This window comes from Aeromonas hydrophila subsp. hydrophila ATCC 7966, assembly GCF_000014805.1.
Lineage (GTDB): Bacteria > Pseudomonadota > Gammaproteobacteria > Enterobacterales > Aeromonadaceae > Aeromonas > Aeromonas hydrophila.
In genome coordinates this window covers 2,826,396-3,057,081 of record NC_008570.1, presented here as the reverse complement: position 1 = coordinate 3,057,081, position 230,686 = coordinate 2,826,396, and the positions used below count along the sequence as shown (strand labels likewise).

182 protein-coding genes, 5 tRNA genes, 2 pseudogenes and 1 riboswitch (2 of these 190 only partly in view) are annotated in these 230,686 nt (G+C 62.2%); of the genes and pseudogenes, 96 read left to right on the top strand and 93 right to left on the bottom strand.

Features of this window, described 5'->3' with window-relative positions; translation table 11 throughout:
- The 3 genes from AHA_RS13760 to AHA_RS13750 all read right to left on the bottom strand — a co-directional run.
- A protein-coding gene (locus AHA_RS13760) for a hypothetical protein (RefSeq protein WP_077392284.1) crosses the window boundary here: on the bottom strand, window positions 1–493 show its 5' portion. Its footprint begins 71 nt before the window's first position; only the first 493 of its 564 coding nucleotides appear in the window; the start codon lies at window positions 491–493; its stop codon lies beyond the left edge, outside the window.
- 137 nt (window positions 494–630) lie between these two features.
- Window positions 631–1,497, bottom strand: a complete 867-nt coding sequence (locus tag AHA_RS13755; protein WP_164927682.1) for a nuclease-related domain-containing protein — start codon at window positions 1,495–1,497, stop codon at window positions 631–633.
- Between the two features lie 224 nt (window positions 1,498–1,721).
- The gene (locus tag AHA_RS13750; protein WP_011706531.1) at window positions 1,722–2,678 is read right to left on the bottom strand and encodes a hypothetical protein; all 957 of its coding nucleotides are present in this window, start codon (window positions 2,676–2,678) and stop codon (window positions 1,722–1,724) included.
- Between the two features lie 221 nt (window positions 2,679–2,899).
- On the opposite strand from AHA_RS13750, the gene AHA_RS13745 reads away from it, so the two are divergent.
- From AHA_RS13745 to AHA_RS13715, 7 genes are all read left to right on the top strand, one after another.
- Window positions 2,900–4,483 carry a CHASE4 domain-containing protein gene (locus tag AHA_RS13745; RefSeq protein WP_011706530.1) on the top strand — a complete coding sequence of 528 codons (1,584 nt, stop codon included), beginning with the start codon at window positions 2,900–2,902 and terminating at the stop codon, window positions 4,481–4,483.
- A 230-nt stretch (window positions 4,484–4,713) separates the two neighbouring features.
- Window positions 4,714–5,364, top strand: coding sequence for a DedA family protein (locus AHA_RS13740; protein ID WP_011706529.1), 651 nt, complete (start codon window positions 4,714–4,716; stop codon window positions 5,362–5,364).
- A 99-nt stretch (window positions 5,365–5,463) separates the two neighbouring features.
- Complete coding sequence (gene speG, locus AHA_RS13735) at window positions 5,464–5,997, top strand: spermidine N1-acetyltransferase (protein WP_011706528.1); 534 nt, start codon at window positions 5,464–5,466, stop codon at window positions 5,995–5,997.
- 251 nt (window positions 5,998–6,248) lie between these two features.
- Window positions 6,249–7,544: a DEAD/DEAH box helicase gene (locus tag AHA_RS13730; RefSeq protein WP_016351179.1), complete on the top strand. Its 1,296-nt coding sequence runs from the start codon at window positions 6,249–6,251 to the stop codon at window positions 7,542–7,544.
- Window positions 7,545–7,643: 99 nt separating this feature from the next.
- On the top strand, window positions 7,644–8,282 hold the full coding sequence (locus tag AHA_RS13725; protein ID WP_011706526.1) for a DUF2913 family protein: 639 nt from the start codon (window positions 7,644–7,646) through the stop codon (window positions 8,280–8,282).
- A 269-nt stretch (window positions 8,283–8,551) separates the two neighbouring features.
- Window positions 8,552–9,595, top strand: a complete 1,044-nt coding sequence (locus tag AHA_RS13720) for a M35 family metallo-endopeptidase (protein ID WP_039216042.1) — start codon at window positions 8,552–8,554, stop codon at window positions 9,593–9,595.
- Between the two features lie 64 nt (window positions 9,596–9,659).
- Window positions 9,660–10,094: a protease gene (locus AHA_RS13715; protein WP_162275724.1), complete on the top strand. Its 435-nt coding sequence runs from the start codon at window positions 9,660–9,662 to the stop codon at window positions 10,092–10,094.
- A 19-nt stretch (window positions 10,095–10,113) separates the two neighbouring features.
- Here AHA_RS13715 and AHA_RS13710 read toward each other — a convergent pair whose 3' ends face one another.
- Window positions 10,114–11,112, bottom strand: coding sequence for a questin oxidase family protein (locus AHA_RS13710; RefSeq protein ID WP_164927681.1), 999 nt, complete (start codon window positions 11,110–11,112; stop codon window positions 10,114–10,116).
- A 66-nt stretch (window positions 11,113–11,178) separates the two neighbouring features.
- On the opposite strand from AHA_RS13710, the gene soxR reads away from it, so the two are divergent.
- From soxR to AHA_RS13680, 6 genes are all read left to right on the top strand, one after another.
- Window positions 11,179–11,646, top strand: coding sequence for a redox-sensitive transcriptional activator SoxR (soxR, locus tag AHA_RS13705; RefSeq protein WP_011706522.1), 468 nt, complete (start codon window positions 11,179–11,181; stop codon window positions 11,644–11,646).
- Between the two features lie 68 nt (window positions 11,647–11,714).
- Entirely contained in the window at window positions 11,715–12,293 is a 579-nt protein-coding gene (locus AHA_RS13700) for an O-methyltransferase (protein WP_011706521.1), read from the top strand.
- A gap of 9 nt (window positions 12,294–12,302) precedes the next feature.
- The gene (locus AHA_RS13695; protein ID WP_011706520.1) at window positions 12,303–12,713 is read left to right on the top strand and encodes a nuclear transport factor 2 family protein; all 411 of its coding nucleotides are present in this window, start codon (window positions 12,303–12,305) and stop codon (window positions 12,711–12,713) included.
- Window positions 12,714–12,980: 267 nt separating this feature from the next.
- On the top strand, window positions 12,981–13,754 hold the full coding sequence (locus AHA_RS13690) for an amino acid ABC transporter substrate-binding protein (protein WP_011706519.1): 774 nt from the start codon (window positions 12,981–12,983) through the stop codon (window positions 13,752–13,754).
- Window positions 13,755–13,811: 57 nt separating this feature from the next.
- A complete protein-coding gene (locus AHA_RS13685; RefSeq protein ID WP_172583086.1) occupies window positions 13,812–14,468 on the top strand; it encodes an amino acid ABC transporter permease in 657 nt (218 codons plus the stop codon).
- Window positions 14,465–15,226, top strand: coding sequence for an amino acid ABC transporter ATP-binding protein (locus tag AHA_RS13680; protein WP_011706517.1), 762 nt, complete (start codon window positions 14,465–14,467; stop codon window positions 15,224–15,226). Before AHA_RS13685 ends, AHA_RS13680 begins: the two co-directional genes overlap by 4 nt.
- Before the next feature lie 86 nt (window positions 15,227–15,312).
- On the opposite strand, the gene AHA_RS13675 is transcribed toward AHA_RS13680, so the two are convergent.
- Both AHA_RS13675 and gltB read right to left on the bottom strand, forming a co-directional pair.
- Window positions 15,313–16,728, bottom strand: coding sequence for an FAD-dependent oxidoreductase (locus AHA_RS13675; RefSeq protein WP_011706516.1), 1,416 nt, complete (start codon window positions 16,726–16,728; stop codon window positions 15,313–15,315).
- A 12-nt stretch (window positions 16,729–16,740) separates the two neighbouring features.
- Window positions 16,741–21,198, bottom strand: coding sequence for a glutamate synthase large subunit (gene gltB, locus AHA_RS13670; RefSeq protein WP_011706515.1), 4,458 nt, complete (start codon window positions 21,196–21,198; stop codon window positions 16,741–16,743).
- Window positions 21,199–21,811: 613 nt separating this feature from the next.
- Here gltB and AHA_RS13665 point away from each other — a divergent pair.
- The 6 genes from AHA_RS13665 to AHA_RS13640 all read left to right on the top strand — a co-directional run bounded on the left by AHA_RS13665 (window position 21,812) and on the right by AHA_RS13640 (window position 30,880).
- Window positions 21,812–22,747, top strand: coding sequence for a TIGR01212 family radical SAM protein (locus tag AHA_RS13665; protein ID WP_011706514.1), 936 nt, complete (start codon window positions 21,812–21,814; stop codon window positions 22,745–22,747).
- Window positions 22,748–23,150: 403 nt separating this feature from the next.
- Complete coding sequence (locus AHA_RS13660; RefSeq protein WP_011706513.1) at window positions 23,151–25,295, top strand: type I secretion system permease/ATPase; 2,145 nt, start codon at window positions 23,151–23,153, stop codon at window positions 25,293–25,295.
- Complete coding sequence (locus tag AHA_RS13655; protein ID WP_011706512.1) at window positions 25,288–26,706, top strand: HlyD family type I secretion periplasmic adaptor subunit; 1,419 nt, start codon at window positions 25,288–25,290, stop codon at window positions 26,704–26,706. Before AHA_RS13660 ends, AHA_RS13655 begins: the two co-directional genes overlap by 8 nt.
- 35 nt (window positions 26,707–26,741) lie before the next feature.
- Entirely contained in the window at window positions 26,742–28,070 is a 1,329-nt protein-coding gene (locus AHA_RS13650) for a TolC family outer membrane protein (protein WP_011706511.1), read from the top strand.
- 158 nt (window positions 28,071–28,228) lie between these two features.
- On the top strand, window positions 28,229–28,951 hold the full coding sequence (locus tag AHA_RS13645) for a transglutaminase-like cysteine peptidase (protein WP_024945793.1): 723 nt from the start codon (window positions 28,229–28,231) through the stop codon (window positions 28,949–28,951).
- Window positions 28,952–28,954: 3 nt separating this feature from the next.
- The gene (locus AHA_RS13640) at window positions 28,955–30,880 is read left to right on the top strand and encodes an EAL domain-containing protein (RefSeq protein ID WP_011706510.1); all 1,926 of its coding nucleotides are present in this window, start codon (window positions 28,955–28,957) and stop codon (window positions 30,878–30,880) included.
- Window positions 30,881–30,988: 108 nt separating this feature from the next.
- Here AHA_RS13640 and AHA_RS21900 read toward each other — a convergent pair whose 3' ends face one another.
- Window positions 30,989–31,312: a hypothetical protein gene (locus AHA_RS21900; RefSeq protein WP_237702011.1), complete on the bottom strand. Its 324-nt coding sequence runs from the start codon at window positions 31,310–31,312 to the stop codon at window positions 30,989–30,991.
- Between AHA_RS21900 and AHA_RS22045 the strand changes: the two are divergent.
- The 4 genes and pseudogenes from AHA_RS22045 to AHA_RS13610 form a co-directional block, all read left to right on the top strand.
- Window positions 31,208–32,239: pseudogene (locus AHA_RS22045) on the top strand (retention module-containing protein); the annotation flags it as partial. The gene AHA_RS21900 and the pseudogene AHA_RS22045 overlap by 105 nt on opposite strands.
- A 546-nt stretch (window positions 32,240–32,785) precedes the next feature.
- Window positions 32,786–43,819 (top strand): DUF5801 repeats-in-toxin domain-containing protein, encoded by an 11,034-nt coding sequence (locus tag AHA_RS21895; RefSeq protein ID WP_237702009.1) that lies wholly within the window; start codon window positions 32,786–32,788, stop codon window positions 43,817–43,819.
- 86 nt (window positions 43,820–43,905) lie between these two features.
- Window positions 43,906–44,463: a hypothetical protein gene (locus AHA_RS13615; protein ID WP_011706508.1), complete on the top strand. Its 558-nt coding sequence runs from the start codon at window positions 43,906–43,908 to the stop codon at window positions 44,461–44,463.
- A 56-nt stretch (window positions 44,464–44,519) separates the two neighbouring features.
- Window positions 44,520–45,224 (top strand): SIMPL domain-containing protein, encoded by a 705-nt coding sequence (locus AHA_RS13610; RefSeq protein WP_164927680.1) that lies wholly within the window; start codon window positions 44,520–44,522, stop codon window positions 45,222–45,224.
- A gap of 247 nt (window positions 45,225–45,471) precedes the next feature.
- Here the strand turns inward: AHA_RS13610 and AHA_RS13605 are convergent, their stop codons facing one another.
- On the bottom strand, window positions 45,472–46,848 hold the full coding sequence (locus tag AHA_RS13605; protein WP_010633582.1) for an amino acid permease: 1,377 nt from the start codon (window positions 46,846–46,848) through the stop codon (window positions 45,472–45,474).
- A 362-nt stretch (window positions 46,849–47,210) separates the two neighbouring features.
- Between AHA_RS13605 and AHA_RS13600 the strand changes: the two genes are divergently transcribed.
- Window positions 47,211–47,498 (top strand): hypothetical protein, encoded by a 288-nt coding sequence (locus AHA_RS13600; RefSeq protein WP_010633583.1) that lies wholly within the window; start codon window positions 47,211–47,213, stop codon window positions 47,496–47,498.
- An 89-nt stretch (window positions 47,499–47,587) separates the two neighbouring features.
- Here the strand turns inward: AHA_RS13600 and ppsR are convergent, their stop codons facing one another.
- Complete coding sequence (gene ppsR, locus AHA_RS13595) at window positions 47,588–48,400, bottom strand: posphoenolpyruvate synthetase regulatory kinase/phosphorylase PpsR (RefSeq protein WP_011706506.1); 813 nt, start codon at window positions 48,398–48,400, stop codon at window positions 47,588–47,590.
- Between the two features lie 308 nt (window positions 48,401–48,708).
- On the opposite strand from ppsR, the gene ppsA reads away from it, so the two are divergent.
- Window positions 48,709–51,087, top strand: a complete 2,379-nt coding sequence (gene ppsA, locus AHA_RS13590) for a phosphoenolpyruvate synthase (protein WP_164927679.1) — start codon at window positions 48,709–48,711, stop codon at window positions 51,085–51,087.
- A gap of 304 nt (window positions 51,088–51,391) precedes the next feature.
- Window positions 51,392–52,369, top strand: a complete 978-nt coding sequence (locus tag AHA_RS13585) for an AraC family transcriptional regulator (protein ID WP_044800295.1) — start codon at window positions 51,392–51,394, stop codon at window positions 52,367–52,369.
- 94 nt (window positions 52,370–52,463) lie between these two features.
- Here AHA_RS13585 and AHA_RS13580 read toward each other — a convergent pair whose 3' ends face one another.
- From AHA_RS13580 to AHA_RS13565, 4 genes are all read right to left on the bottom strand, one after another.
- Entirely contained in the window at window positions 52,464–54,845 is a 2,382-nt protein-coding gene (locus AHA_RS13580) for a beta-glucosidase (protein ID WP_164927678.1), read from the bottom strand.
- Between the two features lie 422 nt (window positions 54,846–55,267).
- Complete coding sequence (locus AHA_RS13575) at window positions 55,268–55,726, bottom strand: serine protease chaperone (RefSeq protein WP_011706502.1); 459 nt, start codon at window positions 55,724–55,726, stop codon at window positions 55,268–55,270.
- Window positions 55,727–55,743: 17 nt separating this feature from the next.
- Window positions 55,744–57,618, bottom strand: coding sequence for a serine protease Asp (gene asp, locus AHA_RS13570; protein WP_011706501.1), 1,875 nt, complete (start codon window positions 57,616–57,618; stop codon window positions 55,744–55,746).
- Between the two features lie 477 nt (window positions 57,619–58,095).
- Entirely contained in the window at window positions 58,096–58,635 is a 540-nt protein-coding gene (locus AHA_RS13565) for an isochorismatase family protein (protein ID WP_011706500.1), read from the bottom strand.
- 236 nt (window positions 58,636–58,871) lie between these two features.
- Here AHA_RS13565 and AHA_RS13560 point away from each other — a divergent pair, with 236 nt between their 5' ends.
- The gene (locus tag AHA_RS13560) at window positions 58,872–59,702 is read left to right on the top strand and encodes a MetQ/NlpA family ABC transporter substrate-binding protein (protein ID WP_011706499.1); all 831 of its coding nucleotides are present in this window, start codon (window positions 58,872–58,874) and stop codon (window positions 59,700–59,702) included.
- A 71-nt stretch (window positions 59,703–59,773) separates the two neighbouring features.
- On the opposite strand, the gene AHA_RS13555 is transcribed toward AHA_RS13560, so the two are convergent.
- A complete protein-coding gene (locus AHA_RS13555; protein ID WP_011706498.1) occupies window positions 59,774–60,520 on the bottom strand; it encodes a phosphatase PAP2 family protein in 747 nt (248 codons plus the stop codon).
- Between the two features lie 322 nt (window positions 60,521–60,842).
- On the opposite strand from AHA_RS13555, the gene AHA_RS13550 reads away from it, so the two are divergent.
- The 7 genes from AHA_RS13550 (at window position 60,843) to dedD (ending at window position 69,715) form a co-directional block, all read left to right on the top strand.
- A complete protein-coding gene (locus tag AHA_RS13550; RefSeq protein ID WP_011706497.1) occupies window positions 60,843–61,973 on the top strand; it encodes a 4-phosphoerythronate dehydrogenase in 1,131 nt (376 codons plus the stop codon).
- A gap of 142 nt (window positions 61,974–62,115) precedes the next feature.
- Window positions 62,116–63,132, top strand: a complete 1,017-nt coding sequence (locus AHA_RS13545) for an aspartate-semialdehyde dehydrogenase (protein WP_011706496.1) — start codon at window positions 62,116–62,118, stop codon at window positions 63,130–63,132.
- 275 nt (window positions 63,133–63,407) lie between these two features.
- Window positions 63,408–65,606, top strand: a complete 2,199-nt coding sequence (locus AHA_RS13540) for a FimV/HubP family polar landmark protein (protein ID WP_011706495.1) — start codon at window positions 63,408–63,410, stop codon at window positions 65,604–65,606.
- A 179-nt stretch (window positions 65,607–65,785) separates the two neighbouring features.
- On the top strand, window positions 65,786–66,595 hold the full coding sequence (gene truA, locus AHA_RS13535) for a tRNA pseudouridine(38-40) synthase TruA (protein WP_011706494.1): 810 nt from the start codon (window positions 65,786–65,788) through the stop codon (window positions 66,593–66,595).
- A 119-nt stretch (window positions 66,596–66,714) separates the two neighbouring features.
- Window positions 66,715–67,578, top strand: coding sequence for an acetyl-CoA carboxylase, carboxyltransferase subunit beta (gene accD, locus AHA_RS13530; protein ID WP_011706493.1), 864 nt, complete (start codon window positions 66,715–66,717; stop codon window positions 67,576–67,578).
- Window positions 67,579–67,580: 2 nt separating this feature from the next.
- The gene (folC, locus tag AHA_RS13525; RefSeq protein ID WP_164927677.1) at window positions 67,581–68,840 is read left to right on the top strand and encodes a bifunctional tetrahydrofolate synthase/dihydrofolate synthase; all 1,260 of its coding nucleotides are present in this window, start codon (window positions 67,581–67,583) and stop codon (window positions 68,838–68,840) included.
- A gap of 74 nt (window positions 68,841–68,914) precedes the next feature.
- Window positions 68,915–69,715 carry a cell division protein DedD gene (dedD, locus tag AHA_RS13520; protein ID WP_011706491.1) on the top strand — a complete coding sequence of 267 codons (801 nt, stop codon included), beginning with the start codon at window positions 68,915–68,917 and terminating at the stop codon, window positions 69,713–69,715.
- Between the two features lie 57 nt (window positions 69,716–69,772).
- Here the strand turns inward: dedD and AHA_RS13515 are convergent, their stop codons facing one another.
- The 3 genes from AHA_RS13515 to AHA_RS13505 all read right to left on the bottom strand — a co-directional run bounded on the left by AHA_RS13515 (window position 69,773) and on the right by AHA_RS13505 (window position 73,111).
- Entirely contained in the window at window positions 69,773–70,117 is a 345-nt protein-coding gene (locus tag AHA_RS13515) for a TusE/DsrC/DsvC family sulfur relay protein (protein WP_011706490.1), read from the bottom strand.
- Window positions 70,118–70,137: 20 nt separating this feature from the next.
- Window positions 70,138–72,291: a YccS family putative transporter gene (gene yccS / locus AHA_RS13510; protein ID WP_011706489.1), complete on the bottom strand. Its 2,154-nt coding sequence runs from the start codon at window positions 72,289–72,291 to the stop codon at window positions 70,138–70,140.
- Window positions 72,292–72,454: 163 nt separating this feature from the next.
- Window positions 72,455–73,111, bottom strand: coding sequence for a Bax inhibitor-1/YccA family protein (locus tag AHA_RS13505; protein WP_011706488.1), 657 nt, complete (start codon window positions 73,109–73,111; stop codon window positions 72,455–72,457).
- A gap of 183 nt (window positions 73,112–73,294) precedes the next feature.
- On the opposite strand from AHA_RS13505, the gene AHA_RS13500 reads away from it, so the two are divergent.
- Window positions 73,295–73,382: transfer RNA gene (locus AHA_RS13500), tRNA-Ser, on the top strand.
- 70 nt (window positions 73,383–73,452) lie between these two features.
- Here AHA_RS13500 and AHA_RS13495 read toward each other — a convergent pair.
- Window positions 73,453–74,667: an MFS transporter gene (locus AHA_RS13495; RefSeq protein WP_011706487.1), complete on the bottom strand. Its 1,215-nt coding sequence runs from the start codon at window positions 74,665–74,667 to the stop codon at window positions 73,453–73,455.
- Between the two features lie 85 nt (window positions 74,668–74,752).
- Window positions 74,753–75,532, bottom strand: coding sequence for a COG4705 family protein (locus AHA_RS13490; RefSeq protein WP_011706486.1), 780 nt, complete (start codon window positions 75,530–75,532; stop codon window positions 74,753–74,755).
- Window positions 75,533–75,912: 380 nt separating this feature from the next.
- Here AHA_RS13490 and AHA_RS13485 point away from each other — a divergent pair, with 380 nt between their 5' ends.
- The 4 genes from AHA_RS13485 (at window position 75,913) to AHA_RS13470 (ending at window position 82,972) form a co-directional block, all read left to right on the top strand.
- Window positions 75,913–77,538 (top strand): MCR-3-related phosphoethanolamine--lipid A transferase, encoded by a 1,626-nt coding sequence (locus AHA_RS13485; RefSeq protein WP_011706485.1) that lies wholly within the window; start codon window positions 75,913–75,915, stop codon window positions 77,536–77,538.
- 477 nt (window positions 77,539–78,015) lie between these two features.
- Window positions 78,016–80,565 carry a bifunctional lysylphosphatidylglycerol flippase/synthetase MprF gene (mprF, locus tag AHA_RS13480; RefSeq protein ID WP_011706484.1) on the top strand — a complete coding sequence of 850 codons (2,550 nt, stop codon included), beginning with the start codon at window positions 78,016–78,018 and terminating at the stop codon, window positions 80,563–80,565.
- A 9-nt stretch (window positions 80,566–80,574) separates the two neighbouring features.
- Window positions 80,575–81,261 (top strand): AcvB/VirJ family lysyl-phosphatidylglycerol hydrolase, encoded by a 687-nt coding sequence (locus AHA_RS13475; RefSeq protein ID WP_011706483.1) that lies wholly within the window; start codon window positions 80,575–80,577, stop codon window positions 81,259–81,261.
- Between the two features lie 157 nt (window positions 81,262–81,418).
- Window positions 81,419–82,972, top strand: coding sequence for a methyl-accepting chemotaxis protein (locus tag AHA_RS13470; RefSeq protein WP_011706482.1), 1,554 nt, complete (start codon window positions 81,419–81,421; stop codon window positions 82,970–82,972).
- A gap of 65 nt (window positions 82,973–83,037) precedes the next feature.
- Here the strand turns inward: AHA_RS13470 and AHA_RS13465 are convergent, their stop codons facing one another.
- Window positions 83,038–84,621, bottom strand: a complete 1,584-nt coding sequence (locus tag AHA_RS13465) for a GGDEF domain-containing protein (protein WP_011706481.1) — start codon at window positions 84,619–84,621, stop codon at window positions 83,038–83,040.
- Between the two features lie 86 nt (window positions 84,622–84,707).
- Here AHA_RS13465 and AHA_RS13460 point away from each other — a divergent pair, with 86 nt between their 5' ends.
- The 6 genes from AHA_RS13460 (at window position 84,708) to maiA (ending at window position 90,296) form a co-directional block, all read left to right on the top strand.
- The gene (locus AHA_RS13460) at window positions 84,708–85,367 is read left to right on the top strand and encodes a TIGR01621 family pseudouridine synthase (RefSeq protein ID WP_011706480.1); all 660 of its coding nucleotides are present in this window, start codon (window positions 84,708–84,710) and stop codon (window positions 85,365–85,367) included.
- Complete coding sequence (locus AHA_RS13455; RefSeq protein ID WP_011706479.1) at window positions 85,364–86,032, top strand: HAD family hydrolase; 669 nt, start codon at window positions 85,364–85,366, stop codon at window positions 86,030–86,032. The genes AHA_RS13460 and AHA_RS13455 overlap by 4 nt, the downstream gene beginning before the upstream one ends.
- Before the next feature lie 237 nt (window positions 86,033–86,269).
- Entirely contained in the window at window positions 86,270–87,367 is a 1,098-nt protein-coding gene (gene hppD, locus AHA_RS13450; RefSeq protein ID WP_011706478.1) for a 4-hydroxyphenylpyruvate dioxygenase, read from the top strand.
- 47 nt (window positions 87,368–87,414) lie between these two features.
- Complete coding sequence (locus AHA_RS13445) at window positions 87,415–88,575, top strand: homogentisate 1,2-dioxygenase (RefSeq protein ID WP_011706477.1); 1,161 nt, start codon at window positions 87,415–87,417, stop codon at window positions 88,573–88,575.
- 11 nt (window positions 88,576–88,586) lie between these two features.
- Entirely contained in the window at window positions 88,587–89,585 is a 999-nt protein-coding gene (locus AHA_RS13440) for a fumarylacetoacetate hydrolase family protein (RefSeq protein ID WP_011706476.1), read from the top strand.
- A gap of 72 nt (window positions 89,586–89,657) precedes the next feature.
- Window positions 89,658–90,296: a maleylacetoacetate isomerase gene (gene maiA / locus AHA_RS13435; RefSeq protein WP_039214563.1), complete on the top strand. Its 639-nt coding sequence runs from the start codon at window positions 89,658–89,660 to the stop codon at window positions 90,294–90,296.
- Window positions 90,297–90,374: 78 nt separating this feature from the next.
- Here maiA and AHA_RS13430 read toward each other — a convergent pair whose 3' ends face one another.
- The 6 genes from AHA_RS13430 to AHA_RS13405 form a co-directional block, all read right to left on the bottom strand.
- Window positions 90,375–90,998, bottom strand: a complete 624-nt coding sequence (locus tag AHA_RS13430) for a glutathione S-transferase family protein (protein ID WP_011706474.1) — start codon at window positions 90,996–90,998, stop codon at window positions 90,375–90,377.
- A 121-nt stretch (window positions 90,999–91,119) separates the two neighbouring features.
- Window positions 91,120–91,620, bottom strand: a complete 501-nt coding sequence (locus AHA_RS13425) for a thioredoxin family protein (protein ID WP_011706473.1) — start codon at window positions 91,618–91,620, stop codon at window positions 91,120–91,122.
- Between the two features lie 179 nt (window positions 91,621–91,799).
- Window positions 91,800–93,464, bottom strand: coding sequence for an asparagine synthase B (asnB, locus tag AHA_RS13420; protein WP_011706472.1), 1,665 nt, complete (start codon window positions 93,462–93,464; stop codon window positions 91,800–91,802).
- A gap of 193 nt (window positions 93,465–93,657) precedes the next feature.
- The gene (locus AHA_RS13415) at window positions 93,658–94,026 is read right to left on the bottom strand and encodes a cupin domain-containing protein (RefSeq protein WP_011706471.1); all 369 of its coding nucleotides are present in this window, start codon (window positions 94,024–94,026) and stop codon (window positions 93,658–93,660) included.
- A gap of 125 nt (window positions 94,027–94,151) precedes the next feature.
- Complete coding sequence (locus AHA_RS13410; RefSeq protein WP_011706470.1) at window positions 94,152–95,726, bottom strand: cation:proton antiporter family protein; 1,575 nt, start codon at window positions 95,724–95,726, stop codon at window positions 94,152–94,154.
- Between the two features lie 69 nt (window positions 95,727–95,795).
- Complete coding sequence (locus tag AHA_RS13405; RefSeq protein ID WP_011706469.1) at window positions 95,796–96,545, bottom strand: HAD-IIA family hydrolase; 750 nt, start codon at window positions 96,543–96,545, stop codon at window positions 95,796–95,798.
- Between the two features lie 214 nt (window positions 96,546–96,759).
- On the opposite strand from AHA_RS13405, the gene AHA_RS13400 reads away from it, so the two are divergent.
- Window positions 96,760–97,779, top strand: a complete 1,020-nt coding sequence (locus tag AHA_RS13400) for an adenosine deaminase (RefSeq protein ID WP_011706468.1) — start codon at window positions 96,760–96,762, stop codon at window positions 97,777–97,779.
- Between the two features lie 88 nt (window positions 97,780–97,867).
- On the opposite strand, the gene AHA_RS13395 is transcribed toward AHA_RS13400, so the two are convergent.
- From AHA_RS13395 to AHA_RS13385, 3 genes are all read right to left on the bottom strand, one after another.
- Window positions 97,868–98,989: an alkene reductase gene (locus AHA_RS13395; protein WP_011706467.1), complete on the bottom strand. Its 1,122-nt coding sequence runs from the start codon at window positions 98,987–98,989 to the stop codon at window positions 97,868–97,870.
- A 188-nt stretch (window positions 98,990–99,177) separates the two neighbouring features.
- Window positions 99,178–100,713 carry a TerC family protein gene (locus tag AHA_RS13390; RefSeq protein WP_011706466.1) on the bottom strand — a complete coding sequence of 512 codons (1,536 nt, stop codon included), beginning with the start codon at window positions 100,711–100,713 and terminating at the stop codon, window positions 99,178–99,180.
- A 312-nt stretch (window positions 100,714–101,025) separates the two neighbouring features.
- Window positions 101,026–101,952 (bottom strand): cation diffusion facilitator family transporter, encoded by a 927-nt coding sequence (locus tag AHA_RS13385; RefSeq protein WP_011706465.1) that lies wholly within the window; start codon window positions 101,950–101,952, stop codon window positions 101,026–101,028.
- 169 nt (window positions 101,953–102,121) lie between these two features.
- Here AHA_RS13385 and ydiJ point away from each other — a divergent pair, with 169 nt between their 5' ends.
- The 4 genes from ydiJ (at window position 102,122) to AHA_RS13365 (ending at window position 108,333) form a co-directional block, all read left to right on the top strand.
- A complete protein-coding gene (ydiJ, locus tag AHA_RS13380; protein WP_164927676.1) occupies window positions 102,122–105,181 on the top strand; it encodes a D-2-hydroxyglutarate dehydrogenase YdiJ in 3,060 nt (1,019 codons plus the stop codon).
- A complete protein-coding gene (locus AHA_RS13375) occupies window positions 105,181–105,669 on the top strand; it encodes a hypothetical protein (RefSeq protein ID WP_011706463.1) in 489 nt (162 codons plus the stop codon). Before ydiJ ends, AHA_RS13375 begins: the two co-directional genes overlap by 1 nt.
- Window positions 105,670–105,795: 126 nt before the next feature.
- Entirely contained in the window at window positions 105,796–106,257 is a 462-nt protein-coding gene (locus AHA_RS13370) for a hotdog fold thioesterase (protein ID WP_011706462.1), read from the top strand.
- Between the two features lie 180 nt (window positions 106,258–106,437).
- Window positions 106,438–108,333 (top strand): DEAD/DEAH box helicase, encoded by a 1,896-nt coding sequence (locus AHA_RS13365; protein WP_016351112.1) that lies wholly within the window; start codon window positions 106,438–106,440, stop codon window positions 108,331–108,333.
- Between the two features lie 366 nt (window positions 108,334–108,699).
- On the opposite strand, the gene AHA_RS13360 is transcribed toward AHA_RS13365, so the two are convergent.
- A complete protein-coding gene (locus AHA_RS13360; RefSeq protein WP_011706460.1) occupies window positions 108,700–110,022 on the bottom strand; it encodes a Na+/H+ antiporter family protein in 1,323 nt (440 codons plus the stop codon).
- Window positions 110,023–110,269: 247 nt separating this feature from the next.
- Window positions 110,270–110,929, bottom strand: a complete 660-nt coding sequence (gene rnt / locus AHA_RS13355) for a ribonuclease T (protein ID WP_029300258.1) — start codon at window positions 110,927–110,929, stop codon at window positions 110,270–110,272.
- A 148-nt stretch (window positions 110,930–111,077) separates the two neighbouring features.
- Here rnt and AHA_RS13350 point away from each other — a divergent pair, with 148 nt between their 5' ends.
- Both AHA_RS13350 and AHA_RS13345 read left to right on the top strand, forming a co-directional pair.
- Window positions 111,078–113,051, top strand: coding sequence for a methyl-accepting chemotaxis protein (locus AHA_RS13350; protein ID WP_024944878.1), 1,974 nt, complete (start codon window positions 111,078–111,080; stop codon window positions 113,049–113,051).
- Between the two features lie 68 nt (window positions 113,052–113,119).
- Entirely contained in the window at window positions 113,120–113,995 is an 876-nt protein-coding gene (locus AHA_RS13345; RefSeq protein ID WP_172583085.1) for a flagellar protein MotY, read from the top strand.
- Between the two features lie 64 nt (window positions 113,996–114,059).
- On the opposite strand, the gene gloA is transcribed toward AHA_RS13345, so the two are convergent.
- From gloA to rsxA, 8 genes are all read right to left on the bottom strand, one after another.
- Window positions 114,060–114,473: a lactoylglutathione lyase gene (gloA, locus tag AHA_RS13340; RefSeq protein WP_011706456.1), complete on the bottom strand. Its 414-nt coding sequence runs from the start codon at window positions 114,471–114,473 to the stop codon at window positions 114,060–114,062.
- Between the two features lie 132 nt (window positions 114,474–114,605).
- The gene (gene nth / locus AHA_RS13335; protein ID WP_011706455.1) at window positions 114,606–115,247 is read right to left on the bottom strand and encodes an endonuclease III; all 642 of its coding nucleotides are present in this window, start codon (window positions 115,245–115,247) and stop codon (window positions 114,606–114,608) included.
- Window positions 115,248–115,261: 14 nt separating this feature from the next.
- Window positions 115,262–116,020, bottom strand: a complete 759-nt coding sequence (locus tag AHA_RS13330) for an electron transport complex subunit E (RefSeq protein WP_024944880.1) — start codon at window positions 116,018–116,020, stop codon at window positions 115,262–115,264.
- Between the two features lie 16 nt (window positions 116,021–116,036).
- Complete coding sequence (gene rsxG, locus AHA_RS13325) at window positions 116,037–116,669, bottom strand: electron transport complex subunit RsxG (RefSeq protein ID WP_011706453.1); 633 nt, start codon at window positions 116,667–116,669, stop codon at window positions 116,037–116,039.
- A gap of 34 nt (window positions 116,670–116,703) precedes the next feature.
- Entirely contained in the window at window positions 116,704–117,756 is a 1,053-nt protein-coding gene (gene rsxD, locus AHA_RS13320) for an electron transport complex subunit RsxD (protein ID WP_011706452.1), read from the bottom strand.
- Between the two features lie 3 nt (window positions 117,757–117,759).
- The gene (gene rsxC / locus AHA_RS13315; RefSeq protein WP_011706451.1) at window positions 117,760–120,315 is read right to left on the bottom strand and encodes an electron transport complex subunit RsxC; all 2,556 of its coding nucleotides are present in this window, start codon (window positions 120,313–120,315) and stop codon (window positions 117,760–117,762) included.
- A gap of 6 nt (window positions 120,316–120,321) precedes the next feature.
- Window positions 120,322–120,885, bottom strand: a complete 564-nt coding sequence (rsxB, locus tag AHA_RS13310) for an electron transport complex subunit RsxB (protein WP_011706450.1) — start codon at window positions 120,883–120,885, stop codon at window positions 120,322–120,324.
- A 4-nt stretch (window positions 120,886–120,889) separates the two neighbouring features.
- Window positions 120,890–121,471, bottom strand: a complete 582-nt coding sequence (gene rsxA / locus AHA_RS13305) for an electron transport complex subunit RsxA (RefSeq protein ID WP_005302262.1) — start codon at window positions 121,469–121,471, stop codon at window positions 120,890–120,892.
- A 112-nt stretch (window positions 121,472–121,583) separates the two neighbouring features.
- On the opposite strand from rsxA, the gene AHA_RS13300 reads away from it, so the two are divergent.
- Both AHA_RS13300 and AHA_RS13295 read left to right on the top strand, forming a co-directional pair.
- Window positions 121,584–122,480 carry a DMT family transporter gene (locus AHA_RS13300; protein WP_164927675.1) on the top strand — a complete coding sequence of 299 codons (897 nt, stop codon included), beginning with the start codon at window positions 121,584–121,586 and terminating at the stop codon, window positions 122,478–122,480.
- A gap of 50 nt (window positions 122,481–122,530) precedes the next feature.
- Window positions 122,531–122,728 carry a hypothetical protein gene (locus AHA_RS13295; protein WP_011706448.1) on the top strand — a complete coding sequence of 66 codons (198 nt, stop codon included), beginning with the start codon at window positions 122,531–122,533 and terminating at the stop codon, window positions 122,726–122,728.
- A gap of 60 nt (window positions 122,729–122,788) precedes the next feature.
- Here the strand turns inward: AHA_RS13295 and AHA_RS22040 are convergent, their stop codons facing one another.
- Together AHA_RS22040 and AHA_RS22035 are read right to left on the bottom strand one after the other, a co-directional pair.
- On the bottom strand, window positions 122,789–123,220 hold the full coding sequence (locus AHA_RS22040) for a methyl-accepting chemotaxis protein (protein WP_258955074.1): 432 nt from the start codon (window positions 123,218–123,220) through the stop codon (window positions 122,789–122,791).
- Between the two features lie 108 nt (window positions 123,221–123,328).
- Window positions 123,329–124,087 (bottom strand): annotated as a pseudogene (locus tag AHA_RS22035) (PAS domain-containing protein); the annotation flags it as partial.
- Window positions 124,088–124,411: 324 nt separating this feature from the next.
- Here AHA_RS22035 and fabV point away from each other — a divergent pair.
- Together fabV and AHA_RS13280 are read left to right on the top strand one after the other, a co-directional pair.
- On the top strand, window positions 124,412–125,605 hold the full coding sequence (gene fabV, locus AHA_RS13285) for an enoyl-ACP reductase FabV (RefSeq protein ID WP_011706445.1): 1,194 nt from the start codon (window positions 124,412–124,414) through the stop codon (window positions 125,603–125,605).
- A 163-nt stretch (window positions 125,606–125,768) separates the two neighbouring features.
- Window positions 125,769–127,244 carry a YfcC family protein gene (locus AHA_RS13280; protein ID WP_011706444.1) on the top strand — a complete coding sequence of 492 codons (1,476 nt, stop codon included), beginning with the start codon at window positions 125,769–125,771 and terminating at the stop codon, window positions 127,242–127,244.
- A 65-nt stretch (window positions 127,245–127,309) separates the two neighbouring features.
- Here AHA_RS13280 and AHA_RS13275 read toward each other — a convergent pair whose 3' ends face one another.
- On the bottom strand, window positions 127,310–128,524 hold the full coding sequence (locus AHA_RS13275; protein WP_011706443.1) for a pyridoxal phosphate-dependent aminotransferase: 1,215 nt from the start codon (window positions 128,522–128,524) through the stop codon (window positions 127,310–127,312).
- A 379-nt stretch (window positions 128,525–128,903) separates the two neighbouring features.
- Here AHA_RS13275 and AHA_RS13270 point away from each other — a divergent pair, with 379 nt between their 5' ends.
- Entirely contained in the window at window positions 128,904–129,116 is a 213-nt protein-coding gene (locus AHA_RS13270; RefSeq protein ID WP_164927674.1) for a DUF1653 domain-containing protein, read from the top strand.
- Between the two features lie 58 nt (window positions 129,117–129,174).
- On the opposite strand, the gene AHA_RS13265 is transcribed toward AHA_RS13270, so the two are convergent.
- The 11 genes from AHA_RS13265 to AHA_RS13215 form a co-directional block, all read right to left on the bottom strand.
- Window positions 129,175–129,438 carry a GrxA family glutaredoxin gene (locus AHA_RS13265; protein ID WP_010633640.1) on the bottom strand — a complete coding sequence of 88 codons (264 nt, stop codon included), beginning with the start codon at window positions 129,436–129,438 and terminating at the stop codon, window positions 129,175–129,177.
- A 142-nt stretch (window positions 129,439–129,580) separates the two neighbouring features.
- Window positions 129,581–131,017: a D-alanyl-D-alanine carboxypeptidase/D-alanyl-D-alanine endopeptidase gene (gene dacB / locus AHA_RS13260; RefSeq protein WP_011706441.1), complete on the bottom strand. Its 1,437-nt coding sequence runs from the start codon at window positions 131,015–131,017 to the stop codon at window positions 129,581–129,583.
- A 131-nt stretch (window positions 131,018–131,148) separates the two neighbouring features.
- Window positions 131,149–132,909: a DEAD/DEAH box helicase gene (locus AHA_RS13255; RefSeq protein WP_011706440.1), complete on the bottom strand. Its 1,761-nt coding sequence runs from the start codon at window positions 132,907–132,909 to the stop codon at window positions 131,149–131,151.
- A gap of 114 nt (window positions 132,910–133,023) precedes the next feature.
- Window positions 133,024–134,061 (bottom strand): HlyD family secretion protein, encoded by a 1,038-nt coding sequence (locus tag AHA_RS13250; protein WP_011706439.1) that lies wholly within the window; start codon window positions 134,059–134,061, stop codon window positions 133,024–133,026.
- 3 nt (window positions 134,062–134,064) lie between these two features.
- Complete coding sequence (locus tag AHA_RS13245) at window positions 134,065–134,403, bottom strand: DUF3302 domain-containing protein (protein ID WP_011706438.1); 339 nt, start codon at window positions 134,401–134,403, stop codon at window positions 134,065–134,067.
- A 289-nt stretch (window positions 134,404–134,692) separates the two neighbouring features.
- On the bottom strand, window positions 134,693–136,114 hold the full coding sequence (locus AHA_RS13240) for a carbon starvation CstA family protein (protein ID WP_011706437.1): 1,422 nt from the start codon (window positions 136,112–136,114) through the stop codon (window positions 134,693–134,695).
- A 140-nt stretch (window positions 136,115–136,254) separates the two neighbouring features.
- Window positions 136,255–136,959 (bottom strand): two-component system response regulator BtsR, encoded by a 705-nt coding sequence (gene btsR, locus AHA_RS13235; RefSeq protein ID WP_011706436.1) that lies wholly within the window; start codon window positions 136,957–136,959, stop codon window positions 136,255–136,257.
- Window positions 136,960–137,016: 57 nt separating this feature from the next.
- On the bottom strand, window positions 137,017–138,687 hold the full coding sequence (locus AHA_RS13230; RefSeq protein ID WP_011706435.1) for a sensor histidine kinase: 1,671 nt from the start codon (window positions 138,685–138,687) through the stop codon (window positions 137,017–137,019).
- A 353-nt stretch (window positions 138,688–139,040) separates the two neighbouring features.
- Window positions 139,041–140,276, bottom strand: coding sequence for an HD-GYP domain-containing protein (locus AHA_RS13225; protein WP_011706434.1), 1,236 nt, complete (start codon window positions 140,274–140,276; stop codon window positions 139,041–139,043).
- Between the two features lie 109 nt (window positions 140,277–140,385).
- Window positions 140,386–143,061, bottom strand: coding sequence for a bifunctional acetaldehyde-CoA/alcohol dehydrogenase (adhE, locus tag AHA_RS13220; RefSeq protein WP_011706433.1), 2,676 nt, complete (start codon window positions 143,059–143,061; stop codon window positions 140,386–140,388).
- Window positions 143,062–143,356: 295 nt separating this feature from the next.
- Window positions 143,357–143,989, bottom strand: coding sequence for a 2OG-Fe dioxygenase family protein (locus tag AHA_RS13215; protein WP_164927673.1), 633 nt, complete (start codon window positions 143,987–143,989; stop codon window positions 143,357–143,359).
- A 269-nt stretch (window positions 143,990–144,258) separates the two neighbouring features.
- Here AHA_RS13215 and AHA_RS13210 point away from each other — a divergent pair, with 269 nt between their 5' ends.
- The 7 genes from AHA_RS13210 (at window position 144,259) to AHA_RS13180 (ending at window position 152,052) form a co-directional block, all read left to right on the top strand.
- Window positions 144,259–144,894 carry a YchE family NAAT transporter gene (locus tag AHA_RS13210; protein WP_016351085.1) on the top strand — a complete coding sequence of 212 codons (636 nt, stop codon included), beginning with the start codon at window positions 144,259–144,261 and terminating at the stop codon, window positions 144,892–144,894.
- Window positions 144,895–145,173: 279 nt separating this feature from the next.
- Complete coding sequence (locus AHA_RS13205; protein ID WP_011706430.1) at window positions 145,174–146,793, top strand: ABC transporter substrate-binding protein; 1,620 nt, start codon at window positions 145,174–145,176, stop codon at window positions 146,791–146,793.
- 97 nt (window positions 146,794–146,890) lie between these two features.
- Window positions 146,891–147,811 carry an oligopeptide ABC transporter permease OppB gene (gene oppB / locus AHA_RS13200; RefSeq protein ID WP_011706429.1) on the top strand — a complete coding sequence of 307 codons (921 nt, stop codon included), beginning with the start codon at window positions 146,891–146,893 and terminating at the stop codon, window positions 147,809–147,811.
- Between the two features lie 14 nt (window positions 147,812–147,825).
- A complete protein-coding gene (gene oppC / locus AHA_RS13195) occupies window positions 147,826–148,737 on the top strand; it encodes an oligopeptide ABC transporter permease OppC (protein ID WP_011706428.1) in 912 nt (303 codons plus the stop codon).
- A 100-nt stretch (window positions 148,738–148,837) separates the two neighbouring features.
- Window positions 148,838–149,818, top strand: coding sequence for an ABC transporter ATP-binding protein (gene oppD, locus AHA_RS13190; RefSeq protein ID WP_011706427.1), 981 nt, complete (start codon window positions 148,838–148,840; stop codon window positions 149,816–149,818).
- The gene (gene oppF / locus AHA_RS13185; RefSeq protein WP_011706426.1) at window positions 149,819–150,814 is read left to right on the top strand and encodes a murein tripeptide/oligopeptide ABC transporter ATP binding protein OppF; all 996 of its coding nucleotides are present in this window, start codon (window positions 149,819–149,821) and stop codon (window positions 150,812–150,814) included.
- Between the two features lie 293 nt (window positions 150,815–151,107).
- The gene (locus tag AHA_RS13180; protein ID WP_011706425.1) at window positions 151,108–152,052 is read left to right on the top strand and encodes a TerC family protein; all 945 of its coding nucleotides are present in this window, start codon (window positions 151,108–151,110) and stop codon (window positions 152,050–152,052) included.
- A 56-nt stretch (window positions 152,053–152,108) separates the two neighbouring features.
- Here AHA_RS13180 and alr read toward each other — a convergent pair whose 3' ends face one another.
- Window positions 152,109–153,335: an alanine racemase gene (gene alr, locus AHA_RS13175; protein WP_011706424.1), complete on the bottom strand. Its 1,227-nt coding sequence runs from the start codon at window positions 153,333–153,335 to the stop codon at window positions 152,109–152,111.
- A 190-nt stretch (window positions 153,336–153,525) separates the two neighbouring features.
- Between alr and AHA_RS13170 the strand changes: the two genes are divergently transcribed.
- The gene (locus AHA_RS13170) at window positions 153,526–153,981 is read left to right on the top strand and encodes a methyltransferase family protein (RefSeq protein ID WP_011706423.1); all 456 of its coding nucleotides are present in this window, start codon (window positions 153,526–153,528) and stop codon (window positions 153,979–153,981) included.
- Between the two features lie 75 nt (window positions 153,982–154,056).
- On the opposite strand, the gene AHA_RS13165 is transcribed toward AHA_RS13170, so the two are convergent.
- The 4 genes from AHA_RS13165 to AHA_RS13150 all read right to left on the bottom strand — a co-directional run bounded on the left by AHA_RS13165 (window position 154,057) and on the right by AHA_RS13150 (window position 157,790).
- Window positions 154,057–155,316 carry a dicarboxylate/amino acid:cation symporter gene (locus AHA_RS13165; protein ID WP_024944897.1) on the bottom strand — a complete coding sequence of 420 codons (1,260 nt, stop codon included), beginning with the start codon at window positions 155,314–155,316 and terminating at the stop codon, window positions 154,057–154,059.
- A gap of 205 nt (window positions 155,317–155,521) precedes the next feature.
- Window positions 155,522–155,998, bottom strand: coding sequence for a CC0125/CC1285 family lipoprotein (locus tag AHA_RS13160; RefSeq protein WP_139348868.1), 477 nt, complete (start codon window positions 155,996–155,998; stop codon window positions 155,522–155,524).
- A gap of 139 nt (window positions 155,999–156,137) precedes the next feature.
- A tRNA-Pro gene (locus AHA_RS13155) sits at window positions 156,138–156,214 on the bottom strand.
- A gap of 232 nt (window positions 156,215–156,446) precedes the next feature.
- Complete coding sequence (locus tag AHA_RS13150; protein WP_011706420.1) at window positions 156,447–157,790, bottom strand: dihydroorotase; 1,344 nt, start codon at window positions 157,788–157,790, stop codon at window positions 156,447–156,449.
- A 79-nt stretch (window positions 157,791–157,869) separates the two neighbouring features.
- On the opposite strand from AHA_RS13150, the gene AHA_RS13145 reads away from it, so the two are divergent.
- Window positions 157,870–158,754 carry a 6-carboxytetrahydropterin synthase gene (locus AHA_RS13145; RefSeq protein WP_164927672.1) on the top strand — a complete coding sequence of 295 codons (885 nt, stop codon included), beginning with the start codon at window positions 157,870–157,872 and terminating at the stop codon, window positions 158,752–158,754.
- A gap of 75 nt (window positions 158,755–158,829) precedes the next feature.
- Here the strand turns inward: AHA_RS13145 and AHA_RS13140 are convergent, their stop codons facing one another.
- Window positions 158,830–160,830, bottom strand: a complete 2,001-nt coding sequence (locus tag AHA_RS13140; RefSeq protein ID WP_226031893.1) for a methyl-accepting chemotaxis protein — start codon at window positions 160,828–160,830, stop codon at window positions 158,830–158,832.
- A 262-nt stretch (window positions 160,831–161,092) separates the two neighbouring features.
- On the opposite strand from AHA_RS13140, the gene hinT reads away from it, so the two are divergent.
- The 9 genes from hinT (at window position 161,093) to secF (ending at window position 169,240) form a co-directional block, all read left to right on the top strand.
- Window positions 161,093–161,443: a purine nucleoside phosphoramidase gene (hinT, locus tag AHA_RS13135; protein ID WP_010633658.1), complete on the top strand. Its 351-nt coding sequence runs from the start codon at window positions 161,093–161,095 to the stop codon at window positions 161,441–161,443.
- Window positions 161,443–162,864 (top strand): COG3014 family protein, encoded by a 1,422-nt coding sequence (locus AHA_RS13130; RefSeq protein ID WP_164927671.1) that lies wholly within the window; start codon window positions 161,443–161,445, stop codon window positions 162,862–162,864. The genes hinT and AHA_RS13130 overlap by 1 nt, the downstream gene beginning before the upstream one ends.
- A gap of 68 nt (window positions 162,865–162,932) precedes the next feature.
- Window positions 162,933–163,331: a YcfL family protein gene (locus tag AHA_RS13125; protein ID WP_010633660.1), complete on the top strand. Its 399-nt coding sequence runs from the start codon at window positions 162,933–162,935 to the stop codon at window positions 163,329–163,331.
- On the top strand, window positions 163,331–163,927 hold the full coding sequence (gene lpoB, locus AHA_RS13120) for a penicillin-binding protein activator LpoB (protein WP_011706416.1): 597 nt from the start codon (window positions 163,331–163,333) through the stop codon (window positions 163,925–163,927). The genes AHA_RS13125 and lpoB overlap by 1 nt, the downstream gene beginning before the upstream one ends.
- Window positions 163,917–164,771 carry a phosphotransferase gene (locus tag AHA_RS13115; protein WP_115586418.1) on the top strand — a complete coding sequence of 285 codons (855 nt, stop codon included), beginning with the start codon at window positions 163,917–163,919 and terminating at the stop codon, window positions 164,769–164,771. The genes lpoB and AHA_RS13115 overlap by 11 nt, the downstream gene beginning before the upstream one ends.
- 61 nt (window positions 164,772–164,832) lie before the next feature.
- Window positions 164,833–165,690 carry a DUF6279 family lipoprotein gene (locus AHA_RS13110; RefSeq protein ID WP_011706414.1) on the top strand — a complete coding sequence of 286 codons (858 nt, stop codon included), beginning with the start codon at window positions 164,833–164,835 and terminating at the stop codon, window positions 165,688–165,690.
- A gap of 66 nt (window positions 165,691–165,756) precedes the next feature.
- Complete coding sequence (locus AHA_RS13105; RefSeq protein WP_011706413.1) at window positions 165,757–166,263, top strand: hypothetical protein; 507 nt, start codon at window positions 165,757–165,759, stop codon at window positions 166,261–166,263.
- Window positions 166,264–166,410: 147 nt separating this feature from the next.
- Entirely contained in the window at window positions 166,411–168,213 is a 1,803-nt protein-coding gene (secD, locus tag AHA_RS13100; protein ID WP_024944905.1) for a protein translocase subunit SecD, read from the top strand.
- A 112-nt stretch (window positions 168,214–168,325) separates the two neighbouring features.
- Entirely contained in the window at window positions 168,326–169,240 is a 915-nt protein-coding gene (secF, locus tag AHA_RS13095) for a protein translocase subunit SecF (protein WP_024944906.1), read from the top strand.
- A 64-nt stretch (window positions 169,241–169,304) separates the two neighbouring features.
- On the opposite strand, the gene AHA_RS13090 is transcribed toward secF, so the two are convergent.
- Window positions 169,305–169,907, bottom strand: coding sequence for a DUF924 family protein (locus AHA_RS13090; protein ID WP_011706410.1), 603 nt, complete (start codon window positions 169,905–169,907; stop codon window positions 169,305–169,307).
- 258 nt (window positions 169,908–170,165) lie between these two features.
- Here AHA_RS13090 and AHA_RS13085 point away from each other — a divergent pair, with 258 nt between their 5' ends.
- From AHA_RS13085 to AHA_RS13075, 3 genes are all read left to right on the top strand, one after another.
- Window positions 170,166–171,083: a DUF808 domain-containing protein gene (locus tag AHA_RS13085; RefSeq protein WP_011706409.1), complete on the top strand. Its 918-nt coding sequence runs from the start codon at window positions 170,166–170,168 to the stop codon at window positions 171,081–171,083.
- A 181-nt stretch (window positions 171,084–171,264) separates the two neighbouring features.
- Window positions 171,265–173,043: a M3 family oligoendopeptidase gene (locus tag AHA_RS13080; protein ID WP_011706408.1), complete on the top strand. Its 1,779-nt coding sequence runs from the start codon at window positions 171,265–171,267 to the stop codon at window positions 173,041–173,043.
- A 93-nt stretch (window positions 173,044–173,136) separates the two neighbouring features.
- On the top strand, window positions 173,137–174,945 hold the full coding sequence (locus tag AHA_RS13075) for a M3 family oligoendopeptidase (RefSeq protein ID WP_011706407.1): 1,809 nt from the start codon (window positions 173,137–173,139) through the stop codon (window positions 174,943–174,945).
- A 52-nt stretch (window positions 174,946–174,997) separates the two neighbouring features.
- On the opposite strand, the gene AHA_RS13070 is transcribed toward AHA_RS13075, so the two are convergent.
- Window positions 174,998–176,413, bottom strand: a complete 1,416-nt coding sequence (locus tag AHA_RS13070; protein ID WP_011706406.1) for a nucleobase:cation symporter-2 family protein — start codon at window positions 176,411–176,413, stop codon at window positions 174,998–175,000.
- 469 nt (window positions 176,414–176,882) lie between these two features.
- Between AHA_RS13070 and ycfP the strand changes: the two genes are divergently transcribed.
- On the top strand, window positions 176,883–177,422 hold the full coding sequence (gene ycfP, locus AHA_RS13065) for an alpha/beta hydrolase YcfP (RefSeq protein WP_016351064.1): 540 nt from the start codon (window positions 176,883–176,885) through the stop codon (window positions 177,420–177,422).
- Between the two features lie 78 nt (window positions 177,423–177,500).
- A complete protein-coding gene (locus AHA_RS13060; RefSeq protein ID WP_011706404.1) occupies window positions 177,501–178,793 on the top strand; it encodes an NAD(P)/FAD-dependent oxidoreductase in 1,293 nt (430 codons plus the stop codon).
- A 105-nt stretch (window positions 178,794–178,898) separates the two neighbouring features.
- On the opposite strand, the gene AHA_RS13055 is transcribed toward AHA_RS13060, so the two are convergent.
- Genes AHA_RS13055 through AHA_RS13045 form a run of 3 tightly spaced genes read right to left on the bottom strand, consistent with a single transcriptional unit; the run spans window position 178,899 to window position 181,967 of the window.
- Window positions 178,899–179,699 (bottom strand): hypothetical protein, encoded by an 801-nt coding sequence (locus tag AHA_RS13055; RefSeq protein WP_011706403.1) that lies wholly within the window; start codon window positions 179,697–179,699, stop codon window positions 178,899–178,901.
- A gap of 45 nt (window positions 179,700–179,744) precedes the next feature.
- Window positions 179,745–180,824: an HBL/NHE enterotoxin family protein gene (locus tag AHA_RS13050; protein WP_011706402.1), complete on the bottom strand. Its 1,080-nt coding sequence runs from the start codon at window positions 180,822–180,824 to the stop codon at window positions 179,745–179,747.
- Window positions 180,825–180,848: 24 nt separating this feature from the next.
- On the bottom strand, window positions 180,849–181,967 hold the full coding sequence (locus AHA_RS13045; protein ID WP_164927670.1) for a hypothetical protein: 1,119 nt from the start codon (window positions 181,965–181,967) through the stop codon (window positions 180,849–180,851).
- Window positions 181,968–182,406: 439 nt separating this feature from the next.
- On the opposite strand from AHA_RS13045, the gene AHA_RS13040 reads away from it, so the two are divergent.
- Window positions 182,407–182,724: a heavy metal-binding domain-containing protein gene (locus AHA_RS13040; RefSeq protein WP_011706400.1), complete on the top strand. Its 318-nt coding sequence runs from the start codon at window positions 182,407–182,409 to the stop codon at window positions 182,722–182,724.
- An 85-nt stretch (window positions 182,725–182,809) separates the two neighbouring features.
- Here the strand turns inward: AHA_RS13040 and AHA_RS13035 are convergent, their stop codons facing one another.
- Entirely contained in the window at window positions 182,810–182,971 is a 162-nt protein-coding gene (locus AHA_RS13035; RefSeq protein WP_164927669.1) for a hypothetical protein, read from the bottom strand.
- A gap of 25 nt (window positions 182,972–182,996) precedes the next feature.
- Here AHA_RS13035 and AHA_RS13030 point away from each other — a divergent pair, with 25 nt between their 5' ends.
- Window positions 182,997–183,599, top strand: coding sequence for a lipoprotein (locus AHA_RS13030; RefSeq protein WP_011706399.1), 603 nt, complete (start codon window positions 182,997–182,999; stop codon window positions 183,597–183,599).
- A gap of 88 nt (window positions 183,600–183,687) precedes the next feature.
- Here the strand turns inward: AHA_RS13030 and cysG are convergent, their stop codons facing one another.
- The 5 genes from cysG to AHA_RS13005 form a co-directional block, all read right to left on the bottom strand.
- Complete coding sequence (gene cysG, locus AHA_RS13025) at window positions 183,688–185,079, bottom strand: siroheme synthase CysG (protein WP_011706398.1); 1,392 nt, start codon at window positions 185,077–185,079, stop codon at window positions 183,688–183,690.
- Window positions 185,080–185,251: 172 nt separating this feature from the next.
- A complete protein-coding gene (asrC, locus tag AHA_RS13020; RefSeq protein ID WP_011706397.1) occupies window positions 185,252–186,262 on the bottom strand; it encodes a sulfite reductase subunit C in 1,011 nt (336 codons plus the stop codon).
- Window positions 186,263–186,273: 11 nt separating this feature from the next.
- Window positions 186,274–187,113, bottom strand: coding sequence for an anaerobic sulfite reductase subunit AsrB (gene asrB, locus AHA_RS13015; protein ID WP_011706396.1), 840 nt, complete (start codon window positions 187,111–187,113; stop codon window positions 186,274–186,276).
- 1 nt (window position 187,114) lies between these two features.
- The gene (asrA, locus tag AHA_RS13010; RefSeq protein WP_011706395.1) at window positions 187,115–188,173 is read right to left on the bottom strand and encodes an anaerobic sulfite reductase subunit AsrA; all 1,059 of its coding nucleotides are present in this window, start codon (window positions 188,171–188,173) and stop codon (window positions 187,115–187,117) included.
- A 198-nt stretch (window positions 188,174–188,371) separates the two neighbouring features.
- Entirely contained in the window at window positions 188,372–189,214 is an 843-nt protein-coding gene (locus AHA_RS13005; protein WP_011706394.1) for a patatin-like phospholipase family protein, read from the bottom strand.
- A gap of 265 nt (window positions 189,215–189,479) precedes the next feature.
- Between AHA_RS13005 and AHA_RS13000 the strand changes: the two genes are divergently transcribed.
- Window positions 189,480–190,493: a S66 family peptidase gene (locus AHA_RS13000; protein WP_011706393.1), complete on the top strand. Its 1,014-nt coding sequence runs from the start codon at window positions 189,480–189,482 to the stop codon at window positions 190,491–190,493.
- Window positions 190,494–190,582: 89 nt separating this feature from the next.
- Here AHA_RS13000 and AHA_RS12995 read toward each other — a convergent pair whose 3' ends face one another.
- Window positions 190,583–192,844 (bottom strand): LTA synthase family protein, encoded by a 2,262-nt coding sequence (locus AHA_RS12995; RefSeq protein ID WP_011706392.1) that lies wholly within the window; start codon window positions 192,842–192,844, stop codon window positions 190,583–190,585.
- A gap of 254 nt (window positions 192,845–193,098) precedes the next feature.
- On the opposite strand from AHA_RS12995, the gene AHA_RS12990 reads away from it, so the two are divergent.
- Window positions 193,099–194,187, top strand: coding sequence for a protein kinase family protein (locus tag AHA_RS12990; RefSeq protein WP_011706391.1), 1,089 nt, complete (start codon window positions 193,099–193,101; stop codon window positions 194,185–194,187).
- A 94-nt stretch (window positions 194,188–194,281) separates the two neighbouring features.
- Here the strand turns inward: AHA_RS12990 and lysC are convergent, their stop codons facing one another.
- Window positions 194,282–195,634, bottom strand: coding sequence for a lysine-sensitive aspartokinase 3 (lysC, locus tag AHA_RS12985; protein ID WP_011706390.1), 1,353 nt, complete (start codon window positions 195,632–195,634; stop codon window positions 194,282–194,284).
- Window positions 195,635–195,723: 89 nt separating this feature from the next.
- Window positions 195,724–195,948: riboswitch (Lysine riboswitch) on the bottom strand.
- Window positions 195,949–196,055: 107 nt separating this feature from the next.
- Complete coding sequence (gene argA, locus AHA_RS12980) at window positions 196,056–197,384, bottom strand: amino-acid N-acetyltransferase (RefSeq protein WP_011706389.1); 1,329 nt, start codon at window positions 197,382–197,384, stop codon at window positions 196,056–196,058.
- Window positions 197,385–197,643: 259 nt separating this feature from the next.
- Between argA and msrA the strand changes: the two genes are divergently transcribed.
- A complete protein-coding gene (gene msrA, locus AHA_RS12975) occupies window positions 197,644–198,276 on the top strand; it encodes a peptide-methionine (S)-S-oxide reductase MsrA (RefSeq protein WP_011706388.1) in 633 nt (210 codons plus the stop codon).
- A 340-nt stretch (window positions 198,277–198,616) separates the two neighbouring features.
- Here the strand turns inward: msrA and AHA_RS12970 are convergent, their stop codons facing one another.
- The 3 genes from AHA_RS12970 to AHA_RS12960 are packed head-to-tail and all read right to left on the bottom strand — an operon-like array spanning window position 198,617 to window position 199,848.
- Window positions 198,617–198,952, bottom strand: coding sequence for a DUF3802 family protein (locus AHA_RS12970; RefSeq protein ID WP_024944925.1), 336 nt, complete (start codon window positions 198,950–198,952; stop codon window positions 198,617–198,619).
- A 54-nt stretch (window positions 198,953–199,006) separates the two neighbouring features.
- Window positions 199,007–199,495 (bottom strand): GNAT family N-acetyltransferase, encoded by a 489-nt coding sequence (locus AHA_RS12965; protein ID WP_011706386.1) that lies wholly within the window; start codon window positions 199,493–199,495, stop codon window positions 199,007–199,009.
- Window positions 199,492–199,848: an MmcQ/YjbR family DNA-binding protein gene (locus AHA_RS12960; protein WP_011706385.1), complete on the bottom strand. Its 357-nt coding sequence runs from the start codon at window positions 199,846–199,848 to the stop codon at window positions 199,492–199,494. Before AHA_RS12960 ends, AHA_RS12965 begins: the two co-directional genes overlap by 4 nt.
- A gap of 106 nt (window positions 199,849–199,954) precedes the next feature.
- Here AHA_RS12960 and AHA_RS12955 point away from each other — a divergent pair, with 106 nt between their 5' ends.
- Complete coding sequence (locus AHA_RS12955; RefSeq protein ID WP_005302068.1) at window positions 199,955–200,737, top strand: alpha/beta fold hydrolase; 783 nt, start codon at window positions 199,955–199,957, stop codon at window positions 200,735–200,737.
- 153 nt (window positions 200,738–200,890) lie between these two features.
- Window positions 200,891–201,286 (top strand): VOC family protein, encoded by a 396-nt coding sequence (locus AHA_RS12950; RefSeq protein ID WP_011706384.1) that lies wholly within the window; start codon window positions 200,891–200,893, stop codon window positions 201,284–201,286.
- A 76-nt stretch (window positions 201,287–201,362) separates the two neighbouring features.
- On the opposite strand, the gene AHA_RS12945 is transcribed toward AHA_RS12950, so the two are convergent.
- Window positions 201,363–201,677 (bottom strand): ribbon-helix-helix domain-containing protein, encoded by a 315-nt coding sequence (locus tag AHA_RS12945; protein WP_011706383.1) that lies wholly within the window; start codon window positions 201,675–201,677, stop codon window positions 201,363–201,365.
- Window positions 201,678–201,743: 66 nt separating this feature from the next.
- The gene (locus AHA_RS12940; RefSeq protein ID WP_011706382.1) at window positions 201,744–202,721 is read right to left on the bottom strand and encodes a LysR family transcriptional regulator; all 978 of its coding nucleotides are present in this window, start codon (window positions 202,719–202,721) and stop codon (window positions 201,744–201,746) included.
- A gap of 60 nt (window positions 202,722–202,781) precedes the next feature.
- On the opposite strand from AHA_RS12940, the gene AHA_RS12935 reads away from it, so the two are divergent.
- Genes AHA_RS12935 through AHA_RS12915 form a run of 5 tightly spaced genes read left to right on the top strand, consistent with a single transcriptional unit; the run spans window position 202,782 to window position 210,151 of the window.
- Window positions 202,782–204,479, top strand: coding sequence for an L-lactate permease (locus AHA_RS12935; RefSeq protein WP_011706381.1), 1,698 nt, complete (start codon window positions 202,782–202,784; stop codon window positions 204,477–204,479).
- Between the two features lie 13 nt (window positions 204,480–204,492).
- Window positions 204,493–205,284 carry a (Fe-S)-binding protein gene (locus AHA_RS12930; RefSeq protein ID WP_011706380.1) on the top strand — a complete coding sequence of 264 codons (792 nt, stop codon included), beginning with the start codon at window positions 204,493–204,495 and terminating at the stop codon, window positions 205,282–205,284.
- A complete protein-coding gene (locus AHA_RS12925; RefSeq protein ID WP_011706379.1) occupies window positions 205,277–206,713 on the top strand; it encodes a LutB/LldF family L-lactate oxidation iron-sulfur protein in 1,437 nt (478 codons plus the stop codon). Before AHA_RS12930 ends, AHA_RS12925 begins: the two co-directional genes overlap by 8 nt.
- Before the next feature lies 1 nt (window position 206,714).
- Window positions 206,715–207,359 carry a LutC/YkgG family protein gene (locus AHA_RS12920; protein ID WP_011706378.1) on the top strand — a complete coding sequence of 215 codons (645 nt, stop codon included), beginning with the start codon at window positions 206,715–206,717 and terminating at the stop codon, window positions 207,357–207,359.
- Entirely contained in the window at window positions 207,359–210,151 is a 2,793-nt protein-coding gene (locus AHA_RS12915; protein WP_011706377.1) for an FAD-binding and (Fe-S)-binding domain-containing protein, read from the top strand. Before AHA_RS12920 ends, AHA_RS12915 begins: the two co-directional genes overlap by 1 nt.
- Before the next feature lie 192 nt (window positions 210,152–210,343).
- On the opposite strand, the gene AHA_RS12910 is transcribed toward AHA_RS12915, so the two are convergent.
- Complete coding sequence (locus tag AHA_RS12910; protein ID WP_139348872.1) at window positions 210,344–210,727, bottom strand: hypothetical protein; 384 nt, start codon at window positions 210,725–210,727, stop codon at window positions 210,344–210,346.
- 666 nt (window positions 210,728–211,393) lie between these two features.
- Here AHA_RS12910 and AHA_RS12905 point away from each other — a divergent pair.
- Window positions 211,394–212,338 carry a hypothetical protein gene (locus AHA_RS12905; RefSeq protein WP_011706376.1) on the top strand — a complete coding sequence of 315 codons (945 nt, stop codon included), beginning with the start codon at window positions 211,394–211,396 and terminating at the stop codon, window positions 212,336–212,338.
- A gap of 101 nt (window positions 212,339–212,439) precedes the next feature.
- Here the strand turns inward: AHA_RS12905 and AHA_RS12900 are convergent, their stop codons facing one another.
- The 3 genes from AHA_RS12900 to AHA_RS12890 all read right to left on the bottom strand — a co-directional run bounded on the left by AHA_RS12900 (window position 212,440) and on the right by AHA_RS12890 (window position 216,746).
- Window positions 212,440–213,486 carry a lipocalin-like domain-containing protein gene (locus tag AHA_RS12900; RefSeq protein ID WP_370511041.1) on the bottom strand — a complete coding sequence of 349 codons (1,047 nt, stop codon included), beginning with the start codon at window positions 213,484–213,486 and terminating at the stop codon, window positions 212,440–212,442.
- A gap of 134 nt (window positions 213,487–213,620) precedes the next feature.
- Entirely contained in the window at window positions 213,621–216,020 is a 2,400-nt protein-coding gene (locus tag AHA_RS12895) for an ABC transporter permease (RefSeq protein ID WP_011706374.1), read from the bottom strand.
- A 45-nt stretch (window positions 216,021–216,065) separates the two neighbouring features.
- Window positions 216,066–216,746, bottom strand: a complete 681-nt coding sequence (locus tag AHA_RS12890) for an ABC transporter ATP-binding protein (protein WP_164927667.1) — start codon at window positions 216,744–216,746, stop codon at window positions 216,066–216,068.
- 152 nt (window positions 216,747–216,898) lie between these two features.
- Here AHA_RS12890 and AHA_RS12885 point away from each other — a divergent pair, with 152 nt between their 5' ends.
- On the top strand, window positions 216,899–217,366 hold the full coding sequence (locus AHA_RS12885; protein ID WP_011706372.1) for a DUF4357 domain-containing protein: 468 nt from the start codon (window positions 216,899–216,901) through the stop codon (window positions 217,364–217,366).
- Between the two features lie 97 nt (window positions 217,367–217,463).
- Here AHA_RS12885 and AHA_RS12880 read toward each other — a convergent pair whose 3' ends face one another.
- The 10 genes from AHA_RS12880 to AHA_RS12835 all read right to left on the bottom strand — a co-directional run bounded on the left by AHA_RS12880 (window position 217,464) and on the right by AHA_RS12835 (window position 227,539).
- Window positions 217,464–218,654: a Bcr/CflA family multidrug efflux MFS transporter gene (locus AHA_RS12880; protein WP_011706371.1), complete on the bottom strand. Its 1,191-nt coding sequence runs from the start codon at window positions 218,652–218,654 to the stop codon at window positions 217,464–217,466.
- 51 nt (window positions 218,655–218,705) lie between these two features.
- Complete coding sequence (locus AHA_RS12875) at window positions 218,706–219,989, bottom strand: hypothetical protein (protein WP_011706370.1); 1,284 nt, start codon at window positions 219,987–219,989, stop codon at window positions 218,706–218,708.
- A gap of 179 nt (window positions 219,990–220,168) precedes the next feature.
- Window positions 220,169–220,729: a hypothetical protein gene (locus AHA_RS12870; RefSeq protein ID WP_011706369.1), complete on the bottom strand. Its 561-nt coding sequence runs from the start codon at window positions 220,727–220,729 to the stop codon at window positions 220,169–220,171.
- Window positions 220,730–220,876: 147 nt separating this feature from the next.
- Window positions 220,877–222,301 carry an FAD-dependent oxidoreductase gene (locus AHA_RS12865; protein ID WP_164927666.1) on the bottom strand — a complete coding sequence of 475 codons (1,425 nt, stop codon included), beginning with the start codon at window positions 222,299–222,301 and terminating at the stop codon, window positions 220,877–220,879.
- A gap of 96 nt (window positions 222,302–222,397) precedes the next feature.
- Window positions 222,398–223,216, bottom strand: a complete 819-nt coding sequence (locus AHA_RS12860) for an FTR1 family iron permease (protein WP_011706367.1) — start codon at window positions 223,214–223,216, stop codon at window positions 222,398–222,400.
- Entirely contained in the window at window positions 223,216–226,185 is a 2,970-nt protein-coding gene (locus AHA_RS12855; protein ID WP_164927665.1) for a YncE family protein, read from the bottom strand. Before AHA_RS12855 ends, AHA_RS12860 begins: the two co-directional genes overlap by 1 nt.
- A gap of 4 nt (window positions 226,186–226,189) precedes the next feature.
- On the bottom strand, window positions 226,190–226,639 hold the full coding sequence (locus tag AHA_RS12850) for a hypothetical protein (protein WP_011706365.1): 450 nt from the start codon (window positions 226,637–226,639) through the stop codon (window positions 226,190–226,192).
- A 117-nt stretch (window positions 226,640–226,756) separates the two neighbouring features.
- Window positions 226,757–227,242 (bottom strand): YqhA family protein, encoded by a 486-nt coding sequence (locus AHA_RS12845; RefSeq protein WP_011706364.1) that lies wholly within the window; start codon window positions 227,240–227,242, stop codon window positions 226,757–226,759.
- Between the two features lie 143 nt (window positions 227,243–227,385).
- Window positions 227,386–227,461 (bottom strand) — tRNA-Asn (locus tag AHA_RS12840).
- 2 nt (window positions 227,462–227,463) lie between these two features.
- A tRNA-Asn gene (locus AHA_RS12835) sits at window positions 227,464–227,539 on the bottom strand.
- A 496-nt stretch (window positions 227,540–228,035) separates the two neighbouring features.
- Between AHA_RS12835 and dauA the strand changes: the two genes are divergently transcribed.
- Both dauA and AHA_RS12825 read left to right on the top strand, forming a co-directional pair.
- On the top strand, window positions 228,036–229,832 hold the full coding sequence (gene dauA, locus AHA_RS12830) for a C4-dicarboxylic acid transporter DauA (RefSeq protein WP_172583083.1): 1,797 nt from the start codon (window positions 228,036–228,038) through the stop codon (window positions 229,830–229,832).
- Window positions 229,833–230,015: 183 nt separating this feature from the next.
- A tRNA-Ser gene (locus AHA_RS12825) sits at window positions 230,016–230,103 on the top strand.
- Window positions 230,104–230,265: 162 nt separating this feature from the next.
- Here the strand turns inward: AHA_RS12825 and AHA_RS12820 are convergent.
- A protein-coding gene (locus AHA_RS12820) for a helix-turn-helix domain-containing protein (RefSeq protein WP_011706362.1) crosses the window boundary here: on the bottom strand, window positions 230,266–230,686 show its 3' portion. The gene runs 182 nt beyond the window's last position; only the last 421 of its 603 coding nucleotides appear in the window; its start codon lies beyond the right edge, outside the window; it ends in the stop codon at window positions 230,266–230,268.

Below are 230,686 nucleotides of genomic sequence, written 5' to 3'. Positions count from 1 at the left end.
AAAACTCCAGTGTTTTACTATATAGAAATGGACCGCTATTTAGGCAGGCTGGCCAAGTATCAAAGATATCCTGCTTGCCTTTATTTTCTGTCCAGACATCGGCCAGCACTACGGCATAACGCTGGCGCTGTATTGGGTTAATTAGCCCCTTTTCAAGCAACAGGAGTGCTTCATTGGACTGCATTCGTTCAATATCATTCCTGACACTATTAGTTTTTGATTGAGGTGCCGTAAAGCGCTTAGCCTCAATAAGAAATAGCGCCGTTTCCGTGAAAACTACGGCGTCCATATGTTTCTTTTCCGTGAGGCTTATTGGAGCTTCAAACCATGAGAAGCATGAGCCGGGATAGAGGCTTTCAAGCGCAGAAACAAAGTTGTTGGTGAGATTCCGTTCGGTGAAGCCGGTAGCTCCATGTGCAGGGTAGTAGTGAGAAAAAATAGTTATATATCGGCTGTGCAAACGAGCCATTAATTTATCTAGAAATACTTTCATGTTATTGCTCCATAAATGTACTGATGTATCTAGACCAAGGGGTTTTAAAGCGGCGATAGGGTGTAAATATAAAATAAATCCCCTGCACAGCTTCAATGACTCTGGTCCGTTTAATGATTCGAGATAGTGTTCTCCGATTAAGGGGACTGACTGTGTAACAAAGTCACGCCCCTGCATTTTGGGAATCCGCTGCATCCCCAAAACTGATTGCCCTTGTTTTCCCCCCGAGTTGCGGTGCGCAATACCATGGTGTTGCCACATCTGGGGCAGAGCGGGGGTGGATTGTCCGGTGGCAATACGCTCTGTGAGGGTGGGTTTGCAACTGATTGCCTGACAGGTGCGCGGGTGGAAACATGGTTGGCGGATGGGCCGGCATGACGTGCCTTGAGCTGGGTGACATGCTGCCGGTGGGTTTGCCAACTGGCGGTCAAGCGGCCTTGCTGAATGGTGTCGACAATCCGAACGACGTCGGCGGTGCTCAAGACGGGAGTGGTCTTGCTCTTGATATAGCTGACCAGTCCGCGACGCATGACGTTCTCCGGCATGGGGGTTTTGAAAGTGCAGTCGCCAATAAAATAGACGATGGAATGCAACTGGTGATCCGCCAGCCCCAGCAGGGATTTGAGGGTCATCAGGTGCAGATAGTTTTGATGCAACGGGTTTTGAAAGCCGTGCCGGTGTCGAAACAGCTGCTGGGTCCAGCGCTTGTGTCTGGGATCGCCGAAGATCCACCCCTTCATGTTTTTGGTTTCTATCACGAATACGCCGAAGCGGGAGACGAGCACCTGATCGATCTGGGTGCTGCCCTGCTCGAGCGGCAAGGTGACATTGCTCAGCAGATGATATTCCTGCCGGTCGAGAAAGAGCCGGATGCTGAGATTGAGCAGCCACTCCCCGATCATGCCCTTGAACCAGGGGCTCTTGGCTATGGTGACCAGCAAAAGCAGTGGCAGCAGAAACCAGAACTGGTTCAGCAGAGCGGCCATCAGGGCGGTAACGTCCATGTGATCTCTCCTCGCTCCCGATGCCTCTCCCTGGCGACGGGGCACTCTGATTGGCGTGAGCCTGGTGTGGCACCACAGGATTGGTGCCATCCGGAAAATGGGGTGCCGAAGTGAACTACTTTAGCGAGTTGACTAGAGGGAATGTGTGACCGCTTGCACCAACTGAGCGGCGCATCACTCTTTTTGTGCCAACGCCAGAGAGGGAAGCAGCCGCAGGGAGTGGCCTAGAAGCTCATCGCCAGCCCGACGCCGTAGCCGCTGGTGTTGTGGCTGAACATATAGCGGGCCACCAGCCGGGTGCGGGTGACGAAGATATCGTACTTGCTGCTGTCGAGCTCCACCCCGAGGCCGAGGGAGTTGAGGGAGTTGAAGCCGAGCAGGCCGCGCTGCTCGCCCAGGTATTCGGTGCGGGCCCCCTCCATCACGTAGCGCACGGGTTTGCCCAGCAGCGTCAGATTGCCGATGGGCGCGCGCCGGCGCAGATAGAGGCCGAGGTTTTCGGCGTTGGCCTGGCCGGTCACGCTGGCGGCGGTGCCGCCAAAGCTCTGCAGGTGCTGATAGGAGTAACGCAGCTCGGCGTCGATGTCCTGGGCAGGGGAAAACAGCTCGTAGTCCAGCATCATGGCGCCACCGAGGCCGTAGACGTCGAGTCGGCCACCATCGAGAAAATCGAGGTTCTTGCCGGTGTATTGGCCCAGCAGCCAGTTGCCGATGCGCAGATCGCTTGCCACCGTGCCGAGGGTGACGTTGCCGATGGGGCGCAGCACCCAGTTGCCGCCGTGGCTGTCCCGGTGCAGCCCTATGTCCCAACCGATCCCGCCAGTGGCGGTCAGGCTGTTCCACTTGGTGGGAACGGTGCGGCTCTCGCTGCCGTTGCTGACCACGAACTGGGGATCGTAGCGGCTGAATCCCAGGGTTCCTTCCAGATAAATCGGCACGCTCTCGCTCATGGTGGCGCCGCCGCCGATCTGGGTCATGTTGAGGGCCGAGGATTGATTGGTGCCGCTGCCGATGTTGATGTTGCTGGCGGTGATGTCGGGCACCACGGTGAAGGTCATCAGCGACACCACGGCGTTGGCGCGTTGTTGCACCCGTGAGTCGTCGTCGGCCATGACCTGGCAACTGCACAGCAGGCCAAGCAGCAGGACGGGGCGCAGTGGAAGGGGGAGAGGTGTGAGCATGCCGGGATCCCGTGAAGCCTCTTCCGATGAGGCACGGTTACACTGTAGCGATTATTTGCTCGCTTGGCAGCTCCACCGTGAGCCGGATGACGCCATTTGTGCCCATTCACCCCATGGCAGTGCAGGTTGGTCGCCCTGGCGAGCTTTTTCGCGCAAGAGAGAGGTGCAGAGGCAAAATCCATTAAACTCAATGGGTCACCTGTTCGGGAGTGTGGGTAAAGATGAAGATCAGCCGCAAGATTACGCTGACCATAGTGCTGACGCTGCTGCTGTTGCTGGGGGTCGGCTATGTCGGCCTTCATTATGTGGTCGGCAACAAGTTCGGCGAGCTGGAGCGCATGAGCGTGGAGCGCAACCGCGAGCGGGTCCGGGCCGTGGTGCAGGCCGAGCTTGGTCAGCTCACCATGCTGGGGCAGGACTGGTCCGAGTGGGACGAGACCTACGCCTACATGGTGAGCCGCGATCCCGCCTATCTGGCGGCGAATCTCAACGTGCGCACCTTCGAGACCCTGGGGGTGGATCTGGTGGCGCTCTATGATGCGGACAAGCAGCCGCAGGCGGCGTTTGCCTATCATGGCGGCCAGCTGGTGACGCAGACGCCGGCCCAGCTGGCGCCTCTTACCGATTATCTGGTGCGTTACGGCAGCCTCAAGCCCAATGCCGGCATCTGGTTTGACGGCGAGCGTTACTACCTGCTGGCCGCCACCCAGATCCTGACCAGCGAGGGGGAGGGGCCGAGTCGCGGCACCCTGTTGCTGCTCAAGGCTTTCACTACCCGGCTGGTCCATCAGCTGCAAAAGCGCACCAATCTCTCGCTCTCCTTTTTGAGCCCGCAGCAGCTGGCCACCAGCCTGGGAGTCACCACCCTGGCCCGGCTAAGGGCCAACGACAGCCTGATCCTGCCGCAGGAGGAGCGACTGCTCACCCTGGCCCAGATCGATACCCTGCAGGAGGACTCCCCGCTCATCTTTCGCTTCACCTTGCCACGGGATCTGATGCTGGAGGGCAAGGCCATCGAGCGCCACATCTTCTGGCTGCTGAGCCTGGGGACCTTGCTGTTCGGGGCTCTGGTGCTGCTGATCCTCAACGGCTATATCGCCGCCCGTTTGCAGCGGCTGAGCGCCAATCTGCGGCTCATCGGTGACGATGGCGCGGTGCGCCGGCTGCTGGTGGAGGGCAACGACGAGATCTCCCAGGTGGCCATCGATTGCAATCGGATGCTCGATCATCTGGACAGCCTGCGTCAGCGCCAGCTCGACAGCGAAGCCCGCCAGAAACTGCAGCACGGCGCCCTCATTCATCTGGCCAAGAGCGATCTGCTGAGTGGCGAGGATCCGGGTCAGGCGGCGCGCCACATCAACGAGGCGATCTGCTCTGGCACCGGCGCGGCGCGGGCCAGCGTCTGGTTCAGTGCCGAAGACAAGCAGAGCATGTACTGCCAGGATCTGTTCTTTTTGCCCAAGCTCCATCACCAGCAGGGCTTTCACCTGCCCTATGCCTTGATCCAGGGGCGCTACGAGGTCTCCAAGCCCGAGCATGAACCCTGCCTCATCCTGCGCGAGACCTACGATCTGACGCGCTTTGGCGCCATGCTGGCCCAGCTCGGGCTGGAGGGGCTCTCCGGCACCATCCTGATGGCCCCCCTCAAGCAGGGGGATGAGCTGCTCGGCTTCATCATCGCCGAGCGGGCCAGGCTGAGCGAGGTATGGCATCCCGACGAACTCGCCTTCGTGCTGTCGGTGTGCGATCTCTCGGCCCAGACCCTGCTCACTCTCACCAAATTGCAGCGCCTCAAGCGCAGTTGACGCCGTTTTGCTGTCTGGGCCCCTCCAGCCGGAGCGGGCCCGATTTTTTTGATGGCCCTTGCCGATTATCTCCCCTATCCATGACCTGTATTAATTTCTTGTTCACTTGGCCGGGTGTATAACGGGCCACCCTCAGGGAGAAAAGGGGTTGGCGACAGGGAGGGTCTGCCGCACCGGAGGCCGTCAGGCCACCCAGGATGGATGCTCACGAAGTTGATGGGAGTCACCAGATGCAGGACATGCTGCTTGCCATATGGCAACAGGACTTTGACCAATTGATCCAGATGCAGGCGGTAGGCCTGCTCGTCACCTGCCTGGTGGTGATCCTTTTTCTCGAATCGAGTTTCGTGTTTCTGCCCCTGCCCGGCGACAGCCTGGTGCTGCTGGCCGGCGGGCTGGTGGGGATGGGGGTGCTCGGCCCCGAGGTGACGCTGCTCTACATGCCGCTGGCGGCGGGGCTTGGCAGCCTGATCGCCTATGTGCAGGGGCAGGCGCTGCACGGCACCGCCTTCATGGGCCACGTGGAGCGGATGATCCCGGATGGCAGCCTGCCGCGGGCCTCCCGCCTGCTGCACAACTACGGCTTCTGGGCCATGTTCTCCTCCCGTTTCGTGCCCTTCGTGCGGGTGCTGACCCCCATGCTGATGGGGGTCTCGCGGCTGCACCTGCCGCGGGTAATGATCGCCAGTTTTGCCAGCGCCTTCCTCTGGGCCCTGGTGCTGAGCTTGGTGGGCAAGGCCGTGATGGCGGCCCCGGTGTTCGCCCAGTATCACGAGCTGCTGACCAAGTGCCTGCTGGTGACCTCCCTCGGCCTGTTCGTCATCGCCATGGCCGCCATCGCCATCCGGCTGCTCAAGCGCCCGACCAACCGCATTCGCTGACCGGCCGGGGCAGGGGCCTCGCCGTCTGTTGCTCTCATTCTTCATGGCGCCGCCGCCCCTGGCTGGCCGGCGCCCCTTCACTCTGCAAGCAGGTACCTTATGTCATCCCATGACACCTTGACCCTTCGCCCCCTCGAGCGCGAGGATCTCAAGTTCGTCCATCAACTCAACAACAACGCCAGCATCATGCGCTACTGGTTCGAGGAGCCTTACGAGGCGTACATGGAGCTGGCCCAGCTCTATGACAAGCACATTCACGATCAGCACGAGCGCCGCTTCATCCTCGAGGTGGCGGGGGACAACGTGGGGCTGGTGGAGCTGGTGGACATCCGCAGCATCCATCGCCGCGCCGAATTCCAGATCATCATCGCCCCCGCCCATCAGGGGAAGGGCTATGCCAAGACCGCCACCTTGAAGGCGATGAAGTACGGCTTCAACGTGCTCAACCTGCACAAGCTCTATCTCATCGTCGATCGGGACAACGCCCGGGCGATCCACATCTATCAGGAGCTGGGCTTCGAGCCGGAGGGGGAGCTCAAGGAGGAGTTCTTCATCGATGGCCAATACCGCACCGCCATTCGCATGTGCCTGTTCCAAAGAGACTTCCTGGCCCAGAATGGTCTAGGTGGCTGAACTCCCGTACGGACGTGAAGGGCTGCTGGCGGGGTGTGTTCGCCTTGCCAGCCAGGCGGCCCTGGCCCCATGAAAAGGGCGCGTATTTGAGGCAGAATTTGCGCCATCTATCTGTTACACTTCGCGCCCGCCATTTTCCGGCCACTCTCTGACTTGATGTCAGGCACAGCCGTCGGTGGTCTGCACCGACTTTTCGCTCATGCCGAGCTAACCAAGCCAGCCACAGTCCAGCTGGAACACAGGAACCCATTATGAGATTTGAATCGTTCGATTTTGCCCCCGAGATTTTGCGCGCCATCTCAGAGTGCGGTTATCAGGAGATGACCCCTGTGCAGCAGCAGGCGATCCCGGCCATCCGCCGCGGTCGCGACGTGCTGGCCAGCGCCCAGACCGGTACCGGCAAGACCGCCGCCTTTGCCCTGCCCATCCTGCAGCGGCTGGTGGACAACCCCGCACCGGTGCAGCCTTCCAACGCCCGGGTGCTGATCCTGACCCCGACCCGCGAGCTGGCGGCCCAGGTGGCGAGCAACATCAATGACTTCGCCAAGCATCTGGATATCACCACCCTCACCATCTACGGTGGTGGCAAGCAGGATGTGCAGGCCAGAAAACTGAAAGCGGGCGCTCACATCATAGTGGCGACCCCGGGCCGGCTGCTGGAGCACCTCACCGCCTGCAACCTGAGCCTCTCCGGTGTCGAGTGCCTGGTGCTGGATGAAGCGGACCGCATCCTCGACATGGGCTTCAGTGCCGATGTGCAGCAGATCCTGCAAGCAGTCAACAAGACCCGTCAGAACCTGCTGTTCTCCGCCACCTTCTCCGAGGCGGTGAAGAAGCTGGCCAACCTGATGCTGGACAAGCCCCAGATAGTGAGCGTCAACAAGCAGAACTCCACCGCCGATACCGTCAGCCACACCGTCTATCCGGTGGAGCAGAAGCGCAAGCGCGAGCTGCTCTCCGAGCTCATCGGCAAGCAGAACTGGCCGCAGGTGCTGGTGTTTGCCAGTACCCGCGAGAGCTGCGACGAGCTGGTGGCCGAGCTGAACCTCGACGGTATCAAGTCGGCCGTGGTGCACGGCGACAAGGCTCAGGGCAGCCGTCGCCGCGCCCTGCGCGAGTTCACCGAAGGCAAGCTGCGGGTGCTGGTGGCCACCGAAGTGGCCGCCCGTGGCCTGGACATTCCGGATCTCGAGTACGTGGTCAACTATGATCTGCCGTTCCTGGCGGAAGACTACGTGCACCGCATCGGCCGTACCGGCCGCGCCGGCAAGAGCGGCATGGCCATCTCCTTCGTCAGCCGCGAAGAAGAGCGAACCCTGCTGGAGATCGAGGCGCTGATCGGCCAGAAGATCCGCCGCATCATGGTGCCGGGCTACGAGGTGAGCAGCCGCGACGAGCTGATCAAGCAGCTGCAGGAGCGTCGCCGCTTCGGCAAGCGCCCGCAGCGGGAAGACAACGCCGCCGCCCAGGCCATGGCCGAGGCCAAGCTGCAGGGCCAGCGCCTCAAGCGCCTGGCTGCCGCCAAGAAGCCGCGCCAGCCGAAATAAGGCGCGCAGGCCGCTCTATTGAACCGCAAAGGCGCCACTGGCGCCTTTGCCATCTCTGTCATCGGTGTTGACTCCTGGTAGTCAACTCAAGGATTGCTTATGACCGCTCCTACCTACAATCAGGCCCTGTTCGAGATGGCCAGCCAGAGTCTGGCCGAACTGGCCCGCACCGCCGAGCAGAAGGCTGGCAAGCGTACCCCGGCGCAAGAGAGCCATTTTCTCTGCACCTGGATGGCCGACTCCCTCAAGGAGAAGCGCTTCTCCCGGCTGGTGATGGAGGATTTGAAGGATTGGGTGCAGCTTGGTCGCACCCTGGGGGCCGGCGCCGATCTCAAGGGACTGCTTGAGCGGATCATGAGCCAGTATGAGCGGGCCATGGCCGAGCCGACCGGGCTCGGCAGCCGGCTGGCCGCCCTGTTGGCCGAGCTCGCGGCCGAGGGTTGGTTAGTGATTACCGACAGCGAGGTGAGCGCCAAGCTGCGCCTGCAATCGGGCGGTCAGCCTAGCCTCATCATCAGCGCCAGCGAGTATCAGGGCCACATCGAGGCCGGCGAGCTGGTGAAGCCGCTCACCCTCTATGTGCGCGGCGACGAGGCCCGGCTGGCACGGGCGGCCTTTGCCCACCGCCTGCTGCTGAGCCAGGGCAACAAGAAAACCACCCTGGTCAAGCACCACAAGGCTTACCGGCTGGTGCCGGGCAACGCGCAGCCAGCGCTGGCGCTGCTGGTAGGCCCCTGAACAGGGAGTGCTCCATCTGTCTGATACCCCGGCCCGGTGCCGGGGTTTTTTATAGGCGCGGGGCGGGGTGGCAGGCAGGGGAAAGGGGGAGGGCACCGCGACTCTTGTCGCAGCAAGCGGGGACATTGGGCATTCCCCCTATCCTGGGGGGCGTCCCCCATATGGTGGGATGGTCGCGGAAAAAAACTGCTCTAGGGTGAGTGGGCCCCAAAGAGGGCCTTGAAGGAAGCAAACCGCCTGACAAGGCGACACTCAATGAATGAGGAAACATGATGAAAGCGACTCCCATTGCCCTGTTGCTGGCCGGCGTGCTGGCCTCCCCGCTCTGCGCCGCAGGGCTCGACGCCCAGCTCACCCTGGTGGATGGCAACAGTGACGACGTGCGCGTCAACCTGACCCTGACCAACAGCGGGGACAAGCCGGTTCGCCTGCTCAAATGGCAACTGCCGGGCAGCGAAGATGCCCCCCTGTTCCTGGTGGAGCGGGACGGCCAGCCGGTCAGCTACGAGGGGGCCTTGATCAAGCGGGCAGCCCCGACCGACAAGGACTTCCAGCTGCTCAAGGCTGGCCAGAGCCTGACGGTGCAGGCCGAGGTCTCCGGTCTCTACGACATGAGTGCCCAGGGCCAGTACAGCATCCGCTACCTGCTGCCGACGTTGCCGCAAGAGGCGAAAGCCGCCAAGGCCAAGCAGGCCCAGGCGAGCGAATCCAATGCGGTGACCCTGTGGGTGGACGGGGTGAGTGACGAGCGGGTGCTGGCCAAGGCGGCCCCCCTGGCCGAGCCGCAGGCGGTGACCGCCTCGGTTAGCTTCAGCGGCCGCTGCACCAACACCCAGAAGAGCGACATCCTGGCGGCGCTCGATGCCGCCAGCGGCATCACCAACAACTCCAGTAGCTACCTGGCGGTGGACAAGCCGGAAGGCCAGCGTTATCGCAGCTGGTTTGGCGCCTATGATGCATCGCGCTGGGATCAGGCCGAGACCCACTTCAGCAAGATCAAGGATGCCATCGACAACAAGCCGCTCACCTTCGACTGCGGTTGCAAGCAGAGCTACTTTGCCTATGTCTATCCGGATCAGCCCTACAAGGTCTACCTGTGCAAGAGCTTCTGGACCGCACCGGTCAGCGGGACCGACTCCCGTGCCGGCACCATCGTCCACGAGCTGAGCCACTTCAACGTGGTGGCGGGCACCGACGATCTGGGTTACGGTCAGGCCAATGCCCGCAATCTGGCGAAGACGGATCCGGTCAAGGCGCTCAACAACGCCGACAACCATGAGTACTTCGCCGAGAATACGCCGAGCGAAAACTGATTTGCCGACCGGGGGCCGCAAGGCCCCTTCTTGTCCATGTCGTTTGTCATAGGAAGGAGCGACCATGATGACACTCTTGCTCACCACCCTGGCGCTGGCCCCCCTGCAGTGCGATCTGTCGGTCAAGACACAAAGCCGGGTCAACGAGCCACTGCCGCTGGTGATGACCCTGACCAACCGGGGAGAGGGGCCACTCGAGGTGCTGAGCTGGTTCACGCCGTTTGAAGGCTGGTTTGCCGATGCCATCGATCTCACCCTCGATGATCGGCCGATACCCTACAAGGGCCCGCTGGCCAAGCGGGGCAACCCGGGCGCCGAGGATTTCTTCTTGCTGGGGGCCGGTCAGCAGAGCCAGGCCGACGCGGATCTGACCCTGGCCTATGATCTCTCCCGCCCTGGCCGCTACCAACTGAGCTACCGCGCCCAGCCGCTGACCCTGACCCGGGGCGTGGCTCCCCGCTGCCCCGTCATTCACTTCACCCGGCTGCCCGCCTCCTAGGGCGGCCCCTGCGTACGACCTAGATGGCATCCGGCCCGGTGAGCGGCGCCAGCAGCCCTGCCGCGCGGGCGGCCACCGCCAGATAACGGTCTGCCAGCAAAGGCCTGGCGAGCCCCTCTCGCCAGCAGCAATGCACCAGCTTGATCACATGATCGTCGAGGCTCGCCACTGCCCGGGCCAGCACGTTTTGCCACGACAGCTTGCCGGTATCGGGCCAGACCGGCGTCTGCAGTGACGGCGCGCCGACCGTGACATAGGCGGCCGCCACCGCCTGCCACATCAGGGTCTGCCAGCGCGCTTGCCATGGCGTTGGCAGGTGGCTGGCGACGATGGCGGCGGCGCGGCTGCCGGTCACCATGTGCAGCACGGTAAAATTGCCGGTCTGCCAGTAGAGGGCGAGGGCCGCGTCGGCCAGCTGCACCAGCAGATCCGATGATGACGCGACCCCGCTCGGCAACCCGGTTGCCCAGGTCGGCGCATCCGTCACCTGCCGCAGTCGTTTGGTGATCCACTCGCCTTGCCAGCATGCGCCTTCCCACTGCCGGGCCAGCGCGCTCAGCAGAGCGTCGATATCCTGCACCGGCGCCCGCTGCCCGGCCGGCACCTGCAAGGGTCGGCACTGCCAGGCGGCCAGTGCGGCGGCCTGCTCTCCCAGATGGCCATTTTCCAGCGCGCAGGCAAGGCGGATCAGTGGATGGAAGGCGCCGCCGGCCGGTGAAAGACCCTGTTCCAGCAGGGTGGCAAAGGTGGGCAGCCACCCCTCGTCGGCCAGCCGTGTTGCCAACTGCTGACGCAGCCGGACAAACTGCAGCTCCTCCTCATCCCCCTGCTGTTGTTCACCCCCCGGCAGGGCATGGTTGGCCTGCCAGTGTGCGAAGAACTGCTGCAGCTGGCGGGGATTGGCGCCCATCTCGTGCAGGGCGTGCAATGCCATCGGGCAGTGGTTGGTGGTGCCGCGTCCATTGAGGGCAAAGGCTCGATTGGCATCGAGCAGATGATGAAGATCATGCATAATCATTTGACTCCTTTCATAAGGGGAGACAGGATTGTGCAAGTTAAAGCTAACTTGAGGTCAAGCGTGGCGATGGAACGCAAATGGCTGGCCATCGGCCAGATAGCCAAACGCTCGGGCGTCAAGGCCAGCGCCCTGCGCTTCTACGAGCAGAAGGGGCTGATTGGCAGTGTGCGCAGCGAGGGGGGCCAGCGGCTCTATCCGCAGGATGTGCTGCGCCGTATCGCCTTCATCCGGGTGGCGCAGGGCATGGGGTTGAGTCTGGGCGAAATAGGGGAGGCCCTGGCCGGTCTGCCCGAGGGGCGCACCCCGGATCGTCGCGACTGGGACGGCATTGCCAGCCAGTGGCAGAGCCTGCTCGATCGGCGCATCACCGCTCTGCAGCAGCTCCAGGAGAAGCTTGGCGCCTGCATTGGTTGCGGTTGCCTCTCGCTGGAGCACTGCGCACTTTACAATCCGGATGATCAGGCCGCCCGGCAGGGCGAGGGTCCCCGCTATCTGCTGGGGGATACGCCACCGAGCGGGCCGGCAGCAAAATGATGAACATGAGGGGCGGTCCAGCCATGCCATGCACCGGGCCGACTCGTTTACACCGTCAAGGAGGAGACATGGCACTGGAACAACTGAAACGGGAGTTGGAGCTGTTTGGCGAGCAGAATGACGGCGCGCAACAGTCCCGTGGCAGCAAGATGCTCAACATTACCCGCGATACCGGCGAGCTGCTGGCGGTGCTGGTACAGACGAGGGGGGCCGATGCGGTGCTGGAGATCGGCACCTCCAACGGTTACTCCACCCTCTGGCTGACCGAGGCAGTAAAACGGCTGGGGGGCCGGGTCACCACCATCGAGCTGGACGAGGGTAAACGGGCCATGGCGGCCGCCAACTTTCAGCGGGCCGGGCTCGACCCCTGGATTGAGCAGTTGGCAGGGGAAGCAGGTACGCTGCTGCCCACCCTGCCGACGGCCGCTTATCCGCTTATCTTCCTCGACTCCGATCGCCAGCACTACCAGGCCTGGTGGCCCGAGATCCAGCGCCTGCTGGCCCCCCGGGGTCTGCTGGTGGTGGACAATGCCATCTCCCATCGGGAGGAGCTGGCCGAGTGGATGGCACAGGTGGAGCAGGATCCGGCGTTTGCGACCTCGCTGGTGCCGGTGGGCAAGGGGGAGTGGCTGGTGGTGCGGTTGTAGGGGACAGGCATGGAAAACAAGACCATGGAACCAAAAGCAGTGGTGGAGGCCTATTGGCAGGCCATGCAGAGCAACGATTTCGTCAAGGCCTCCAAGTGGCTGAGCGATGACTTCCTCTGTGACTGGCCCCAGTCGGGGGAGCGGATCGAGGGGCGGGCCAACTTCGTCGAGATCAATCGGCGCTACCCGGCGGCCGGGCCCTGGGATTTTGACATCGTCCGCCTGCTGGAGCAGGGGCGGGAGGTGGTGACCGAAGTGGTGATCACCGACGGTGAAGTCGAGGCGCGCGCCATCACCTTCCACACGGTGCGTGGCAATACCATCTGCCATCAGACCGAATTCTGGCCCGATCTCTACGAGGCGCCGCACTGGCGTCGTCACTGGGTCACCAGCATCCCGCGGGAGTCGCAACCCGCCTGACATGGTTTCCGCTGGCGGAGCGCCGCCAGCGGGGCTATTCCTCGGCCAGTCCGGCCACTATTTTTTCGTTATCCATTATTTCGATAAATATCCCCGTATTTCATGGTTGGGTCATGCCATGAGCCACGTTATGTTTCATCCATACCGCCGGCAAGAATTATGAAAGTTCTCTCAGCCGACAATTAATTTAAACATGATAACCGGCTGGTTTTATTTTGTGGTGGTTGGCAAGCGTTCTGGATGTTCATAAATATAACGAGGTGAATAATGAAAAAACGGCACTCCCTGTTTTTGATGGCGGCACTTCCGCTGGCACTGATGACATCGGTACAGGCACAGTCAAGCCTGGCCGAGATCCAGCGGGCCGGGGTGATCAAGATCGGTACCGAAGGGGCCTATCCTCCCTTCACCTATCACGACAAGAGCGGCAAGCTGGTGGGCTTTGACGTGGAGATCGGCGAGCTGATTGCAAGCGGTCTCGGCGTGAAGCCGCAGTTCGTCGAGGGCAAGTGGGACGGGCTCATCGCCGGGGTGGACGCCAAGCGCTACGACCTGGTGCTCAACGAAGTGGCCATCACCCCTGAGCGGCTGAAAAAGTATGACTTTTCAGACCCCTACATCACCTCCAAAGCGGTGATCGTGGTGCACAGCGACAACCACAGCATCAAGAGTTTTGCCGATCTGAAGGGCAAGAAATCCTCCCAGTCGCTGACCAGCAACTTCGCCCAGCTGGCGAAAGCATCGGGCGCCGAGGTGGTGGCCACCGAGGGATTCAACCAGTCCCTCGAACTGGTGCTGACCGGGCGGGTGGATGCCACCCTCAACGACAGCCTCTCGTTCCTCGACTTCAAGAAACAGAAGCCGGACGCCAAATTGAAGGTGGCGGCCACCGAGGCCAAGGGGGATCAATCGGGGGCCCTGCTCGCCAAGGGACAACCCGAGTTGCTGGCCGCCATCAATCAGGCGCTGCGCAATGCCAAGCAGGATGGCGCATATCAGAAAATATCGCAGAAATATTTCGGAACCGACGTCTCGCAATAATATCGCGGCAACATAATAACAACTGAGGATATTAACGTGCCGGCCTGGTTGCAGTTAATGATCGACTCTTTTTGGCCCCTGCTCAGTGCGGGGCTTATTTTTACCGTGCCGCTGACCCTGATTACCTTCGTGCTGGGAATCGTGCTCGGCTTGTCGGTGGCGCTGGCCAGATTATATGGTCCGGCCCCGTTGGTGATGCTGGTCCGTTTCTATGTCTGGCTTATTCGGGGCACCCCGCTGCTGGTGCAGCTGTTTCTGATCTTTTACGGTCTGCCGAGTGCGGGCATAGTGCTGGATGCCTTCACCGCCGCCGTCATCGGTTTCACCCTCAACATCGGTGCCTACAGCTCGGAGATCATCCGAGCCACCCTGGCGGCGATCCCGAAAGGGCAGTGGGAGGCGGCCTATTCGATTGGCATGAACTGGCCCCAGGTGATGTGGCGGGTGATCCTGCCGCAGGCGGCGCGCATCGCGGTGCCGCCGCTCTCCAACACCTTCATCTCCTTGGTCAAGGACACTTCGCTGGCGGCGGCGGTGACCGTGCCTGAGCTGTTTCAGGCGGCCCAGCGACTCGCCTCCGTCACCTATGAGCCGCTCATCCTCTATGTCGAGACGGCCCTCATCTACCTGTTGTTCAGCTCGGTACTCTCCACCCTGCAAGACAAGCTGGAGCAGCGACTGGCTCACAAAGAGACCGGGGAGGTCGCCCTATGATCCGCTTGAGTGGCATCGAGAAACAGTTTGCGGGGCAGCGAGTGTTGAAAGGGGTAGGGCTGGCGATGGCCGCAGGCAGCGTCACCGCCCTGATCGGCCCCTCCGGCAGCGGCAAGAGTACCTTGCTGCGCTGCGTGAACCTGCTGGAGCGGCCCGATGCGGGCCAGCTGATGCTGGGGGGCAGCGAGCTCGACTTTACCCGGCATCTGTCACGGCAAAGCGTGCTGGCCCTGCGCCAGCAGACCGGCATGGTGTTCCAGAATTTCCAGCTGTTCCCGCACATGACGGTGCTGGAGAACGTGATGGAAGGGTTGGTGACCGTGTTGAAGTGGCCCAGGGAGCGGGCGGCGGCGCGCGCCCTGCAACTGCTCGACAAGGTGGGGCTCAGGCACAAGGCCCAGGCGGTGCCTGCCACCCTCTCCGGCGGTCAGCAGCAGCGGGTGGCCATTGCCCGGGCACTGGCGCCGGCCCCCAAGGTATTGCTCTGTGACGAGCCCACCTCGGCGCTGGATCCCGAGCTTGCCCAGGAGGTTGTGGCGGTGCTGCGCCAGTTGGCCAATGAGGGCACCACCATGTTGATCGCCACCCATGACTTGCGCCTGGCGGCCCAGATCGCCCAGCAGGTGATCTTTCTGGAGGCGGGAGAGGTGGTGGAGGCGGGCAGTGCGCGCCAGATGTTCACTACCCCCAAGCGGGCGCGTACCTTCGAATACATCTCCACCCTCACCGAGCGGCTGCCGGAGAGTTGGAGCATCTAGCCGGTTCTGGCTGATTGAGAGCGATATAAAAAAACAGCCCCGCACGAGCGGGGCTGTTTGCATGGCAGTTTGGTTACGACGGCAGATCACACGGCCAGATAGTCCATGATCCCTTCGGCCGCTTTGCGCCCCTCATAGATGGCGGTCACCACCAGATCGGAGCCACGTACCGCGTCGCCACCGGCGAACACCTTGGGGTTGCTGGTCTGGAAGGCATGTTCGGCCTGCTCCGAGGCCTTGATGCGATCCCGGCCGTCAAGCTCGATGCCGTGTTCCGCCATCCAGGGTTGGGGATTGGGCTGGAAGCCGAACGCCATCACCACCGCATCGGCAGCCAGCACCTGCTCGGAGCCTGTCACAACCACCGGGTTGCGGCGGCCATTGGCATCGGGGGCGCCGAGCTCGGTGCTCACCACCTTGATGCCGCAGGTGCGGCCCTGGGCATCGAGCTCGACGCCGACCGGCTGCAGGTTGAACATGAATTCAACCCCCTCCTCGCGGGCATTCTTCACCTCCCGCTTGGAGCCCGGCATGTTCTCCTCGTCGCGGCGATAGGCGCAGATGACCTTGTCGGCCCCCTGACGGATGGCGGTACGCACGCAGTCCATGGCGGTATCACCGCCGCCGAGCACCACCACCTGCTTGCCGGCGAAGTCGATGTAATCGGCTTGCGCCTTCTCAAAGCCCAGCAACCGGTTGGCGTTGGCGATGAGGTAGGGCAGGGCGTCGTAGACTCCCGGTGCCTCCTCGTTGGCAAAGCCGCCCTTCATGTACTTGTAGGTGCCGACCCCGAGGAAGATCGCATCGAACTCGCCGAGCAGGTCGGCGAAGGTGACATCGCGGCCCACCTCGGTCTCGAGGCGAAACTCCACCCCCATTCCCTCGAAGATCTCGCGGCGACGCTGCATTACCTCTTTTTCCAGCTTGAAGGAGGGGATGCCAAAGGTGAGCAGACCGCCGATCTCCGGATACTTGTCGAACACCACCGGGGTGACGCCGCCCCGAGCCAGCACGTCGGCGCAGGCGAGACCCGCCGGGCCGGCGCCGATGACGGCGACCCGCTTGCCGGTCTTGACCACCTTGGAGAGATCGGGCTTCCAGCCCATCTCGAACGCCTTATCGGTGATGTATTTTTCAATGTTGCCGATGGTGACGGCGCCGAAGCGATCGTTGAGGGTGCAGGCACCCTCACACAGTCTGTCTTGCGGACAGACTCGGCCACACACCTCCGGCAGGCTGTTGGTCTGGTGGGAGAGCTCCACCGCCTCCAGAATGCGCCCCTCGTTGGCCAGCTTCAGCCAGTTGGGGATGTAGTTGTGCACCGGGCACTTCCACTCGCAGTAAGGGTTGCCGCAGTCGAGGCAGCGATCCGCCTGCATGCCGACCTGGGCCTGGTTGAAGGACTCGTAGATTTCCACGAACTGGATCTTGCGGATCTTGAGCGGCTTCTTGGGCGGGTCGACCCGCTGCACGTCGATAAACTGAAATACGTTCTGGCTCATAGGGTTCCCTCCTTATTGCGCCTGGATTCTGAGTTCTGCACTGGAACGGCTGGTGTGGCCAAGCAGCGATTTGACGTCGCTGGACTTGGGTTTGATCAGCCTGAACTTGGGCACATAGGAGTCGAAGTTGGCCAGGATCTCCTCGGCGCGCGAGCTGCCGGTTTCGTTGAGGTGCGCCGTTATGATGCCGCGCAGGTGCTCCTGATGGATGGCAAGATCCGCCACGTCCAGCAGTTCTACCAGCTCGGGGTTGGTGCGCTTGGCAAAGTTGCCGCACTCGTCGAGCACGTAGGCAAAGCCGCCGGTCATGCCCGCCGCGAAGTTGACGCCTGTGGTGCCGAGCACGGTGACGATGCCGCCGGTCATGTATTCACAACCGTTGTCACCGATCCCCTCGACTACCGCCAGCGCCCCTGAGTTGCGCACCGCGAAGCGCTCGCCGGCGGTACCCGCAGCGTAAAGTTTGCCGCCGGTGGCGCCGTAGAGGCAGGTGTTGCCGATGATGGCCGCCTCGTGGGATTTGAATGCCACGCCGACGTGGGGTTTGATCACCAGCTTGCCGCCGGTCATCCCCTTGCCCACGTAGTCGTTGGCATCCCCCGTGAGGATCATCTCAAGGCCACCCGCGTTCCAGACGCCGAAGCTCTGGCCGGCGGTACCGTTGAAGTGAACCCGCACCGGATCGGCCGCCATCCCCTGGTTGCCATGGCGCTTGACGATCTCGCCGGACAGACGCGCCCCCACCGAGCGGTCGGTGTTGCGGATGTCGTAGCGAAACTCGCCGCCGCTCATGTTTTCCACCGCCTCCAGCAGATCTTCCACCATCTTGAGGTTCAAAGGCCCCTTGTCGAAGGTGGGGTTGTGCTGCTGGCTGAACAGGCTGGAGCCTGCCGGTGCCACCGGGCTGGCCAGAATGCCGGAGAGATCCAGCTTGGCCTGACGGGCGGTGAGGCCGGGCAGCGCTTCCAGCAGGTCGGTGCGACCGATGAGGTCGGTCAGCTGGGTGACGCCCAGCTGGGCCATCAGCTCGCGGGTCTCCTCGGCGATGAACTTGAAGTAGTTCATCACCATCTCCGGCAGGCCGGTGAAGTGCTCGCGGCGCAGCTTCTCATCCTGGGTGGCGACGCCGGTGGCGCAGTTGTTCAGGTGGCAGATCCGCAGGTATTTGCAGCCGAGCGCCACCATGGGGCCGGTGCCAAAACCGAAGCTCTCGGCGCCGAGAATGGCCGCCTTGATGATGTCCAGACCCGTCTTGAGGCCACCGTCCACCTGCAGCCGCACCTTGTGGCGCAGGCCGTTGGCGACCAGTGCCTGCTGGGTCTCGGCCAGCCCCAGCTCCCAGGGAGAGCCGGCGTATTTGACCGAGGTGAGGGGGCTCGCGCCGGTGCCGCCGTCGTAGCCGGAGACGGTGATGAAGTCCGCATAGGCCTTGGCCACGCCGCAGGCGATGGTACCAACGCCGGGCTCGGACACCAGTTTCACCGACACCAGGCAGCTTGGGTTGATCTGCTTGATGTCGAAGATGAGCTGGGCCAGATCCTCGATGGAGTAGATGTCGTGGTGGGGTGGCGGCGAGATCAGGGTCACGCCGGGCACCGAGTAACGCAGCTTGGCGATTTGGGCCGTCACCTTGTCACCGGGCAGCTGGCCCCCTTCACCGGGCTTGGCACCCTGGGCCACCTTGATCTGCACCACGTCGGCGTTCATCAGGTAGTGGGGGGTGACGCCAAAGCGCCCCGAGGCCACCTGCTTGATGCGCGAATTCTTCTCGGTGCCGAAGCGCTTGGGATCCTCGCCGCCTTCACCCGAGTTGCTCTGGCCGCCGAGCCGGTTCATAGCCACCGCCAGCGCTTCGTGGGCTTCCGGGCCCAGCGCGCCGATGGACATGGCGGCAGAGTCGAAGCGGGGGAACAGCTTGGCTGCCGGCTCTACCTGCTCCAGTGCCACCGGGTTGTCGACCTTCTTCAGGGTGAGCAGATCGCGCAGGGTGGCGACCGGCCGTTCGTTCACCAGGCGGGCGTACTCCTTGTAATCGGCATAATTGCCGGAGCGCACCGCGGTCTGCAGGGTCTGCACCACGTCCGGGTTGTAGGTGTGGTACTCGCCGCCGTGGACGAATTTTAGCAGGCCGCCCTGAGTGAGGGCCTTGCGGGCCAGCCAGGCCTGACGGGCCAGATTGAACTGATCCTGCTGGATGTCGGCAAAATCGGCGCCCTGGATGCGGCTCGATACGCCGCGAAAACACATCTCGACCACGGCTTTGGAGAGGCCCACCGCTTCAAACAGCTGGGAGCAGCGGTAGCTGGCCACCGTGCTGATGCCCATCTTGGACATCACCTTGTAGAGCCCCTTGTTGATGCCGTTGCGGTAGTTGAGCATGGCCTGGCGCAGGCTCATCTTGAGCACGCCCTCTTCTACCTGCTTGGCGAGCGTCTCGTAGGCGAGGTAGGGGTAGATGGCGGTGGCGCCAAAGCCCAGCAACACCGAGAAGTGGTGCGGGTCGCGCACGCTGGCGGTCTCCACCAGGATGTTGGCGTCGCAGCGCAGGTTGTTGTCCACCAGGGTACGCTGCACCGCCCCCACCGCCATGGCGGCCGGGATGGGCAGGGTGTTGGCACTGACGTCCCGATCCGAGAGGATCAGCAGCACGGTACCGGCCTTGGCGGCAGCCTTGGCCTCTTCACAGATGCGCAGGATGGCCGCTTCCAGGCCCTCTTCGGGCTTGAAGTTGAGGCTGATCACCTGATGGCGATAGTGCTCCCCTTCCAGCGCCAGCAGCTGGTGGAAGTCGGAGTAGAGCAGGATCGGCGACTGGAACAGCACCCGGTGGGCGTGGCCGAAGGTCTCGTTGAACACGTTCTGCTCGCGGCCGATACAGGTGGCCAGCGACATGACGTGGTTTTCCCGCAGCGGATCGATGGGCGGGTTGGTGACCTGGGCGAACATCTGGCGGAAGTAGTCGTACAGGGTGCGCTGGCTGGAGGAGAGCACCGCCATCGGAGTGTCATCTCCCATGGAACCCACCGCTTCCTGGCCGTTTTCACCCAGTACCCGGATGATCTGATCCAGCTCCTCATAGGAGTAGCCGAACAGCTTCTGATAGGTTTTCAGTTGATCGTCGGAGAACTCGCGGGCGCCTGTGCTGGCGTCATCCATCTGCTCAAACGGCACCAGCCGCTTGCAGTGCTTGTCCATCCACTGTTTGTAGGTGTGACGGCTCTTGAGATCGTCATCGATCTCGAAGCTGGTCCAGATCTTGCCGTTGCTGGTATCGACCACGAACAGCTCGCCCGGGCCGACCCGGCCCTTCTCCAGCACTTCGTCCGGGGTGTAGTCCCAGGTGCCCACTTCAGAGGCCAGCGTGATGAACTTGTCCTTGGTGATGACGTAGCGGGCCGGACGCAGGCCGTTTCTGTCGAGCGCGCAGGTGGCGTAGCGACCGTCGGTCATGACGATGCCGGCCGGGCCATCCCAGGGCTCCATGTGCATGGAGTTGAAGTCGTAGAAGGCGCGCAGGTCGTCATCCATGTTCGGGTGCTTCTGCCACGCAGGCGGGATCAACAGGCGCATGGCGCGGAACAGGTCCATGCCGCCGGCCAGGAACAGATCCAGCATGTTGTCGAGGCTGGAGGAGTCCGACCCCGTAGTGTTGACGAAGGGGGCGGCCTCTTGCAGATCGGGGATCAGCGGGGTGGCAAACTTGTAGCTGCGCGCCTTGGCCCACTGGCGGTTGCCCGCGATGGTGTTGATCTCGCCGTTGTGGGCGAGGTAGCGGAACGGCTGCGCCAGCGGCCAGCGCGGGCTGGTGTTGGTGGAGAAACGCTGGTGGAATACGCAGATGGCCGCCTGCATGCGAATGTCGGCCAAATCCAGATAAAAACGCGGCAAGTCCACCGGCATGCACAGTCCTTTATAGACGGTGACCAGGTTGGAGAGGCTGACCACGTAGAAGTAGTCGTCGCTGATGCGTTTCTCGATGCGGCGGCGCACGATATAGAGGCGGCGCTCGAGATCTTTGCCGACCCAGCCGGGCGGGGCGTTGACAAAAACCTGTTCGATGCTGGGCAGGGAGGCCTTGGCGATCGGGCCGAGTACATTGGTATCGATAGGCACCTTGCGCCAACCGACCAGACTCAGGGTCTCCTTCTCCAGCTCTTCGTCGATGATGTCGCGAGTGGCTTGCGCCAAGACGGGATCGGGGTTGAGAAACAGCATGCCGACCGCGTAATTGCGGCCCAGGTGCCATCCCTTCTCTTCGGCGACAGCTCTGAAGAAGCTGTCGGGTTTTTGCAGCAACAGACCGCAGCCGTCGCCGGTCTTGCCGTCGGCAGAGATGCCGCCACGGTGCTGCATGCGAGCCAATGCTGACATCGCGAGACGGACAAGCTTGTGGCTGGCTTCACCTTCCATGTGGGCCAACAGGCCGAAGCCACAGTTATCCCTCTCCAGCTTTGGATCATATAGTGACATTGCATTTCTCCCTTGCTCGGCCTTGCATCGCACTGTCATCAACAGACTGCATAAATTGCGATTGGCTCTTGTGGTTCCGTCCGCCTGAGGTGGCGAACCTCCAAACTAATGGGATTTTTCGGCAAGGTCAATTGGACATCCCGGCTGTTTTCATTATCACAAACCCATAACAAAATGTCGGGGTGCGGGTCTGCATGGGGTATTAACTGGCGATTGCTCTGGTTATTTTTGTTTTTGTGGAATTTTGTATTGCCATATTGGGCTTTGCTGGTTGACTCAATGGGGGCAAGGATTTGTAGTAATTTTACCAATCCACTCGACAAGTGAATGGCCGAGATCACAATAACGAAGCAGGTGACTTGCATTTGCAAAACCACAGTCTATGAGAAAATTTTCATTATTCAACAAACTGTTAGAAGATGGTTTTGTGGTGGAGTTGAGCCTTAGCCAAATTGGGGATGAGTCTCGAAAGCGTCGATAACTACCCATTTTCTGATATTTATCCAGCTATTGGTGAATATTTATATGTTTTCCCGACCCTATCCTCCCTTGATCCAGCGCAGCGCTGCGCGCGGTCAAGCTCGTACAATGACGCCCCTTTACTGGAGGTGTCATGCAGTTACACGAACTCGTCAATACATTCGGCCAGGATCTCAAGCAACGCCATGGCCAGAAGATCCACAAGCTCTCCATTCACGGTGCCTTCACCTGCCCGAACCGGGACGGCACGCTGGGCCGTGGCGGCTGCACCTTTTGCAATGTATCTTCCTTTGCCGACGAGTCGGCCCAGCAGCTTTCGGTGGTGCAGCAACTGCTGGCTCGCCGGGATGAAGTGACCCGGGCCAAACGTTATCTCGCCTACTTTCAGGCCTATACCAGCACCTATGCCGAGGTGGAGTACCTGCAGCGCATGTATGAAGAGGCGCTGTCGGTGAGCGACATGGTGGGCTTGTGTGTAGGGACGCGCCCAGATTGCGTGCCGGATGCGGTATTGGACCTGCTGGCCGGTTATCAGGCCCGGGGTTACGAGGTGTGGTTGGAGCTGGGGTTGCAGAGCGCCAACGACAAGACGCTGCAGCGCATCAACCGGGGTCATGGCTATGCCGCCTATGCTGACGCTGTGGCCAGGGCCCATCAGCGCGGCATCAAGGTGTGCGCCCACCTGATCGTCGGTCTGCCTGGTGAAGTCGCCATGGACAGCCTGAATACGCTGCAGCGCATCGTGGAGACGGGCGTGGAGGGGATAAAGTTGCACCCGCTGCACGTGGTAGAGGGAAGCACCCTTGGCAAGGCGTGGCAGGCGGGTCGGCTGGAGGTGCCGAGCCTGGCGCAGTATGTGGAAGCGGCGGTTGCCATGATCCAGCACACGCCGCCCGAGGTGGTATACCACCGCATCTCGGCGTCGGCACGCCGTCCGACTCTGTTGGCGCCAGCCTGGTGCGAGAATCGCTGGACAGCCATGGCTGACATTGCTAGTGAACTGGCCCGCTCCGGCGCCCAGGGTCATGCGCTGGGGCGCCCTTTTTCGCTTTCCGGCAATATCGGCTAGGTAATCAGATTTCATCAAAAAAACAGTGAGTTATTAGATGAAATTCAGTCTTTGCGGTATAGTTTCGGTAAAATTGTCTTGATATAGTACTTGGCTTGAAAAAGATATCATTATCAATAAGCTTGTATTATTTCCAATTTGGACGGGATATATCGGATATAGCGCCATCTTGTGTCGCGATCCGCCACCAAACTGCCCGTCTCGCCTTTGGGTGTAATGCCTATCAGGTCTGCCAATGACATTCAGTGTCATGTACCTGTGCTTAATGTGTATCAGGCTGTTGATCCCTTCTCGGGGAGCTCTGTTCTTTATGTCACGGGATCGTCTGCGCCAAACTGCGCCCGTGAAGCTTGAATATCGGTGTGGCGATAGAGCCGGCCCAATCATGCAGTGACAGGATGCTATGCAAGCAGAAACTAACCGTATTGACGAGTTGTTGGAGTGCCTGGTCTTTCTGACCCGCTTTTATGGGGTGCCCAACAGCAAGGATGCCCTTACGACCGGTTTGCCACTGGTGTCCGGTCTGCTGACGCCCAATCTGTTTGGCCGTGCCGCCGAGCGGGGCGGACTGTCGGCCCGGGAAGTGATCCAGCCGCTTGCCGAAATCTCCCCCTTGTTGCTGCCTTGCGTGCTGCAGATGCGCAATGGTGGCGCCTGCATTCTGCTGGAGTGGAATGAAGACAGAAGCCAGGGCAAGGTCATCTTTCCTCAGGCGGGAGATGCGGCCCAGTGGCTCAATGCAGCCCAGCTGGGTGATGAGTATCTGGGAAGACTGTTTTTTGTCAAAAAGCAGTTCAAATTTGATGAGCGCTCCCCCAAGGTGCTGGAGACCCGTGACGGGCACTGGTTCTGGAGCACTCTGTTTGAATCCCGTGGCATCTATCGTGACGTACTGATCGCGTCCATCCTGATCAACCTGTTTGCCATCGCCAGCCCGCTGTTCACCATGAACGTCTACGACAAGATAGTGCCCAATCTGGCATTCGATTCCCTTTGGGTGCTTGCGGTCGGGGCCATGGTGGTGTTCACCTTCGATTTCGTGATGCGTCAGCTGCGCAGCTACTTCATCGACATTGCCGGTAAAAAATCGGATGTGCTGTTGTCGGCCAAGATCTTCGCCAAGGTAATGGGCATGCGGATGGAGTCGCGGCCGGCCTCGACAGGTGCGTTTGCCAAACATCTGCAGGAGTTTGAATCGGTGCGGGAGTTTTTTACCTCCGCCACCGTCTCTACCCTCATCGACCTGCCGTTCGCGGTTTTTTTCCTGTTCATCATCTGGATTTTCGCCGGGGTCATGGTCGTGGTGCCGATCGTCGCCATGCTGATCCTCATCATTTACAGCTTCTATATTCAGGCGCCGCTCAAGCAGTCCATCGAAGAGGGATCGCGGCTTGCTTCCCAGAAGAACGCCAACCTGATCGAGAGCATTTCAGGTCTTGAGACCGTCAAGATTTTCGGGGCCGAGAGCATGTTCCAGCATCGCTGGGAGCAGGCCGTCTCCCATATCTCGACCTGGGGCGTGCAGACCCGCCGCATCACCAACTCAATGTCCTCGCTGGCCAGTTACATCCAGCAGGTGGTGACGGTGGCGCTGGTGATTGTCGGTGTTTATCAGATTTCGGAAGGGTTGGTCACCATGGGGGGCATGATTGCCGCCGTCATGCTGTCAAGCCGCGCCATTGCGCCCATGGTGCAGTTGTCGGTGCTCTCCACCCGCTACAACCAGGCCAAGTCCGCACTGGAAATCCTGGAAAAAATCATGGTGACACCGGGTGAGCAGGAAGAGGGCAAGCAGTACATCCACCATCCCGTGATCTCCGGTCGGATCGAGTTTGACAATGTCTCGTTCAAGTACCCGGGAATGGAAACCAGCACCCTGCACAACATCAATCTGCGGATCGAGCCGGGCGAGAAGGTGGCCATCATAGGCCGGATCGGGGCGGGCAAAACCACGCTCGAGAAGATCTTGATGGGCTTGTATCGGCCTACCGATGGCTCGGTGCGACTCGATGGGTTCGAGCTGGATCAGCTGCCAGCCTCGGTGATCCGGCGCAACATAGGTTGTGTCCCGCAGGACGTGACCCTGTTTTTTGGCTCGGTGCGCGACAACATCATGCTGGGCAATCCGCTGGTGGACGATGTGCGGGTCATGCGTGCTGCCAAACGGGCCGGCGTCACCAATTTTACCAATCGGGATCCCAACGGGCTGGACCGGCAGATCGGCGAAGGAGGCCGTCAGCTCTCGGGTGGTCAGCGCCAGGCTATTCTGCTGGCGCGAGCCTTGCTCAACGACCCCCCCATTCTGGTGATGGACGAACCTACCTCCAACATGGATAACCAGTCCGAGATGCAGGTCAAGCATGAGCTGGCACGATTGGGGCCGGAGACGACCCTGATCCTGATCACTCACAAAACCTCCATGCTCGATGTCGCTTCACGGGTCATCGTGGTTGAACAGGGGCAGGTGGTGGCCGATGGGCCCAAAGAGGTTGTGCTGCAACAGTTGAAAGAGGGCAAGGTGCGTGTGCAGGAGGCGTCCAATGGCTAAATTTGGCCTGTTCAAGAAGGCACCATCCGATACCGTACTGCCAGCACCGGAGCACCTTGAATTCGTCGATGACGGTGCGGCTGCGGTACTGCTGAGTACCCCGACTCGAGCCAGGGCATTGCTGTGGGCATGCTTCCTGTTTTTCATGAGCGCCATCGTCTGGGCCGCCTGGGCCGAGCTCGATGAGGTCACCGTTGGACAAGGGAAGGTTATTCCTTCCCGCCAATTGCAGGTGATCCAGAATCTGGAGGGGGGGATCGTCAAGGAGATCTTCGTCAAAGAGGGTGACATCGTTGAAAAAGGGCAGCCGCTCTTGCGCATCGATGATACTCGCTTCCGTTCCGATTTTCGTGAACGGGAGCAGGAGCTGGTGACTCTCAAGGGGGATATTGCCAGGCTGCGTTCCGAAATCCAGAGCGTAGTGGTCAAGACCGGCCCCAATCTGGGGTGGCGCGAACAGGTCGTGGTCGACAAGCAACCCATCGATTTCCCTGATGGTTTCGAAAACGTCTTTGCCGAATATGCGGCTCGAGAAAAATCAGTTCAGGATGAGCGTCTCAACAACTTGAACAATCAGCTCTATATTCTGGGGCAACAGATTGAACAGAAAGAGCAGGAGACCATAGAGCTCAACGCCAAGATCAGGACAGTGGCGCGTAGCGTGGATCTGGCGCGGCAGGAGCTCAATATCAGCCGCCCCTTGGCCAAGGAGGGGATAGTACCTCAGGTCGAACTGATCAAGCTGGAACGGCAGGTCAACGAGATGCAGGGGGAATTGGAGAGCAACCGGCTGCTTATTCCCAAGCTCGATTCCGTGTTGCGAGAGACCATCTCCAAGCGCAACGACATTGCCTTGAAATTCCGGGCCGATTCACAGACCGAGCTCAATGAACGGCAAGGCAAATTGAGCCAGCTGTCCGAAGGCCAGGTTGGGCTGCGGGATCGGGTGGATCGCACCAGCGTCATTGCGCCGCTCAAGGGCACCATCAAGAAGCTCAAAATCAACACGCTGGGTGGTGTGGTGCAACCCGGCATGGATCTGATGGAAATTGTTCCACTGGAAGACACTCTGCTGGTCGAGGCCAAAGTGTCGCCCAAAGATATCGCGTTCTTGCGGCCAGGGCTGGAGGCCGTGGTCAAGATTACTGCCTATGACTTCACAATTTATGGAGGATTACATGGCAAGGTTGAACAGATAAGTGCCGACTCGATCCAGGATGAAGATGGCAACTCCTTTTACCTGGTACGAGTACGCACCGAGAAAAGTTACTTGGGCGATGAGCTTAACGCACTTCCCATCATCCCCGGTATGTTAGCCAGTGCAGATATTATTACTGGTAAAAAAAGTGTCCTAGACTATTTGCTTAAGCCGATTTTACGGGCAAAGCAGTCGGCACTGAGAGAACGATAAGCCAACAATCTAAAAACAACATGACTGGAGATACCATGAAGAAGACGATTGTTGCCATGTTAGTAAGTGGCGCCGTGCTGTTCCCGGGCCTTACCCAGGCCCAAACACTGGAACAGTCAGTGGCACAGTCACTGGCTACCCATCCCAAAATCAAGGAAGCTTTTGATCTCTATCAGGCGCGACTGTATCAGCATGATGGAGCCAAAGGTGGTTACTATCCCACCATCGATCTGCGTGGCGGTGTCGGCTATGAGAAGACTGACAGCCCGTCAACTCGTGCGGCCGGCGCGAACTCGACCACCATCGATGATTCCATGACCCGTAAAGAGGCCGGTATCAGCCTGCGCCAGATGCTGTTTGATGGTTTCAACGTCAGCAGCAACGTGGCTCGTACCGATGCCGAAGCCAATGCTCAGCGTCTGGCCATGATCTCCGAGGCGGAGAATACCGCTCTGCGCGTGGCTGAGGTTTACCTCAACATGCTGCGTCAGCAGGAGATTTTGGAACTGTCCAAACAGAACCTGGAAACTCACGAGCAGATCCGCAGCGACATCAGCAAGCGGACCGATTCAGGCTTGGGATCCACGGCAGACCAGACCCAAATTGATGGTCGTGTCGCCAGAGCCTATGCCAATCAGGCGGCTGCCGAAAACAACTACCGGGATGCCGAGAGCGAGTTCATCCGGGTAGTCAACGAGATGCCAAAAGATTTGGTACAGCCGGTGCCGGATGCTCAGCTCATTCCGAGCAGCCTGGATGCTGCATTGAAGACTGCGACCGAAGTGCATCCGACCTTGCTGTCATCCTTGCAGGATATCGAAGCCGCCAAGTATCAGCATGAAGGCTCCAAGTCCGGTTTTTATCCCAATGTCACGTTTGAAGTGGATCAGAACTGGAATGAGGACATTGATGCAGTAAAAGGACGCAATGACGATCTGACTGCCATGGTGCGCATGCGTTACAACCTGTTCCGTGGTGGTTCCGATCTGGCGCAGAGCAAGGCGACGTCCGCTCTCTATTCCCAGGCGAAAGATATTCATATGAATGCTTTCCGTCAGGTTGAAGAGGGAACCCGCCTGGCCTGGAACGCCAAAGAGTCTTTGACCAAACAGAAGACCTTCCTGAAAGAGCACGTGGATGCCAGCTATGACACCGTACAGGCCTACAAGAAGCAGTTCGGATTGGGCCAGCGTACCTTGCTGGACGTACTGAACACCGAGAACGAACTGTTTGAGGCCCGTCGCAGCTACATCACGGCCGAGTACGACTCCTTGTTGGCGGATTATCGGATCCTCAATGCCACTGGCAGTCTGCTCAATGCGTTTAATGTGAAGCAGCCGGCCGATTGGCAAGCTAAACAGTAATGGAGTACGCATCAGGTTTGATGCGAGTGAAAGGGATGGCTGCAGCCGGGCTGCCGCCATCCCTTGTCTCTGACGGCCACTTCTGGCCAGCGTTGTAACAGCCAGTGGATCTTTTGAAGATGCATGTGACTGAGCAGTATCGGGCAGGCAGTGTCGACATGGCGTCAAGCTTCGGTTTGGCTCCGTTTTTGCGCGCGCGCTGGTTGCGCTGGTCACTCTGGCTGCTGTTGGTTTCTCTACCTTTGCTGCTTTCTGCCAGCCAGCCTCTTACCCCTGAAGATCTCAAACTGGTACAGCGGGCACAGGAAACGTACGGTGTCAGAGCCGGCAAACGAGTCACGACTTGGCGCACGTTGGTCATGCAGAATCGTGCCGCCGGTCTGACGGACCGCCAGAAACTGGAGAAGGTAAACCAGTTTTTCAACCAGATGCGTTTTATCGACGACATCAAGTTGTGGCGCAAAAAAGACTATTGGGCGACCCCGTTGGAATTTTTAGGCGCGGCGGGTGGTGATTGTGAAGACTTCAGCATTTCAAAGTACTTTACCCTGCTGGAATTGGGGGTGCCGGATGAAAAAATGCGGATGGTCTATGTCAAGGCACTGGATTACAACCAGTTTCATATGGTGGTTGCTTACTATGACACGCCATCCTCAGTCCCCGTGATTTTGGATAACTTGATTGGGTCGATCCGGCCGGCCAGCCAGCGCCGGGATCTGATGCCGATATACAGCTTTAACGGTAGTCACTTGTGGTTGATGAAGGCGCGTGGTCAAGGGGAACTGGCTGGACAGTCCTCACGCCTGGGATTATGGAATGATTTACGCAATCGCATGACTTCGGGGCGATTGGCTCAGCCTGTGTTGAATTTGGATGATTAACCTATGACGCTCTACAGACAATTACTGGCCACCATGTTGATCCTGTTCGGGTTGTTGTTTGCAGCCACCTATTGGGTGCAATTCAACTCGACTCGTACCTATCTGGCGCAGCAGCAGGAAACCACCGTCATCAACACCGCCACATCCCTGGGATTGGCGTTGACACCTTATCTGGAAAATGGTGACAAGGTGGGGGCTGAATCCGTCATCCAGGCGATATTTGATGGGGGATATTATCGCTTGGTCCGTCTGGATTTGTTGGCTTCCAAGGATGTCATTGAGCAGGAAAATACCAACAATATTCAGGGGGTGCCGCAGTGGTTCATTAATTTGGGCCTGTTTCCGGAAGTATCCAACGAATCGATTCTGACCTCTGGCTGGTTGCAACTGGGCAAATTGAAGGTTGTTGGTCACCCCGGGCAAGCCTACTACGAGCTGTGGCGTGGTATGAGCGAACTGGCGAGCTGGTTTCTGATAGGTTTTCTCATCACCACCATTTTGTTGATGCGCGCGCTCAACTATTTGCTCAAGCCGCTCAAGCAGATCTGTGAACAGGCGGTGGAGATCGAGCTGCACCACTTTGGCCATGCCATTCCTGAACCCAAGACCCATGAATTGAAACAGGTGGTACAGGCCATCAATACGCTTTCCAGCAAGCTGGCCTTGCAGTTCAAGGAACAGGCTGATGAGGCTGAAAAATTGCGGGAGCGGGTTTATGTGGACGCCGTATCCGGCTTGGGCAACCGGGCTTATTTCGTGGGTCAGGTAAACGCATGGATTGCCGAGGCGGGACAAGGCGGCGTCATGCTGGTCGCTGTCGATATGCTGGATGACCTGTACCGTGAGGAGGGGTTTGCCGCTCGCGACAACATGGTCAAGTCGATAGCACAGGCTCTGAAGGAGCAGCTGAAAGGCTGGGATGGGTCGGCACTGGCACGGATTTCGGCCACGGAATATGCCTTGCTGTGTCCTACCGATGATCTGGCTCAGCTGAAAGATTTGGCGGAAGTGATCAATAGTCGCATTGCCGACCTGGTTGTGAACCCCATGGGTGAGGGCGGTGCACTCTCCGTTATCGGTATTGCAGGCAGGGATGGCAATGACGATTTGTCAGCGTTGCTGACCAAGGCCGACAACGCCTTGGGCAAAGCGCGTAATGAACGTCGTGGCGCAGTAGTCATGGAGGGCGGTGTTGATCAAGGGCTGATGGGACGTCTGGCTTGGCGCGATCTGGTACAAGATGCCATCGCTCGGCACTTGTGGCGCTTCAAGGCGCAACCTGCCTGCAGATTTGATAACGGTGTTCGTTTGCATGCGGAATTGTTTGCCTCTATTTCTCGTGATGGCACCGATTATTTTGCCGGTCAATTCTTGCCGGCCATCGAACAGTTCAAATTGGGTGGTGAATTCGATCAGGCGATACTTGAAGCTTCTATTCCATTGCTCCAGCAACAGGCGGATCTGGTCTTGGCGGTCAATATTACCGCTGGCTCGCTGTGTTCCGATGAGTTCAGAGCGTGGTTGACTGGCTATCTGACGGATCATGCTGAGCTGCAAGAACGGCTGCTGTTTGAAATCCCGGAAGCTGCCATCATGAAGCATAAAGATCATGTCACCGCCTTGGTGAAGGCCTTGCAGGAACATGGATTCCAGTGGGGGGTGGATCATTATGGACGTCACTTCCAGTCACTGGGATATCTGGAAGAGCTGGCTCCAGCCTATGTCAAAGTTGATCATGGCTATACCAGTCAGGTGATGGAGCCGGGGGCGGATACCTCCTTCCTGGCAGCAGTGTGCCGCGCCGCTCACAATGCAGGCGTCACAACCATTGCGACCCGGGTTGAAGATCAACATCAGGTTGAGCTGCTTGCCAAGTTGCATATCGATGGTTATCAGGGTTTTGTGCATCCCGCATTCCCACTGGCTTGAACGTTATCAAATCAAAAGGGCCCATAAGGGCCCTTTTTTTATTCTAAAGATGAATAAGAATAGGTATTTTTAGGGCACCTCTCTGTTTGAGATTCGCTTGAGGCGCCATCAAGTGATTGATTTGACATTATAAAAAAGACCCTTCGATTTAATACATTGCATCCCGCCAAGACGGAACAAATCCAATACATTTTTGCAACGGATGCGAAGCGTACAGACATCTATGGTGTAGACATCGAGATCTGTCACGTTGGAGCACAGGATATGCGCACTCAAATCATCGACAAAACGGTTGTGGTTTCTTCCATTGAAGGCAATGTTCAAATCGTGCTGGCTGATGGAAGCAGCCGCCCATTGCAAAAAGGCGAGATCCTCCAGCTGGGAGCCAAGCTTAATATTGCAGATGACGCCAAACTGGTATTGGCTCCCTATGACGATTCTCCTGCCGCCGCTACTCCAGATGCTCCCGCTCATGACGCACCAGCCCCTGGTCAACCTCAAGCCCCTGATGCGGGTACTGCGGCTTCTCCTGATATCGCTGCATTGCAAAAATCAATTCTGCAAGGGGTAGACCCGACACAAAACTTTGAAGCTTCTGCTGCCGGGGGGGCACCTGCCGCCGGTGGTGGTGGCGGGATCGGTGGTGTAGCCGGTGCTAGTGGCAATGGTGGCTTTGTCACCATTGACCGTATTGGTGATGCAACCATTGCTGCCGCAGGCTTTGACACCACATATCAGACAGAGCCGGTTGTAGATACACAACAAGTAGTAGAGCCGTTGCTGGTCAATGAACTGACGGATCAGGGCGAGCAGCTGGTTGTTGCGGAAGACGGTGTATTGAATGGCAATTTGCTGGATAACACGGTCAATACCGATGGGCCGTCAGCTGCGTCGGTTCTGCTCTTCAGCTGGGGAGGCAACGCCAATGTGGCTGTCGGAACCAGTGTGACAATCGACGGGATCGGTACGCTTGTCGTCAATGGCGATGGCAGCTTCACATTCACCCCGGCTCCCAACTACGACGGTGCTGTTCCCCCTGTCGTATACACGGTTACCGATGGCACCGATACGGTCCAATCCACCTTGGAACTCACTATCACGCCAGTCAATGATCTTGCTGATCAGAGTGAGAGCGTCGTGGTGACGGAGGATGCGGCGGTATCGGGCAATTTGCTTGACAACACCGTCGATAATGATGGGCCTCAGGCTGCTACTGTCACCGGATTTAGCTGGGGTGGGGTTGCCAACACGACGTTGGGCACACCCGTCACTCTGGCAGGGGTCGGTACCCTGCTGGTCAATGCAGATGGCAGCTATCAGTTTACGCCAGCCACCAATTATGACGGCCCTGTCCCGGCGGTGAGTTATACCGTCACAGATGGTACAGATTCAGTACAGTCCTTACTGACTATCACGATCACTCCTGTTGATGAGCCGGTTGAGCTTGCCGGTCTGCAGCTGGAGGGCGGAGAACTGACATTAAATGAAGCCTCATTGGCAGGAGGGAGTAATCCGAATGCAGCCGCTGTGACTCAGAGCGGTACTTTTACCTTCAGCGCAGCCGATGGTGTGCAGAGTCTGACACTGGGAGGCGTCGCTTTGGTCACCAATGGGCAAGCTGTTACCACCTTCCCGCAAACCATTACCAGCCCACTTGGTAATCAATTGATCGTTACTGGCATTAGTTACAATCCCGTGACCGGCACTGGTAGCGTGAACTACAGCTACACCTTGGGGGGGAGTGAAACCCACACCCAGCCTGCCAATGACAATTCGCTTAGCGAGAGTTTCAGCGTCGTACTGGTTGATACCGATGGCGACAATACCAGCGGCAGCCTGGATGTGGTCATTCTGGATGATGTTCCCAGCGTCACCCTTACTACCAATTCTGAAGGATTGGGCTCTGTGTCCGTAGATGAAAGCCTGGTCAGCCTGGGCGGTGCCGGCAGCGACGGAGTGGCCAGCGCCACCCTGAGCGCCGCCAATGTGCAGGCCCAGTTCAACCCGGCCTTCGGGGCCGACGGGGCGGGCAGCATCGGCTACAGCCTGGCGCTGACCGGCAGCAACGTGGCGAGCGGCCTGTATGCGGTCGATCCGGCCGCGGCCAACGGGCAGGGTGCCGCCATCGTGCTCAATCAGGTGGGCAACGTCATCACCGGCAGCGCCGGTGGGGTGGACTACTTCACCCTGACCATCAACCCGAGCACCGGCGAAGTGACCCTGGCCCTGCTGGACAACGTCTGGCACGGCGACACCACCAATGCGGATGACAGCGTGGCGCTGACGCTGGGGCAGGGCGTGCTGACCCTGGTGCAGACCGTGACGGATGCCGATGGCGATAGCGCCAGTGCGGCGGTGGATCTGGGCGCCAATGGCGTGTTCCGCTTCGAGGATGACGGCCCGCGGGCCGGGCTGGCGGTAGAAGCGCCGAGCCTGGGGGCGACCGTGGATGAAAGCCTGGTCAGCCTAGGCGGTGCCGGCAGCGACGGAGTGGCCAGCGCCACCCTGAGCGCCGCCAATGTGCAGGCCCAGTTCAACCCGGCCTTCGGGGCCGACGGGGCGGGCAGCATCGGCTACAGCCTGGCGCTGACCGGCAGCAACGTGGCGAGCGGCCTGTATGCGGTCGATCCGGCCGCGGCCAACGGGCAGGGTGCCGCCATCGTGCTCAATCAGGTGGGCAACGTCATCACCGGCAGCGCCGGTGGGGTGGACTACTTCACCCTGACCATCAACCCGAGCACCGGCGAAGTGACCCTGGCCCTGCTGGACAACGTCTGGCACGGCGACACCACCAATGCGGATGACAGCGTGGCGCTGACGCTGGGGCAGGGCGTGCTGACCCTGGTGCAGACCGTGACGGATGCCGATGGCGATAGCGCCAGTGCGGCGGTGGATCTGGGCGCCAATGGCGTGTTCCGCTTCGAGGATGACGGCCCGCGGGCCGGGCTGGCGGTAGAAGCGCCGAGCCTGGGGGCGACCGTGGATGAAAGCCTGGTCAGCCTAGGCGGTGCCGGCAGCGACGGAGTGGCCAGCGCCACCCTGAGCGCCGCCAATGTGCAGGCCCAGTTCAACCCGGCCTTCGGGGCCGACGGGGCGGGCAGCATCGGCTACAGCCTGGCGCTGACCGGCAGCAACGTGGCGAGCGGCCTGTATGCGGTCGATCCGGCCGCGGCCAACGGGCAGGGTGCCGCCATCGTGCTCAATCAGGTGGGCAACGTCATCACCGGCAGCGCCGGTGGGGTGGACTACTTCACCCTGACCATCAACCCGAGCACCGGCGAAGTGACCCTGGCCCTGCTGGACAACGTCTGGCACGGCGACACCACCAATGCGGATGACAGCGTGGCGCTGACGCTGGGGCAGGGCGTGCTGACCCTGGTGCAGACCGTGACGGATGCCGATGGCGATAGCGCCAGTGCGGCGGTGGATCTGGGCGCCAATGGCGTGTTCCGCTTCGAGGATGACGGCCCGCGGGCCGGGCTGGCGGTAGAAGCGCCGAGCCTGGGGGCGACCGTGGATGAAAGCCTGGTCAGCCTAGGCGGTGCCGGCAGCGACGGAGTGGCCAGCGCCACCCTGAGCGCCGCCAATGTGCAGGCCCAGTTCAACCCGGCCTTCGGGGCCGACGGGGCGGGCAGCATCGGCTACAGCCTGGCGCTGACCGGCAGCAACGTGGCGAGCGGCCTGTATGCGGTCGATCCGGCCGCGGCCAACGGCCAGGGTGCTGCCATCGTGCTCAATCAGGTGGGCAACGTCATCACCGGCAGCGCCGGTGGGGTGGACTACTTCACCCTGACCATCAACCCGAGCACCGGCGAAGTGACCCTGGCCCTGCTGGACAACGTCTGGCACGGCGACACCACCAATGCGGATGACAGCGTGGCGCTGACGCTGGGGCAGGGCGTGCTGACCCTGGTGCAGACCGTGACGGATGCCGATGGCGATAGCGCCAGTGCGGCGGTGGATCTGGGCGCCAATGGCGTGTTCCGCTTCGAGGATGACGGCCCGCGGGCCGGGCTGGCGGTAGAAGCGCCGAGCCTGGGGGCGACCGTGGATGAAAGCCTGGTCAGCCTAGGCGGTGCCGGCAGCGACGGAGTGGCCAGCGCCACCCTGAGCGCCGCCAATGTGCAGGCCCAGTTCAACCCGGCCTTCGGGGCCGACGGGGCGGGCAGCATCGGCTACAGCCTGGCGCTGACCGGCAGCAACGTGGCGAGCGGCCTGTATGCGGTCGATCCGGCCGCGGCCAACGGCCAGGGTGCTGCCATCGTGCTCAATCAGGTGGGCAACGTCATCACCGGCAGCGCCGGTGGGGTGGACTACTTCACCCTGACCATCAACCCGAGCACCGGCGAAGTGACCCTGGCCCTGCTGGACAACGTCTGGCACGGCGACACCACCAATGCGGATGACAGCGTGGCGCTGACGCTGGGGCAGGGCGTGCTGACCCTGGTGCAGACCGTGACGGATGCCGATGGCGATAGCGCCAGTGCGGCGGTGGATCTGGGCGCCAATGGCGTGTTCCGCTTCGAGGATGACGGCCCGCGGGCCGGGCTGGCGGTAGAAGCGCCGAGCCTGGGGGCGACCGTGGATGAAAGCCTGGTCAGCCTAGGCGGTGCCGGCAGCGACGGAGTGGCCAGCGCCACCCTGAGCGCCGCCAATGTGCAGGCCCAGTTCAACCCGGCCTTCGGGGCCGACGGGGCGGGCAGCATCGGCTACAGCCTGGCGCTGACCGGCAGCAACGTGGCGAGCGGCCTGTATGCGGTCGATCCGGCCGCGGCCAACGGCCAGAGTGCTGCCATCGTGCTCAATCAGGTGGGCAACGTCATCACCGGCAGCGCCGGTGGGGTGGACTACTTCACCCTGACCATCAACCCGAGCACCGGCGAAGTGACCCTGGCCCTGCTGGACAACGTCTGGCACGGCGACACCACCAATGCGGATGACAGCGTGGCGCTGACGCTGGGGCAGGGCGTGCTGACCCTGGTGCAGACCGTGACGGATGCCGATGGCGATAGCGCCAGTGCGGCGGTGGATCTGGGCGCCAATGGCGTGTTCCGCTTCGAGGATGACGGCCCGCGGGCCGGGCTGGCGGTAGAAGCGCCGAGCCTGGGGGCGACCGTGGATGAAAGCCTGGTCAGCCTAGGCGGTGCCGGCAGCGACGGAGTGGCCAGCGCCACCCTGAGCGCCGCCAATGTGCAGGCCCAGTTCAACCCGGCCTTCGGGGCCGACGGGGCGGGCAGCATCGGCTACAGCCTGGCGCTGACCGGCAGCAACGTGGCGAGCGGCCTGTATGCGGTCGATCCGGCCGCGGCCAACGGCCAGGGTGCTGCCATCGTGCTCAATCAGGTGGGCAACGTCATCACCGGCAGCGCCGGTGGGGTGGACTACTTCACCCTGACCATCAACCCGAGCACCGGCGAAGTGACCCTGGCCCTGCTGGACAACGTCTGGCACGGCGACACCACCAATGCGGATGACAGCGTGGCGCTGACGCTGGGGCAGGGCGTGCTGACCCTGGTGCAGACCGTGACGGATGCCGATGGCGATAGCGCCAGTGCGGCGGTGGACTTGGGCGCCAACGGCGTGTTCCGCTTCGAGGATGACGGTCCCAACGTGACCATCAACGCGGTGGTGGACGGTGGCATCACCCTGACCACCCAGGATGCACAGACCATCGGGTCGGCCAGTGACACGGCGACCGGCAGCTTTGCGGCGGCGTTCCTGGCGGCGGCGGTGCCGAGCTATGGCGCGGACGGTCCGGGCACCACCACGGTGAGCGGCTACAGCCTGAGCGTGACTGACAGCAACAGCGGACTGACCAGCAATGGGCTGGCCATCACCCTGACCAAGGTGGGCAGCGACATCGTTGGCTCGACCTCGGCTGGGGAGGTGTTCCGCATCAGCGTGGCGAGCAATGGCACGGTGACGCTGACGCAGTCGGCGGAGCTGGACCATCTGCCGGAGGACGTGGACAACAGCAACGACAACAACCTCATTAGCCTGGCCAATGGCAAGGTGCTGCTGAGTGCGACGGTGACGGTGGTGGATGGCGACAACGACACCGCGACCGGGACGGTGAGTGCAGACCTTGGTGGCAACATCAGCTTCGAGGACGACGTACCGAGCGTGACCATCAACGCGGTGGTGGACGGTGGCATCACCCTGACCACCCAGGATGCGCAGACCATCGGGTCGGCCAGTGACACGGCGACCGGCAGCTTTGCGGCGGCGTTCCTGGCGGCGGCGGTGCCGAGCTATGGCGCGGACGGTCCGGGCACCACCACGGTGAGCGGCTACAGCCTGAGCGTGACTGACAGCAACAGCGGACTGACCAGCAACGGGCTGGCCATCACCCTGACCAAGGTGGGCAGCGACATCGTTGGCTCGACCTCGGCTGGGGAGGTGTTCCGCATCAGCGTGGCGAGCAATGGCACGGTGACGCTGACGCAGTCGGCGGAGCTGGACCATCTGCCGGAGGACGTGGACAACAGCAACGACAACAACCTCATCAGCCTGGCCAATGGCAAGGTGCTGCTGAGTGCGACGGTGACGGTGGTGGATGGCGACAACGACACCGCGACCGGGACGGTGAGTGCAGACCTTGGTGGCAACATCAGCTTCGAGGACGACGTACCGAGCGTGACCATCAACGCGGTGGTGGACGGTGGCATCACCCTGACCACCCAGGATGCGCAGACCATCGGGTCGGCCAGTGACACGGCGACCGGCAGCTTTGCGGCGGCGTTCCTGGCGGCGGCGGTGCCGAGCTATGGCGCGGACGGTCCGGGCACCACCACGGTGAGCGGCTACAGCCTGAGCGTGACTGACAGCAACAGCGGACTGACCAGCAACGGGCTGGCCATCACCCTGACCAAGGTGGGCAGCGACATCGTTGGCTCGACCTCGGCTGGGGAGGTGTTCCGCATCAGCGTGGCGAGCAATGGCACGGTGACGCTGACGCAGTCGGCGGAGCTGGACCATCTGCCGGAGGACGTGGACAACAGCAACGACAACAACCTCATCAGCCTGGCCAATGGCAAGGTGCTGCTGAGTGCGACGGTGACGGTGGTGGATGGCGACAACGACACCGCGACCGGGACGGTGAGTGCAGACCTTGGTGGCAACATCAGCTTCGAGGACGACGTACCGAGCGTGACCATCAACGCGGTGGTGGACGGTGGCATCACCCTGACCACCCAGGATGCGCAGACCATCGGGTCGGCCAGTGACACGGCGACCGGCAGCTTTGCGGCGGCGTTCCTGGCGGCGGCGGTGCCGAGCTATGGCGCGGACGGTCCGGGCACCACCACGGTGAGCGGCTACAGCCTGAGCGTGACTGACAGCAACAGCGGACTGACCAGCAACGGGCTGGCCATCACCCTGACCAAGGTGGGCAGCGACATCGTTGGCTCGACCTCGGCTGGGGAGGTGTTCCGCATCAGCGTGGCGAGCAATGGCACGGTGACGCTGACGCAGTCGGCGGAGCTGGACCATCTGCCGGAGGACGTGGACAACAGCAACGACAACAACCTCATCAGTTTGGCCAGTGGCAAGGTGCTGCTGAGTGCGACCGTGACGGTGGTGGATGGCGACAACGACACCGCGACCGGGACGGTGAGTGCAGACCTTGGTGGCAACATCAGCTTCGAGGACGACGTACCGAGCGTGACCATCAACGCGGTGGTGGACGGTGGCATCACCCTGACCACCCAGGATGCGCAGACCATCGGGTCGGCCAGTGACACGGCGACCGGCAGCTTTGCGGCGGCGTTCCTGGCGGCGGCGGTGCCGAGCTATGGCGCGGACGGTCCGGGCACCACCACGGTGAGCGGCTACAGCCTGAGCGTGACTGACAGCAACAGCGGGCTGACCAGCAACGGGCTGGCCATCACCCTGACCAAGGTGGGCAGCGACATCGTTGGCTCTACTACGGCTGGGGAGGTGTTCCGCATCAGCGTGGCGAGCAATGGCACAGTGACGCTGACGCAGTCGGCGGAGCTGGACCATCTGCCGGAGGACGTGGACAACAGCAACGACAACAACCTCATCAGCCTGGCCAATGGCAAGGTGCTGCTGAGTGCGACGGTGACGGTGGTGGATGGCGACAACGACACCGCGACCGGGACGGTGAGTGCAGACCTTGGTGGCAACATCAGCTTCGAGGACGACGTACCGAGCGTGACCATCAACGCGGTGGTGGACGGTGGCATCACCCTGACCACCCAGGATGCGCAGACCATCGGGTCGGCCAGTGACACGGCGACCGGCAGCTTTGCGGCGGCGTTCCTGGCGGCGGCGGTGCCGAGCTATGGCGCGGACGGTCCGGGCACCACCACGGTGAGCGGCTACAGCCTGAGCGTGACTGACAGCAACAGCGGACTGACCAGCAACGGGCTGGCCATCACCCTGACCAAGGTGGGCAGCGACATCGTTGGCTCGACCTCGGCTGGGGAGGTGTTCCGCATCAGCGTGGCGAGCAATGGCACGGTGACGCTGACGCAGTCGGCGGAGCTGGACCATCTGCCGGAGGACGTGGACAACAGCAACGACAACAACCTCATCAGCCTGGCCAATGGCAAGGTGCTGCTGAGTGCGACGGTGACGGTGGTGGATGGCGACAACGACACCGCGACCGGGACGGTGAGTGCAGACCTTGGTGGCAACATCAGCTTCGAGGACGACGTACCGAGCGTGACCATCAACGCGGTGGTGGACGGTGGCATCACCCTGACCACCCAGGATGCGCAGACCATCGGGTCGGCCAGTGACACGGCGACCGGCAGCTTTGCGGCGGCGTTCCTGGCGGCGGCGGTGCCGAGCTATGGCGCGGACGGTCCGGGCACCACCACGGTGAGCGGCTACAGCCTGAGCGTGACTGACAGCAACAGCGGACTGACCAGCAATGGGCTGGCCATCACCCTGACCAAGGTGGGCAGCGACATCGTTGGCTCGACCTCGGCTGGGGAGGTGTTCCGCATCAGCGTGGCGAGCAATGGCACGGTGACGCTGACGCAGTCGGCGGAGCTGGACCATCTGCCGGAGGACGTGGACAACAGCAACGACAACAACCTCATCAGTTTGGCCAGTGGCAAGGTGCTGCTGAGTGCGACCGTGACGGTGGTGGATGGCGACAACGACACCGCGACCGGGACGGTGAGTGCAGACCTTGGTGGCAACATCAGCTTCGAGGACGACGTACCGAGCGTGACCATCAACGCGGTGGTGGACGGTGGCATCACCCTGACCACCCAGGATGCGCAGACCATCGGGTCGGCCAGTGACACGGCGACCGGCAGCTTTGCGGCGGCATTCCTGGCGGCGGCGGTGCCGAGCTATGGCGCGGACGGTCCGGGCACCACCACGGTGAGTGGCTACAGCTTGAGCGTGACTGACAGCAACAGCGGGCTGACCAGCAACGGGCTGGCCATCACCCTGACCAAGGTGGGCAGCGACATCGTTGGCTCTACTACGGCTGGGGAAGTGTTCCGCATCAGCGTGGCGAGCAATGGCACAGTGACGCTGACGCAGTCGGCGGAGCTGGACCATCTGCCGGAGGACGTGGACAACAGCAACGACAACAACCTCATCAGCCTGGCCAATGGCAAGGTGCTGCTGAGTGCGACGGTGACGGTGGTGGATGGCGACAACGACACCGCGACCGGGACGGTGAGTGCGGACCTTGGCGGCAACATCCGGTTCGAAGACGATGTACCGACAGCCAAAGACAACAGCGTCGTCATCACTGAAGCAGGGTTGCCCCCCTTCAACCTGGTGATGGTCATCGATACATCAGGCAGCATGTTGTGGCAGATCGGTACGTCGACAAATGGTTCGCCAAATCGCCTGGAGCTGGCGAAGGATGCACTAAACCACATGATCGACTCCTATGTGGCGCTAGGTGTGCCGCTGGTCTTCACGGTCATTGATTTTGCCAGTGGAGCTGTATTGATCCCGCAAACCAGTGATCCTGATGTGGCCAAGGCCAGTATTTCCGGTTTGCCGACAGATGGTGGCGGAACCAACTACAACGCACCACTCGTATTGGCGCAGAATCAACTGACGGCGGATCTGGCGAACCCCGCTTTGGCTGGGTATGAAACCAAGGTCTATTTCCTGTCGGATGGTGCTCCCAATGAGGGGAATGTCCCGGCCGGCTGGACCAGCTTTGTGAACAGCAACAATGTTGAGGTTTACGCGGTGGGGTTGAACGTCAGCGGCAATGCGACGGCGATCGCTCAGCTTGGTCTGGTGGAGGATCATGGGGATGCCGTCACGTTGGTCAACAATATCTATGACCTGGACGCCACACTCCAGGCGACTGTGCCGCCGCCTGCTACTGGCAATGTGATCACGGATGTGGATGCCAGTGCCGGTGTGGACAGTGCCGGTGCCGATACCCCCGTGACCGTATTGCAGGTCAGCTTTACCGTCAGCAATCCGGCCGCTTATGTCGGGGTTGCCGATAGTGTGAATGGCAATGTGGTGACCTTCCTGGTGCAAGGAGGCACGACCGGCCCCATGACTACACCTCTGGGCGGGCATCTGACCGTGAATGCGGACGGTTCCTACTCCTACACTCCGCCCAATGATGTGGCCGTCGATACACAGGAGACCTTTACCTATACCATTGTGGATGCCGATGATGACACCTCCAGCGCCCTGTTGAAGATACTGGTACTGGATACCACCCCGATCACGGCTTCCGTGTTCGAAGATGGGTTGCCTGCTGGTCTGCCTGGCAACAACCCGGCCCTGACCACGGTTGCAGGCTCTCTGGCCCATATGGTGGTCGACAGTATCGGCGTCAATTTCGGCGTCGGAAGTACAGCCGGTTTGCCTGCGTTGACATCAGGTGGTGTGGCGATTACCTACAGCATCATCCACGGTGTCGGAGTCGATACCCTGGTTGCAGTGGCAGCCAGCAAACCCATCTTCACGCTGGCTGTCGAGGCTGATGGTGATTACACCTTTACCCTGCAGGGCCCGATTGATCATGCCCTGGCTGATGGCAACGACCTGGAACTGAAGGCATTGAATCTGTCCAGTGCGATCACGGCCCACGAAGGAGTGGATAACGTGACGCTGGTTCGCGACTTCATCGTACAGGTTGAAGACGATGTGCCGGTTGTCATGACGCCTGCCATGGGGGTCATGCTGAATCAGTCCGGGGTGACTGGCATCTTCCTACTGGATGGTGATGGTACCTTGTCCAACAACTACGGGGGGGATGGTGGTTCAATCCGGTTCGACAGCAGTTTGAATGGCAGCAGCAGTGGCATGACCTCGGGCGGTTTGCCTGTCACCTATACCGTGTCTTCGGATGGCATCACTCTGACTGCCGCAACGGCGGCAGGTACTGTGTTCATTGCCACCCTGCAGCCGGCATCCGGGACCTATCAGGTTCAGATGATTGGTGAGGTCGATGGCGGACAGACCACGATCGACTTCAATGGTGGTGATTACAACTTCGTCGGTGGTAATGCTTCCTGGGCCGGTTTTAATACGATTGCGAATGACAACAGCAAGGATCTGTTGTTGACGGCGATGACCAATGGTGCGGATGGTGGCACCGTCAACACCTCTGCCAATACGGGGGGGATCAGTGGCGGTTCATCCGTCGGGTCGGGTGAGGCGATGCGGATCGACTTTGTCATCGACCTGACAGGTAATCCGGTTAGTGGTGGCTCCTACGGTGTCTTGGCCAACCAGACCCATGCCTTTGAAGCCCACTATGATGTGAATGGCGCTTCCGCCCTGTTCACATCAATCAGCAGCGGTGGCTCCAGTGTGAAAGTGGTTGCCCGTCAGGATGTCGATAGTGACAACGATATTGGCGATGGCAACAAGGAGTCGCTGACCGCCGTTGCAATCAGCTACAACGGTTCGACCAGGATCGTCAGCATCGGTGCTGGCATGTCCCAGACTGTGGCGGTGGGAGGCCGCAGCTTTACAGTCAACTTTACTGACGATGATCCCACCTCTGGCGTTGCATATGCCGCGACTGTGGTAGGGGTTGTGTCCAATACCAAGCTGGCGGCCTACACCGCGGATGGCTATAACAGCCTGGAATTCCATTATGCGGCCGGGAGTGACTTCAAGATTGGGGACTTCGGTTCCAGTGTTGCCACTCCTGGGATCCCGGTCAGTTTGCAGCTGCCGGTCACGCTGACGGATGGAGATGGTGATGCAGTCCACAGCAACATTGGTCTTAGCCTGCTGCCGGAAGCACCGTTTACCCTGGACTACGACAATTCTGCCAGTGGTGTGAATGTGACCTTCAACAGCACGCAAGGGCACGCCATCGGGTCTGATTTCGGTGACAGCATCACGGGCAACAGTCTGGACAACATCTTGTCCGGCGGTGATGGTGATGACTTGCTGTACGGAATGGGTGGCAAGGATACCCTGGTTGGTGGCAAGGGCAACGACGTACTCGATGGTGGCAGCGGCAACGACACGCTCTACGGGGAGGCTGGCGACGATACCCTGATCGGCGGGATTGGCAACGACATACTGCAAGGAGGCGATGGCAAGGATCTGCTGATCGGTGGTCTGGGTAGCGATACCATGACGGGGGGAGCTGGTAGCGATACCTTCAAGTGGCTTGCTGGCGATGCGGATGGCAGTACCGACAAGATTACCGATTTTACGTTGGGCAATCCGACCAGCGGTGGCGATGTACTGGATCTGTCGGATCTGCTGGTTGGTGTTCCCTCGGCAGCCAACAACAACGATCTGGCGACGGCGCTGGACAACTACTTGAAGTTTGATACTGCAACCAACAAGCTGACCATTGATACAAATGGGCTTACCAGTGGTGGTTCACAACTGACGGTACAGTTCCAGGGTAGCCTGGATCTGGATCACAGCGGTGGGCTGACGACCAACCACGACATCATCAAGCAACTGCTGGATGACGGCAACCTCAAGGTTGATCCGTAACCAGCTAAGGGGGCCGGGTAATACCTGGCCCCTGTTTTTTGACTGAGGGGGCGGCTAAGATAGCGGCAGTACAGGAGAGGGTCACCATGCAGTCATTTAATTGGGTTGATATCGATGGCATTCGCTATAGCTGGGACGGGCAGGGCAGCATTACCTGTACCGGCCAGTTTGGCTATCATGCCACGATGGCGGGTGATCGGATTGATGCGCTGGATCTGGAGAGCGATGATGGCGAGGTTGCTGGTTCACTGAATGTGGACTTTGCGGCGGCCACTATCTCATTCACGCCAGCCGTGGATACCGCGCCACCCCACATGATGGTGCTGGTCGGTCATGAACAGGGGCAGCAGGAGTATACGTTGCAGAGTTTGAGCGATGTCTGCCTGCAGGATCTGCTCGGCCACTCCGACAACATCGATTGTGCCCCCCTGGTGACCACCACGATGACAGAGCCGGTAGCTCCGCTGGCCGGACATGTTCTGTCGTGGGACTCCTTCCATTTTGATGATGATGTGCTGCTGGGTTCCCGCAGCGCCACGCCACTGGCTGCTACTCATCAGGGGCTGCCGGGTGGCGAGATCAGCATCAATATCGATATGACCAATCAAGTGCTGGATCAGATCCCGCCGTTGCACGATATATGAATCCCATTCGACGACGGGCATAATGACCTCACTCCAATAGATTGAGGTCTTTTTTTATGTGGCGTCCCCTGCTTACCCTGTCTGCTCTGGTTATCAGTGCACCCCTGTTTGCCCTTGAAGTGCCGCAAGCCCCCCATCTGGTGGTGAGCGGTTATGCCGAGCAAAAAGCGGAGCCCGACATGCTGACGCTGAATGTCTCCGTGACGGCGCTGGAAAAACAGGGCATCAAGGCCAAGCAGCAGGTGGATGGCAAGGTTGCCGCCTTCTTTGGCCAGCTGGAAGGGTTGGGCATCAAGCGCAGCGATGTGGAGGCGGGCAATCTGGTGATCTCTCCGGAATACCAGTATCCGCAGAACAAGAAGCCGGAACTGGTGGGCTACCGTGCCCAGCGCCAGCTTGCGGTCAAACTCTATCAACTCGACAAGCTGAGCGAGCTGATGGACACCGCACTCAAGGCCGGGCTGGAATCCGTATCCCAGATTGAGTACGGACTCAAGGCGCCGCAAACCATCAAGGAGCAGGCGCGCCTCGGAGCGGTTGAAGATGCCAAAACCAAGGCCGAGTCTCTGGCCAAGGCGTTTGGCATGAAACTCGGCAAGGTTTACAGCGTCGAGTACCGCAACAATAGTCCCATGCCGATCTACAGCCGGGCCCTCAAGGTTGCCGCCATGGCACCTGCCGCCGACATGATGGAAAACAGCTACCAACAGCAGCAGATCACCATCACGGACAACGTGGAAGCCGTCTTCCTGCTGGAATAATCCCGCATTTTTCTACCTGCCTTTCTGCAACAAGCCCGAGCACTCTGTCTCGGGCTTGTTGTTTTTAGACGTGCAAGGATGCTTGCCAAAGAGAGAGGGCTGGCGATGGCCGCTTGCTGAGTGCGTGATCACAGGGTCATGGTGGACTGGAGAGGGAGGCGGGTAATGCCTACTTGCGGGGGGGAATATCCGGGTCGAAAAAAGCCGGTCAGTGACCGGCTTTTGAGGGACGATAAGGCTGATGCCATCAGCCCAGGTTGGCCGCAACGCGAGCCTGGCGCTTCTGCTTGAACTGATAGCCGATGGCCAGCACGATGATCCAGACCGGGATGAGCAGTACCGAGATCTGGATGCCCGGTGTCAGGTACATGATGACCAGGATGCCGGCCATGAAGGCGAGGCAGAGGTAATTGCCGAACGGGTACCAGAACGCCTTGAACTTGGGAACCACGCCTTCGGCTTGCTTGCTCTTGCGAAACTTCAGGTGGGCCAGGCTTATCATGGCCCAGTTGATGACCAGGGCGGAGACCACCAGCGCCATCAACAGCTCGAACGCCTTGCCCGGCATCAGGTAGTTGATGAGTACGCACAGCAGGGTTGCTGCGGCGGAGACGGAGATGGCCACCACCGGTACCCCGCTCTTGTTGGTCTTGAGCAGGCTGCGCGGGCCGTTGCCCTGCTTGGCCAGACCAAACAACATGCGGCTGTTGCAGTAGACACAGCTGTTGTAAACCGACAGGGCCGCGGTCAGTACCACCATGTTGAGCACGGTGGCCACCAGATTGCTGTCAAGTGCGTGGAAGATCATGACGAAGGGACTGCCACCTTCCACCACTTTGCCCCAGGGGTAGAGGGACATCAGCACGGCCAGGGCGCCGATGTAGAAGATGAGGATCCGGTAGATCACCTGATTGGTGGCCTTGGGGATGCTCTTCTCGGGATTGTCGGCTTCGGCAGCCGTGATGCCGACCAGCTCGAGCCCGCCAAACGAGAACATGATCACCGCCATCGCCATCACCAGTCCGCTGATGCCGTTGGGGAAGAAGCCACCCTGGGCCCACAGGTTGCTGACGCTGGCGTCCGGGCCGCCGTTGCCGCTGGCCAGCAGGTAGCCGCCAAAGCCGATCATGCCGATGATGGCCACCACCTTGATGATGGCAAACCAGAACTCCATCTCGCCAAACGCCTTGACGTTGGAGAGGTTGATGGCGTTGATCAACACGAAGAAGAAGGCCGCCGACATCCAGGTCGGGATCTCGGGCCACCAGTACTGGACATAAATGCCCACCGCGGTCAGCTCGGCCATGCTCACCAGCACGTAGAGCACCCAGTAGTTCCAGCCGGAGGCAAAGCCGGCGAAGTCACCCCAGTATTTGTAGGCGAAGTGGCTGAAGGAGCCGGCTACCGGCTCTTCCACCACCATCTCGCCCAGCTGGCGCATGATCAGGAAGGCGATAAAACCGCCGATGGCATAGCCAAGCAGCACAGAGGGGCCTGCCATCTTGATGGTCTGGGCAATGCCGAGAAACAGGCCGGTGCCGATGGCGCCGCCCAGTGCGATGAGCTGGATATGGCGGTTTTTCAAACCGCGTTTCAGCTCCTCGCCGTTTTGTTGAAGATCCATTCTTCCTTCCTTACGTCTTCTGAAGTCATTCGTCTGTCATCTCGTCCGTCGGGTCACTCCATGTGACCGTGCACGGCAAAGTGTGCCTGAAACGTGACGAAATCCGTATTTATTTCGTTACAGTGAGTCGCTTTCTGTTTTTTATGGCGACTACCAACGGAAGCAGAATAGTGATAATCCATCGAGGATGCACCTATTTTCCTCATCATTCGCTGGTTTTTTCGGCGAAAGGCAGGTTTTTAGGGAGCGATGAAGCTGGTAGGGAAGTGACTGGTTGTATTGTGAGCAGTTGGGCTCGATTTGGTTGACTCTATCGGCAATTCCTGTTTTATGAAGCCTCCTTTGCAACAAGGATGCACTTCATGCAACGTATTATTGGCAGTTTGCTGGCCGTCGCGCTGTGGCTCACCGTGTGGCTGTCGCCCCTGCTGCTGACCATGGCGGCGGGGTGTCTGCTGGTGTGGGCCGTGCAGGGTGATGACTATCTGGTGATGCACTTGCGGACGGTCTTGTTGATCGCCGGTGCCATCGGCCTGCTGCCGGCCCTCTGGCTGACCGAGCGGGTACGCCGGCGTCACGGTGTGCTCAACTTCTACGCCATGCTGATGAACAACAAAGAGCTGAACCGCCCGGGCTCCCAGCCCCGCTGAGGTCTAGTCGACAAGCGCCGGATACGGCTGTATCCGGCGCTTTTTTATTGGCGTTTGCCGTGTCGTCAGCTTGCCGGTGGGCAGGCTTCTCAATAAAGCTGACGGCGCAGGCCGGTGGCCTCGAGGATCTTGGCGCTGATCTCCTCCACCGAGTGGGAACTGGTGTCGAGGAAGCGGATCGCCTCCTGGCGAAACAGCCGCTCGACGCAGGCCAGTTCCTGTTCGCACTGCTCCAGCGAGGAGTAGCGGCTGTTGGCGCGGCGCTGGTTGCGGATCTCGTGCAGCCGCTGGGGGGCGATGGTGAGGCCGAACAGCTTGTGACGATTGGCCTTGAGGGCGGCCGGCAGATCCAGGACCCCCATGTCCTGCTCGATGAAGGGGTAGTTGGCGGCGCGAATGCCGAACTGCAGCGCCAGATAGAGGCTGGTCGGCGTCTTGCCGCAGCGGGAGACCCCGATCAGGATAATGTCAGCCTCGTCGTACTCCTTGGTGGTGATGCCATCGTCGTTGGCCAGCGCGAAGTTGACCGCCTCGATACGATCGTCATAGAGCTTGCGGTTCTCCATGCCGTGGGTGCGATGCAGCCTGGGTTCGGCCTTCACTCCGAGCTCGTGTTCCAGCGGGCTGACGAAGGTGTTGAGAAAGTCGTGGCTGCTGGCCTGGGCCTTGAGCACCTCCTCACGCACCTGATGATCGACGATGGTGTGGAACAGAATGGGGCGAACCCCGGTCTGGCGGAACTGCTCGTCGATGCGCATCCGTACCTGGCGCGCCTTCTCCAGGGTTTCGACAAAGGGGATGGTGATCTGCTCGAAGGCCAGCGGAAACTGGCTCAACACGGCGTGGCCGAACACTTCGGCGGTGATGGCGGTGCCGTCTGAAACATAGAATACGGTGTGCACTGGAGGCTCCTGTGAGGGGGGCGGCGAGCTGGCAAGCAAGAAGTATCTCTCGAAACCATATCGTTTTTGTCAACCGGTCTGCCGTGCCCAAGTTGTGAAGTGGCTTGCAAACCTGAGTCGTTACCTTTTTGTGTTGGCATTGTAGAATGTCTGTGTCATTCGGCCATCCCCAAATCTTGCTCGGGGATTTTTTTGACAATAAGTAGAAAACGTTTTCATGGTCGTTGGCAACAGTAGAAACAGACAATAACGCACATAAACTGGCGCACAAGGTGCCATGGCGGCACAGTGCCCACCAACCTGGAGACATGCAAGTGCAACAGTACGTACTCTGGTACGAGCAACTCGGAATGCAGGACGTAGAACGAGTTGGCGGCAAAAATGCATCCCTTGGCGAGATGATCAGCAACCTCTCTGGTGCCGGAGTGTCGGTGCCGGGCGGGTTTGCCACCACCGCCTTTGCGTTTAACGAGTTTCTGGAGTCAAGCGGCCTCAACGGCAAGATCCACGATCTGCTCGACAGCCTGGATGTGGACGACATCGCCGCCCTCAACCGGGCCGGCCAGCAGATCCGTGACTGGGTGATCGAAGCCCCGTTCCAGAGCGCGCTGGAACAGGCGATCCGGGTTGCCTACGACAAGCTCAGCGGTGGGCTTGACGCGTCCTTTGCGGTGCGCTCCTCTGCCACTGCCGAGGACATGCCGGATGCCTCCTTTGCCGGCCAGCAGGAGACCTTCCTCAACGTGCGCGGCATCGACGCCGTCATGATTGCCGTCAAGCATGTGTTTGCTTCACTGTTCAACGATCGCGCCATCTCCTATCGGGTGCATCAGGGCTATGACCACAAGGGGGTCGCCCTGTCGGCCGGGATCCAGCGCATGGTGCGTTCGGACTTGGCCGCCTCCGGCGTCATGTTCACTCTGGATACCGAGTCGGGCTTCAACGACGTGGTGTTCATCACCGGCGCCCAGGGCCTTGGCGAGATGGTGGTACAGGGTGCGGTCAATCCCGACGAGTTCTACGTGCACAAGCCGACCCTCAAGTCAGGACGCCCGGCTGTGGTGCGCAAGACCCTCGGCTCCAAGCTCATCAAGATGACCTATTCCGGCGATGCCAGCCACGGCCGCCAGGTGCAGATCGTCGACACCAATGAAGCCGAGCGCAGCCGCTTCTGCATCACGGATGCCGAGGTAATGGAGCTGGCCAAGCAGGCCCTCATCATCGAGCAGCACTACGGCCGGCCGATGGACATCGAGTGGGCCAAGGACGGGCAGGATGGCAAGCTCTACATCGTGCAGGCACGCCCGGAAACCGTGCGCAGCCGCCAGGAGGCCAACACCCTCGAGCGTTTTGCCCTCAAGCAAGCGGGCAAGGTGCTGATCGAGGGGCGCGCCATCGGCCACAAGATCGGGGCGGGCCCGGCGCGGGTCATCTCCTCCATCAGCCAGATGGACGAAGTGCAGCCCGGCGACGTGCTGGTCACCGACATGACCGACCCGGACTGGGAGCCCATCATGAAGCGGGCCTCCGCCATCGTCACCAACCGGGGCGGTCGCACCTGTCACGCCGCCATCATCGCCCGCGAGCTGGGCATTCCGGCGGTGGTGGGTTGTGGTGATGCCACCAAGCGCATCGAACCGGGTCAACTCATTACCGTCTCCTGTGCGGAAGGGGACACCGGTTTCATCTACGACGGCGAACTCGACTTCGACGTGGCGGTGACCGAGGTGGGCAACATGCCGCGCCTGCCCATCAAGATCATGATGAACGTCGGCAACCCGGACAGAGCGTTCGACTTCGCCCAGCTGCCGAACGCCGGTGTTGGGCTGGCCCGCCTCGAGTTCATCATCAACCGGATGATTGGGGTGCACCCCAAGGCGCTGCTGGAGTTCGACAGCCAGAGCCCCGAACTCAAGGCCACCATCGGCAAGATGATCGCCGGCTACGAGAGCCCGCGCGAGTTCTACGTCGCCAAGCTGACCGAGGGCATCGCCACCCTGGCCGCCGCCTTCTGGCCGGAGCGGGTGATCGTGCGGATGTCGGACTTCAAGTCCAACGAGTACGCCAACCTGGTGGGCGGCCGTGGCTACGAGCCTCACGAAGAGAACCCGATGATCGGTTTTCGTGGTGCGTCGCGCTACATCGCCGACAGCTTCCGTCCCTGTTTTGCCCTCGAGTGCGAGGCGATCAAGCGGGTTCGCGATGTGATGGGGCTGACCAACGTCGAGGTGATGATCCCCTTCGTGCGCACCGTAGGCGAGGCAGAGCAGGTGATCGACATCCTGGCCGAGAACGGTCTGCGCCGTGGCGAGCGGGGGCTCAAGGTGATCATGATGTGCGAGATCCCGAGCAACGCCCTCCTGGCAGACAAGTTCCTCGAGCACGTGGACGGCTTTTCCATCGGCTCCAACGACATGACCCAGCTCACGCTTGGACTTGACAGGGACTCGGGGCTTATCGCCCACCTGTTCGACGAGCGCAACGAGGCGGTCAAGGCGCTGCTGGCGATGGCCATTGCCGCCGCCCGCAAGGCGGGCAAGTACGTGGGGATCTGCGGCCAGGGGCCATCCGATCACCCGGACTTTGCCGCCTGGCTGGTCGAGCAGGGGATTGACTCTGTGTCCCTCAACCCGGATACAGTGGTCGACACCTGGCTCTATCTGGCCGAGCAGCACAAGGCGAACTGACGCAGGCAGGCTGCACAGCTCCCACCAAAATGGCGCCCACGGGCGCCATTTTTCATGGCTGAACCTGACGCAACTGGTCCGACATGGCGGCCAGATGTGCCTAAAATGGCGCGCTGGCGCGTGCTTTTACACTCCGTTACATCTGCTCGCTTTGCAACCGCCCCATAATGGTCGCGCCAGCCCGCTGCACGGGGTGGCAGGCCCGCCGTCAGTGGCGGGCCGGGGGATCACGAGCAGTTTCCTGTCAGCACGGAGGCCAGGACGGCAGATGTCACAGAGCGTATCAAACCAGGTGATCAGACGAATGCTGGGAGCCTGCCAGCAGCAGGGGGGCGATCCCGATGCCATTCTGATGGCGGGCGGCCTCACGTCGTTCGACATCGAGCGCGAGCAGGGCAGGCTGCCGGCCCACAGCCACTACCGGATGCTGCAACTGATGCAGCCCTATCTGGCCAGTTTTCACGAAACCATTCTCTCCTACGACATCGGCCAGCTCTACCAGCATTATCCACCGCTCATCAGCCTGTGTCTGAACCAGCCCTCGCCGCGGGCGGCACTCGAGGTGCTGCTGGCCTATCGCCCCATCATCGGCAGTTGTGACGAGCTGCGGGTGCGGCGGGGGGCGCAGGCCAGCCAATACCTGTATGTCAATCAGGGGCCCGCCAGCCTGGGGGCGAGTCAGGCCATCCCCAACTTCATCATGCTCTACCGGATCCTGCGGGTCTATCTGGCGGATCCTCGGGTCTCGGTGGGCTTCACGGGACGGCCGCCACCGCGCCATCAACTGCTGGACCAGTTCTTCGCCACCCGTTGCCGCTGGGAGCAGGGGGAAAACACCCTGACCATCGACAACGCCCAACTCGACTGTCCCAGCCACTGCTACAACGAACCGCTGGGTCATCTGCAACTGGCTCAGCTGGCGCAGATCTGTGCCGACATCGCCGAGCGAGCCCCCTTTGCCTATCTGGTGGGGGAGCGGATCCGCCACAAGATCCGGGAAGGAGAGCTGGAGAGCGACGAGAGCCTGCTCAAGGAAGTGTGCGCGGCCATGAATGTCAGCCGCTGGACCCTCAATCGCAAATTGCAGGGGGAGGGGAGCAGTTTCTCCACCCTGCTGAGGGAAGCGAGGGTGAGCGAAGCCTGCCGCTTGCTGGGCGAGGGGGATCAACCGCTGCAGAACATCAGCGATCGGGTCGGCTTTTCATCCCAGAGCGCCTTCAACCGCTTCTTCAAGGCCAACACCCGGATGACGCCGCTGGCCTATCGCAACGCCCGCCAATAACAACGGGACCGGCGCAAGGCCGGTCCCGTGTCGGGTCATTGCTGGGCAACTGTCAGGCAAGGCCGGGCTGGGTGCCCGGCCGTGCCTGCCTCTGTTAGCGGGTGATTGTGGTGACGCTGGCGGGGTCCACCCCGGCCGGCAGTGCCAGCGCCCCCGGCGTGGTGTTGCTCACTACTATCTCCTTGCTCACCGTGAAGCTGACCGGCGTGCTGGCGGAGACATCCGACGAGGGGCTGATGTAGGCGCTGTAGCGACCCGGCTCCACGATCCACTGGTTGCTGGCCTCATCGAAGCTGGCAAGGATGCTGGCCGGAATGGTGAAGCTCAGCTGTTCACTGGCCCCCGGTGCCAGTTGCGCCGTCTTGGCAAAGGCTTTGAGCTCGATGAGCGGTTTCTTCAGCTTGACCTCGGGGGCGGTCACATAGACCTGGGCCGCCTCCTTGCCTGCCACGGCGCCGGTGTTGGTGATGGTGGCGGTCAGCACCAGGTTGCCGGCACTGCCGCCCTCCAGGGTATTGCTGGCGATGGCGGGGCTGGTGTAGCTGAAGCTGGTGTAGGAGAGACCGAAGCCGAACGGGTAGGAGACCGCCTGCTCGAAGGTGCTGTAGTAGCGATAGCCCACGTAGATCCCCTCGTTGTAGTAGAGATCGTCCGGTTCGCCGTCCCCGTCGGTGTCCTCGCCTGGGAAGGTGCCGGCAGAGGGTACGCTGGCGTAGCTGTGCGGGAAGCTCTGGGCCAGTTTGCCGCTCGGGTTGACCGCGCCGGAGAGCACGTCCGCCACCGCGTGGCCGGTCTCCTGGCCAGCCATGTAGGCCAGCAGGATGCCATCCACCTTGTCGCTCCACTGGGCGGTGTCGATGACGCCGTTGACGTTGAGCACCACCACCACCTTCTTGCCCTGGGCGTGGAAGGCGCTGCTCACCGCGTCGATGAGGGCGCGCTCGTCATCACCGAGCAGATAGTCTCCCTTGCCGCTGCTGCGATCCGCCCCTTCCCCGGCCTGGCGGCCGATGCTGATGACGGCGGCTTGCTGGGTGGTGGCCGCATTGGCGATGAGGGCAGCCAGATCGCCGCTGATCGGCGCCTCGGCGCAGGTGTAGTAGCCCTTGGCGCCAAATTGCCCCTCGTGATAGACCTTGTTGTTCTCGTAAAAATCGCGGTAATAGCTTTGCAACGCCTCGTTGACCGGGAAGCGTGCCGCCAGTCCCTGCGCGATGGTGGTGGTGCTGGCGGCGTTAACATCCCCGCTGCCGGTGCCACCCTTGTAGGTGTTGATCTGGTTGATGCCAAAACTGGCTAGGGTGCTGCTTGCCGCCAGCGGCAGGGCCGCGGCGTCGTTGCGCAGCAGCACCATGCTCTCGGCGCCGGCCTGACGGGCCAGTTTGGCGTGAGCGATCAGATCCGGGCTGTTGCTGATGGCCAGCTGGTTGTAGGAGGGGCTCTTCATCACCTGGGTCAGGATGTGGATGGCGGCCTCGTTCACCTTGGCTTCGTCAAGATCGCCGTGCTCGATGGATTGCTGCAACTGCTCCTTGACGTTGCCCGGCTCGATCAAATCCTGTCCCGCCAGCACCTGCTTGTAGGCGTTGTTGGCCACGTCGCCGGCAAACCAGTCGGACATCACCAAGCCGTCGAACTTCCACTCGCCGCGCAGCAGGTCGGTCACCGCATCCCTGCGCTCGTTGACATAGGTGCCGTTGACCTTGTTGTAGGAGGTCATCACCGCCCAGGGCTGGGCCTCGTCCACCGCTATCTGGAAGCCGCGCAGATAGATCTCGCGGAAGGTTCTCGGTTCACCGATGTCGTTGATCTGGTTGCGGTTGGTCTCGGAGTTGTTGCCAAAGTAGTGCTTGATGGTGGTGCCCACCCCGTTGCTCTCCACCCCGTTGACCATGGCGGCGCCGATTTTACCGGTCAGCAGGGGGTCTTCCGAGTAGTACTCGAAGTTGCGGCCATTGAGCGGGTTGCGCTGGATGTTCATACCCGGGGCCAGCAGGATGTCGACCCCATACTGGCGCACCTCGTCCCCCATGGCTTCGCCGACGGCCTTGACCAGCTTGACGTCCCAGCTGGAGGCGAGCAGCGAGCCGATGGGCCAGGCGGTGGCGTAGTAGCTGGCGCTGTCACCGTCGCGGTTGGCGTTGATCCGCACCCCGGCCGGCCCGTCCGCCAGTTTGAGGGCCGGAATGTCGATGCCGTCCGCGCTGCGCAGCACGCCGTTGATGTAACCCGCCACGCCGGGCACGTCCTGTTTGACGTTGATGGCGCCGTTGGCACTGCCGTAACCGGGGCCGGAGAGCAGGTCCAGCTTCTCGCCGAGGGTCAGCTTGGCCACCATGGCCTCGGCCTGGCCGCGGTAATAGGCATCGTCCTTGACCAGGGGATCCGAGTCATTCTGGTTGCAACCGACCAGCAGGCCGGCCAGCGCCAGGCTGACACCCAGTGAAACCGCTTTCAATTTTGTGGTGATAGGCATGAAGACGTCCTCGTAACTGTCTGAATAAAAATAAAAAGGAGATATCGACACCGGGTGGAAGGCATCCGCCCGGGCTGGGCCGCTCTGCTGGCGGCTGCCATTGGATATCGCAAGGAAGGCCGAACGGGCCCGTGGGCAGACGTTTGGCTGCAGGCAGGTTAACAAGCCGGGCGAGGGCCGCCTTGCCCCGGGGGAGCGAGAAATGTGCCGGCGGGAGCAAGGGGGCCGAGTTGTGAGCAAGGTCGCATCGAAAGGCGGTGTCAAACCAAGGGTGGAAGGTGGCAAGAGGGGAGAAGGGCAGGGGAGGTGCGGAAAAAACGGGTGACCTGATGGTCAATGAGGATGGCTGCGAGCAACGCGCGAGGGGGCCGGCGGCCCCCTCGAAGATCAGCTGATATGCCCGGGCAATGGCCCGGGACGGCTCACTTGGGCTGTTTGAGGGCCCCGGCGAGTTCAATCTGCACCTTGACCCCCTCCTGCTTGAGCGCCGTGGCGACGGCGTTCAGATCGGTGCCCGGCTTGGCTTCCAGCAGGGCGATGCCGCCGCTGCTCTGCTTGAAGCGCAGGCCGTGACGGCTGGCCAACGCGCTGGCCTGGTTGTCATCGGCTTCCACCAGCAGGGTGCCGCTGGCGGTGAGCTGTGGGCTGGCCACCCCTTGCAGCAACACGTCGCCGCTGCGCAGGGTTTGCCGGGGCGCCTTGCCGTCTGCGCTGCGGGCGACCCGCTGCTTGCTGCCGTTGTCCGGGGTGAGGTAGGTCTGACCGTTCACCTCGATGGTGCGGTACTGCTTGCCGTCGATCACCACCGATTCATCGGCGGCGTGCACGCCGGCCGAAGCCAGGAGGCCGGCCAGGGCCAGGCCGAGTAAGCTGTGTTTCATCTTGTGACTCCTTGTGATCATGAGCGGGCGGCATCGTGGCCGATCACCCGCAGGGACCAGTTGAGCAGTTGACCCGGCTGGCTGTTGTTGCGCTCGGTCAGGGTGCTGCGGCGGTTGGTGTTGAGGTCAACCAGCGTCAGCTGGCGGCTGCTGTTGGAGACGTCGGTCACCTCCAGTCGCCACTCGCCCTGGGCCGCTTCGCCATAGAACTTGTGGGAGAGCATGCGCATGTCGCGCAGCCCCTTGGTGCGCACGTAACCCAACTGCTGCCGGTCGAGGGATTGCCCCACCAGGCTGTTGTTGGGGTTGAGCAGCACGCTGCGAGTGCCGGACGGGGAGACCAGCTCGATCAGCAGGTCGGGCAGGCGCTGATGATCCAGGCTCACCGTGACCTGGACCGCTTCCACGGTCAAGGCTTGCACCACCTGGGTGCTGGAGCGGGTGGCACTGCTGCCCACATCCGCGATGCTCCCTTCACTGCGCGGCACCGTGATCTTCTGAGCCGGCAATTGCACCAGTGGCGGCAGCGGGGTGTGGTTGGCGGCGGCCGTCAGGGTCTTGTTCACGTCGATGAGGCCAAAGCCGTAGGTGGGGCTGTACCAGAGGCCGGCGGCGTTGCGCTCCCACCCTTCCAGGCCGGTGACCTGGCGGGGTTGACCGTTGGCGGCGGTATAGCTGACCTGGACCGGCTGCTGGCCGGCATCGATGCGGGTGGCGTTGCGGGCCAGCAGATCGCGCAGATCCCGCACCGACAGATCCGGGTAGGCGGACATCAGCAGCGCCATGGCGCCCGAGGTGTTGGGGGTGGCCGACGAGGTGCCGTTCATCACGCCGTTGTAGTCGCAGGTGGCATCCAGCTGCGGGTTGTTGTGCAGCCGGTTGGTGCTGGGATCGTCGGTGCGGTTGTAGCCCATGTCGCAGCCGGGCAGATCCGTGGTCACCATGGCCGGCGCATCGGTACCGTACTCCCCGCCGGGGGCGCTCAGGAAGACGTTGCTGCCGACGCTGGAGTAGGAGGAACGCACTCCGTCGGCGTTGATGGCGCTCACCACCAGGTTCCAGAAGTTGCTGTTGGAGGGGTCTATGTTGCTGTTCTCGAACGGCAGCTTGGGCAGGACGCCGGTGCGGCTGAACATGTAGTCACCCGCGGCGATGCGGTTGAAGCCGTTGCCTGCCGCCTTGATGTAGGCCGCGCCCTGCGCCTGCTGGGTCTGCTGCTCGAACAGGCGATCGAGCTGAACCTGATCCAGCCCGCTGGCGCTTTGCGGATCCACCAGGCTCATACCGTAGCTCTGGTTGAAGACCCGGTTGTCGGCGGTGGCGGTGCTGCCGCCCAGCGCATAGATCCAGTCTTTCTGCAGTTGCTTGCTGCGCTCATCCAGCAGGTTGAACCCCTGCAGCTGGACGCGGGGAGCCACCCCCAGGGTGCCTATGCCGTTGTCGACCGCCCCGATCAGGCCAGAGACCGAGGTGCCGTGAGCACTGTCCGGATCGGTCGGGGTGGGGTCGCTGCTGCCGGTCACCACGTTCTTCGAGCCGGAGCGCACATTGTCGGCCAAGTCCGGGTGGGCGATGGCCAGGCCGTCATCCACCACGGCCACGTTGATGCCCTGACCCTGCACGCCGGTACGGTGTGCCCACCAGAGGTTGAGGTCGTTGCCAGCCACACCGCCGCGGGGGCTGAAGGCATTCTGGCCGCTGTTGAGCAGGTGCCACTGCTGATCCTGCAGCGGGTTGATGCCGGGCAGGCAGCGCGCTGCGCTGCTGCGACCGGTATCGAGGCCGGCTTCCTTGCCGGTCAATGGGGTGCAACTCTCACTCGCCTGAACTGAAGCGATGGGCAGGGCCGAGAGCAGGGCCGAGATTGCCAACGCTAACGATGTTTTTCTCATTAATAAACTCCATCTTATATCGCACCGTCCTGGGTGCGACTGGCATCTATACACGGGAAAAACAGAGTCAAAAAGCACTCGTTCTGATTCTGAGATAAGGCTCAAAAAAATCCCACAACAAATATTTTACAGACCATGTGGGGGTTCCTGTGAATCCTTTTATGTGGTGTATTGAGAACTTTTCTCAGCTGGCTGGTGTTGATATTTATCTTTGTAGATCAACCTATTAGTAACTATTCATTAACGTTTGGTGAGGATGCCGGTGCGAAAGGGGTGTGCGGAGCGGCGTGAAATGGGAGGCGCCCCGTGCTGGCGGGGGGCCGCCGAGATCGAAAGCAGAGTGAGGGTCAGTGCAGGCAAGCCACACGGCGCCACTGGCGCCGTGTCGGATGAAGTCGCTGGTCGGCAGGGGGAGGCTATTTGAGCAGCGCCAGAATGGATCGAAAGGCCGGATGGTGGGGCCGGTCGACAGGAGAGCTATTTGATCAACGCCAGAATGGATCGAAAGGCCGGATGGCGGCAATCGCCCAGCAGTTCGTAGAGGCACATCTCCACCGAGGTGAGTTCGGCCCCGTGCGCCGCCAGCTTGTTGATGGCGAGCTCCCGGTTGGCGGCGCTGCGCGACGACACCGCATCCACCACCAGCGACATCTGGCTGCCCGCGTCCAGCAATCCCTGCACCGTCTGGTAGACGCAGATATGGGCCTCGATGCCGCACACCAACCAGTGGCTGACGCCCTGGCGGGCGAGGGCGTTGGCCAGCGCCGGTTCCCCCAGGGCGCCGAAGCTGTGCTTGGGCAGCACAAGATCGCCTGCCTGCATCAACTGCAGCTCGGGCACGGTGGCCCCGAGCTTGTCCGGGTTCTGCTCCAGCCAGACAACCGACAGGCCCAGCAGTCTGGCTCCCGCTACCAGCCTGGCGGTGTTGGCGATCAGGGCGTCGCTCCCCTCGACCAGACGGGCCAGTTTGCCCTGAATATCGACGACCAGCAGGCCGGTGTGCGTGGTGGTCAGCATGATGAGCTCCTTGCTAGGGAATGAAATGGGTAGCCGATGGTGCTTAGCCGTATTGAGTCCTTATATCAAAGGCCGTGATTTTTTATAAATAAGCTTGCCCGGTTTTGTTGCTTGGCGAAGAGAAACGGCTCTGTTATGGTGTGCTTAATTAGCCGTTTGGATGGCTGGATGGTTGCGATGGTTCAAGCACGACTCTGCCATCGCGCCAGCCGTTGAGATATTTACAGGGAGTTTTTATGCAGCGTCGTTCCTTCTTTGCCCTTTCCGCTCTGGTCCTGCTGGCCGGTACTCTGCCATTGGCCGCGCTGGCCGCCGATCCGGCCAAACAGGAGATCGTCATCGGTACCACGGTGGGGGATTTTGCCGACATGGTGACCGACTCCATCAAGCCGCAGCTCGAAGCCAAGGGCTACCAGGTCAAACTGGTGGAGTTCACCGACTACGTGACGCCCAATATCGCGCTGGCCGACGGCTCGCTCGATGTGAACTGTTTCCAGCACAAGCCCTATCTGGAGAGCTTTGCCAAGGATCGGGGGCTGTCACTCGCCCCCATCACCCAGGTACCGACCGGCCCCATGGGCCTCTATGCCGGCAAGCTGGGAGATCTGAAGGCGGTGCAGGAGGGGAGCACGGTGGCCATTCCGAACGACCCCACCAATCAGGCGCGGGCGCTGCTGATGCTGCAGGATCTGGGCTGGCTGACCCTGAAGGAGGGGATCAACCCGCTCAAGGCGAGCGAGTTCGACGTGGTGAAAAACCCGCACAACCTCAAGCTGGTGTTGCTGGAGGCGGCTCAACTGCCCCGCTCGCGCGAAGACGTGGACTTTTCGGTCATCAACGGCAACTTTGCCGCCTCAAGCGGCATTCCTTTCAGCTCAGGTCTGTTCCTTGAGCGCAGCTACAACTTCATCAACTGGGTGGTGGTAAAAAGCGCCGATGCGGACAAGCCCTTTGCCAAAGACGTGGCTGCGGCCTACAACTCGGTCGCTTTCAAGGCCTATGCCGCCAAGCGCTTCGTCGGCTACAAGTACCCCGAAGGGTGGCAGGGCGCGAGCGCCAGCAACTGAGTGGCCAGCGTCACAGGCTTTGAACAAAAACGGGCACCCGCGGGTGCCCGTTTTTTTGTGTCGTGCACATGTCAGTAATGGCGTAGCCACCAGCGGGCGGCAAACAGCGCGGTGAGGCTGCCGAGCAGGGCGCTTGCCAGCACATCCAGCGGCCAGTGCATGCCGATCAGCATGCGCGACAGGCCGACACCGATGGCCCACAGCGGCAGCAGCCAGGCGCCGGCAGGGGCGCGCGCCAGCCAGATCAGGCCGAAGAACTGGGCCAGGCTCATGGCGGCGATGCTGTGGCCGGAGGGGAAGGCGTAGTTGACCTCCGCCTGCCAGTGGTTGGCGAGCCACTCGGGCAGCGCCAGCAGCTGGCTGGCGGCATGGACCTGCTCGCTGCGCACCTCCACCTTGCCGGCGTAGAACTGCTGGATGGCGGGGATCAGCTGCTGGCTCTCCAGCCAGAGCAGGTAGGGGCGAGGCTCCTCGGTCAGATGCTTGATCAGGCTCTTGATGAGCCAGTCGCCGGCCAGTACGGCAAACAGGGCGCCGCCGAGGGCCAGCAGCGCCGGCAGGCTCAGCGTCAGCTTGTGTCGGGTCAGCAGCAGCAGGGCCAGGATGCTGACGGCGATACCGGGCACATCCACCATGCGGGTGAGGGCGTAGGGCCACCAGAGCCAGTCCGAGTGCAGGGCCTGGCTCATGAACGGCTGCCAGGGCAGGCAGGCCAGCAGGAGCAGCGGCAGGATCAGGGCGGCACTGAAACACAGCACCTGGCGGCGCGGCAGGGAAGAGGCGTGAGTCGGCATAACGGGGCTCGGCAAGGTGCCCATTCATGGGCAGCAAAAAAAGAGGCGCCATTGTGCCAGCCCAGTGCGGTCGGTCAAGTCGCGCCCCGCTCGCTGTAACACGGGGTTACAAATGAGTTTGGTGATGGCCAACCCGCCGAGTGCAATCCGGCTGGTGGCGAGAGGGAGCTCCCGAGGTTGCTTGTGCAGGCCGGCCACTCGGTTGAGCAGAGATGAGCCAGCCGCGCGCTGGTTCCCGCCAGAAAGTCGCGGCGGCGGCCGCTCATGGATGAATAAGCATCTGAAACTTCGGTCTGTTTGGGCTAGAATGGCGCGCTTGTGGCCGCTAGCGAGGTGAGAGAGCCCGATGAAGATCGTCGTTGATGAAAATATGCCCCACGCCCGTGAGCTGTTTGCCGAATTTGGCGAGGTCATCCCGCTGCCCGGCAGGCAGATGCTGGCGACGGATCTGCAAGAGGCCGATGTGCTGCTGGTGCGCTCCGTCACCCGGGTGGACGCCGCGCTGCTGGCCAGCTGCCCACGACTGAGCTTCGTCGGCACCGCCACCATCGGCACCGATCACGTGGACAAGGGGCTGCTGGCCGAGCGGGGCATTCCCTTCTTCAGCGCCCCCGGCTGCAACAAATATTCGGTCGGCGACTATGTGCTCTCCGCCCTGCTGGTGTTGGCCGAGCGCCATGAGCTCAACTTGGGCGCGATGAGCCTCGCGGTGATTGGTGCCGGCAACACCGGCGAGTGTGTGGCAGGCAAGGCCGAGGCCCTCGGCATGCGGGTGCTGCGCTGCGATCCGCCCCGTGCCCGCGCCGCCGAGGCCAACGAGGCGGCGCAGTTTGTCGACTACCAGCAGGCCCTTGAGGCCGACATCGTCAGCTTCCACGTTCCCATCACCCGTCAGGGGCCGGATGCCACCTTCCACCTGCTGGACGCGGCGCAGATTGCCGCCCGCCCGGCCGGGCAGATCCTCATCAACGCCTCCCGTGGCGAGGTGTGGGACAACCAGGCCTTGCTGGCGCGCCAGCAGAGCCAGGCGCCGCTGCGGCTGGTGATGGACGTGTGGGAAGGGGAGCCGGAGCCGCTGCAGGCCCTGGTACCCCACACCGAGCTCGCGACCCCGCACATCGCGGGTTACAGCCTGGAAGGCAAGGCCCGCGGCACCTGGATGCTCTATGAAGCTCTCTGCCGGCAGCTGAGGCGCACGCCGCGTCAGGATCTGCAGAGCTTGCTGCCGATCCCTGAGGTGCGCGAGGTGACACCGGGCCAGTCGGCGGATCAGGCATTGATCAAGCAACTGGTCCACCTTATTTATGACGTGCGTCGCGATGACGCCCGTTTTCGCAACCGGCTCGGTGTGGCGGGCAGCTTCGATGAGCAGCGCAAACACTATCCGGAGCGGCGCGAGCTCTCTTCCCTGCAGCTGAAAGGGCCGTTTGCCGGCGCAGCCCTGGCCCGGCTCGGGTTTGTCTGCCAGCCAGACTGAACACTTTACATACTTGAAGGGGCGGGAGCCTTGCCCCGCCCATACCCGGTCTGGCCCGACGCCAGACCCGCTATCAGGCAGGTCCGCCTGCCAGCGGTGATGCTAGCGCGCGTCACCGGCACCATCATAGGAGAGAACAGCAGTGAGTCAGCAATTCAACGTAGCGGTATTGGGCGCCAGCGGCGCCGTGGGCGAGGCGATGATCGAGATCCTGGAAGAGCGTGCCTTCCCGATCGCCACCCTCTATCCGCTGGCCTCCAGCCGCAGCGCCGGCGACACGGTGCGTTTTGCCGGCAAGAATGTCGAGATCCTGGATGTGGAGGCGTTTGACTGGAGCCAGGTGCAGATCGCCCTCTTCTCCGCCGGAGCCGAGGTTTCTGCCAAGTGGGCGCCGATTGCCGCCGAGCACGGCTGCATCGTCATCGACAACACCTCCTGCTTCCGCTACGACGAAGACATCCCGCTGGTCATTCCGGAAGTGAACCCGGATGCGCTGGCCGATTTTCGCAACCGCAACATCATCGCCAACCCCAACTGCTCCACCATCCAGATGCTGGTGGCACTCAAGCCTTTGCACGATGAGGTGGGTATCGCCCGCATCAACGTGGCGACCTATCAGTCCGTCTCCGGCTCCGGCAAGGAGGGGGTGAGCGAGCTGGCCGGCCAGACCGCCCACCTGCTCAACGGTCGTCCGGTGGAGCCGAGTCTCTATCCGCAGCAGATCGCCTTCAACCTGATCCCGCAGATCGACAGCTTCACCGACAACGGCTACACCCGGGAAGAGATGAAGATGGTGTGGGAGACCCAGAAGATCCTGGGGGATGCCAGCATCGCCGTGAACCCCACCTGCGTGCGGGTACCGGTGTTCTATGGTCATGCCGAGGCGGTCCACGTCGAGCTGCACCAGCCACTCGACGCCGAACAGGTGAAAGAGCTGCTGCGCAATGCGCCGGGCGTCACCCTGTTTGACGACGAGAGCGACTATCCGACCCCGGTGCGCGACGCCACCGGCAAGGACGAGGTGCTGGTGGGCCGGGTTCGCCAGGATATTTCTCACCCCTGCGGTATAAATATGTGGATCGTGGCCGATAACGTTCGTAAGGGCGCGGCGACCAACAGCGTACAGATTGCCGAACTGCTGGTGCGCGATTACCTCTGATCGTCGGGTCCATTGGCCTGGCGGGGAGGGAAATCCGCCAGGCTGCCAGCCTGTGCACCCATGGGGTGGATGTGACCGGGGGCGCACTCTGCAGCCCCGAGAATTTTTCGCGATATCAACTGATTAAGTTTTTTCCTACACTCAGGGGCAAGTTGGGTGCTAAATGTGTCGGACTGCTGGCTTGCAACCTGAGCCTGATTTATATTGAACCGACTGTTTTGGGGTAACTATCCAGATTTTTCAATGTGATAGGGCCGTCATACGAAGGAACGAATATGGGACATTCCCGCATAACATTGGCAACGCTACTCGCATTGGGTCTGCTGGGCACGGCCCAGGCCGAAGACTCGGCGCGGGAGCCTTTTTTTGTTGAGCTCAAAGGCCCGGACGAGCCGGCTCCGCCCGCCGTCAATTCCCAGCCGCTGGCACAACCCGTCGCCGCTCCCCGCGCCACGTCCCAACCCAGCCGAGCCACGGCCCAGCCGATCGTGCGGCAGGTCGCGAGCAATGCCGGTAGTTATGGCCCCATTCGTCCCACCGACACCCTCTGGAGCCTGGCGAGCAAGTACCGTCCCTCCAGCAGTGTCAGCGTCTACCAGACCATGGTGGCGATCTACGAGAAGAACCCCCGCAGTTTCGCCGATGGCAACATCAACCACATTCTGGTGGGCTCGCGCATCCAGCTGCCCACCACCGCCGAGGCCAGCGTCATCACCGATGCCGAGGCCCGCGCCAAATTCCGCAGTGACAACGCCAGCTGGAAAGGGCTGAGCCCGAAATACCTGGCGAGCAAACATACCCAGCCGGCCAAGCCGGTGGCCACCAAAACAACCCCGCCCAAGGCGGCTGAGCCGGCCAAACCCGAGGTAGCCAAGGTCGCGCCCGCCAAGGCGGCGCCCATTCCGGCCCCGGCACCCAAGGTGGAGACACCCCAGCCGGCCACCGAGGTGAAGGCGGTTGCCAAGGCTCCCGAGCCGGTAGCCAGCCAGGCGGCTGCTACCAGCGCCGCCACGGCCAGCGCACCGGCGCCGTTGCCGGCCGATGTCAATCAACCGGTCGGCAAGCCCTCCACCGAGATGGCGCTGGCGCTGGAAGATGCCAATGCCCAGCTCGGCCAGGTCACCGAGATGAACCACAGGCTCAAGCTGCGGCTGCAATCCCTGACCGAAGAGGTGGAGACCCTCAAGGCCCAGCTGCAGGATCAGACCGCGCTGCAAAAAGAGATTGCCGAGCTCAAGGCCAAGCCGGTTCCGCCGGTGGCACCGGCCCCCGAGCCCAAGCAGAACTGGCTGATGGACCTGCTCTCCTCGCCGCTCAACCTGGCCATGATCATCCTGTTGCCGGTGCTGCTGGTGCTGGCGTTGGTGACCCTGTGGCTGCGGGCGCGGGCCCGCCGCGAGCTGGAAGAGCAGGAGAAGAGCCTGTCCGAATCCACCGCCATGGTGATGGATCAGGAGAGCAGCGAATTTGACGAGCTGATGACGGTCGGCATCACCGACGACGAGCCGGTACGACCGCGCCCGGATCTCAACACGCCGGATGGCTACATGGCGGTGGAAGAGCCTGCCGCGCCGGCCGATCTGGTGTTCAGCGATGATGGCGAGATGGACCTGGCCAGCTTCGATGCCGAGCCGGCCCCGCCCGCCAAGGCCGCCATCCGGGATCCGGATCTGGTGCCCGAGCTGGATCTGGCCCATGACGAGTCCATCACCCTCGACACCGAGCCGGATCTGGACCTTGCCAGCGAATTCAATCCCAAGCCCAAGGCTGGCAACGAGATCATGAGCGAAGAGGAGCTGCAGGCAGCTCTGTTCGCCGAGCTGGACGCAGACCTGGAAGCCGATCTGGCGCTGGACGGCAGCGATGACGGTCAACCCGATGCCGACCCCATGGTCAGCGACGAGGATCTCGCCTCCTTCGATTTGAGCGACTTCGAGACCGCCTTTGCCGAGCCGGGCGCCGACAAGGCTACCAGTGCCACGGCCGACGCCAGCGCCGATGAGCTGCTGGCGGAGCTGGGGCTGGAGCCCGAACCGACCAAGGGGAAACAGGAGGCCGCTGCGGATCTGGAGTGGGATCCCAACGAGCTGGCCCTGGCCGATTTCGAGGATGCCTTCGCCGAGGTGGAGTCCCATCCGGGCGAGGTGAAACCACGGGAACAGGCTCAGGAGAGCGGTTATGTCGAGATCGACAAGCTGCTGGCCGAGGCGGACGCCACCACCACCGAGCAGGAACCTTATCAGGGCTTCTCGCTGGACGTGGGGCTGGATGGCTTCCCCGAGGTGCTGCCGGAGTCCACCGGGTTTGACGTGGATGCCGACGATGGCGGGGTGGGGGCCAAGCTGGATCTGGCCCGTGCCTACCTCGAGATCGACGACAAGGATAGCGCCCGCGAACTGCTGCAAGAAGCGGCGGAGCAGGGCACCGAGCATCAGCGGGCCGAGGCCGAGAAGCTGCTCAAGCGCCTTGGCTAGAGAGCCAGCGCATAGTGGTGAAAGCAGGGGCAGCCGATGGGCTGCCCCTTGTTTTTGGCATCGGTGTTTCTGGCGCCTGGTCTGGCCTGGGCGCGGCTATTTGGGATTTTTGAGGCGAGACGCGTATAATCCGCCCCGTTTCGTTCACCGCTCCTTTTCATCAGAAGACAAGTTTATCCATGCGAATTGCCCTAGGTATTGAATACGACGGCAGCCGGTATTTCGGCTGGCAGCGTCAGCGCGAAGTGATCAGCGTACAGGAGGAGCTGGAAAAGGCCCTCAGCCGGATCGCCAATCACCCCGTCTCCATCCAGTGTGCAGGGCGCACCGATGCCGGTGTCCACGCCACCGGCCAGGTGATCCACTTCGATACCGATGCGAATCGCGCCGAAGGGGCCTGGACCCTGGGTCTCAACTCCAACCTGCCGCCGGACATCGCCGTGCGCTGGGTCAAGCAGGTAGACGAGGGATTTCATGCCCGCTTCAGCGCCACCGCCCGTCGCTACCGCTACGTCATCTACAACCACAACTACCGGCCGGCCATCCTCGGCAGTGGCGTCAGTCACTACCACGAAACCATCGATGCCGATCTGATGCACCAGGCGGGCCAGAGCCTGCTCGGGGAGCATGACTTCAGCACCTTCCGGGCCGTCGCCTGCCAGTCCAACACTCCATGGCGCAATGTGACGCATCTGTGTGTCAGCCGCTCCGGCCCCTACATCGTGCTCGACATCAAGGCCAACGCCTTCCTGCACCACATGGTGCGCAACATCACCGGCTCACTGCTGCTGGTGGGGCAGGGGCTCCAGCCGGTGGAGTGGATTGCCGAGGTGCTGGCAGCCCGGGATCGCAACCTGGCAGGCCCGACTGCCAAGGCGGGGGGACTCTATCTGGTGGACGTGGATTACCCGGCAGAACTGGGGTTGCCGCAGATGCCGCTCGGCCCGTTGTGGCTGCCGGACTCGGCACCGGGTACGACCAGTTTTTAGTAACTGGCCCCGAAAATTTGTGGTTTAATGATCCGTCATTTATTGCCATCGAGCTATTAAGTCATTGAACAATCTAGGCTCGATGCGTTTTGTCAGGCACAAAAGCATTAAGGAATTCCATGAGCTGGCTTGAGAAGATCCTTCCCAAGAGCAAGATCACTACACCTCGTCGTCACAACATTCCGGAAGGGGTGTGGACCAAGTGCAGTGCTTGTGAACAGGTGCTCTACCGGGCAGAGTTGGAGCGCAATCTCGAAGTGTGCCCCAAGTGTGATCATCATATGCGCATCAGCGCCCGTGCCCGTCTCGAGAGCTTTCTCGACGAGCAGGGCCGCACCGAGATCGGTGCCGAGCTGGAGCCGCAGGATGTCTTGAAATTCAAGGATTCCAAGCGCTACAAGGATCGTTTGTCTGCCGCCCAGAAAGAGACGGGAGAAAAAGATGCGCTGGTGGTGATGAAGGGGACCCTCAAGGGGGTGCCGGTCGTCGCCTGTTCATTCGAGTTCTCCTTCATCGGTGGCTCCATGTCCTCCGTGGTCGGTGCCCGCTTCGTGCGCGCCGTCGAGGAGAGCATCAAGGAAGGTCGCGGTCTGGTCTGTTTCTCCACCTCGGGTGGTGCCCGCATGCAGGAGGCGCTGTTCTCCCTGATGCAGATGGCCAAGACCAGTGCGGCGCTGGACCGCCTCTCCAAGGCCGGCCTGCCCTATATCTCCGTGCTGACCGACCCCACCATGGGTGGCGTCTCCGCCAGTCTGGCCATGCTGGGTGACATCAACGTGGGCGAGCCCAAGGCACTGATCGGCTTTGCCGGTCCGCGCGTCATCGAGCAGACCGTGCGCGAGAAGCTGCCGGAAGGCTTCCAGCGCTCCGAGTTCCTGCTGGAGAAGGGCGCCATCGACCTCATCATCGATCGCCGCGAGATGCGTAACCGTCTGGCCAGCCTGCTTGCCAAAATGCTGAATACTCACGTCATCGAAGAGTGAAGATGAGTTCCAACATGCAACAATCCCAAAGCCGGTCGCTGGTCGACTGGCTTTCTTATTTGGAGCAGATCCACCCGGTCAACATCGACATGGGGCTGGATCGGGTCGGCGCCGTGGCCCGCCGCATGGGCTTAACCCACCTGCCGTTCAAGGTGATCACGGTGGCGGGCACCAACGGCAAGGGCTCCAGCTGTGCCATGGCGGCCAGCATACTGATGGACGCCGGCTACCAGGTCGGCGTCTACTCCTCTCCCCATCTGCTGCGCTTCACCGAGCGGGTGCGGATCAACGGGGCCGAACTGGCCGACAGCGATCACTGCACCGCCTTTGCCGAGGTGGAAGCGGCTCGCGGCGAAATTGCCCTTACCTTCTTCGAGTTCGCCACCCTGGCGGGCTTGTGGCTGTTCCGCCGCGCCGCGCCGGATGTGCTGCTGCTGGAAGTGGGGCTGGGCGGTCGGCTCGATGCCACCAATGTGGTGGAGTCCGATGTCGCCATGATCACCTCCATTGCGCTCGATCACTGCGACTGGCTCGGGGATACCCGCGAGGCGGTGGCGGTGGAGAAGGCGGGGGTGTATCGCGCCGGCAAACCCGCCATCAGCGGTGAGCCCAATCCGCCCGTCACCATCGCCAGCGAGGCTGCCCGCCTCGGCGCCTGCCTGCGTCAGGTCGGCATTGATTTTCGTGGTGATGAGCACGACACCGGCTGGGATTATCACGGCCTTCATCAGTGGCTCGACCTGCCCAAACCGGCCCTGCCGCTGATGAACGCGGTCACCGTGCTGGCGGCGCTGGAGTCCCTCGGTCTGCCGCTGCCGGAAGAGGCTATTCGGCAAGGGCTGGCCAATGCCCGGCTGGCGGGGCGGATGCAGCAACTGCAAAGCGACCCGCTGGTCATCGTCGATGTGGCCCACAACCCCCATTCGGCGGCTTATCTGGCAGCCCAGCTGCGCAAGATGCCCTGCACCGGCGTGCGCCGCGCCGTGGTCGGCATGCTCAAGGACAAGGACATGGCGGGGTCGCTCGGCGAGCTCGATGGCCTCATCGGCGAATGGTATCTGGCCAGCCTGACCGGCCCGCGGGCGGCGAGCGCGGCTCAGCTGGCTGGAGCCCTTGGCAGCGAGCGGGGGCCGGCGACCACCTTTGACAGCGTGGGGCAGGCCTATGCTGCGGCGTTGGCCGCATCGAGTCCTGATGATATGGTCATTGTGTTTGGTTCGTTTTACACTGTTGCCGACATTCTGGCGGGTGCCGCCGTCTAGGCCACACCCCGGCTCCCCGGCCCTCTGGCGGGGAGCCGAATCGCATATTGAGTTACGTAAAGGTAGGATTCAACTTGGCCTCTAAGTTTCAAAACCGTCTGGTGGGCACCGTCATCCTGGTGGCCCTGGTTGTCATTTTTCTGCCGGATTTGATGGACGGCCACAAGCTGGAGCAGAAGGAAGAGGCGTTTGCCAAGATCCCGCTGCGCCCGGAGCTGGAGCCCGCCAAGCCTGCCTTGCAGGTATCGGCCGCCAGCACCTTGCCGGCGGAGCACCTGGCCAGCCAGCAGCAGGCCTCTGCTGCCCAGCAGTGGCAGGTGGAAGAGGTATCTGAGCCGGTAACCCTGGGGGCCAAGCAGGGCCAGCCGCCGGTGCAGCAACCGGCCGCCAAGCCGGTGACCCAGCCCGTCACTCCGCCTGTGGTCAAGCCCCAGCCCAAGCCTGAAGTGATCGCCAAGAAACCGGTGGAGCAGCCCAAGCCCAAGGTGGTGCCACCCAAGCCGGTCGAGGTGCAAAAACCGGTTGAGAACAAGCCGCAGGCGGGCCAGATCAAGTCGATGGACGATCTCATCGCCAGCAAGATGGGACAACCGACCACGACGACCGCCCCGGCGCCAGCGGCTACTGCGCCGGCCCAGGGCAGCTGGATCCTGCAGCTCGGCGCCTTCAAAAACGTCGACAGCGTCAATGCGCTGGTGGGCAAGCTGCGGGCTGCGGGCTACTCGGCTCACACCTCGCCGCGCACGCCGGTCCAGGGTCAGCTCAACCGGGTCTTCATCGGGCCGGATGTCTCCAAGGCCAAGCTGCAGGGCATGCAGAGCCGCATCGGCCAGATGACCGGCTTGAGTGGTTCCGTGGTGGCTTACAACCCCTAAGAGGGTCGACAAGGTAAAAAAATACCGCGCTGCATCTTGGATGGGCGCGGTATTTTTTTAGATGCATTTCACCGGTTTGGGCAGGCCGCCAATCTTGGTGGCCTGCTTGGCTGGCCCTTCCGGGAACAGCTTGTAGAGGTAGCGGCTGTTGCCCTTCTCGGGGCCGTACTGCTTCTCCATCGCCTTGACCAGGGCGCGGATGGCGGGGGAGGTGTTGAACTCCAGATAGAAGGCGCGTACGAAGCGCACCACTTCCCAGTGCGGCTCTTCCAGCACGATACCTTCCTGTTCGGCCAGTACCAGTGCCAGCGCCTCGCTCCAGTCGTTGCTGTTGAGCAGATAACCCTTGGCATCGGTTTCGATGAGTTGGCCGTTGAATTCCAGCTGGTGATGCTCGGACATGGTGGGCTCCTTGTGGCCTGTCAGGATTGGGCGGGCATGGTAGCGCCTTGTTCCCGGGTGAGCAACCGGCTCTCGTTGGCCAGGGTGAGCAACTCATCCGCCAGCTGGCTGATGAGGTTGAGCTGCTGGGTCAGCATCAGCTGCTCCTCGCTGCTGTCCGGGGTGATGACCGGGCACTGCCCCTCGATCTGTTCCGGCATCTCTCCCGCCAGGTGGCCGGCAGCCCGCTCCAGGGTGTGGCTCAGGTGACGGCTGATCTCGTCCAGCTCGCCGATGGCCTCCAGCTTGTCGCGATGGGCGCCCAGCGCCGAGATGTAGGAGAGCAGGGCGTGGTTGCGCCAGGTGAGGGTGAAGCAGAGATCGAGGAAGCGACGACGCTTTTGCGGCTCCACCAGCATGCTCTGCCAGGCCATGGCCAGCTCGCTGTCCGCCAGATGGGCGCTCTTGCGCGCTACCCGGTAGTCGATGGACTCATCCCGCTGCTGCTGCAGGCTGGCGAGCACCGCCGAGAGGTAGCGGGCGTTGGCCGAGAGCGAATTGGCGATCAGGGTCGGCAGCCGCTTGTACTGCCAGTCCGGCCACAGCCAGGCCACCAGGGCGTAGGAGAGCAGGCAGCCGAGGAAGGTATCGAGCATGCGCGGCCCCAGGATGGCGAAGCCGATGCCGTCCAGCAGGTTGAACGCCATCAACACGTAGAGGGTGATGAAGCAGACCGCGGCGCTGTAGTTGCTGCGCACCTGGGTGAAGAAGAGGAAGGCGGCCAGCCCCATCACCACCAGCTGTACGTGCAATTCCGGGAACAACCAGAGCACCGGGATCCCCACCAGCAGGCCGGCGAAGGTGCCGAGCATGCGCTGCACCAGCCGGCGACGGGTGGCGCTGTAGCTCGGCTGACAGACGAACAGCACGGTCAGCAGGATCCAGTAGCCCTTGTCCAGGTGGAACGCCTGCAAGATGCCATAGCCCACCACCAGCCCGAGCGACAGCCGCAGGGCATGGCGAAACACCATGGAGTTTGGGGTGAGATGCTGTTTGAGCTGGGTCAGCAGCGGCAGGCGGGCAGGCCGGGCCAGGGGCGGCAGGCTCTGCGGGGCCTGCTCGGGATTTTGCAGCTCCTCGGCGCTTTGCAGCAACTGGTTGATGCTGGCCAGATTGCGGCGCAGAAACTTCATCGGCGTCAGCAGGGTCTTCGGGTAGTGCTGCTTGAGGTGGGTGAACTCCAGCTGATCGCCGAGGGCCTCCAGCGTCCAGTGGATGCGCTTGTTGTGGGCATAGGGCTTGTGCACCAGGATGGCGTAGCCGAGCCGCTGACACGCCTCGGAGAGCTGCAGGAACACCTCCTGAAAGCCGTCAAGCACGATGCCCTGCTTGAGCTCGGCCTCCAGCTTGCTGTAGGGGTAGTGGCTGGAGGTGGCCCGCTCGTGGATCTCCAGCGCCAGCAGGTAGAGGCGCAGCAGGCTGGCCAGCTCGGGGGAGGCCCGGTGGCGGGTGCTGAGGCGGGCGTTGAGCGCCGACTTGGTGAGCGTCAGGGCGTTGACCAAGTTGATGTTGAGCTGGGCCAGGTTGTGACGAATGGCCTGGGCGCCGTGCTCGTCGGCCGGAAAGAAGCGGGATTTTTCCAGCAGATAGCGGGAGAGGGCAAAGTAGCTCTGGGCCAGCTGTTCGTGCAGGGTCTTGTAGGGTAGCAGCCAGAGCCAGACCAGCGACACCAGGCCATACCAGAGTGCCCCGGCGCCGAGTGCCAGCGGCTGATAGAAGAGATCCGGCGCCTTGGCGGCCCCCAGCATGGTGTAGATGGCGATGAGCAGGGAGCCGAAGCTGATGGTGGCGTAGCGCTGACCGAGCGCCCCCACCATCACGAAGATAAAGGTGGAGCCCGCGAGCCCCAGGGCGAACAGCCAGGGAGTGGGGAAGAGGTACTGCACGCACAGGGAAGCGAACAGGAAGCAGAGCAGGGTCATGGCGAGGTTCTTGACCCGGCCCCACAAACTGTCGTCGGTCTCGGCGATGGCGCCGGCCACCACCCCGAGGGAGAGCAGCACGGTGAGCTGGATGTCGCCGGTCGCCAGGGTGAAGGCAAGCAGCCCCATGATGGCCAGCAGTACCTTGAGGGCGAAATAGATATGACTGTCAGTCAGCAAACGGCGCAACAGGCCAGAGAAATCCATGGGCATGGGAGAGCGCAACCCTTGAGCGAAACGAAAACCAGAGCATAACCGGTCAACAACGAAACGGCCCTGATTTGGATCAGGGCCACTTCGCTTCATATCCTTGATTTACAACTTATCCTGACAGAAACAGGTGCCAATAAAAACCCCGCCGAAGCGGGGTGTTTGATTAGCTGCGGTTGCCGCCAAGCAGGCTCAGCAAGCTCAGGAAGATGTTGTAGATAGAGACGTACAGGGTGACGGTGGCGGAGATGTAGTTGGTCTCGCCGCCGCGCACGATTTGCTGGGTGGTCAGCAGGATGGCGCCGGAGGAGAACAGCATGAACATGGCGGACAGGGCCAGGCTCAGGGCGCTCATCTGCAGGAAGATGTTGGCGATCATGGCCACCAGCAGTACCCAGAAACCGACGAACAGCATGCCGCCGATGAAAGAAAGATCACGCTTGGTGGTCAGGGCATAGGCCGACAGACCGAAGAAGGTGAGCGCGGTGCCGCCGAGCGCGGTCATCACGATCTCGCCGCCGCCGTTGTTCATGTACATGTTGATGATGGGGCCCAGGCTATAGCCCAGCAGACCGGTCAGGGCGAAGGTGAACACCAGCCCCATGCCGTTTTCGCGATTCTTCTCGGTCAGGAACATCAGACCGTAGACGCCGATGAGGAAGATGGCCCAGTGCAGGGGCGGCATGTTCATCACGGTGGCTACCCCGGCCACCACGGCAGAGAAGCCAAGAGTGAGGGAGAGCAGCATATAGGTGTTGCGCAGTACCTTGTTGGTATCGCGCGCGGCACTCTGGGTGCCGGTATAGATAGAACGGGTATCCATCTTGGGTGTCCTCTTGATTTCCGTGGTGAGGCGGCAATCCGCCTCGTTAACGCATTGTATGCACTGAATGTCGGGATGACGAGCGCTGATTTCAAGCCCCACCCCACCCTCTTGCCCCCTACTATCCCAAATCAAATATGTATTGCATATGAACAAGGGGCTGACGTAGTATGCACGCCGTTCGGAGGGGTGGCAGAGCGGCTGAATGCACCGGTCTTGAAAACCGGCGATGGGCGACCATCCGTGGGTTCAAATCCCACCTCCTCCGCCATCTTCAGAAATGCCCCGGCAACCAACTTGGTTGCCGGGGCATTTGCTATCCGGACGCCGGTGTTTTCGGGTCATGGTGCCGTGCTGGATGTTGGCGGCTGGTATTTGCTGAGTATCAGCAGAGTGAGCAGGCAGCAGGCGGCGCCGGCGTAGAAGGTGAAGGCGGGGCCCAGGTTGTCCCACAGCAGGCCGGCCAGCAGGCTGGCCAGCAACATGGCGAGGCCACAGACGAGGTTGAAGAAGCCAAACGCGCTGCCGCGCAGATCCGCCGGGGCCGTGGCGGCCACCATGGCGGCCAGCAGCCCCTGGGTCATTCCCATGTGAATGCCCCACAGCATCACCCCTGCCAGCAGTACGACCCAGTGGGTGCTGGTCGCCAGCACCAGGTCGGCGGCAATCAGCATCAGCAACCCCCAGATCAGCAGGAGGCGGTGGCTCATGCGATCCGAGAGGCGGCCGAACGGGTAGGCGCTGAGGGCATAGACCAGATTCATCGCCACCATGACCAACGGCACCAGCGCCAGCGCCATGCCGCTTTGTTGGGCACGCAGCACCAGAAAGGCTTCGCTGAAGCGGGCCAGGGTAAACAGGGCGCCGATCAGCAGCACCCAGCAATAGGGTTTACCCAACCTGAGCAGGTTGTCGCGTCGCAGGGGGTTGCGGCGCTTGCGCCGGTCGCTCTCTTTGGGTTCCCGCAGGCCGATGGCGAGCAGGGCGACCGAGGCCAGCCCAGGAATGACCGCCAGCCAGAAGATGGCGCGAAAATCATCGTGCCAGAGCAGCATCAATCCGACGGCCAGCAGTGGCCCCAGCAGGGCACCGACCGTGTCGAGGGACTGGCGCAGGCCAAAGGCGGCGCCGCGCAGCTCAAGGGGGGTGAGGTCGGCCACCAGCGCATCGCGGGGGGCGCCGCGAATGCCTTTGCCAATTCTGTCCAGCAGGCGGGCGGTCAGTATCAACCCGCTGCCAGTGGCGATGGCGAACAGCGGCTTGGTCAGGGCTCCCAGCCCGTAACCCAGCAAAGCCAGCCCCTTTCGTCTCCCCAGATAGTCGCTCAAGGTGCCGGAGAAGACCTTGACCATCAGTGCCGTGGCCTCCGCCATCCCTTCGATGAGCCCGATGGTGAGGGCGCTGCTGCCGAGCACCGTCACCATGAACAGGGGCAGCAGGCTGTGGATCATCTCGGACGAGATGTCCATCAGCAGGCTGACGAAGCCCAGCACCCAGACCCCGCGCGGGATCTGGCGGGAGGGTGGGGCCGGGTCTTGTCTGTTGCCTGTCGTCATCGGGGGGAGCCTTGCCTTGCATCAATTCCCACAGAGCATAGTCAGCCCGGCGACCCAGAGGCGGCCGGGCTGACTTGCTGCGTGATTACTGTTCGATATCGAGCTCAGCCCGAACCGGTTGCCGGTTGCGCAGGGTCGAGATCAGCACCAGCGCGGCGATGGCTGCCAGCAGGGTGAAGGAGGCAGAGTAACGACTCAGCTCCAGCCCGCCCTTGCTGAGCGGCTTGTCCAGAAAATCCCCCACTACAGCCCCCAGCGGCCTGGTCAGAATGAAGGCGGCCCAGAACAGCAGGGTCCGCGACACCCGGGTCAGGTAGTAGGTCGCCACGATGGCGGCCAGCATGCCGCCGAACAGCACGGCGCTGCCTGCATACCCAAAGCCGGCCTCGTCTGCGGTCCAGTCACCCAGTGCGGTGCCCAGTGTCTGGGAGAACATGATGGTGACCCAGTAGAACAGCTCGGTGCGCGGCGTGGTAATGCTGCCGGTGGAGATGCTGCCCTGCAGCCGATACCAGAGCAGGAAGGAGCCCATCAGCAAGGCCAGCAGCAGGGTGGAACCACCGGCATAGCCCAGCCCGAGCGAGCGATCGGCAAAGTCTGCCAGGGTGGTGCCGACCGTGGTGGTGGCGATGATGGTGGTCCAGTAAAGGAGGGGGTTATAGGAGGTTGCCGCGATCTGCGCGCTGACCGACACGAAGAAAATTACGGCAAAGATGGCCGTGCTCACCAGATAACCGAGTTCCATCGACATGGAGACTGCGTCACCCCCCGTCTCCCCCAAGGTGGTCGCCAGAATCTTGATGACCCAGAACGCCAGGGTGATCTCTGGCACCTTGCTGATTGCTGCGCTGTTGCTGTTGTGCATGTTAACCCTCTCTCGCATCTGTCGTGTGACGAGGACTCGTCAGGGAACAGCCTCGCCGAGCAGTCTTAAGCAAAACTTAAGGACGAGCGGCCGTCTTGAAAAAGAGTGGTGCGAGCGCGAGGCGGGGAGGTGAGTCGTATATGCATGGCTGTTTTTTGAGCGATTGCATAACACGGGTATCTTAATTTTTCCTTAAGTATCGTCGGCTAGGCTGTCAGTTTGCTGATGATTGTTGATATACATCACATTATTGAAGATATTTGAAAATAGTATATTTGGTGTTTTCAGCACGCTGTTACTATCCGGCGCCAAATATCGGCGTGTCGACTCTGGTTCGGCTATTTCGACGTGTAATAAAGAAGCGTAACAGGGAGATATGCATGCCTTCTTTTCTTAGAATAAGAATTGTTCCATTTATTTTGTTATTGGCATTTATCTTTGCCTTCTTGCTCAACTGGCCAGTCCTGCTGCATTTTTATGAGATATTGACGCAGCTTGAGCATTTTAAAATCGGGTTTGCCATCTCCATTCCCATCGTATTGGTAGCGGCATTGAACTTTGTATTCATGCCATTCTCTGTGCGTTATTTCATCAAGCCTTTCTTTGCCTTTCTGTTTATCACCGGTGCCATTGCCAGCTACACCATGATGAAATACAAGGTGCTGTTTGATGGCGACATGATCCAGAACATCTTTGAGACTAACCAGAGCGAGGCTTACTCCTACCTGAGCGTGCCCATCGTGGTCTGGGTATTGCTGGCCGGAGTGCTGCCGGCGGTACTGCTGTTTTTCGTCAAGATAGAGTATCCGGCCAAATGGTATCAGGGCCTGTTGCAGCGCGGCCTCTCCATGCTGGCCTCGCTGGTGGTATTGGGGTTCATCGCCGCAGCCTACTATCAGGACTATGCCTCGGTCGGGCGCAACAACCAGACCCTGAACCGGGAGATCACGCCGGCCAACTACATGTACAGCACCACCAAGTATCTCTACAAACGCTATCTGGCGGAGCCGGTACCGTTCCAGCGCATGGGCGACGACGCCAAGCGGGTGGCCGGCAAGGAGAAGCCGACCATGATGTTCCTGGTGGTGGGGGAGACGGCGCGCGGCAAGAACTTCTCCATGAACGGCTATCACAAGGAGACCAACCCCTTCACCAGCAAGCAGGCGGGGATCATCTCCTTCAACGACGTGCGCTCCTGCGGCACGGCGACGGCGGTCTCGGTACCCTGCATGTTCTCCAACATGGGGCGCAACCAGTTCGACGGCAACCAGGCCCGCAACAGCGAAGGGCTGCTGGATGTGCTGCAAAAGAGCGGCATCTCCATCTTCTGGAAGGAGAATGACGGCGGCTGCAAGGGGGTGTGCGATCGGGTGCCGAACATGGTAGTCAAGCCCAAGGATCACCCCAAGTTCTGTGACAAGAACACCTGCTATGACGAGGTGGTGCTGGAGGGGTTGGACGACGAGCTGGCCGGCATGAAGGGGGACAAGCTGGTGGGCTTTCACCTCATCGGCAGCCATGGCCCGACCTATTACAAGCGTTATCCGGGGTCGCATCGTCATTTCCTGCCGGATTGCCAGCGCAGCGATATCGAAAACTGCACCGATCAGGAGCTGGAGAATACCTACGACAACACCATTCGCTACACCGATTTTGTGATTGCCAGCATGATCGAACGGCTGAAAAAATATGAAGACAAATACAACACGGCGCTGATCTATATTTCCGACCATGGCGAGTCACTGGGGGCATTGGGGCTCTATCTGCACGGTACCCCTTACAAGTTTGCGCCGGATGATCAGACCCGGGTGCCCATGCAGGTGTGGATGTCGCCCGGTTTTTCCAAAGAGAAGGGAATGAATCTCGATTGTCTGCAGCAGAAGGCAGCCAATACCCGTTATTCCCACGACAACCTGTTCTCGTCCATGTTGGGGATCTGGGATGTGAATACGGCGGTATATGACCAGCAGCTGGATATCTTCAGCCAGTGTCGCAGCGTGCAGTAACGCCATATTGAGATAAAGGGGAGCCTGGCTCCCCTTTTTATTTGGGCGCAGCCTGATGATGACCCGTGAGCGGCTTGCCAACCTGACCAGATGGGTCGGGTAAAGCGCGTTATCTGGTGTATGATGTCACTGCTCATTAATTGTGCTGTGCGCCAACGGGATGTGGCGGGGCTGACCGCCAGGGTAAGCGGCGAATTAATCTGCCAGCAGCTGAGTAATTTTATTTCGAGGGCAAGACTCGTCTTTTGCAAAAAAGTCGATATAAAGTGGGATGCCATGCTGGGCGGGGGCATTTTCCGGGCAGCCAGGGCCAAACTGGCCATGTCATCAGTGTCGACCGTTCACCGCCCACGGCCCATAACACATCTATTTGAAGGCCAAGGCGCGAAGGAGTGCAGTCTGTGCTTCCCGCTGCGGGTGGCCATGTTCAGCAACGTGACGCGCATGGCCATGGCCTCGCGTCGGTAGGGATCGGCAATGCGGCGTCATCTGTTTATCTGGTTAGGCCCGTTATGTAGCTTGTTGTTGTTGGGTGCGGCGCTGGCCGTGCTCTATCGTCTGACTCACCTCTGGCACTGGCACGACATCCGGCTGGCCATCTGGTCTTTGCCGCTGCCGCTGTTGGGCGGTGCCCTGTTGCTGACCCTGCTCAGCTATGCCTGTCTTTGCTGCTACGACATGCTGGCGGTGCACGCCCTCGGCAAGCGGCTGCCCTGGCAGCAGGTGGGGGTCACCTCGTTCATCGCCTACACCTTCTCCAATACTCTGGGTTTCGCCCTGCTGACCGGCTCGTCGGTGCGCTATCGCATCTACTCGTCGCTGGGGCTCGGCACCGGGGAGGTGGCCAGGATCATCGTCTTCTGCTCGGTGACCTTCTTCCTCGGCCTGCTGGCCTGGGGGGGCACGGCCCTGCTGGTGGGGCAGGCCACCACCTTGCTGCCGGACTGGCCGCTGTGGGCCGATCAGCTGCTCAACGTGGCGGGTGGGCTGGCGCTCTTGGCGGTGCTTGGCTACCTGTTCTGGCCAAAGCCCGCGCTGGTCTGGCGCGGCCACGAGCTGGTGTTGCCGGTATTCAGAACCCGGCTGCTGCAACTGCTGGTGGCGCTGCTGGACTGGATGGCCGCCGCCGCCGTGCTCTATGTGCTGCTGCCGGCGGACAGCGTCTCCTATCCGGTGCTGCTCAGTGCCTTCGTGCTGGCCAGCTTCCTCGGGGTGCTGGCCCATGTGCCCGGCGGGATCGGGGTGTTCGAGGCGAGCATGAGCCTGCTGCTGGCCAAATACCTGCCGGTGGACAAGCTCTTGGCCTCCCTGCTGCTCTATCGCTGCATCTACTATGTGCTGCCTTTCCTGTGCGCCCTGCTGCTGTTCACCAGCCAGGAGCTGTTGCAGCAGAAGGCGCGCTGGAGCCGGCTGCAGGGCATCATGACCGCGGTGCGCGAGTTCCTGCCGGCGCTGATCAGCCTGGGAGCGTTCGCGGCGGGCAGCCTGCTGCTCTGCTCGGGGATGATCCCCACCATGCGCGGGCGTATCGAGATGTTCCTGCAGGTATTGCCGCTGCACCTGCTGGAGCTCTCCCATGTGCTTGGCAGTGTCAGCGGCGTGCTGCTGATCCTGCTGGCCCGCAGCCTCTACCGGCGCCACGACGCGGCGTTTCGCATCACCCAGCTGCTGCTGGGGCTGGGGATGATCTTCTCCCTGCTCAAGGGGTTTGACTGGGAGTCGGCCCTGCTGCTCGGGCTGTTCCTGCTCATCATCACCCCCTGTCGCTCGTTGTTCTATCGCAAGGGCTCCCTGCTGCACGCCCAGTTCACTCCGGGCTGGCTCATCTCGGTGGGGGCCGTGCTGCTGGGGGCGCTCTGGCTGCTGCTCTTCTCCTACCGTCAGGTGGAGTATGACCACGCCCTCTGGTTTCACTTCTCGCCCCATGGCGCCGCCTCCCGCGGCTTGCGGGCCATGGGCAGCGTGGTGGCCGTGCTGGCCGTGGTCGGGGTGGCCCAGTTGCTGGCGCCGCTGCGGGTCTCCGGGCGCAAGCCGGAAGCAGAGGAGCTGGCCCGCGCCCATGCCCTGGTGCTGCGCGAGGGGGGCGGTCATGGCTACCTGGCCCAGCTTGGCGACAAGTCGCTGCTGTTTCATCCCGGCGGCGAGGCGTTTTTGATGTACGGCGTCGAGGGCAATGGCTGGATCGTAATGGGGGATCCCATCGGTCAGCCTGAGCTTATCGAGGAGCTGCTCTGGCAGTTTCGCGAGCTGTGCGACCAGCACGATGCCAGCCCGGTGTTCTACCAGGTGTCGGCCCGCTACCTGCCGCTCTACCTGGAGCTGGGCCTGATCCCGTTCAAGCTGGGGGAGGAGGCCATCGTCGATCTGGCGGCCTTCGAGCTGGCTGGCAGCCGGCTGCGCAACCTGCGCCAGAGCCATGCCAAGGGCAAGCGGGAGGGGCTGTCGTTCGAAGTGGTGGCGCCTGAATGCGTGCCTGCACTGTTACCGCGCCTCAAGGAGGTGTCTGACACCTGGCTGCAGAGCAAGCAGGGCAAGGAGAAGGGGTTCTCGGTGGGCAGCTTTGAGCCCACCTACCTCAGCCTGAGCCCGGCCGCGCTGGTGCGTCACGAGGGGCAGATCGTCGGTTTTGCCAACCTCTGGGTCAGCGACAACAAGGAGAGCCTCTCCATCGATCTGATGCGCTACAGCCTGGACACGGGCACGGCCCCCATCATGGACTTCCTGTTTGTCGAGCTGCTGCTGTGGGGCAAGGCCGAGGGTTACGCCAGCTTCAACCTCGGCATGGCGCCCATGTCCGGTTTCAACGATCACCCCCTGAGCGGCTACTGGACCCGGCTTGGCAACACCATCTTCACCCGGGGCAGTCGTTTCTACAATTTCCAGGGGCTCAGACGCTACAAGGAGAAGTTCTCGCCGGACTGGGAGCCGCGCTACCTGCTCTGTACCAGCAAGCTGGTGCTGCCGAGGGTGCTGACCAACCTGATATCCCTGATCAGCCGAGGCCCGTTCGGGCTCATCAAAAAATAGGAGTCGGCCATGAAAATCCTGTTATTGCTGCTGGCGTGCTGCGCCTTTTCGCTCTCTGCCGCGCCGGTGAAAGAGGAGTTGGGGCTGGTGGAGCTGCCGGTAGCGCAAGCCTCAAGTGCCCCCATGGTGGTGTTCATGAGCGGTGATGGCGGCTGGGCCGCGCTGGACAAGGGCCTCAGCGCCCAGCTGCAGCAGCACGGCATGCCGGTGGTGGGCTGGAGCTCGCTCACCTACTACTGGAAGAAGAAGGATCCAGAGCAGGTCACCGCCGATCTGGTGCGGATCCTGGATGATTACCAGTCCCGCTGGGGGCGCCAGCGCTGGCTGCTGGTGGGCTTCTCCTTTGGTGCCGAAATCGTGCCCTTCGTCATCAACCGGTTGCCCGAGCCTTATCGCAAGAGCCTGATCGGGGCCGTGATGCTCTCACCCTCGACCGCCTCCGACTTCGAGATCCACGTCAGCGACATGGTGACCCACGACAAGGCGGGCAGCTATCCCACCCAGCCCGAGGTCAACGCCATCCACACCCTGCCGATGCTCTGCGTGCAGGGGGCGGATGACGACTCGCCGGTGCGGCTCTGTCCCCGTCTGCAGCAGCCCAACGTGACCACGCTGACTCTGCCCGGTTCGCACCATTTCGAGGATGACTACCCGGTGCTGTTCAAGACCATTGCCAGCCATCTTTCACTGCAATAAATATCGCGCGCCGGCAGGAAATGTTGATTTAAATCAATGATTATTTCCTGCCGGTCCGATCCGTTTTCGCCCCGTCAGAATCTTTTTGCATTGACCTTTACAGGTGCTGATTGCTTCCCTACACTCTACTGAGCAACAACGTAAGAGTGGGGGCTACATGCGCGAACAAAAAGGCCATCTTGTTGATCAGGAAGTGGATTTCGCAGCTGATGAACAGCTGGTGTCCACCACGGATCTGCGGGGCGTGATCACCTACGCCAATGACAACTTCTGCCGGGTCGCCGGTTACAGCCGGGCCGAGCTGGTGGGGCAGCACCACAACATGGTGCGCCATCCCGACATGCCCAAGGCGGCATTTGCCGACTTGTGGGGCAAACTCAAGCAGGGCCAGCCATGGCGCGGCATGGTGAAGAACCGCTGCCAGGATGGTCGCTATTACTGGGTGGATGCCTATGTCACCCCCATCTTCGAGCAGGGCAAGATCAGCGGCTATCAGTCGGTGCGCTGGCGCGCCGATCCGCAGATGAAGCAGATCGCAGCCCGCACCTATGCCCGGCTGCGAGCGGCGGAGCAGGGCGGCGGCAAGCCCAGGATTTCGCTGGCGCGGCTGCGCCATGGGGTCGCGGTGGCCGGGTTGCTGGCGCTGGGCTGGCTCGGCACCGTGCAACTGGGCGGTTGGGCCGCGCTTTACATGGCGTTGCCGCTGATCTTGCTGGGGCTGCTCTATCGCCACGAGCTCATCACCACCCCCCGTTATCTGCAGCAACTGGCCGGCGAGTACGACAGCCTGACCCGGCTCATCTACTCGGGCCAGGAGCCAAGCGCCATCGCCGACTTCCACATCAAGCTGCTGCAGGCCCGCATTCGCACCGTGCTCGGCCGGGTGGATGATGCCACTCACGCCCTGCAGGATCTGGCGGTGCACCTGAAGAGTGCCTCCAGCGAGGCCAGCTCGGACATCGCCGAGCAGGATGCCCAAACCCAGCAGATGGCGGCCGCCATCACCGAGATGGCGAGCACGGCCCAGGAGATCGCCCGCGACATCCAGGACACCAACAGCCAGATTGCCGAGGCCAAGGCTCACTGCCAGCACACGGATAAGCAGTTGATCGAGACCGAGCACAAGATCACCGATCTGGCGAAGGAGGCGGAGCACGCCTTTGCCTCGGCGGTGGCGCTGGCCAGCGAGTCGGATCGCATCGGGGTGCTGATGGGGGAAATTCAGGGTATCGCCGATCAGACCAACCTGCTGGCGCTCAACGCCGCCATCGAGGCGGCCCGGGCCGGCGAACAGGGGCGCGGCTTCGCGGTGGTGGCGGACGAGGTGCGCACCCTGTCTACCCGCACCCACAAGGCGACCGAACAGATCCAGAGCAGCATCGGCCAGATCCAGCGCACCCTGAACGGCTGGAAGGGGATGATGCAGAACAACCTGCAACAGACCCAGGCCTGCGTAGAGATGACCCGGATGGGATCGGACAGCCTGCATCAGGTACTGACGGAGATCGAGCTGGTGATGGACTTCTCGGCCCAGATCTCGGCGGCGGCGGAAGAGCAGCAGGCGGTGGTGGAAAACATCAGCCAGAACGTCAACCTCATCTCCCAGCACTCCCATGCCAACAGCAGCAAGATGCACGACGTCGACGAGTCGAGCGAGATCCTGCTGACCAAGGCCAGACAGCTCAAGTCCCTGAGGCAGACCTTCGGCTAGTCGCCGCTGCCATCCATACAACAACAAGGCCACCCGCGGGTGGCCTTGTGCTGTCGGAATTTGGATCAGCCTGGGGACTCAGCCAGCGGAGCCCCCTTGTCGTGGTACATGGCGCGGTCGGCCTGGATGAGCCACTGCTCGGCGCGCCAGCCCGGCTGGTACTGGCTGATGCCGACGCTGATGCCGACCGTCAGCGGGACCCCTTCCACCTCGAACGGCGACTGCATGACGGCCCTGATCTGCTCGGCGATGGCATCGGCCTGCGCCTGATCGTGGCCCGGCAACAGCAGCACGAACTCGTCGCCGGCCAGTCTGGCGAAGAAGTGCTGTGGCCCGAGGCTGCGGCTGATCCGCTCCGCCAGCTGGCAGAGGAGGGCATCGCCGTGGCTGTGGCCGAAGTTGTCGTTGACCTGCTTGAAGTCGTCGAGATCGCAAAACAGCAGGCAGCCGGGGGCCGGGCCCTTGACCTGGGCATCAAGCCGCTCCATCAGGCTCAGCCGGTTGGGCAGGCCGGTGAGCGGGTCGCGGCGGGCGAGCTGCCAGATCTCCTCCTCCCGCTGGCGGCGCAAGGCGATTTCGCGATTGAGCCGCTGGTTGCACATCAATAGATAGAGGGCCAGCAGCAGGATCAGCACGCTGGCCGCCAGGCTCAGTAGGAACCAGGGACGCCAGAAGATCCACTGCTCGGAAGGGGCCTGATAGAGAAACTCGTGCAAGGAGACCGGCTTGGACACCAGTCCGATCTCGACCAGCTGCTGCATGATGTGGGTCATGCGATCGGGATTCATATACCCGATCTCCACATAGAGCGGCTGGATCATCTCCTTGCTCACCTGCAGCTCGTACTCCATGTGGGCCTGACTGCGGTTGACGCCATACTCCTTGCGCAGCAGGGCGATGGCTTCTTGCGGGTGGGCGAGGGCATAGCGCCAGCCCGCCAGGCTCGCGGCCCGAAACCGGGCCACCCGATCCGGATGGGCGCGCTCCTGCGCCTGGGTGGTGAACAGGATGTCGCTGTAGAAATCGATGCCGTAGTTGCGCGGATTGATGACGGAGACGGGGATGCCGCGCTCCTCCAGATAGAAGGGCTCGTTGCTGAGGTAGGCGTTGAAGATGTCGACCCGGCCCTCGATGAGATCCTCGATGTTGACCGAGGTGGGCAGCGGGATGAGCTGGTGCTCATTGAGCCCCTGATAGAAGAGAGTGGCCAGCAGTTCGGCGTCCTGATGGGCCGAAAACATCATGATCCGTTTGCCACGCATGTCGTCAACGGTGAGAATGCCGCTGTCACGGCGAGCAAGAAAGATGGACGGGGAGTGCTGGTAGACGCTGGCCAGCGCCAGCAATGGCTGGCCGCTGGCGTAGCTGGTGAGCACCTCGGTGTTGCCGACCCCGAAGTCGGCCCGCCCGCTCAGCACCTCTTCTACCGGGCTGATGTCCTTGCCGCCGGGCCGTATCTCGACGTCCAGCCCGGCACTGGCATAAAAGCCCTTGGCCTTGGCCATGTGATAGCCAACGAACTGGGGCTGATGCAGCCAGCGCAGCTGGAGTACGACCCGCTCCGGCGCTTCAAGGGTGGATTCGCTGGCCCGCAAGGGAACAGCATGACTGATGCCAATCAGCAGCAGCCAAAGCAGGTATCTCTTCATCCGTGCGAGTCTTGTTCTGAGTGTTCATGGGGTGCGACCCCGCAGGGTCATGTTCTTGTAATTAAAAACATTCTAAAGGGTTATTGATGTACCGGATACTAGCGCAGCACAAAGATTTCATGGTTATCAACAAGGGGCCCGGGCTCGGCATGCATGACGAGACCGACGAGGCCGGACTGCTCCATCCGGGGCTGGTCAGTCGGGTCAAGGCCGATACCGGTCTGCTGCTCTATCCGGTGCATCGGCTCGACAAGATGACCTCCGGGCTGGTGCTCTTGGCGCGCACCACCGAGGCCAACCGGGCCCTCAGCATGGCCTTTGCCGCGCGGGAAGTGAGCAAGCAGTATCTGGCCCTCTCCGATCGCAAGCCCAAGAAGAAGCAGGGCTGGGTGAAGGGGGACATGCAGAAGGGGCGGGGCGGCAGCTGGATGCTGACCCGCACACTCGACAACCCCGCCATCAGCTGGTTCGACTCCGTCTCGGTGCGCGAGGGCTTGCGGCTCTACCGGATCAAGCCCAGAACCGGCAAGACTCACCAGATCCGGGTGGCCTTGAAGAGCGTGGGGGCGCCGATCTTGGGGGATGCGCGCTACGGCGGCACGGCGGCCGATCGCGGCTATCTGCACGCCTGGCGCCTCGCGTTCACCCTGGCGGGGGAGGCGTTCGACTTCGTCTGCCCGCCCGATGAAGGCTCGTTGTTTGTGCTGCCCGAGTTGCACGCCGCCATCGCGGGGCTGGCCGAATGAAGGGAGCGACAGTGCCAGGAGTGCCGGATCTGCCCGCCAGCGGCTGGATCCTGGCGGATTTTGACGACACCCTGGCGCCGGATGACAGCCATGCCGGGCTGCTGCGTTTCATCCTGCGCCGCCGCATCTGGCCGCTGCTGCTGTGGCCGGTGATGGCGCTGGGTGGGCTGGTCTATCTGATGCCAAGCCAGCGTCGGCGCGGCATTTCACTGATCTGGTGGGCCATCACCCTCGGGCTGCCGCCGCTAGGGTGGCGACGCCTAGTGCGGGCCTATTGCCGCACCCGGCCTGGGCTGTTTCGTGAAGCTCGGGGCCTGCTGCTGGCCGAAGGGCTGCGCTGCTGGGTGCTCTCCGCCAGCCCTCGCGCCCTGGTACGGGGCCAGCTCCATCAACAACTGCCCGGCCGTCTGCCCCATCGCATTCTGGGTTCGCGGATGCACTATCGCCTCGGCGGCCTGATGCCGCGTTTTTACTGCCACGGCCGCCACAAAATCCTGCCCGGGATCCACGCCCTCGGCGCCACCCTGGCTCTGAGCGACAGCCTGCACGACTTGCCACTGCTGGCAGAGGGGCAGGTGGCGTGGCTCATCAACCCCACCCCGGCGCGGCTGCAACAGGCGCGGCAGGCATTGCCCCGCATCGAGCCCAGATACTGGTCCCTGTAAGGCAAAGCTGACAGCCTTGCGGGGCGCCACCGAGCGTGCCACAAGGCTGCGGCCTCAATGTCACAATCTATTTACATCTTTTGACCGTCCCCCCCGGCAAACTATCTGAACGCCGCCTCTTCTCTTCCGCCGCGCCGCCACCTCTAATGAAACAAGTTGTTAACAATATTGGTGGCGGCTGCCCGCAACGCCCCGGTGTTACCCTCTTCGTTATCAGTCAATCGCAAGGAGCGCATCATGACGACCACTTCTTCTGCCCGTACTCACACCATCAATCCGCTCGGCACCGATGGTTTCGAATTCGTCGAGTACACGGCGCCGGATGCCAAAGGGATTGTCGCCCTCAAGGCGCTGTTCGTCTCGCTGGGCTTTGCCGAGGTGGCGCAGCACAAACACAAGCAGTGCTGGCTCTACCGCCAGGGGGACATCAACTTCGTGGTCAATGCCGAGCCCCACTCCCAGGCCGAGCAGTTTGCCAGCCTGCACGGGCCGAGTGTCTGCGGCATGGCGTTTCGGGTGAGCGATGCCGGCAAGGCCCAGCAGTACGCCATCGGCAAGGGCGCCAAGCCGTTCGTCGGCAAGATTGGTCCCATGGAGCTCAACATACCCGCCATCTACGGCATCGGCGAGAGCACCCTCTCTTTCGTCGACCGCTACGGCGACAAGGGCTCCATCTATGACGTGGACTTCGTCTTCTATCCCGACTGGCAGGCGCGCATGGCCGAGGTGGATGCCGGGTTGTACGAGATTGACCACCTGACCCACAACGTGCAGCGCGGCAACATGGACGTCTGGTCCAATTTCTACGAGCGGATCGGCAACTTCCGGGAGATCCGCTACTTCGACATCGAGGGCAAGCTGACCGGCCTGCATTCCCGCGCCATGACCGCCCCCTGCGGCAAAATTCGCATCCCCATCAATGAATCTTCCGACGACAAGTCCCAGATCGAGGAGTACCTGCGTCAGTACAAGGGGGAGGGGATCCAGCACATCGCCATGGCGTCGAGCGACATCTACCACACCATCCGCACCCTGCGCGGCCGTGGCACCGGCTTTATGCCGACCCCGGACACCTACTACGAGAAGGTGGATAGCCGGGTCGAGGGGCACCAGGAGGATCTGGCGGCGCTCAAAGAGCTGCGTATCCTCATCGACGGCTCTCCCACCAAGGACGGCATCCTGCTGCAGATCTTCACCGACACCGTGATCGGCCCGGTGTTCTTCGAGATCATCCAGCGCAAGGGCAACGAAGGCTTTGGCGAGGGCAACTTCCAGGCACTGTTCGAATCCATCGAGCTGGATCAGATCCGCCGTGGGGTGCTCAATGATGCGTAACGGGAACCGCCACGGGCGGGTTGGTTGTCAAGCAAGGGAGGTTGGCGATGCGCAACTGGATTAACTTTCCCCACCGGGAGGGGACACACTCCCGCCAGGCTCATGCCGACCTGCCCGAGCAGGCCATCTATGAGCGCGAACTGGGCCGCTCCGGCTTTTTCGGGCCGGCCACCCACATGCACCACAAGCATGCCCCCACCGACTGGGTCAACTGGGAGGGGCCGCTGCGCCCGCGCCTGTTTGATCTCAATGCCCTCGGCGAGGAGGTGAGTTCCCTCTCCCCCTGGGTGATGCCGGATATTCTCAGCAACCCCCACTGCCGTTACCGCATCTGGCGCCTGCATGAGCCCATGCCGTTTCTGGTGCGCAACGCCGATGGCGACGAGCTCCTGTTCATCCATGAGGGGAGCGGCGAGTTCTATTGCGACTACGGTCACCTGACCCTGCGCGATGGCGACTACCTGGTGATCCCCCGCGGCACCATGTGGCGCATCGAGCCGACGGCGCCCCTGTTCATCCTGATGATCGAGGCGACCAACGACAGCTACCAGTTGCCGGACAAGGGGCTGGTGGGCAATCACGCCATCTTCGACCCGGCGGCGCTGGACGTGCCGGCCATCAACGAGCGCTTCCTGGCCCAGCAGGATGAGAACCCCTGGTCGCTGCAGGTCAAGCGTCACAACCAGGTCTCGGTCATCACCTGGCCGTTCAACCCGCTTGACGCGCAGGGTTGGCACGGAGATCTCTGCGTGGTGCGCCTCAACTGGCGGGACATCCGCCCGCTGATGAGTCACCGCTACCACCTGCCGCCCTCGGCTCATTCCACCTTCGTGGCGAGCCGGTTCGTGGTCTGCACCTTCGTGCCGCGCCCCATCGAGAGCGATCCCGGTGCCCTCAAGGTGCCCTTCTACCACAGCAACGACGACTACGATGAGGTGCTCTTCTACCACGCCGGGGATTTCTTCAGCCGGGACAACATCGAGCGGGGCATGGTCACCTTCCATCCCGCCGGGTTCACCCACGGTCCCCATCCCAAGGCGTTTGCGGCAGGGCAGGCCTATGCCAAGAAGTTCACCGACGAGGTGGCGGTGATGCTCGACACCCGCGATGCGCTCAACGTCGGCAGCCTGTGTGACGGAGTGGAAAACCCGCGTTACGTCACCAGCTGGCTGCGCCCGGAACTCACGCCAGCCACGAACGGCAAATAAAAGGAATCCCTATGAAACTGGCAACCCTGAACAATGGTAAACGGGACGGCGCCCTGGTGGTGGTGAGTCGCGATCTGAGCCGCGCGGTGCGCGTGCCGCAGTTGGCCGCCACCCTGCAGGCGGCCCTCGACGAGTGGGCCGAACTTGCGCCCAAACTGACCGCCGTCTATCAGAAGCTCAACGATGGCGCCTGCGCCGACGCCTTCCCGTTCGACGAGACGGCCTGTCTCTCTCCGCTGCCGCGCGCCTACCAGTGGGCTGACGGCAGCGCCTACGTCAACCACGTGGAGCTGGTGCGCAAAGCCCGCGGTGCCGAGATGCCAGAAAGCTTCTGGCACGATCCCCTGATCTATCAAGGGGGCTCGGACAGCTTCCTGCAGCCCCGTGGCACCATCCCGATGGGGTCGGAGGAGTGGGGCATCGATTTCGAGTCGGAGATCGCCGTCATCACCGACGACGTGCCGATGGGCACCAGCCCGCAGGCGGCCGCCGGCCACATCAAGCTGCTGATGCTGGTCAATGACGTGAGCCTGCGCAACCTCATCCCGGGGGAGCTTGCCAAGGGCTTTGGCTTCTTCCAGTCCAAGCCCTCCAGCAGCTTCTCGCCGCTGGCCATCACGCCGGACGAGCTGGGGGATGACTGGCGCGACGGCAAGGTGCATCTGCCGCTTGAGACCCACCTCAACGGCGCCCTGTTCGGGGCTCCCGATGCCGGGGTGGACATGACCTTCAACTTTTATGAGCTGATCGCCCACGCCGCCAAGACCCGGCCGCTCGGGGCGGGCTGCATCATCGGCTCGGGCACCGTCTCCAACTACGACCGAAGCCGCGGCTCATCCTGCCTCGCCGAGCTGCGAATGCAGGAAATTATCGAGTCAGGTCAAGCCACTACACCCTTTCTGCGCTTTGGTGATACAGTGTCCATCGCGATGCAGGATCGCAACGGGATGAGTCTGTTTGGCACCATTTTGCAGCGGGTCACGCCGGCGGGGGCCAGTCAGACGAAGTGAGGGGCCAGCATGGATACGAGGCCGGCTGGTGAGCGGCAGGTGCCCTTGCACCTGCCAACACAGGGACAGATTATGTTGCAGTTGTTTGGATATTGGCGTTCATCGGCAAGTTATCGGGTACGGATCGTGATGCAGCTCAAGGGGCTCGATTATGAGCAGCATCCGGTCAATCTGCGGCAGGGCGAGCAGCGCGAGAAGGCCTATCGCCGGCTCAACCCCCAGGGGCTGGTGCCGTTTCTGGTGGATGGCGAGGTGCAGGTGGGTCAGTCGGTGGCCATCATGGAGTACCTCGACGAAACCTACCCCGCCCACCCGCTGATGCCCTCGGCCCCGCAGGAGCGGGCCCGGGTACGCCAGATCGTCAACATGATCGCCTGCGACATCCATCCCCTCAACAACCTGCGGGTGCTCAACTATCTGGAGCAGTCGCTGGGGCAGGGCAAGGCACACCGCGACGAGTGGTATCGCCACTGGATTGACGAGACCTTCACCGCGCTGGAGCAGCTGCTGATGACCACCGCCGGCATCTATTGCGTCGGCAACGAGGTGACCCTGGCCGACTGCATGCTGGTGCCCCAGGTCTACAACGCCCGCCGCTACGACATGTCGCTGGAAGACTACCCCACCATCAATCGCATCGTCGCCAACTGCGAGCAACTGCAGGCGTTTATCAAGGCCGCGCCAGAGCAGCAGCCGGATGCCCAACCCTGACATACGGCAGGCCGGGCCCGGTCATCCCGACCCGGCCTGCCGTGTTCACTCTGCCAACTCCCTCCCTTCCCGTTCGCCTCAGGGCGTTCCGTTGCAGCCATGGCGCCGAAAGCCGGGCCGCTCGCCCAGGCGCTGGTAGTAGTCGTTCACGGCCGGCAGCAACGGACGATCATAGGGCGTCTCCAGCCAGCGGTTGACCGACAGCCCGATGGGAATATCCGCCAGCGAGAAGTGGGGGCCGGCCACATATCCCCCGGTTGCTTGAAGCTGTCTCTCCAGGATCTCCATGCAGTGAGACCACTGCAGGCAAGCTGCGTGAAGGGCCTGATGGTCTTGATGCTGGGGGGAGCGCCGCACCAGCGACAGGAAGGCGTAGCGCCAGGCGCTGTTCAAGTCCGATGCCTGCCAGTCAATCCATTGATCGACCCGGGCCCTTGCTCTCGCCTCGACGGGATAGAGCGCGTTGTCGCCGTAGCGCGTCGCCAGGTAGCGGATGATGGTGTTCGATTCCCACAGGGTGAAGTCGTCATCCTGAATGACCGGCACCATGGCATTGGGGTTGAGTGCCAGAAACGCCGGGGTGTCCGTCGGCTTGAAGCCGGCACCCCATTCCTCCAGCTCGAACGGGAGATCCAGCTCGGCGCAGGTCCACAGCACCTTGCGCACATTGATGGAGGAGGCTTTGCCCAGTATCCGTAACATCTTTTCGTCCTTGTCGGGGGAATGGCCGGCTTGCCGCAGGCCTACAGCCCCTGCTTACACGGCCATCGAGGCCCAACACAGTCACCGACCGTGCGGGGCCCTGATTGCATCGATTGGCGAGTCAGCCGTGGGTGGTCTTGGGCTGGAAGAAGGCGATGAACTTGCCGAATTTCTCCCCGTCGTAGCTGTCCCCCTTCTCCAGCAGCCCGGTGTTGAAGGATTCCAGCAGCTTGCCCTTGGCATCCAGCACGTAGAAGTGGGGCACCCCCAGATACTCGGGATAACCTTTGAGGAAGGATTCGTTCTTGTTCTGCTTGCTGACGTTCACCTTGACCACCACGAAGGTGCGGTTGAGCTGACTGGCAAGATCGGGTTGTTGGTCCAGAAAGTGGTTCATCTCCTGGCACCAGCTGCACCACTCGCCGCCCACCAGCAGCAGGACTTTCTTGCCCTCGGCACTGGCCTTGGCGGTGGCGGCGGCGAGATCGCGGGCCGGGTCCCGCTGCTCGTCATAGCCCTGGCTGTAATCGGGTAGGCTCTGGCTCCAGAGGTGGCCGGCGCTGTACGCCTCGCCATGAAACAGGGCGGTGCCAAGCACCAGCGGCAATAGCAGTCGGTTCATCACGTGCTCCTTGTGTTGTTGTGGTTGCTTCCAAGCCGCAACAATGTGACACGAGCGAGCCCGGCCGCCAAGGGTGAGATGGGCGCTTGTTATGCAAAAAGCGGGAATGGGTCGGCGGGAAAAAACCAAGCCCCTCGCAGGAGGGGCTTGGCATTGAGGCAAAGGAGGTTGCCGGCAGATCAGTAACCCTGCTGGTGGACGTCCATCACGGCGCGACCGGACGGGTCGGCCATCTCTTTGAACTTGGCATCCCACTCCAGCGCGGTCGGGGTGGAGCAGGCGACCGACTTGCCGTAGGGCACGGTACGGGCGGCGGACTCCAGCGGGAAGTGCTCGTCAAAGATGGCGCGGTAGAAGTAGGCCTCCTTGGTGAGCGGGGTGTTGACGGGGAAGCGGAAGGCCGCCGCCTCGAACATCTGATCCGTCACCTCTTCCTCGACCATGGCTTTGAGGCTGTCGATCCACGAATAGCCCACGCCATCGGAGAACTGCTCCTTCTGGCGCCATGCCACTTCGTGGGGCAGCAGATCCTCGAATGCTTCGCGCAGGATGTGCTTTTCGATCTTGCCCTTGCCGCACATCTTGTCGGCAGGCTGCAGGCGCATCGCCACGTCCATGAACTCCTTGTCGAGGAAGGGCACGCGACCCTCCACCCCCCAGGCGGCCATCGACTTGTTGGCGCGCAGGCAGTCATAGAGATGCAGCGAGGCGAGCTTGCGCACGTTCTCTTCGTGGAACTCGCGGGCGTTGGGCGCCTTGTGGAAGTAGAGGTAGCCACCGAACAACTCGTCGGAGCCTTCGCCGGAGAGCACCATTTTGATCCCCATCGCCTTGATGTAGCGGGCCATCAGATACATGGGCGTGGAGGCGCGGATGGTGGTGACGTCATAGGTCTCGAGGTGATAGATGACGTCCCGCAGGGCATCCAGTCCCTCCTGCACGGTGAAGTGGATCTGGTGGTGGATGGTGCCGAGGTGATCGGCCACCTTGCGGGCGGCGGCGAGATCCGGCGAGCCTTCCAGGCCGACGGCGAAGGAGTGCAGCTGGGGCCACCAGGCTTCGCTCTTGCCATCATCTTCAACCCGACGGGCGGCATAGAGCTTGGTGATGGCGGAGATGACGGACGAATCCAGCCCGCCGGAGAGCAGCACGCCATAGGGCACGTCGCACATCAGCTGGCGCTTGACCGCCGCTTCCAGCGCGGCTTTCAGCTCGGCCTTGTCACTGACGTTGTGCTCGACCGCGTCATACTCCATCCAGTCGCGTTTGTACCACTGTTTGAGCTCTCCATCCTTGCTCCACAGGTAGTGTCCCGGCGGGAAGGTTTCGACGCTCTTGCAGACCGGTACCAGCGCCTTCATCTCGGAGGCGACGTAGAAGTTGCCGTGCTCGTCGCGGCCGGTATAGAGGGGGATGATCCCCATGTGGTCGCGACCAATCAGGTAGGCATCCTGCTCCGCGTCATAGAGGATAAAGGCGAAGATGCCGTTGAGATCGTCCAGAAACGCCGGGCCCTTCTCCTTGTAGAGGGCCAGCAGCACCTCGCAGTCGGAGTGGGTCTGGAACTGGAAGTCGACCTTGAGGCTCTTCTCCAGCTCCTTGTGGTTGTAGATCTCGCCGTTGACGGCCAGCACGTGGGTGCGCTCGGGGTTGTAGAGCGGCTGGGCGCCGTTGCCCGGATCGACGATAGCCAGGCGCTCGTGCACCAGAATGGCTTTGTCGGAGCTGTAGACGCCGGACCAGTCAGGACCGCGGTGGCGCAATCGCTTGGACATCTCCAGCGCCGATTTGCGCAGCGCGGCCGCATCGGATTTGATGTCCAGAATGCCGAAAATAGAACACATTGGCGGTAATCCTCTTGATTTTTATATGAGCCCCCCACGTTCGGGCTCGAAATTCCATTTACATTCCTCGCCAATCACAATGCCTAGTGCAAAAACCTTTTGCAAGCGGGAAAACCGCAGAAAATCATGCCGTACACGTCAACCCGGTCGGCCTGAAAAAGGGTGGCTACGGCGGCCTGGGTTGACGCAGACGTCAAGTCGCGGCGGGCTCGAAGATCACGTAGAGCTTGCGGCAGGGGGTGAGGGTCTCCCACTCCCCGACAAAGCCGGCCGGGATGACGAACTGATCGCCGGGCTTGAGGGGCAGCCTGCCGCCTTGGCCGTCGTGGATCACCGCCTCGCCCTCCAGCAGCTGGCAGTATTCGTGCTCGGTGTAGTGGATGGCCCAGCGGCCCGGCTCGCAGGCCCAGAAGCCGACGTGAAACTGCTGGCTCGGGTCGGAGTAGTGGTTCCATACCGTCTGGCGCGGATTGCCGGCGCGCAGGCGCTCGGGGGCCGGTATCAGCGGGGTGGGGACCACCTCATTGCGGTCGAGCAGGATCCAGTCGTTGAGGGTCTTCATGCTGCCTCCTTGGCAGGGATAAAAAACGGGGCCATCCAGGCCCCGTGATTGTTCGTTTTATTAAACGAGGTTGCGCATAACGTAAACGATACCGTTCCCCTTGCCAAGGGGGCCGCGGCTCCCCATCAGCGTGGCTGCAGCCGCTTGATGACGTGGCGGGCAAAGCCGCTGCCCGCTTCGTCGTAGACGTTGAACACCGCATCCACCCCTTGCTCTTTCAGGGAGGCGATGTCGTCCTCGAAGCGGACGATGGCGGCAATCTTGCCGGCAAAGCCGTGGCTGCGCAGCTTCTCGATGGCGTAGAGGTTGCCCGAGTGGTGGGGCATGGCCAGCAGCACCAGGTTGACCTGGTTGGAGAGCAGCACCTTGTCCCAGAAGTCGGTATCGGTGGCGTCCCCCTCGATCACGTTCATGCCCTGGGCGCGCAGGGTGGGCAGTTTCTCGCTGTCGTTCTCCACCCCGAGGATCACGGTGCCGTACTTGTTCTCCAGCTCGAAGTAGGCACCCTGACCGATCCGTCCCATGCCGAGGATGATCACCTCGGCATCGCCGAGCTCGATGGGCCTGTCCTCTGGATGCAGGGTGGTAGCCTGCATGCCGCGCAGCCAGTTGCCGAGCCGATGGTAAATGCGCTCGCTCTGGCCGTTGAGGGGAGCCGAGATCATGAAGCTGGCCGCCAGCGCCAAGGAGAGCGCAACCAGCCACTCGTGGGAGATCCAGCCCGCCTTGGCGGCGATGGCCGCGACGATGAGACCGAACTCCGAGAAGTTGGTGAGCGCCAGGGTGGAGAGCAGGGCTGTACGCACCCGCAGGTGGGCGCCGCTGTAGACCAGGTAGTAGAGCGCGCTTTTCAGCGGTAGGGCCAGCACCAGGGCCAGCGCCAGCAACATGGTGTCGTGGGTTGGCAGGCCGTTGAGGCCGATGGTGAGAAAGAAGCAGATGAGAAACAGATCTTTGAGGTTGAACAGCGACTTGGCCAGCCCAGCGGAGGCGGGGTGGGAGGCGATCAGCATGCCGATGACCAGCGCCCCCAGATCCGGTTTGAGCCCCACCACTTCGAAGCCGGCGGCTCCCACCACCAGCGCCAGGAAGATCCCGAACAGCACCTGCAGCTCGCCGTGACCGGCCCGCTCCAGCAATTTCAGCAGCAAGGGGCGCAGCAGCGGCAGCCCCAGGATCCAGAGCGCCCAGATGCTGGGCCACTGACCGCTGGAGACTGCCAGGAAGGCCACCGCGAACAGATCCTGCATCACCAGCACGCCGACGGCGAGACGGGCATAGAGGGCGTTCATGTCGCTGCGCTCCTCCAGCACCTTGACCGCAAACACGGTGCTGGAGAAGGAGAGGGCAAAGCCCAGCAGCAGTGCGAGCCGCCAGTCCAGCGACATGGCCAGTGCCAGTCCGAGCCCCTTGCACACCAGCAGCACCACGGTGAACAGCAGGGTGGAGAGCAGTAGGTGCAAACTGGTGGTACCCCAGACATCGCGCCGCATCAGGATCTTGACGTTGAGCTTGAGGCCGATGGTGAACAGCAGCAGGGTGACGCCCAGATCGGCAATTTCGTTCAGGGCCGGGGTGTTCTGATAGCCCATGCCGTTGAGCAGAAAACCGGCCGCCAGAAAGCCCAGCAGGGGCGGCAGGCCGATGAGGTTGACCAGCATGCCGCAGCCAAAGGCCACGGCGATCATGACAGGTTCCATTACGCGTCCTTCAGGGGTAACGAGGCAGACCTGGACCTTGCGCCAGGCCGGCCCGTCAGCCGGCAGGGATCAGACGATGTCGATATCCACCACCGAGTCGAAGATGTGGTTCGGCCGAAACGGCATGCGGTCGATGTCGGCCACCTTGCTCACCCCGGAGAGTACCAGCACCGTCTCGAGGCCGGCCTGGAAGCCCGCCAGAATGTCGGTGCGCAGGTTGTCGCCGATGATGATGGTGTCGTCGGAGTGGGCCTCCATCCGGTTGAGCGCCGCGCGGATGATCCAGGCGCTCGGCTTGCCGACATAGAACGGCTTCTTGCCGGTCATCCGCTCGATGGGGGCGCACAGGGCGCCGCAGGCCGGGTGCATCATGGGGCCGTGGGTATCCGGGTTGGTGGCGATGAAGCGGGCCCCCTGATCGACGAACTTGGCCCCCAGCTGCATCATGGTCCAGTTGTAGTTGCGGGTCTCGCCCACCACCACGAAGTCGGGGTCGATGTCGGTGATGGTGAAGCCGGCCTTGTAGAGCTCGTGGGTCAGCGCCCCTTCGCCGATCACATAGGCCTTCTTGCCGTCCTGGCGCTTGAGAAAGTCGGCGGTGCCCATGGCGGAGGTGTAGAAGCACTCCTCCGGCACCTCGATCCCGGCGGAGCGGAAGCGGTTTTGCAGATCTTTCTGGGTCTGGGCCGGGTAGTTGGTCAGAAACAGCAGCTTGCTGCCCTGCTCCAGCAGGCGATGGACGAAGCGGTCGGCACCGGGCACCAGATCGTTGTTGTGCAGGATGACGCCGTCGATGTCGCAGATGACGTTTTTCTTCATGGGGACTCCTTGTGTAGGCGCAAGAGGCGGCGGAAAGTTGCGCCAACTCTCAAGATCTTCAAATAGTTATGTTGTTTTTGTGACGCCATTATAAGTCTGTTTGATGACAAGTCTCCCCCATAAACAGAGATAGGTGCACAATGAACGATAGAGGGGAGGGATCCGCTCTGCCACTGGCTGGTCCCGCTGTCTGTGAACCGATGGAGCCGTCATCATGGATAACTTTATTGCCGGTCTGCCCAAGCTGGAGCTGCACCTCCATATCGAAGGCTCGCTCGAGCCGGAACTGATGTTTGCCCTGGGCCAGCGCAACGGCGTGGCCCTGCCCTGGCCTGACGTGGCCAGCGTGCGCGCCGCCTACGAGTTCGACTGTCTGCAATCCTTCCTTGATCTCTACTACCTGGGGGCCAGCGTGCTTATCACCGAGCAGGATTTCTTCGACCTCACCTGGGCCTATCTGGAACGCTGCGCCGCCGACAAGGTGGTGCACGTGGAGATTTTCTTCGACCCCCAGACCCACACCGCCCGTGGCGTGCCCTTCGCCACCGTGCTGGGCGGCATCGAGCGGGCGTTGCAGACCGGGGAGAAAGCGTTTGGCATCAGCTGGCGGCTCATCATGAGCTTCCTGCGCCACTTGAGCGAGGAGGATGCCTTTGCCACGTTGGCGCAGGCCACTCCCTTTCTGTCGCGCATTCACGGCATCGGGCTCGACTCGGGGGAGCGGGGCAACCCGCCCAGCAAATTTGCCCGGGTCTTTGCCCGCTGCCGCGAGCTGGGGTTGCCGGTGGTGGCCCACGCCGGCGAAGAGGGGCCGGCGGACTACATCTGGCAGGCCATCCGGGAGCTTGAGGTGCGGCGCATCGATCACGGGGTGCGCTGCGTCGATGATCCCGATCTGCTGCGCTATCTGGCCGATACCCGGCTGCCGCTCACCGTTTGCCCCCTCTCCAACACCCGCCTCAAGGTGTTTGACAAGATGGCCCACCACAACGTACTGGCGCTGCTGGAGCAGGGGCTGTGCGTCACCATCAACTCCGACGATCCCGCTTATTTTGGCGGCTACATAAATGCCAACTTCCACGCCCTGGCCCATGAGCTGGGGGCCAGCATGAACCAGCTCTGCCGCTTGTCACTGAACGCGGTGGAGGCGAGCTGGCTGAGCCTGGCCGACAAGGCGCGGCTGACCCGGGAGATCAGAAGCTACGCCGCCTGCTACGGGGTCAGCCTCCATTAGCCTGCGGCGCCGGCAAGCATGACAGGCAGAAAACGACGCGCCCACCAGTGATGGTGGGCGCGTCTCGTTATGCCTGGGCGGGTTTGACTCAGACCGTGTGGGGCAGGGGGGCCGCCTGATAGGTCGGGTAGTCAATCAAGCCCTTTTCACCGCCGCCGAACAGGGTGGCCGGGTCGTGAGGGGCCAGCGGATAGCCGTGGCGCAGCCGCTCGGGCAGGTCGGGGTTGGCCACGAAGGGGCGACCGAAGCCTATCATGTCGGCCCAGCCCGCCTCGAGCGCCGCCCGGGCACGCTCGCCGTCGTACTTGCCGGCATAGATGAGGGTGTTGGGGAAGGCGTCGCGCAGCCCCTGCTTGAAGCCCTCCGCCATCAGCGGGGCATCGTCCCAGTCCGCCTCGGCGATGTGCAGGTAGACCACGTCGAGCCGGCCCAGCAGGCGGGCGGCGGCCAGGTAGGTCTCCTGCGGGTTGGCATCCACGGTGCCGTTGAGGGTGGTGAGCGGCGCGAGGCGCACCCCGACCCGGTCGGCCCCGATCTCGCTGCAGACTGCCTCGGTCACCTCTTTGAGGAAACGCAGCCGGTTCTCCAAGGAACCGCCGTAGCCGTCGGTGCGGGTATTGGACTCGGAGTCGAGGAACTGGTTGATGAGGTAGCCGTTGGCGGCGTGCAGCTCGATGCCGTCAAAGCCGGCCAGCATGGCGTTGCGAGCCGCCTGACGGAACTGCCCCACTACCGCGTCGATATCGGCCTGGGTCATGGCGCGCGGGGTGACGGTTTCGACGAACCCGGGGGCATCGCTGCCGTTGTCGACGAACACCCGCACCCCTTTCGCCTGAATGGCGGAGGAGGAGATGGGCTGGGCACCGCCGAGGTTGTCGGGGTGAGTGACCCGGCCCACGTGCCAGAGCTGGGCGAACATGGTGCCGCCCTTGGCGTGGACGGCGTCGGTCACCTGCTTCCAGCCGGCCACTTGTTCGGCGCTGTGGATCCCCGGCGTCCAGGCGTAGCCCTTGCCCATGGGGTCAATCTGGGTGCCTTCACTGATGATGAGGCCGGCCCCGGCGCGCTGGGCGTAGTAGGTGGCCATCATGGCATTGGCCACGTCACCGGGTTGGCTGGCGCGGGAGCGGGTCATGGGGGGCATGACGATGCGGTTGGCAAGGTGCAACTGGCCGAGGCGCAGGGGGCAGAACAGGTGATCGTGGTGCATGGTGAATTCCTCATGGTGATGATGGGCTCACTCTAGTGCCGGCATCCCTTGCGAAAAAGAGGGGTAATTGCACAAAAGAATTGCGCTGATGACAGCAATGGTGAAAAGAGGGAGGGGCAGGGGGAGGCGCCTGAATAAAAAAGGGGGCCCGCAAGGCCCCCTTTTTCAGCATGGTTCAAGCAATGGCGTCAGGCCTCCAGCGGCATGACGCGCACCCGCTCGATGCGCCGCTCGCTCACCTCGACCACTTCGAAGCCGAGCTGCTGCAGTTGCAGCTGCTGGCCCGGGGCGGGCAGGGTGCCGAAGTGGGAGAGCAGCATGCCGGCCAGGGTCACGTACTCGTCGCTCTCGCTCACCAGCCCTTCGTGTTCCAGCACCTGCTCCACGTGGTGGATGTTGGTGCTGCCGTTGATGAGCCAGCCTTCCCCATCGCGGACGATGTCCGGCGTTTCATCTTCATCGGGCAGCTCGCCGACGATGGCCTCCAGCAAGTCGTGGGTGGTCACCAACCCCTGGATCACGCCGAACTCGTCGGCCACCAGAATGAGGCTGCCCTTGGCCTGGCGCAGCTCCGCCAGCAGCTTAATCACGTTGATGGTCTGCGGCACTATGATGGGGTCGTTCTGCTTGGCCAGCTCGCTCAAGGATTGCCCTTCGTTGAGGGCAAACAGCAGGTCGCGCGCCTTGACCACCCCGATCACCTCGTCCAGATCGCCGTCACAGACCGGGAACAGGCTGTGGGGCTCCTGCTGCAGCAGGGCGCGGATCTCGTCGTTGGAGTCGTTGACGTCGATCCAGGCCATCTCGGAGCGTGGGGTCATGATGGTGCGAATGGAGCGTTCGGCCAGCGACAGTACCCCGGTCACCATGTAGCGCTCCTCCTCGCCAAAGCTCACCGGCTCGGCGGCGGGGGCGTCCAGATCGTCGTCCGGTCGGTCCTGATATGCCTTGCTGCCCATCAGCTTGAAGATGGCGGCGGTGGTGCGCTCGCGCAGGGGCTGCTTGGCCTCGTGGCGCTCGGCACTGCGCTGGGAGAGCTGGTTGAAGAATTCGATCAGCACCGAGAAGCCGATGGCGGCGTAGAGATAACCCTTCGGAATATGGAAGCCGAACCCTTCCGCCACCAGGCTGAAACCGATCATCAGCAGGAAGCTCAGACAGAGCACCACGACGGTGGGGTGGGCGTTGACGAAGCGGGTCAGCGGCTTGGAGGCGAGTACCATCACCAGCATGGCGATGGTCACGGCCGCCATCATGACGCCGAGGTGTTCCACCATGCCGACGGCGGTGATGATGGAGTCCAGCGAGAAGATGGCATCCAGCACCAGGATCTGGGTGATCACCACGCCGAAGCTGGCGTAGACGCCGACCGGCCCGTCTTCGGGCGGCTTGGCTTCCAGCCGCTCATGCAGCTCGGAGGTGGCCTTGAACAGCAGGAACAGGCCGCCCCCCATCAGGATCAGGTCCCGCCCGGAGAAGGGGTGATCCCACAGGTGCAAAATGGGGGTGGTCAGGGTGACCAGCCAGGACATCACGCTCAGGAGCCCCAGGCGCATCAGCAGGGCCAGTGACAGGCCGATGACGCGGGCCTTGTCCCGCTGGGCGGGGGGCAGCTTTTTCACCAGGATGGCGATGAAGACCAGGTTGTCGATCCCGAGCACGATTTCCAGGACGATCAGGGTAAACAGACCGATCCAGATGTGGGGATCCAGCAGCAATTCCATGTAGTGACCTCAATAAAAACAGACAAAGCAAAGAGTAAGCACGGCGTACGATGGCCGCAGTGACAGCAAGGCAATGGCGTTATTCAGAGGCGCTGATTAAGCAGATAAAGATAGGCTTTGACGGGAAGAAACGAAGGGCAACTTCGGGGATTGTCCATGATGGGCAATAAAACCTCGGGTTAAAAGTGAGCCCTGATGATAACGGGAATCCCGTATTTGGCAAGAGGGGGCGGGCAGCATAGGGGGAGGCGCGCTCGCCCAGCGGGGCGACAGGAGCGGGCGGAGCTTGCCAGGCAAGCCCCGCCTTGCGGCTTACAGCCAGCGTTTCTCGCGGGTGAAGCAGACCGACAGCCAGGCGTCCCCCAGGGTATCGCCGAGGCGAGACCAGAGCTCCTGGCGCAGGGCATCCTGGCGCTCGACGGGCCACTCCTGGCCGGGGGCCACCAGAATGTTGAGTTCGAGATCGAAGCGGCGGCCGCTTTTCGCCAGATGGCTGTAGCATTCGATGCCATGGCGCAGGCGCAGGGCCTCGACTTCGCTTGCCACCAGCCGGGAGACATCCCCCTTGGGGGCGATCTTCAGTACTTCCCGCAGGTTGCGACCGAGCACCTTGATGGGAATGAGGGTAGCGCACAGGGCCAGCAGCGAGACCAGCACCGGGTCTATGTAGCGGTTGTAGTGGCCGTAGCCGATGGCATCGAGGCCGATGGCGACCACGAAGCCGATGAGCAGGGTGGTGCTGAGCAGGGTGTCGACCAGCCACTCCTTGGAGTCCACCCGCACCAGCTCGGAGTTGACCCGCTCGGCCACGTCGGCCTCGACCCGGTAGATGATGCCGCAGAAGAAGGTGGAGACAACGGCATAGATGAGGGCATGGCCGAGATCGATCTCCCGTCCGCCCGCCAGCAGGGTGGTGAGGCCGTTGTAGAGTGCCGCCAGACAGAGCAGCAGAATGATGGTGCCGTTGATGACGTTGGCGATGGGTTCGAAGTGGGCGTAGCCGTATTGAAAGCGGGCGTCGGAAGGGCGGGTAACCAGGTAGGCGGTGATGAGCCCCAGCCCCGTCATGCCCATGCTGAACAGGGTGAAGATGCCGTCCAGCATGATGGCGTTGGAACCGACGAACAGGCCATAGCCGATCCCGAAAATGGCAAAGGTGATGCAACCAAACAGCGACAGGGTCAGCGCCTGTTTTTCGGTGCGAATAAGCGTACTGATAACATGGCTGTAATGAGCCATAAAAGTCCTCCTTTCAAATGGTGAAGATTGCGCGCGCAAGCGGTTTTCTAGCTGATATACTGCCCGCTCACATGTGAGCGGACTGGTTCGGGGGCCCGCGAAGAGGCTGGCCCGAACGGTCGTTGTCGCCGGAGTTCCGGCATCAAGCAAAGGAAGGGAACAAGGATTCATGATCCCGAGACTCGATTACCAGGACAGTTTGTCACCTACAACCCTGCAGTTTCTTGAGTTGCTGGCGCGATCAGCATTTCGTGGTGATATCGAAAAGTCTTATGCAAGCCGGTTGGCGATGGCGACGGATAACAGCGTCTATCAGGTAGTACCTCAGGCGGTTCTCTATCCGCGCAGTGCGGACGATATTGCGGTGATGCTCAAGCTGGCCCAGGGGCCCGAGTACGCGACCTTGAGTTTCTTCCCTCGCGGCGGCGGTACCGGCACCAATGGTCAATCCTTGGGCGGCGGCATTATCGTCGATCTCTCGCGCCATATGAACCAGATCATGGAAATTAATCTGGAAGAGGGCTGGGTGCGGGCCCAGGCCGGGGTGGTCAAAGACCAGCTCAACGCCTATTTGAAGCCCCACGGCTACTTCTTCTCGCCGGATCTCTCCACCTCCAACCGCGCCACCCTGGGCGGCATGGTCAACACCGACGCCTCTGGCCAAGGGTCGCTGGTGTACGGCAAGACCTCGGATCACGTGCTTGGCCTCAAGGCCGTGCTGGAAAACGGCGATCTCATGGCCACCGAGCCGGTGACCGGCCCGCGTCTGGCCGACAAGCTGGCCCTCGAGAACCGGGAGGGGGAGATCTATCGCACCCTCTATCGCATCGGTAAAGAGCGCCGTGCCGACATAGAGGCCACCTTCCCCAAGCTCAACCGTTTTCTGACCGGTTACGATCTCAAGCACCTCTATCAGCCCGATACCGACACCCTGGACGTCAGCCGGGTGCTGTGCGGCTCGGAAGGCTCCTTGGGCTTTATCACCGAAGCCAGGCTCAACATCACCCCCATCCCGCGCTACCGGACGCTCGTCAACGTCAAGTACGACAGCTTCCCGTCGGCCCTGCGCAATGCCCCCTTTATGGTCGAGGCCCATGCGCTGTCGGTGGAGACGGTGGACTCCCGGGTGCTGGGGCTGGCCCGCGCCGACATCATCTGGCACTCGGTCAAAGAGTTCATTCAGGAGGTGCCGGGCAAGGATCTGCAGGGGCTCAACATCGTCGAGTTTGCCGACACCGACGAGAATGAGCACAAGGCCAAGGTGGCCGAGCTGTGCCGGCGCATCGACGGCCTGCTGGCCAAGGGGGAGGCGGGGATCATCGGCTATCAGGTGTGCAACCACCTGGCCAGCATCGAGACCATCTACGCCATGCGCAAGAAGTCGGTGGGGCTGCTCGGCAACGCCGAAGGGCGCAAGAAGCCGGTGGCCTTCACCGAAGACACCGCCGTGCCGCCGGAATCCCTGGCGGACTTCATCATGGAGTTTCGTGCCCTGCTGGATGCCCACGGCCTTGACTACGGCATGTTCGGCCACGTCGATGCCGGGGTGCTGCACGTGCGCCCGGCGCTGGACTTGTGCGATCCCGAGCAGGAGGTGCTGCTGCGGCGCATCTCCGATCAGGTGGTGGCGCTGACCGCCAAATACGGCGGCCTGATGTGGGGCGAGCACGGCAAGGGCTTTCGCTCCGAATACAGCCCCGCCTTCTTCGGCGAGCTGTGGGAGGAGCTGCAACGGGTCAAGGGGGCGTTCGACCCGGCCAACCGCATCAACCCGGGCAAGATCTGCATGCCTTATGGCAGCGGCGCCGAGCTGGTGTCAGTGGATGGGCCCAAGCGCGGCAAGTTTGACCGCCAGATCCCGCTGGCGGTGCGCACCAGCTATACCCGTGCCCTCGATTGCAACGGCAACGGTCTGTGCTTCACCTTCGAGACCGACTCCCCCATGTGCCCCTCGGTCAAGATCAGCCGCGACCGCCGTCACTCTCCCAAGGGGCGGGCCGGCCTGATGCGCGAATGGCTGCGCCAGCTGGCCGAGCAGGGCTTCGATCCGCTGAGTGAGGAGGTGGCGCTGCAAAGCGGCGGTCTGCGCTTCAAGCAGATCGTCGACAAGTTTCGCAACACAGTGGCCCGCGCCCGCGGCGAGTATGACTTCTCCCACGAGGTGATGGAGGCGATGGAGGGGTGCCTGGCGTGTAAAGCCTGTACCAGCCAGTGCCCCATCAAGGTGGATGTGCCCACCTTCCGTGCCCGCTTCATGCAGCTCTATCACAGCCGTTATCTGCGCGGCCCCAAGGATTACTTCGTCGGCACGGTGGAAAGCTATGCCCCCCTGCTGGCCAAGGCACCGAAACTGGTCAACTTCTTCCTCGAGAAGGAGTGGGCCCAGAAGGCGACCGAGAAGAGCATCGGCATGGTGGACGTGCCGCTATTGAGCGTGCCGACCCTGGCCGAGGAGCTGCGCGACCATCGCGCCCGCTATTTCGATCTGCCGGGCCTGGAGGCCATGAGCCCCGAGCAGCGTCAAAAAGTGGTGCTCATCGTGCAGGATCCCTTCACCAGCTACTACGACGCCCCCGTGGTGCGTGACCTGGTGAAGCTCGCCAGCAAGCTCGGCCTGCAGCCCTATCTGCTGCCGTTCAAGCCCAACGGCAAGCCCCAGCACGTGAAGGGCTTCCTGCGCGCCTTCGCCCGTACCGCCGCCAGCAGCGCCCAGTTCCTCAACAAGGTGGCGGCGCTCGGCATTCCCATGGTGGGGGTCGATCCCTCCCTGGTGCTCTGCTATCGGGACGAATACGTGAAGGCGCTCGGCCCCGCCCGTGGCGACTTCCAGGTGCTGCTGCCCCAGGAGTGGCTGCTCTCCTTGCCGGCCGAGGCGTTGCCGGTGCGAGAAGCGGATGCCGGCGTCGAGCCCTGGTATCTGTTCGCCCACTGTACCGAGAAGACCGCCAAGCCATCGACCCACGGTGACTGGAGTACCCTGTTCCGCCGCTTCGGTGCCACCCTGCAACCGGTGTCGGTAGGCTGCTGCGGCATGGCCGGTACCTATGGCCACGATGCCAAACAGGTGGAGAACTCCAAGGGGATCTATGGCCTGAGCTGGGCCGAGCCCCTGGCTCGCCTGCCGCAAGCCCGTTGTCTGGCCACCGGATATTCGTGCCGCAGCCAGGTGAAGCGGATGGAGGGGGAGAAACTCAAGCACCCGCTGCAGGCCCTGCTGGAACTGCTCTGATGCTGACGCTGCCCAAGCGGTTTCGGGTGCCGCAAGCCTATCGGCACCCGCACTTCCTGCTGCTGCCGGTCAATCCGACCCAGGCGGTGGTGGAGTTCGTCGCCATGCTGCGCGAGCGCGAGCAGCTTCATCAGCTGTTTCGCCCGGACGATGTGTGGCCCTCCGCCAATTTCAGCCTGAGCCAGCACGAGGCCGATCTGGAGTGGCAGCACTCCGAGTTTCTGGCCAAACGCTCCTTTGCCTATGGTCTCTGGAGCCCGGCGCGGGAGCCCGAGTTCTGGGGCGGTGTTTACCTCTACCCCTCGGTGTTGCCGGAGGTGGCGATGGAGCTCTTCTTCTGGAAGGTAGCCGAGGCGCCGCTCACCGATGCCGAACTGGAGGCCGAACTGCGCGCCTGGCTCGGCAAGGTATGGCAGTGGCCTGAGCCGCGCCTGCCGGGGCGGGACCAGCCCTGGGTCGAGTGGCCAGGAGTGACCTATCCCTGGTGAGGGTCAACCTCGATGCAAGATGCCCCTGCGTGGGCATCTTTTTTTTTGCTCCTTTTTCGCCGACACTGCTGGTTTGCCGCTACGGCGCAGCGATAACCCGTTGATCACGCAAGGAGTCCGCTCACCATGAGTCAAGAAAGCAGCCCCATCTGGCGCAAACCCATGAGCCTTGAAGGGCTCAACGCCAGCTCTCGCAACACCCTGATGGCTCACCTCGACATCGTCTATACCGCCTTTGGTCCTGACTGGCTGGAGGCCACCATGCCGGTGGATCACCGCACCCACCAGCCGCTTGGCATGCTGCACGGCGGCGCCTCCGTGGTGCTGGCGGAGACGCTGGGTTCCTTGGCGGCCAACATGGCGGTCGGACCCGACAGTTACTGCGTGGGGCTGGAGGTCAATGCCAACCACCTGAGGGCCAAGCGGGAAGGGGTGGTGACGGGGCGTTGCGCGCCGCTGCATCTGGGGGCGACGACTCAGGTGTGGCAGATAGAAATTCGCGATGAACGTGGTCGTTTATTGTGCACCAGCCGGTTGACCATGGCGGTGCTCAAACACAAGCGGGACAAGGACTCTGGCGAAGCGTGATCTGCAATAACGCACTATGAGTGAAAAATAAGCAAGCCATAGTCGCAAGATCCCTCTATAATTGCCAACGTCTTGAGAGGCTTATCACATTTTTCAAGACAGCAGAACAAAGTGGCGCTATAATCGCCGCCTTTTTGCTATTCCGCGGTGTTAGCCGCCTGCCTTAATCTGGAAGAATCTATGTCTGATACCGAACAACTGCCCCTTTTTAGTGAGCTTGGACTGGCCGCGCCTGTACTGAAAGCGCTGCAGGACGTGGGCTATGAGCGCCCGTCCCCCATCCAGGCCGCAGCAATTCCCCACCTGATGGCGGGCCACGATCTGCTGGGGCAGGCGCAAACCGGTACAGGGAAGACCGCTGCTTTTGCCTTGCCTCTGTTGTCTCGTCTGGAAGCTGGTAACCGCAACACCCAGATCCTGGTGCTGGCACCGACTCGTGAACTTGCCCTGCAGGTGGCTGAAGCGTGCCAACGCTATGCCCACCACATGCCTGATTTCCACGTGCTGCCCATCTACGGCGGCGCCTCCTACGAAACCCAGACCCGCGCCCTGCGCCGCGGTGCTCAGGTTGTCGTGGGTACCCCGGGCCGCGTGATGGACCTGATCCGTCGCAAGAACCTGGACCTCTCTGGCCTGAAAGCCCTGGTGCTGGACGAAGCGGACGAGATGCTGCGCATGGGCTTCATCGACGACGTGGACTGGATCATGGAACAGTGCCCGGCTGGTCGTCAGGTTGCCCTGTTCTCTGCCACCATGCCGGAGCAGATCCGTCGTGTGGCCCAGAAGCACCTGAAGCAGCCCAAAGAGATCAAGATCGCTTCCAAGACTGCGACCGCTACCACTATCCGCCAGCGTTACTGGCAGGTGACCGGTCTGCACAAGCTGGACGCCATGACCCGTCTGCTGGAAGTCGAGCCCTACGAAGCCCTGCTGGTGTTCGTACGCACCAAGAACGCCGCCGAAGAACTGGCTGGCAAGCTGGCTGCCCGTGGTCACGCCTGTGAAGCGCTGCACGGTGACATTCCGCAGAAGCTGCGTGAACGTACCGTCGACAAGCTGCGCCAAGGCCAGCTGGACATCCTGATCGCCACCGACGTGGTTGCCCGTGGTCTGGACGTTGAGCGCATCACCCACGTGGTGAACTACGACATCCCCTACGACACCGAATCCTACGTTCACCGTATCGGTCGTACCGGTCGTGCCGGTCGCAAGGGCGAAGCCATCCTGTTTGTGGCACCGCGCGAGCGTCGCATGCTGCGCGCCATCGAGCACGCAACCCGTCAGGCTATCGAGCCGATGAAGATGCCGAGCACCGAGGACATCAACCAGCACCGTCTGGCCAAGTTCAAAGAGCGCATCCGCGAAACCATGATGGGCGAAGAGCTCGAGATCTACGTGAACCTGGTGAACGAGCTGATCGAAGAAGACTCTGCCGATCCGCTGGAGCTGGCTGCTGCACTGGCTAAGCTGGTACAGGGCGACCAGCCGCTGCTGCTGGATGACTCCATTCCGGATCCGGTGTTCAACGCCGGCAACGATCGCGGTGGTTTCGAGCGTCGTGACTTCAACGACCGTGGTGGCCGTGATTTCGCCGACCGTGGCGATCGCCCGGCTCGTCGCATGCCGTCCCTGGAGCCGCGTCCGCTCAAAGACAACCCGGACGTGGAAATGGAGCGCTACCGCGTCGACGTGGGTGCCCATCACGGCGTCAAGCCGGGCCAGATCGTGGGTGCCATCGCCAACGAAGCGAACATCGAGAGCCGCTTCATCGGCAACATCGACATCGCCGATGACTTCTCCACCGTCGATCTGCCCAAGGGCATGAGCGCCGAAGTGCTGGAAGTGATCAAGAAGGCCCGTGTCTGCCAGCGTCCGCTGCAGATCAGCCGCTACACCGAAGTGCCGGCCGGCAGCAACACGGCTCCCCGTCCGCCCCGTGGTGATCGTCCGTTCCGTGGCGACCGTCCTTTCAACAAGGATCGCCGTCCGCAGGGTGACCGTCCCTTCAACAAGGATCGCCGTGAAGGCGGTTTTGACAAGGGTCGCAAATTCGGTGGCAAGCGCCGCGACAGCTAAACCCTGACTGCTAGCTAAAGAGGCCGCTCATCGAGCGGCCTTTTTGTTGCCCGTCGTTCACCCAGGCGACGTTGCAGCGCCGCATGGGGGATGTGAAAGGGTCAGTCCATGGCACACCGTGGATATCGCCGATGGGTTGGCCTGACATCGTCCTGGGGGATGAGGCAGAAAGTAAGGGGCGGGCAAGCGAAGGGTAGCTACGGGCTGGGGCGAGCCACATCCTCATAAAAGGGAAGAGTGCAGCAGCAAGAACAGGTTGAGAGGGGCGCCCGAGCTGGATTGTCCGGCTCTATGTCATCGCGATGAAGGCAGCAAAAAGGCGACCCTGAGGGTCGCCTTTTATGTTTATGCATCTATCTTGGGGGCTTAGAGCACCATGGCGGCAATCCAGCCGAAGATGATGAGCGGGATGTTGTAGTGGATGAAGGTGGGCACCACGCTGTCCCAGATATGGTCGTGCTGGCCGTCGGCGTTGAGACCCGAGGTGGGGCCCAGGGTCGAGTCGGAGGCGGGAGAGCCCGCATCCCCCAGGGCGCCGGCGGTGCCGACCAGAGAGATGGTCGCCAGGGGGGAGAAGCCGAGGTGCAGGCACAGCGGCACATAGATGGTGGCGATGATGGGTACGGTGGAGAAGGAGGAGCCGATCCCCATGGTGATGAGCAGGCCCACCAGCAGCATCAGGAAGGCGGCCAGCCCCTTGTGGCCCGCCATCATGCCGGAGACGGCCTGTACCAGGCTCTCCACCCCGTGGGTCTCTTTCATCACGGCGGCGAAGCCGGCGGCGGAGATCATGATGAAGCCGATGAGGGACATCATGCGTACGCCCTGGGTGAAGGCATCCTGGCTCTCGCGGAACTTGATGACACCGCCACAGGTGAAGATGACGAAGCCCGCCAGCGCCCCCAGCACGATGCTGTTGGTCATCAGCTGCAGTCCCAGCGCCACGGCGATGGCCAGCAGGGCGACCCAGATGTGGTTGAGGTTGAGATCGACCGTCTCCGGCTCGGCGGCCAGGATCTTCTCCAGATCATACTGGCGCGGCTTGCGGTAGCTGAAGAAGACGGCGATCAGCAGGCCGACGAACATGCCCAGCACCGGAATGGCCATCGCCAGCGGCAGCTGGCTGTGCTCGACCGGTACGCCGTTGTCGATCAGGTTCTTGGCCAGGATGTTGTTGAGGAAGATGCCGCCAAAGCCCACCGGCAGCAGCATATAGGTCGCGGTCAGGCCAAAGGTGATGACGCAGGCCACCTGACGGCGGTCGATCTTCATCTGGGCCATGACGTGCAACAGCGGCGGGATCAGGATGGGAATGAAGGCGATATGGACCGGGATCAGGTTCTGGGAGGAGATGGAGACCCCCAGTACCGAGCTGAGCAGCAGGGCCTTGACCCAGAGGATGCGCGAGCTGCTGGCATCCTTGCCGAGTTGGCTGATCACTTTGCGCGCCAGCAGATCCGTGATGCCGGAGCGGGAGATGGCGACTGCGAAGGCCCCCAGCATGGCGTAGGAGAGGGCGATCTCGGCGCCGCCACCCAGGCCACCGCTGAAGGTGCTGAGGGTCTGCTCGAGGGAGAGACCGCCGATCAGGCCGCCGACGATGGCGCCGATGGCGAGAGAGACCACCACATTGATCCGCAGCAGGCTGAGCACCAGCATCAGCGCCACCGCGATAACAACAGGATTCATTTGCTTTCCTTATAGTTTGTGTTGCTGTCTGTCGTGTGAAAGGCAGTTAGTTTGCGAAAAATGTGACAAATGTCGAGTAAAAAATCAGGTGAATGGCCTATCTACAGCATTCCCGGCGGTTCAACCCAGGTAATGAGTCGGGAGAGGTAAAAAACGGTGCTGGATGGACCTTTTCTCGACATTCTGGTCAAACCAGATGGCGCAAGAAAAGAGGCTGCCGTGGCAGCCTCTTGGGAAGGGGGCGTCGTTACTCGCTGGCGTCGTCGGCCACCTCGTCCGGGTGGGCCGGGGGCCAGCCACCCAGGCTCTTCCAGCGGTTGACGATATGACAGAACAGCTCGGTGGTGCGCTCGGTGTCGTAGAGGGCGGAGTGCGCCTCTTTATTGTCAAACGGAATGCGCGCGCTCTGGCACGCCTTGGCCAGCACCGTCTGGCCGAGCGCCAGGCCGGAGAGGGCTGCGGTGTCGAAGGTGGCAAACGGATGGAATGGATTGCGCTTGAGGCCGGCCCGCTCGGCGGCGGCCATGACGAAACCGTGATCGAAGGTGGCGTTGTGGGCCACTATGATGGCGCGGCCGCAATCCTGCTCCTTCATTCCCTTGCGGATGCCCTTGAAGATCTCGGTCAGCGCCTCTTTCTCGCTGACGGCGCCGCGCAGCGGATTGAAGGGATCGATGCCGGTGAACTCCAGCGCCGCTTTTTCCAGATTGGCCCCTTCAAACGGCTCGACATGAAAATGGAAGATCTGGTCGGGCACGAGCCAGCCCTGCTCGTCCATCTTGAGGGTATAGGCGGCGATTTCCAGCAAGGCGTCGGTTCTGGCATTGAACCCGGCGGTTTCAACATCGATGACGACGGGGTAAAAGCCACGAAAACGGCCCTTGAGGGTGTGAACAGCGTCGGTCATGGTATCTCGGTCGGCGTGAAATGAGGCGGCATTATGGCAAAAAAGCCGGCCTTTGTCCCTCATCGGCCGCCATCGGCGCGCTGGCCGATTCTATTATCGACACGCGGGCTTATAATTGACCACTTCAACAATGGAATGGGGAGCAACGATGAAGAAGCTGGGATTGGCGCACAAGATGTTGCTGGTGGTCTGCCTGCCACTGCTGGCCTTGCTGTTCTTCTCCGGCCGATACGTCTATGAGCGTTATCGGGTCGAGCAGGAGATGAGTCAGGCCCAGGCCGCACTGGCGGTGGTGCGGGAAGCGGCGCAGCTGGCCCACGAGCTGCAAAAGGAGCGTGGCATGTCGGCCGGCTTCCTGGGTTCCGGTGGCAACAAGTTCCGCGATGCCCTGCCGGCGCAGCGCAAGCAGGTCGATACCCTGCTGCAGCGCTTTCGTGAGGATCCCGCCCTGCTGGCGCTCAAAGAAGTGCAGCAGGAGCTGGCCGGGCTCACCGCCATGCGCGAGCGGGTCAGTGCGCTGGGAGTCGAGGTGGCCGAGCAGGTCAGCTTCTATACCCGGATGATCACCCAGTTGCTGGCGGTGGTGGATCAGATCAGCATCAATAGCCGGGATGCCACCATAGCGCTGCAGACCAATGCCTATGCCGCCTTCTTGCAGAGCAAGGAGCGGATGGGGCTGGAGCGGGCAACCTTAAGCAACGTGTTTGGCCGCGACAGCTTCACGCCGGCGCTGTTGCAGCAGTTCATCTCCCTGTTGGCGGCCCAGAATACCTATCTCGAGCGTTTCCAGGCGGTGGCGAGCCCCTCCCAGCGCCAGCTGCTGGCCGACAGCCTGGCCTCGCCGGTGGTGAGCAAGGTGGCCGCCATGGAGAAGCTGGCGCTGGACAAGGCGGCCAGCGGCGGCTTCGGGGTGGATGCCGAGGCCTGGTTTGCCCTGAGCACCGACAAGATCAGCCTGCTCAAGGAGAGCGAAGATCGCCTCTATCAGCAGCTGTCCGAGCGGGTGGATCAGATGAGAGCGAAGAGCGCCAGCGACTTCTGGTGGGCCGCCACCGGGGTCTTGCTGTGCGTACTGCTCACCAGCTTCGTCTGCTGGCGGGTGGTGCGAGATCTGCATCTGGGCTTCATGGCCCTGCACCATACCTTCAAGCGGCTGGTGCAGGAGAACGATCTGACGGTGCGGGTCAACTGGCGATCCGGTGATGAGCTGGGGGCATTGTCGCGGGATCTGAACCACTTCCTCGAACATCTGGAGGGGCTGATGCTGGCGGTGCGCCGCTCCTGCGAGGTGCTGGCCCGCAGCGCCGCCGCCTCGGCCAACGTCATTGCCGAAGTCAACGCCGGGGTGGCCAAGGGGTTTGGCCAGGTGGATCTGGTGGCGACGGCCGCCACCGAGATGGCCTCGACGGTGGCCGAGATCGCGCGCAACGCGACCCAGACCTCGCTGGCGACCCAGCAGGCCATCGGCCGGGCCCGGCAGGGTGATAAGGAGGTGGATCAGACCATCGATGCCATCCAGCAGGTCGCGGGGACCTTGAGTGATACCCAGCAACTGGTGGACAGCCTGCATCAGGACACCGAATCGGTGGGCGAGGCACTCAACCTCATCAAGCAGATCTCGGATCGCACCAACCTGCTGGCCCTCAACGCCGCCATCGAGGCGGCCCGCGCCGGCGAATCCGGCCGCGGTTTTGCGGTGGTGGCGGAAGAGGTGCGGGCGCTGGCGTCGCGCACCCAGCAGGCCGCCGACGACATAGAACGGATGCTGGTGCGGCTGCGGCAGGGGGCCAATCAGGCGGTGACCGCCATGCACCTGGGGACCGAGCAGGCGGGGCTGAGCGTGACCGAGGCCAAGCGGGCGGGCAGCGAGCTGACCGACATCGTCAACGAGGTGCGCAAGGTGAGCGACATGACCGCCCAGGTGGCTACCGCTACCGAGGAGCAGCGCTATGTCACCGACGATATCCAGCACAACGTGATGACCATCCGCGAGGTGTACGAGGCACATCGCCAGCACTCGGAAACCCTGCAGCAAAACAGCGCCGAGCTGGATCAGCTGGCGCGGGAGCTGGCGGGGCGCATCGCCCGCTTCAAACTGATGGACGCTGCCTCGACCCACTGATCGGTTTGCCCTAAAGCTTGTCCTGCCCCTGCCGATATCTAACCTGAGATCGTGTGGAGGGCAGGCAGTTGAACGCTTGGATGTTGGGGTTGGTCAGCATATCCGTGAGTATGCAGTTACAGGCGGGAGTCACCGAGTTCGGTGCCGGCCTGGATCAATCCGTCTGGCGCTTGACCTCCGACACCCAGGTGGAGTGCCGGCTCGAGCACCCCATCCCCAACTGGGGAACGGGGGCATTCGTCAGCCGCGCCGGTCGCAAGATCAACCTGGATTTCGAGCTCAAGGGGCTGCGCCAGCAGGCCCAGACCCAGACGGTCAGCCTGGGCATCATGCCGCCGGTCTGGCGCCCCGGTATCGCCGGGCGGGAAGTGAGCCAGCTGCGCTTTTACCAGCAGTTTGACGGGCTGGTGGAGGGACAGACCGCATGGACCATGCTGGACGAGCTGGAAGGGGGCCGCATGCCGACCTTCCAGTACCGCGACTGGTATCGGCAGAATCGACCGGTACGGGTCTCGCTCTCCTCGGTCAACTTCCGGGTCAAGTATCAGGCCTTCGTGGATTGCCTCAATGGCCTGCTGCCCTACAGTTTCAACGACATCGCCTTCAGCGTGCTCACCTATGACAAGAACAGTGACGAGCTGTCGCTGGCCTCCAAGCGGCGGCTGGCGATGATCGGCGAGTATGTGAAGGTGGACAAGAGCATCGACGTGGTGGTGATCGACGCCTACAGCGACAGTTATGGCGGCCGCTGGCCGAACCAGAAGCTCTCCGAGAAACGGGCCGATGCCATCAAGAAGGTGTTTATGGATCTGGGCATCGAACCCGGCAAGATCTCGGTGGAGGGGCACGGCGAGAAGCAGCACATCGCTTCCAACGAAACCGAAGATGGTCGTGCCAAGAACCGGCGGGTGGTGATCAACATGGGCCGCAACGGCGCCATCTGAGGAAAACGAATCCATAAAAAAGAGCGCCTTGGCGCTCTTTTTGTTTTTCGGGGCTCAGTCTGGATCAGAAACTGTCGCCGAGGCCGCTGCCGGCATCCTTCTTGGCGATCAGCTCAATCTTGTAACCGTCCGGATCTTCCACGAAGGCGATGACGGTGGTGCCGCCCTTGACCGGGCCCGGCTCGCGGGTGATCTTGGCACCGGCGGCGCGCAGCGCCTCGCAGGTGGCATAGATGTCGTCCGCTTCCAGCGCGATGTGACCGTAGGCCGAGCCCAGCTCGTACTCGCTGACACCCCAGTTGTAGGTGAGCTCGATCACCGCTTCATCTTTCTCGTCACCGTAGCCGACGAAGGCCAGGGTGTACTTGTATTCGCTGTTCTCGCTCTTGCGCAGCAGTTTCATCCCCAGCACTCGGGTATAGAAGTCGATGGAGCGTTGCAGATCGCCGACGCGCAACATGGTATGCAGGATTCTCATTGCTCAATTCTCCGGGTAGTGGTTCTTGTGGTATGGGTGCCGCCCAGGGGAGCGGATACCGGCGCTTGGCTCAAGCCCGTGCTCGCCAGGAGCTGCGCCATGGCTGCACCGTTTGCGAGCTGGCAGCCGTGTTCAGCTCTCCGGGTAGACCTTTTCCTTGTACTCGCACAAGTCCTCGATGATACAGGAACCGCAGCGCGGTTTGCGAGCCAGACAGGTGTAGCGCCCGTGCAGGATCAGCCAGTGGTGCACATCCAGCTTGAACTCGGCGGGAACCACCTTGAGCAGCTTCTCCTCCACCTGATCGACGTTCTTGCCCACCGCAAAGCCGGTGCGGTTGGAGACCCGGAAGATATGGGTATCGACGGCGATGGTGGGCCAACCGAAGGCGGTGTTGAGCACCACGTTGGCGGTCTTGCGGCCGACCCCGGGCAGGGCCTCGAGGGCTTCGCGGTTCTCCGGCACTTCACCGCCGTGGAGCTCCAGCAGGATGGCGCAGGTCTTGATGACGTTCTCGGCCTTGGTGTTGAACAGGCCAATGGTCTTGATGTACTCCTTGACCCCGTCTACCCCCAGTTCCAGCATGGCCTGGGGGGTGTTGGCCACCGGGTAGAGCTTGTCGGTGGCCTTGTTGACGCTGACATCGGTGGCCTGTGCCGACAGCAGCACGGCGATCAGCAGCTCGAACGGCGTCTTGAAGTTGAGCTCGGTGGTGGGGTGGGGGTTGTCGTCCCGCAGTCGCTCCAGTATCTGCCTACGTTTCTGATTGTTCATGGCTCTCTCTTGGCTCAGAGCTGGGTCGCGCGGGCACCCGCGGCCGGCACGCTGCAGTGGGCCTTCTCGGCGCTCTGCTTGCGACCCATCCAGTCGTTGATGGCGTTCTTGCCGGCGATCATCAGGCCGAGACCGATGAAGCCGCCAGGGGGCAGGATTGCCAGCAGCAGGCTGGCATCGGCGTGGAACAGCTCGATGCGCAGTGACTTGGCCCATTCTCCCAGCAGCAGGTCGGCACCGTCGAACAGGGTGCCCATGCCGATGATCTCGCGCAGCCCACCCAGCACCAGCAGCACCAGGGTAAAGCCAAGCCCCATCATGAAGCCGTCGAGGGCCGCCAGCAGCGGCGGGTTCTTGGAGGCATAGGCCTCAGCCCGGCCGATGATGACGCAGTTGGTGACGATGAGGGCGATGAAGATGCCAAGCGCCTGATAGAGGCCGTAGGTGTAGGCGTTCATCAGCAACTGCACGCTGGTCACCAGCGCCGCGATGATCATCACGTAGACCGGGATGCGGATATCCTTGGGCACCAGGTTGCGCACCAGCGAGATGGCGAGGTTGGAGCTGACCAGCACCGCCATGGTGGCAAGGCCGAGCCCCAGCGCATTGGTGAAGGTGGAGGAGACCGCCAGGGTGGGGCAGAGGCCCAGCACCTGCACCAGCGAGGGGTTGTTCTTCCACAGCCCCTGCAGCATCAGCTCCTTGAGTTCTTCGCGGCGGCCATTGCTCTCGCTGAGCGGGCTCTGCCCGTCAATCACATCGACTTGTTCCATAGCTTGTGCTCCGGCGTTAGGGGGTGGCGTCACAGGCGGGGGCGTCGCGCAGCAACTCTGGGTGCTCCTGTTGCAGCAGCAACAGGTTCTTCACCGCCTTGACCACGGCCCGGGGGGTGATGGTGGCGCCGGTGAAGGCATCGAACTCGCCGCCGTCTTTCTTTACGGCCCAGCTGGCCTCGTTGTCGTGGCTGAGAAACTTGCCGACGAAGCTGTTGATCCAGTCCGACTTCTTCAGCTCGATCTTGTCGCCAAGGCCGGGGGTTTCCTTGTGGGCCAACACCCGTACCGCGCTCACGGCGCCTTTGGCATCGGTGCCCACGATGAGGCGAATGGCCCCACTGTAGCCGTCGGGGGCGACGGTTTCCAGCGCATAGCCGGTGATTTCACCCTGCTTGGTCGCGGTGTAGAGCGGCATGGCTTGATCGCTGCCCAGATAGCGTCTGCTCTGCACCAGCTTGCAGCTGGCGACCAGATCGTTGTCATAGCTCCCCTCCGGCAGCAGGGCGGAGAGGGTGCGCAGTTTCTCCAGTTGTTGCTGATGGGCGATCCGCCCCTGAGTCAGCTCGTTGGTCAGCACCACCACGGCGGTGCAGGCGAGGGCAAACAGGGCTAGAGTGACGCCGTTTTTGCGCATGCTCTTTAACATTGCATCATTCCTGAGGGTGAGGTGTGCGCGAGGATCATTTGCGACGGGCTCCGTAGACTTTCGGGCGGGTCAGGCTGTCGATCAGCGGTACGCACAGGTTGGCCAGCAGCACGGCAAAGGCGAAGGCATCCGGATAGCCGCCAAAGCGGCGGATGACATAGACCAGCACGCCGATGAGCACGCCATAGACCAGGCGGCCGCGCGGGGTGGTACTGGCACTCACCGGATCGGTGGCGATGAAGAAGGCCCCCAGCATGGTGGCGCCGCTGAACAGGTGGAACATGGGAGTGGCGGTGGCATCCGGGGTCATCAGATAACCCAGGGTGGCCGCCAGTAGCAAGGAGCCGAGGATGGCCCCCGGAATGCGCCAGTTGATCACCTTCTGCTGCAGCAGGAACAGGCCGCCCAGCAGGTAGCCGAGGTTGACCCAGCTCCAGCCGATGCCGCCCCAGCCTTCGAATACGGTGTGGGTCATCACCTCGCCGGCGGTGAGGCCCTGAGTCAGCCCGGTTTTCAGGGTGTCGAGCGGCGTGGCCATGGTCAGCCCATCCACCCCCTGCTTGAGCTGCGCCATGCTGTAACCGTCGAGGCTGAAGCCGGTGAAGATCACCGAGGCCGCATCGCCAAAGCCGATGTCATAGGCGGCGATGCTGGAGGGTGGCAGCCAGCTGGTCATCTGCACCGGGAAGGAGACCAGCAGCAGCACATAGGCCACCATGGCGGGGTTGAACAGGTTTTGACCCAGCCCGCCATAGAGGTGCTTGGCGATGATGATGGCAAACGCCGTGCCCAGCACCAGCATCCACCAGGGCAGCAGCGGCGGCAGGGAGAGACCGATCAGCACGGCGGTCAGGGCCGCGCTGCCATCCAGCAGGGCCGGTTTGACGGGGCGTCCGCGCAGGCGCAGCACCAGTGCCTCCGAGCCCAGTGCCGTGACCAGCGCCAGCAGGATCTGGATCAGGGTGCCCCAGCCAAAGAACCAGCTCTGCGCCAGAAAACCGGGCAGGCAGGCCAGGATCACCAGCAACATCAGGGTTTGGGTCTGTTTGCGGTTGTGGGCAAACGGCGCACTCGCGATATTGAACATGGATCAGTGGCTCTTGTCGGTCGATGGAGAAGGAGAGGCCTGGGCTGCTGCCTCGGCCGCCAGTTTGCGGGCCTTGGCACGGGCCACGGCGGCGGCAATGGCCGCTTTCTTGGGATCCGCATCGGCGGCTGGCTGTAACGCATCGGCAGCCGGTGCCTCCACGGTGGTCACCTCGGGCTTGGCAGTGGCCTCCTCGTCATGCACCTCTGCGGGCTTGGCAACGGCCTCCTCACCTGGCTCCTGAGCGGCCTTCTTGGCCTTGGCACGGGCGATGGCTGCTGCGATGGCCGCTTTCTTGGGGTCGACCTCGGCGGCAGAGTCAGGCTGCGGCGCTGCGGCAGGGGCTGCCACGGCGGCCTCTTCACCTTCGGTCACGGCTGCGTCCCCTTGCGCCTGAGCGGCCTTCTTGGCCTTGGCGCGGGCGATGGCAGCAGCGATGGCCGCCTTCTTGGGATCCGCGTTGGCGGCTGAGTCAGGCTGCGGCGCTGCGGCAGGAGTTGCCACGGCGGCCTCTTCACCTTCGGTGGCTGCGTCCCCTTGCGCCTGAGCAGCCTTCTTGGCCTTGGCACGGGCGATGGCTGCAGCGATGGCCGCCTTCTTGGGATCTGCGTCGGCAGCGGGGTCAGAGTGGGGCGCGTCTGCAGGAATATCCGCAGCCGCTTCATCGCCTTGCGTGCTGGCGGCTTTTTTGGCTTTGGCACGGGCAATGGCAGCAGCGATGGCCGCCTTCTTGGGATCTGCGTCGGCAATGGGGTCAGACTGAGGCGCAGCAGCAGGGCTATCCGCCACCACTGCTTCGCCTGGCTCCTGAGCCGCTTTTTTGGCCTTGGCACGGGCCAGCGCCGCTGCAATGGCGGCTTTCTTGGCATCCTGCCCGTCCGCTGCCGGCGTATCGGCCTGGACCGAGCCGGGCTCGCTGGCGGCCGCCTTGGCGGCGCGGCGGGCGATGGCCTCCTGCTTGCGCGCCTCGCGGGCGGCAATCATGGCGCTGTTGTCAGGCGCGAGTTCGCTGGCGCCAACCGGCGCAGCGTCCTGTTTGGCCTTGATGCGGGCCAGTGCCGCGGCCACCGGATCTTCTCCGCCGGCCGCCGTCATGGCCTGGCGACGCTGGGCGGCAGCCTCGGCATGACGGGCTTCGCGGGCGGCTTTTTCCCGCTCGAAGCGGGCCTGCTTGGCCTCGAAGCGCTGCTTGGCGCGCTCGGCCTTCTCGGCCTCGGCGCGCGCCTCGCGGATGTCATCCTTGGCAATCTTGTAGTACTGCACCAGCGGGATCTCGCTCGGGCAGACCCAGGCACAGGCGCCGCACTCGATGCAGTCGAACAGGTTGAGCCCCTCGGCCTTGTCGTACTCCTTGGCCCGGCTGTACCAGTAGAGCTCTTGCGGCAGCAGGTTGGCCGGGCAGGCGTCGGCACAGGCGCTGCAGCGAATGCAGGCCTGCTCGGGACCGGGCGGTGGCAGTTCGGCCCGGGTGGGGGAGAGCAGGCAGTTGGTAGCCTTGACCACCGGCACCATGGCATGGGGCAGGGTGAAGCCCATCATGGGGCCGCCCATGATCACCCGCTGATCCGCCTCGGGCTGCAGTTCGAAACGCTGCAGCAACCAGCGCACCGGGGTGCCCAGCAGCACCCAGGCGTTGCCCGGTTTCTTGAAGGCGTCGCCGGTGAGGGTGACGATGCGGGAGATGAGCGGTTCACCGTCGATGATGGCGCGCTTGATGGCAAACACGGTGGCCACGTTGAGCACCATGATGCCCATGTCCACGGCGCGGCCCCCCTTGGGAACCTGGCGGCCGGTGAGCAGCTCGATGGTCTGCTTGGCGCCGCCCGAGGGGTACTTGGTGGGCACCGTCTTGACCAGTACGTCTTCGTCTGTGGCATGACGGGTCAGCTCACCGATGGCGGCCGGCTTGTTGTCTTCCACCCCGATCAGGGTCAGCTTGGGCTTGAGCAGGTGCTTGAGCACCCGGATGCCCTCCATGATCTCGTCGGCATACTCCTGCATCAGCCGGTCATCGGTGGTGATGTAGGGCTCGCACTCCAGCCCGTTGACGATCAGGATCTCGGTCAGCTGACCGCGGCCATCGAGCTTGCTGTGGGTCGGGAACACGGCGCCGCCGAGGCCCGCGATACCGGCCTGCTGGATGCGCTCGAGCAGCTCGCCCCGCTCCAGATTCCAGTAGTCGCTGCGGCCCTGACGCTCGCCCCAGGCATCTTCGCCATCCGGGGTGAGGGTGATGCAGAGATCGTCGAGACCCGAGGGGTGGGCCACCGTGTGGTGACCGATGGCGGTGATGGTGCCGGAGGTGGAGGCGTGCACCGGCACGAAACGCCCCTTGTCATGGCGAGTGAGCGGCTGGCCTTTCTTGACCTGGTCGCCGACCCGCACCAGCAGGTCGCCGGCCGGGCCCGCGTGCTGGCGCACCGGGATGATGAGCTGGGGCGGCAGACCCGCGTCCACCACCGGGGTGAGACTGGATTGGTCTTTGTTCTCGGGAGGGTGAATGCCGCCGTGAAAATCCCACAGAGTGCCGGCTTTGATGCGTTCGAGTAAGGACTGCATGGTTACTTATTCCACTATCTTGACCGGAATGGCGACGTTGGCCAGATCCCACTTCCAGTTGTCGACCGTGGTCGGCACCGGGATCATTTCGATACAGTCGGTCGGGCAGGGATCGACACAGAGATCGCAGCCGGTGCACTCGTCGGCAATGACGGTGTGCATCGCCTTGGTGGCGCCGACGATGGCATCGACCGGACAGGCCTGGATGCACTTGGTGCAGCCGATGCATTGATCTTCATGAATGAAAGCGACTTTCTTGATGGGGGCGGCGGCCTCGGCGCCGCCCAGCGGCTGGGGCTCGACCCCCATCAGGTCGGCAATCTTGCGCATGGTGGCATCGCCACCTGGCACGCACTTGTTGATCTGGTCGCCATTGGCCAGCGCCTCGGCGTAGGGCTTGCAGCCCGGGTAGCCGCACTGGCCGCACTGGGTTTGCGGCAGCAGGGCGTCGAGCTGATCGACGATGGGATCGGCTTCCACATGAAATTTGACGGCGGCAAAGCCCAGGATGATGCCGAAGGCCAGAGCCAGCAGAGCCAACACCAGAACGGCAAAGAGTATGTGAGTCATAGCGCTATATCTTGATGAGGCCGGTAAAGCCCATAAAGGCCAGCGACATCAGGCCGGCGGTGATCATGGCGATGGAGACGCCGCGAAACGGGGTCGGGACGTCGGCGGCCACCAGACGCTCGCGCATGGCGGCAAACAGGATCAGCACCAGCGAGAAACCGGTGGCGGCGCCGAAGCCGTAAATGATGCTCTGGATGAAGTTGTGGTGTTCGTTGATGCTGAGCAGGGCGACCCCCAGCACGGCGCAGTTGGTGGTGATGAGCGGCAGGAAGATGCCCAGCAGACGATAGAGGGTGGGGCTGCTTTTGCGGATAACCATCTCGGTGAATTGAACCACGACGGCGATCACAAGAATGAAGGCGAGCGTGCGCAGGTAGGCGATGTTCAGCGGGATCAGGATATAGTGTTCCATCAGATAGGAACAGGCGCTGGCCAGGGTCATCACGAAGGTGGTCGCCAGCCCCATGCCGATGGCGGTTTCCAGCTTGCCGGAGACGCCCATGAAGGGGCACAGGCCGAGGAATTTCACCAGCACGAAGTTGTTAATCAGCACAGTGCCGACCAATAAAAGCAGGTACTCAGTCATTGCAGGTTGGTTATCCGGTGTGAAGGCGGCGGTATTATCTGATTTTAGGTGCCTTTTAACAACCGCAAGGCCGCATGGTTATTATTCAAATGGCCAATTTCATGGAGGAAACGTGCGCCCTTTACCTATTTTTACCCTGACCCTGGCGATGCTGCTCTGGTCCAGCTCCTTCATCGCGCTCAAGCACGTGCTGGGGGTCTGGGGTTTCGGTCAGGTGCTGTTCATGCGCATGAGCGTGGCGGCGCTCTGCTGGCTGTGCTGCTACCGCTATCTCGGCAATTTCCGCTATCAGAAAGGGGACTGGCGCTGGCTGGCGTTGATGGGGGCATTGGAGCCCTGTCTCTATTTCCTGCTGGAGGTCAACGCCCTGCGCTACACCAGTGCCGGCCAGGCCGGCATGGTCTGTGCCCTGTTGCCGCTCATCGTGGCGCTGGTGGCCTTCGTGCTGATCCGCGAGCGGGTGAGCCGGCGCCAGTTGCTCGGCTTTGCCATCGCCATCTTCGGCATCGCGCTGCTCGGTTTTGGCAGCGGGACGGATGAATTTGCCCCCAATGCCCTGCTTGGCAACAGCCTGGAGATGGCGGCCATGTTCTGCGCCGCCACCTACTCGGTGGTGTTCAAGAAGCTCTGCAGCCGCTACAGCGTGTTGACCCTGACTGCGTTGCAGGCGTTCGTCGGCACCCTCTTCTTCGCCCCCTTTGCCTTTGGCGAACCCTGGCCGACGGCCTGGGTCTGGCAGGACATGGCGGTCATCGTCTTTCTCGGCGCCTGCGTGACCCTGGGGGCCTACCTGCTCTACAACTGGTCGGTGACCCAGGTGAAGGTGACGCTGGCGGCGGCCTACGTCAATCTCATCCCGGTGTTCACCCTGCTGCTGGCCTATCTGCTGTTGGGGGAGACCCTCAACGCCTTGCAATGGGTGGCCTGTGGCGCCGTGCTGCTGGGGATCGCGGTGGGACAGCTGCCGGCCAGGCGCGTGCGGATGCCAGCGGCCACCACAGGCTCGTGACGGCCGCAAATTGACTAAAGTCAGGGCTGGTAGCAGCGAGGAGCGGGATCATGAGTGACATGAGGTTATTGGCGCAGGCGCGACTGCTGCTTGGCCACCATCCCTTCACCCTGGCCGATGCGCGGGCACTGGAGGCGCTGGAAGAGGAAGCGGTGGGCGAGGAGGGGCTCTGCATCGCCGAGCTGTGGGAGTGCGCCCTGCAGCAGGCGGATGATGAGGCCAGGCACTATCTGTCGGGGCGGGATTGACGCTTTGACCGGAAGATAAAACACACGGGGCCTGCCCCGTGTGTTGTGATGGCGAGGCCCTTAGATGGAGAGGCCTTTGACTGTGTCCGACACCGAGTTGGCGTCCTCGATGATCTCCTGAATGACGCCGGCGATGATGTCGGCCTGGGCCTGGCCCGCCATCGCCTTGTCCGATACCACCGAGACGGTCTGGGTGATCCTGGAGGTGATGTCAGAGTTGAGCCGGATGACGGAGACTATCTCACCGGTGGAGGTGGAGGTTCTGGCTGCGAGCTGGCGCACTTCATCGGCCACCACCGCAAACCCGCGGCCCTGCTCGCCGGCGCGGGCCGCCTCGATGGCGGCGTTGAGCGCCAGCAGATTGGTCTGATCCGCGATGCTGCTGATGGTCGAGATGATGGACTCTATGCTTCTGGATTGCTGGTTGAGGTTCTCTATCTGCCGGCTGACTTCACTGACCGAGCTGTTGATGTGGGCCGAGGTTTCCAGCACCTTGTCGATCACTTCCCGGCCCCTGGCGGCGCTCAGTACCGTCTCTCCGGCGATGGCGCAGGCCTTCTGGGCCGCTTCGCGCACCGAGATGGACTTCTCGACCCGTTCGCTGATGTTGCTCGCCAGCTTGATGATTTTGATCACCTTGCCCTCGTGGTTGAAGATGGGGTTGTAGGTGGCCTCCAGCCAGATCTTCTCGCCGTGGCGACCACGGCGCATGAAGAGCCCCGACTGGATGGAGCCCGTTCCCAGATCCCGCCAGAAGTTGGGATTCTGCTGATAGAAGGCCTCGTCGCAGAACATGCGGTGGGACTGGCCAACCACCTCGTCCAGCCGGTAGCCGAAGCAGTGCAGGAAATTCTGGTTGGCGGTGATGACGGTGCCATCGGGCTGGAAGTCGATGACGGCCAGGGATTTGTCCAGTGCCGCCAGCAGGGCCTGGGTGCGCTCCAGGGTGGATTGCTGCTCGGTGACGTTGGAGGCCACCTTGGCCACCTTGATCACCTTGCCATCGAGGAGGATCGGGAAGTAGCTGGCTTCGAGCCAGACCGCCTTGCCCGATTTGGCCTGCCGGATGAAACGGCCGTTGCGCGACTCCCCTCTGCGCAGATCCTGCCACAGCTGCTCATATTCGCGGGTTTTCACGTCCTCGGGAAAGCAGAGGGCGCTGTGGTGCTTGCCGATCACCTCCTCCCGGGCGTAACCCACGATGGCGAGAAAACGATCGTTGACGAAGGTGACCACCCCCTCCGGGGTGAACTCGATATAGGGAACCCGTGACTGGATGGCCTGCTTAAAGGCGCCAAGTTCTGCGATCTGTGCCGCTTGTTCACTCTGTTCACTTTTACCCGTGCGATTCCAAAACATGGCGGAGCTCCTTGTTAAGACCCTGACGAGCCTTTCATGACAATACCCGACCGGCTGAATACTAGTACAGGTTGTTTGGTCGTCGCCTCAGCCATCAGGGTTAATTGTTTGTTTTATCATTATCGATCTTGTCATGTTGGCAAGCCGTGCAGAGGGGCGGGGAGGCCGGTCCTGCTCCGCAGGCTGACGGCAGGCCCCTTGGGCGGCATTTGTCCCACGCTTTGCTCATTTTCCCCGCGATTCAACACATCAGAGCACCTTATCGCGGCAAGATGAGGTATCTTATGCCCCGATTTCATCCATTAAACGGATCCGAGACCCCATATGATCATCAAACCCAAGGTTCGCGGCTTTATCTGCACCACCACTCACCCGGTCGGTTGTGAAGCCAATGTTCGTCGCCAGATCGCTTATACAAAGGCCAAGGGCACCATCGAAAATGGTCCCAAGAAGGTGCTGGTGATCGGCGCTTCCACCGGTTATGGCCTGGCTTCCCGCATTGCCGCCGCCTTCGGCTCCGGCGCTGCCACCCTCGGTGTCTTCTTCGAAAAAGCCGGCAGCGAGACCAAGACTGCCACCGCCGGCTGGTACAACTCCGCTGCCTTCGACAAGGCCGCCAAAGAGGCGGGCCTCTACGCCAAGAGCATCAACGGCGATGCCTTCTCCAACGAGTGCCGCGCCAAGGTGATCGAGCTCATCAAGCAGGATCTGGGTCAAATCGATCTGGTGGTCTACTCCCTGGCCTCGCCGGTGCGCAAACTGCCGGATACCGGCGAAGTGGTGCGCTCTGCCTTGAAACCCATCGGCGAGGTCTACACCACCACCGCCATCGATACCAACAAGGATCAGATCATCACCGCCACCGTCGAGCCGGCGAACGAGGAAGAGATCCAGAACACCATCACCGTCATGGGCGGTCAGGACTGGGAGCTGTGGATGGCTGCCCTGCGTGATGCAGGTGTGCTGGCCGACGGCGCCAAGTCGGTGGCTTACTCCTACATCGGTACCGATCTGACCTGGCCAATCTACTGGCATGGCACCCTGGGCCGCGCCAAGGAAGATCTGGACCGCGCCGCCGCCGCCATCCGTGGCGATCTGGCTGGCAAGGGCGGCACCGCCCACGTGGCCGTGCTCAAATCCGTGGTGACCCAGGCCTCCTCCGCCATTCCGGTGATGCCGCTCTACATCTCCATGGCCTTCAAGATCATGAAGGAGAAGGGCATTCACGAAGGCTGCATGGAGCAGGTGGACCGCATGATGCGCACTCGTCTCTACGCTGCTGACATGGCGCTGGACGATCAGGCTCGCATCCGCATGGATGACTGGGAGCTGCGCGAAGACGTGCAGCAGACCTGCCGCGACCTGTGGCCGTCCATCACCAGCGAGAACCTCTGTGAGCTGACCGACTACACCGGCTACAAGCAGGAGTTCCTGCGTCTGTTCGGTTTCGGGCTGGAGGAGGTCGATTACGATGCGGATGTGAATCCGGACGTGAAATTCGATGTGGTCGAGCTCTGAGTCTGACCCAAGTGAAAACAGGGCCCCGCGGGGCCCCGTTTTTTTGGCAAAAATCCCGCTAAGTCGCGGAATTTTATTATCCGCGATCACCTTTTTCCCATATCAAACCCGCTAGTCTGGCGGTGATCGGATCACATGACGGCATTGCCGAGGTACGGAAGCTATGACCACTCCACATGAAGCGCCCAAAAAGCGCCAACTCCCTACTGTCTATACCCTGCTTTTCATCATCATCGCCCTGATGGCGGCCCTGACCTGGGTGCTGCCGGCGGGCAAATACAACTACGTGACGGCCAAGACCCAGCAGCCGATTGCGGCGGCGGCCGTGGCCGACTACAGCGGCGACGAGCGGCTGTTGCCGGTGCCCGGCAGCTACACCGAGCTCCCCTCCCAACCGCAGGGGGTATTCGATGTGCTCAAGGCCCCCATCCAGGGCTTTCACAAGGCGGCCGACGTGGCGCTGTTCGTGCTCATCATCGGTGGTTTCCTGGCGGTGACCATGCAGAGCGGGGCACTGGATGCCGGGGTGGGGGCCATAGTGCGCGGTTTTGCCGGGCGCGAGCGGCTGCTGATCCCGGTGCTGATCGCCCTGTTTGCCTTGGGCGGCTCCACCTTCGGCATGGCGGAGGAGACGGTGGCCTTCTGGGCACTGATCGTGCCGGTGATGATGGCGGCGGGCTTCGATCGCATGGTGGCGGCAGGGATCATCCTGCTCGGCTCCGGGGTCGGGGTGCTTGCCTCCACCGTCAACCCGTTTGCCACCGGCATCGCCTCCGGTTTTGCCGGCATTCCCATCGGTGAGGGGATTGGCCTTAGGGTTGTGCAGTGGCTGCTGCTGGTGATCTTCGCCTCCTGGTTCGTGATGCGCTATGCCAAGCAGGTGCAGCAGGACAAGTCCCGCTCCGTGCTGGCCGACATCGCTTATGACGACGAGTTCTCCCAGATGAAGAGCGGCAATCTCGCCTTCAGCGGCAAGCAGAAGCTCACCATGCTGGTCTTCTTCGGCACTTTCCTGCTGATGATCTATGCGGTGGTGCCCTGGTCGGATCTGGGCATCGACCTGCTGCCCACCCTGGGCTGGTGGTTCGACGAGCTCTCCACCCTGTTCTTCAGCGCCTCCATCCTGATCGCGCTGATCAACCGGATGCCGGAGTCCAACTACGTAGCGACTTTCCTCAACGGGGCGCGGGACCTCATCGGGGTGGCGCTGGTGGTGGCGGTGGCACGCGGCATCTATGTGGTGATGGAGCATGGGGTCATCATCGACACCATACTGCACTGGGCCGAGGGACTGGTGAGCGGGCTGTCGTCATCGGTGTTCATCCTGATGGCCTATCTGGTGCACATCATCCTGAGCTTCTTCATTCCGTCCACCTCGGGGCTGGCGACCGTCTCCATGCCGCTGATGGGGCCGCTGGCAGACTTCTCCGGGATCTCGCGGGATCTGGTGATCACCGCCTATCAGTCCGCCTCCGGCTGGATCAACCTGTTCGCCCCCACCGCCGCCCATCTGGTGGCGGGGCTGGCGCTGGCCAAGATCCCCTACGATCGCTTCGTGCGTTGGGTGCTGCCCTTCATCATCGGGGTAGCTCTCATCACCATGGCGGTGCTGGTGGCCGGTGCCCTGCTGCACGGTTGATGGCGCGGCTAGAAAATGACAGACAACAAAAAGGCTCCCGCGGGAGCCTTTTTCATGAGCCTTGCTTACTGCTTGTAGCCCTTGAGGAAGCGGGCGAGACGGCCGATGGCTTCTTCCAGCTCCTCTTCCCGGGGCAGAAACACCAGCCGGAAGTGATCCGGTGCCGGCCAGTTGAAGCCGGTGCCCTGCACCAGCAGCAATTTTTCCTGCTGCAGCAGATCGAACACCATCTTCTGGTCGTCGCGGATGTCGTACACCTTGGGGTCGAGGCGCGGGAACATGTAGAGCGCCCCCTTGGGCTTGACGCAGGAGACCCCCGGAATGTCGTTGAGCAGCTCCCACGCCTTGTCGCGCTGGCGGCGCAGGCGGCCGCCCGGCAGGATCAGCTCGTTGATGCTCTGGTAGCCACCCAGGGCGGTCTGGATGGCGTGCTGCATCGGCACGTTGGCACAGAGCCGCATGGAGGCCAGCATCTCCAGCCCCTCGATGTAGCCCTTGGCACGGCCCTTGGGACCGGTGATGACCATCCAGCCCTGACGGAAGCCACAGGCGCGGTAGGCCTTGGAGAGGCCGTTGAAGGTCACCACCATCACATCGTCGCACAGGGTGCAGACGCTGGTGTGGGAGATGTCGTCGTAGAGGATCTTGTCGTAGATCTCGTCGGCGAAGATGATGAGGTTGTGCTGGCGGGCGATCTCGATCACTTCCAGCAGGAACTCGCTGCCGTAGACGGCGCCAGTCGGGTTGTTGGGGTTGATCAGCACCAGGCCGCGGGTGCGCGGGGTGATGCGGGCGCGGATGTCGTCGAGATCCGGATACCAGTCGGCCCCTTCGTCGCAGCGATAGTGCACCGCATGGCCGCCGGAGAGGGTCACTGCCGCCGTCCAGAGCGGATAGTCGGGGGAGGGCACCAGCATCTCGTCGCCGTTGTTGAGCAGCGCCTGCATCGCCATCACGATGAGCTCGCTGGCACCGTTGCCGATGTAGATGTCGTCGATGTCGACCTTGCGCATCCCTTTTTGCTGGTAGTACTGCATCACCGCCTTGCGGGCCGAGAACAGCCCCTTGGAGTCGCAGTAGCCCTGGCTGAGCGGCATGTTGAGGATCACATCCTTGATGATCTCTTCCGGCGCATCGAAACCGAACGGGGCCGGGTTGCCGATGTTGAGCTTGATGATGCGGTGGCCTTCGTCTTCGAGACGGCGAGCTTCTTTATGCACCGGGCCGCGGATGTCATAGCAGACATCGTCGAGCTTGTGCGACTTGTCGATAGTGAACATGGTGACTGTGATTCCTTCCCCTGGGGGCGCGTTGGCGAAAAAGGCGTGTTTTAGTATCAAATTTCTTTTCCCCTATTCTTCACAGAATTGAATGCTAGAACAATCCTCTTTTTAGTAGAATTCCCTGATTTTTAGCCCTAAAACAGGGTTGCCAAAACGTTAAATTCAGCACGATCGTTTGTGGTAACCGAGTTTCACCAGTGAAAGATGAGGGGCTGATTAACAAAGCTACCCGACTGTGTTGAAATATTCACTCTCGCTGGCACGATTGGCTTGCGTGAAAAATGTCATTATTTTTGTCGGCGCCGGCCCAAAAAGCAGAGCATGTGGTCTGCGCGCCATGCTGGCGCCGCCCGGCGTCGATATCGAAGGAGTTCCCATGCAAGCCCCCGCAGTTGGTCGCTACCGCCATTTCAAGGGTGGGTATTATCAGGTGTTGACCCTGGCCCTGCACACCGAAACCGGGGAGCAGCTGGTGATCTACCAGAGCGAGCAGGATGGCGCCGTCTATGCCCGCCCGGTGGCCATGTTCATGGAGTGGCTTGAACATCAGGGAGACGTGGTGAGCCGTTTCACCCCGGTTGCCGGCTGAGGCTGACCATTGACCATGAAAAAAGGCGCCTGATGGCGCCTTTTTTCACAAGGTGAGCTTACTGGTAGAGACCCAGGTTCTCTTTGGCATAGGCTTCGAAATCGGTGCAGCCACCGATGTGCTGCTCGTCCAGGAAGATTTGCGGCACGGTATTGACCGGCTTGCCGGCGCTCTTGGCCAGATCTTCCTTGGTGATGCCTTCGGCGTGGATGTCCACGTAGCGGAATTTGAAATCGTCACGCTGTTCAACCAGCTGCTCGGCGATCTGCTTGGCACGGACACAATAGGGGCAACCGGGACGACCAAAAATCACTGCAAACATGTTCTCTCTCCATTCATATGAGGCTGGGGACAGGATAGCCCCGCCTCGTGACTAGTCAAAGTGGAAATTGTCGATACGGCCGTTCGCCATCTTCGATAAGGCGCGTTTCGCCGGCCGTCATCATCAATCACTTTGCGGTAGCTCAACCCTGATCGGCGATCTGGATCGGCTGCTGCTGATAGATGCTCTCCAGCACTCCCTTCTCGAACACGGTCCAGGGCCAGGCGGCCTTGCTGGCGCGGTAGCGCTCGTGGGTCGCCGGATCCTGCGACAGGCCGCGCTGGAACATCACGAAGGCCTTGCGCTGGCCGCCGGCGGTGTCGATGAAGCCCACCAGGTTGGAGGTGCCGGTGATGGTGCCGGTCTTGGCATGCACCTTGTTCTTCATCATGGGGGCGGTGACGCTGCGCCGCCACGCCAGGGTGCCATCCACCTGGGAGCTTGGCAGCAGCTTGATGAGGCCAAGCTCGGCATCATTTTTCTGGATGAAGTTCAGCACCGACAGCATCTGGCGGGCGCTGATGAGGTTGTGGGCAGAGAGGCCCGAGCCGTCGGCCAGGGTGGCGTTGCCCAGATCGATGCCGTTCTTGGTCAGAATGGCGCGCACCGCCATGGTGCCGCTGCGATAGCTGCCCGGCTTGTTGTAGTAGTGGCGACCGACGGTCTTCAGGAAAGTATCGGCATAGAGGTTGTCCGATTTTTTCAGCATCTTGGCCAGCATCACCGGCAATGAGACCGAGTAGTGGGTGCCCAGCGTCTCGGCATTGTCCGGCGATTTGTGGGTCACCCGCAGCAGGCCGTCATGCTTGATGCCGGCACGGTCCATGGCCCAGCGGATGTTGTCCCAGCCCCAGGCCTCCACGTCGTGGATGGCGAAGCGCAGTCCCTGTGGCTCCTTGTTCGGGGTGATGCAGCCTTTGAGCTCGTAGAAGTTGCCCTTGGCCATGTCCACTTCCAGTGCGCAGAACTGGCGCGCCATGTCGCCATAGCTCATCACCTCCACGTTGTCGGCACCGATGCCGATGGGCACGCCGGTGGCCACGTTGCCGGTGGCCGGCTTGCCGATCTGGGTGGCGGTGATGGTGCCGTAGGCGCAGTTCTTGTCGATGATCACCGACGAGACCGGGGCGGCGAAACAGAGGGTCTGATCCCCCCACGACCAGCCGTTGCCGCGCTCGTAGCCGTTGTAGGCGCCGGTGTTGACGTAGACGTTGCCCTTGATGCGGTTCACGCCGAGCTGCTTGAACAGGGCCAGCAGATCCATGCGGGAGAGGGTGGGGTCGCCGACGAAGTTGATCCAGATGTCACCATTGATGGCATCACCCTGTTTGGCGCCGGGCTGAGCCTGAATGTCGGTGGCAAAGCGGAAGTCGGCACCGAGCTCGAGACGGGCCGCCAGCGCGGTGAGTACCTTCATGGTGGAGGCGGGGGCGATCATCTGATCCGCATGGCGGGCAAATTCAACCCCGTTGTTGCCCTGCACTATGATGGCGTACTGGCCACCCTGAGGGGGCGTCAGCGGGGCGGCCTGGGCCGCCAGAGAGAAAAGAGCACAAAAACCAATCAACAGCCGCTGCATAACATCCTCTAACGTGACGAAGGGGCCCGGCAGTTGTGCCGGCCCTGATAATTCAACCTTGTTTCACCCGCCGATACGGGATCGACCGTGGCAAAGCCATTCATACGATTTATGCCGGTCGCCAGCGGCCATCATGCCATCGAGTTGGCGGTGCGATAGCGACCCTCATAATCAAAAATCTTCTCTTTTATCTGCCAGAACCGCCCCGCTTTGCGGGCGATGACGAAATCGGGGTGGCGAAACTGGTTTTGGGCCGCCAGCACGCTCGCCAGGGTGGCAAACTCGGGTTCCAGACCCGGGGCGGGCCAATGATGACGCACAAAGACCTGTTGAAACAAGCGCCGTGCGCCCTGGGAGTGAAATCCGAAGTACTCATTGAGGGTGAGACCGTCCTCATCGTGATAAACCACTTCCAGTCGCTCCCCCTGTTTGCCACGGCCGGCACTCAGCGTCAGCCCGGCGCAGCGGATCACCATGCAATCCTTGAGATTGAGCGCCTCTTTGAGCTTGTCGTCAGGGTCCACCAGCAGCTGATCGCAGCTCTGGCAGCGGCGGGCGGCGATGTCGTTTTCGGCACCGCAAGCGGGGCAGATCTTGGCGCGAAAACGGTAGTCGCACTCCTCGCGGTTGCCCTCGTCATCTTCAAACAGCCCCTGACAGCGGCGGCCGTAGTGCTCGATCACCTTGCCATCCTCGTCGGTCTTGCCCCAGAAGGTGTTGGCAAAGCCGCAGGCGGGGCAGGGCACCTGCACCGGCTCGGTACCGGCGTGGGGGCGAGGCTCCCCCACCTCGGGGGCGAACAGGTTGAAGTTGTTGCCCGCATAGTCGAGCACCAGACAGTCCGTCTTGCCGGGTGAGAGGCGCAGGCCGCGACCCACGATCTGCTGGTAGAGCGACACCGATTCTGTGGGTCTGAGCATCACGATAAGATCGACGTGGGGGGCGTCGAAGCCGGTGGTGAGCACCGCCATGTTGACCAGAAACTTGAGCTCGCGCGCCTTGAAGGCGTTGATGAGGGCGTCGCGCTCCGGCCCCGGCGTCTCGCCGGTGATGAGGGCGGCCTGCTGGCTTCTGGCGCTCAGCAGGCCGTGAATTTCGCGGGCATGCTCGACAGTGGCGGCGAAGATCATCACCCCCTGCCGGTCGGCGGCATACTCCAGCACCTGGCTCAGGATATGGGGGGTGACCCGCTGCTGACGCTTGAGCTCGCCGTTGAGATCCGCCTCGCTGAACAGGCCGTTCTCCCGCGCCACCAGCTTGCTGAAGTCGTAGTGGACGATGGGGGCATCCACCATGCGCGGTGGCGTCAGATAACCATTTTTGACCATGAAGCGCAGCGGCAGCTCGAACACGCAGTCGCCAAACAGCCGCTCGCCGTGGCTTTTGACCATGCCGTGGTAGTGGCGCCGGTAGATCCAGCCCAGCCCGAGCCGATAGGGGGTGGCGGTGAGGCCGAGGATCTTGAGGGCCGGATTGGCGGTCTTGAGATGGTCGATCACCTGATGGTATTGGCTGTCGTCATCGAGCGAGACTCGGTGGCACTCGTCAATGATGAGCAGCGAAAACGCCCCGTCGAAGGCAGCCAGATTGCGTGCTACCGACTGTACCGAGCCAAACACCACCTGGGCGCTCGCCTCCTTTCGGGCGAGGCCGGCGGCGAAGATATCGGCCTTGAGCCCCCACGCCTCGTACTTGGCGTGGTTCTGCTCCACCAGCTCCTTGACGTGGGCCAGCACCAGCACCCGGCCGCGCGCCTTGCGGGCCAGTTCGGCGATCACCAGACTCTTGCCGGCCCCGGTGGGCAGCACCACCACGGCGGGATCCGGGTGCTGGCGAAAGTGGCTGATCACGGCGTTGACGGCGTCGGTCTGATAGGGTCTGAGGACGAACATGCAGGTTTGGGGGGATCTATGTGGAGTGGTGCAGGATGGCGCCATTATAGGGGTCTTGGCGCCAAAAAACAGCGGGCCGGCATGGTGCCGGCCCGCTGGCGACGACGTCTTCGCTTAGTGGAAGGGGAAGACGTAGTTCATCCAGCTGGCCATGCGCAGCAGCACCTTGCGCATCACCGAGACATGGTGGAAGTGCTTGGTGTAGATGGCAGCCTGGCCGCTGGCCCCGGCGATCACCTGATACTTGGGCCATTCGGGGTCGGTGATGGAGATGAGCACCGGCAGGCGGCCCGGCTGAACGGCACTGGCCTGATCGAGCAGGCCGGCGTTGGCCTGCACGTTGCCGGCGGCGATGGCCGGGATCACGGCGGTCACCTGGCCCTGGAAGATCTTGCCGGGGATGCCGTCGATCACCACTTCGGCCTCATCACCCACCGCCAGACGCTGCATGCTGTTCTGCCAGAACCAGCCCACATAGGCGGTCTCATCCTTGTGAATGAAGGTCATCACCGGGCGGTACATGAAGGGGGTGGCGATCATGCCGGGGCGCAGGGCCAGCTGCACCACGTGGCCGTCGCTCGGGGCATAGACCACGGTCTGCTCGACCTGGTACCTGGCCTCGTCGAGCTGGGCCTGCAGATCTTCCAGCGTCGCCTGTTGCTGCTCGATCTGGGCCACGATGTCGTCCACGTTGGCCTGGGTGACGTCGAGGTCGCGCTGCTTGCCGACGCCACGACGCATCAGGTCGCTGGCGCGATCCCGGTCGAGCTTGGCGGAGCGCAGCCTGGCCTCGATGGACTTGAGGTGGTTGCGGTTGGATTCAACCCGCGCTGTCAGGCTGTCCGCCCTCAGCTGGAAGGGGGCGGCATCTAGGCGAAACAGCACATCGCCCTTCTTCACCGGCTGGTTGGCCTGTACCGGCACCTCGATGACCCGGCCCTTGACCAGCGGCACGATCGGGGTGGAGACATAGTAGTTGCGCGCCATCTCGGAGTAGGGGTGGTTGTAGTTCATCAGCATGATCAGGGTGCCGATGAGCAGCACGCCACCCAGCGCGGCGGTGGGCACGGTCCACTTGTTGAGCGGGATACGGAAGATTTTGAAGATGGCCACGCAGACGGCCGTGTAGGTCAGGATCAGTAGCAGGTCCATGATTTATCCCTGTTGCTCGGTCTGTTCGATGGTATTGAGGCGGGCCTTGAGGTCGGCCAGCTCCTGTTTGAGCTGCTGGATATCATCTTCATCCTGCTGCAGCCGCTGGTTGAAGCCCCAGCCCCGCTCGGGACGATAGAGGGTGGCCCAGATCCAGAGGAAGGGCCACAGCACATGCAGAGTGAACAGACTGACCCAGCCGGCCACGTGAATGGCGTCCTGATGGGGGTGTTGACGATGTTTGGCTATTTCATAGGGAATGTCGTGAATGACGATGACCCCATAAAAAATGACCAAACCCACAAAAAAAAGCAGACCAAGAGCAAAATAATCGAGTGCCATTTACGCCTCCGCTGGCTTGACGCACCGCATTGTCATTGGGATCAGGGCTCTGCAAGGCAGTCAGCCACCTGATTTCCCTCCTGTCGGGCCCGAAATCTTAAGTTGTTTTGTTGTACTGAAGCTTAAGTAGTTTCCAAGTCGTCAAAACAGACGCTGATATTGTTGGGGGCAAGTCCGTAAAGTCGTATCCATGACAAGGACTTACGCTGGGAGTATGGCATTGCTGAAGGGAAATGTTCTGCAAAAAAAGGAGCCCTGACGGCTCCTTTTTTGACATGGTTGGCGTGGATCAACTTTCGCTGGGCTTGTTGATCAGCGCAGGCCTGAATTTCACCAGGAAGGCCACCGTGACGATCAGGGTGCTGGCCAGTCCAATTGTGGTGGAGATGCCCATCTCCAGCCCGAACCCGATGGGGGCGTTGGCCAGGTAGGTGAACACCACGGCGGTCATGAACATGGCGGGAATGGTGCAGACCCAGTGCAGCTTGCCCTCTTTGGCGAGGTAGGCCGCCGCCGCCCACAGCATCATCACCGCGGTGGTCTGGTTGGCCCAGCCGAAGTAGCGCCAGATCACCCCGAATTCGGCCTTGGAGATGATGAAGCCGAGGATGAACATGGGGATGGCGATCAGCAGTCGCTTGGCCATGGGCTTCTGGGTCAGTTTCAGGAAGTCCGCGACGATGAGGCGGGCACTGCGAAACGCGGTATCGCCGGAGGTGATGGGCAGGATCACCACGCCGAGGATGGCCAGGATGCCGCCGACGGTGCCGAGCAGGCTGGTGGAGACCTCGTGTACCACGGCAGAGGGGCCGCCGCTGGCCAGGGTGGCGTTGAGCGCCTCGGTGCTGTCGTAGAAGGAGAGACCCAGGGTGCACCAGATGAGGGCGATGATCCCTTCACCAATCATGGCGCCGTAGAAGATGAAGCGGCCGGAGCTCTCGTTTTGCATGCAGCGCGCCATCAGCGGCGACTGGGTGGCGTGGAAGCCCGACACGGCGCCGCAGGCGATGGTGATGAACAACAGCGGCCAGAGCGGCAGCTCGGTCGGGTGCAGGTTGGAGAAATCCATCCCGGTGTTGTAGAAGCCTTTGCCGGAGACGATGAGGCCGATGATGAGGCCGACCGACATGAACACCAGCAGGGCGCCGAAGATGGGGTAGAAACGGCCGATGATCTTGTCGATGGGGACTATGGTCGCCAGGATGTAGTAGGCGAAGATGGCCGCAATCCAGTAGACCAGATCGGTGGAGGTGAGGTTGGCCAGAAGGCCTGCCGGGCTCAGCACGAACACCACGCCCACCAGCATCAACAGCACCACGGCGAACAGGTTCATGAAGTGCTTGGCGGTGGTGCCGAGGTGCTCACCGACCACGGTCGGCACCGAGGCGCCCTTGGCGCGCACCGACAGCATGCCGGAGAAGTAGTCGTGCACAGCACCGGCGAAGATGCAGCCAAACACGATCCAGAGCATGGCGACCGGACCGTAGAGGGCGCCCAGGATGGGCCCGAAAATGGGGCCGACGCCGGCGATGTTGAGCAGCTGAACCAGATAGACCTTTTTGTCCGACATGGGGACATAGTCCACCCCGTCCGCCATGGTGATGGCGGGGGTTTTCAGCTCCGGCTTGGGGCCGAATATCCGTTCGATGAATTTGCCGTATACGAAATAGCCGGCCACAAGTAAGCCGACACAGAGGAAGAACCAGATCATTGCTACGCTCCTGCTTTGTTATTGTTGGGTGTGCGCGGCCAGTGTAGGGGCTTGCTCTGTTGACGGCAGGTAAAACGGCATGAGCGGTCATATGGCGGACCGAGCGGTCGGCGCTCGTGATCCGGCTCACATCGTGGGGCTTACTCCAGCCCCAGCATCTCCTTGAACTCCTTCAGGTAACGGCGGCTGACCGGCACCTGGGCGCCGCTCGGCGTCACTATCTCCGCCAGCTGGTTCTCCAGCAGCCGGATCTCGAAGATGGCGGCCGGGGCCACTAGGTACTGGCGGTGGCAGCGCAGCAGCGGGGTCTTCTCCTCCAGCGATTTGAGGGTGAGCTGGGTGTGAAACAGCTCGCCCTGGCTCGCCACGTGCACTCCGCCGAGATCGGAGAAGGCGTACTCCACCTGTTCGATGGGCAGCAGCCGTACCCGGTTGTGCAGGTAGCCCGGGATATGGCGAATGGCGGGGGCGAGCGCCGTCATGGGCTGGGGGCTGAGATCTTGCCTCAGCCGTGCCAGCGTCTTGGCGAGGCGCGCCGGCTCCACCGGCTTGAGCAGGTAGTCGAAGGCGTTCTCCTCGAACGCCTGGATGGCGTACTCGTCAAAGGCGGTCACGAAGACGATGCGGGGCAGGGGATCGAGCATGGCCACCAGCGCCATGCCGCTGAGCTTGGGCATCTGGATGTCGAGAAACACCACGTCGGGTTTGAGCCGCTGAATAAGCGGCAGCGCCTCGATGGCATTGGCGGCCGCGCCCAGCAGTTCGATATCGGGCTCGGCGGCCAGGTGCTGCATCAGCTCCTCGCGGGCATAAAGCTCGTCATCGACGATGAGGGTGCGGATCATGGGGGTCTCCTGCGTGGCTGGGGTGGTGGGTGAAGATGAAGTGGGACGGCGGCCGGATCATGGCAGATCCCTTGGCAGGGTGACGGAGACCCGGGTCCAGCAGTCGGGCTCGCAACTGACGCTCAGGCCATAGCGGTTGCCAAAGGCAATCTTGAGGCGCCGGTCCACCAGGGTCATGCCGAGCCCGTCGCCGGTCGGTTTCTCCTGCCAGGTGCCGGCATTGTCCTCCACGTGGATGGTGACCCGCTCTGCCGTCTGCTCGGTGTAGAGGCGAATGTGCCCCTGCTCCAGCAGGGTGGAGATGCCGTGCTTGATGGCGTTCTCGATGAGGGGCTGCAGGGTGAAGCTCGGCAGCTTGAGGTCGGCAAGGGCCGGCGGAATCTCGTTTTGCACCGTCAGCCGGTCGCCAAAGCGGGCCAGCTCGATCTCCAGATAGGATTGGCAGTGCTCCTGCTCCTCCTGCAGGGTGGCCAGGCCGCTCTGGCGCTTGAGGTTCTTGCGAAAGAACAGGGAGAGGTGCAGCAGCAGCTGGCGCGCCCGCTCCGGTTCGCGCCGGGTGATGGCGCTGATGGTGTTGAGGGTGTTGAACAGAAAGTGGGGATTGATCTGGGCCTGCACCAGCTTGAGCTCGGATTGCACCAGCAGCCGTTGCTGCTGTTCCAGCCGGCCGGTCAGCAACTGCTGGGAGAGCAGGTTGGCAATCCCTTCTCCCAGGGTGTGGTTGATCTTGAGAAACAGCCGCTTCTTGGGCTCATAGAGCTTGATGGTACCGATCACTCCCTCGTCGCCGTGCAGCGGGATCACCAGCACCGAGCCGAGCTGGCACTGGGGCGAGATGCTGCAGCGGTAGGGCTGGCTGTTGCCGTCGGCAAACAGCACCTTGTTGCGGGCGATGGCCTGCATGGTGATGGCCGAGGTGATGGGGGTACCTGGCTGGTGGTGATCCTCACCGATACCGATGAAGGCGAGGATCTTGTCGGTATCCGTGATGGCGACGGCGCCCACCCCGGTCTCCTCCTGGATGATGCGGACAATCTTGTGGCTGGCCTCTGGGGTGAAGCCCTGGCTCATGATGCCGACGGTGCGGTTGGCGATATTGAGCGCCTTGGCGGAGAAGACCCGGGAGAACTTCTCGTACATCTGCTGCTGATCGCGGATCATGCTGATGAAGAGCGCGGCGCCGCAGGAGTTGGCCAGGATCATGGGGGTGGCGATGGTGCGCACCAGCAGCAGGGATTTATCGAATGGCGTCGCCACCAGCAGGATGATCACCATCTGCATGATCTCGGCGTAGAGGGTGGTGAAGAAGGCGATGCGCGGCTCGAACAGTGCATCCATCTTGCCCGCCCGCATCAGCCGCCAGTGCACCAGCCCGCCCAGCAGTCCCTCGCAGGTGGTGGAGATGGCGCAGGCGAGATCGGTGAAGCCACCCAGGGTATAGCGGTGCAGGCCGCCGGTCAGCCCCACCAGAAAGCCCACCAGCGGGCCCCCCAGCAGCCCGCCCAGCACGGCGCCGACGGCGCGGGTATTGGCGATGGCGTCGTCGATGTCCAGCCCCACGTAGGTGCCGAGAATGCAGAAGCAGGAGAAGGTAATGTAGATGAGCACCTTGTGAGGCAGCCTGACCGAGTAGTTGGCCAGCGGACGCAGCAGCGGACTCTTGGAAAAGAGGTAGGCGATGACCAGGCTGACGCTCATCTGTTGAAGCAGGGAGAGGACCAACTGCATAAAAAACGTTCCTCAGAGTCCGTGCCGAAAAAAGCGGCAACCTTGAATAAATGTGATCAGGATCTTGTTCTGCGGGGCGCCAGGGCGGGATTGCGGCCGCAGTGTGCCAGAAATGTGAAATAAAACCATATTAAATCAGCATGTTAAATTGATATTTGTGTAATCGCCCAAGGGTTGATATTGCTGGATGGAGCATGAATGTATCCGCTGGATACGCCACACGGAGGTGGCATGCTCCGCCCGGCCCCTTGGCTGGGCGTTTTTTATCCATGGTGGATGGCGAACAATTTTGCGGGCAATCGAGTGATTATTCAGGTTTGTCCAATGAGTTATCCCCAGCTTCTGGGGATAACTCAGAAGGCAAAATAGTAACAGAAGCGTCGGGTCAGGTTGAAAAACAGCCGTTGCCCCTCATCCAGCTCTTCCTGCTTGATAAATGATTTGATGGTGCGCTCATCTTCCCGCAGGTCGATCATCGCCACCCCTTCCGGCCGCTGCGCCTTGATGTAGGGCAGCACCTTGGGCTTGAGCGGCATGGTGGGCTCGGTGGAGAGCACCAGCGCCACCGAGTCGTCGGAGAGCATCACCAGCGAACCGGGCGGATAGACCCCCAGCACCTTGATCAGCAGCTTGACCAGATCCTGGTCGAATTTCTTCTGCGACAGCTTGTAGAGCTGGCTGATGGCCTGGCTCGGCGCCGCCGGCGTGGCGCTGTTGCGCGGGTGCAGCAGCTCGTCATAGTAATCCACCAGCCCGATGATCCGCGCCAGCGGCGGGATCTCGCCTCCCTTGATGCCAAGCGGAAAGCCGCTGCCGTCGAGGCGCTCGTGATGCAGATGGGCCACCTGGCGGATCTTGGGCTCGAAGGCCTGCAACTGGGTCAGCATCTCCAGCCCGTACTGGGGGTGCATGTTGAGGAAGTTTTGTTCCGACTTGTTGAGCTCCCCCCGTTTCTGGGTGATCTGGGTCGGGATCTTCAGCTCGCCGATGTCGTGCACCAGACCGGCCAGCCCGGTCTCTTCGATTTCAATGGGGTTCATGCCGAGCTCGCGGGCCATCAACATGGCGATGAAGGCCACGTTCAGGCTGTGCTGCAGCAGGATGTCGGTGTGGGGGCTGCGAATGAGGTGCAGACCGAGTGGCCCTTCGTGGGCGCTGATGCGGGCGGCGGCGTTGCGCACTATCTGCGCCGTGTTGGCGAGCCCTTCGTCCGGCTTGAGGTTGAGTGCCCCCAGCGCATCGCGCAGCTCGGACATGGATTGGCCGAAGGCCTTGTCGGCGGCGCGCAGGGAGCGGCGAAAGGCTTTCTCGTCAAACGGGGCAGGGCCGCTCTCCACCAGCTCTTCGATGATCGAGAGGTCAGGCCCGGCGGAAGGAATGTCACCGCGCAAGATGGGTTCGATAGGCAGGTCGCTCTTGTCGGGATCCACCATCAGCAGGCTGAGATCGAGATGGCGAATGATGTCGAGTTGCTGCTGATCCTTGATCTTGAATGCATTGAACATAAAAGGGTGGTTGGTCCATCCCGTGGGAAGATGGATGTAGTGGCCTACCCGCAACTGCTCGATGGAGGCTTGTATCAGCGCCATACGCTAGCTCGCATTTCATGAATGCCTATGAACAAGCTAGCAAAATTAAGCAGATAGACAAACAAAAAAGCCCGCGCATGTGCGCGGGCTCTCGAGTCGGTTCAGCTTATCAGGCTTTGGACTTCTTCTTGGCTTCAACCTTGGCTTCAACCTTGGCTTCAACCTTGGCCGCTACCTGAGCGTCTTCGGTGAAGGGACGGCCGTAGTAGGTGTCCAGCAGGATGGCTTTCAGCTCGCTGATCAGCGGGTAGCGCGGGTTGGCGCCGGTGCACTGGTCATCGAAGGCTTCCACGGCCAGCTGGTCAACCTTGGCCAGGAAGTCAGCTTCAGACACGCCGGCTTCACGGATGGAGGCCGGGATGCCCAGGGTGGCTTTCAGCTCGTCCAGCCATACCAGCAGCTTCTCGATCTTGGCGGCGGTACGGTCACCGGCGGCAGTCAGACCCAGGTGGTCGGCCACTTCGGCGTAGCGACGACGAGCCTGCGGACGGTCGTACTGGGAGAACGCAGTCTGCTTGGTCGGGTTGTCGTTGGCGTTGTAGCGGATCACGTTGCTGATCAGCAGGGCGTTGGCCAGACCGTGCGGAATGTGGAACTCGGCACCCAGTTTGTGAGCCATGGAGTGGCACACACCCAGGAAGGCGTTGGCGAACGCGATACCGGCGATGGTGGCGGCGTTGTGTACTTTCTCGCGAGCAACCGGGTCGTTGGCACCGTTCTGGTAGCTGGACGGCAGGTACTCTTTCAGCAGTTTCAGGGCTTGCAGCGCCTGACCGTCGGAGTACTCGTTGGCCAGTACGGAAACGTAGGCTTCCATGGCGTGAGTCACGGCATCGATACCGCCGAAGGCACACAGGGATTTGGGCATGCCCATGACCAGGTTGGCGTCAACGATGGCCATGTTCGGGGTCAGCTCGTAGTCGGCCAGCGGGTATTTCATGCCGGTGGCGTCGTCGGTCACGACCGCGAACGGGGTCACTTCAGAACCGGTACCGGAAGTGGTGGTGATACAGACCAGTTCGGCCTTCACGCCCATTTTCGGGAACTTGTAGATACGCTTGCGGATGTCCATGAAGCGCATGGCCAGATCTTCGAACGCGGTTTCCGGGTGCTCGTACATCACCCACATGATCTTGGCCGCATCCATCGGTGAACCACCGCCCAGCGCGACGATCACGTCCGGCTTGAAGGAGTGGGCCATCTCGGCGCCTTTGCGTACTACAGACAGAGTCGGGTCGGCTTCTACTTCGTAGAACACTTCCACTTCCATCTTCAGGCCCTTGAGCAGACGAACCACTTCGTCGGCGTAGCCGTTGTTGAACAGGAAGCGGTCGGTCACGACCAGTGCGCGTTTTTTACCTTCCAGGTCGCCCAGGGCGATCGGCAGGGAACCACGACGGAAGTAGATGGATTTCGGAAGTTTGTGCCACAGCATATTTTCTGCCCGTTTTGCGACTGTCTTCTTGTTGATCAGGTGCTTGGGACCCACGTTTTCGGAGATGGAGTTACCACCCCAGGAACCGCAACCCAGCGTCAAGGACGGTGCGATGGCAAAGTTGTACAGGTCACCGATACCACCCTGGGTGGTCGGGGTATTGATCAGGATACGGGCGGTCTTCATCTTGTCGCCGAAGTACTTGATGCGGTCGGCGTTGCGATCCTGGTCGGTGTACAGACCGGAGGTGTGGCCGATACCACCCAGGTTGACCATGGTGCAGGCCATTTCGACGGCTTCTTCAAAGTTCTTGGCACGGAACATACCCAGAGTCGGGGAGAGCTTCTCATGAGCGAACTCTTCCTCTTCACACACTTCCAGACCTTCACCGATGAGGATCTTGGTGGTGGGGGGCACGGTCACACCGGACATTTCGGCGATCTTGGTGGCAGGCTGGCCCACGATGTTGGCGTTCATGGCACCGTTGATCAGGATGACCTTGCGGACCTTGTCAGCTTCTTCTTTGGTCAGCACATAACCGTTGTGAGTCGCGAAACGCTCTTTCACCTGGTCATAGATGGAGTCAACCACGATGACGGCTTGCTCGGAGGCACAGACCACGCCGTTGTCGAAGGTTTTGGACATCAGGATGGAGGCGACGGCGCGCTTCACATCGGCAGTTTCGTCGATAACAACAGGCACGTTACCGGCACCTACACCGATGGCAGGCTTGCCAGAGGAGTAAGCGGCTTTCACCATGCCCGGGCCACCGGTGGCCAGGATCAGGTTGATGTCGTTGTGCTTCATCAGGGCGTTGGAGAGTTCAACGGTCGGTTGATCGATCCAGCCGATGATGTCTTTCGGCGCACCGGCGGCAATGGCTGCATCCAGTACCAGCTTGGCAGCGGTATTGGTGGAGTTCTTGGCACGGGGATGCGGGGAGAAGATGATGGCGTTGCGGGTCTTCAGGGAGATCAGTGATTTGAAGATCGCAGTGGAGGTCGGGTTGGTGGTCGGTACGATACCGCAGATGATACCTACCGGCTCGGCGATGGTGATGGTGCCCATCTCGTCATCTTCACTGAGGATGCCGCAGGTCTTCTCTTCTTTGTACTTGTTGTAGATGTATTCGGAGGCGAAGTGGTTCTTGATAACCTTGTCTTCGATGATACCCATACCGGACTCTTCCACGGCCATCTGGGCCAGGGGGATACGGGCATTGCTGGCGGCCAGGGCGGCGGCACGGAAGATCTTGTCTACCTGCTCTTGCGAGAAGCTGGCGAATTCACGCTGTGCTTCTTTGACGCGGGCGACCAGTGCATCCAGTTCAGCCATATTGGTTACTGCCATGTTTATCTCCTGATGATTTGAAAACTGTTTAGTAAGACGTTGGCAATGCCCGGCAATTATAGATGCCCTGTCAAGAACAGAATCACCACAACGGGGTATTTACATGCCTTACTAAATCGCTTTCTGAGTCGATTATAGAGCGGGGCTGACTCAGAAAAACTTGATCTGGATCATGTGTAACAAAAGAACAAAAGAAATTTTGTTTCACAATACATGTTTGCCAGATGTTGTGCAGTTGTTGAGTGGGCCAGAAGCGGGATGAATGGGGCGTGAACATGGGCTCACGCACCATTTTTCAAGCAGTTAGCACGATTACGTCCCAGTGTCCCCGGTGCGGACGCTGGGGCAGTATGGGGGCGGCATTGTGATAGAAACGGCGATCATCCAGGATCAGATACTCGCCAGCGTTTAATTGTTGTTGAAAAAATGGTTGTTCTTTTAATCCATGATAGAGCTGCAAGGCACCGCCGCTGACCCCGTCACTGCCACAAAAGAACACCCCGATGAAATCAAAGCCGTCCTGATGCACGCCTTCCGGGGCGGGTGGCACGCTTTCACCTTCGCCGGTGACGATGCGCATCTGGTGAATGCCGATGGCCTGGCCATCCGCCAGTCGGGTATGGCGGGCAAAGCGGGCCAGCATCAGCTGGAAGGTGGGGTGGGCGACGAAGGCGGGATCCAGCTCGGCATAGGTTCTGGGCACGTCCCCCAAAAACTTGTTGATGGCGGCCGCCTGAAAGAAGACGCCGTTGTCGAGGGGGTAAAAGCGGCTGCCCTCTTTTTCAACCCGGCCGTAACGGCGTTCGCGAAAGCGGCCCTCGATATAGGGATCAACCGGCAGCCGGTCGAAGAAGCCCAGCAGCGGGGCGACACTGCCTGCGGGCAGTGAATCCAGATGCCATTGCAACTTGATGTCCGTATCAATCATTACAAAATCCTTTTTTACGAAGATGAAATGTTGCGCCAAAACTCCGTGGCCGCATAAAACTCGAAGTGATTTTATCAGAGTGTTAAATGGCGACAATCTTTATTAACAACTCGATATGTTGAATTTCGTCGTGACATTAGAGGAACTAACTGAAAAGCCACGAAAAGGGTGAGATTATTTGATTGGTGAAGGTTTCGGCCATGGTGTAAATTTACGCACGGTTTATCGGGGTGGCCCGCAGGGCCTCGTTCTACTTCTGGATGGCGCCTATGGCAGCAATTGACGTCTCTTTATATCTGAAGTTTTTCATCGGTTTGTTCGCAATCATCAACCCGCTCGGCCTGTTGCCGGTGTTTGTCAGCCTGACCAGCCATCAAACGCCGGAAGAGCGGATGAAGACCAACACCACCGCCAACATTGCGGTGATGATCATCCTGCTGGTCTCCATGTACATGGGGCAGCTGATCCTCGATGGTTTCGGCATCTCGCTGGCGTCGTTCCGCATTGCCGGCGGCTCGCTCATCACCCTGATCGCCTGGTCCATGCTGCAGGGCAAGCTGGGGGAGGTGAAGCACAACAAGCAGGAGAAAGGGGAGCTCGCCGCGCGGGAATCTGTCGCTGTGGTGCCGCTGGCGCTGCCGCTGATGGCCGGCCCCGGCGCCATCTCCTCCTCTATTGTCTATGCCAGCCAGAGCACCTGGTCCCAGATGCTGGGGATGTCGGTGGTAGTGATGGTGTTTGCCTTCTGCTCCTGGCTCATCTTCCGCGCCGCCCCCCTGCTGTTCAAGGTGATGGGCAACACCGGCATCAACGTGGTCACCCGGATCATGGGTCTCATCATGATGTCGCTTGGCATCGAGATCATGGTGGCGGGGATCAAGGGGGTCTTCCCCGGATTGATGTGATTCAGGTCTGTTTTGTTGGAGCCGGTCCTCGTGACCGGCTTTTTATTGTTTCTTTTTTGTTGGTCATTTCCTAGAATCGAGCGGGTTTGTATAAAAAACGTCCATCACGCGATATTTAAATTCTGAATAATTGGTTAAAAGCTGCTTTTTTGACCATGAAGTCCAGCCCTGCCTGACAATATCTATTGCATTATCAGAAATGTCAGGGAATTATGCTGGCAGCGGGGTACTTGTCCCGTTGATGGAAAATTGCATGGAATGTTCTTGTGGAGTATGGAAATGACTCATAAAAAAACAATGATTAATACCCTCTTGGTGGCAGCACTGTTCGGCGGTGTCAACGCGGCACAAGCCGCCGATGTTCCCGCAGGTACCAAACTGGCTGACGTTCAGCAGCTGGTAAAAGGCAATGGCTCCGAGCCTGCCACTCTCGACCCGCACAAAACCGAAGGAACGGTTGAATCCAATATTCTGCGTGACCTGTTCGAAGGTCTCGTTGCCTCCGGCCCCAAAGGGGAAGTGCTTCCCGCCATGGCCGAGTCCTGGGAAACCAAGGACAACAAACACTTCGTGTTCCACCTGCGCAAAGATGCCAAGTGGTCCAACGGGGATCCCGTGACAGCCCACGATTTCGAGTTCGCCTTCAAGCGGGCCGTGGATCCCAAGACGGCGTCTCCCTACTCCTGGTATCTGGAGATCCCGACCATCGTCAATGCCAGCGAGATCATCGCCGGCAAGAAAGCGGCCGACACCCTGGGCGTGAAGGCAGTGGACGACTACACCTTCGAGGTGCAGCTGGAGAAGGCGGTGCCTTACTTCGTCAGCATGCTCTCCCACACCACCACCTACCCGGTGCCGAAGAAGGTGATCGAGAAGTTCGGTGACAAGTGGACCCAGCCCGGCAACATGGTATCCAACGGTGCCTATGTGCTGAAGGATTGGGTGGTCAACGAGCGCGTCGACGTCGAGCGCAACCCGAACTACTGGAACAACGCCAAGACCGTCATCAACAAGGTGACCTATCTGCCGATCCAGTCCACCAACGCCGAGCTGAACCGCTATCTGGCTGGCGAAGTGGATCTTACCTACAACATGCCCATCGAGCGCTTCAAGCAGATGAAGAAGGAGCTGCCGAACGAGGTGAAGGTGAGCGGCTATGTCGGTACCTACTACTACCAGTACAACTTCAAGCACAAGCCGTTTGATGACGTGCGGGTGCGTACCGCCCTCTCTTATGCCATCGACCGCAACGTGATCGCCGACAAGGTGATGGGCAAGGGCGAGACTCCGGGCTATACCCTGGTGCCTGATTTCGTGGACGGCTTCAAGCCGGTGGCGCCGGCCTGGTCCAAGCTGACCCAGGCAGAGCGCGATGCCAAGGCGAAAGAGCTGCTGACCGAAGCCGGTTTCGGCCCGGGCAAACCGCTCAAGTTCGAGCTGCTCTACAACACCGACGACAACCACAAGAAAGTGGCGGTTGCCGTGGCCTCCATGTGGAAGAAGCTGGGCGTGCAGGTGAGCCTGGTCAACCAGGAGTGGAAAACCTACCTGGAAACCAAGAAGCAGGGTCAGTTTGATGTGGGTCGTGCCGGCTGGATCGCCGACTACAACGAAGCCTCTTCCATGCTGGATCTGATGCAGACCACTCACGGCAACAACGACGGCAAATACTCCAACCCGGCGTTTGACAAGCTGATGAACGAGTCGCGCAATCAGGTGGATGCCGATGCCCGCAACAAGCTCTATGTGCAGGCTGAAGAGATCCTGGCCAAGGACATGCCGATCGCTCCCATCTATCAGTACGTGACCTCCCGCATGGTCAAGTCCTACGTGGGCGGCTACCCGGCCAACCCGCTGGACAACCTCTACAGCAAAGACATGTACATCATTGCTCACTGAGTAAAGTAACACGTCGCATAACAAAGCAGGCCCGCCGGATGGCGGGCCTTTATTACAACCGCGACCCTTTGGAAGCAGTACAGGACAGGAATTGTCTATGTTGAAATTCATTTTTAAACGTCTACTGGAAGCGATCCCGACTCTGCTGGTCTTGATCACCGTCTCCTTCTTCATGATGCGTTTCGCGCCGGGCAACCCCTTCACCAGCGAACGCTCCCTGCCGCCGGAAGTACTGGCCAACATTGAAGCCAAATATGGCCTCGACAAGCCCATCGGCGTGCAATACCTCACCTATCTGGGCAACCTGGTGCAGGGCGACCTCGGTCCCTCCTTCAAATACAAGGACTTCACCGTCAACGATCTGGTGAGCCAGGCACTGCCGGTATCGGCCAAGATTGGCTCCTTCGCCTTTCTGTTCGCGGTGACGCTGGGGGTCACCTTCGGCACCATTGCCGCCTTGAAACAGAATACCGTCATCGACTACCTGTTGATGTCGTCGGCCATGGCCGGGGTGGTGATCCCGGGCTTTGTGCTGGCGCCCTTGCTGGTGTTGCTGTTCAGTATCCATCTCGGCTGGTTCCCGGCCGGTGGCTGGCAGGGCGGCGGGGTGCAATTCATGGTGCTGCCGGTGTTCGGCATGATGATGTACTACATCTCCGCCATCTCGCGGATCATGCGGGGCAGCATGATCGAGACCATGAACTCCAACTTCATCCGGACCGCCCGCGCCAAGGGCTTGCCGCTGCGCCACATCATCCTCAAACACGCGCTGCGTCCGGCCATGCTGCCGGTGGTCTCCTATCTGGGACCGGCGTTCGTGGGCATCATCACGGGTTCCGTGGTGATCGAGACCATCTTCGGCCTGCCGGGGATTGGCCAGCTGTTCGTCAACGGTGCCCTCAACCGTGATTACTCCATGGTGCTCGGTCTGACCATTCTGGTCGGCGCCCTCACCATCACCTTTAACGCCGTGGTCGATATTCTCTATGCCTTTATCGATCCCAAGATCCGTTACTAAGTCGGGAGTACATCATGGTTGTCACAACTGAAAAACGCGAAGCCGTCGAGGCGTTCGCCCAGCAAGTGGAAGTGGTGGAAGGACGCTCCCTGTGGAAGGATGCCCGTCGCCGTTTCCTGCGCAACAAGGCTGCGCTCACCAGCCTCATCATCCTGACCATCATCGGTCTGGCGGTGATCGTGGGACCGCATCTGTCCCAATACACCTTCGACGATCCTGACTGGGGCGCCATGCAGGCGGCTCCGGACATGGAAACCGGCCACTGGTTCGGCACCGACAGCCTGGGGCGCGATCTGTTCGTGCGTACCCTGCTCGGCGGGCGCATCTCGCTGATGGTCGGCATCATGGGGGCCATGGTGGCCGTCATCATCGGCACTCTCTACGGCGCGGCCTCCGGCTTTATCGGCGGTCGGGTCGACAGCCTGATGATGCGGGTGCTTGAGATCCTCAACGCCTTCCCCTTCATGTTCTTCGTGATCATGCTGGTGACCTTCTTCGGCCGCAATCTGGCGCTCATCTTCATCGCCATCGGCGCGGTGAGCTGGCTCGACATGGCGCGGATCGTGCGAGGCCAGACCCTGAGCCTCAAGAGCAAGGAGTTCATCGAGGCGGCTCACGTCTGCGGCGTCTCCAAGTGGAAGATCATCACCCGTCACATCGTGCCGAACGTGCTGGGTATCGTGGCGGTCTACGCCACCCTGCTGGTGCCGGGCATGATCATGTTTGAATCCTTCCTGAGCTTCCTCGGACTGGGCGTACAAGAGCCCATGACCAGCTGGGGTGCTCTGCTGGATGAAGGCTCCAAGTCGATGGAAGTGGCCATCTGGCAACTCCTGTTCCCCGCCGGTTTCATGGTGGTGACCCTGTTTTGCTTCAACTTCCTCGGGGATGGTCTGCGTGACGCCCTCGATCCGAAGGATCGCTAATCAAGGCGGCAAGTGGCTGCCCGCAAGAGCGCGGCCACGCATCGCTGACAGCGAATCGGATCGACAGGAAAACGTCACGAAAGATCGATAAGGAGTTTTTATGAAATTACTGGATGTAAAAGATCTGCGGGTCGAGTTCAAGACCCCGGACGGCAATGTGGTGGCGGTCAACGACCTCAACTTCTCCCTCGCTGCGGGCGAGACCCTGGGGATCGTCGGCGAGTCCGGTTCGGGCAAATCCCAGACCGCGTTCGCCATCATGGGGCTGCTGGCCAAGAACGGCGTCATCACCGGCTCGGCCAAATTTCAGGGCGGCGAGATCCTGAACCTGCCCGAGCACAAGCTCAACAAGATCCGCTCCGAGAAGATCGCCATGATCTTCCAGGACCCCATGACCTCGCTCAACCCCTACATGAAGGTGAAGGATCAGCTGATGGAAGTGCTGATGCTGCACAAGGGCGTCAGCAAGGCCGAAGCGTTCGAAGAGTCGGTGCGCATGCTGGATGCGGTCAAGATCCCGGAAGCGCGCAAGCGGATGGGGATGTATCCTCACGAATTTTCCGGTGGCATGCGCCAGCGGGTGATGATCGCCATGGCGCTGTTGTGCCGGCCGCAGCTGCTCATCGCCGACGAGCCGACCACCGCGCTGGACGTGACCGTGCAGGCCCAGATCATGACCCTGATGAACGAGCTCAAGCGCGAGTTCAATACCGCCATCATCATGATCACCCACGACTTGGGCGTAGTGGCGGGCATCTGCGACAAGGTGCTGGTGATGTATGCCGGCCGTACCATGGAGTACGGCAAGGTCAACGACATCTTCTATCGCCCGAGCCACCCCTATACCGAGGGCTTGTTGCGTGCCATTCCCCGCCTCGACACCGAAGGGGAAGAGCTGCCCACCATCCCGGGCAATCCGCCCAACCTGCTGCGTCTGCCCACCGGCTGCCCCTTCCAGGAGCGCTGCCACCGGGTGAGCGAGATTTGCGGCAAGCAGTCGCCAATTCTGACGCCGTTCAACGACGGCCGGGAGCGGGCCTGCCACTGGGTATCGGATGCCATGATCAAGGGAGTGAACTAAATGGGGACTGACAAGAAACTGCTGCTGGAAGTGTCCGACCTCAAGGTCCACTTCAGCATCAAGAGTGACAAGGCCTGGCCCTGGGCCAAACCCTCCGCCCTGAAGGCGGTGGACGGGGTGACCCTGCGCCTGTATGAAGGGGAGACCCTCGGTGTGGTGGGCGAGTCGGGCTGTGGCAAATCCACCTTTGCCCGGGCGCTGATCGGCCTGGTGCCGGCCACCGACGGCAAGGTAGTGTGGCTTGGCAACGATCTGACCAAGCTCGACCAGAAGGCGCTGCGCGAGAAGCGCAAAGAGATCCAGATGATCTTCCAGGATCCGCTGGCTTCCCTCAACCCGCGCATGACCATCGGCGACATCATCGCCGAGCCGCTCATCACCTTCTATCCCGATCTTTCCCGAGATCAGGTGAAGGAGAAGGTGCGGGCCATGATGAGCAAGGTGGGGCTCTTGCCCAACCTGGTCAACCGCTATCCCCATGAGTTCTCCGGCGGTCAGTGCCAGCGCATCGGCATCGCCCGGGCGCTGATCCTCGAGCCCAAGATGATCATATGTGACGAGCCGGTGTCGGCGCTGGATGTCTCCATCCAGGCGCAGGTGGTCAACCTGCTCAAAGCTATCCAGAAGGAGATGGGGCTGTCGCTCATCTTCATCGCCCACGACCTGTCGGTGGTCAAGCACATCTCGGATCGGGTACTGGTGATGTATCTGGGCAATGCGGTGGAGCTGGGGACCCGCAAGGAGATCTTCGCCAACCCCTTGCACCCCTATACCAAGGCGCTGATGTCGGCCGTGCCCATTCCGGATCCGGATCTGGAGCGCAGCAAGACCATCCAGATCCTGGAGGGGGATTTGCCGTCGCCGATGAACCCGCCGTCAGGCTGCGTGTTCCGTACCCGCTGCCCGGTGGCCGGCCCGGAGTGTGCCAAGACCCGGCCGCAGCTCGAGGGCAACTTCGATCACGCGGTCTCCTGCCTCAAGGCGGATCCGCTCTGAGGATGAGCAGGCGAAACAGGGCGCCCGGGTGGCGCCCTGTTTTTTGCAGCCGGGATGAAGATGCCTCTTGGCGTTATCTTTTTCCGCTGTTAATATCCGCGCAACAAGGGGAGTAACTTCTCGCCGGTTTGTCGTCATTACGGTGCACCCATATCCTGCAGTGCACCCGGCAGCCGGGCAGTTGACGCAAGTCGGCTGTAAGTGAGACCTTGCCGAGAGGCAAGGTGTATCTGCTCCAAACGCAAACCCACGCCTCTCGGTCGTGGGTTTTGTCGTTTTTGGGAGAAGTGAACATGGGTGAATGGTGGATGTGGGCCGGTTTCTTCAGCATAGTGCTGGTCCTGTTATGGATTGATATCCGCTTTGTCGGCGGTGGCAAGGCGCACAAGGTGTCGCTGAAAGAGGCAGGGATCTGGTCCCTCATCTGGATCAGCGTGGCGCTCTTGTTCAACCTGGCCATCTGGTTCTGGCTGGATCACAGTGCCGGGCGCGAGATTGCCAACCAGAAGGGGCTGGAGTTCCTCACCGGCTACCTCATCGAGAAGGCGCTGGCGGTGGACAACGTCTTCGTCTGGTTGATGCTGTTCGGCTACTTTGCCATTCCGGCCGAGCTGCAGCGCCGGGTGCTGCTGTACGGGGTACTGGGTGCCATCGTGATGCGGGCCGGCATGGTGTTCGCCGGCAGCTGGCTCATCGAGCAGTTCCACTGGATTCTTTACCTGTTCGGCGCCTTCCTGCTGCTGACCGGGGTCAAGATGCTGTGGGCGGCCGACAAGGAGCCGGATCTTGCCAACAACCCGCTGCTGGGCTGGATGCGCCGTCGCTTCAAGGTGACCGAGACGCTGGAGGGGGAGAACTTCTTCGTCTGGCGCGATGGCGTGCGTTACGCCACGCCGCTGCTGCTCATTCTGGTGCTGGTGGAGGTGAGCGATCTCATCTTCGCGGTGGACAGCATCCCGGCCATCTTCGCGGTGACCACGGATCCCTTCATCGTGCTGACCTCCAACATCTTCGCCATCATGGGTCTGCGTGCCATGTACTTCCTGCTGGCCGGCGTGGCCGAGCGTTTCGCCCTGCTCAAGTACGGTCTGGCACTGATCCTGATGTTCATCGGGGTCAAGATGCTGCTGCTGGATATCTTCAAGATCCCCACCGGCATTGCACTCGGGGTCGTCGCGCTGATCCTGCTGGCCTCCATGGGGCTGAGCCTCTGGGTGACCCGCAAGAAAACGGCATAATTGGCGAACAAGCAAAAGGGCTCCCGCGGGAGCCCTTTTTTATGGCAAAGACTGGCTTAGCGCTTGATCTTCTTGGGGTTGGTGTAGCCCCAGATGGTGTACATGTCCGCCAGCAGGGCGCCGTTGTACTCTTCCAGATCCGCCTGTTTCACCTCAGCCTCACCCTGGCGGCCGAACAGCACCACCTCGTCACCGGGTTTGACCCCTTTCAGATCGGTCACGTCCACCATGATGGTGTTCATGGAGGTCTTGCCCACCACCGGCACCTTCTGGCCCTGGATCAGCACATAGGCCTTGTTGCTCAGCGCCCGGCGATAGCCGTCGGAGTAGCCCAGCGGCAGGTTGGCGAGCCAGGAGTCGCGCTTGAGGGTGAAGGTGCGGTCATAACCGACGGTGTTGCCGGCCGGGTAGTGGTTGACGGAGGCAACCTGGGTCTTGAACGCCATCACCCGCTTGTACTCGGTGTAGGAGGGGATGGAGTCACCGTACAGCAGGCCGCCCGGGCGCACCATGTCGAAGTAGGCGTCCGGCACTTCCAGGGTGGCGAAGGAGTTGGCGGCGTGGATGGTGATCTTGCTGCGATCCAGCTTGCCCGCTTCCAGCAGCCACTGGGAGTCCAGTTTGAACTGGGCCAGCCCCATCTTGACGTCCTCTTTCTCCTCCACCGGGAAGTGGGTCATGATGCCGACCGGGGTGATCCCCTTGAGCTTGAGCATGGCCAGCGCGTCTTCCTTGGAGTCAGCCAGGCGCAGATCGATGCCGTTGCGGCTCATGCCGGCGGAGTTGAGCGCGATGTGCACCGGGATATTGGTGTGGTGGCGCTGGGCGATGTCGGCGATGCCCTGAGCACTCACCAGGCTGCCGATGAGCTCTTCCATCTTGTAGGGCAGGGCCTGTTCCACTTCGGCCGGGGTGGCGGCACGTACCCGCATCAGGCGGCCGGTGAAGCCCTTCTCACGGGCCACGCGGGCCTCTTCGTTGCTGGCGATGCCGATGCAGGGGATGCCGGCCTTGACCACCGAGGGCACCAGCAGGTCGATGCCGTGGCCGTAGGCGTCGGCCTTCATGATGGCGCAGATCTTCGGCCCTTTGTCACCGAGGCGATCCTTGAGGGTCTGGATGTTGTGCTCGAAGGCGCCGAGATCGACTTCCAGCCAGGCATTGCTGGCGGTCTGCACTTCGCCGTTGCGATGATCGCTGGCCAGCGGCAGGTAAGGGGCCGCGACGGCCTGACCGGCCAGCAGGCCCAGGATCAGCGTGGCCAGCAGTGTCTTCTTGTGCATGGGGTGGTTCCTTTTTTATTGTTTGGGTTGAGGTGCATGACGGTCGCTAGGGGGCCGTTTTCACGCAGATGGGATAAAGTGTAGCCAAGGCATTGTTATTGTTATGAACTTTGACAATTTTCCAGGGCGCTATTCCCGTCGGGAAGTGTAACGCAAGGTGCCGATCGTGGCACCCTCCAGGAGTCAATAGATGATGAGTCTTGAGTGTCGGGTGCCACCGCTGCTGCTGTTTGGCCTGATCGTGGCGGCCATGCTGGGATGGGGGGGCGTAGCAGAGAGCAATTCTGGCGCCGGTTGGTGGCTGGCTGCTCTGTTGCTGGCGGTGCTGGGCACTGTGTTTGGCTTGGGGGGCGTGCTGCGCTTTCGCCGCCAGGGCACCACGGTGACGCCGCTGCACCCGGAGCAGGCCAGTGCGCTGGTAACGGGCGGACTCTATCGCCTCAGCCGCAATCCCATGTACCTGGGGCTGCTCTGCTGGACGATGGCACTGGCCTGTTATCTGGGCGGGCTGCTGGTGTGGCTCGGCCCGCTGCTGCTGTGGGGTTGGCTCAGCCGCTGGCAGATAGTGCCGGAGGAGCGGGCGCTGCAGGCCCGCTTTGGCGATGGCTATGCCGATTATTGCCGGCAGGTGAGGCGTTGGTGCTGAGCCTTGCCGAGTCGCCATGAGACATAAAAAAACGGCCCGCATCTGCGGGCCGTTTTGATGGAGGTGATGCTGGGATCACGCCTTGGCGGTATCCACCTCACCCAGGGGTTCGGTTTCACCCAGGCTGTCTTCGCTCTTGGCGACCACGCTGGCGGCGATGGCGTTGCCCAGCACGTTGGTGGCGGAGCGACCCATGTCGAGGAAGTGGTCGATGCCGAGCAGCAGCAGGATGCCCGCTTCCGGAATGTGGAACTGGTTGAGGGTGGCGGCAATCACCACCAGGGAGGCGCGCGGTACGCCGGCCATCCCCTTGGAGGTGACCATCAACAGCAGCAGCATGGTGATCTGCTGGGCCATGGAGAGCTCGATGCCGTAGGCCTGGGCGATGAACATCACCGCGAAGGTGCAGTACATCATGGAGCCATCCAGGTTGAAGGAGTAGCCCATCGGCAGCACGAAGCTGGCGATGCGTTTGTCACAACCGAACTTCTCCAGACGATCCAGGGTTTTCGGGTAGGCAGCTTCGGAGCTGGCGGTGGAGAAGGCCAGCAGGATCGGCTCGCGGATCATTGCCAGCAGGGTCACGATGCGGCGGCGGATAAACAGGCTGCCCATGGCGATCAGCAGCAGCCAGAGGCAACCCAGTGCCAGGTAGAACTGCGCCATGAAGGTGCCATAGGTGGCGAGGATGCCGAGCCCTTCCTTGGCGACCATGGCGGCAATGGCGCCAAACACCGCGAACGGGGCGAAGTTCATCACGTAGCCGGTCACTTTGAGCATGATCTCGGCGGCGCTGGCCATCAGCATCACCACCGGTTTGGCGGCATCACCCAGCGCGGCGGCAGCCAGCCCGAAGAACAGGGAGAACACCACGATCTGCAGGATCTCGTTGGTGGCCATCGCCTCGATCACGCTTTTGGGAATGGCGTGGGTGACGAAATCCTTGAGGGAGATGGCGCTGGCAACCACGCCGGAGCTGGCGGTGTCGTCAGGCAGGGAGAGGGAGAGCCCCACGCCCGGTTGCATCAGAGTGACCATCACCAGACCCAGGGTCAGTGACAGCAGGGAGGCCAGCATGAACCAGCCCAGGGTTTTGGCGCCGATACGGCCCACGGTGCGGGTATCGCCCATTTTGGCGATGCCGACCACCAGGGTGGTGAACACCAGGGGGGCGATGATCATCTTGATCAGACGCAGGAAGATATCGGTCAACAGGGTGATGTCGCTGGCAAAGCCGGCGGCCTGGTCAGGGGCAAACATGCGATAGCCCTGGCCAGTCAGGATACCAACCAGCATCGCGATGAGGATGGCAACCGTCAATTTGTTCATTTTCATGGGGTGGGTCCCAGTTTTGATAAGTGCAGAGCGTTTCAAGCGGCAAGGGTGCCACTTCAGTCCGTTTTTGTGATCCGAGCCGTAGATTCCTGACAGCCGGTGTGCTGGCAGCATGCCTAATCCGGGGGGGTAAATCCAGCGCCTTGTGGCAGAATTTTATCTTGTCATTAGTTGTATGTGATATAGATCTTGCAATTTAGCTATATTAATCGCTGTTTATTTTAATGTTTGCAAGATAATCGGCTTTCATGGTTTGGTCGTTTTTCGCGCTGCGAGTGAGGGTGAAGATGAGCAACGCCGAGATGCGGTGCTCCACGGTGCGCTGATCCAGAAAGGGATCTGGCTCGTCGTCATCGAACCCGAACAGGGGGCGATTCGGTGTGACCCTGACCGCGTCCCGTTGCAGGGTCAATTCATTGACCTCAAGCCACTGATAACCTTCGGCTTGTGCCACTTCGCCCGCCCGTTTCAGCACATACTTGCGAGCGGTTTCCCGGCTCACCAGATCGTTGCCGACAAATTCCAGCTGCCACTTGTCAGGTCCGAGCCGGGTCTGGGAGAAACCGGTCCGGCCGTTCCAGAATGACGGCTGGCTGTGATAAGGGGTGGCGCAGCCGAGCAGCAGGAGAGCACAGAGGCCGAGCCACAGCAGACGCTGGCAAAAGGGGCGGGGAGAGGGCATCTCGAACACCGGTTGGCAATACAGGGCATCACTACAGCACAAACCGATCGGTGACACAATGCAGGCCCAGGCCACGTGGTGGCGCGCCGCGCCAAAAAGAAAAGGCCTTGTCGTCTGACAAGGCCTTTCTCGGGGAATTTGGTCGGTGTGAGAGGATTCGAACCTCCGACCCTCTACACCCCATGCAGATGCGCTACCTGGCTGCGCTACACACCGACGGAGTCAGCTCGGCTGACGGGGGCTGAGTTTATGGAGATGGACCCTACCTGTCAACAGTGGAAATTCCACTCCGGGATCGTTCGCCTGCTTTGCGAGCAATCTGCGCTTAAAGTGCCGCCAATCGCCGAAAAACCGCTCATTGCGGGGCCGTGAGCGGCTGCAAAAAATCAGGCCGCCCGGGTGGGCGGCCTGTGATGGCGCTGTGGTGACGGCGCACATAGAAGAGGGATCAGCGGGTGAAGGTGAGCCGCTTGCCCAGCACCTCGTTGGTGACCTGGCCGTTTTGCCAGGCGATCTGGCCGTTGACCAGGGTCATCTCCACCGTGCTGTGGAAACGGTAGCCGTTGAAGGGCGACCAGCCGCACAGATAGAGCAGGTTGCTGTCGTTGACCACGTAGGGCTTGCCCAGATCCAGCAGCACCAGGTCGGCGAAGTAACCCTCGCGGATGTAGCCGCGATCCTGCACCTGGAAGCGCTCGGCCACCGCGTGGGAGGTCTTCTTGACGATGGTCTCCAGCGAGAATACCCCGTTGTGGTAGAGCTCCAGCAGGGCCAGCAGGGAGTGCTGCACCAGCGGCACGCCGGACGGCGCCTTGAAGTAGCTGTTCTGCTTCTCTTCCCAGGTGTGGGGGGCGTGGTCGGTGGCGATGATGTCGAGCACGTCATTGCGCACCGCATCCAGCAGGGCGTGCTGGTCGGCGGCGCTCTTCACCGCCGGGTTGCACTTGATCTGGCTGCCCAGGGTGTCGTAGTCCGCCTCGTTGAAGAACAGATGGTGAACACACACCTCGGCGGTGATGTTCTTGTCCTTGAGATCCTTCAGATCCGGGGTGGCGGTGAAGAGCGACAGCTCCTTGGCGGTGGTCAGGTGCAGCACGTGCAGCTTGGCGCCGTACTGCTTGGCCAGGGAGACCGCCAGGCTGGAGGATTTGTAGCAGGCGTCGGCGCTGCGGATGCGGCCGTGCTCGCGCATCGGCACATCCTCGCCCCACTTGGCGCGAGCTTCGTCTTCCAGCACCTTGATGGTGGGGGTGTCCTCGCAGTGGGTGACGATCATCACCGGGCTCTCGCGGAAGATGGCGGCCAGGGTCTCCTGATTGTCCACCAGCATGTTGCCGGTGGAGGCGCCCATGAAGATCTTGATGCCGCAGGACTGTTTGGGATCGAGCTTCTTGATCTCTTCCAGGTTGTCGTTGGTGGCGCCGAGGTAGAAGCTGTAGTTGGCGGCGGAGGAGTTGGCGGCTATCTGGTATTTGGCTTCGAGGGCATCGAGGGTGGTGGTCTGGGGGTTGACGTTGGGCATTTCCATGAAGCTGGTGGTGCCACCGGCCACGGCGGCCCGGGATTCACTGGCGATGGTCCCCTTGTGGGTCAGCCCTGGCTCCCGGAAGTGGACCTGATCATCGATCATTCCGGGGATGAGGTGACGGCCCGCGGCATCGATCACCACTGCATCGGGCGCCTGGATATCCGGGGCGATGCGGGCGATCCGTTCCCCCTCGATCAGCACGTCGGAGGCATAGATGCGGCCTTCATTGACCAGGGTGGCATTCTTGATAAGCAATTTGTTCATGGGGGAGTCCGGTTCCTTTGTCAGTGATCGCGGGTCATAATAGCGCAAACCGCCCTTTCTCTGTAGCAAGGCCTGACTGATGAAGTTATTTGTAAAAGATTTGACCGTGATCGACTCCAGCTACCTGTGCGAACGCCGCGGTATGGTGGGGGAGAGCTGGCTGGTGGACATCGAAATGAGCGGCGAGCTCAACGAGATGAGCATGTTGCTGGACTTCGGCCGGGTCAAGAAACTGATCAAGTCGATCATCGACGACGAGGTGGATCACAAGCTGCTGGTGCCGACCGAGTGCCCTCTGGTGCAGGTGGCCCAGCTGGACGGTGACGAGAGCACCGTCGATCTGCTGCGGCCGGGTCGCTCCATTCACCTGCGCTGCCCGAGCCAGGGCTTTGCCTTCATTCCGTCCCCTCAGGTGGACAAGGAGTCCGTCACCCGCTATCTGCTGGCGGTGCTGGCCAAGCGGCTGCCGGGCAACATCAAGGATCTGTCGCTGACCCTGCGCCAGGAGGCCATCGACGGCGCCTTCTACCACTACAGCCACGGCCTCAAGAAGCACGACGGCAACTGCCAGCGCATCGCCCACGGCCACCGCTCTCCCATCGAGATCCACGTGGACGGCGAGCGCGACCAGGAGCTTGAGCTCAACTGGGCCGAGCGCTGGGCCGATATCTACCTGGGGACTGACGAGGATCGGGTGGCCCTCGGCGATCTCGCGTTGAGCGAGCAGGCCAAGGCCATCCTGCAAGAGGCTGGCGAACACTATGTCGGCTTCAAGTATGTGGCGCCGCAAGGGCTGTTCCAGCTGGCCATGCCGGCGGCGGAGGTGGAGATGATCGACACCGACACCACCATAGAGCTGCTGGCCCACTACATTGCCCGCGAAGTGAAGAAGAGCGTGGGCGACAAGTTTATCAAGATTGTCGCCTATGAAGGGGTGGGCAAGGGCGCCATCGCCTACGCCTGATCCCGCGCCGCTTGCCAGTAAAAAACAAGGCCCCGCATCTGCGGGGCCTTGTCGTTGCTGGGGCTGGCGTGGGCGTCAGGCGCTGAGCCTAAAGCGCTTGACCAGGCTCTCCTGCTGCTCGGCCAGTGAGTCGAGCTGCTGGCTGGTTTCGGCCACCCGCTCTATGCCCTGATAGTTGAGATCCGAGATGTCGGAGATGCGGTTGAGGTTGGTGGCGATGTCGGCGCTGGTGGCCTGCTGCTGCTCGGCGGCAGAGGCGATCTGGCTCGACATGTCGCTGATGAGCACCACTATGCCCTGTACCTCCTCCATGGCGTTGTTGGCGTGGGAGCTCTGATCCATGCAGCTGTCCATCTCGCGCGAGCACTCCTGCATCACGCTGACCGCCTTGGCGACCCCCTGCTGCAGGTTCTCGATCATGGTCTGGATTTCGCTGGTGGACTGGGCGGTGCGCCCGGCCAGGCTGCGCACCTCGTCGGCCACCACCGCAAAGCCGCGTCCCTGCTCGCCGGCCCGCGCCGCTTCGATGGCGGCATTGAGGGCCAGCAGGTTGGTCTGCTCGGCGATGCCGCGAATGACGTCGAGGATGTTGCCAATCTGGCCGCTCATGGCACTCACGTCGCCAATCACTTTGCCGGTCTGCTGCAGCTTGCCCGCCAGCTGGTGGGTGGTGGTGATGTTGCCGGCCATCACCTTGCGGCCGGTCTCGGAGGCTTTTTCCACGTCCATCACCCGCTCCAGGGTCTGGTTGGCGGCCTGGGCCACCTCGCGCACCGAGGCCTCCATCTGGGTCATGGCGGCGGCGACCGAGGCGGTCTCCTGGCGTTGTTTCTCCAGATCTGCCCGCACCGATTCGGTGGTGTGGCGGTTGTCGTGGGCGGCGTTGTTGAGCTGGGCCGACGCCTGGGAGAGCTGGCTCAGTACTTCGCCCATCTGCTCGATCAGCAGGTTGACCTGGCTGCCGAGCCTGCCGAACTCGTTGTTGCTGCGAAAACCGATGCGCTGGGTCATGTCGCCCTGGGTCACCTCGGTCAGCACCCGCAGCAGCTCCTTGAGCGGACGGCGAATGGCCTTGCCGAGGGTGTAGGCCACCAGGATGGCGATGGTGATGGCGATGACCAGCGCCACCCCCTGGGTGAGGGTGCTCTGGGTCTGTACCTTGCCGGAGGCGCGGATGCTGTTGTTCATCAGCTGCTGGCTCTGGGCGGTGATCTGCTCGAGCTTGCTCTGGATGTTGACGATGAGCTTGCTGGCCTGCTTGCTCTGCTCGCGCATCCGCTCCTGCTGCTGCATCAGCGCCAGGTACTGGGCCAGCACGCCGTCGCTGGCGGTGGTGTCGCGCACGAAGCCGTGCACGTAGTGGCCCATGTTGTTGTCAAAATCCTTGAGCTCGCCCTGCAGGTCCTTGATGGTGCTGTTGAAGCCCTCGATCTGCATCTTGTTGCGCTTGAGCGCCGCCTCGATGGGGGCGGGGATGCTCTGGTTGAGGGCATCCATGGTGGAGAGTTCAATGGCGGAGAGCTTGGTGGTCAGGGTCTCGGAGAGCATCTTGATGAAGCTGTCGTCGATGGTGATCATCATGTCTCCCAGGTTCTTCTTGAACTGGGGCAGGCTGACCTGGAACTGGCCCTTGGCCTGGTTCACCTTGTAGAGCCGGGTGAGCAGGGCCTGGTGTTCGGTGGGCAGGGTGTCGGTCAGTTGCAGGTAGTCCTTGACCAGCTGGTTGAGCGCGCCGAGCTCCCCCTGCAGCTCCGGGTGTTCCGCCGCCTGCCGGGCGAGGGTGGCGAGGGTCTGGTCGACCAGCGCCTTGGCCTGCTGCAGCTCGGCCACTTCGGCCGGGATCTGCTTGAGATCCTGCTCGGTCAGCACGTCGGTGAGCCACTTGTTGGCGCTGAGCAGGCTGATCTGGGTCTGGCTGCTGGCGATCACCAGCGGCATGGTCTGCCGGGTGACCTGATCCAGCGCCTGATTGAGCTCGCTCTGGCTGCGGAAGGTGAGTACCGAGGTGGCCGCCATCACGGCCACCAGGATGGCAAAGCCAAGATAGACCCTCTGCAAGATGGAGAGGTCTGACATTGTTTGTTTCATTATTGTCCCGCTGTATATGCAAAAGTCCCTTGCCTGAATACCCCGTCCATTTGATACCCTGCTACCACTGTGGGCGAGCAACGTCGGCAGACGTCTTCCGACTATCGGTATTTTTAACAATAACTGAAGAGAATGGGACAACGGCTGTGTCAAATGTCGGCTTGTGTCACACTTGCCGGGCCTCGATGACGGGCGTTGGAACCGCTTGAGACAGGCATTGAATTTTCTTTTTCATATAAAGGAGTTATCCATGGCGCAAGAAACCATTTTCAGCAAAATCATCCGCAAAGAGATCCCCGCCGACATCCTTTATCAAGACGACCTGGTGACCGCCTTTCGCGACATCCAGCCCAAGGCCAAGACCCATATCCTGATCATCCCCAACGTGCTGATCCCCACCGTCAACGACGTGGAGCCGGATCACGAGCTGGCGCTGGGCCGGATGTTCACCGTCGCCCGCAAGCTGGCCAGCGAGGCAGGCATTGCCGAGGATGGCTATCGTCTCATCATGAACTGCAACCGCCACGGCGGGCAGGAGGTCTACCACATCCACCTGCATCTGGTCGGTGGCCAGCCGCTGGGACCCCTGCTCAGCCTGTGATGCCGCGCCTTCCTCTGGCCGGTCTGCTGCTGGCCGGTTCCCTGCTGGGGGGCTGTGCCTCCCACTGGCAAGACATGTTCGTCTCCTATTCCGATCAGATGGTGCCGCTGCGCAACCAGCTGTTGCTGGGTCATGCCGCCGAGGCGCTGCCCGAGGTGCGCGACTCCACGCCGGGGGACGATACCTATGTGCTGGACCGGCTCGAGCAGGGGCGCATCGCCTGGCTGGCGAGTCAGGATGCCGCCAGCAAGCAGGCCTTTGCCGCCGCCGACAGCCGGCTGGCGTGGGAAGACAATCAGGCCGAGTACCGGGTCAGCCAGGGGCTGGCCCAGGCGGGCAGCCTGCTCACCAACGACCAGACCATGGTTTACCGGGCGCCCGATTACGAGCGCACCATGCTGCACCACTATCTGGCTCTCAACTACCTGCAGCGCGGGGATGCCGAGGGCGCTCTGGTGGAGGTGCGCCGCGCCAACCAGGTGCAGGAGCAGGCCCTCAAACGGCGGGCCGACGAGGTGCGCAAGGCAAAGCAAAAGAGCGAAGAGGCCGAGGCCGAAGGGGAGATGCGCCAGCTGATGTCGCGCGGCGCCCCCGAGCTCGACCGGCTGATCGGGCGGGTCAAGAACGGTTTTCAGAACGCCTACACCTTCTATTTCTCCGGCGTGCTCTATGAGGCGGCCGGCGATCTCAACGATGCCTGGGTCGACTATCAGCGCGGTTACCAGATAGCGCCGGACAACCGCAGCCTGCAGGATGCCTTGCTGCGTCTGGCTGTGCTGCGTGGCGCCGCGGACGAGATCCGCGAAACCGAGAAAAAGGTGGGTCGCAAGGCGCCGCCCTTGGCCAAGGATCAGGGCCAGCTGGTGGTGCTGTTTGAAGATGGGCTGATCCCGGCACGGCGCGAGCTGTTTCTGCCGCTGCCCATCGCCACCTCCGGCGGCGATTTTCGCACCTTTACCGTCGCTATCCCCTATTACGATAATCGGGCCAGCGACACTGGGCCGCTCACGGTATCGGTGGGCAAGCGGGTCGAGCAGACCAGCGAGCTAGTCAGGCTGGAGGCGCTGGCGGCCAAAGATCTGCAGGAGCGGCTGCCCGGCATGCTGACCCGCCAGGCGCTGCGGCTGGTGGCCAAGGAGCAGGTGCGGCGCACCGCGGCCAAGGAGGGGGGCGATGTGGGCAACATTCTGGTCGGCATCTTCAATACCCTCTCGGAGCGGGCTGACACCCGCAGCTGGCTGACGTTGCCGGCGCAGGCTGCGAGCTGGCAGGGGATGCTGCCTGCGGGTGACGTGAACCTTACCCTGGGGGCTGGTGCTGCCCAGCGGCAATTGCCGCTCACCATCCACCAGGGACGCACCACCCTGGTGTGGGTGCAGCGGCTCGGCGCTGGGTTGACGACCCGGGTGATGCCGCTGTGACGGCGAACGATGGCAATACACATGAGTGACCGGTCGGGCCCCTCGGGGTCGCCGGCAAGGAGAGCAAGATGAAAGCACACGGGTTGGCTCTGGGCCTGGTTCTGCTGCTGGCAGGCTGCGCCACCAATACCTCCGGCGTGGCGCTCTATGGGGCGGCGGGCGCCGCGCCAGTGGCAGAGCAGCATCAAAACGTCAATGTCACCCTGACCGAGCTCAGCCGGCGCGAACAAAACGGCCTGTTGCAGGTCAATGTGGCGGCGGCCAGCACCCAGCGCGGTGACAACAAGCTGCAATACCTGTTCTATTGGTATGATGAGGCGGGGCAGGAGGTGGCCAGCGATGGCCGCGGCTGGACGCCGCTCAAGCTGCACGGCTATCAGACCCGCACCCTGTCTGCCCTGGCGCCGAGCCCGGCCGCCCGGGGCTACCGGATTTACGTACGCGAAGTGATTGAGGAATCCTACTGATGAAAATGAATCATGCCCTGCTGATCCTGACTGGCGCCCTGCTGCTGGGCGGCTGCTCCAGCACCACCGTCAGCTATGGCGATCCGACCGAAACCGAGACGGTGACCGTCGATTACGGTTCCAGCGATCTGCAGGCCATCGCCGACAAGATGGCGGATTCCATGCTGGCGTCGCCAGCCACCAGCGAGATCACCGCCGGCGGCCGTCCGGTGATGTTCATGGACTCCATCCGCAACAAGACCTCCGAGCACATCGACACCGAGGCCATCACCGACAGCATCCGTACCAAGCTGCTGCGCGCCGGCAAGTTCCGCTTCGTCGACATGAGCAAGGTGGCGGCGGTCAAGCAGCAGCTCGAATACCAGCAGAGCAGCGGCATGGTGGATCCTGCCTCCATGGTGCGCCTTGGCAAGCAGACCGGCGCCCGCTACATGGTCTATGGCAACCTCGCCAGCATCGTCAAGGACAACGGCAAGGTGAAGGATGTCTACTACCAGATGACCATGAACCTGATGGATCTGCAAAACGGCGAGCTGCTGTGGGCAGACCAGAAAGAGATCCGCAAGCAGGCCAAGAAGTCCACCTTTGGCTGGTAAGTCGAGCGAGGCCTCTCAGGCGGCCGCCGAGCGCACCCTGCTGGCCAGCCTGCCGCCACCCTGGCGCTCGGGCCGGCTGGAGCCATTGGCCAGCGGCCTGACCAACTGCAACTATCGACTGCGCCTCCCCTCGGGGCGCAGTCACTTTTTGCGCCAGGGCCACCCCGATCCAGTGCGCCTTGGCATCGATCGGGCCACCGAATGGCAGCTCTATCAGGGGGCCGTGGGGCAGGGGCTGGCCTTGCCCTGCCATCACAGCGATCCCGCCACCGGCCTGATGTTGCTGGACTGGTGCGACGAGCCGAACTGGCTGGCGGCGCCGCCCCCGGCTGCGTTGCAGCCAGTGCTGCTGGCCGGGGTGCTGACGCGGCTGCACCGGCTGCCGGTGCCGACCGTGGTGATGGCGGTGCGGGCCCACAGTGCCGGCTATCGTGCCAGGCTGGCCCGAGTGCCGACCTGGCTGCCGGCGCTGGAGCGGGGGTTGCTGGCCAGCTGCGAGCCCGCCGATTGCTGGCTCCCTTGCCATCATGATCTCAATCCGGCTAATTTGTTGGGGAGCCGGCCCTGGGTCATCGACTGGGAGTATGGCGCCGCCGGGCATCCCGGTTTCGAGGTGGCCAGCATCCAGCGTACGCACGGCTGGCAGGATGCCCAGCGCGAGGCGCTGGAGCAGAGCTACTGCGAGCGGGCAGGGGGGCCGGTCGGACCGCGTGGTTTTCAGAGCCGGGCCTTTTTGCCCTGGGTCGATTACATAGGGCTGCTGTGGGCGCTGCTGATGGCCGAGCAGCATCCGGGGCCCGACTACCAGGCGCTGATCGATCTCAACCGGCAGCGGCTGGAGTAGGCATCAGGCATTATGAATCATCCGTTGCGTCAACCCTGTTTCATCAACATTGGAGCCTTGCATGGTGACCACCTTTTCCTGGCGCAAGCCCAGTAGCTGGAGTCTGCTGCTGCTCTGTCTGCTGCTGGCCGGCTGCTCCACCCGGGTCGTCTATTACTGGCTCGACGTGGCCATCGTCTGGCAGCTGGACGACTACTTCTCGCTGGATCGCGGCCAGAAGCGCTTGCTGGACAACGAAGTGAAGGGGCTGATGGCCTGGCACCGCCAGCGCGAGGTGCCCCGTTATGCCGACGATCTCGATGCGCTGGCCAAGGCGGTGGCGAGCCCCATGACCCCGGCCCAGGTCTCCCGCCATCTGGATGCAGCCCAGCAGAGCCTGACCCGCACCCTGGAGAACACGGTGCCACGGGCCGTGCGGCTGGCACGTACCCTGACCGAGGCGCAGGTGGCCATGTTCATGAAGGACAGGCTCACCCGCCAGGCGGAACGGGAAAAGGAGTTTGCCGACAAGCCCAGGGAGGAGATGCTCAAGGAGTTTCGCGACAAGATGAACGAGCGGCTGGTGTTCTGGATTGGCGAGGTGAAACCGGCCCAGGCCCCGCTGGTGGCCCAGTGGGCCCAGTGGCAGTACGAGCTGCAGGCCCCCTGGCTTGAGTTTCAGACCGCCTGGACCAAGGAGCTGGACCGGCTGATGAAGCAGCGCCAGAGCCAGGACTTCGGCGCCCAGCTCACCGCCCTGCTGCAACAGGGGGATGGCCTGATGGATGGCCGTTTCACCGGCTACACCGATCAGTCGCGCCAGCGCACCGTCAACTGGCTGAGCGATCTCAGCCAGTCGCTGGACATCTCCCAGCGGGCCCACCTCTACAGCCTGCTCAAGGGCTATGCCCGCGATTTCAGGCAGATGTCGGAGGGATAATGGCGCCAAGGGGGCCGCAGAGCGGGGGCCGGCCGGCCCCCATGCCCTTGTTCTGGCGGGGCCCCTGTGGTAGTTTGCCCTTTCTATTATGCGGGAATTAACTTTTTGAGCCTGACCGACAAAGTGAAACTGGCGCTGATGACTCTGCTCATCACCCTCGCTCTGTTGTTCTCTACCCTCTCGGTGGAGGGGTTCAAGCTGCCCGCAGCCCAGCAGTCGAGCCAGCAGGTACAGCTGATGGGGGATACTGTGGCGCCGACCGATGGCGCTCCGGTGATCCACAGTGCCAGCGACAGCGACGACGGGGTCGTCAAGTTCGTCAGCTCCCACCAGAATCACCTGTTGCGGCTCGAACACTCCCTGCGCAGCGATCATCAGCCCGGCAACGTGGTGTACCAGCTGATCATGAGCTGGTCCCAGCAGGCGATCCTGTTGCTGCTGTGCGGCCTGCTGTTCTATGCCGCCCTCTTCTATCGCAGACACAGTTTCCGCGATCGGTTTGCCACCATCCATCGGCACCGGTTGCAACGCCAGCACCTGCAATACCGTTTCTGTCAGAGTTACCTCGCCTGATCCCGATGGGGTCCGGTCCTTTCGCACCACCTCATCGCCTCCTGATGCCTGCTCACCGCGCGTGAACGGGCTGCTGTCTCATTCGTATTTTCTTGCGTGCCGCCTGCGTGGCGAGTGCGCAGCCTTCTCCTGACAGAGGCTGATTTCATGAGAAAAAAGAGTCGTATCACCTTGAACCGCATGAACATGTGGCAGTACGCCCTGCTGCTGCTCATGCTGTTCACCTTTGCGTTTTACTCCCTGCCCACCTTCTTCGGTGAGCAGCCCTCCCTCGGTCTGCACGGCCAGACCAGCCTGACCGAGGCGCAGCGTACCCTGCTGGCCGACAACCGCATCGAGCCACTCAAACAGGTGCAACAGGGCGAGCGGGTCGAGCTGGTGTTTGCCAGCCAGGCCGAACAGCAGCGCGCCAAGCAGCTGCTGGAGCAGCAGGGCTATGACAGCTCGGCGCTGACCCTGGAGTTCTACTCCAACGCCCCGGGCTGGATCAGCCAGCTCGGCGCCGCCCCCATCAAGCTCGGACTGGATCTGCGCGGCGGCTCCCAGCTGTTGATCGGGGTCGATCTGAGCTTTGTGGTCGACAACCAGACCAAAAACCTGGTGGACATGCTGCGCACCCAGTTTCGCGAGGCGCGCCTGCGCGGCGCCAACGTGGCCCGGGTGAGCGAGGGGGAGGTGAGGGTGATTTTGCCTGAGGTGGCCGATCAGGCGCCCTGGCTCACCATCATCAAGGATTCCGCCGGCACCCGGCAGGATCAGTGGACCCTCAAGCGCAGCGGCAACGAGCTGCGGCTGGTGATGAGCGAGGCCGAGCGTACCCTGCTGGCCAACAACGCGGTGACCCAGAACCTGTCGATCCTGAAAAAGCGGATCAACGAGCTCGGCATCGTCGAGGCCTCGGTACAGCGCCAGGGTCAGGACGGCATCCGCATCGAGCTGCCCGGGGTGCACAATCCCAAGCAGGCGAAAGAGGTGATCGGGGCCACTGCCTCGCTGGCCTTCTACGAGGCCCAGGCCGACAGCCGCTTCTTCATGGCGGATCGCAACGGCCAGGCGGTGGGGCTGGCCCGCAAGCCGGTGCTGACCGGCGAGCACATCGTCGATGCCCGCGCCAACATGGGCGAGATGGGGCAACCCCAGGTCAACATCGTGCTCGACAGCCTGGGCGGCAGCAAGATGAACCAGTTCAGCCGCCAGAACGTGGGCAAGCCGATGGCCACCGTCTTTACCGAGTACAAGACCAATGCCGAAGGCAAGCTGCGGGCCAGGAGCGAGGTGATCAACGTCGCCACCATCCAGACCGCCCTTGGCAACCAGTTCCGCATCACCGGGATCGGCAGCCTGCCGGAAGCCCAGGAGCTGGCCATGCTGCTGCGCGCGGGCGCCCTCACCGCGCCCCTCAAGATCCTGGAAGAGCGCAGCATAGGCCCGACCCTGGGTCTGCAGAACATCGAGGCGGGCTTCACCGCATTGGCGTTCGGCATGGCCGGCATGATGCTGTTCATGATGGCCTGGTATCGCAAGTTCGGCTGGGTCGCCATCACCGCGCTCATCGCCAACCTGTTGATGCAGGTGGGCATGCTGGCGGTGCTGCCGGGCGCCGTGCTGACCCTGCCGGGGATCGCCGGCCTGGTGCTCACCGTCGGCATGGCGGTGGATACCCATGTGCTGATCTTTGAGCGGATCAAGGACCGGCTGCGGGAAGGGGGCTCGCTGGCCAACGCCATCGATTTTGGTTACCGCTCGGCGTTTCGCACCATCTTCGATGCCAACATCACCACGCTCATCTGCGCCGTGGTGCTCTATGCCATCGGTTCCGGGCCGCTGCAGGGCTTCTCCATCACCCTGATCCTGGGCCTCATCTCCAGCATGGTGACCGGCATCTGGGGCACGCGCGCCATCATCAACCCCCTGTGGGGCAAGAGCAGCGCCAAGCTGCTGAGGGTGTGACCATGACTGACCACCACCTGTGTCATCGCGCCGCGCGTTCGAGCCTGCTCCGCGCCCGCGTCATGCGCTTCCCTGCGGGAAGCCCGAGCCATCTGCTGTCGAGGGAACAACAATGCTGAGAATGATCATTGCCATGGGGCTGACCCGCTGGCGTTACATCGGCCTGTGGGCCTCCGTGCTGCTGACCGTGGCGAGCATCGCGGTGCTCGCCATCAACGGCCTCTCCCTCGGTCTCGACTTTACCGGCGGCATCCTGCTGGAGTTTCGCATCCAGACCCTGAAGGAGGCCCACGAGCTCAACGCCCTGTTGACGGCCCCCCTGGCGGGCGTGGTCGAGCTGCACGGCGCCGGCGTGCCCGGCGAGTGGCTGATCAAGCTGCCGCCCCACGAGCTGCCCTGGGCGGCCGAGGAGCTGGCGGTGATGCTGGGTCAGCAGCTCAATCTGCCGGTGGAGCTGCTGCGCACCACCATCGTCGGCCCCCAGGTGGGCGCCGAGCTGTTCCAGCAGGGGATGCTGGCGGTGCTGGTGGCCTCGCTTGCCATCTCCGCCTACCTGGCGGTGCGTTTCGAGTGGCGCCAAGCCATCGGCATCCTGGTGTCTGTGCTGCACGACGGTCTGGTGGCGCTGGGGCTGCTGGCGCTGTTCAACATCGAGTTCGATCTCAACGTCATCGCCGGCCTGATGGCGGTGATCGGCTACTCCCTCAACGACAGCATCGTCATCTCCGACCGCTTGCGGGACTTGCTCAGCTCGCGCACCCAGATGGGGATCCACGACTGCTCCGACGTGGCCATCAAGGCCACCTTCAGCCGTACCATGATCACCTCGGGCACCACCCTGTTCACGGTGGGGGCTCTGCTGCTGTTCGGTGGCGACGCCCTCTACGGTTTCTCCTTCACCCTGTTCGCCGGCATCCTGGTGGGCACCATCTCCTCCATCACGGTGGCTTCCACCGTGCAGGAGCTGCTGGGTCTCTCGCCGCAGGCTTACCAGAAAAAAGAAGAGGAGCTGGCGGAGGCGGCATGACCCCGTCATTCCCATGCAAAACGGGCCCTCGGGCCCGTTTTTTTATGCGCATCTGAAATGAGCCTCAAAAGCCCGAGCCCGGTTGCAGCAAGAAGGCGGCCTCCTCGGCCGTGTCCTGGCGGCCCAGGATGGCGTTGCGGTGGGGGAAGCGGCCAAAACGTTCGACGATCACCTGATGGCGGCGGGCAAAGTCGGCAAAGCCGGCGAAGGTCTCCCGCGCCGGACCGTCGGCCTGCTCGGCCGCCAGCCCCTCGAACAGGGTCACGCTTCTGGCCTGCTGTTCGCGGGATTCGGCGTGCTCCAGCGGCAGGTAGAAAAAGACCCGCCCCAGCGGGGGCAGCGCCAGATCCGCCTCCAGAGAGAGCCCCTTGAGGCAGAGATCCCGCGCCTTGGCATCCTGGGCAAAGGCGGCGGGGGTGCCGCGGTGGATGTTGCGCGGCAGCTGATCCAGCAGCAGGATAAGGGCCAGCCGGCCCTCGGCCGCGTCGGCCCAGTGGGCGAGCTCGCCGGCGGCGGCTGCGGCGGCCAGTTCACCGAAGTGGCTGGCGAGCAGGGCGTCGGTGTCGCTGTTTTTGCCCCACCAGAGGGGCGCTTGGCGTTTGGCGCGGGTGACGTCGTCTGTCTCTTCGCCAAACCAGAATGTGATCAGCGGTTGCCAGGGTTGCATGGAATACTCCTTGGGCCTGCGGGCACCGGATGAATCAAGGCCAAATGACCCTGATGTGGTTGCTGCCGAACGGGCGGCTTCTGGTTACACTGTGCCATCTTTTCTCGCAATAGGGATCCCCCTTCGGCCGGAACCGGTTGGTCGGTCCTGTCGGATGACATGGCCAATGTACTCGATGGTGTGGCGCTGATGATGTGGCCAACAAGGGCGTGGTGTGCTGCGGGAAGCTCTCTTCTACTGACATAAGGATTTTCTGATATGGCCGGAACCAGTTTGTTGGCCCTGCTCGACGATATTGCCAGCGTGCTCGACGACGTGGCGCTGATGACCAAGATGGCGGCAAAGAAGACCGCCGGGGTGTTGGGGGACGATCTGGCCCTCAATGCCGAGCAGGTCTCCGGGGTGCGCGCCGAGCGGGAGCTGCCGGTGGTGTGGGCGGTGGCCAAGGGGTCGTTTCGCAACAAGCTTATTCTGGTACCGGCCGCCATCGCCATCAGTGCCCTGGTACCCTGGCTCATCACTCCGCTCCTGATGCTGGGGGGGGCCTACCTCTGCTTCGAGGGTGCCGAGAAGCTGGCCCACAAGTTTCTGCCCCATGAGGCGAGCGAGGGGGAGGCGCACACCGCACCCATTCCCGATGATCTGGTGGCGTTTGAACAGCAGAAGATAAAGGGGGCCATTCGCACCGACTTTATTCTGTCGGCCGAGATCATCGTCATCGCCCTTGGCACTGTACAGGGGGCGAGCCTGGCGCTGCAGCTGTCGGTGGTGGCGGGCATCGCCCTGTTGATGACGGTGGGGGTCTACGGCCTGGTGGGGCTCATCGTCAAGCTCGACGACATCGGCCTGCACCTGCTGCAAAAGCCCGATGGTGGTGCCTTGCGCCGGGCGGTGGGGCAGGGACTGCTGGTGACGGCGCCGCGGCTGATGCACCTGCTGGCACTGGTCGGCACCATCGCCATGTTCATGGTGGGGGGCGGCATTTTGGTGCACGGCTGGCCTTTCGTGCATCACCTGATTGAAGGGGCCGCCACCGCCGTGGCTACCCTGCCTGCGGTCGGCGCCGCCCTCGCGCTGATGATGCCGACCCTGCTCAACGCCTTGGCCGGCGTGGTGGCTGGACTGGTGCTGGTGCTGGCCATGACCCTGGTGAGCAAGCTCAAGCCCGCCAAATAGTGGCGGCGGGCTGACCCTCGCGGGGCATATTCCTGCGATGGGGGCCATTCCGTCAGATACTGTCTCGTCTGTTGCCTCGGATGGGGGCTAGGCAAGGGCCTGCCCCCTTCGTACTATCCGGCAGACACTCGCTCACAGAGGCGGGGTCAGCCCACATGGACGCAAACAGACAAGGAAGGTCATGAAACCACCCGTTTGGCTGGATGATCACATCTATGCCGCCCCCGACTGCCCGGCGATCGACGCCGATTTCCAGCGAGTCCGCGAGGCCCTTAACCGCCTGCCACCCCTGCTGGATGAACTGCCCAAGACCAACGACATCAATGCCTTGCGCCATCTGCTTCGGGCCATCCGGGCCTGCTGGCGCGAGGTGCGCCGGCTGGAGTGGAACTGCCAGACCTACGGCTACAACCGGCTCAGCCGGGATGGGCGCGACGAGGCGGCCAGGGTGCTGCTCTCCCGCGGCCAGCAGCTGCAGGCGAGCCTGGCCCAGCTTTGCAAGCCGGTGACCCTGTTCTGGGTGCGCGCTCCCGAGGAGCTGGTGCGCGCCCTGCTGCAGGATCCCGAGCTGTTCGAGCTCGCCTACGTCATTCGTCACGACCGGCGCCAGCAGGATCAGTGGTTGTCGCTCGAGAGCGAGCAGCTGATTGCGGGGTTGAGCGTGGATGGTCTGCAGGGCTGGGGGGATCTCTACGGCAACCTGGTAGGAAGGCTCAGGCCGGTGGTGGAGGGGCAGCCCATGGGGCTGGCTCAGGCGGACAACCTGCTGGCCCACCCGCAGCGGGCGCGGCGCGCCGCCGCCTGGCACGCTATCCAGGCTGCCTGGGGGGCGCAGCAGGAGACGGTGGCCGCCATCCTCAACGCCATCAACGGCTGGCGCAACGAGCTGGCCCGCCAGCGTGGCAGGGCACGCAGGTGGGATGCGCTCGACGTTTCCTGCCATCAGGGACACCTGGAGCGGGTGACCCTGGAGACCCTGATGACGGCAGCCGGCGAGCACAAGGCGCTGGGGCGACGGGCCCTGCGCGCCATGGCCTGCGCCCAGCAGATTAGTGATTTCGCCCCCTGGGATCTCTATGCCCCGGCGCCGGCTGTGGCGAGCGGCCTGATCAGTTTCGAGCAGGCGCTGGCCCTGGTGGCCGATGCCTTCACCGGCTTTGACCCCGAGATGGGGGCCTTTGCCCGCATGATGGCGGCCAATGGCTGGATTGACGCCGCCCCGAGCGAGCACAGGCGCAGTGGCGCCTACAGCACCGAGTATGCCGATCCGCCCGAGCCGCGGGTGTTTCTCACTTTCGAGGGGACCCTGGACAACGTCATCACGCTCGCTCACGAGTTGGGCCACGCCTGGCACAGCTGGCTGCTGCGGGAGTTGCCGCTGGAGCAGCGTGACTACCCCAAGACGCTGGCGGAGACAGCCTCTCTGTTTGCCGAGGCGCTGGTGCGCGATGCCCTGCTGGCGGCCACCGACAACATGGAGCAGCGTCGGGCCATCGCCTGGCTGGACGGGGAGCGCGCCGCCAGCCTGCTGCTCGACGTGCCGGCCCGCTTTACCTTCGAGCGGGCCCTGGTGGCGGCGCGGGAGGAGGGCTACGTGGGGGCCGGCCAGCTGCGGCAGATGATGAAATCGGCGCAGCAGCAGTGGTATGGTGACACCCTGAGTCAATATGACGAGCTGTTCTGGGCCAGCAAGGGCCACTTCTCCATCGCCGAGCTCGGGTTCTACAACTACCCCTATCTGTTTGGCTACCTGTTCAGCCTGGGACTCTATGCCCAGCAGGCGCGGGCGGGGCGCGAGTTCGTCCACGCCTATCGGGAGCTGCTGCGCGACACCGGCCGCATGAGCGCAGAAGAGCTGGTGGAGAAGCACCTGGGGGTCGACATCCGTGAGCCCGCCTTCTGGCAGGAGAGCCTCGATTATGTGGAAGAGGCGGTCGCCCGCCTCGAGCGGCTGGTGTAGGCAGCCCGGCGGTTTTTATCCTGGTGGCGGGCCCTGTGGCTCGCCACGCGCATTCAAAGGGGCTCGGCCCCGCAACCTGATGACGAGCATTTGATGCAGCAACGAATCTACCCACAACAGTGGCAAAACCAGCATATCTATCCCGCCCTCGACTGCCCGCAGGTGGCCGCCGATCTCGCCCTGGCGCGCGCCGGTGTGGACGAACTCGGCCTGTTCATCGAGGGGCTTGGCGCCGTGCGAGCCAATGCGCAGGCGCTGCAGGATTTCTTGCGTGAAGTGCGGCTGCGGGCCCAGCGCATTCGAAACATCGGCTGGAACCTGGCCGTGCTGGCAGCCTGTCAGGGCAGTCAGGATGCCCGCGACGAGCTGGCCAAGCAGCTGGCTTCCCGTGCCCGCGCCCTCAATGCCGATCTGTTCAAGACACTGGCCCCGGTCGAGGATCTGATGCTGGCGCTGCCGGAGGCTGAATTTGAGCAGCTGATGGCGGACTCCCTGCTGGGGGAGGAGGCGTACCGGCTGCGTCACGAGCGCCGCTTGCAGGATCAGCGCCTGCCGGTGGAGGCGGAGCAGCTGGTGATCGGTCTTGGCACCGACGGCCTGCACGCCTGGGGCAACCTCTACAACGATCTGGTGGGCAAGATCCGGCTGGTGATCGATGGCCGCGAGATGGGACTGGCCGAGGCGAGCAACCTGCTCTCCAGCCCGCTGCGGGCCCTGCGCCGGGAGGCGTTCGATGCCATCAGCGCCGGCTGGGAGGGGGAGCAGGAGACGGTGGCCGCCATCCTCAACGCCATCAACGGCTGGCGGCTTGAGCTTTCGCGCCAGCGTGGCCGCAGCCGCCAGCTCGATGCGCTCGATCTCTCCTGCCATCAGAGCCATATCGAGCGGGCGACCCTGGATACCCTGATGCAGGAGACCTGGCGCGCACGCGGGCTCGGTCAGCGGGCGCTGGGGCTGATGGCCGAGCGTCTCGGCATCGAGGAGCTGGGGCCGGAGGATTTGTTTGCCCCGCCGCCGGCCGCGGTGAGCCGCGAGATCCCGTTCGAGGAGGCGATCGAGATCATCGCCGAGGCGTTCTCCCGTTTTGATCCCGAGATGGGCGAGTTTGCCCGCATGATGGCCGAAAAGGGGTGGATCGATGCCGCGCCCACCCCCAACCGGCGCACCGGGGCCTACTGCACCAAGTTTGCCGAGCCAGTGGAGCCGCGGGTCTTCATCACCTATGCCGGTACCATGGACAACGTCATCACCCTGGCCCACGAGCTTGGCCACGCCTGGCACAACTGGCTCATTCGCGATCTGCCCATGAGCCAGCGCAGCTACCCCATGACGCTGGCCGAAACCGCCTCCATCTTCGCCGAGACCCTGGTGCGCAGCGCCCTGTTCGAGCAGGCGCAGACCCCCGAAGAGCAGCAGGCCATCGCCTGGGCGGAAGCGGACGGCGCCGCCACCTTCCTGGTCAATATCCCGGCCCGCTTCGATTTCGAGCGGGCCCTGGTGGCGGAGCGGGCGGCGGGCTATGTCTCGCCAGCGCGGCTCAAGGCGTTGACCGACGAGGCCTGGGGCCGCTGGTACGAGCAGAGTCTGTGCCGTTATCACCCCCTGTTCTGGGCGGCCAAGGCGCACTTCTCCATCGCGGGCTTGGGTTTTTACAACTACCCCTACCTGTTCGGCTATCTGTTCAGCCTCGGTGTCTATCAGCAGCTGATGCAGCGCCAGAAGGCGGGAGAACAGAATGTGGCCCAGGCCTACCGCGATCTGCTGCGCGATACCGGCCGCATGAGCGCCGAAGATCTGGTGGCCAAGCACCTGGGCCAGGACATCCGCCAGAGCGCCTTCTGGCAGGGGAGCCTGGCGCTGGTGGAAGCGGCGGTGGAGCGTTTCGCCCAGACCCGCGGCTAATGCAAGCTTGCGGAATGAAACCGCCGGGCAGCCACGCTGCCCGGCGGTTTTTTTATGGGGCGGGTTTGCCTGGCTGCGGCTGAGCGGGCGGGCGCACCGGCCCCACCAGCAGGGGCCTCGGCTGGTGGCGCAGATCTGGCTGGTAGCCGTTGAAGAAGAGGTTGAGCAGTACCGAGCTGAGGGTGGCCAGCAGGATGCCGCTGTGAAACAGCGGTTGCAGGGCGGCGGGGAAGTGCTGGAAGAAGTGGCCGGAGACGGTGGGGATCATGCCGACCCCTAGGCTGATGGCGACGATGTAGAGGTTGTGGCGATTGCTGTTGTAGTCGGCCCTGGCCAGGATGCGGATGCCGGTGGCCAGTACCATGCCGAACATCACGATGCCGGCGCCCCCCAGCACGAAGGGGGGAATGGAGGCGACCAGCACCGACATCTTGGGCACCAGGCCGAAGGCGAGCAGGATCCCCCCCGACATGACGCAGACCCAGCGGCTCGACACCCCGGTCACGCTCACCAGGCCGATGTTCTGGGAGAACGAGGTGTGGGGGAAGCTGTTGAAGATGCCACCGATGATGGTGCCGATGCCGTCCACCCGCAGGCCGCGCACTATGTCGCCCCGGCTGGCCGGGTGGCCGACGATGTCGCCGAGCGCCAGAAACATACCCATCGACTCGATAAAGGTGATCAGCATGATGACGGTGAGGGTGGCGATGGAGATGGGATCGAAGGTGGGCCAGCCGAAGGCGAACGGCACTATGGGGGCGAACCAGGCCGCTTCACTCAGGCCGTCCAGGCTCACTTCTCCCATGGCGATGGCCACCCCGAAGCCGAACAGGATGCCGAGCAGCACCGAGATGTTGCTGAAAAAGCCCTTGGTGAAGCGGGTCACCAGCAGGATGAAGGCCAGCACCAGAAAGCTGGTGCCGATGTAGCGCAGGCTGCCGTACTCGGGGTTGCCCTTGCCCCCCGCCATCCAGTCGATGCCCACCTGCATGATGCTGATGCCGATGGAGGTGATGACCACCCCGGTCACCACGGTGGGGAAGAGCGGCATCAAGCGGCCGATGAGGGGCACCAGCAGGGTGGAGAGGATGCCGGCGGCGATGGTGGCGCCGAAGATGCCGGTCAGCCCCAGCGCCGGGTTGGCGCCGATGGCCAGCATCGGCATGACGGCGGCGAAGGTGACCGACATGATGACCGGCAGGCGGATCCCGGCGAAGCGGCCGATGCCAAGGCACTGCAGCAGGGTGACGATGCCGCAGCAGAAGAGATCCGAACTGATGAGATACGAAATTTGATCCTTGGGCAGCCCCAGGCTGCCGCCGATGACCAGCGGCACCGCCACGGCGCCGGCATACATCACCAGCACATGCTGCAGGCCGAGGGTAAAGAGCTGGCCGGGGGGGAGCAGGCGCTCCACTTCGTCGATGGCGCGGCCCTTGGCCGCCCCGGGGGGCTGGGTCTGGTTCATGAACAGATTACTCCTTGCGACCCGGCGGCTCTGGCCGGGCAAGATGGGGCAGGCTGGCTGCCCCGTTCATGGATGGGGTCCGGGTCGCCCTGGATCCGGCCGCGCAGGCGAAGGTTGCCTTCACGCGGTATCGCAGGGGGAGTGCAGGAACCGTGCTCAGCCGGCAGGCATGGGTGTCTGTTGGCCCTGTTCATGCGCATTTTTGCAGGCGGGATCACGCTTGCTCGCGCCGACGGCTGACAATCGTTTGCCAGCCGATGGGGCCGGGCTTTCAGATTGGTAGCCCGGTTATCATTTCGGTCGGCCGGGCTCTCAGATTGATAGCAGGCAGTGGACGGCGGCGCGCCGTCTGGTTTCATCCGTAACCGAGGGCGTGATCCAAAGCAAGAAAGTAGGATGTTTTGGTGGCGCAGGGCCCCGCCGCTGGGGTAGTTTCGATAAAACCGACACAGATCCTGAGGTCTTATCCATGATCATCTATCTGCATGGCTTCGATGCCACCAGCCCGGGCAATCACGAGAAAGTGCTGCAGTTGCAGTTTATTGATGATGATGTGCGTTTCGTGCACTACAGCACGGTTCACCCCCGTCATGACATGAGCCACCTGCTCAAGGAAGTGAAGAAGCAGCTCGACATGAGCACCGATCCCAAACCCCTTATCTGCGGGGTGGGGCTGGGTGGGTACTGGAGCGAGCGTATCGGCTTCCTGTGCGGCATCAAGCAGGTGATCTTCAACCCCAACCTGCACCCCGAAATCACCATGCAGGGCAAGATCGACCGACCGGAAGAGTACGAGGATATCGGCACCAAATGTGTGTCTGAATTTCGTAGTAAAAATTCAGGAAATTGCCTCTGCATCCTTTCCGTTCAGGATGAAGTGCGCGATAATGGCGAAACTGAGCGTGAATTGAAGAATTATTACAACATCGTGTGGGATGAGCGAGAGACGCACAAGTTCAAGAACATCTCTCATCACCTGCAACAGATGAAGGCTTTCAAAGAAGCCTGATTGATCGTCACGTCATGGATTCAACTATCAAGGGAGCCGATGGCTCCCTTCGCTTTAATGGAACCGAGGTAATTAACCATGACCAATATTGTTGTCGTCGGCGGCGGTGCCGGCGGTCTGGAGCTGGCCACCAGCCTGGGCCGCAAGCTGGGCAAGAAGAACAAGGCCAAGATCACCCTGGTTGATCGCAACCGTACCCACCTGTGGAAACCCCTGCTGCACGAAGTGGCCACCGGCTCCATGGATGCGGGCATCGACGCCCTGAGCTACCAGTCCCACGCCAAGAACCACGGCTTCGACTTCCAGCTGGGTACCCTCACCGACATCAAGCGCGACGAGAAACGCATCGTGCTGGGGAAGATCGTCGACGATAACGGCGACATCGTGGTCAACGAGCGCGAGCTGCCCTACGACTACCTGGTGATGGCCATCGGTTCCGTCTCCAACGACTTCAACACCAAGGGCATCAAGGATCACTGCATCTTCCTGGACAGCCCCACCCAGGCGCATCGCTTCCACAACAGCATGATGAACCGCTTCCTGCAGTTCGCCACCGAATACCAGCCGGGCGACAAGGTGAAGATTGCCATCGTCGGCGGCGGCGCCACCGGCGTCGAGCTCTCTGCCGAGCTCTACAACGCGGTCGAGCAGCTCTACGCCTACGGCTTCAAGAATCTGACCACCGACAGCCTGAAGGTGACCCTGGTGGAAGCGGGCCCCCGCATCCTGCCGGCCCTGCCGGAGCGCATCAGCGGCGCCGCCCATCAGGAGCTGGTCAAGCTCGGCGTGGACGTGCGTACCGCCACCATGATCACCGAAGCGACCAGCGAGGGTCTGCACACCAAGGATGGCGAGCTGATTGAAGCGGACCTGATGGTGTGGGCGGCCGGTATCAAGGCGCCGGATTTCATGAAGGATATCGCCGGTCTTGAGACCAACCGCATCAACCAGCTGGTGGTGAAAGAGACCCTGCAGACCACCCGCGACGAGAACATCTTCGTCATCGGTGACTGCGCCGCCTGCCCGCAGCCGGACGGCAAGTTCGTGCCGCCGCGCGCCCAGTCCGCCCACCAGATGGCAACCCAGGCGTTCAAGAACATCCTGGCCAAGATGAACGGTGGCGAGCTCAAGCCCTACCTCTACCACGACCACGGTTCGCTGGTGTCCCTGAGCCGCTTCTCCACCGTAGGCAGCCTGATGGGCAACCTGATGCGCGGCTCCATGATGGTGGAGGGCTACATCGCCCGTCTGGTTTACATCTCGCTCTACCGGATGCACCAGATCGCCCTGCACGGCTACGTCAAGACCGGCCTCATCATGCTGGTGGGCCGCATCAACCGGGTGCTGCGCCCGACCCTGAAGCTGCACTAAGCCGCTTGGGGCAAACGTGCTGGGGTGGTAATGGCCCCGTGCACCATGAAACGCGCACTATGAAAAAGGAGAGGCCTTGGCCTCTCCTTTTTTGTTGCGGGGGTATCAGGAGGCATCCACCTGCAGGGTGCGCACCTCGGTGAGGGCAGCGGTGAAGAACAGCCGCGCCAGTTCCGGGTCTCCTTGCCCGGCATCGCGGGCGACGTTGGCAATGTCGCCGCCGAGCAGGGTGATGGTGTTGCCCACCTTGCTCACCCGATCGATGAGGGAGCCGAACTGCTGGGAGAAGGCCGTCGTCTGGCCGAGGAAGCCTTGCTGACGCTGGATCTGCCCCTCAATCTGGTTCACCTGTCCCTCCAGGCTGCTCACCTTATTCTGGGTTTGCGTCAGAGTGACGGCCAGGGCGATAAGACCCGGCAGCCCCAGCAATCCCAGCCCCAGCAGGTAGAGTTTTTTCTTGTTGAGGGAGTCCAGCTCCTGCCGGGCGCCATCCAGGTTGGATTGCAGCCCGGCGATGGTGGCTTGCAGCTCCACGCCGATCCGTTGCAACGCTATGTTGTCTTGCGTAATGCGATCGTTGGCGCTCTGGCTGGCGGTCAGGGTCTGGGCGGTCAGGGTCTGGATGGGGGCGATCTCCTGCTGGACCAGATCGACGAACGCCTTGAGTGCCTCGGGGTTGAACGGGCCGGTATTGGCCAGCTGCTGGGTCAGTTGCAGCTCCAGGCGGGCAGCAAATGCCAGGACTTGCTGCTGCATGGTTTGCACCTGAGGCAGCAGGGCGGCAACCACCTCACTGACGTTCTGCTGGATGTTGACGGCGTTTTGCGGCAGACCGCTGAAGGACTGAATGGTCGCTTCGGCCTGCTGCATGTTGGCAATGGATTGGGAAAGAATGCCGTTGCTCATGGGGTCTCCTTATGAAAGAGGGCGGCCAGGCCGCCCTCCCGGGGTTTAGGCGGCCAGGCGCGCCACGAAGTTGGCGATGGTATCGGTCTGCGGCACTTGAAGCGGGCTTACCCCGGCCATCTGGGCCTTGATGGTGGTCACGTCGGTGAGCACCGTCTTGACCGTGGTGTCGGCGGCGGTCAGCCAGAGCTGGCGGATGTCGTCGCCGCTGGTGATCCCCTTGTCCAGGTCGGTGATCAGGCTGCCCAGATCGGAGGTGAGGGAGTCCCAGGCGTTGCTCATCTGGGTGGCGGCGGTGACGGCGTTTTGCGCCTGCACCTGCAGCCCCTTGTAGCCGTTGCCGATCTGGGTGGCGATCAGCACCTCGCTGTTGAGGCTGCTGCGTTTCTGGTACAGATCCTGGCGAGCGCCCAGCGAGTTGTGCAGCACAATGGCGCCAGCCGTGATGCCGCCGGCTCCGGCCACCATCATGGCGACCCCGCCGATGACCACCGGGGTCGAGGTGCCGGCGGTGACGAAGTCGGCCACGGCACCGATGGCGGTGACGAAGGCGCCACCAATCACCAGCAGCCCCCCGGCGACGATGCCGGCGATGGCGCCGTCGATGGCCGCGTTCACCTTGTCAATGTCGCCGTTGAGCTGGGCGAGCACCCCGTTATTCCCCTGCACCTTGCTGTTGAGGTTCACCACGATTCCCTGGAAGTTGCTGGAGTCGGTGATTAGGTTGTTGTTGAGATTGACGATCACCAGGCGGGTGTCGGAGGAGAGCCGCTGATATTCGGTAGCCTGCTCCTTGATGACGCTCAGCTGCCTGAGCCACTGCGCCTTGGTGGAGCCGGGCGGCAGCACGGCCGGAATGGCGTTTTGCAGGGCAAAGTAGTTGGAGATGTTGCTGATGTTGGTGATGATCTGCGGCTGGATGGTATTGAGATAGAGGTCGGCGTGCCCCTTCGCCAGATCGAGCCCCTGGTTGATCTGGGTCTGGTTGTCCTTGAGGTTCGGGAACTGGCTGAAGTCCACCGGCACCTGTTGCTTGACGCTGTTGCAGTAGGTCTGGATCTGCATGGCTTGGGAAGCCTGGTTGGCCATACCCTGGTCCATGGTGATGGTTGTTGCGTTGGTCATTTGGCGTGTCCTTGCGTGGTGGGATTAAGCGTCGGGCAGGATGCCGTTGCCGGCGTAGGCTGCCTTGATGTCGTCAACCTGGCTCGAGAGCAACTGCCAGGACTGGGTGTTGAGCGCCACGGTGCGCCGCAGCTGGCGTACGTCGTCGGGGCTGTTGAGGTCAGTGACCACGGGCACAGCCCCTTGGTAGGCGTCGGCCACCTTCTGCCAGCCTGCGGGCAACTGGGTGATGGTGTCGGCAACCCGGTTGTAGGTGTCGACAAACAGCTGGTTTTGCGCCTGCACCGACTTGGCCACGGTCAGCAGGGTGTTGGTGGCGGCCAGCGCCTGATAGGCCTGGGCCAGCTTGTCGGTGTTGGTCTTGAGCTCGCGGGCCGCCTGGCTGGAGCCAGCGATGCCTGAGGAGAGCGCCTTGAGACCGGAGATCATGTACTGGGTCTGCTGATCGGTCTCTTTGGCTATCTCCTGCGACGTGGCGGGTTTGGCCCCCTTGTCGGCTGGTTTCTGCTCCAGCGTCAGCGAGGTGACGATGGCTCGCCCCAGCTGGTTGACGCCCTCACCGGCCTTGCCACCCTCATCGACGATCGCCTGGATATTGGCGGCGATAGCCTGGTTGAGGGCGTCAATGATCTCGGTCTGACGCTTGGCGTCGGCCATCAGATCCTGCTCGAGCTGGGTGATGACGCCGTTGAACTGGGTCATCAGGGGGCGCAGGGAGCCCCAGGCCACCTGCACGCGGGTATTGAGTGCCTGGGCATTGAGCCGGTAGCTCTGGGCCTGATCGACGAGGGACGTCAGTTGTTGTCCCAGCCGGGCCCCGCCCGCGAGAACGGCGGCGTCGTCTTCCTGACCCAGCAGGCGGTTGAACGCGGCGACCAGGGCATAGAAGTTGGAGCCGTTGCTCAGCAGATGGATAAGGCCGGACAGGTTGGTCTGCTGGTAATAGCGTGCCTGGTTCATCATCTGGGCCTGATAGGCCTCGATTTTTACCGCGAGGGTGGAGTCGATCTCGCTGTTGGCCAAGGACTGCTGCATCAACAGCAAGTTCGCATAGGTCTGGTTGAGCAGGGCGGGTGAGGTCGCCGACAGGTAGGCGGCCAGCAGACCTTGATCCCCCAGATCCAGGGTGGCGATTGTGGTCATGACATGGCCTCCATCGCGGTGTCGGCGAGCGGACTGGCGGGGGAACATGCCCCCGGTGCGAGGGTGGGGTGAGGTAGTCGGGTATCCTGCTGCATCATGCTGCTCTCCTCGTGACGAAGTGGGTCTGTCCCCGCGCTGGTGCCGGGACAGACTCACCCTAGGGAAAGGCAAAATGGGTCACAACTGATAGTTTTGTCACTTGATGTTTGAGCCGGATCGGCTAATGAAAGGGGCGTCTGCACGGGGTGTTTTGGCGGCCCGGCGTTGTCTTTTTGCCGATAACTTACCGCCGGTAAACAGGCCTGCCAACGGGCTGTGGCTGTGGGATATGGAGCAATATCAGCCAGGGTCTGGCTGGCACGTATCGAGTCTGCCTGCTTGCCTGGTCCCCTGCGCTGCTTTAGGCTGTCTCCCCAGTACACTCCACAAGGAAAGCAAGATGATCCTCTCAACCACTCCCACCCTGGAAGGCAAGACCATTCGCGAGTACCGCGGCATCGTCGTGGGCGAAGCCATTCTCGGCGCCAACGTGTTCAAGGATCTGTTCGCCGGCATCCGCGACATCATCGGCGGCCGCTCCGGCGCCTATGAAAAAGAGCTGGCCCGGGCCCGGGAAATCGCCTTCGACGAGCTCAAGGAGCGCGCCGCGGCACTGGGGGCCAATGCGGTGGTCGGTATCGACATCGACTACGAGGTGGTGGGGCAAAGCGGCAGCATGCTGATGGTCAGCATCAGCGGAACCGCCGTGCTGGTTTAAGCCGGCGCCCCCCCTGCTTTGGCAAAGGCCGATAACCTGGTTATCGGCTTTTTTGTGGGTGCTGGCGGTGCCGCTTCCCTGGCCATCAGCGGAAAATGTGCCAATGCATGCTCATAACTTGTTGATTGCTATCTTTAATATTTTTTAATAATGGCCCGCTGCCGATTTCATCTTTTTTAACTGGGCGACGGTGAGCCGTCAGCACTAGAGTGTGTGCCATCAGGACGACATCCGGCACGGATGACATTTCATCTCTCTCAAGGCGTATCAAGATGCACAAGAAATCAGCTCTGTTGACCATCATCACCCTGGCCATCACCGCCCATGCTGGCAGCGTTGCGGCGGCCGTGCCCAACTTCAGCGCCAGCTGCCCCATGAATATCCAGGTCAAGGGAGAAGGGGGCAACGTCTACATCAACGGCAAGAAGGCCACCCTGAAAACCGATGCCCCCAATGCCTATTCGGCCCAGAGCGGCAAGATCATGATCGGCATCACCTCGGATTCCGCCACCAGCGAGCCCAGCATCGACTACGCCATCAAGCACGACAAGCGTGCCAATGGCATCTGTACCGTGCAATCCTGGTCGGCAGGCAAGGCGGCCGCATTGCCGATGGTCAAGGGAAACTCTCCCTATCAGGGCAAGTGGACCGCCAAGAACAGCGGGACCGGTCAGACCGTGGCCGAGATCAGGATCGACGGCAAGGAGCAGGTGTGGGTCAACGAGGTCAAGGTGAAAGCCAAGCGCACCGACGGTGCCCTGCAGTTTCGTCAGGGGATGATCCTCTATACCCTGCAGGGCGATCCCCGTGTGCGCAGCGAAAGCAGCTGGCAGGATACGGATGCCGGCTCGACCGGTCCTATCTCCTTTGAATAAATTCGTTTCCCCATTCCAATAAAAGCGACGCAGGCCATGGCCTGCGTCGCTTTTTTTACTGGTCTGCTAAGGGGCGCGCTATGAGCGGTTACACTCCGGCCAGGGTATTGGCTTCGCCGTACCAGTCCAGCTTGTCTGCCAGGGTCACCACCGAGCCGATGATGATCAGGCTTGGGCTCTCCACCTGAGTGGCCAGCTGCGCCAACTGCTGCAGCTTGCCGCGTACCACCCGCTGCTGCAGGCGGGTGCCCTGTTCCACCAACGCTACCGGGGTGTGGCCGGGCAGGCCGTGAGTCTGCAGCTCGTCCTGAATGCGGCCGGCATGGGCCAGCCCCATGTAGAAGACCAGGGTCTGGCGGGGGGTCGCCAGCGCCGGCCACTCCTGAGCGATATTGCCCTCCTTGTCGTGGCCGGTGATGAACTGCACCCGCTGGGCGTGATCGCGGTGGGTGAGGGGAATGCCGCTGTAAGCGGCGCAGCCCGACGCAGCCGTGATGCCCGGTACCACCGAGAAGGGGATGCCCGCCTCGGCCAGGGTCTCCAGCTCCTCGCCGCCCCGGCCAAAGATAAAGGGATCGCCCCCCTTGAGCCTGACCACCTGTTTGCCGAGGCGAGCCTGCTCCAGCAACAGCTGGTTGATCGCCTGCTGGGGCACGCAGTGGCAACCCGCCTCCTTGCCGACAAAGATCCGCTCGGCATCCCGGCGCACATGTGCCAGCACCTCCTGCGACACCAGCCGGTCATAGACCACCACATCCGCCTGTTGCAGCTGCTGCAAGCCGTTCAGGGTGAGCAAGCCAGCATCGCCGGGGCCAGCCCCCACCAGCGTCACGCTCCCCTTGCTCTGTTGTGGCTCATTCAATAGCTCGGCGACGCTCTCTTCGGCAGCCTGCTGCTGGCCCCGCGCCAGCTGGCATGCCAGTCGCTCATGGCTAAAGAGCCGCTCCCAGAAGCGGCGGCGGGCCAGTTTGTCCGGTATGGCCTTGACCCGCTCGCGCAGCTTGCCCGCCAGGGTAGCGAGCTGGCCGAGGTGTTGCGGCAGCAGGGCTTCGATTTTCTCCCGCAGCTGGCGGCTCAGTAGCGGCGCCGAACCTGCGCTGGAGATGGCCACCATCAGCGGCGAGCGGTCGATGATGGCGGGCATGATGGCGCTGCAGTGGGCCGGAGAGTCCACCACGTTGCAGAAGATCTGGCGCCGATTCGCTTCGTTGAAAACCTGCTGATTGACCTCGGGCTGGTTGGTGGCGGCGATCACCAGCCATTTGCCATCGAGCAGCTCGGGGTGAAAGTCGGCGGCGCAGACCGTGAGCAGTCCCTGCTCGGCCCAGCTCATCAGCTGGGGCTCGAGATGGGGGGCATTGATGGTCACCCGGGCTTTGGCATCGAGCAGCAGGCGCGCCTTGCGCACAGCGACTTCGCCACCACCGACGATAAGCACCGGCTTGTGTTGCAGCTGACAGAAGAGAGGGAGAAAGTCCATAACGGGCTCCGGATGCGGGTCCGGCAGCGGAGGGCTGCGCAGGACGAAAAGAGGAGAAGGGGTTGAGGTGCAGTGAGAGGAAAAAGGGGGAAGCGTGATCCACGCCCGGGCCAACGACAGATCCCCACCGGTTGTCGGCCACTATGATCAGCTTCCCCAAACGAGGTTTTTCCTATTGCACCGCTTTGACATGCATGTTGGCGACGTACTGATCTTCGGCCCAGAAGATGCGGTCAGCGACCATGGCTTCCGGGTTGAGGGTGACGCCGCGCAGCACCCGCTCCTTGAACTTGTGATAACCGGCCCGGTCGATGAGATGTCCCATGTGCAGGTAGATGGGCTTGCCATCCAGCATCTCGGCCTCAAACTCGAACAGGTTCTTGATCACCGCATGCAGTACCTCTTCGGTCACCCAGTTGAGGAACAGCTTGCCGGTACGAGGGGTTTTCTTGCTGGTGCGTCCCCCCAGTTTGACCATATAAAGTTGCTTGGGATCCCGCTGCCAGGCCAGGGTCGGGCAGGCCAGCACGCACTCGCCACAGCCGATGCATTTGCTCTCCTCCTTGACCGCCTTGCCATGTTTGATGGCGAGGCAATCCACCGCGTGGTGGCTGCACGCCTTGACGCAGGCGCCGCAGCCGATGCAGCGTTCGGCATTGAAGTGGATCTTAGCGATGCCAAGGATGCCGAAGTCGGCCATGTTGGCCTTGGCGCAGTCGTTGGGGCAGCCGGCGATCACCATCTTGAGGTGATAGGGGTTGGGGTAGAGGTGTTTCTCCATCCGCTGGGCTAGCCCGGTGCAGTCGATATTGCCCTTCTGGCAGATGGTGTTGCCCTGACAGGCGACGATGTTGCGCCCGCCGATGCTCTGGTAACCGGCGGTGGTGTCATCCACCTCTATGCCGCAGGTCTCTACCTCGATCTCCTTGATAAAGGGTTCGAGGGCTGCGTTGACCTTGTCCATGTCCTGATACTTGATGCCGGGCATCGCCAGCTTCTGGCGGGTGGTGAGGTGGATCAGGCCGTTGCCGTACTGTTCAGCGATCTGCTGGGCTACCGCCAGCAGGTGGGCGGGCATGATCCCGCCGGGAATACGTACGCTGATCATCGCTTCGCCGCGCACCTTGGAGAGGCGGTATTCGTTCTTGGCGCGGGCCTTGATGATGTCGATATCGAGACTCATGGTGTTCTCCCTCAGTCGATCAGATGCTGGGCCTGGTCAAAACGAAAGACCGGTCCATCCACGCAGATATAGGTGTCGCCCATCCGGCAGTGGCCGCACTTGCCGACGGCGCAGGCCATGCGGCGTTCGTAGTCGACCCAGATGCGCTCCTTGGGGATGCCGCGCTCAAGCAGAGCGAGCACCACGAAACGGATCATGATGGGAGGGCCGACCACGATGGCATGGATATCCTCCTTGTCAGCGAGATCCAGCTGATCGATGTAGTCGGTGACCCGGCCGATGCGAAACTGCTCACTCTCCTCACCCTCATCCAGGGTGACGATGAGATTCTGGCGCTCGGCCCAGAGCTGCATCTCGTGGCGATAGAGCACCGCCTGCTCGTTCTTGAAGCCGAGGATCATATCGAGGGATTTCACCTGTTCCGGGTGTTTGCTAAAGCGGCGCAACAGCCCCTTGACCGGGGCGACGCCGGTGCCACCCGCCACCACGATGAGGTGCTGGTTGCGGTAGGTCTCCAGCGGATAGCCGTTGCCGTGGACGCCGCGCATCCACACCTGGTCGCCCACCTCGAGGGCAAACAGCGCATCGGTTACCTTGCCGACCTTGCGGATCAACAGATCCACATAGCCATCGCCATAGTCGGAGACCGAGATGGGCGCTTCGCCTACGGTGGGCAGGGAGATCTCCACAAACTGGCCGTAGTGGACATCAAAGTCGCGGGATACCCGAAAGTTCCACTCCAGCTCGGTGTGGCGCTCGATGGCCAGAATGGTGTAGGCCTTGGGCAGCAGTCGGTTTTCGACCACGTCCTGCTGCTGTTCTGCTGTTGCGGTTTGCTGGCACTGGCACATATCAGTTCGCCCCCTGCGCGTGGTCGACCGCGATGGTCTGTTCGACCACATCGGTCATCTTGTTGATGATGTTGCTAAAGGAGATGTAGTGAGGGCAGCGATCGTCGCAGCGGCCGCAGCCGACGCACATGTGCTCCTCCCCCTGACGGGCCTTGTAGTCGTTGACCTTGTGCAGGGCGCGATAACGCAGGCGCTCGCCGTGCTTGGCGCGAAAACCGTGGCCACCGGCCATGTCACTGAAACCATCCACCATGCAGCTGGCCCACTGGCGGCGACGCTCGCCCTGCTTGGGATTCTCCGCATAGGTGAGGTCGTGCACGCTGTAGCAGCTGCAGGTCGGGCAGGAGGTGGTGCAGCGGCCGCAGCCGATGCAGCGGCTGTCGTACTCGTTCCAGACCGGATGGGCGGTGAGGATCTGGCGAATGCGCTTGGGATCGTCACAGACGCTGTCCGGAGTGCGTACCTTGACCGGGTTGCTCTGGACAAACTCCGGGGTGAAGTCGTCGGGCTCACCCTGTTCGGCAAAGTAGCCGAGCAGCTCTGGATCTTTGACCTCGATGCGAGCTCCCTCATCGCTCAGACGAATGGCGGCGGCGTAGTCCCGGGTCTCGTTGCTGCCCATGGAGACGCAGAAGCAGTTCTCGAAGCTCTCGCGGCACTCCAGCAGCACCAGCTTGAGCTTGCTGCGCAGCCGGGCGTAGTAGACGTCGCTGTTATGGCCGTTTTTCAGGTAGACCTGATCCAGTCGGCGCAGGGCGTGGATATCGCAGCTGCGCAAGAACAGCAGGGTGGGCTTGGCCTCCACCTTTGATTCGCGCAGCTCCAGATTGTCGAAGTGGAACAGGGTCTGGGTGATGGGGAGCACCACCTCTTTCGGGGAGAAGTGGGACTTCTCCTGCCACACCAGATCGGCCGGATGACGGATGCTGTGATAGGTGACGTTGTCGGTGTCGGAGAAGCGGCCGCCCCGATATTCGGCCGCGGGCGCCATGATCCGGTAATCGGGCAGCAGCCGCTCGAACAGCTGCGCCAGCGCGGGATGGGTGAGAAGAAACGACATAAATAAACACCTTGTATGAGGGCGAGATGCCCTGGCATAGGGATGAGGAGCAGACCGCTCAGAGTGTCTGGCACCTGTGCTGGCCGCGCTTGCCTCGCCACGGTCTGTTTTTATGACTCATGTTGCTCAACTGACCCGATTGTTGTTGTGGGCGGCGCGTGCGTCGCGGCAGGTCGGGTCATGCCTGTAAAACCCTTGTCAATTGAGCAGGGCGGCCTGATAGCCGGCGCACTTGCCCATCACGTAACCGAGCTCCAGCTTGTCGGGATCACGGGTAAAGCGGGAGACCGGGAAGTAATCGGCCGGCGCTATCACCTCTATTTGGCAGTCCGCCGGCGGATGGGCGATAAAATCGAGCGCCTCGTTGTAGCTGCGATCTCGCTGCTCCAGCGCCTGCGCCAGGGCGGGGCGAGTTTTCAGCAGGGTGCGGATCATCCAGGGGAAGGGCATCGGCTTGAGCCGATAGCCCAGTGGTTCGGAGAGGATCACCGTCAGCTGACGGGCGCCGCGCCGGTAGGCCTCGATCACCGGGATGGAGTCGGCCACCCCGCCATCGGTCATCGGCACCCCGTGCACTTCCGGGTATTCACGAGAGGCGAGGGGAATGGCGCAGCTGGCGGGCAGCACCTCGTTCATGTTCTCCGGTTTGACCCGGATGTACTCCGCCTTGCCGGTCAGGGTGTTGGTCACCACCGCGTAGAAGGGAATGCCGCTTTGCCGATAGCTGTGTACGTCCAGCGGGTACTTGCGACAGCTGGTGTGCCATAGCCAGTGGATATCCACCAGATTGCCCCCCTTGGCGAAGCGCAGCGGATCCATGAACTCCTGGCGGCAGGCCAGCTCGGTCAGAATGTCGTGGCTGCGACCATGCTGGCTGGCGAGATAGGCCAGCAGGTTGGTGGCGCCCGCCGAGACGCCGATGGCAAAGTCGAAAGGGTGGTAATCGTGCTCGATGAAGGCATCCAGCACACCGCTGGCGAAGATGCCGCGCATGGCGCCGCCTTCGACGACCAATGCGTGGGGAGAGATGGTTCTGTTCATATGTGGGCCTCATCGCTGAGCCGGCAGTGCCGAGTCGTGTCGAAAATGCCAGCGCGGGGCTGACGAGCGGAGTGGGGCCATTCTAGGCAGGGGCTGTTGTTCGGGATATCTGTCAATTTCAAATCAGTCGTTTTGTTTTTATGAACAAAAAGACCCAAGGTGACCACTTGTGACGTCCGCTGGAACTGGACTAGGATGGAGACGATTTTTGTCCGTCGGCCCCGGGAGCGGGGCCCCATCATCTCTGTCAGGGAGTACGCAATTCATGGCTCTGCTCAAACCGCCTGGGCTCAGGCCCGGCGATACCATCGGCTTTTTTTCTCCCTCCAGTGCGGCCACCGCCTGGGCGCCAAACCGCTTTGCCCGTGCCGGAGCGTTTCTGGAGGGGCAGGGTTTCAGACTCAAGGCGGGCAGCCTCACCGGTCAGCAGGATCACTGGCGTTCCGGCTCCATCGCCGCCCGGGCTGACGAGCTCAATGCCCTGATTCGCGATCCAGCGGTGCGCTGCATCATGTCGGTGATTGGCGGCAACAACTCCAACGCCTTGCTGCCTTACCTCGATTTTGATGCGCTGAGGCGCGATCCCAAGATAGTCATCGGCTACTCCGACGTGACGGCCCTGCTGCTCGGCATTCATGCCCGCACTGGCCTGGTCACCTTCTACGGGCCGGCGCTGGTGGCCTCGTTCGGCGAGTTGCCGCCGCTGGTGGACGAGACGCTGGCGGGCTTTCGCCAGATCTGCCAGACCGGTGGCGCCACCGTGCCCCACACGGTGCCGACCCCGGCGCAGTGGACCGAGGAGCGGCTTGACTGGGAGAACCAGACCCGGGCCAAGCAGTGCCAACCCAACCGACTGATCTCGGTGGGCTCCGGTCGGGTGCGGGGCCGGCTTATCGGTGGCAACCTCAATACGATGGCGGGGATCTGGGGCTCCCCCTATATGCCGGCCATCGAGCAAGGGGACATTCTGCTGCTGGAAGACAGCCTCCATTTGGCCGCGACGGTGGAGCGCTCGTTTGCCCACCTCAAGCTGTGCGGGGTGTTTGATCGCATCGGTGCCCTGGTGCTCGGCAAACACGAGCTGTTCGACTGTCAGGGCAGCGGCCGGCGGCCGCTCGATATCCTGCTGGAGGTGGTGGGGGAGCCGACCTTCCCCATTCTGGCTGAGTATGACTGCGCCCACACCCACCCCATGCTGACCCTGCCCCTTGGCATCGAGGCGATGCTGGATCTCGATGCCCAGCGTCTCACCCTGTGCGAGCCCTGGCTGGGTGAGTGAGCCTGCTCCGGCTGCCATGGCCGGATAGGCAAATAAACAAAGAGGTCGCCTGGGCGACCTCTTTGTCATCTGTCCCGCGATAGCGGGTCTCAGGGCAGGGCGTCGGGCCGGAAGCTGGCGCGGATCTGCGGCACCAGGGGGGCGACATCGAATCCCTTCTCTTCTCCCAGCACCGGGTGGAGCAGGGCCAGATCCGGGATGGGGGTCATGTCGCCCGCCAGCAGCTGGCGAGTGGCCTGGCCCATCTGATAGAGCTGGCGCACCGGGGCAAACTGGGTCGCCAGATTGAGGGGGTCATCGGCGCGGGCAAAGGCCATCATGGGGATCTGGTAGCTGGCATCGCGGGGCGGCTTGTCGCCGTGAATGCCCTTGCCGGCGGACATCAGGAACGGCTGGTGATCGCCAAACGCCACCACCAGGTAGCGTTTGCCTGAGCGATCCAGGCTGGTCAGCAGATGCTCCAGCGACGCCATGGCATCCACCACGCCGGTGTAGTAGGTGTTGAGCAGCTGGCGATCGGCGTCGCTCTGATCCGGGCAGGCTTTGTCGAGCTGCTGGGCCTGGTAGCGATCCCCGTCGAAGGGGCCGTGCCCCTGCATGGTGACCGCGTAGGCAAACAGCGGTTTGTCATCCTGCTCGCTGCGCTTGAGCAGGTGCTCGATTAACGCATCATCCGAGATATAGAGCCCCTTATGTTCGAGTGTGGTGAAGCGGGTGTCGAACCAGCGCTCCTCATAGCCAAGGGCCGGGATCGCCTTGGCGCGGCCCCAGAACTTCTCCACATAGGGGTGGGCAAACAGGGTCTGGTAGCCACTTTGCTTCGCACTTTGCGCCAGGCCCGGCACCTGCTCCGAGAGGTAGTAGTAGGGCACCACCCCCTGTTTGAGCAGCCCCACCGGCAGACCGGTGTTCATCTCGAACTCCGCCAGTACCGTCATGCCGCCAGTGGTGGGGGAGTGGATGGTCTTGTGCCACTGCTGCACGCTGGCCGGCAGGCTCAAGGTGGGGGGCGGCGCGCAGATCTTGCCCTGCCAGCCGAGCCAGAGGGATTCATATTGCAGCACGATCACCAGATCGAAACGGGGCGGCTGGCTCAGGCTGACGTGGCTGAGCTGAGGGGTGAACTCGTTGATCTGCAAGGGATAGCGAAACACGCTGCCGCTTTGCAGCATCTCGTCCACCAGGTTGAACAGATAGAGGCCGGGCCCCGAGCGGATGATGTCCCTGTGGTAGTTGACCGCTCTGTCCACGTAGCGAATGTTGGGCCCCAGCAGCTTGTTGCCGGTCTGGGTGGCGAACACGCACAGCGCAAAGAAGGCGGCGGTGGCGGCCAGGGTGCGCAGGATCCAGCGCGACAGGGCGAAGCGCCAGCACAAGAAGAGGGCGAGCGCACCGCCCAGCAGCGGCAGCACCGGGTGCTGCTCCAGCAGGATGCGCAGCAGCGCCACCAGGTTGCCGAGATCGTCCCCCCCGAGCGGTACCCCGTAGATGGCGATCTTCATGAAATTCGCCAGCAGCCCGATGCCGGACAGCGCCGTGAACACCAGCCCCATATAGAGGTTGAAGCCCGCCAGCGCGCAGAGGCTCCAACCCAGCACCATGCTGCCCCAGGCCAGGTAGTAGTGCTCCGGGCGAAAGCCTGACCAGAGCAAAAATTCCCCCAGCTTGAACACCACGAAGCCGTGCAGCAGCACGAAGGTGAGGTTGCCGAGCAGCAGGCTGCCGGCGATGCGCCAGCGCAGATTGCGCCTGAGGCTGGGCAGCACCACCTTCAGCACGGCGGCGCTCAGGGCCAGCACCAGCAGCAGACTGGTGCAGAGATAGGTGAGGTTGAACCCCCGCTCCGGCAGGGTCTGCAGGATCTGGCTGAATTCACCGCTCTCGGGCCTCTCCTTGAGCAGCAGGCCGATCCGCAGCTGATAGCGGCTGGCCAGGGCGTCGTCGGGGGCACGCAGGGTGCTGTTGAGATCCAGGGTACAGCGCCCCTTGCGGCACTGCTGGCGCTTGTCCACCGGCTGGCTCAGCTGATCGATGCGCTCGCCCCTCTCATTGAGCAGCTCCACCCTGACCTTGTCACCCTCCTGCAGCGGCCCGCGCAACTGCCACTGGCTGCGAACCACCAGATAGAGGCCGCGGCTGTCGCTCTTGTAGAGCAGGGCGTGACGGGTGAGGGTGGCGATGGGGTTGTCCGCCGGCCCCAGCACCAGCGGCTGGGCCCGACCGAGCCAGCTGGCGGGGTTGATCTGCGGCAGCAACAGGGTCAGCAGCAGCAGCGCGGCCAGCAGGGCGAGCAGCACGGCGGGCAGAGCGGGCACCCTGGCTGACAAGCGCGCTGAAGTGGGGGCTTTCATATGGGCTCATCCTTTGAGCGAGTGGCAATGAAACATGGCTGCTGCATTTAATTTGACCCGATGGTGATGGGCTTGTTCCTTGTTGTCAATTTAATGACCGGACAATGAACATTGCGTGACCGTGAAACCATGCAAACTGTGATCCCGATCCGGGGGCCGCACTCATTCTGTGATGAAAGCGTCATCATGACGCTTTGCCACTGGCCTGCCCCTGCCTTGCTGCTTAGTCTCTCAATATGGATGGAGGTACATGTATGAATCCCAAAGTAGCGGCACGTCAGGCAAGATTGCTCCGCATGCTGGAGAGCAAACAGGAGATCCGGATCGGGCGCGAGCAGGACTGTCCCTTGTCCGTGGCCAAGCTGGTGCGACTCAAGGAGGATCATCCGGCGGTGCTCAAGGTCTATCGTCACGGCCTCACCGCCGAGGTGTTCCACCTCAAGGTGGAGGGACATCACTGGTGCCTGAAGCGGCGCCGGCACGACTCCCTGGTGGCCAACGTGGACGGCAGAACCGCCTTCCTGACCGAGCTGGAGCGCCGCCGCGAGATTGAGGCCCTGCGGGAGTTGCACCCCACCATCCTGGCCAACGTGGTCTGTACCTGTTTTGGCTCGGCCCGCGCCGGCGTGCTGGTCTCCCCCTGGCTGCGGGGCGTGCCGGTGCATGAACTGAACGAGCGCAACCTGGCGCAGATGCTGGCGGTGCAGGCGGAGCTGGCCCATTGGGGCTGGTTCGACTGGGATCCGAGCCCCGGCAACCTGCTCGACGACGGTCAGCAGATCAGCGTGTTCGACTTTGGCTACATGTGGCCCTTTGACCCCCGCCATGAATTCAACTCCAACGGCCTCACCGATCCCGCATTTCACGTGCCGGAGCGGCTGGAGACCCGCACCCTCTCGGGCCTGTGGCTCGACGAGCCGGATCCGCTGCCGCAGTTTCGTTACTGGCGCGGCCTGTGTATCAATTGGGCGCAGCGGGAGCTGCAACACCTGACCCGGGAGGGGGCGAGTGCACCCGTGCTGGCCCGCTTGCAGAGCCTGCTGGGGGAGTGGCGTTCGGCGCTGGCCAGCGAGGAAGCGCTGGCTGCCAACTGGTGGCGCGACATGTATCGCAGCCACCGGCTCGACATTGCCGACGATCTCAGCGGCAAGAGCTGCGGCCCGCTCACTCTGCGCCGGCTCGACTGGTTGCAGCAGGCGGTGACCGAACACTTCGCCGAGCTGGTGGACAACCTGGGCCCCGACGAGGCGGGCTTAAGTCAGGTGGCGCTGCTGAGCCGGCTGGAAGGGCTGCGCGAGGAGATCCGGGCCAACCTGCTGCCGGTACCGACCCTGGTGGGCTAGGGAGAACCGCACTTAGATTCCATCTGCGTATCACCCTAAATAAAAAGAGGGGCCAGCCGGCCCCTCTTTATTATTTCCATGCGGTGTCAGTACATCAGTCGAGCAGCTCCTGGTGGAGGCGGTTGACGATATGGCCCGCCTCGTCTTCCTTGACCAGGAAGCAGAGGTTGTGGGCGCTGGCGCCGTAACAGATCATGCGGATGTTGTGCTCGCGAATGGCGTCAAAGACCTGACTGCCCACCCCGGCCGCCTCGCTCATCCGGTTGCCGATGAGCGCTACCAGCGCCAGCCCCGTCTCCACCTGCACCTTGCACAGCTGGCCAAGCTCCGCCAGCACCTTGTCACCGAGGATGGGCTCGCCGTTGCTCTGGCTGCCGGTGTGATCCAGGGTCAGTGACACGCTCACCTCCGAGGTGGTGATGAGATCCACCGAGATGCGGTGGCGGGCCAGGATGCCGAACACCTCGGCCAGAAAACCGTAGGCGTGGAACATGTTGAGGCTGTGCAGGGTGACCAGCACTTGGTTGCGGCGCAGGGCCACGGCGCGAAACAGCGGATTGGTGCGAGTGCTGGCGCGGATCCAGGTGCCGCCAGCGGCCGGATCCTTGCTGGAGCCGACAAACACCGGGATGTCCTGGCGTACCGCTGGCTGCAAGGTGGCCGGGTGCAGCACCTTGGCGCCGAAGGTGGCCATCTCGGCCGCCTCCACGAAGCTGATTTCGGGGATGGGACGGGCCCGGGTGACCAGGCGCGGATCCGTGGTGTAGATACCGGGTACGTCGGTCCAGATCTCGATGGTTCCGGCGTCGAGTGCCTCGGCCAACAGGGCCGCGCTGTAATCAGAGCCGCCGCGGCCCAGGGTGGTGGTGCGCCCATCGCCGTCGGCACCGATAAAGCCCTGGGTGATGATGAGGCTGTCGCCAAGCAGCGGGCCCAGCGCGGCCTGGCAGAGGGCGCGGGTGGCGGCCAGATCCACGCTGGCCTTGCCAAAGCGGCTGTCGGTGCGCAGCAGCTGGCGCGCATCCTGCCAGCAGGCTTTCACGCCGCGCTGGCGCAGCAGCTCGGTAAAGAGGCGGGTGGACATCAGCTCGCCGCAGGCGATGAGGCGATCCGCCAGTTCGGCATCGGTGTGCAGATGAGCCTGGCGTGCCATGGTGCGGATCTCGCCGAGCTGGCCGTGGATGAGGTCACTCAGATCGCCAGGATCACCCAGCTCGGTCAGAATGGCCTGCTGGATCTCGGTGAGCCTGGCAAGTTGCGCCTCCTGGCCCGCCTCGTCCAGATCACCCTGAGCCAGTGCCACCAGCAGGTTGGTGACGCCGGCGCTGGCGCTCAGCACCACCACCCGGGTGGCCGGGTTGGCCAGCACCACCTCGGCGCAGTTGTTCATGGCTGCCGCGTTGGCGACGCTGGTTCCGCCAAACTTGGCGACATTGATCGGGCTCATTGCTTACTCCTGTCTTAATATGAAAATCCGGATCCATCGGGCAAAAAGAGAGGAGGAGGCTGAAAATGGCAGGAATGATCGAAGCTATCCCGGCCAGAAGCACTCCACCCGCAGAGCCCATCCCGTACCCGCCCCTGACGGGGCGCGGTGGGGGATGACCACTACCGATGACAACCCGGGGGATTCAGCCCCCGCAGCCGACACTGAGGTATCCAGTTGCCTCAGATGTCTCGGCGCTGCTCCCCCTGACCCAAGTTCACCGGACACTGGTGTCCTCCCTCGGGCTGCCTGGGCAGCGCTCCTCTTCTGGCTCCACCAGGGCGGTGGAGTGCATTTAGAAATACCTTGCGTTGGATTGCACTGTCAATCGAGTTTGTGAAAAAGTTCAAAAAGTCAGCCAAGCCAACGTAAAATCAATGACTTATACGATTGTCTTTGACAAAACCTTGGAGCGACGCTGCCAGTTGTAGAGGCGCTGGCGCGCCACCGGCAGATCTTCCACCTCCAGCGGATCGAAGCCCCGTTCCCGGAACCAGTGAATGGAGCGGGTGGTGAGCACGAACAGGCGGCGGATCCCGAGCCGCTTGGCCCGCTCGGCCACCTTGGCCACCAGCTGATCCCCCCGGTTGGAGTTGCGGTAGTCGGGGTGAATGGCGACGCAGGCCATCTCCGCCATCGCCTCTTCCATGAAGCAGTAGAGGGCCGCGCAGCCGATGATGAGGCCGTCGCGCTCGATGATGGTGAACTTGTCGATCTCCATCTCCAGCTGCTCGCGGGAGCGGCGCACCAGAATGCCTTCCTCCTCCAGCGGGCGGATGAGATCCAGGATGCCGCCGATGTCCTCTATGGTGGCGGCGCGCGCCTGCTCGGCGCTTTCCCGCACTATCTGGGTGCCGAGGCCATCGCGGCTGAACAACTCCTGCAGCATGGCGCCGTCATCCTGATAGCTCACCAGGTGGGAGCGGGGCACGCCGCCGCGGCAGGAGGCGATGGCCGCGCGCAGGTAGCGGGCGGTGCCGGACATCTCTTCTCCGGCCTGCTCCAGCTCCACCAGCAGCTCTTCGGCCTGTTCGGGGAAGAGCTCGGAGATGGCCTCGCCGTGGCGGTCCATCACCCCCTGGGTGCTGCTGAAGCAGATGAGTTTGTCCGCTTTCAAGTCCACCGCTACCCGGCGGGCCACTTCTTCCGAACTCAGGTTGAAGCTCTCGCCGGTGACCGAGCAGCCGATGGGGGAGATGAGCACCAGGCTCTTCTGATCCAGCTGGCGGGTGATCCCTTCCACGTCGATGCGGCGCACCCGGCCGCTGTGGCAAAAATCGATGCCGTCATCCACCCCGAGCGGCTGGGCGGTGACGAAGTTGCCACTCACCACGCTGATGCGGGCACCCTGCATGGGAGTGTTGGCGAGCCCCATGGAGAGCTGGGCTGTGATGTCGTACTGCAACCCGCCGCACACCTGCTTGATGATGGCGAAGCTCTCGTCATCGGTGACCCGAATTCGCTTGTGGTACTGGGCCTCGATGCCGGCGCGGGCCAGCGCCTCGTCGTTCTGCGGACGGGAGCCGAATACCAGCACCAAGCGTATCCCTAAGGTCTGCAGCAGGGCGATATCGCTGACGATGTTGGCGAAATTGGGGTGGCAGAGGGCTTCCCCCCCCATCATCAGCACGAAGGTGGCGCCTCTGTGCACATTGACGTAGGGGGTAGACTGCCGAAAGGCATAGACCAGGCTGGGTTCGCGTTCACGCACTTGAGGCTTCTTCCATAAAAAAACAGCAATGGGCTCAATATATGAAAATAAATGCACAAATCAAGATTAAATATTGATTTTGCGCGATTTTGTCATCGGGACGGCCTGGCGGCCCGAACAGCGGTGACACCAGGCGGGGCAGGGGTGTCAGCGGTGTGAGGGTACGCCTCAGGTTGATCCCGGCCCATAAACTGTTATCTTCGATATTCCTTTTCGTCAGCTGTGCGATCGCACAGGTTTTTATACAAGGACAGGGTGCATGGAACAGATTATTTCGCCGGCAGACGCGCTGCCGGGACGCCGCGAGGCGATGGTGATTGGCCAGCAGCATGCGGTCAATGGTCACCCGACTCAGGGACCCTGGCCTGAAGGGATGGCGGTGGCCTGGTTCGGCATGGGCTGCTTCTGGGGGGTGGAACGCCTGTTCTGGCAACAGACTGGGGTCTACTCCACCGCCGCCGGCTATCAGGGCGGGGTGACCCAGAATCCCACCTACAAGGAGGTGTGCAGCGGATTGACCGGCCATGCCGAGACGGTGCAGGTGGTGTTTGATCCCAAGGTGATCAGCTACGGCGACTTGCTCAAGCTGTTCTGGGAGCAGCACGATCCGGCCCAGGGCATGCGCCAGGGCGGCGACATCGGCACCCAGTACCGCTCCGTCATCTTCTTCGGGGACGACACCCAGGAGGCGATTGCCCAGCAGAGTCTGGCCGCCTACCAGCAGGCGATGACGGCCAGCGGTGACGGGCGTACCATCACCACCCGCATTCTGCCGCTGGCGCCCTTCTATTACGCCGAGGATTACCATCAGCAATATCTGGAGAAGAATCCGGACGGGTATTGCGGCCTGGGTGGCATCGGCGTCTGCTTGCCACCGAGCCTCAACCGCTAGGTGAAGATGACGGGTATCTGTGACTTGTCATTAATTGAAAAAGAAAAAGGCCGCGTTTGCGGCCTTTTTATCGGGCTTTGTCAGGAGAGTGAAAAAAATCATAAAAAAATGTGTCATGAGCGGGAACTAAATTGAACCCGCTTTGCCTAACCTAGTAGCCACCATGGATGGCGGCTAAGACCAGACACATTTCTTGCCTCGAAAATTCATAAAAGTCATTGAAAAGCTTGATGAGTTGAAATGATAGCAAGCAGGGCTGCCCGTTGAAGGCGGCCCTTTTCATGTTTGCGGTGCGGACAAATTTGCGGGGGAGTGGCGAACTGGGCGTTCGCCATTGTGATCAGCTGATGGCGCCGTCAAACAGGTTCTTGATGAGATCGATGAACTCTTCGAGGAAGGCTTTCTGCTCCGGGGTCGGGGCGCGCAGCCAGACGGCGGAAAGCACCTCTTCCAGATCGGCCACCACCGCATCGGCTTCCTGCATGATCACGAAGCGCAACTTGGGATCGAGCTGCGGGTTCTGCTCGCAGATGGCCATCAGGTTGCTGGCCACCCGGCCGCTCACCAGATCTTCGATGGTCTGTTCACCACTGCTCTGTTGCTGGGTTTCAAACAGTCCCAGACTCTCCACCAGATACTCAATCAGGGCGATATAGCCTTCGCTTTCTACAACCATGGCGGCCTCAATCCTCAACAATACGAAAAACTGTGCGTATTTTAGTGGCTGGACCTAGCTTGGCAAGCGGCAGTGCAGGCGATAACGGATAAAACCGACCCCGCCGCGCTCCACGCTCTCCAATCCGGTCAGCTCAAAGCCATACCGTAAAAATAGCCCATAGCTGAAGGCGCTGGCTTCCGTTGTCAGCTGTGCGAGTCCGAGCTGTTTTGCCTCGGCGAGGGCCGCAGCCAGCAGCAGGCCGCCATAGCCCCGGCGCGGGTGATCGGCGCTCACATAGAGCAGGCTGAGGTGGCCATCCTGGCTCAGGGTGACGAAACCGAGTGGCTCGTCACCTTGCTCCAGCACCCAGCCGTGGTGCTCGCGCAGCTGGCCGGCAAAGCCGGGATGATGGGCGCCGAGGGCCCACTGCTCCACCTGCTCCGGGCTGTAGTGCTGCGGGCCAATCCTTCGCACCGACTGCTCGAACAGGGCGCAAAGGGCGGGGATGTGTTGCTCGTTCAGCTGAACGAGCCTGGGCTCTGCCGCCATGGCGGGGCTCATTGCTGCGGCGCCTGCGGGCGCTTGGCCTTGGGCAGACCGGCCACCACCCGCTCGTAGGAGTGATGCACCCAGCCCTGCCAGAGATCGTCGGCCAGGCCGTCGCTGAAGGTGACCGTGTTCCAGTGCTGCTTGTTCATGTGCCAGCCCGGTTTGACCTCGGGGTGGAGTTCGCGCAGCAGCAGGGCCAGCTCGGGTTCGCACTTGAGGTTCAGCCGCAGCGGTTCGGCCTGCCAGTCCAGCAGGGCAAACATCTTGCCGGCGATGCGATAGACCAGGATCTCTGGGCCGAAGGGGGTATCCTCCTGAGCGCCCGGCAGGGTCAGCAGAAAGGATCTCAAACGGGTCAACTCCATGGTCATGCTCCTCGCCGCTTGCGGTGCAAACGTATTAGTCGGGTGAAAAAATCTGCTAAGATGCGCGCCTACTATACCCCAATGCCGTTGATGAGGGAGTCGCAAGATGCTGTATCACAAGACCTTCGAGCTGGGTCCCGAGCGGGATTGGGTAGTCTTCGTGCACGGGGCGGGCGGCAGCTCCTCCATCTGGTTCAAGCAGCTGCGCGCCTATCGCGAACACTTCAACGTGCTGCTGCTGGACTTGCGCGGTCATGGCCAGTCCCACAAGCTGCAGCAGGTGATCAAGGGCCACTACAGCTTTCGGGCGGTGACCGAGGATATCCTGCAACTGCTCGATCACCTCAACATTCGCCGTGCCCACTTCGTCGGCATCTCCCTTGGCACCATCCTCATTCGCCATCTGGCGGAGCTCTGTCCCGAGCGGGTCAAGAGCATGGTGCTGGGCGGCGCCATTTTGCGGCTCGACATCCGCTCGCGGGTGTTGGTGCAGCTCGGCCGCCTCGGCCAGCACATTCTGCCTTACATGTGGCTCTACCGGCTGTTTGCCTTCATCATCATGCCCCGCCAGCACCATCAGGAGTCGCGCAACCTGTTCGTGCGCGAGGCGCGCAAATTGTGCCAAAAAGAGTTCAAGCGCTGGTTTCGCCTCGCCACCGAGGTGAATCCCCTGATGCGCTACTTCAAGGAGCGGGCCCTGCCCATTCCGACCCTCTACGTGATGGGGGAGGAGGATCACATGTTCCTGGCGCCGGTGCGCGAGCAGGTGGCGCGCGATCCCTACAGCCGGCTCGAAATCATCGACGGTTGCGGCCACGTCTGCAACGTGGAGCGGCCCGAGCACTTCAACCGCCAGTCACTGGCCTTTCTCACCGCCCAGCCCGGCTGAATTGGCGCCAGCTGCCGATTTGATGCGGCCCTGGTGGCTTGAGCCTGCGAGGTCATGTCAGGTGTTGGCCGCCAATCGCCGGGTGCTAGTCCACTACTACCCGGCCGGCTGAGCCCTTGGTTACCCTGTGACTCCCATCACCAAGGAGTCCCTATGACCAAACTCATCCACACCATGATCCGGGTTCGCGACCTGGATAGATCCGTGCGTTTCTACCGCGAGGCCCTCGAGCTGGCGGTTCGGGATCACTTTCCCTTCGACGGTTTTTCCCTCACCTACCTTGCCAATGACCAGAGTGGCTTCGAGCTCGAATTGACGCACAACCAGGGCCAGGCCGAGCCCTATCGCCACGGCAACGGCTACGGCCATCTGGCGGTGACGGTGGAAGACATCGAGGCGGCGCATCAGCGTCTGACGGCACTGGATCTGGCCCCTGCACCGGTCAAGGCGATGTACCATGAGGGCACCCTGCTGGCCCGGCTGTTCTTTTTGACCGACCCCGACGGTTACCAGATCGAGTTCATCGAGCGGGCCGGCCGCTTCGCCTGAGCTTGAAGCGTGGAATAGGAAGGGGCCGCAGCCCGGTGCTGCGGCCCTTTTTTCATGAGGAAGGAAGCGGCGCCCCTCAGGCGGCGACGTCCGGCTCCTGTCTTGTTTCCAGATGGACCAGGCAGGAGCAGCGCAGCAGGGAGGCAAAGTTGCTCATCTCCATGCCGTTGCCGAGCGCCTCCTGATAGAGCTCGGAGAGAAACAGCCCCATGGAGCGCCCCTGGGCCTGACAGAGCTGCTCCAGGATGGTCCAGAACTTGTTTTCCAGCCGGATGCTGGTGCTGTGACCGCAGATCCGCACCGAGCGGGTGGTGCAGGCGTAGTGACTGGGATCCTGGCCGGAGAAGACGGTGCACATGGGCTGGTCCTGAGCGGTAAAGGGGAGGGCCATGGTAGGCAACTCTGCCGCCCGGGTCAAAAAAGCCCCCTGTTGGCACAGGATGCTCGCCATCCTCCGTCAGCCAAAGTAGTGGGCGATGTCGAGGTAGCGCTGTCGGATGTGCTCGATCAGCAGCCGGATCTTGCGCGGCGGCTGGCGGGTAAAGGGGTAGACGGCGTAGATGCCGAGCTTCTTGCCCACCTGATCGGGGAAGAGATCCACCAGCTCGCCGTTCATCAGGTCGTGATAGACCAGGCAGCGCGGCACATAGACGATGCCGCGCCCCCCCAGCGCCGCCTTGCGCAGAGCGCCGGCGTTGTCGGTGCAAAAGCTGCCCGATACCGACAGCAGGTAGTTACCCTCTTCCCCCTTGAAGGCCCACTCCGAGGCCCCCGTGCTCTGGTAGGCGTAGCGCAGGCAGTTGTGGGTGAGCAAGTCTGACGGCTCGCGCGGCGCCCCGAAGCGGCGCACGTAGGCGGGGGCGGCGCAGATCACCCACTGGGAGTCGAGAATGTGGCGGGCAATCAGGCTCGAGTCATCCAGATAGCCGGTGCGAATGACCAGATCGAACCCCTCTTCCACCAGATTGACGAAGCGGTTGTCCAGCGACATCTCCACCGTGAGCCCCGGGTGCTGCTGGCAAAAATCGGCCACCGCGTCGGCCAGCAGCAGCTCGCCGGAGATGGTGGGCACCGACATCCGCACATGACCGCTCACCTTTTCACCGAATCCCGCCACCGCGTCGAAGGCGTCCAGTGCGGCGGCCTTCACATTTTTGGCACCCTGATAGAGCGCCTTGCCCGCCTCGCTCAGAGTGAGCCGGCGGGTGGTGCGATAGAGCAGCTGCACCCCGAGTTCTTCCTCCAGGCGCCCGATCCGTTTACTAACTACCGAATTTGTCAGGGAATTTTGTTCAGCTACCTTGCTGAAGGAGCCGGCCTCCACCACCTGGGCGAAGAGGATGAGGTCGTCGGTACTGGCCATATTGATCAACTTTTGGAACGAATGTTGTTCATTATTTCCATATATCGCGAAAAAGGAACAGGGTAAGGTCACGTCCGCTTAACAAAACAACAACAAGGTGCGCCTCTGCACCGCTCGGACAAGGACGCAATGATGACAGACACCCTGCTGGCCCTGGTGGCCTTCTCGCCGATCCTGGTGGCCGCCGTGCTGCTGGTCGGCCTCAACTGGCCCGCCAAGCGCGCCATGCCCGTCGCCTTTTTGTTGACCGTGTTCATTGCCCTGTGGGGCTGGCAGATGAGCCCGACCCGGGTCTTTGCCTCCACCCTGCAGGGGCTGGTGATCACGGTGACCGTGCTCTGGATCGTGTTCGGCGCCATCCTGATGCTCAACACCCTCAAACACACCGGCGCCATCAGCGCCATTCGCGGCGGCTTTACCAACATCTCGCCGGACCGGCGCATCCAGGCCATCATCATCGCCTGGTGCTTCGGCGCCTTTATCGAAGGGGCTTCTGGCTTTGGCACCCCGGCCGCCATCGCGGCGCCGCTGCTGGTGGCCATCGGCTTTCCGGCGCTGGCCGCGGTGCTGCTCGGCATGATGATCCAGTCCACCCCGGTGTCGTTCGGTGCGGTGGGCACCCCCATTCTGGTGGGGATCAACAAGGGGCTCGACAGCCAGACCATCGGCCAGACCCTGAGCGCCGGCGGCAGCAGCTGGGAGGTCTACCTGCAGCAGGTGACCACCAATGTGGCCCTCATTCACGCCGTGGTCGGCACCCTGATGCCGGTGCTGATGGTGATGATGCTGACCCGCTTCTTCGGCCGTCACCGCAGCTGGACCGAGGGGCTCGCCATCCTGCCGTTCGCGATTTTCGCCGGGCTCGCCTTCACCGTGCCCTATGCCCTGACCGGCATGCTGCTTGGCCCCGAGTTCCCGTCCCTCATTGGCGGCCTGGTGGGGCTGGCCCTGGTGGTGACGGCGGCGCGAGCCGGTTTTCTGGTGCCGAAATCCAGCTGGGATTTCGCCCCCGAGCAGGAGTGGCCCGCTGAGTGGCTGGGCTCCCTCAAGCTCGATCTCAAAGAAGCCGCCGCCCGTCCCATGTCGCTGCTGCTGGCCTGGCTCCCCTATGTGGCGCTGGCCCTCTTGCTGGTGGCGAGCCGGGTGAGCCCGGAGTTCAAGGCCAGCCTGTTGTCGGTGAGCCTCGCCTTCACGGATCTGCTGGGGGAGAAGGGGGTCAGCGCCTCCATTGAGCCGCTCTACCTGCCGGGGGGCTTGCTGGTGCTCTGCGCCCTGCTCGCCACCTTGTTGCAATCGCGCTCTCTCGCCCCCTTCGGGCGCGCGCTGGGGGAGTCCAGCCGCACCCTGATCGGCGCCGGCTTCGTGCTGATCTTCACCGTGCCCATGGTGCGCATCTTCATCAACTCCGGCGTCAACGGGGCGGATCTCGCCAGCATGCCGGTGACCACCGCGAACTTTGCCGCCGGGCTGGTGGGGGAGTTCTTCCCGGCCCTGAGCGCCACCATCGGTGCGCTGGGGGCCTTTATCGCCGGCTCCAACACGGTGTCGAACATGATGTTCAGCCAGTTCCAGTTTGAAGTGGCACAGACCCTGGGGGTCTCCACCGCTGCCATGCTGGCGCTGCAGGCCGTGGGCGCGGCGGCCGGCAACATGATTGCCATTCACAACGTGGTGGCGGCGTCGGCCACCGTGGGGCTGCTCGGCCGTGAGGGGGCGACGCTGCGCAAGACTGCGCTGCCGACCCTCTACTACCTGCTGGTCACCGGCCTTATCGGGCTGGCGCTCATGTACAGCTTCCACATCTCGGACGTCCTGCTGCAGTTGAAGTAAAGGAGAGCAAGTGATGAAGGTAATGCGGGTCTATCCGGCCAAGCCGGCCGATGTCTATCTCTACGCCACCTGTCTGGTGGACCTGTTCGACCCGGTGGCGGGGCTCGATGCCATCGCCCTGCTCGAGCGGGAAGGGATAAGGGTGCACTTTGTCGAGAAACAGACCTGCTGCGGGCAGCCGGCCTACACCTCGGGCCATGAAGAGGAGGCGCGCCAGGTGGCGCAAAGCCAGATGGCGCTCTTCCCCGAGCCCTGGCCGGTGGTGGTGCTGTCGGGCTCCTGTGGCGGCATGATGCACCACCACTATGCGCGCCTCTTTCCAGAGAGCTCCGAGGTGGCGGCGTTTTGCGAGCGGGTGTTCGAGCTCACCGAGTTTCTGGCCCAGGTCTGCCGGGTGCGCTGGCACGGGGTGGGGAGGGCGAACATCGTCATGCACACCTCCTGCTCGGCCCGGCGCGAGATGCAGGTACACAGCCGGGCCCGTGCCCTGCTGGGCCAGCTCGATGGGGTCACCTTGCATGAGCAGGCCTACGAGAGCGAGTGCTGCGGCTTTGGCGGCACCTTCTCGGTGCGCCATCCCCACATCAGCCAGGCCATGGTGGAGGACAAGACCCGCCACCTGCTGGCCACTGGCGCCGACACCCTGGTGAGCGCCGACTGGGGGTGCCTCTTGAACATCAAGGGCTCCCTGGCCTATCAGGGCAAGACACTGCCCGCCATGCACCTGGCCAGCTTCCTGCTCGCCCACAGCGAGCCGGTGGCTCAGTGCTTACAAGAGCCAAAACAGGAGGCCCATCATGAGTGAGCATGCCAAGTATTCGCCGCGCCGCTTTCATCCCCAGGCCGAGGCGGCCCTGGCCGACCCCGTGCTGCGCCAGAACTTTCGCGGCGCCATGGATTACCTGCGCGCCAAGCGGCGGGATGCCTTCTCTGACCCCGCCGAAGAAGCGGCGGTGCGCGATGCGGCGGAGCAGATCCGCCAGCGTTGCCTCTCGCGCCTGCCCGATCTTTTGGTGCAGCTCGAAACCAACTGCGAGCGCAACGGCATCAAGGTGCACTGGGCCCAGACGCCGGCCGAGGCCAACGCCATCATCCTTCGCATCGCCCAGCAACATGGGGTGAGCAGCATCGTCAAGGGCAAGTCCATGGTGAGCGAGGAGGTGGGTTTCAACCACGAGATGGCGCGCCACGGCATCCGCTGCCTTGAGAGCGACATGGGGGAGTTTATCGTCCAGCTCGACGGCGATACCCCGTCCCACATCATCATGCCCGCCATCCACAAGAACAAGCAGGAGGTGAGCGACACCTTCGCCGGCAATCTGGCGGATTTCACCCCCACCACCGATGTGGACGAACTGATCCAGACCGGGCGGCGGGCCCTGCGCGAAGAGTTTCGCCGCGCCGGTATGGGGCTCTCCGGCGTCAACTTCGCGGTGGCCGAGACCGGCAGCCTGTGTCTCGTCGAGAACGAGGGCAACGGGCGCATGTGCACCACTGTGCCGAAAGTGCACGTGGCCATCACCGGCATCGAGAAGGTGGTGGAATTTTTAAGCGACGTGCCGCCCCTTTACAGCGCCCTGACCCGCTCGGCCACCGGCCAGGCCATCACCACCTACTTCAACGTCATCAGCGGCCCGCGCCGGGCAGGGGAGCTGGATGGCCCGGACGAGGTGCACCTGGTGCTGCTCGACAACGGCCGCAGCCAGGCCTATCGGGATGAGGAGCTGCGCAAGACCCTGCAGTGCATTCGCTGCGGCGCCTGCATGAATCACTGCCCGGTCTACACCCGCATCGGCGGCCACGCCTATGGCACCATCTACCCGGGTCCCATCGGCAAGATCATCTCCCCCCATCTGCTGGGGCTGGAAAGCACGAGCGATCTGGTGACCGCATCCAGCCTGTGCGGTGCCTGCGGCGAGGTGTGCCCGGTGCGTATCCCCATTCCCGACCTGTTGCAGCGCCTGCGGCGGGAGGCCAAGCACGACGCACAGCCCGGCCACGAACCGCTGGCGGGGCAGGGGGCGGCCAGGAGCCGGCTCGAGACGCTTGCCATGCAGGGCTTTGCCTTTGCCGCCACCCACCCGAGCCTCTATCACGCCGCGACCGGTGTCGCCGGTCGCCTGCGGGGGCTGATGCCCAAACACCTGGGTCCCTGGACCCAGTGCCGCGAGGCCCCCAAACCCGCCCCCCAGAGCCTGCACGCCCTGCTGCGCCAGAAAAAAAAGGAGTCTTGAGATGTCGAGCAAAGAGGCCATATTAAGCCGCCTGCGCGGTGCCGCCACCCCCATGGCCCACGCCCCCCATGGCTGGCAGCCCTGGCGTGGAGAGGATGATCAGGCGCGGCGCGAGCGCTTTCTTGGCATGATCAGCGCCAGCCACGCCGAGATCCTCACCGTCAAGGAGGAAACCCTGGCCCGGGATCTGAGCGCCTGGCTTGATGGGGAAGCAATAACGCATCTGGCCTGTGGCCAGGGGGGCCGCTGGCAAGCCGAAGTCGCGGCCGCCAGCGCCGGGCGCTCTGTGCTGACTCCGGCGGGGGAGTTTGCCGGCTGGAAGGATGAGCTGTTCGACGTTTGTCAGGCGGGCATCACCCATTGCGCGGGGGCCATCGCCGATACCGGTACCCTGGTGTTGCTGCCGGATAGCGGCGAGCCGCGCACCCTATCCCTGGTGCCCCCCTGCCATATCGCCCTGTTGGCGGCCTCCACCATTGCCGACAACCTGGCGGGGCTGGTGGCGGCCGGGCGCTGGCAGCAGGCCATGCCCACCAACCTGCTGCTGGTCTCCGGCCCCTCCAAGACTGCCGACATCCAGCAGACCCTGGCCTACGGCGCCCACGGCCCGAGTCGCCTGCTGGTAGTGCTGGTGGAGGATTGCTGATGGGCTGGAACCAGTTTGACGCCGCCGTGCTTGAGCGCATTCCGCCGGAGCGGCTGGTGAGCGACCCGGATCTTCGGCTGGCCCACGGCACGGACGCCAGCTTCTACCGGCTGGTGCCCGAGCGCATCGTGCGCCTCGACTCTTTGGATGAGGTGCGCTTCGTGCTGGCGGTGTGCCGCGAATTGCACCTGCCGTGCACCTTTCGCGCCGCCGGCACCAGCCTCTCGGGCCAGGCCCTGAGTGATTCGGTGCTCATCACCCTGACCGACAGCTGGCGCGGCCATCGCATTCTGGACGAGGGGGCGCGCATTGCCCTGCAACCCGGGGTGATCGGCGCCGATGCCAACCGCTATCTGGCGCCTCTGGGGCGCAAGATTGGGCCGGATCCCGCTTCCATCAACGCCTGCAAGCTGGGCGGCATCGCCGCCAACAACGCGAGCGGCATGTGCTGCGGCACCGCCCACAACAGCTATCACACCCTGCATGCCATGACCCTGCTGCTGGCCGATGGCACCGTGCTGGACAGTGGCGATCCCCACAGCCGCGCCGCCTTTGCGGCCAGGCGCCCGGAGCTGCTCACGGGGCTCGCCGCCCTGCGTGCCGAGGTGCTGGCGAACGCCGAGCTTGCCGCGAAAATTCGCCACAAATACCGGCTCAAGAACACCACCGGCTACGCCATCAATGCCCTGCTCGACCATGAGGACCCCATCGATATCCTCACCCACCTGATGATCGGCTCGGAGGGGACCCTCGGCTTTATCGCCGAGGTGGTGCTCGATACCGTGCCCGAATACCCCCACAAGGCCTCGGCCCTGCTGGTGTTTCGGGACGCCGAGCAGGCGTGTCTGGCCACCTCGCGCCTGAAAAACGCGCCGGTGGCGGCGGTGGAGCTGATGGATGGGCGCTCCCTTCGCTCGGTCGCGGGCAAGCCCGGCTTGCCGGGCTTTATCAAGACGCTGGATCTGGCGGCCTGCGCCCTGCTTGTCGAGGTGCATGGGGAATCGAAAGAGGAGCTGGTCGATCGCTGCGAGCAGGTGACGGCCATGGCGGCCGAGTTCGCCCAGGTCGCCTCTGTGCCCTTTACTGGCGACAGCGCCGGCCTGTGGGCCATTCGCAAGGGGCTCTTCCCGGCGGTGGGGGCGGTGCGCACCACCGGCACCACCGTCATCATCGAGGATGTCGCCTTTCCCATCGAGCGTCTGGCCGAAGGGGTGGCAGGGCTGCAAGCCCTGTTCGATCGCTTCGAATACGGTGAAGCCATCATCTTTGGCCACGCACTGGAGGGGAACCTGCACTTCGTCTTTACCCAGGGGTTCGATGATCCGGCCCAGGTGGCCCGCTACGGTGCCTTTATGGATGCGGTGGCCGAGCTGGTCGCCGTGCGCTTTGGCGGGTCGCTGAAGGCCGAGCACGGCACCGGCCGCAACATGGCCCCCTATGTGGAGCTGGAATGGGGGCCGGAGGGGATGGCGCTGATGCGCCGCATCAAGGCGCTGCTGGACCCCGATAACCTGCTCAATCCCGGCGTCATCATCAACGACGACCCCAAGGCCCACCTGGCCCACCTCAAGCCCATGCCGGCGAGCGATGCCATCGTCGATCCGTGCATCGAGTGCGGCTTTTGCGAGGCGGTCTGCCCCTCGCGCACCCTGTCGCTGTCGCCGCGCCAGCGCATCGTGCTCTATCGCGAACTGGCCCGCCGCAATCGTGCCGATGAGCCCTCCAACCAGCTGGCCCGGCTGTTTGACTATCAGGGCATCGACACCTGCGCCGCGACCGGGCTGTGCGCCGATCGCTGCCCGGTCGGCATCAACACCGGAGCGCTCATCAAGAAGCTGCGCACTGACAAGTACCGGCGCTTCGTACCCATTGCCCGCTGGAGCGCCGATCACTTCACCGGCGTTACCCGCACCGCTCGCGGGGCCCTCGGCCTCAAAGGGATTGCCGGCAAGCTGTTGGGAGACAAGGCGCTGGCCGGATTGGTGAACGGGGTTCGCCATCTGAGCGGCCAGCGCACACCCGCCTGGCTGCCCACCCTGCCGGGGCCGAGCCGCTACCGGTGGTCGCAAGGGGAGGGAAGCCATGGCGGATCCAGCGAGCGCGCTGTGGTCTATCTGCCATCGTGCGCCAGCCGGGTATTCGGCCAGCAGGAGGATGCCCCGTCACTGCCGGACGTGGTGCAATCCCTCCTCAAGAAGGCGGGCTGCCGGGTGATAGTGCCGCAAGGCATTGAGGGGCTCTGCTGCGGCATGCCCTATGACAGCAAGGGGATGGTCGAGGTGGCAGCCGCCAAGCGTACTGATCTGGCCGAGGCGCTGTGGCAGGCAAGCGAGCAGGGGCGCTGGCCCGTGCTGCTCGACACCAGCCCCTGTGTGCAGCGGCTGCTCTCGGGGGCGCTCGGCAAGGGTCTTCGGGCGTTCGAGCCCTCCGCCTTTGTGTTGGAACACCTGCTGCCCCACCTTGAGCTGACCCCCATCGATGAGACCGTCATGCTCCATATCACTTGCAGCAGCCGGCGCATGGGGTTGGAGGAGACGATGCTGGCGGTGGCCCGAGCCTGTGCCCGGGAGGTGATCGTGCCAGAGCATATCCAGTGCTGCGGTTTTGCCGGCGACAAGGGGCTGATGATCCCTGAGCTCAACGCCGCCGCCCTCGCCAGCCTGCCTGCCCAGGTGCCCGCCGGTTGCCGCCAGGGATTCAGCAATAGCCGCACCTGCGAGATGGGGCTCAGCCAGCACGCCGGCATTCCCTATCACAGCATCCTCTATCTGGTGGATCAGGCAGCGAAATAAATAACCCCCCGGCAGAATATATTCTGTCAGGGGGCTATCTCAAGAAGAGTGAGTGTTTTTTAGTAATTCATGTTGCCTTTGTATTGGTCAATGTTACTTAAATATATGCAGGCATCCTTTTCATTTCATATGACATTCCATGTAAAATCGGACTCTCAATTTTGGATGAAAAGCCATTCATGAAAACAGAGTTTACTTCGTGGTAGGAGTAAAACATTGATATACCACTGCGATATGAGCACTCTTCCCTGTTCCCCAGTCACATGGTTCTCTATTATATGTGGTGTAGAATAGGACACCACCATTTGGCATATCTTGTGCCTGTTTTGGGTTCATAACAGTCACACCATCCTCTGCTCCACCACATATACTATGCACACTAATAGAGCCAACACATTGTCCTTGAGGAAGGAATTGACAGTCATCCTCTTTCCAAGAATATCTATTGTCTGCTCTTTTAACCTCACCTACATTAAAAACCTTTTTACATTCAGTAATAAATGAGAATGGCAGCTTTGTATTTGCGTTAGCGAACGCTGGAATTGAAAACAATACCATTAGCAAAAGCTTTTTCATGTTTTTCCTCCAAAGTGAATAAGTCATGCTACAGATGGATTAATTGTGGGTGAAGTACCCATGTGGGGGGCAATATTGATCTAATTTATTTAAATCTTTAGTGATCTGTGGCATCCATTGAATTTTCTTTGCAGAGGGTAGTGTTTTTAGTTGATGGTGTTGTGAGCAGACATTAGCTTCGGAATGAAGGGGAATAATAAGTTATGCTGTTGGAAGAAGAGTAAAAAATCTGTGTGGTTCGCCATTTAAATGTTTTGTTTAATAATGGGATGCCGGTCATTTATCGTAGCATGGGTATATTTAGGTCCAGCTAATTTTCAGCCATCACGCTGACATTCCTTATCACAGTATTCTGTGAGACGAAGAGATACATAAAGCCCTGTTAGAGTGAGTTTTGGTGTTTTGTTGAGCAGCAGTGCCTGGTCACGCCTTGCAATGCCCCGTTGCATATATCCCTCTTGAGAGCCTTGTTACTTGTGTTTTTGTAATATCACTGTGCTGCATCGTCCGGCCAACCAAGTCATGTGTTATCTCTTGCTCATCAATGCCTTGTAACAGCTGGTTACAGATCTTGCGTCGACCGGCGAACCCTTCCTCCAGTAAATTCAGCGGCGATTGAATGCACCTCACATAACAAAGCAATTGCAAGGAACAAGAGTCATGAGAATGCACCACAAGGCCATGCTGGCCATCGCCTGCACCGCCGCCCTGTCCGCCTGTGACAGCGAGAAGGCGGCCAACAGCATCGCCAAGCGCGCACCGCTGCCGTTGCCCGATGCCGGCGTCTATGAGGCAAACCTGCTCAGCCGCGATGGCGATCAGGGGCCGCTGAAGATGATCAAGGGAGTGGAGGGATTGGCGCTGGTCTATCCCAAGGGGGATGGCGAGCAGCGCTGGGGCGTCTGGGTCGAGAACGACGGCAAGTCGATTACCTCTTCGCAATGGATGGGGCAGGCGGCCCAGAAAGAGAACAAGGATGGCATCTATCCGGTGCTGCTGGAGCGCACCTCGGTGCGGGGCAAGCGGCTCGATGCCCAGAGCAACGACCACAACCTCATCAGTTTTCAAGACAAAGCGGTAACCGATCTGGCTGGTAAGGAGGTCAGGCGCTGGACCTTTGACTTCAGCCGTACCGGCACCCAGTTCCGGGATCCGGATCAGAGCACCGCCCTCTATCGCGACTGGAGCGGCCACCTGGCCGTGGGCAAGCTCGCCACCCGGACAATCACCAACGACAGCTGGCGGGTGGCAGAGGACGCCGGCCTTGCTGATGCCATGGTGGGGCTGATCCGCAGCACCAACAATGGCGGCTCCCTGACCCTGGAGATCGAATTTCCCAAGGCGGGCTGTACCCTGACCGGCAAGGGCAGTGCAGAGTCTGGCAAGGGGCTCAGCAAGCTTAACCTGAGCGGGTTTGGCAAGTGCAGCTTCAAGGCATCAAGCGAACTCAGCCCGCTTGAGAACAAGTGGATGCTGGGCCTGGCCAAGGCCAAAGAGGGGGCAACGGCCTACGTCGCCGCGTTCGAGATGCCGAATACCCGCAAGACGACCCTGGTGGTGGGCTTCCCCGAACAGCATGGTCTGATGATGGTGGGCGACAAGCAGCCCTGATCCCGTCTTGATATCCCGCCCAGCACAGTGTTGTTACCCCGGCCTGGCCGGGGTTTTTGATGGCGGGGGGCTGTCACCAGAGGGCAAACAGGGGGCAAGGCTCAATACCCCGTCATCTCCAGATAACCGACCCCCTTGGCATCTCCCGAGACAGAGACGGCCCCTTCCCAGTAGTCAAAGCGCCCCGTCATGGCCTGATTGGGCTGGCGGGCACGGATGGTCAGGTTCAAATCGGCGGCCTTAAGCTGCCATTCGATGGGGTAGGCTTGCCCCTTGGGTCCGCGCCAGGTCTTGCCGGGGGTGAGAACGATGCTATCGGGGGAGAGCACTTGGCTGCTGCCGTCGCGTTCAATCAAGATGCCGTAGCGGTTCTCCGGTTCGGGGCGACCTGACTTGGTGCGAAGGCGAAACAGCATCAGCTCGCGGCCGTCAACAAATTGCAGGGAGAACCAGTCCCAGCCCGCTTGCCAATCGGCCAGCACCGAGCTGCTCCACTCGTGATCGAACCAGCCCTGGCCGCTGACGGTGCGGGTCTCGCCATCCAGGGTCAAAGTGCCGGTGAGCATCAAACGGGGGAAGGAGTAGTAAAACGAGGCGTTGCCTGGGCTCTTCTCGCTGTAACCCGCCTTGCCTTGCAGCACCGCGGGTTTGCGATTGCTCACTCGAAGATCCAACTGACCTATGGCGCTATCGACGTTGAGGCGTGCGGGAAAGAGCGCCGTTCCTTGGGATTTAAGTGCCCACTCCCTTAGCCAATACTCGCCTTGGCTGGCGCCCGCCAAGCCCGGTCCCTGGCGGCTGGTGCGCTCGTCCTGCAGATGCTGGCCGGTGGCGAGATCCGTGATGGCAAATTGCGCCAGCCAGAGCTGGGGGGTGAGCCAGGAATTGACGAGTGGTTGCTCTCGAACTGAGCCTTTCTTATCAACCACTTGCCAATCTACCCCTTGGCGAAACAGGGTCCACTGAAGGCCGTACTCACGCCCCTGCTCGTCTTTGAGGTTGCCGGTGAGATACCACCACTCGGATCTGTAGTCCGGATGGGCTGCGTGATCTGCGGGCAAGTTTATTGTCTGTCCCGGCAGCGCCTTCCTGAAGTGATCGCCGCCGCTGCCGAGCACGGCCCCGAGATCCTGGGCCTGAGCGCTCATGCCAAGCAGGGCATACAGGGCGGCCAGCAGCTTGGCCCGTAGTGAATGCTTCATACCACCCTCCTGGCGGCAAACCAGGAGGCCACTGATGAGATGAGAGAGCCAGCATGCTGGCTCTGGTTTCACTCCTTGGGTCATACCACTCTCCTTGCGGCAAACCAGGAAGCCAGAGCCCCACAGATGGGCGCCAGCAATAGCGCCGTGATGGCGTGAGTCGGGGCGGCTTCGAATGCCAGCCGCCAGCCGAAGGCGCGGGGGTTGACCACCTCGATGAGCACCCAGGCGAGACCATAACCCACCGGCAGGGCGAGCAGGGCGGTGAGCAGCCCCAATCCGGCGCCTTGCCACACCAGCAGCTGGCGACAGCGGTGGGGGCTTAAGCCAAGACTCTGCAGGGTCTGCAGCTCGGCTTTTCGGGCGAGCCCCAGCACCATAAAGGCGGAGCCGATGCCGACAAAGGCGATCCCCAGGATCAGCAATTTCAGCAGCTCGGTCACCACAAAGGTCTGATCGAACACCTTGAGCGCCGCGGCGTGGATGGCGGGGGCGGGCAAGAGAGTCACCTTCTCCCCAAAGCGCGCCCGCAGCTCATCGGCGAGCCGCTCCGGCTGAGGGCTAAACAGCGCCAGGGATTGTACGGGCCCGGTTTCAAAGCCGTGCAAGACCTGCCCCTTGTCGCTGCCGTAATCCTGATAGACGCCGGTGACTTGCACCGATCGCGGGCCCGACTCACTCGTGATCACAAGCGTCTGGCCGACCTTGACCCCTAGGCGCACCGTCAGCGGCTCGCTCGCCAGCACCTCGCCCGGCCCTGTTGGCCAGCGGCCGCTCAGCAGGGGATAGGCGGCTCTGAGTTCTGGGATGGCATCCATCTGGGCCCATTCGATGGGCTGCCCCTGCCAGCGGGCGGGTTGCACCGAGCGGCGCGAGGCTGCTTTGAGTTCGGGGCTGGCGAATATGGCGTCCAGAGTTGACTGGTCGAGCGTGCCCCGGCTGCCTGCCGCGCCCCTGGGGGCGCTCACATAGAGATCCGCGGCGAGGCGCTGGCCCAGCCAGATCTCCACGCTGGTGCGAAAGCTCGACACCATGACCCCGATGCCGATGGCGGCGGCGATGGCGAGTTGCAGCGCCATCACGGCGATGGCGGTGCGATCCAGATGATATTGGGTCTCGGCCACGGCCAGCCTCAAGGTGAGGCCGCCGCGCCGGCGCCGCAATAGACCCAGTACCCAGCGCAGGGCATCCGGCAGCCATAGGGCCATGGCCAGCAGCCAGCCGCCGGCAATCAACAGGGCGCCGGGGAGCCCTGTCTGGGGCAGCCACAGGCAAAGCGCGCAGACCAGCAGGATGGCGAGCGCCAGCAGGCGCCGGCGCCAGGGATGGGCGCTTACACGCACCTGGCCTTCACGCAGTTGCAGCGGCGATTGGCGCAGCAGTGCCCACCAGCCGGGCAGGTTGGCGGCGAGCGTCCCGAGCAGACCCAAGGCCGCGGCCTTGATGAGACCCGTGGGGGAGAGGCGCAAGAGATCGATGGGATTGGGACCGTATAGGTCTGCCAGCGCCTGGGTCAGCTGACCCATCAGCGCCTTGGCGAGCAAGACTCCGAGCACCAGGCCCAGCAGGGTGCCGAGGCTGGCGAGGATCAGGATCTCCAGGGTCAGCCAGTGCAGCAGCCGGCGCGGCGGCATGCCGAGGATGATGAGCTGGGCCAGCTGGGGGCGGCGCACGCTCTGCACGAAGCGCTGGGCGTTGAACACCAAAAACAATCCCACCGCCATGGCGAGCAGGGAGAGCGCCGTGAGGTTCAGCGCCAGCGCATCGCCGAGCTGGCTGGCATCGAGCGCCGGACTGATGGGCTCGAGCCAGAGCGGCTTGGGCAGTCTGGCTTGCAGCGCCTTGGCTTCTGCCTCGCTTAGCTTGAACAGGATGCGATCCAGCCGCCCGCTCTTGCCGAGCAGGGGCTGGGCGATACCGAGATCGGTGAGCAGCAGCCGCTCCATGGGCACGGCGCCGGGCTCGAAGGTGCCCGCGAGCGTCAGTTGGAGTGACCGCTCACCCTGCAAAAAGTGGCGGGTCTCGCCGACGGTCCAACCCAGCCGCACGGCTTCGGGGGTGGCGAGCCAGACGCCGTCGGCCCGCGCCAGGGAAAATGACTCCTTATCGCCGCCTTGTTTGTCCGAGCCGAGCAGAGGGCTCAAGGGGCCCGGGTTCAAGAGATCGATGCCGAGCAGCTGGAAGCTGCGCCCCTGGGGGTCTTTGAGCCAGGCGTGCAGCTGGGGCAGGGCCGCGAGGGCGCGCTCGCTTCGCACCAGTTTGACGTAGAGTTGCTCGTCCAGGCCGCCGCTCGGCGCCAGCCGGTAGTTTGCCTCCCCGGCGAGCTGGCTGCGGGCGGCGACGAAGTTGGTCTTGGCGCTCTGGTTGAGCAGCTCGATGGCGACCACCAGCGAGACCCCCAGCATCAGGCCGGTGAGGCTCATCAGCAGCAGCCAGGGGTGGGCGCGGTAGAGGCGCAGCAGCGCCTTCAGGGGCAGCACGGCTCGGCCCCTTGCGCGGGATCAGAGGTTTGATTCACCACCAGATCAGCCATGGGCAGCGCCCTTGAGTTCCACCAGCCGCCCGCCTTCCAGGCGCAGCACCCGATCGGCCAGGGCGCCATAGGCGGGGTTGTGGCTCACCAGCAGGAGCCCGGCCCCCGTCTCTTTCACCGCCCCCATCATCAGCGCCATCACCTGTGCGGCGTTGTGCTCATCCAGGCTCCCGGTGGGTTCGTCGGCGAGCAGCCACTGGGGTTGATGGATGAGGGCCCGGGCCAGGGCGACCCGCTGGCGCTGGCCGCCGGAGAGCTGCTCCGGCCAGGCGTGGCGTTTCTCTTCGATCCCAAGGCGTGTGAGCAGAGCCGTCAGCCGTGCAGGCTCACGGGGCAGGCCGTTGATATCGAGCGGCAGGCAACAGTTCTCCTCCACCGTCAGGGTCGGCAGCAGGTTGAAGTCCTGATAGACGATGCCAAGGTGGCGACCACGCAGGCGGGCCCGCTCGCCGCTCGGCTGGTTGTCGAGGCGGGTCTCATCGAGCCAGACCTCCCCCTCATCGGGGGCGATGAGCCCGGCGATAAGGTTGAGCAGGGTTGACTTGCCCGAGCCGCTCTGCCCCAGCAGCAGGCAGGCTTCACCGGCGTGAAGACGCAGATCCAGCCCCGCAAACAGGGGGGGAGAGTCTGCGTCAGTGTCGAAGGACTTGCTCAGGTTTTTCAGGCTCAGCATGGGATAACCGGTTGATGGCCAATGGCTTTCACAATGTCTGCCACTATGCCAGTTAGTGATCCCGGCTGCAAAAGGGATGAGGATCCTCGCTGGATCCCGTTCGCCAGAGGTGGTTAGAATAGGGGCCTCCATGGGTCACAGGATGAGCAAGGATGTTACACAAGCAAGTCAGTTTTATCGTCGACAGCAAGGGCACCAAGCAGGCTGCCGTGGTCCCCATCGACATCTACAACGAGCTGATGACCCTGCAAAAGGCGCTCTCCGACAACAAGCCCGGGGAGCGCGAGCTCTACCACTTCAACGGCAAGGGGGCCGAGGCCCATGGCTACCCGGTGGGTAAGCGGCAAAATCCCGGCTTCATGGTGCAGGCGGGATCCACCGCCAACGGCGAGGATGCGGCCTCCTTGCGCGAGGCGGTGATCGAACTGCGCCTCGAGCTGCTGGATAAAGGGGTGCTGAGCGCGCGGGCCGAAGGGGGCTTCGTGTTCGTGGCCGATCAACTGTTCAACAGTCCTAGCCTCGCCGCCAGTCTGGTGGCGGGCAACAACCGAAGCGGTCTGGACGCCTGGCAAAACAGCGCCGGCTATACCCTCAAGCAGTCGGGATTTGGCAAGAAATAACGGCGGGCGGCGAGGGTTTCCCCTCACGAATCTATGTGCTGCGGCTAAAAGAACGCGGCCCCTCCGTTGAGCGAGAGGGGCCGCGTTTTTTAATAGCTCATTTTTTCTTGCCGGTCAGCAGCCAATAGCAGAGCGCCGAGCCAAAGCCACAGCTGGCGATGGCGATGGCCATGGGCAGGGGGGATTCGGGCGGATCGAGGTTGACCAGGATCCCCACCAGGGCACCGACCCCGAAGCGCAATGTGCCGGCCAGCGCCGAGGCGGTGCCTGCGGATTGGGGGAAGTGACCCATCAGCCCCGTCATGGCATTGGCCCCCACCAGGCTGATGTGACCGACGAACAGCACCACGGGGATGACGATGCCCCAGAGGCCCCCGGTCTGGCTCCAGGCGTTGTAGATGAGCAGGGCGCCCGCGAGCGGCAGCATGGTCAGGCCGTATTGCAGCATGCGCTCGGCACCCACCCCCTTCACCAGCCGGCTGTTGACGAAGGTGACCACCATCATCAGCAGGATATTGAGGCCAAACAGCCAGCCGTAGTGCTCGGTCGGCACGTGGAAATACTCGATGTAGACGTAAGGGGAGGCGCTCAGGAAGGCGAACATGCCGGAGCTCGACAGGGCGCCGCACAGTACATAGCCCATGGCGCCGCGGTGGGAGAGCACCCCCCAGTAGTTGCGCAGCACCTGGCCGAGTCTGAGCGGCTGCTTGTGCTCGGGTTTGAGGGTCTCCGGGATCTTCCACTGCAGCACCAGACAGATGAAGAGGCTGATCCCCACCAGCAACCAGAAGATCACCCGCCAGTCGCTGTGGGCGCTGATGTAACCGCCAACCACGGGCGCCACCAGGGGGGCCAGCGTCATCACCAGGATGACGAATGACATGGCCCGCGAAAACGCATCCTTCTCGAACAGGTCGCGCAGCAGGGCATTGACCACCACGGACCCCGCGGCGCCGCCGGCGGCCTGCAGCATGCGCCAGGCCAGGAGCTCCGGCAGGGAGTCCGCCATGGCGCAGCCCACCGAGGCGACGGCAAACATGGAGAGCCCCGCCAGGATAACCGGCTTGCGGCCATAGCTGTCGGCGAGCGGGCCGTAGAACAGCTGGCCGATGGCAAAGCCGCCCAGAAAGGCGCTGATGGTGAGCTGGGCGCCGTCGATGCTGGTGGCCAGATCCCGGGCGATGGCCGGAATGGCGGGCAGGTACATGTCGACCGCGAGCGGGGTCAGGCCCGCCAGCGCGCCGAGCAGGATGAACAGAAAACGGGGGGAGAGGGGGGCGTGGGGCATAGGCTATCCAGTCTTGATGAGTGCGAAGTCAGGGAGTGACAAACATCCAGTCTACCAGTTTTGGTGACGGGGGTGATCCTGTATGCCGAGCCAAAGGCCGGGCTCGGCGTGAAAGCGGGGGGCAAACCAGACCCGTTGGCCGCCGGCGGGCAGATCTTCCGGGCCGAGGGGACGCCGGCTGAGCCGGCAGGCCCCTTGCGCCAATGCGAGGCGGGCATCCCCCTGATACCAGCCGTCGGTGACGGGCAGGGCCGTGGTTTCGCGCAGCAGCCTCACCCCCCACTGGGTTACCAGCGCCGGGCACGCCTGCTCGGCCAGCCTGGCGGCCCGGGTCATGGCTGGCGCCGCCGGTGGGGTGAGGGTGCAGAGCAGCAGCAACAGGGCTCCCAGCATGGCTGGCAGCTCGCTCCGGCGCGGCAGCCAGCCTGCCAGCAGCACCAGGCCGAGCAGGGTGATGGGGGCCAGATGGCGGGGATTGTCCGGGTTCTGGCCAACCAGAGTCCACAGCAGCAGGACGAGCCAGTAGAGCGTCCAGAGCACGGAGGGGGCTGCATTGTGATCCTTTGACCGTTGCCAGAGTGGCAGCATCAGCAAGGTTCCCATCAATAGGGGCCAGAGCGGGGTCAGCTGCTCGTTGAAGGTACGGGCCCAGCTCAGCAGTCGATCGCCGTGGGCCGCCGCCGTGTTGCCCCACAGGGTAAAGTGACCGTCGGTAAAGCGGCGCCCCTCGCTGAAATAGGCCCAGCCATCGGCCTGCCAGACAAAGAGCAGGCTGATAAGCCCCACCAGTGCGATGGGGAGCACAAATCTGACGCGCGACCCCTGCTGCGTCATTCCCAGCCAAAGGGGCAGCAGGGCCAGCACGAAGTAGGAGGGGCGCAGCGCCAGCATAAGGCCCAGCAGCAGACCCGCCAGCGCTATCTTGCGCTGTTGCAAGGCTAGGAGCGCGCCCAGCCAGGCGGCCAGCGCCGGCCCGTCCGAGAGGCCGGAGAGCGCCAGGGTCGGGGTGAGCGGCAGGGACAATACCAGCAGCCAGACCGGCGCCAACAGGCTTGGCCGCTGCCACAATCTGACCGCGAGGGAGGCGGCGAGTGGCGCCAGCAAACAGCTACCCAAGAGGCTGGCCCACTGCACCGCGCGGGCCGGCTCGTCCACCAGCAGATTGATCAGCCGCGCCAGCCAGATAAAGGCGGGGTAGCCCGGAAAGTGGGGGGAGAACTCCAGCACGCTGAAGCGCACTACCCCGTGGGCAAAGTTGAGGGCATCGTCGGAATCGAGCGCCACCGGGAAGGTCAGCAGCCAGCCGAGCCAGGCCAGTTGCAGCAGGGCAAGCAAGTAGGGTCGATTCGTGAAGCGTAATCGGTTGTGGTGACGCCCCCCTTCTCCCGCCGGGGGAGAAGGGGGCAAACCGACGTCCCGGTACATTTATCAGCTGGCCGTGCGTAGGGTGGGTAGCGCGCAGCGAAACCCACCGTTTGTCACAGCGAATTGGCGCAATGATTGGCAGATTGCCATCAAAGCGGCGCCAGCACGGCCATCAGCGCTTTTTCAGCCTCGGCGAAGGCGGCGGCATCGGCGGGTTTGGCGCCCACCCCGAACACCCCAGGGTTGCCGATGGCATCCAGCACCTTGGCCAGTGCCTGTTCGGCGGCCTTGCGATCCCCTTCGCTCAGGGAGGGGAGGATCAAGTCGAGGAAGCGCTTGCTCTTGACCACCAGCACCTTGGCGGTCTGATAGTCGCCAAGGTTCTGGCTGGCCCCCTCGAGACGGCGCTCGATCTCCGCCTTGTAGGCCCGGTTTAGCAGGGCGGCAGTGGCGGCCGCATCCTTGGCCTTGATGGCGGCAGCCAGCGGTGCTTGCAGTTCGACCTTGTGGTGCTGTTCCAGATAGGTCAGCTCCTCGGCAATCTCGCTCAAGGTGGCGCTGGCATCCTTGCCGTCAGTGGCGGCGCCCAGCAGTGTCTCGCGGGCATCGATCAGCGGCTCCTTGCCGGCGGCGGCGTAGGAGTAAGCCTGCGCCTGCCCGCTCAGGGCCAGCAGCAGGGTGAGGGTAAGTAAACCCGGGCGGATGGTCATCCTGTTCTCCTTACTTATGCCAAGAGGTTATGCCCATGGCGCGGCACTCAGGCCACGCTCTGGGTCTCGATCACGCTGTTTTTGTTGCGATGGTTGAAGGTGTTACGGCGTCTGTCCACCTCCCTCGTTCACCACATTCAGGGGCCATCAGGCCACGCTCTGGGTCTCGATCACGGTATTTTCATTGCGATGATTGAAGATGGCGTGACGTCTGTCCACCCCGTCTATCACCATGTCGGCCGCCATCATCCCCATCTCCATGGCGGTGTCGGTGAAGATGTAGCGGAATGTCCCCTGACGGCCGGTCATGATGAGGTTGGTGATGGGCATCAGCGCCTTGATGGCTTCGTTGCGGCGGGCCTGATAGCCGAGATCCATCAGCGGATAGGCGTACTCGCTACGTGCTTCAAAAGTTTCATCGCCAAGTTTCTGGGTGTCGACGCCGAGGCTGGCGAGATCAGCGGTAACCCGGCCGCGCAGATCAGAGAGCGGCGCCTGCCAGGTGGCATCCCCCGGGTTGCAGGGGATCTCCAGCATCACGGATGTTTGCCCCATTGGCGCCATAAAGGGGCTGCGGCGGCGCGGCTCCTGCAGGCGGGTGGCCAGAATATGGGGGTCGGAGAGGTACTGCCAGGTGTTGTCAGACAGGTTCTCCTGTTTGAGCGGCATATTGACGAAGCGAAGCGACCGGTAGTGCAGATCGCACGGCAAGCCCAGGTGCTGGCAGGTGAGCGGTAGCGGCAGGGTGGAGATGACCTGATCGAAAGCGGCGCTCTGCTCCACATTATCTTGTGACCAATACACCCGTTCGATGCGGCCATCGGTCTGGTCGAGTCGGGTGATGGTGGCGCCGGTTTTCAGCAGGACCCCTTCGGCAACCAGCCGCTCCCCCAGGGTGGTGAAGATCTGGCCGAAGCCGTACTTGGGGTAGCGGTACTTGCGGGCATAGGTGCGCACCGACATGCTGCCGTTGCGTCTTGGCAGCAGGCGGCGCGCCACGTCTTTGAGATCGATCAGGCTGATGCGCTGACCGGCCCAGTCGGCGGAGAGCTTGTCCGGGTTGATGCCCCACAGCTTAGCCGTGTAGCCCTCGAAGAACTGGCGATAGAGGGTGCGACCGAAGTGGCTCTGGATCCACTCGGCAAAGCTTGCCTTGGCAAAATCGGTGGGTTTCTTGGCAAAGGGCAACAGCAGCAGATCCTTCACCGCCCCGGCCATCAGGGCGAGCGGCGCCGTCTTGAGCAGGTTGGGCAGGTTCAAGGGGTAGTCATAGGTGCGCCCACCAAAGCGGATCACGCTCTTGCGCTCGGCGTGGAGCAGATCGTCCCCCATCAGTTCGTCGATAAAGGCGAGCAGCTCGGGGTTCTTGGTGATGAAGCGGTGGCCGCCGTAGTCGAAGCGATACTCCCCATCGCGCCCCTTGAAGGTCTGGGTGGCGCACATGCCGCCCACCACGCTCTCCTGCTCGAACAGGGTGACTGCAAAACCGGCCTGGCGCAGGCGCCAGGCGGCCATCAGACCGGCAGGGCCGGCGCCCAGTACCGCAATGTGTTGTGTGTTGTTGTCGCTCATGACTCTGTTATCCGAAAAGCTGACCAAAAGAGAAGACGTTGAAAAGGCGGCCCCGCTGAGCCGCCTTGTCATCCGCTGCTGCGCCGCGCTGGGCGATCAGCGCTGGGGACGATAGTTGCGATGCCAGACGGTGACGAAGATCACCAGGTAGCTGGCCCAGGTCAGCAACTGCAGGCCGGCTGGTGAGGCATTGTAGCCAAACAGGGCACGCAGGAAGGTACCAAATACCCCCTGATCGTCGAGAATGTGACTGATGTTGAAGACAGGCGTCGTCCAGAAGGTGATGAGCCCGGCTGCCTGCAACATGTTGACGGCGGACGACAGCAGCCCGGCGGCGATGATGATGATGAGCAGGCCGGTCCAGCGGAAGAAGGGGGCCAGCGCCACCTTGCGGGTGGAGCGCAGCAGCCCCCACACCAGCACCACCGACAGCAGCAGACCACCCAGCGCCCCCATCAGCCCCTCGTGCAGATCCACCCCTTGCCCGGAGTAGACCAGGGCCGAGAAGAACAGCACGGTTTCAAAGCCTTCGCGCATCACTGCCAGGAAGGCGAGCAGCACCAGACCAAACAGGTTGCCGCCGTCGATGGCGGCATCGATGCGCGCCGTCATGGCCCCCACCTGGGATTTGGCCTGCTTCTGCATCCAGACTGCCATGTAGGTGAGTACCAGGGTGGCGAAAATCAGGATCCCCGCCATCAACAGGTGGTTGTAGCGCTCGCTCTCGAACTGGCTCACCACCACCTGGAACAGGAAGGCGACGACGAGGGAGGCAAGCAGACCCAGCCCCACCCCCAGATAGACGAACTTGTTGTAGCGGCTCGCCCCCAGCTTGGCGAGGTAGGAGAGGCAGATGCCGACCAGCAGGAAGGCTTCCAGCCCCTCGCGCAGGGTAATGAGAAAACTTGCAAACATCAGGATTGAGGCTCCGTAGCGGGCGTGACTGGGAGAGGCTGCAGGGTGAGTTGCAGCCGGTTGAGCATTATTATGGGTGGCTCCGGCAAGCTCGGCTCGGCGGCGCGCACCGCATCATTGACCCACTTGGGGTAGGTGCGGAAATTGAGTTTGATATCGGCCTTGAAGGGCCCCTTGGCATCCGCCGGCAGCGGCCAGGCTTCATCGCGCCAGCCATCGGCCGGAATGCGGGTGTCTTCCAAGAGCTTGGCGTAGCGCCAGAACTTGAGCCCCACTGGCTTGCCCTCGGCATCGCCGAACACTTTTCTGAATAGCCGCGCATCGTCGGGCACGGCGCCATCCACCGGCTGGCCGCTGGCAAGCACCCGCTTGCCGCTGGCGTCGGTGACAGTCAGCTCGAGCCAGAGTTCACGGAAATCGGCGACCCCGGTGGGCAGGGCGTGGCCGGCGCCGGTATTGGCGACCCGCACCACCAGCTGCGGGCTAGCGGCCACCTGCTCGATCCGGGCCGAGAGGGTAGCGCTTGAGCGCAAGAGCGCCAGGCTCTCCTGCTCGAGGGTTGCACTTCTCAGCCCCACCAGCTGATGCTGGGCGCCGGTGAAGTTGTGGCGATAGAGCCGTTCTTTCACTGTGCCGTTTTCGGTGGACTGGCCCGCCACCGGCGCGCCGCCGTTGCCCGGTTCCGGGTTCATGTGGCAGTCGATGCAGGTGCGCCGCTTGGCGGGATCGTCCGCCTTGGCGAAGCTGGAGTTCTCCCACTCGTCCCAGGTGTTGACGATGTTGGCGCCGGTGCCGGGGGCAAACTCGTTGTGGCACGACTTGCACAGGGCGGCGTCGCGGTAGAAATCCTTCTGGTAGGAAGTCTTGTGCATGGCGGGGCGGGCGTTGATCTGCCGCTCCGCCAGCCAGTGCTGGAGGCTGCCGCCGGCGGCATCCTCGAACACATAGCTCTCGCGGTCTTTCAGATTCACGGTAAAGGCACTGTTGCCGCCGGCATCCTCGAGCCGGGTGATGCGATGGCAGAGCACGCAGCTTGTGCCTTCTTCCACCACGGGCTCGCCTGCTTTGTGGGCGGCAATGAGCGAGGCGCCGCCGCGCTCAAACATGTGGGAGCCCTTGGGCAGATCCTGCTGGCCGTTCATCACCTGCTGGGGCATGTGGCAGCCCTGGCACCACTGGCCGAAGGCTTCCCCCTCGGTTTCACGGGCCAACGCCTGCACCACCTTGTAGTAGGGGTGGGAGTTGCCCATCAGCCGGTGGTTGCTCTCGCTCCAGTCCTGGAACGCCTGTTGGTGGCAGTTCTGGCAGGAGGCGGAGTTGAGCCACTCCTTGGGATGAGTGGTCGGCGCCTTGGCAGGATCCCTGCGTGGGGCATCGAGCCTGAGCCAGTTGGCAAGATAGGGGAGGTTGCCATCGGCGGTGACGAAGGCGTGCAGATCTTCCATCATCGCCTTCACCTCAGGTTGGGGTTTGGCGGGGTCAACCGGCTCGGCGCCATCGCGGGTGTCATGGCCCATGCCGCCCTGGGTCTGCTGGGTCATGCGCAGGTATTCGCCGATAAAGTCCCCCGCCACCATGTTGGCGAGGTTGGCGTGGCCGTTGATGGCGTTGTCGCCGCTCTGCTGTCGGTGGGCCGCCATCAGATAGCGGTTGGTGAAGTTGAACCCGTCCAGATGGCAGGAGTTGCAGCTCATCCAGTTGTCCCCCGCCATGGGGAAGCGACTGTTGGCGGCAGTGTTGCCCAAGTTGAACAACCGCTCGCCGCGCTGAAGCGGTTCAGGGCGCGGATCCGTCTCCACCAGCTTGGCGAAGTGGGGCACATCCACGGTGACCCGGGCAAACGGGCCGCTGCCACCGGTGTTGAGGCGGGTGAGATCCTGCCCCATGACGCTGTGCACCAGGATGTGGTCGCCGTCTACAAACAAGTCCCGCGGATTCTGGCCCGGCAGGTGGCGAAGGAGCTGGGTCGCCTTGGCGCCGCCCTGGAACTTCTTGCGGCGGTGGCGGTTGCTGTTCTGCTTGCCGCTGCGCGACAGGTCGAACACCAGCAGATCCTCCGAGCCCGCCAGGGTCAGGTAGACCCGCTTGCCGTCGGCGGCGAAGCGCGCGGCGAAGGGGTTGGAGACGATCTGGCTGCGGTTGCCGACGCTGGGCAGGTTGATCTGCAAAAAGAGCTGCTTACGCTCGTCCACCCGCTCTTTCTCTTCATCCAGATCGATGATGGAGACGGCCGGGAAGACGGTGCTCTGAAACTGGAAGGGGTGATCGAAGCTCCACAGCACGTGGGGCAGCCAGGCCTCGCTGCCATCGGGGGAGAGGGCGATGCCGTCCAGCAGGCGCGGCAAGCCCTGCGAGTCGCTTGGGGTGTCGCTGTGGGTCTCGGCCAGGGTGATGAGCTTGGGCTTGGGCAGGGTAGCGCCTTTGGCGCCGCTGCCGAGTTTGGCGAGATCATAGATGGCAAGCTGGCCGGTCATGGCGTGGGTGAGCAGCAGGCGATCATTGTCGGTCAAGGCCAGTCCGCGCGGGGTCTCGGCAGTGGCCACATCCAGCTGCAGCTTGCCCGCCGTGTCATAGGCCTGCAGGCTAGCTGATTCGAACAGCGTGACCCAGAACCACTGCCGCTTGGGATCGAAGATGACCCCGTAGGGACGATGGCCAGTGGGGATCGCCTTGTCCAGGGTGAGATCATCATCCAGCAGCAGCAGGCGATCGCCGCGATAATCGCTCACCAGCAGGGTGCCGTCGTCTGCGCGGGCCAACTGGCGCAGATCGCCACCCAGTTGCACCTCTTTCAGCCGCTTGCCGCTATCGCGCTCAAGCAGGGTGACCGAGCCGGCGCTCTGGTTGGCGGTGACCAGGCGCGGAGCGTTCCCCTCGTCATAGGCAATCATGGCGGCGCCCATCTCCTGGGCCGAGGCGGCCCCCAGCAGCAGGGTGGCCAACATCAGGGATAACAACAATTTCAACATAAGATCAGGTGCGCCATTTCAAGATGGTCCAGCGCCAAGCGTGGCGCAGCACCAGGGGAGTCAACGCGAGCGCGCTCAGCCAGTGGGCCCAGCTGGCAAGGTTGCCCATGCCATCGCCCGGGGTGCCGTGCAGTACCAGCAGCAGCCCGCTGGCCAGACAGACCAGCAGCAAGGCTTCGATGATGCGGCCGGTGGTGCGCAAGAACGGCTTGCGGCTTTTGCGCAGCAGACTGCGATGGGAGAGCCAGAAGGCGCCGAACAGCAGGGGGAACAGGGTGAGCGAGAGGGCGACGTGCAGGAACAGGTTCCAGCGTGCCAGCGACCAGAGCGGGGTCAGCGGTTCCCACAGCAGCAGGCCTGAGAAGAACATCAGATAGAGGGAGCCCTCGGCGGCCTGATGGTGATAGGCCAGCCACTGCCAGCAGTGTCGTGGTGAGAGGGAAAGGCTTGTCATAGGTGCTCCAACGCCCGGGCAGTGCAGCCCGGGGGAGCAAGTTTACAATGCAGGAAAGGTAATGAAAAGAGTTATCAATTCCGCTCTTGATGAATAAAGGCTGAATGAAAACCGGCGCTATTTGTGGTCCGCCAGCCGCTCGGTCACCGCGTAGATGAGCGCCGCGGTGGAGAAGGCGAGGAACACGATCACCGACCACTTCATCTCCACCTCGTTGCCGACCCCGTCATCCAGGAAGGCCTTGAGCACTTCAATCCCGGCAATGGTGACCAGGGAGTTGATGACGATGAGCTTGAGGGAGGCGAAGTTGATCTTGCTGAGCCAGTTGTTGCCGAGCGCCTCGCGCTGCTCCTGGGTCTGGATGAACTGCACATAGCCGCAGATGGAGACCAGTATCAGCATCTGGGCCACCAGCACGAAGTCCACCAGGGTGAGTACGCCGGTGATGAGGTCCATGTAGTGAATGCCCACGATGTCGATGCACAGGGCATAAAGCAGCATGGCGAATTTCACCATCAGCAGGGCCACGCAGACCAGAATGCAGACATAGAAGGGGAACATCATCAACCGGCTGCCATTGAGCATGAAGTTGAAACGGCGCATGAAAACTCCTGAAGAGGGTGAGGTTGCGCTGATTATGGCGCGGATCCGCCATCGAGGGCATCCCTGTTTGCGCACAGAGGGCTGATGGCGGCAGAGCAAGGGGAAACGAAAAAAGCCCAGCCATAAGGCTGGGCTTTCGAATGTGGCTCCCTCGACAGGACTTGAACCTGTGACATACGGATTAACAGTCCGCCGTTCTACCGACTGAACTACGAGGGAATTGGCTCCTCCTACTGGACTTGAACCAGTGACATACGGATTAACAGTCCGCCGTTCTACCGACTGAACTAAGGAGGAATTGCCTGTCTCGTCGAGACGCTGCGGATATTAATGGCCCATCCGCCGGGTGTCAACCCGCGATCCGCTGCAAAAAGGGGATTTTGGCCCGTTTGCCCAAAACTTGGCCGCTGTGGACTATTTTCAGCACAATCAGCAGCTTGGCGCTGCCCTCTCGGGCTCATCGAGACGGCTTAATGGAATGAAGAGGGGATGAATGAGGATATGTCGATGCTCGGGATGGCATGGTGCGGGATAAGCAGCTGTCTTATGGCCGAACAATGGCAGAGATAAAGGAGGGGAGAGGGCAGGGGCACGCATAAGGGCGGGAGAAATTGGTTAGCAGGCGAAGTGAATGTGCTGCGTAATGGTGAGAAAAGTGGCCGATATGCTGACAATAAACGGTAATTCTGCGTGGTAACGGCCATTCATTGATCCCGCCCATCGAAATATTTCATCGGCTGGGGTATGGTTGGCCAGGATACCATCGCCGTGTCGACAGCTCTGCCGGCCCTTGATGATGATCGGGCGCCGGTTCAATCCGGCCTTTATCTCCCTCTTCTGGTATTACGAATACATGCACAACCAAGCACCTTTGCAAAGCGTGAAGCTGGCCATTGCTTTACGCCAATCCTGTATTGACGAACCCTACAGCGTTCCCCGCTTTGGCCGCGACCTGATCGCTGGCATCACGGTCGGCATCATCGCCATTCCGCTGGCCATGGCGCTGGCCATCGCCAGTGGCGTGCCGCCGCAGCACGGTCTCTATACCGCCATCATCGCCGGCATCGTGATCGCAGTGACCGGCGGCTCCCGCTTCTCCATCTCGGGGCCGACCGCCGCCTTCGTGGTGATCCTCTATCCGGTGGCCCAGCAGTTCGGTGTGGGCGGCCTGTTGATGGCGACCCTGATCTCGGGCTTCTTCTTGGTGGCCATGGGGGTGGCCCGGCTCGGACGCCTCATCGAGTACATTCCGCCTTCGGTGACCCTGGGCTTCACCGGTGGTATCGCCATCGTGATCGCAACTCTGCAGATCAAGGACTTCTTCGGCCTGCACGTGCCCGAGATGCCGGAAACCTACATCGGCAAGGTCGAGGCGCTGGCCCATGCCTTGCCCAGCTGGCAGTGGGGGGATACGCTGGTCGGCATTGCGACCCTGGCGGTGCTGCTGCTCTGGCCGCGCCTGCGGCTGCCGGTGCCAGGCCACCTGCCCGCCGTGCTGGTGGGGGTGGGCCTTGGCTTTGGCCTGCATCAGTTCGGGGTGGACGTCGCCACCATCGGCAGCAAGTTCAGCTATACCCTGGCCGACGGCAGTCAGGGCATGGGGATCCCGCCCATCGCGCCGACTCTGGTGATGCCCTGGGCCCTGCCGGGGCCGGATGGCTCGCCGGTGGAGTGGAACCTGGCCGCCATCGAGCGCCTGTTGCCCGCCGCCTTCTCCATGGCGATGCTGGGGGCCATCGAATCCTTGCTCTGCGCCGTGGTGCTGGACGGCATGACAGGTCGCAAGCACAGCTCCAACGCCGAGCTGGTGGGGCAGGGGCTTGGCAACATAGTCGCCCCCTTCTTCGGCGGCATCACCGCCACCGCCGCCATTGCCCGCTCCGCCACCAACGTGCGGGCCGGGGCAACTTCTCCCATCTCCGGCATCGTGCATGCGCTGGTGGTGCTGGCAGCCATCCTGGTGCTGGCGCCCTGGCTCTCCTGGCTGCCGCTCTCGGCCATGGCGGCCCTGCTGCTCATTGTCGCCTGGAACATGAGCGAGGCGCACAAGGTGGTGGAGCTGATCCGGCGTGCACCCAAATCCGACGTGCTGGTGCTGCTGGTCTGTCTGTCGCTGACCGTCATCTTCGACATGGTCATCGCCATCACCTTCGGGGTGATCCTCGCCTCCCTGCTGTTCATGCGCGAGATTGCCAAGATGACCAAGCTGCATGATCTGGCGGATCACAAGCGCTATGCCCATGAGGTCCCGGAACAGGCGCTGCTCTACAAGATCAACGGCCCGCTGTTCTTTGCCGCTGCCGAGCGGGTGTTCGGCGAGCTGGTGGCCCAGGTCAAGGGCCACAAGCTGCTGGTGCTGCAGATGGAGGCGGTCTCCATCCTGGACGCCGGCGGGCTCTCCGCCTTCCTGCAGTTTGAAAAGCAGATGGCCAAGGCGGGGGTACAGCTGAGGGTGGCCGAGCTGCAGTTCCAGCCGCTCAAGACCCTGGCGCGTGCCAAGGTGCGTCCGGTGCCCGGTCAGCTGGAGTTTTACGGCTCGCTGGAAGAGGCGCTCAAAGGCGAGCACTTGCACGAAGCGACCGGAAATTGATGGAAAGGGATACGAAACGGCATGTTTTTAGTCACTTGGTTCGGATAATGAGCAAACGAACGCAAAAAGTGAAAAATTGCATTGACCGCATGCCGTCGTATCCCGTACATTACGCCCCGTTCCAGCGCAACAGCGCAGCGAACATCGTGCTGGCTGAGCACGTTAAACAGCAGACCAAAATTTGGTGAGGTGTCCGAGTGGCTGAAGGAGCACGCCTGGAAAGTGTGTATACGGCAACGTATCGAGGGTTCGAATCCCTCCCTCACCGCCAAATTACAAAAAACCGACCTGATGGTCGGTTTTTTGTAATTTGGCGCAGCCATATCCGTGCTCGCCACCAATTGGCAAAGGCCCCGTCGCAAGACGGGGCCTTTTTGTTTATCAGGAGGCGTTGTTCATCAGGATACGCTTTGTCATCTCGCAGCGACCAGCCTCAGCCGTGCGGCTCCACCACCGTCATGGTAAAGCGCAGCACGCTGTCGCCTGTGTTGCGATAGGCGTGGGGCAGGTCGGTGCGGGCCACGGCCGAACAACCCTGAGTGACGGCAAGCTCGCCCGCTCCCAACTGCAGTTGCAGGGTACCTTGCTCGACGTGAAACAGCTCCACCGTGCCGGGCGGGTGGCCGTCAGAGTCAAACTGCTCGCCGGGGTACAGCTGCCAGTGCCACAGCTCTATCATGTCCGGTCCCCGGGTACCGGCCAGCAGGCGGGCCGAACCGCCGAGCGGGCCCTGCCACAGGGTCGGGATGGCTTGCGGCTCGATCAGGTGCACCGTCGGGGTGCTGGCTACGTCGACGATATCGGCAACCGATACCCCGAGCGCGGCGGCCAGCTTGCACAGGATGGCGATGCTG

Bases quoted from the DNA above. Each gene is read 5' to 3' on its own strand.
- secD (WP_024944905.1), top strand. From the start codon at position 166,411: ATGAGAAAAAAGAGTCGTATCACCTTGAACCGCATGAACATGTGGCAG.
- AHA_RS13505 (WP_011706488.1), bottom strand. From the start codon at position 73,111: ATGGATACCCGTTCTATCTATACCGGCACCCAGAGTGCCGCGCGCGAT.
- AHA_RS13460 (WP_011706480.1), top strand. From the start codon at position 84,708: ATGTACCGGATACTAGCGCAGCACAAAGATTTCATGGTTATCAACAAG.
- rsxC (WP_011706451.1), bottom strand. From the start codon at position 120,315: ATGCAGTCCTTACTCGAACGCATCAAAGCCGGCACTCTGTGGGATTTT.
- AHA_RS13245 (WP_011706438.1), bottom strand. From the start codon at position 134,403: ATGGCACTCGATTATTTTGCTCTTGGTCTGCTTTTTTTTGTGGGTTTG.
- asrB (WP_011706396.1), bottom strand. From the start codon at position 187,113: ATGTGCCAGTGCCAGCAAACCGCAACAGCAGAACAGCAGCAGGACGTG.
- AHA_RS12915 (WP_011706377.1), top strand. From the start codon at position 207,359: ATGGGCTGGAACCAGTTTGACGCCGCCGTGCTTGAGCGCATTCCGCCG.
- secF (WP_024944906.1), top strand. From the start codon at position 168,326: ATGCTGAGAATGATCATTGCCATGGGGCTGACCCGCTGGCGTTACATC.
- AHA_RS13730 (WP_016351179.1), top strand. From the start codon at position 6,249: ATGAGATTTGAATCGTTCGATTTTGCCCCCGAGATTTTGCGCGCCATC.
- AHA_RS13150 (WP_011706420.1), bottom strand. From the start codon at position 157,790: ATGAACAAATTGCTTATCAAGAATGCCACCCTGGTCAATGAAGGCCGC.
- AHA_RS13385 (WP_011706465.1), bottom strand. From the start codon at position 101,952: ATGGCTCATTACAGCCATGTTATCAGTACGCTTATTCGCACCGAAAAA.
- AHA_RS13470 (WP_011706482.1), top strand. From the start codon at position 81,419: ATGCGCGAACAAAAAGGCCATCTTGTTGATCAGGAAGTGGATTTCGCA.
- AHA_RS13550 (WP_011706497.1), top strand. From the start codon at position 60,843: ATGAAGATCGTCGTTGATGAAAATATGCCCCACGCCCGTGAGCTGTTT.
- AHA_RS13160 (WP_139348868.1), bottom strand. From the start codon at position 155,998: ATGCCCTCTCCCCGCCCCTTTTGCCAGCGTCTGCTGTGGCTCGGCCTC.
- AHA_RS13045 (WP_164927670.1), bottom strand. From the start codon at position 181,967: ATGACCACAATCGCCACCCTGGATCTGGGGGATCAAGGTCTGCTGGCC.
- AHA_RS13565 (WP_011706500.1), bottom strand. From the start codon at position 58,635: ATGCTGACCACCACGCACACCGGCCTGCTGGTCGTCGATATTCAGGGC.
- lysC (WP_011706390.1), bottom strand. From the start codon at position 195,634: ATGAGCCCGATCAATGTCGCCAAGTTTGGCGGAACCAGCGTCGCCAAC.
- AHA_RS13645 (WP_024945793.1), top strand. From the start codon at position 28,229: ATGGCGTCAAGCTTCGGTTTGGCTCCGTTTTTGCGCGCGCGCTGGTTG.
- AHA_RS12945 (WP_011706383.1), bottom strand. From the start codon at position 201,677: ATGGCCCTCCCCTTTACCGCTCAGGACCAGCCCATGTGCACCGTCTTC.
- AHA_RS13490 (WP_011706486.1), bottom strand. From the start codon at position 75,532: ATGCACAACAGCAACAGCGCAGCAATCAGCAAGGTGCCAGAGATCACC.
- asnB (WP_011706472.1), bottom strand. From the start codon at position 93,464: ATGTGTTCTATTTTCGGCATTCTGGACATCAAATCCGATGCGGCCGCG.
- AHA_RS12860 (WP_011706367.1), bottom strand. From the start codon at position 223,216: ATGTTTGCAAGTTTTCTCATTACCCTGCGCGAGGGGCTGGAAGCCTTC.
- AHA_RS13605 (WP_010633582.1), bottom strand. From the start codon at position 46,848: ATGGATCTTCAACAAAACGGCGAGGAGCTGAAACGCGGTTTGAAAAAC.
- cysG (WP_011706398.1), bottom strand. From the start codon at position 185,079: ATGGACTTTCTCCCTCTCTTCTGTCAGCTGCAACACAAGCCGGTGCTT.
- AHA_RS12920 (WP_011706378.1), top strand. From the start codon at position 206,715: ATGTCGAGCAAAGAGGCCATATTAAGCCGCCTGCGCGGTGCCGCCACC.
- AHA_RS12935 (WP_011706381.1), top strand. From the start codon at position 202,782: ATGACAGACACCCTGCTGGCCCTGGTGGCCTTCTCGCCGATCCTGGTG.
- AHA_RS13680 (WP_011706517.1), top strand. From the start codon at position 14,465: ATGATCCGCTTGAGTGGCATCGAGAAACAGTTTGCGGGGCAGCGAGTG.
- AHA_RS13485 (WP_011706485.1), top strand. From the start codon at position 75,913: ATGCCTTCTTTTCTTAGAATAAGAATTGTTCCATTTATTTTGTTATTG.
- AHA_RS13640 (WP_011706510.1), top strand. From the start codon at position 28,955: ATGACGCTCTACAGACAATTACTGGCCACCATGTTGATCCTGTTCGGG.
- AHA_RS13090 (WP_011706410.1), bottom strand. From the start codon at position 169,907: ATGCAACCCTGGCAACCGCTGATCACATTCTGGTTTGGCGAAGAGACA.
- AHA_RS13600 (WP_010633583.1), top strand. From the start codon at position 47,211: ATGCAACGTATTATTGGCAGTTTGCTGGCCGTCGCGCTGTGGCTCACC.
- rnt (WP_029300258.1), bottom strand. From the start codon at position 110,929: ATGACCGACGCTGTTCACACCCTCAAGGGCCGTTTTCGTGGCTTTTAC.
- AHA_RS13650 (WP_011706511.1), top strand. From the start codon at position 26,742: ATGAAGAAGACGATTGTTGCCATGTTAGTAAGTGGCGCCGTGCTGTTC.
- AHA_RS13425 (WP_011706473.1), bottom strand. From the start codon at position 91,620: ATGAACCGACTGCTATTGCCGCTGGTGCTTGGCACCGCCCTGTTTCAT.
- btsR (WP_011706436.1), bottom strand. From the start codon at position 136,959: ATGATCCGCACCCTCATCGTCGATGACGAGCTTTATGCCCGCGAGGAG.
- AHA_RS13130 (WP_164927671.1), top strand. From the start codon at position 161,443: ATGCCGCGCCTTCCTCTGGCCGGTCTGCTGCTGGCCGGTTCCCTGCTG.
- maiA (WP_039214563.1), top strand. From the start codon at position 89,658: ATGTTGCAGTTGTTTGGATATTGGCGTTCATCGGCAAGTTATCGGGTA.
- AHA_RS13295 (WP_011706448.1), top strand. From the start codon at position 122,531: ATGAGTGACATGAGGTTATTGGCGCAGGCGCGACTGCTGCTTGGCCAC.
- AHA_RS13540 (WP_011706495.1), top strand. From the start codon at position 63,408: ATGGGACATTCCCGCATAACATTGGCAACGCTACTCGCATTGGGTCTG.
- AHA_RS13585 (WP_044800295.1), top strand. From the start codon at position 51,392: ATGCTGGGAGCCTGCCAGCAGCAGGGGGGCGATCCCGATGCCATTCTG.
- AHA_RS13455 (WP_011706479.1), top strand. From the start codon at position 85,364: ATGAAGGGAGCGACAGTGCCAGGAGTGCCGGATCTGCCCGCCAGCGGC.
- AHA_RS13665 (WP_011706514.1), top strand. From the start codon at position 21,812: ATGCAGTTACACGAACTCGTCAATACATTCGGCCAGGATCTCAAGCAA.
- soxR (WP_011706522.1), top strand. From the start codon at position 11,179: ATGGAACGCAAATGGCTGGCCATCGGCCAGATAGCCAAACGCTCGGGC.
- gloA (WP_011706456.1), bottom strand. From the start codon at position 114,473: ATGAGAATCCTGCATACCATGTTGCGCGTCGGCGATCTGCAACGCTCC.
- AHA_RS13265 (WP_010633640.1), bottom strand. From the start codon at position 129,438: ATGTTTGCAGTGATTTTTGGTCGTCCCGGTTGCCCCTATTGTGTCCGT.
- AHA_RS13275 (WP_011706443.1), bottom strand. From the start codon at position 128,524: ATGTTCACTATCGACAAGTCGCACAAGCTCGACGATGTCTGCTATGAC.
- rsxB (WP_011706450.1), bottom strand. From the start codon at position 120,885: ATGACTCACATACTCTTTGCCGTTCTGGTGTTGGCTCTGCTGGCTCTG.
- AHA_RS12890 (WP_164927667.1), bottom strand. From the start codon at position 216,746: ATGCTGAGCCTGAAAAACCTGAGCAAGTCCTTCGACACTGACGCAGAC.
- AHA_RS13230 (WP_011706435.1), bottom strand. From the start codon at position 138,687: ATGCAGTTGGTCCTCTCCCTGCTTCAACAGATGAGCGTCAGCCTGGTC.
- AHA_RS13445 (WP_011706477.1), top strand. From the start codon at position 87,415: ATGCGCAACTGGATTAACTTTCCCCACCGGGAGGGGACACACTCCCGC.
- AHA_RS13030 (WP_011706399.1), top strand. From the start codon at position 182,997: ATGCACAAGAAATCAGCTCTGTTGACCATCATCACCCTGGCCATCACC.
- oppC (WP_011706428.1), top strand. From the start codon at position 147,826: ATGGTTGTCACAACTGAAAAACGCGAAGCCGTCGAGGCGTTCGCCCAG.
- AHA_RS13110 (WP_011706414.1), top strand. From the start codon at position 164,833: ATGGTGACCACCTTTTCCTGGCGCAAGCCCAGTAGCTGGAGTCTGCTG.
- AHA_RS13255 (WP_011706440.1), bottom strand. From the start codon at position 132,909: ATGTTCGTCCTCAGACCCTATCAGACCGACGCCGTCAACGCCGTGATC.
- AHA_RS12870 (WP_011706369.1), bottom strand. From the start codon at position 220,729: ATGACCATCCGCCCGGGTTTACTTACCCTCACCCTGCTGCTGGCCCTG.
- AHA_RS13060 (WP_011706404.1), top strand. From the start codon at position 177,501: ATGACCAATATTGTTGTCGTCGGCGGCGGTGCCGGCGGTCTGGAGCTG.
- AHA_RS12990 (WP_011706391.1), top strand. From the start codon at position 193,099: ATGAATCCCAAAGTAGCGGCACGTCAGGCAAGATTGCTCCGCATGCTG.
- AHA_RS13075 (WP_011706407.1), top strand. From the start codon at position 173,137: ATGCAGCAACGAATCTACCCACAACAGTGGCAAAACCAGCATATCTAT.
- AHA_RS13205 (WP_011706430.1), top strand. From the start codon at position 145,174: ATGACTCATAAAAAAACAATGATTAATACCCTCTTGGTGGCAGCACTG.
- AHA_RS13685 (WP_172583086.1), top strand. From the start codon at position 13,812: ATGATCGACTCTTTTTGGCCCCTGCTCAGTGCGGGGCTTATTTTTACC.
- AHA_RS13740 (WP_011706529.1), top strand. From the start codon at position 4,714: ATGCAGGACATGCTGCTTGCCATATGGCAACAGGACTTTGACCAATTG.
- AHA_RS13755 (WP_164927682.1), bottom strand. From the start codon at position 1,497: ATGGACGTTACCGCCCTGATGGCCGCTCTGCTGAACCAGTTCTGGTTT.
- AHA_RS13715 (WP_162275724.1), top strand. From the start codon at position 9,660: ATGATGACACTCTTGCTCACCACCCTGGCGCTGGCCCCCCTGCAGTGC.
- AHA_RS12965 (WP_011706386.1), bottom strand. From the start codon at position 199,495: ATGAGCCCCGCCATGGCGGCAGAGCCCAGGCTCGTTCAGCTGAACGAG.
- dacB (WP_011706441.1), bottom strand. From the start codon at position 131,017: ATGCAGCGGCTGTTGATTGGTTTTTGTGCTCTTTTCTCTCTGGCGGCC.
- AHA_RS13140 (WP_226031893.1), bottom strand. From the start codon at position 160,830: ATGTCAGACCTCTCCATCTTGCAGAGGGTCTATCTTGGCTTTGCCATC.
- AHA_RS13215 (WP_164927673.1), bottom strand. From the start codon at position 143,989: ATGATTGATACGGACATCAAGTTGCAATGGCATCTGGATTCACTGCCC.
- AHA_RS12845 (WP_011706364.1), bottom strand. From the start codon at position 227,242: ATGCGCCGTTTCAACTTCATGCTCAATGGCAGCCGGTTGATGATGTTC.
- AHA_RS13145 (WP_164927672.1), top strand. From the start codon at position 157,870: ATGAAGTTATTTGTAAAAGATTTGACCGTGATCGACTCCAGCTACCTG.
- yccS (WP_011706489.1), bottom strand. From the start codon at position 72,291: ATGCCCATGGATTTCTCTGGCCTGTTGCGCCGTTTGCTGACTGACAGT.
- AHA_RS12850 (WP_011706365.1), bottom strand. From the start codon at position 226,639: ATGACAAGCCTTTCCCTCTCACCACGACACTGCTGGCAGTGGCTGGCC.
- AHA_RS13365 (WP_016351112.1), top strand. From the start codon at position 106,438: ATGTCTGATACCGAACAACTGCCCCTTTTTAGTGAGCTTGGACTGGCC.
- AHA_RS13580 (WP_164927678.1), bottom strand. From the start codon at position 54,845: ATGCCTATCACCACAAAATTGAAAGCGGTTTCACTGGGTGTCAGCCTG.
- AHA_RS13050 (WP_011706402.1), bottom strand. From the start codon at position 180,824: ATGACCAACGCAACAACCATCACCATGGACCAGGGTATGGCCAACCAG.
- AHA_RS13360 (WP_011706460.1), bottom strand. From the start codon at position 110,022: ATGAATCCTGTTGTTATCGCGGTGGCGCTGATGCTGGTGCTCAGCCTG.
- AHA_RS12900 (WP_370511041.1), bottom strand. From the start codon at position 213,486: ATGAGCGCTCAGGCCCAGGATCTCGGGGCCGTGCTCGGCAGCGGCGGC.
- AHA_RS13165 (WP_024944897.1), bottom strand. From the start codon at position 155,316: ATGAAAATGAACAAATTGACGGTTGCCATCCTCATCGCGATGCTGGTT.
- AHA_RS13225 (WP_011706434.1), bottom strand. From the start codon at position 140,276: ATGGCGCTGATACAAGCCTCCATCGAGCAGTTGCGGGTAGGCCACTAC.
- AHA_RS13330 (WP_024944880.1), bottom strand. From the start codon at position 116,020: ATGGAACAAGTCGATGTGATTGACGGGCAGAGCCCGCTCAGCGAGAGC.
- AHA_RS13555 (WP_011706498.1), bottom strand. From the start codon at position 60,520: ATGGGCACCTTGCCGAGCCCCGTTATGCCGACTCACGCCTCTTCCCTG.
- AHA_RS13675 (WP_011706516.1), bottom strand. From the start codon at position 16,728: ATGAGCCAGAACGTATTTCAGTTTATCGACGTGCAGCGGGTCGACCCG.
- asrA (WP_011706395.1), bottom strand. From the start codon at position 188,173: ATGTCGTTTCTTCTCACCCATCCCGCGCTGGCGCAGCTGTTCGAGCGG.
- AHA_RS13080 (WP_011706408.1), top strand. From the start codon at position 171,265: ATGAAACCACCCGTTTGGCTGGATGATCACATCTATGCCGCCCCCGAC.
- fabV (WP_011706445.1), top strand. From the start codon at position 124,412: ATGATCATCAAACCCAAGGTTCGCGGCTTTATCTGCACCACCACTCAC.
- adhE (WP_011706433.1), bottom strand. From the start codon at position 143,061: ATGGCAGTAACCAATATGGCTGAACTGGATGCACTGGTCGCCCGCGTC.
- AHA_RS13515 (WP_011706490.1), bottom strand. From the start codon at position 70,117: ATGTCCGAGCATCACCAGCTGGAATTCAACGGCCAACTCATCGAAACC.
- AHA_RS13700 (WP_011706521.1), top strand. From the start codon at position 11,715: ATGGCACTGGAACAACTGAAACGGGAGTTGGAGCTGTTTGGCGAGCAG.
- AHA_RS13750 (WP_011706531.1), bottom strand. From the start codon at position 2,678: ATGCTCACACCTCTCCCCCTTCCACTGCGCCCCGTCCTGCTGCTTGGC.
- AHA_RS13210 (WP_016351085.1), top strand. From the start codon at position 144,259: ATGGCAGCAATTGACGTCTCTTTATATCTGAAGTTTTTCATCGGTTTG.
- AHA_RS12930 (WP_011706380.1), top strand. From the start codon at position 204,493: ATGAAGGTAATGCGGGTCTATCCGGCCAAGCCGGCCGATGTCTATCTC.
- AHA_RS12950 (WP_011706384.1), top strand. From the start codon at position 200,891: ATGACCAAACTCATCCACACCATGATCCGGGTTCGCGACCTGGATAGA.
- oppF (WP_011706426.1), top strand. From the start codon at position 149,819: ATGGGGACTGACAAGAAACTGCTGCTGGAAGTGTCCGACCTCAAGGTC.
- AHA_RS13475 (WP_011706483.1), top strand. From the start codon at position 80,575: ATGAAAATCCTGTTATTGCTGCTGGCGTGCTGCGCCTTTTCGCTCTCT.
- AHA_RS12955 (WP_005302068.1), top strand. From the start codon at position 199,955: ATGCTGTATCACAAGACCTTCGAGCTGGGTCCCGAGCGGGATTGGGTA.
- AHA_RS13005 (WP_011706394.1), bottom strand. From the start codon at position 189,214: ATGAACAGAACCATCTCTCCCCACGCATTGGTCGTCGAAGGCGGCGCC.
- ydiJ (WP_164927676.1), top strand. From the start codon at position 102,122: ATGATCCCGAGACTCGATTACCAGGACAGTTTGTCACCTACAACCCTG.
- truA (WP_011706494.1), top strand. From the start codon at position 65,786: ATGCGAATTGCCCTAGGTATTGAATACGACGGCAGCCGGTATTTCGGC.
- AHA_RS13495 (WP_011706487.1), bottom strand. From the start codon at position 74,667: ATGACGACAGGCAACAGACAAGACCCGGCCCCACCCTCCCGCCAGATC.
- lpoB (WP_011706416.1), top strand. From the start codon at position 163,331: ATGAAAATGAATCATGCCCTGCTGATCCTGACTGGCGCCCTGCTGCTG.
- AHA_RS13280 (WP_011706444.1), top strand. From the start codon at position 125,769: ATGACCACTCCACATGAAGCGCCCAAAAAGCGCCAACTCCCTACTGTC.
- AHA_RS12880 (WP_011706371.1), bottom strand. From the start codon at position 218,654: ATGCCCCACGCCCCCCTCTCCCCCCGTTTTCTGTTCATCCTGCTCGGC.
- AHA_RS13440 (WP_011706476.1), top strand. From the start codon at position 88,587: ATGAAACTGGCAACCCTGAACAATGGTAAACGGGACGGCGCCCTGGTG.
- AHA_RS13465 (WP_011706481.1), bottom strand. From the start codon at position 84,621: ATGAAGAGATACCTGCTTTGGCTGCTGCTGATTGGCATCAGTCATGCT.
- AHA_RS13660 (WP_011706513.1), top strand. From the start codon at position 23,151: ATGCAAGCAGAAACTAACCGTATTGACGAGTTGTTGGAGTGCCTGGTC.
- AHA_RS13615 (WP_011706508.1), top strand. From the start codon at position 43,906: ATGCAGTCATTTAATTGGGTTGATATCGATGGCATTCGCTATAGCTGG.
- AHA_RS13720 (WP_039216042.1), top strand. From the start codon at position 8,552: ATGATGAAAGCGACTCCCATTGCCCTGTTGCTGGCCGGCGTGCTGGCC.
- AHA_RS13040 (WP_011706400.1), top strand. From the start codon at position 182,407: ATGATCCTCTCAACCACTCCCACCCTGGAAGGCAAGACCATTCGCGAG.
- AHA_RS13250 (WP_011706439.1), bottom strand. From the start codon at position 134,061: ATGGACCTGCTACTGATCCTGACCTACACGGCCGTCTGCGTGGCCATC.
- AHA_RS13430 (WP_011706474.1), bottom strand. From the start codon at position 90,998: ATGTTACGGATACTGGGCAAAGCCTCCTCCATCAATGTGCGCAAGGTG.
- oppD (WP_011706427.1), top strand. From the start codon at position 148,838: ATGAAATTACTGGATGTAAAAGATCTGCGGGTCGAGTTCAAGACCCCG.
- AHA_RS13610 (WP_164927680.1), top strand. From the start codon at position 44,520: ATGTGGCGTCCCCTGCTTACCCTGTCTGCTCTGGTTATCAGTGCACCC.
- AHA_RS13240 (WP_011706437.1), bottom strand. From the start codon at position 136,114: ATGATCTGGTTCTTCCTCTGTGTCGGCTTACTTGTGGCCGGCTATTTC.
- AHA_RS13575 (WP_011706502.1), bottom strand. From the start codon at position 55,726: ATGAAACACAGCTTACTCGGCCTGGCCCTGGCCGGCCTCCTGGCTTCG.
- AHA_RS13690 (WP_011706519.1), top strand. From the start codon at position 12,981: ATGAAAAAACGGCACTCCCTGTTTTTGATGGCGGCACTTCCGCTGGCA.
- rsxA (WP_005302262.1), bottom strand. From the start codon at position 121,471: ATGACTGAGTACCTGCTTTTATTGGTCGGCACTGTGCTGATTAACAAC.
- AHA_RS13350 (WP_024944878.1), top strand. From the start codon at position 111,078: ATGAAGAAGCTGGGATTGGCGCACAAGATGTTGCTGGTGGTCTGCCTG.
- speG (WP_011706528.1), top strand. From the start codon at position 5,464: ATGTCATCCCATGACACCTTGACCCTTCGCCCCCTCGAGCGCGAGGAT.
- AHA_RS13035 (WP_164927669.1), bottom strand. From the start codon at position 182,971: ATGTCATCCGTGCCGGATGTCGTCCTGATGGCACACACTCTAGTGCTG.
- AHA_RS13415 (WP_011706471.1), bottom strand. From the start codon at position 94,026: ATGAAGACCCTCAACGACTGGATCCTGCTCGACCGCAATGAGGTGGTC.
- AHA_RS13395 (WP_011706467.1), bottom strand. From the start codon at position 98,989: ATGCACCACGATCACCTGTTCTGCCCCCTGCGCCTCGGCCAGTTGCAC.
- rsxG (WP_011706453.1), bottom strand. From the start codon at position 116,669: ATGTTAAAGAGCATGCGCAAAAACGGCGTCACTCTAGCCCTGTTTGCC.
- AHA_RS12995 (WP_011706392.1), bottom strand. From the start codon at position 192,844: ATGAAAGCCCCCACTTCAGCGCGCTTGTCAGCCAGGGTGCCCGCTCTG.
- msrA (WP_011706388.1), top strand. From the start codon at position 197,644: ATGGAACAGATTATTTCGCCGGCAGACGCGCTGCCGGGACGCCGCGAG.
- AHA_RS13390 (WP_011706466.1), bottom strand. From the start codon at position 100,713: ATGGAATTGCTGCTGGATCCCCACATCTGGATCGGTCTGTTTACCCTG.
- AHA_RS12905 (WP_011706376.1), top strand. From the start codon at position 211,394: ATGCACCACAAGGCCATGCTGGCCATCGCCTGCACCGCCGCCCTGTCC.
- AHA_RS12960 (WP_011706385.1), bottom strand. From the start codon at position 199,848: ATGGAGTTGACCCGTTTGAGATCCTTTCTGCTGACCCTGCCGGGCGCT.
- folC (WP_164927677.1), top strand. From the start codon at position 67,581: ATGAGTTCCAACATGCAACAATCCCAAAGCCGGTCGCTGGTCGACTGG.
- asp (WP_011706501.1), bottom strand. From the start codon at position 57,618: ATGAGAAAAACATCGTTAGCGTTGGCAATCTCGGCCCTGCTCTCGGCC.
- AHA_RS13400 (WP_011706468.1), top strand. From the start codon at position 96,760: ATGGATAACTTTATTGCCGGTCTGCCCAAGCTGGAGCTGCACCTCCAT.
- AHA_RS12970 (WP_024944925.1), bottom strand. From the start codon at position 198,952: ATGGTTGTAGAAAGCGAAGGCTATATCGCCCTGATTGAGTATCTGGTG.
- alr (WP_011706424.1), bottom strand. From the start codon at position 153,335: ATGCACAAGAAGACACTGCTGGCCACGCTGATCCTGGGCCTGCTGGCC.
- rsxD (WP_011706452.1), bottom strand. From the start codon at position 117,756: ATGTTCAATATCGCGAGTGCGCCGTTTGCCCACAACCGCAAACAGACC.
- AHA_RS13745 (WP_011706530.1), top strand. From the start codon at position 2,900: ATGAAGATCAGCCGCAAGATTACGCTGACCATAGTGCTGACGCTGCTG.
- AHA_RS13410 (WP_011706470.1), bottom strand. From the start codon at position 95,726: ATGGAACCTGTCATGATCGCCGTGGCCTTTGGCTGCGGCATGCTGGTC.
- AHA_RS13125 (WP_010633660.1), top strand. From the start codon at position 162,933: ATGAAAGCACACGGGTTGGCTCTGGGCCTGGTTCTGCTGCTGGCAGGC.
- AHA_RS13695 (WP_011706520.1), top strand. From the start codon at position 12,303: ATGGAAAACAAGACCATGGAACCAAAAGCAGTGGTGGAGGCCTATTGG.
- AHA_RS13070 (WP_011706406.1), bottom strand. From the start codon at position 176,413: ATGAACCAGACCCAGCCCCCCGGGGCGGCCAAGGGCCGCGCCATCGAC.
- AHA_RS12885 (WP_011706372.1), top strand. From the start codon at position 216,899: ATGTTACACAAGCAAGTCAGTTTTATCGTCGACAGCAAGGGCACCAAG.
- AHA_RS13375 (WP_011706463.1), top strand. From the start codon at position 105,181: ATGCTGACGCTGCCCAAGCGGTTTCGGGTGCCGCAAGCCTATCGGCAC.
- dauA (WP_172583083.1), top strand. From the start codon at position 228,036: ATGATGATCGGGCGCCGGTTCAATCCGGCCTTTATCTCCCTCTTCTGG.
- ycfP (WP_016351064.1), top strand. From the start codon at position 176,883: ATGATCATCTATCTGCATGGCTTCGATGCCACCAGCCCGGGCAATCAC.
- AHA_RS13000 (WP_011706393.1), top strand. From the start codon at position 189,480: ATGGCTCTGCTCAAACCGCCTGGGCTCAGGCCCGGCGATACCATCGGC.
- AHA_RS13560 (WP_011706499.1), top strand. From the start codon at position 58,872: ATGCAGCGTCGTTCCTTCTTTGCCCTTTCCGCTCTGGTCCTGCTGGCC.
- AHA_RS13725 (WP_011706526.1), top strand. From the start codon at position 7,644: ATGACCGCTCCTACCTACAATCAGGCCCTGTTCGAGATGGCCAGCCAG.
- AHA_RS12925 (WP_011706379.1), top strand. From the start codon at position 205,277: ATGAGTGAGCATGCCAAGTATTCGCCGCGCCGCTTTCATCCCCAGGCC.
- oppB (WP_011706429.1), top strand. From the start codon at position 146,891: ATGTTGAAATTCATTTTTAAACGTCTACTGGAAGCGATCCCGACTCTG.
- AHA_RS13370 (WP_011706462.1), top strand. From the start codon at position 105,796: ATGAGTCAAGAAAGCAGCCCCATCTGGCGCAAACCCATGAGCCTTGAA.
- AHA_RS12865 (WP_164927666.1), bottom strand. From the start codon at position 222,301: ATGAGCGACAACAACACACAACACATTGCGGTACTGGGCGCCGGCCCT.
- AHA_RS13055 (WP_011706403.1), bottom strand. From the start codon at position 179,699: ATGAGCAACGGCATTCTTTCCCAATCCATTGCCAACATGCAGCAGGCC.
- AHA_RS13655 (WP_011706512.1), top strand. From the start codon at position 25,288: ATGGCTAAATTTGGCCTGTTCAAGAAGGCACCATCCGATACCGTACTG.
- hinT (WP_010633658.1), top strand. From the start codon at position 161,093: ATGGCGCAAGAAACCATTTTCAGCAAAATCATCCGCAAAGAGATCCCC.
- mprF (WP_011706484.1), top strand. From the start codon at position 78,016: ATGCGGCGTCATCTGTTTATCTGGTTAGGCCCGTTATGTAGCTTGTTG.
- hppD (WP_011706478.1), top strand. From the start codon at position 86,270: ATGACGACCACTTCTTCTGCCCGTACTCACACCATCAATCCGCTCGGC.
- AHA_RS13085 (WP_011706409.1), top strand. From the start codon at position 170,166: ATGGCCGGAACCAGTTTGTTGGCCCTGCTCGACGATATTGCCAGCGTG.
- AHA_RS12910 (WP_139348872.1), bottom strand. From the start codon at position 210,727: ATGAAAAAGCTTTTGCTAATGGTATTGTTTTCAATTCCAGCGTTCGCT.
- AHA_RS13180 (WP_011706425.1), top strand. From the start codon at position 151,108: ATGGGTGAATGGTGGATGTGGGCCGGTTTCTTCAGCATAGTGCTGGTC.
- gltB (WP_011706515.1), bottom strand. From the start codon at position 21,198: ATGTCACTATATGATCCAAAGCTGGAGAGGGATAACTGTGGCTTCGGC.
- accD (WP_011706493.1), top strand. From the start codon at position 66,715: ATGAGCTGGCTTGAGAAGATCCTTCCCAAGAGCAAGATCACTACACCT.
- AHA_RS13170 (WP_011706423.1), top strand. From the start codon at position 153,526: ATGATGAGTCTTGAGTGTCGGGTGCCACCGCTGCTGCTGTTTGGCCTG.
- ppsA (WP_164927679.1), top strand. From the start codon at position 48,709: ATGCAAGTGCAACAGTACGTACTCTGGTACGAGCAACTCGGAATGCAG.
- asrC (WP_011706397.1), bottom strand. From the start codon at position 186,262: ATGAGTCTCGATATCGACATCATCAAGGCCCGCGCCAAGAACGAATAC.
- AHA_RS13405 (WP_011706469.1), bottom strand. From the start codon at position 96,545: ATGAAGAAAAACGTCATCTGCGACATCGACGGCGTCATCCTGCACAAC.
- AHA_RS12855 (WP_164927665.1), bottom strand. From the start codon at position 226,185: ATGTTGAAATTGTTGTTATCCCTGATGTTGGCCACCCTGCTGCTGGGG.
- AHA_RS13710 (WP_164927681.1), bottom strand. From the start codon at position 11,112: ATGATTATGCATGATCTTCATCATCTGCTCGATGCCAATCGAGCCTTT.
- nth (WP_011706455.1), bottom strand. From the start codon at position 115,247: ATGAACAATCAGAAACGTAGGCAGATACTGGAGCGACTGCGGGACGAC.
- AHA_RS13270 (WP_164927674.1), top strand. From the start codon at position 128,904: ATGCAAGCCCCCGCAGTTGGTCGCTACCGCCATTTCAAGGGTGGGTAT.